Raw genomic sequence first — 184366 nt, 5'->3', positions numbered from 1 at the left:
GTATAGCGTATTTCAGAGGGGGCACTTTTACTTAACACCACTCACCCCATCGTTGGATGGGCCATAGCTTTCACTATGTTCAAACTGTAGACCCGTACCTTCAGAAATTTGTCAGTTCCTTTAGACTGGAACATTCTCACCCTATCTAGTTTTTCAGCCACCCGGCATATCAGTTGGCATACCTTTTCTAAAGAATGGCTCTAGCCTTCTTTCTGCCGACTCTACCTGAGCTTCGAACCCTATGAACTGTCACTCATAACGCACGCAGGAGTATCGGTGAGATAGTTTCGGAATACATGGTTTCCTCATTCCTATCTTCTGTTGTAAAGTTGAAATTTGTATTATAAATTCCCTGTGTTTTCATGCCGAAGGCATTTATCACAGAACTTGTCGCGCGCCCCCGTTTACAGAACAACACACGTCTCCCCATTATAGAATATTCTACCCTGCATCACATATTGTTTCCAAATTAGTTTGAAATTTCAGCTGTCTATTATTTTCAGAAGAAAAGATCACCGCTTTCCCTACATAAAAAGACATCCAGCCCCACCCTTCTCCCGCCGCAAAAGCGATTTAGACTGGATAGTGACAGAATGTCTTTTCATACTTAATTTATCAACTACTGCTCGTATCCCCACTCCCAAAATAATACACGTACAAATCTTCCATCCTCGGTTTTGTCGGTTGAGCGGCATCATGGGGCTTCGCTTGTGAAACTATGCGGATGTCCACGTATTCCTCTTGCAGCTGCAGGTTGGAGATCGGGTAGGACGTTGTGTACGTTGACAGTTCGTCATGCTGTACTTGCACCGTCCATACTTGACGGTCCAACTTGGCCAGCAGCTCACGAGGGGACGCTTTTTCGATGAGCTGCCCTTCTTTTAACAGGAGCACTTCATCGGCCACGTATTCGATATCCGACACGATGTGCGTCGAGAGGATGATGATTGTATCCTGCGCCAACTGGGACAGGATTCCCCGTAGCCTGATCCGTTCGCTTGGATCCAGACCGGCTGTCGGCTCGTCCAGGATGAGGACTTTCGGGTTGTTCAACAGGGCTTGCGCGATTCCGACTCTCCGTCTCATCCCGCCTGAATAGCCTTTCAGTTTTTTTCGGCTTGCGCTCGTCAGACCGACCAATGCCAAGACGTGTTTCACACGCACTCGGGCTGTTTTGGCATCGAGCCCTTTCAGGTTTGCCACGTACTTCAAAAACTCTTCAGCTGTGAACTGACTGTAGCCATGGAACTCTTGCGGCAAGTATCCGAGCTGTTCCCGATACGAGGCGCCGAGTGCTGTGATGGCACGATTGTTGTAAAGGACCCGTCCGTTTGTCGGTACGAGGACGTCCACGAGGATACGCAGAAGCGTCGATTTGCCTGCTCCGTTCGGCCCGAGCAATCCGTAGATTCCCGGAGATAATTCGCAGTCAATCGATTTCAACGCCTCCTGGTCTTTATATCGATGGCTCACTTTTTCTAGTTTCAGAGTCACAGTTCATGTCTCCTCCCTTGCAGTTTTCTCGTCAACAGTACAGTGCCGGCGATCAGGATCATATACCAGATCACCAGTTGCAGCAGTTGGGGTTCGTCAGTAATTTCATTTGACCGTATCGCATAAGAAAAAAATCCTTTTTCCAAAAACCATTCTATGGAGAAGTCCGTTAACAGTTTTCCTCTCAGCAAAAAGGTCAGGCCGTACAATAAGCCGCAGAGGATCACGGTACTCGTGTGGGACTGGAAGATGGCACACACACATGCGGCAAAGATCGAGAACAGGACACTGCCCGCCAGTACGTACGGCAGGCTGGCTGCACAGCTCCTTACGACTTCGGTGAATTCTCCAGGTGAGACTGCCAAAGCAGCCCCTGCTAGCTGAATCGCTGTCAATAGGAGAACCATGAATAGTGCACAGAGGCCGGCAGCTCCCAGCCGTGTCAGAAAGACTTTCGTTCTCCCATGCCGGGCTGTGAGAATGACTTCCTTTACTCCCTCTTCTTTGTCCAGGATGAATATCTTTGCAGTCATCGCAAGAATCAGGAAGCCGATCGACAGTGTGCCGAGGACATGCCAGAACGAGTTAGCTGTTGCCAAGACCTGTGCCGGACTTTTTTGTGCAGCAAAATAGATCATCACACTCCAAAATCCAAATACGGCGAGGACTGCTGGGAGCCCCCAGTTGTTCCGAAGTATTTTTTTAATTTCCCAGGGCAACACGGATCCGACGCCTCCCTAGTAGAAGATTCAAGGTAAACAAGCCTGCAGCCAGGCAGAGGAACAAGAGTAAGACCTCTGTATTTGATAATGGGACATGCCCTTCTAAATATTCAAAGCTCATAATACCGTTCAATCCATATGTGTAACCATACACTAAGTAATCGATGCCGGGCATGGTTTGAATATAGTAAAAGATATATTTTTCACACAGCTCCCCTAACGCAAAAATCCCGCCGGCCGTCAGCATGATGAACACACTGCGTTTGATGAATAACGAAAGGAGAAAGACGAACAGCGCAAAGATATAACTCGCCAATACCATGTATACACCCTCCAATAGCATAAGCTTTGCAAAAATCCAGTCGGGATTCGGATTGACATAATTGGGGGCACTCTCACCCATTTGTGCAAACAGCCCTGTCGGGGAAGCGTAGGCAAGCAGAACGAGACTCGCAATTCCGTAGTAAATCAATACGATCAATACACAAAAGAGGAAGAGGAAGAATTGTTTCACGGCCAGCAACTGCACACGCCCTCCCTTGTATGTGACCAACAATTCCTCCATCTCCTGTTCCCGTTCAAAAGGCATGCACCGGGAAACACCGACGACTACGATTACCGCAATGAGCATATAACCGATGTAGGGCATGACGGTGGCCATCTCTTGCCAGAATACGACAGGTTGTGTAGAATCGATCAAAACATCCAGGCTCATTACATATAGAACGGTGCATAGGAAAAGAGCGATATAGAGCTCACGCTGTGAGAATAATTTTTTTCCTTCCATCCACGCTAGTTTACTGAATCCCATCTGGTAATCGCTCCATTCTCCAAAGTTTGGTCAGCTGTCGTATGAAGACAACAGCCAATCCTATATTGACCGCTAAGAAAACCAGGGTATGGACCGACAGCAGCCATGAGCCGATCGGCGTGTAAATGGAAAGTAAGAGGAACGAGACCCACACCAGCATTATCACTGTCCACGACAACGGATGCCGGTACTTCGTGCTGATCGCCAGCAGAATGACACAGAACAGCAGAATCGGTGTGATCCCTGTTACCGCAATATGGGACGACAGCAGGAAGAGTCCCGCTTTCTGAATGGACGCCGTGTACAATAAGGACCCGCTGTATAGGACCAGGCTCCCCAGACAGATGGCCACCAATTTGGAGAACAGGACCTGCTGGAACGAGAATACGAACGTTTGTTCTAACCCCGCCATATCCTTGGTCTGTGTATGAACGAGATGCCACCCTGCTACTAATACGGGAGCGGGCGCGGACAGAATGAATAAGAGCCATTGCTCCTTGGTGCCGGGAATGAAAGTAACGGCCCCCATCAACGCAATCACCAGGAGGCCCAGCTGGACAGCGAAATGCCTCCAAAGATCCTTGAATGATTGCCGGACCAGTTGCTTCATGACGGCTGCCGTATTTTCTCGCGGGACAGGCATGTACGACTTCAAGTAGTCAATGGTCCTTTCCCTGTCCTGTTCCTGAATGACAGGCGGAACGTCGTCGTGCAGCCAGCGGCGCAGTTGCTCATCTTCACGTGTACCTTGTTTCACTCCATAACCCCCTTCGCTCGTTTCCGCAATTTCTGCAGCCCTTGGAACAGTCTTGATTTCACAGACGGCAAAGTCGTCTGTGTGATGGCTGCAATCTCTTTAGCCGTAAAACCATGGTAAAACTTCAAAATCAGCGCATTTCGTTGTTTCTCAGGAAGGGACCCGAGAAGCTCCTGCACTTCGGAGCGATTGGAGAACTGTTGCTCCAGTTCCGACTCCTGATGCATAGAGGCATGCTCGTCCGTGAATTCGACCGGATGCCTCGTCCTTGTGACGTAATTCATCGCCCGATTCCGCGCAATCCTGTACAGCCACGCTTTGAATGTCCCTTGCTCTTGGTAAGCAGGCAATGCCTGCAGCATCGCGACAAACGTCTCCTGCGTGAGATCCTTCGCTTCTTCGTACGGACTCCCGAGACGGTAAATATAACGGAAAATCTCATCATAATAACGCCGCACCAGCTGCGCCATCGCGTCCTCATCCCCCTGCTGTATCGCGCTGATCAACACCGCGTCATCCTCATACATGATCCAACCTCCATACTTCTATATAACACGCCTGGGCGTGAAAAGGATTTAAAATCTTTGGTTTTTCCTTGGACAGTAGAGATTATGACTGTGATTTCTGAACGATCAGAGTAATGTACAGCATACTAAAAAACCGATAGAAACAGTCGTCATCTACTGTTTCTATCGGTTTTGATTTAAAAATTTGAGTACATTAGGAGTTCAATAGGTGATCTATTCTATAATCGTCAGCAATAGGTAAGCGTTTGAGATTATCTGCGGCTTTTCCCCTGCTCAACACGGAGCATGCAAGTTTCCCTGCACTCCGCGCTCCATCTAACTTCATGTACTAGACTATAAGTTCCTCGTTACCCTTTGAATAAAAGTTGTAGAATCAAAGAGCTCGCACTATGGAAATCCCCAAGTTCTTACCCGATCGGTGCGATGAACGCTTGGAAAATAATCGTTCAGTCCGCTAGACTTAATACATAGGTGCCTGTGCATGAAACTTTCATGTTTGTTTAAACATTCATGATTGTTCCGTGCTCCTGCTTTTGTCGAAGATAAATTAGTCGAACTGATAGAAAATGAATCAGAATAATCGCCGCCTGTGCATCACCAACTCGATTATTAATCTGAATACTTCTGGAGTTGTGTCATACACAGCTCTTTTTTTAAACGCAAAAAAACACCGAATCTGTTATCCATAAACAGATCCGACGTTTTCATTTTACATTACGTCCCAGGAGGGATTCGAACCCCCGACCGATGCCTTAGAAGGGCATTGCTCTATCCGGCTGAGCTACTGAGACAACTGCGTCAAATACATAAATGATTTGAACGACAGGTTTTATTATATGCAACAAATGAATAGAAGTCAATAGGTTTTTAATTTGTTGTGAAAATAGCTTTTTCTACCGCTTCCCCATTGTCCGGACTGCGGAATGTCACTTTGAGCGAATCGTCTTGTTCAATGACAGCGTACGTCGCCACTCGTCCGTCTCTAGGAAGTAATGTACTCCCTGGATTCACGTAGAGCACGCCATCCTCTAGTTCTGCACCATAAAGGTGTGAGTGTCCGAAAAGGACGATGGTGGCATTCACTTGCTCTGCAGCGTATTTTAACTGCATGAGGGATTGTTTCACGCCATGTTGGTGACCGTGGACCATCAAAACTTTTTGAGTGCCCACTTCAGCAACTACTGATTCAGGAAATGTTGAGTTCCAGTCGCAGTTGCCCTGAACGATTTCCATGTCTTGCAGAATGTCCGCTTCAACCGCCAATTCACTATCACCACAGTGGAAAAATGCGTCTGCATCGGTTTCCCGGTTGCGAATCGCTTGGATCGTTTCCTGATCACCATGGGAATCGCTCATTACGATTAGTTTCATGCGTTCATCCCCGCCTCGCCAATTAGATTCGGAAGTTCTGTTTCAAATTTACGCATCGCTACGCCACGGTGAGAAATCGCCGCTTTTTCAGCTGGAGTCAACTCTGCCATCGCTTTTCCCTCTGAAGGCACGTAGAAAATCGGATCGTACCCAAATCCGTTTTCTCCATGACGTTCAAATAGAATTGACCCATCACAACTTCCAGAAAACGTTTGTGTTTCGATTCCAGGTCCTGCGATAGCTAACACGCAACGGAATCGTGCATCTCTAGAGCCTTCAGCAACGTCTTTAAGGCCATTTAACGCTTTGTCGATATTGGCCTCATCGTCCTTCGGTTCACCCGCGTAACGGGCCGAGTAGACACCTGGTTCGCCGTTTAAAGCATCAATCTCAAGACCGCTGTCATCAGAAATGACCCATTTACCTAGAATCTTCGCAGTTTCCTCTGCTTTCAGGATTGCATTCTCTTCGAAAGTCGTTCCTGTTTCCTCCACCTCGATCGGCTCATCCAAATCTTTCAATGAGATCACTTGGATGCCATGGGGCTTAAACAACTCTTCAAAGTCTTTCACTTTTCCTTTATTGTTCGTTGCGACTAAAATTTGTTTCATTGTGCAGCCTCCTCTTTTGACTCGATCATGTCACAAATCGTTCCGAGAGCTTGTTTTTGTAGGTCGATCAATTGCTGGATGCCGTTTTCAGCAAGATCCAGCAGTCCATTCATTTCTTTGCGCGTAAATGTAGACTCTTCTCCTGTACCTTGTAACTCGACAAACTCACCTTTGCTCGTCATGACAACGTTCATGTCTACTGCTGCTGATGAATCTTCGATGTAATCCAAATCGAGGATGAGTTCGTCTTGTTCTGACTTCCCGACACTCGTTGCCGCTAAATATTGGGTAATTGGGAATTTAGGTAGTTTCTTTTGCTCCACAATGCCTGCAGTCGCTAGTGCCATCGCAACAAACGCGCCTGTAATCGACGCTGTACGCGTTCCGCCATCAGCTTGGATGACGTCACAGTCGATCCAAATTGTACGCTCACCGAGTGCTTCTAGGTCAATGACTGCCCGTAGCGCTCTTCCAATCAGACGTTGGATTTCCATCGTACGTCCACCGATTTTACCCTTCGTTGCTTCGCGTTGTGTACGCTGTCCTGTAGCTCTAGGAAGCATTGAATATTCTGCAGTAACCCAGCCTTTTCCGCTTCCACGTAAAAATGGGGGTACCCGATCTTCAACGGATGCAGTACAAATCACTTTTGTATTCCCAACCGTGATCAAGACTGATCCTTCAGGATGAAGTAAATAATCTTTTTCAATCTGCACAGCTCTTAGTGCGTCAACAGTTCGTCCATCATGTCTCATAAGTATATTCCCTCTTTCTTTTCATCCATCCATCTTATCATAACCATTCAAACCCGCGCAAAAACCCGGCAACCAGCTTGCCGGGTTAGTAAGTTTAATAGTTGGAATCTAATAAGCAACCCTCAATAATGTCTAAAAACACTTCAAAGAACTAGCTTCTCCACAACCGGATTCGCTATATGTAACCAATCCTTAACGATTAATTCAAAGTGAGCAGGGTTTCCTGTCGTATAGAATATAGACTGGGGCTCAGTTAATGACTCTCGGTTTAGTTGCAATTCATCCAAAATACGAATGGTCGTATCTGCAGTCGCAGAGCCTGACGTAATGAGCTCAGTTCCTATAGGCAAATGCTTGCGGATGAAATGCGACAACAATGGAAAATGGGTACAGCCTAGAATCACTGCATCGAATGTCTCGTCAGCCAATTGTGCAAGCGTCTGTTCGACAACTCGATCCGCTTCCTCCAACTTGTATACGCCACGCTCCACAATGGGAACAAATTCAGGACATGCGAGTCCACGAACCGAGGCATCAGGGGCCAATGTCAATATAGCTTGGTCGTATGCCTGACTCTTCACAGTTCCACTAGTCCCAAGAACAACAATCTGATTCGTCACTGATTTTTCAACCGCTGTTCGTGCTCCAGGTTCAATTACACCAATAATTGGGAAGTCAAACAAGGGCCTAACGTGTTCCAGTGCAAAAGCAGTCGCCGTGTTGCAAGCAATAACTACCATTTTAACGCCAAAGTCGTTAAGTGCACTGATTAACTCAAAAGTGAATTTTGCGACTTCTTGTGGAGACCGGTTCCCATACGGGCAGCGGGCGTCATCTCCTATGTATAGAAATTGTTCGTTCGGCATCCGTTTCAGGAGCTCGTCCATCACCGTTAGTCCACCCACTCCTGAGTCGATGATGCCGATTGGTAAATCCGATAATTCTTTCATGTTATTCTGTGCTCATTTCCACGTGTAATTTTGATAGTAACTCAGTAAACGTTGACAATTCTTTCTCGTTAAAATCTTTTAAGACATCTTGTAAATATTCACGGCGTTTATCGATTACTTCTTCAATAACGCGCTCTCCTTCTGCTAATAAATGGATTCTAACGACCCGACGATCTTTTTCGTCTCGTACTCGTTTAACCAATTCGTTTTTTTCCATTCTATCGACTAAATCGGTTGTCGTACTGAATGCTAAATACATTTTGTTAGACAGATCACCGATTGTCATATCTCCATGTTCAAACAACCATTGAAGCGCGATGAATTGAGGAGGTGTAACTGTATAATTACTTAATATCTGGCGCCCTTGTTGCTTAATGATTGCTGCAATGTAACGCAAATCTTTTTCCATGTGATGAATTTCTTCAAGATTCGCTGTGACTTTTTTCGTCAATGATACCAGCTCCAAATCATGAGTTTGTTTATTATTTTCCTCTTAAATCATCTAAAAAGCAATACATAACTAATTCACAAATTTTCCAAGTCTCCACTTAAGAGTCCTGGCTCCACGGGATTGTCACATTTTAAAGAATCTACAATTACATATACACTCAGTCATTATATTCTCATTATACTTCCTTCACAACTATATTTGCATAGGAATCATGTAGTGATTTTCTCCCAGCTCTTTCTTAAAATTCTTGGCGATCCTTCCGCATAACCAAATCCAGTAAAAATTAATAACAAAGAAAAAAGGTTGCAGAAACCTCCGCAACCTTTCTAATTGCTTACAGATACTAATTCAAACTGAGCTCGCCGAGTCTAAGCAACTCTATCATCGCTTGTGCTCGACCAGAAACGCCAAGCTTTTGAATTGTATTTGAAATGTGATTGCGGACAGTTTTTTCACTGATTCCAAGCTTTGCCGCAATTTCTTTCGTAGTATGATCAGCTATGAGCAATGTAAATATTTCACGTTCCCTACCCGTGAGAACAGATCGGTTGTTTAACTCCTCCATCAAGACGCGCCCCTCCTATTCGGTTTCCCTTTACAGTATTCCAAATAGAGAAAGGCTGTGCCGGCTTAATTCCTAGTTCTTGTGTAGAACAATTCTTTTTCTTCTTCTGTCCACGCAACACCCGTGCCAGTCTTTTTCGAGATTTGAACCATTGCACCTCGTCCAGTAAACACAACTTCACCCTTTGCATTTTTCGCCATATAATGAATATCGACAGAACTCTTTCCAATCGAATCCGCTTTTACATACACATCTATCGATTCATCAAAGAACACTTGCTTCCTGTAATCACATTGCAAATCCGCCACAACCGGAATGCGCTCTCCCTCCGGATCCAGCCAATCATTCATCAACCCTAGCTCCTTCAAATAATCAATCCGAGCCTGTTCAAAATACGCAAACGTCACCGTATTATTCAAATGTCCAAACATATCCGTCTCCGAAAATCGGACCCGCATCGGCGCCGAAAACCGAAACCCCTCTTCCCACTCCTCAAAATCCTTTATGTAACTCTGCTTCATTCTATTCTCCCCCAATTCATAAAGTGAATGACCATTCATTCCTATATTATATCAAACAATTTAGATAATAAGTAGTGATTCCCTCTATTGGATAACTCTTTATGATTTATGTTATCTACAATTCTTCTATCAATTCAGAGAGAAAGAACTGTTACTTGAAGTAGTTTTATGATGAAAGTAGAAGTCGTCCCCTACTCCAATTCGTTGATTGCAGCGGCAGGTGGTGACTCCGAAGGGATCAGCGAAGATTGAAGACCCCGCAGAAGCGTAGCGCCGAGGAGGCTGAGATCGAGCCCCTCGGAAAGCATCCACCTATAGCGGAAATCAACACCGTAGTAATCCCCATTCCAACAAAAAAAGCCCAGAAAATCAGCTCTCGCTGACTTTCCGGACACTCTTCAAGTAGACATCAGTCTACCATATGGTCACTTCCGAAGAAGTTCTTAAACATTTGAACAGTCGTTGCACGGTTCATCGCTGCAATAGAAGTCGTCAAAGGAATTCCCTTTGGACAAGCCACTACACAGTTCTGAGAGTTACCGCACTCACCAAGACCGCCATCAGTCATCAATGCAGACAAACGCTCATCCTTGTTTTGTGCACCAGTTGGATGCGTATTGAACAAACGGACTTGTGAGATCGCAAAAGGACCCATGAAATTCGTTTGGTCATTCACATTCGGACACGCTTCTAGACAAACACCACAAGTCATACACTTAGAAAGCTCATAAGCCCACTGACGCTTACGCTCAGGCATACGTGGACCTTCTCCAAGATCATACGTACCATCAATCGGAATCCAAGCTTTAATTTTCTTAAGAGAATCGAACATGCCTTCACGATCGACAACCAAGTCACGAACAACCGGGAATGTACGCATAGGCTCTAATTTAATAGGCTGCGTTAACTGATCCACCAACGCAGTACACGACTGGCGTGGACGTCCGTTGATGACCATAGAACACGCTCCACAAACTTCTTCCAGACAGTTCATGTCCCAGTTAATTGGCGTAGTCTTTTCACCTTTAGCGTTCACCGGGTTTCGTCGAATCTCCATCAATGCAGAAATGACATTCATATTCGCTTTATAAGGAACTTCGAACGATTCCATATATGGCGCAGATTCAGGTGTATCTTGCCGTTGGATTTCGAATAGCACTGTTTTAGCTGGAGCTGCTTGTTCTTGGACAGCTGTTTGTTGTTCACTCATTACCGTCAGTCTCCTTTCGATGCGGAATTATCGTCTTACTCGTTGAGTCTCTATTTTACTTTGATGCAGAATAATCGCGTTTACGAGGCGGAATCAAAGAAACATCCACGTCTTCATAACTTAAAATCGGTGCAGATACACCGTCAAACTTCGCAATTGTTGTCTTCAAGAAGTTCTCATCATCACGCTCTGGGAAATCAGGCTTGTAGTGAGCCCCACGACTTTCATTACGGTTTAGCGCACCAAGAGTGATGACACGAGCCAAGTAAAGCATGTTCTTCAACTGACGCGTGAATGTCGCACCTTGGTTCGACCATTGCTGTGTATCCGTCATGTTGATGTTTTCCCAACGCTCAAGCAATTCTTGAATCTTTTTGTCTGTTGCTTCCAAACGATCGTTATAACGAACAACCGTTACGTTCTCAGTCATTAGTTCCCCAAGTTCGCGGTGGATCACATACGCGTTCTCAGTTCCCTTCATGTTGATGATGGCGTCCCACTTCACTTGCTCTTCTTTCACAGCGTCGTCGAAGATTTTAGAAGGCATATCGTCTGCAGAGTGCTCTAGACCCTTCATGTACTTCACGGCTTCTGGTCCAGCAAGCATTCCGCCATAAATAGCAGAAAGCAATGAGTTGGCACCTAAACGGTTACCACCGTGTTGTGAGTAATCACACTCACCCGCAGCAAACAAGCCTGGGATAGATGTGTGCTGGTCGTAATCGACCCAAAGTCCGCCCATTGAATAGTGGACCGCAGGGAAGATCTTCATCGGAACTTTACGTGGGTCATCCCCAGTAAATTTCTCGTAAATCTCAATGATTCCGCCAAGCTTGATATCAAGCTCATGTGGATCTTTGTGAGACAAATCGAGGTATACCATGTTCTCTCCGTTAATACCAAGGCGTTGGTTAACACACACGTCAAAGATTTCACGTGTCGCAACGTCACGCGGTACGAGGTTTCCGTATGCCGGATATTTCTCCTCTAGGAAGTACCAAGGCTTACCGTCTTTATATGTCCAAATCCGGCCACCTTCACCACGTGCAGATTCACTCATGAGACGAAGTTTGTCATCTCCAGGAATTGCAGTCGGGTGAATCTGGATGAATTCTCCGTTTGCATATTTAGCCCCTTGTTGATAAACGATGGAAGCTGCTGAACCTGTGTTGATGACAGAGTTCGTCGACTTACCAAAGATGATTCCAGGTCCGCCAGTTGCCATAATGACAGCGTCACCAGGGAATGCTTTGATTTCCATTGTTTTTAGGTTCTGTGCTTTGATACCACGGCAAACCCCTTCATCATCCATAATGATTCCGAGGAATTCCCAGTGCTCGAACTTCTGGACTAGACCCGCAACCTCTTGTGCACGAACTTGCTCGTCCAATGCGTAAAGGAGCTGTTGTCCGGTTGTAGCACCTGCATAAGCGGTACGGTGATACATCGTTCCACCAAAACGACGGAAGTCCAAGAGTCCTTCTGGAGTACGGTTGAACATAACCCCCATACGGTCAAGCAAGTGGATAATTCCTGGCGCTGCATCAGCCATCGCTTTTACAGGTGGCTGGTTCGCTAGGAAGTCGCCTCCGTAAATCGTGTCATCAAAGTGAATCCATGGTGAATCTCCTTCACCCTTCGTGTTCACGGCGCCATTAATACCGCCTTGAGCACAAACGGAGTGAGAACGTTTTACAGGAACGAGGGAAAACAAGTCTACTCCAACGCCTTCTTCTGATGCCTTGATGGTCGCCATGAGGCCGGCTAGACCGCCGCCAACGACAATCACTCTACCTTTTGACATTATTGTTTCACTCCTCAAAGTTTACATAATAACGTATTATTTTTTAAGCGAATGCAAATAGTGCTTGTATACCAATTACAGAAAGAACAACAAAGATAATAAGAGTTACCCAAGTAACAATTTTTTGTGAGCGTGGTGATTGTGCCAATCCCCAAGTAACTAGGAATGACCAAACGCCGTTCGCTAAGTGGAATGTAGCCGCAAGAATACCAAGTGCGTAGAATGCGATCATGAATGGACTTTGGAAAATTTCCGCCATCATGTCGAAGTTCACTTCCGCACCAAATAATTTTTGGATACGCGTTTCGTAAATGTGCCATGCAATGAAGATGACAAGGAATACTCCAGTCACACGCTGCAACATGAACATCCAGTTACGGAATGTTCCATAACGTTGGACATTGTTTTTTGAAGTAAATGCGAGATACACTCCATAAAACGCGTGGAACATGAGCGGTATGTAGATGACAAACCATTCCAAGAAATAAATGAACGGCAGGTTTTCAATAAAGTGCGCCGCTGTGTTAAATGATTCAGCACCTCTTGTTGCGAAATGGTTGATGATCAAGTGTTGCGTCACAAACAAACCAATCGGAATAATTCCAAGCAATGAATGCAGTCGGCGCCAGTAAAACTCTGATTCTCTCACCAAGTGATTTACCCTCCCTTATTTAGGAGCCGGATGTCTTTTTCTACCTGATAAAACGACAAGCGAATGTTTGACGGTCCGTCTCTTCATGTTACAATATAATAACATGTACATTGTACTCCTCCATATTGGGAAGGTCAAGGTGACGATCTTGATAGATTGACCTTTTAGTTGCAAATATAATGACGTACCATGAGAGGTAATTTGATAGACACGAAAGGGATGCTCGAGTTTTGGAACATGAATTAACTGCAGAGCCGACACGATTCGGCTATGAACTACTAAGAGACCATGTAATTCCTAGCATTCTCGGAAAACATGAAGATGATATTCTTTATTGGGCGGGAAAAGAGATTGCTAGAAAGTTCCCTGTCTTTTCTGTTAACGAAATCCCCGACTTTTTTAAAGAAGCAGGCTGGGGCGACTTGAGTTTAGCGAGTTCAGGCAAGGAAGAAGCCGATTACCAGTTATCTGAACGGATCATTTCTCCAGCTACTAAGGATTCGTATCACTTGGAATCCGGCTTCATCGCCGAGCAATACCAAATCGCGAACGGTTGCTTGACGGAATGCTACGGCTCACGAGATGAGAAAACTGGACAAATCGTCTTGCAAGTACGATGGGATGAAACCTACACAATTGAAAAATAATTTTTTGGCTGGAGGATGAGTAGTTGCTCATCCTCCAGTTTTTCGTCTGGATTTAGGTCTCTTGTGCGCCCTACCTATATGGAAGTGTGAATGTTGTTTGCGCTTGATCAGCACATGTACTACGTTGTCGCGTTTAAGTTTTCTTTGATCAAGAGTTGCTTGCGCATGGCGAAGCATACCTTACAGCTCCTGGTTTTAATTGGTCAAGTGCACATTTTTCGCGAGCGGGAGTTGGATGTTACTGAGTATCGTCCCGCGGGATAGGATAGGTACTTGCGGGACAGTTATGATCACTTTTCAGGGTTTATGAGCGGTTTTCAGGATTTATGATCACTTTCTCTGGGTTATGATCACTTTTCGTGCTTTATGAGCAGTTTTCAGGATTTATGATCACTTTCCCTTGTTTATGAGCATATTTCGTGATTTATGATCAGTTCCCTTGGTTTATGAGCACTTTCCACGATTTATGATCCCCGCCCCCACGGAACGCTATTATAATAGAAACAACCCTGTCCATTTCAGGAAAAAGAACGGGCTCAGGGCCCGTTCTTCTAGTCTTTTGTCTGTTCTGCAGGTTTGTTCTTTTCCGCAAAGTATTCAGCGACCGATTGTGCGACAGCTTTAGGAAGTCCTGCTTCTATTAGCTGTTCTTGAGTAGCTGCTTTAATTTTCTTCACGGAACCAAAGTGTTTCAGCAATTTCTGTTTGCGCTTCGGACCCACTCCTGGGAGACCGTCTAGAGAGGATACCAGAGATCCCGTGTCACGACGCTGTCTGTGGAACGTAATTGCGAAACGGTGGACCTCATCCTGGATTCGTTGAAGCAAATAGAAGGCTTCACTTGAACGCTTCAGCGGGATTAACTCAGGGGGTGATCCATATAACAGCTGGGCTGTTTGGTGTTTGTCATCCTTTGCAAGACCTGCAATTGGAATAGACAGTCCCAGTTCATCCTCCACTACTTCCCGTGCAATCCCCATCTGCCCTTTACCTCCATCTATGACGATCAAATCAGGCAGGGGCAAATTGTCTTTCAATACACGCGTATAGCGCCGGCGTATGACTTCGCGCATTGCGCCGTAATCGTCATGTGCTGCAGCTGTTTTCGTCTTATATTTACGATAGTCTTTTCGATTCGGTTTCCCGTCGACGAATGAAACCATCGCTGAAACTGGCTCAACTCCATGGGTATGTGAGTTATCAAATGCCTCGATACGTAACGGAATTGAGATGTTCATGGCATCACTTAATTCTTCACAAGCTCCGATCGTCCGCTCTTCTTGTCGGTCGATCAACTGAAACTTTTGCTTCAATGAAATAGCAGCATTCTTATTTGCAAGCTGGACTAAATCTTTTTTCTTCCCCCGTTGAGGGATATAGACATGTATATCCAGCAATTGTTCTACGATTTCCTGATCAATTCCTGGTGGCAATAGCACTTCACTCGGTTTAATGTGAGATAGCTTGCTATAAAACTGACCGATGAACGTCAACAATTCCTCTTCTGGATCTCGGTACACCGGGAATAAAGATACGTCACGCTCGATGAGTTTTCCTTGGCGCACGAAAAATACTTGGACGCACATCCACCCTTTTTCAACAGCATAACCAAAAATATCCCGATCCTTGAAATCATGCATCGTCATCGTCTGTTTTTCCATAACGGTTTCAATGTTGGAGATTTGGTCACGATATTCAGTTGCTCGTTCAAACTCAAGGTTTTCCGCGGCATCATTCATCTTCTGAGTGAGCTCTTTTTTCATGGTTTTATATCCACCATTTAAGAACCTCGCGATGTCATCCGTCATTTCTTTATACGTCTCTTTAGGAACATCGTACACACAAGGCGCTAGACATTGACCGAGATGATAATAGAGACAAACACGATCCGGCATCGTATGGCACTTCCGGTATGGATACAAACGGTCCAATAATTTTTTCGTTTCTGTTGCTGCCGTGACGTTCGGATATGGTCCGAAATATCGGCCTTTATCTTTCTTTACGATGCGCGTAACGATCAGTTTCGGATGACGTTCAGCAGTGAGTTTCAAATACGGATACGTCTTATCGTCTTTCAGCATAATGTTGTACTTTGGATCGTACTGTTTGATCAAGTTCAACTCGAGGATCAACGCTTCAATATCCGAAGACGTGATAATCGTTTCGAAGTCTTCGATTTCAGTTACGAGACGTTGGGTTTTTGCATCATGCGAGCCCGTAAAGTAGCTACGGACACGGTTTTTCAAAATTTTCGCTTTGCCCACGTAGATTACAGTCCCTTGCCGGTCTTTCATCATATAACACCCCGGCAGATCAGGAAGGATTGCAAGCTTATTTTGGATCAATTCATTCATCTAGAATCACCTGCCAAAAAAACCGGGTTCCTCTAGAAAAGGGACCCGGTTTGAGATAGTAAACTTATGCGTGTTGATCAACCAATTTAGCGAGCTCTTCTTTCGGACGGAAGCCAACCACTTTATCAACTGTCTCGCCGTTTTTCATAACGAGCAATGTCGGGATTGACATAATGCCGTATTTGCTTGCTGTTTCTTGGTTATCGTCCACGTTTACTTTAACGATTTTTGCTTTCCCTTCGATTTCGCCATCCAACTCTTCTAGAACTGGAGCGATCATCTTACAAGGTCCACACCAAGGTGCCCAAAAATCAACAAGTACTACACCATCATTGGTTTTTTCTGTGAAATCTGCATCTGTTGCATTTAAAATAGCCATTGGGTAAGTCCTCCTTTATAGGTAACAACTATGAATTCATTATATCATGCAGCTATTCAACAGGCGAAATATCTGCCTACTCCTTTACCTTCGTCATTCCATTTGCAAATACTTAAGAGCAGAAGTGAAGGAACCACTTCTGCTCTCAAGTCAATCCGTTCACTCTTTAATCTATTAAACAGCAGGTGAACCTTTTAGTTTCTTAACTTCTTCGATCATCATTGGAACAACTTCAAATAGGTCTCCTACGATTCCGTAGTCCGCTACTTTGAAAATATTCGCTTCTGGGTCTTTGTTGATAGCGACGATTACTTTTGAGTTCGACATTCCAGCCATATGCTGGATTGCGCCTGAGATTCCTACTGCAATGTACAAATCAGGTGTGACAACTTTACCTGTTTGACCGATTTGCAGAGAGTAATCGCAGTAATCTGCGTCACACGCACCGCGTGAAGCTCCGACAGCACCGCCTAGTAAGTGTGCAAGCTCTTCAAGTGGCTTGAACCCATCTTCACTTTTCACGCCGCGTCCTCCAGCAATGATTACTTTCGCTTCGGACAAGTCTACACCTTCAGTAGATTTACGAACAACGTTTGCAATGACAGAACGAAGGTTTGTAATATCCACAGACAACGATGAGACATCGCCAGTGCGGCTCTCATCTTTTGCAAGAGGCTCGATGTTGTTAGGACGGATGGTGATGAATAGAAGTCCGCCCTTACTTTGTACTTTTTCAAATGCTTTACCTGAATAGATTGGGCGGATGAACTCAGTTGCATCGCCTTCTCCTTCAATCTTCGTTACATCCGAGATAAGTCCTGAGCTTAATTTACTTGCAAGCTTCGGAGATAGGTCCTTCCCCATTGCCGTATGGCCCAATACAATTGCGTCTGGCTTTTCTTGCTCATAGACAGCCATGAACGCTTGGCTGTAAGCGTCTGATGTATATTGCTTCAAGTGTGGATGTTCAACAGTGACAACGCGATCTGCGCCATATTGAATCATCTCTTGAGCTAGATTTTCAACAGAGTCTCCAAGAAGAACAGCTGTAACTGTCCCGCCTCCTGAAATTGTTTTCGCTGCAGCAATCGTTTCAAATGAGACGTTACGCAGTTCGCCTTCACGAGCTTCGCCAAGAACTAATACATTTTTAGACATAGTGAGTCCCTCCTAGAACGGTTTAAGTTGCCGGTATTATATGACTTTCGCTTCTTTGTTCAATAAGTTCACCAATTCGCTTACCTGATCCGAGAGGTCGCCTTCGAGAACGCGCCCCGCTGCCTTTTCAGGTGGCATGAAGATCTCAACTGTTTTTGTTTTCGCTTCAACGTCGTCTTCATCAAGATCGAGATCATCCAATTCCAATTCTTCAAAAGGCTTTTTCTTCGCCTTCATAATTCCTGGAAGTGATGGGTAACGAGGCTCATTCAATCCTTGTTGAGCTGTTACGAGAAGTGGCAATGAAGTTTCGATTGTTTCAGAGTCCCCTTCAACGTCACGAACAAGTGTTGCTGATGTCCCATCAATCTTCAAATCAGTAATTGTTGTGACATAGTTAATGCCTAGAAGTTCTGCGATACGTGGTCCGACTTGACCAGATCCACCGTCGATCGCAACGTTTCCTGCGATGATTAAATCAGCATCTTTATCTTTTAAGTATTCAGAGATAATTTTAGCTGCTGAGAATTCATCCATCTCATCCAGATCATCTTCCGTGTTGATCAATACTGCTTTGTCTGCGCCCATAGCAAGTGCCGTACGGAGTTGCTTTTCAGCGTCCTCTCCACCAAGTGAAAGTACAGTTACTTCTCCGCCGTGCTCGTCTCGGACTTGAATCGCTTCTTCAACAGCATACTCATCGTACGGGTTGATAATGAACTCTGCGCCATCTTCTTGGATCGCACCATTTTTTACAACAATCTTTTCCTCTGTGTCAAATGTACGTTTTACTAAAGCATAAATGTTCATACTGCAGACCTCCTTGACGTATTATCGTCCATTAAATTTAGGTTCACGTTTTTCTATAAATGCTTGAATGCCTTCTTTGGCATCTTCTGATACAAATACTTCGCCAAACGAATTCGCTTCTGCCTCAACGCCCTTATGATAGGAATCGTCTTTGGTGAATTGAAGCATAGCCAATGCAGCTTTCATAGCTACAGGGCTTTTCTTTGCAATTTTGTGTGCGATTACCAGCGTTTCAGATAGTAGCACGTCCTCAGCAAAGACGCGGTTCGCAAGTCCCCATTTCACAGCTTCAAGTCCCGTAATCGGATCGCTCGTCAGCAACATTTCAGCTGCTTTGGCTTTCCCTACGTATCCCGGAAGTCTTTGTGTTCCAGCGAAGCCAGGAATCAGGCCCAACTGCAACTCTGGTAGACCGAGTTTTGCGTTTTCAGTCACAAAACGCATGTGACAAGCCATTGCAAGTTCCAGTCCTCCACCCAATGCTGCGCCATGAATCGCTGCGATCACCGGTTTGTGGTAGGTTTCTAACTGGTCGAAGATGCGTTGACCGTCTGCTGATAGTTTTGAGAATTCTGCTCCTGAAGTGACCGTTGTAAATTCTTTAATGTCGGCTCCAGCTGAGAAGAACTTCCCTTCTCCATGAAGGACGATGACTCGTACTTCGTCAATGTCTTTCAGTTGTTCTAGTAAGTCGCCAACTTCTAGAATGAGTGCTCTTGAGAGTGCGTTTGCAGGGGGACGGTTGATTGTTGCGACGGCGACCCCTTGGTCAATTGAGACTTTCAAAAATTCCATGTCATCCCATCCTTTTTCAGTACGTTTGCTGTGATGATTTGTAAAATGGAAGCGCCTTCAATGATAGCATACTAGTTTCTTAAAAATAAAGATTTTCCACTTTGTTGCGACAATTTGGTATAAAAATATATGTTAGAGTTAGGAATTTCTTGCTACTTGACATTTCTTTGTTTGGAGCGTAAGGCGGCGACTCCGGAGGGATCAGCGAAGATTGAAGACCCCGCAGAAGCGAAGCGACGAGGAGGCTGAAATCGAGCCCCTCGGAAAGCGTCCGCCTGGAGCGCAAAACACAGTAGCGAGATAATTGTTCAATCCAACTTATACAGGTACCTACCCTTTCATGCCAGAGAGGAGTAGCTTGTGTACTTTTGGTGCTAGTTCAACTAAGTCATATTTCTGGTCGTTCATGACCCAGGATGTTGTGGTTTCGTCGATTGTGCCGAAGACCATTTGTCTTGCTAGCCGGATGTCTAGATCCGCTGGGAATTCGCCGTTGTCGATTCCTTCTCTCAGCAAAGCATCCAACAAAGTAAGATATTCCTTTAATACCTCGTTAATGCGGAAACGTAATTCTTTACTGGATTGTCGTAACTCTAGTTGAGTGACAATTGCCAAGTTGCGATCATCGTGAAGCACTTTAAAGTGATTCTCAATCATTTTGAAAAGCTTGTCAGAAGCGGGTAAATCCATTTCCAGAATTTCTTTTACATAGTCTACAAAAACTGCCATCTTCTCTTGGAATACCGAAATAAGGATGTCTTCTTTGTTTTTGAAGTACAAGTAAATCGTACCATCTGCAACTCCTGCTTCTTTTGCGATTTTTGATACTTGCGCTTGGTGGTACCCATTCTGTGCGATAATCGACACAGCAGCATCCACTATTTTTTTATATTTCGGTTTTTCACGCTTCAATTTTTCTCACCACCATAAAAAAGAAAATATGAATGATGGTTCATTCATATTTTCATATTAATAGCTATTCAGTTTTTAGTCAAGCCTTTTAGTTAGGAAGTAAGCTGTTGTTGTTCCACTTTCTTTTTCTCTTCATCTACCAAAGCTCTTCGTAAAATTTTCCCAACCGCTGTCTTAGGGAGCTCATCTCTAAACTCATAAATACGAGGTACTTTGAAGGAAGCGATGTTCCCTCGGCAATACGTATCTAATTCTTCTTCGGTTAATGAATATCCTTCTTTTAAGACAATATAAGCTTTAACTGTTTCTCCACGATATTGATCTGGAACACCAGCGACAACGCATTCTTGGATTGCTTCATTTTCATAAAGCACTTCTTCAATTTCACGTGGTGAAATGTTGAATCCGCTTGCGATGATCATATCTTTTTTCCGGTCAACTACATAGAAGAACCCATCTTCATCCATATAACCAAGATCACCTGTTAAAAACCAGCCTTCACGGAAGGTCTCTTGCGTTTCCTCGGGCCGGTTCCAGTACCCTGTCATCACTTGGGGTCCTTTAATTGCAATCTCACCAACTTCTCCGGGTTTCATAGGCTCTGCTGAATCAGGAGGTAGAATCGCCGCATCCGTGTTCGGCCATGGTACACCGATTGATCCGCGCTTCCGTTGTCCTTCCCAAACAAAGTTTGCCATTGCCACTGGAGATGTTTCAGTCAGACCGTACCCTTCTACTAGTTTACCACCTGTCACTTTTTCAAACTTTTCTTGTACGTCCACAGGAAGTGCGGCTGAACCACTCAAGCATGCTTTAATAGACGACAAATCATATTTCGCAACGTCCGGGTGGTTGAGTAATCCTATATAGATCGTTGGTGCTCCAGGGAATAATGTCGGCTTCTGTTTATCTATTTCTTTTAATGCTGTTTTGAAATCGAATTTAGGAATTAGGACCATTTTGTTTCCACACATGACTGAGAAAATCAGTACAGTCGTCATGCCATAAACATGGAAGAACGGCAAGATTCCCATTGCGACTTCTTCGCCTTCTTTAGATTTATACAACCACGCTTTACACATTTCTGCATTGGCAATCAGGTTTTTATGCGTTAACATGACACCTTTTGGGGGCCCAGTTGTTCCACCGGTGTATTGAAGTAATGCGAGATCTTTTTCAAAGTCGAATTCAAGTGGAATCGTTTCTGCTTGTGTAGATTTCATAATTTCAGTGTACAGATGATGAATCCCACGATGTTCTACTTTCACTACAATGCCGTTTTCTTTCTTTTGAATGAAAGGATAAAGGACGTTTTTCGGGAATGGCAAGTAGTCTTTAATACTCGTTACAATAATATTTTCAAGCTGAGTCTCTTTCAAAATCGATGAGACTCTAGGAAATAGCAAATCGAGAGTAATAATTGCCTTTGCACCCGAATCTGTTAAAAGATACGAAATCTCACGCTCTTTGTAAAGTGGATTTGTTTGAACTACAACACCACCTGCGTACAATATCCCATAATAGGCGATGGCATTTTGAGGACAATTCGGTAGCATGATGGCCACCCGATCCCCTTTTTCAATTCCCATTTTTTGCAAATAATTCGCGAACTTTAATGCAGATTTATAAAACTCTTCGAATGTTATGTCCTTTCCTAGAAAGTGAATTGCATTCTTTTTTGGAAAATTAGCTGCAGAACGTGTTAAAAAGTCTTGAAGTGGAATGGGAGAGTAGTCAATAACCGATGGGATTTCTGGTGGATATTGTGAAAGCCACGGTTTGTTCGTCATAGAAACAGCCTCCTTTTTACTAGTATATTCATAGAATATTCATTCTTTACTAAGTATAGCGAATTATGAATGCGTTTACAATGTAAAGGAGGAAGCAAATTACAAACCCCGTAACTTGTATAGTTACGGGGTTTGCTTGACCATCCACCAAATACCGATGGCGACAAATAACACGCATAAAGCGAGTAAAATTTTCGATAGTTTTTCCATTTGCTTATTCGTCTCCTACTGAATGTACTCTTATGAAATGCTGGCGCCAATAACAAAGGAAAGACCGACTGAGATGATCATGGAGATAAACCCTACTGAGCGGTTATCGTTTTCAATTTCTTCATCTACTTTGAACATCGGTGTCAAAAATTCAAACAACACATAGGCGAAAATGAGTAAGGTGAATCCAAACAGACCCCATCCGATCATTTGTGGAAGCGAGTTGTGCTGTTCGATCGAATACCTAAAAATGTTAGCTACGCCGAATATTTTACCACCCGTTGCAAACGCAACAGCTAAGTTCCCTTTTTTTATTTCATCCCAACATCGATACTTAGTCACAATCTCAAATATGATCATTGAAACAATGAGACAGAGGACGACGGTGCTAAAATAACCGGCTGTTTCTACTAACGGATGACTCCAAAACCCAGTCTTTGACATAGTTCGTAGACCCCTTTACAGTGATGTCTTAACGAATACGTTTGAGACTCCAATAGGTTTCACTTTTCACAAATAATTATTTTAGTTCAACGACCGTCACGCCTAGGCCACCCTCTCCTGCATCTCCAAAACGGAAATTCTTCACACGGGAATGCTTTTTGAGATACGTCTGAATGCCTTGTCGAAGTGCGCCCGTACCTTTTCCGTGAATGATGGATACTTGGTGATAATTCGATAGCAATGCATCATCCAAATACTTCTCAGTCCTACGGATTGCGTCTTCATAACGTTCCCCTCTAAGATCGAGCTCTAGTTTAACATGCTGATCGCGACCACGGATCGCTGTGGAAGCAACAATTTTCTTTTCTTTTTCAGGCTTCACAAATTCTAGACCTGATTGTTCTAACTTCATCTTTAAGATTCCGATTTGAACAACCCATTCAGTATCAGAAACCTTGTCAATGAGCGTTCCTTTTTGACCGTAGCTCAATACTTTGACTTCATCGCCCACTTGCAATGGCCGTAAAGCTGCTTTCGCTTTTGGCGCTTTCTTTTTCGCTTCTTTCGGGGAAGCATTTTCAAGTCGCTTACGTGCTTCAATAAGCTCGTGTTCTTTTACGGATGCACCAGCCGTCATTCGTAGTGCACGTAAATCTGAGATGATGGCTTCAGATTCCAGTCGGGCTTCTTCAACGATCTTCTTCGCTTTTTCTTTTGCCTTATCCGTCAATTTCGTTTGCATCTCTTCGTTTTCAGCTAATTTTCCAGCGAGCTCTTTTTTCAACGATTCGGTTTCCAAAAGTAAGTCATGAGTCCGTTCAGCGTCTTTCTCAGATTGGACACGACTGGATTCTAAGGAGGCAATCATGGAGTCAACTTCACCACGATCTGTTCCAGTGAATGTCTTGGCACGATCGATCAGATGATTGCCGAGGCCCAGTCGTTTTGAGATTTCAAACGCATTACTACGTCCCGGAACGCCAATTAACAAACGATACGTAGGACTCAATGTATCAACATTGAACTCAACGCTCGCATTTGTAACGCCTTTTCTATTGTAGCTGTAGGCTTTCAGTTCAGGATAGTGCGTGGTCGCCATAACACGCGCACCTGTTCCATGAACTTCATCTAAAATAGAGATTGCAAGTGCTGCCCCTTCTTGTGGATCGGTTCCAGAACCGAGCTCATCGAAAATGATAAGCGAATCCTGATCGAATTTCTTTAAGATATCAACGATGTTAACCATGTGAGATGAAAACGTACTGAGACTTTGTTCAATTGATTGTTCATCACCAATATCGGCAAAAACGGATCCAAAAACTGCGATTTCAGAGCCATCCAACACAGGAATCGGTAAGCCTGCTTGCGCCATCAATGTGCACAATCCTACAGTTTTCAATGTCACAGTTTTACCACCCGTATTCGGACCTGTGATGACAATCGTTGTAATGTCTTTTCCGAATTCGATTGTATTGGCTACCGCTTCATCGATTGGCAATAGGGGATGTCGGGCTTTTGCGAGACGCAGATAGCCATCTTGGTTCACTGTTGGCTTCGTACACTTGTTCACCATTCCGTATTTAGCTTTGGCTAAAATGACATCTACTTTCACAAGTTGATCGACTAAGACGAACAATTCATGAGCATGTTCTTGAACAATTGCAGAGAGCTCGCGAAGAATCTTTTCGATTTCTTCTTTCTCTTTAGACTTCAATGTGCGAATTTCGTTATTCGCTTGTACGACTGCATCTGGTTCAATGTACACCGTTTGGCCTGATGAAGACGAATCGTGAATGACGCCGCCATAATGACTACGGTACTCGGATTTTACAGGGATAACAAATCGTTCATTACGAATCGTAACGATGCTATCTGATAACATTTTCGCTGCGTTTTTGCCTCGAATAATGCTTTCTAATTTCTCGCGTACTCTACTTTCTTGAATGCGCAAACTTTGACGGACCGAACGGAGTGCACTTGATGCACTATCGAGTACGCGTCCGTTCTCATCGACTGCACTATTGATTTCATGCTCTAGCCCTGTGATGACCGGAATCGTGTCTTTGATACTAAGAAAATGTGGTATTTCCACTTCCTCGTCCTGAACGACAGCTTCTACGAATTGGCGAAAAATCCGGCTAGCGCGAATGGTTGACGCGGTTTCCATCAATTCTTGAGCACTTAAGACGCCACCGATTTGTGCACGTCTCGCATGCGGTCGGATGTCTGTAATGCCCCCCATCGGAACATTACCTCGTACACGTAAAATCGATAAACCTTCGTCGGTCTCTTCTAAAAAGCGTTCTACCGTTTCGAAGTTTGTATTCGGCGTCAATTTTTCCATTTCAGCACGCCCCGCAGGGAACGTACATTGCTGTGCCGCTTGGGCAAGCACTTTGTCAAACTCTAACGTTTTTAATACGCGTGAATCCATCGAGGATCCCTTCCTTTCACTTATCGACAATTCTCTCTTTAAACTGGTTCAATGACCAAGTATTGATGACTGTATCTTTTTTCAACCAAGCTTTTTGTGCATATTCTACGCCGATCGCCATGATTTCCAATTGATCCGTGGCATGGGCATCTGTATTAATGGAAATTGAAACGCCAGCCTCTTGCGCCATCTCTAAGTATTCTTTATCTAAATCTAAGCGATGAGGACTTGCGTTCAATTCAAGGACTTTTCCATATTTCGCAGCCCACTTGATGAGTTGCGGCACGTCCGGATTATAGCCATCCCGTTTTCCAATAAGACGACCTGTAGGATGGGCAATTAAATCGACATGAGGGTTTTTCATTGCCGAATGCAATCGTTCCATAATTTGTTCCTGCGGTTGATTGAAACTCGAATGAATCGATGCGATGACAAAATCGAGTTGTGCTAGCACTTCGTCATCAAAATCGAGTGTACCGTCCGGCAAGATATCCATTTCTGTCCCACTGAATATTTCGATGTCTGGATACTCTTCATTGATTTCACGGATTTCTCTTAATTGGTCAAGTAAGCGTTCAGGTGTTAGCCCATTCGCCACTTTCAAATAATGGGAGTGGTCTGTAATCACCATATGGCTGTATCCACGTGCCCTGCATGCGTCTGCCATTTCACGAATCGAATAGCCCCCGTCTGATGCTGTCGTATGCATGTGGAAGTCGCCGCGGATGTCACCGAGTGTGACCAGTCCAGCTAATTCGTTGATGCGATCTAGTTCCCGACCATCTTGACGTAAATTCGGTTGGATGAATGGTAGATCGAAGTGGGCGAAAAAGTCTTCTTCAGATTCGAAGGTCAAGACCGTTCCATCCTCTTGCTCGACTCCGTATTCACTTATTTTTTCACCGCGTGATTTTGCAAGCTGACGCATTCTCACGTTGTGTTCTTTGGAACCTGTAAAATGGTGCAGCGCACTTGCATATTGTGCGTCTGTTACGAATCGGAAATCGACGTCGATGATTTCTTCTAATTCTAACGTCACGGAGAGCTTTGAATCCCCTGCTGCAATCGTTTCTATAGTAGGAAGTAAGTTCAACAACTTCTCACGAACCACTGAAGGCGCATCTGTCACTATGATGAAATCCATGTCACTACTTTGCTCTTTCGTTCTGCGGTAACTCCCTGCAACTGAATATTTGCCAATTTCTTCGATTTTATCCAGAATAGGCTCAACTTGTCCAACAAATTTAACCATCTGCCATAGAGGAAATGACGTTTTCCGTTCAGATAGTTGTTCGATTTCATGAAGCAACTTTTCTTCTGTTTTCTTACCGAATCCAGGAAGTGCACTCACTTCGTTTTTCTCACACGCTTCTTTTAACGACTCGATGGAATCGATACCGAGCGCTTCATGGAGTTTCGCAATTCGTTTCCCACCAAGGCCTGGGATTTCAAGCAGTGGAATCATTCCCGCTGGAACCGTTTCTTGAAGCTCGCTCAAGAGGTCTGACACACCTTTGTCCAAGAGGTCCTGAATGACCGCACCTGTTCCCTTTCCGATTCCCTTCAAGGTCAAAATATCATCCATTTCAGCGAGACTTCTAGGATCGACTTCAAGGACGTTCGCCGCTTTACGGAAAGCACCAACTTTGAAATGATTCTCTCCTAGTAATTCCATATAGAGTGCAATTTTTTCCAACGTTTGTATAATCACTTTTTTGTTCATCAAAAAAACCTCCTCGTTCTATTTGGTCCTTGACTGAACAAAAGCTTCCCGCCGCTCGGGGGGAAGCTGTTCAGACTTATTGTGTGTAAACGTACCACCAATCCTTCACTGTGCTCGAAATGACCGGTGTATGCTCAAACATGGTCTTCGACAGTAATGAAGAATCTAATAATTTTTGAACAAAATCGATTGGAAGCAAAGCAAGGAAGCTGATGAGTAACAGAATGATTATGTAAAACTCAACAAATCCTAATGCAGCCCCAAAGAAACGTGAGATGAATCCAAGTACAGGCAAGTGTTTCAGGAAGTCGAACATTGACACAAAGAGTTGCAGTAGGAATTTAACCACAAAGAAAATCAGGATAAAAGCTAACAACCGGTAAAACGTCTGATCCAAATCCAGTTGTCCGAATGACCAGCTTAACTTAGATTCTGCGGTAACTCCAGGATACGGAATCCATAGGACGAATTTATCCGCAAGTTGTTTGTAATAAGCATATGCAACGATAAACGAAACGATAAAACCTGTCATATGTAAGACTTGTACAAGCAATCCTCTTCTAAAGCCTGTAATCAGTCCTCCAACCAATAGAAACAATATAAGTATATCTAACATTAGCAGCCGTCAGCCCTTCAACTTTTTCAATTCTTTTTCAAGTAATTCTTTTTCTGTTTGCAACTTTAAATAGTCATGAACACTGTTAACAGCTGTGAGCACAGCAACTTTCGTCGTATCTAAATACGGATTATGCATACTGAGTTCGCGCATCCGGTCGTCAACGAGTGTCGCCACTTGTCGGACGTGAGCAGACGAATCGGTCCCTATGATAGTATACGTCTGACCGTATATATCGATGGTAATCCGTGTTTTTTGTTCTTCTTCCACTGCCATAACCTCCTGCTGTAAAACTATGAAGTTAATCATACCATGAAAAAGGTTTATTTGTGAACATAGGCATTGCCAGCTAACTATTTTTGTGCTTTCTTTCGGACACGGTATACTAGACAAAACGTTTTAGAATGTACGGTTAGAAAGGGTTGATTGAATGGCGAATTCTGTAATAATCTTGTCTAATGAAAAATTAATTGCGCTAAAAGCACATTATGCGAGTGATGTTGTGAAGCGTAATGCACCAGGGGTTGTGTTTGCTGCGAAAACGGCGAATGCATCGATTACTGCGTATCGTTCGGGGAAGGTGCTATTTCAAGGCGGCGGTGCTGAGATGGAGGCTGCGAAATGGGCGTCTGGTGACGGTGTTAGTGCTACGAAGAAAAAAGCTGTTGTAAAAGGCGCAGCCCTCCCCGATCGACTTGAGACACTTTCTGTGATCGGTTCGGATGAAACAGGTACAGGCGATTTCTTTGGTCCGGTGACGGTGTGCGCATGTTATGTACGCGCGGATCAAATTCCCCTTGTCGCTGAGCTGGGTGTAAAGGACTCTAAGTTGCTGACGGACCCGTACATGAGATCGATTGCGCCAGATTTGAAATCGGTGGTGACGTATAGTGTGCTCACGCTTCAAAACGAAAAATACAATACTGTGCAAGCTAAAGGCTGGTCTCAAGGGAAAATCAAGGCCTTGCTGCACAATCAGGCGATCCGCCATGTGTTGAATAAGTTGGAAGATGAGCATCCAGATTATATTTTGATAGACCAATTTGCGGAGCGCGGTGTGTATTACAACTATTTAAAAGATGAACGTGAAATTGTTCGGGAAAATGTGTTGTTTGCAACGAAAGCGGAAGGTTTACATGTCGCGGTTGCAGCGGCATCCATAATCGCTCGTGTAGCGTTTTTGGATGAAATGGACCGGTTGAGTGGATTGGCGGGACGAACACTCCCTAAAGGCGCCGGCAAGAAGGTGGATGAAACGGCAGCTTCTATTTTACTATCGAAAGGCGAACCATTTTTGCGCTCGTTGACGAAGTGGCACTTCGCGAATGCGAAGAAGGCTGCGGTGTTGGCGTCTAAGAAGCGTGGGTGATTGGGATTATTGAATGTTAGAGCGGGTTGCGCGGGGAAACGAGCGGGTTCATCGCGGAAACGAGCGGGTTCTGACGCGGAACGAGCGGGTTGCTGACTGAAACGAGCGGGTTCCAACTCGGAACGAGCGGGTTGCTGACTGAAACGAGCGGGTTCCAACTCGAAACGAGCGGGTTGCTGACTGAAACGAGCGGGTTCCCACTCGGAGCGGGCGGGTTGTTGACTGAAACGAGCGGGTTCATCGCGCGAACGAGCGGGTTGCGCGGGGAAACGGGCGGGTTCTGACGCGGAACGGGCGGGTTCTCGCCCGTAATGAATAGTTTTCCGCGGCAGTCCTTACTCCCCCACTATCCATTACTAAATGCGTAGCGGAGCGAAGCACACCAATTAATCTTGGTTTTGAATTAAAGGGAAATTGATTGGTCGCGAGCTTGGATACGAATTGAAGAAAGTTGCCTGCCGCGGGCAAGAAACAGGAAACATGCGAGGTGTGGTACGAAGCCATCAGGTTCAATGGACAGACAAAAACGCTTCGCAGGGCGAAGCGCACTAATCATCACTTGTTTTTTATTCTATTTAGGTACGCTATGTTAATGATGTGTAACGACAGCCTCGTCCATTCCCCCGCCTTTGAATATCTGAGCGAGCTAGCAGTCTTTTTGCAGTGTGGCGATTAGTGATTCCTGTGAATTCACAAAACTTGCGATTGGTCAGTGGACCGGACATTAGCATAAACCAATCTATTACCGCACTTTGGTGACTCCCGATTTCACGTACACCGCAGACTGGGCAATCCCATCTCAAGTCGGACCATCTCATAATTGTTGGAATTTCACAACTCGAACAAAATACCCCTCTCCTAATATCACTCTCAGCTAATTTGTATCGCACAGTTATTGGATACGGATTGTATTCCTTATGTCCTCGGGCCAGCGCTTTTGCAATTCTTGCAATATCCCGTTCCTCTAAAATCTGTGTCTGCGGGGTCAATGAACGGAAATAAGTAGGTGCCTCATAAGCAGTAATCACTTCCATAGATGGCTTTTCTTCAATAAACATTTCATTGTTATATGCAAATACAATGAGCCCCTTCACCTTTACATGTACATTCCGGCTAGCTAACCACTTTTCGAGAAACTGTATTTTGCGTTCCACTTCTGCAATGGGACTTCGGAATAGCAACCGTGTTCCGTCAGGCAGTTGCTTCATAAATTGCGTTGGCTTGGCTTTTATGAAAATTTTATCGGCAATGTTTTTTATCTCTGAAATGATGATGGAATCTGGTGTGATGAAAAGTGAGTCGATTTGAAAATGGATACCTTCATGTTGTAGGGAAAGATCGTGGAGTATGGCATGTGGATAGTCGGTCCGGACTTCTTTCATGTAGCGATCGTATTCTTGCTCGCCTCCGTAACCGGCACGGGTTTTATACAGCTCACTCTGGATATACTCGTATTTCTCATGTGTTGGCGAAAGACGTTTCTCTAAAGCCAGTAGCCCACTTAAAAGTCGTGGCTTGGTCCGATGTTTATAGATCAATGGCGTCACCCCTTTTTTCTTTAGTGTAGCGGTTCTTCCAAAGAAGGGGAAGGCTTTGATCGAAAATAGCATTATCGCGTTTTTGACACAATTTGCTTTGAGCTTTACTAGGTGGCGAGATACATGTGCTTAAATTCTAGAAAGATTGAGTGTGCGGAGAACAAAATTCAATCTAGGTTTTAGGTTGGACGGTGGTTAGGGATTAATTGGTCGCGAGTCCGATGAATGTTTACCCTAATTATGGTTCCGCGGTAATGGGGCTATTTGAACGAGCGGGTTTCAACTCGGAACGGGCGGGTTGCTGACTGAAACGAGCGGGTTCCAACTCGAAACGGGCGGGTTACTGACTGAAACGAGCGGGTTCCAACTCGGAACGGGCGGGTTACTGACTGAAACGAGCGGGTTTCAACTCGAAACGGGCGGGTCGCCAACCGAAACGGGCGGGTTGCTGACTGAAACGGGCGGGTTGCCACTCGGAACGGGCGGGTTGCTGACTGAAACGGGCGGGTTCCCACTCGAAACGGGTGGGTTGCCAACCGGAACGAGCGGGTTCCAACTCGAAACGGGCGAGTCGCCAACCGGAACGGGCGGGTTGTTGACTGAAACGAGCGGGTTCCTCGCCTAAACGACCAGGTACATCGTTAACTCTCATACACACAAAAACAGAGGGAGAACCGGCATACACCGGTTCTCCCTCTGTTTTTCATATAACATCAGCCACGCAAGACTGCGCCTGATTTTTCTTTCAGTGCAGCGAGTACTTTGTCATGACGCGTCACAACTTCCTCGTCTGTCAAAGTGCGTTCTGGATCGAAGTACGTTAACGAGAACGCGAGTGACTTCGTGCCTTCTTCGACTTTGTCGCCTTCGTACAAGTCGAATACAGCTACGTCTTTCAACAATTTACCGCCTGCTTCTTGGATAATATCCATTAAGCTTCCGGCCGCTTCGTCTTTCGAAACAACTAGTGCGATATCACGTGACATCGATGGGTAGCGTGGGACTTGTGCATACACAAGTGCCTCAGCAGATTCAGCTAGCAACATTGCTAGGTTCATTTCCATCACATACGTTTCTTTCAAATCGTGTTTTTTCTGTTCAGTTGGGTGTAATTGACCGAGAACGCCTACTACTGCGCCATCCAACAAGATGTCTGCGGTTCTGCCAGGATGCAATCCGTCGTGAGTGGCTTTTGCATACGTTACTTTGTCAGTGAGACCAAGTGTATCCATCAGACCTTCAACGATTCCCTTCATCACAAAGAAATCGACTTTCTTATTTTCTTGTTGCCATGCGTGATCGACCCATTTGCCCGTGATCACTGCTGCAACGTGGCCCACTTCTTTCGGGAGACCATCTTCTTGCGTTCCTAAGAACACAGAACCCGTCTCATACAACGAAACTGTGTCAATGCGACGCGCAACGTTATAAGTTGTTGCATCCAACAAATGTGGAAGCAAGCTTTGACGCAATATGCTACGATCTTCACTCATTGGCATAAGAAGCTCAGTCACCGGTGCTGTCTCCAGTGCGAAGCTTTGAGATTCCGCACGTGAAGTTAGTGAATAGGTGATTGCCTGGTAAAGACCAGCGCTCTCCATAAAACGGCGAACGAGGCGTCGTTTTTCCTGGAAGCTGTTCAATCCGCCCGGAACACTTTCACCAATTGGCAATGTCATCGGAATTTCATCGTAACCATATAGACGTGCAATTTCTTCAATTAAATCTTCTCGAATACGTAAATCTTGTCTGCGTGTTGGTGCATCGACGACCAATTGTCCATTCGCTGCTTCTACAGGAATTTGAAGACGGCCTAAAATCGAAACCATTTCGTCCATTGGAATCTTCATTCCGAGACGCTGGTTCACATAGTCCGGTGACAATAAAATGCGAACAGACTCTTTATCCAACTCATCAAATTGAACTGATCCTGCTAACACTTCTCCACCAGCAAGTTCAGCCATCAATTGTGCCGCCCGTTCTGCTGCTTCAGCTACACGGTTCGGGTCTACCCCTTTTTCAAAGCGTGTACTAGCATCACTGCGCAAGCCAACGTCTTTTGAAGTTTTGCGAACAGATGCAGGTGCAAAATAAGCCGATTCAATGACAACAGTTGTCGTGCCGTCATGAACTTCGGAATTCGCTCCTCCCATTACTCCTGCAAGAGCTACGGGCTCTTTACCATTCGTAATCACGAGCTGATCTGCATGTAGTGTACGCTCGACATCATCCAGTGTCGTCATCTTTTCACCTTCTACCGCGTGGCGAACGACGATTTCCTTTGTTGCTAGACGATCGTAGTCGAAAGCGTGCAATGGCTGACCGTACTCAAGCAATACGAAATTCGTAATATCGACCACGTTGTTATGCGGACGAACGCCTGCAGCCATCAAATAGTTTTGAAGCCATAATGGTGACTCTGCCACTTTCAAGTTTTTAACGACTTTTGCAACGTACATCGGATTGTCTTCTTTTGCTTCTACTTTAAGCGTCAAGACGTCTTCAGCTTTTTCATTAGAAGCTGTGTATTCAATTTTCGGGAGCTTGACATCTTCAGATAAAATCGCACCTACTTCATACGCAACACCTAACATGCTGAGCGCGTCGGAGCGATTCGGTGTCAAATCGAATTCCAAGATGACGTCATCCAATCCAAGGAATGAAAGTGCGTCTGTCCCCGGCTTAGCATCAGCTGGAAGGACATAAATGCCTTCTGCATAAGCTTTTGCGACGGTCTTTCCTTCAACACCGAGCTCTTGAAGAGAACAAATCATGCCGTTTGACACTTCACCGCGGAGTTTCGCTTTTTTAATCTTTATGCCGCCTGGCAATTTTGCGCCTGGAAGTGCAGCAATAATGTTTTGTCCTGCCGCAACGTTTGGAGCACCACAAATGATTTGAACCGTTTCTTCACCGATGTTCACTTGGCAAATGTTCAATTTGTCTGCTTCTGGATGCTTCTCACAAGATTCTACGTGTCCGACAACAATATTCGTCAGTCCTTCAGAACGGTCGATGATGGTATCGACTTCAATGCCCGCACGTGTAATCTTTTCAGCAAGATCCGCAGGTGCGATGCCTTTTGTATCTACATAATTTTCTAGCCATTTCGTTGATACGTACATGGGGTCTCCTCCTTACACTTCTGTGCGGTTAAATTGTGATAAGAAACGCATATCGTTCGTAAAGAAATGGCGAATGTCTTCGACGCCATACTTTAGCATTGCAATTCGCTCTGGTCCCATACCAAACGCGAATCCAGTGAATACCTCAGGGTCATATCCAGCCATTTTGAGTACATTCGGATGTACCATACCGGCACCAAGAATTTCAATCCAGCCCGTTTTCTTACAGACGTTACAGCCTGATCCGCCGCATTTGAAGCATGATATGTCCATTTCAACAGAAGGCTCTGTAAATGGGAAGAAGCTTGGACGAAGTCGGATTTCTCGTTCTTCACCGAACATCTTTTTCGCAAATAACGCGAGCGTCCCCTTCAGGTCACTCATTCGGATGTCTTCGCCAACTACGAGACCTTCAATTTGTGTAAATTGGTGAGAGTGTGTCGCATCATCGCTATCGCGGCGATACACTTTACCTGGACAGATAATTTTGATGGGCTCACCTTTTTTAGAAGCCATTGTCCGCGCTTGGACAGGCGACGTGTGAGTGCGAAGCAAAACGTCTTCCGTAATGTAGAATGAATCCTGCATATCGCGCGCTGGGTGACCTTTCGGCAAGTTCAACGCCTCAAAATTATAGTAATCTTGTTCCACTTCAGGACCTTCCGCCACTTCATATCCCATGCTGATGAAGAAGTCTTCGATTTCTTCTACAACGCGTGTCAGCGGATGATGATTGCCGAGTTTAACAGGTCTTCCTGGTAGAGAGATATCGATCGTCTCTTTTTCAAGTTTTTCATTAACGGCTTGTTGTTCGAGTAGTTCCATTTTCTCTTCTAGAGAAGTCGTAACGGTTTCACGAACGACGTTGACAAGTGCGCCCATCTTAGGACGTTCGTCTGCCGGAAGTTTCCCCATTCCTTTTAAAAGGTCCGTGATTGGCCCCTTTTTCCCTAGATAAGCTACGCGCACGTCGTTTAGTTCTTTCACTGACGCTGCGGCTTCAATTTTCTGCAGTGCTTCTTGTTTCAACTGTTCCAGCTGCTGCTCCATTGTCATTCTCCTTTCAAAATAGCTTAGTTAAGTGGATTTTCGTAGTCACTTCTTATGGACATATAACCGTTGAATGGAGAACAGGGCGGCATCTCCGGAGGGATCAGCGAAGATCGATAACCCCGCAGAAGCGAAGCGCCGAGGAGGCTGAGATCAAGCCCCTCGGAAAGTGTCCGCCTGAAACGCAATTCAACACTGTCACATATAAAGACCTAACAAAATAAAAAAACTCGTCCCCTAAAAAAGGGACGAGGACGAATTCGCGGTACCACCCTGATTACCATGCCGGTCGTGCGCATGATCTCTCAACTTCGGAATAACGGTCCGTAGCCGGCTCATCTTTACAGCGAAATGCTGGTCCTGAAGGCAGCTCGCGGGGTGAACGGTAACAGTTTCGACCATCCATACTTCCAGTCAAGGTATGGACTCCCTAGCGTCAATTGTTCTGTATCCTCTTCCCGGTCAACACTTTTGTTGTCTGTTGCTCTTGTATACCTCATCAGTATAGCGGAATCCGTTTCATACTTCAATACTGGAGCGACTTAGCGGCGTGCATATGTGTACAGCAAGATGCCTGCTGCTACCGCAACGTTCAACGATTCTGCTTCACCGTACAAAGGAATCTTCACAATCGTATCTGCTTGCTCGAGGTATTCATCTGCAACTCCTGCCCCTTCATTGCCCATAAGGAGTGCAAAAGCAGGCAGTGCGTCCACTGTGAAATGATCTTTTGCTTGTTGCAATCCAGTTCCAATTACTTGCAGTCCGCCTTGTTTTGCACGGTCGATCCATTCATTCAAGTCGCCTTTTACGATAGGGATATGGAAATGGGAACCTTGCCCAGAACGGACTGTTTTCGGGTTAAAAGGATCGGCACACCCCTTACCAAGAATCACAGCGTCCATTCCAGCAGCATCTGCCGTACGGATCATTGTTCCGATGTTGCCTGGATCTTGAACTGCGTCGATGAATAGAAGACGTTTCCATTCTGAGTACAGATTTTCTGAAGGAATCGGCTGTTTGCAATGTGCAAAAATGCCTTGGGGGTGTTCGGTTTCTGAAATTTCAGCTGCTACTGCTTTCGTCATTTCAATGATTTGAATCGAAGACTCTTCTAATTCAAACGGAATTTCAACATCTTCACGGAACATGATGTGCAGTACGGAACCTTCAATCTTAAGCGCTTCTTCCACCAAGTGATGGCCTTCGATGATGAATTCTTCGGAGCGTTCTCGCTCTTTCTTCGTTGTAATAAGTTTTTTCCAGTGTTTCACAAGTGCGTTTTGTGTGGATTCAATACGTTTCATAGTGTAGGACAACTTCCTTTTTTTCTTTTCAGTGTATCAAAGACAAGCCCTCTTGGCGATACTAAACTCAAGTACGTTGAAAGGAGGTCAGATGAATGAATTTTCAAATTAGAGATGCCATTACCGCCAATATGACGGATAACAAAGCGCAAGATATCCGCGGCGTTGTCGATGATGCAATTGCACGTGGAGAAGAGCATCTGCTTCCTGGCTTAGGCGTGTTCTTCGAAAAGCTTTGGCAGCGCGCCGATGATCAGGAAAAGATGAAGATTACAGGTGAACTCGAGCACGCATTTGCTGCACAGTGACGAAAAAAGCAAAGGGATCGCAACACACCCATTAGGTGTAAGTGCGATCCCTTTTTCATTTTATAATAACGCGGCGAGCAAGGCTTTCTGAGCATGCAACCGATTTCCAGCCTGTTGGAATACGACTGATTGCGTCCCATCAATAACCGATGCGGAAACTTCTTGACCGCGATGGGCGGGTAGACAGTGCATGAACGTGTAATCGGATTTAGCATGGCCAGCAAGTTCGTCATTGATTTCAAATCCTTCGAAATCTGCCAGACGCTGTTCGGATTGTTCATCGTCACCCATACTGATCCATACGTCTGTATACAAAATGTCTGCATCTTTTGCAGCTTCAACCGGATCTGTCAGCTGTGTCATCGTTACGCCTGACTGTTTGGCTGCTTTTTCAATGGACGTTGCAATATCACCATCCATTTCGTATCCAACCGGTGTAGCGATTGCTGTATGGATCCCCATTTTAGCAGCGGCCATTAGTAGCGAATGCGCAACATTGTTGCCGTCCCCGATATAGACAAGTTTTAATCCCGCTAACTTCCCTTTCACTTCTTGGATGGTCAATAAATCCGCCAGTGCTTGGCAAGGGTGTACTTTATCTGTTAGCCCATTAATGACGGGAATTGACGCATTGTCTGCAAATTCTTTCACCATTTCATGAGAGTTTGCGCGAATCATTACGCCATCCAGATATTCAGAAAATACTTTCGCTGTATCTGCAATCGACTCCCCACGTCCAATTTGAAGTTCAGTTGGATTCATCATCAATGCATGCCCGCCTAATTGGAACATGCCCACATCGAACGAAATACGAGTACGCGTCGAATTCTTTTCAAAGACCATTCCGAGAGTTTTTCCTTCGAGTGGTTTGGATGTGCCACCTGCAAGGAAATCTTTCTTCATTTTCGTCGCTTGCTCTAGAAGATAATCAATTTCTTCAGTTGAAAAATCCTCGATTGCTAAAAAGTCTTTTCCCTTCAATTGCTTCTCCATGTACTTCAATTCGAATGCGCTTGTCATAAAATCATCCTCCATGAATAAAATTGGTTATTCACAGTATAATTATGAATATTTATAAAGTCAAATGCATTTTTATACTTTACGCAAAATAAAAAGAGACAGACCATTACCTGATCTGCCTCTTCCCTATTTATTCAGAAATAATCTTGTTGACTGTTTCTTGGTCAAGCTTTTTAATGACTTCTACAATCAGTTTCACAGCGTTTTCATAATCATCGCGGTGTAACATCGCTGCGTGACTGTGAATGTAACGTGTTGCGACAGTGATTGCGATTGAAGGAACACCATTGCCGCTCAAGTGGATTGAGCCAGCGTCTGTTCCGCCACCTGACATAGAATCGAACTGATACGGAATGCCGTTTTCTTCAGCTGTGTCTACGACAAAGTCACGTAACCCTTTGTGCGCAATCATAGAAGCGTCATAAAGAATGATTTGTGGGCCGTCTCCCATTTTAGCTGCTGCTTCTTTAGCAGTAACTCCTGGTGTATCCCCTGCGATACCGACGTCCACTGCAAAACCGATGTCCGGCTTGATTTTGTTAGCTGCTGTTCCAGCACCACGAAGACCGACTTCTTCTTGGACAGCCCCGACACTATAAAGTGTATTCGGGTGTCCTTGCTTGTTCAGTTCCTTCATAACGTCAATTGCAATCGCGCAGCCAATCCGGTTATCCCAAGCTTTGGCAAGCAAATACTTTTCGTTATTCATAACCGTGAATTCGAAGTAAGGTACGACCATGTCTCCAGGTGAAACGCCCCACTCCATCGCTTCTTCACGTGAAGATGCACCGATATCGATGAACATATCTTTGATGTCTACTGGTTTTTTGCGTACTTCAGCAGGCAAAATATGTGGTGGTTTTGAACCGATAATTCCTGTAACAGAATCACCTTTGCGCGTTACAATCGTCACACGTTGTGCGAGCATAACTTGCGACCACCAGCCTCCGATTGTTTGGAAGCTCAAGAAACCTTTATCGTCAATACGGGAAATCATGAATCCGACTTCGTCAAGGTGACCTGCTACCATCACTTTAGGGCCGTCTGCATCGCCAGTATGTTTTGCGATGAGTGAACCAAGTCCATCCTGGTCAATCTCGTCTGCAAATGGCTCGATGTACCGTTTCATCACATCACGTGGTTCACGTTCGTTACCACCTGTACCTTTTGCATCTGTTAATTCTTTAAGCATGTGTAGCGTGTCATCCATTTTAGCCAAATCCTTCGACCCCCTAAGTAAATATGTTACTAGTATAGTACATGTTGGTTCATTTTCAAAGTATCCATACCATTCTTACAACAATTCTTTTCGAAGTTGGGCAGGACTTTTTGGTGATAAAAGACCTGGTGGAATATCGAATACGGTTTTCGCACCATGTTGGCCCAGTTTGTTTAACTTATGAGCAGCACGTGCATATGCAGTAAGGACACTTGACGTAAACTCAGGATTACTATCCAGAGTCAAGGAATATTCCATCACCTGATTCGTACCATTCCCAGTCTTACCGCTGCGTATGACAAAACCTCCATGGGGCATCGAGCTATGGTTCTCTTGCATTTCCTCTTCGCTGATAAACGTAACAGTCGTATCATAGTCCGCGAAGTAGTCAGGCATTGTCACGATAGTTTCTTCAACAATCGCTGCATCCGCGCCTTCTTTTAAGACGACATAGCACTCACGGACATGCTTCTCGCGTGTAGATAATTCAGGCTGTTCTCCCGCTCGAACTTTGGAAATTGCTTCGTCAGAAGGAATTGTATATTGGACAGCATTTTTCACACCATCAATCCGACGTACTGCGTCAGAATGTCCTTGACTTAGTCCCTTGCCCCAGAACGTATACGTGACACCATCAGCTAGCACAGTCTCTCCGTAAAGACGGTTTAATGAGAACAGACCCGGATCCCAGCCGACAGACAAGATCGCTGTGGTTCCTGCTGGAGCTGCCGCTTCATCAAGCGCATCAAAATATTCTGGAATTTTAGCATGCGTATCGAAACTGTCAACCGTCGTAAACAACTTTGCAAGTTCAGGACCTTGTTCAGGTAAATCTGCGCGAGACCCTCCGCAAAGAATCATGACATCTACTTTCTCTGTATAATCTTCCACTTTTGCTAACGGATAGACAGAAACACTGTCACCGATTGGGTGAACGTTACTCGGATCTCTTCTCGTGAAAATTCCGACCAACTCCATATCAGCTTGTTGGGATATCGCGAATTCAACCCCTTTGCCGAGGTTACCGTATCCTGCGATACCAATTCTAATCTTCGGTTCCATGCCTCATTCCCCCATTTCGTTTGACTATTCGTTATTTTACAGTTTTTTTAGAGAGATTGCTATTTTTTCTTCAACGTTCAGGTCTTTCTACAAATTCGTCACACATTTACCAGACATCTGTGAATTCCTATGTTGTTCGTTGATTTAAAACGTTATCATGATAAAATAAGCATGATTTATGAATTTTTGAAATGAGGCGTACCTATGCGGGGTTTTGTTTATTTAATCGTATTCTTTTCCTTTTTTGATTTGTTCTCTCAGCTACCTATTATGAGTCCATTTGCACTATCCCTAGGTGCTTCCACTTTTGTAGCGGGATTAGTTGTCGGGACCTACTCACTTGCGAACGTTTTCGGGAATGTTATTTCAGGATTTGTTACCGATAAAAGAGGTCCATTTAAGATCTTGCTAATTGGTCTTTTAACGAACGCTGTTGCATTGACGCTCTATTCCACAGTTCATGCTGCTTGGCTGCTGGTCGGTGTCCGTTTCGTTCACGGCTTTACGAATGGGCTGATCATTCCTGCGGCTTTTACATTTTTAGCGAATCGAGCAGAACCGGAAAAACGCGGAAAAAGTGTTGCCATTTCTGGTGCATTTGTTGGAATGGCAGCGATTGCAGGTCCCGCTTATAGCGGAATCGTTGCATCAGTAATCGGAAATCCTATAAAAGGAACACCTGCAATTATGCTTGTGAACGGCATCATCATGGCGATACTCGCACTTTTAGCTTTCCTTCTATTACGATCCGTCAAGCGGGTCAAAAAGTCAGGTGAAAAGTCCAAGGAGAAGCATGTTGGAGCAATGTTTCGACACCCGGGCATTCAACGTGCATTTGCAGGTGCTTTCTTCCTTATGTTTTCGCAAGGAGTCCTCGCGCTTATCCTTCCACTAAGGGTTGAATTGCTTGGATTTGATACAAAAACAACAGGTACTCTTTTGAGTACGTTTGGCATTGTGGCAATTCTCGTTTTTTTATTGCCCATTAACCGAATTTTTGATCGCGTGAGACCGATGATTACACTTGCATTCGGAATTTCATTAATGGGTGTAAGCATGTTGCTCTTGAGTCGCGCGGACGAGCTTGGCAGTCTTTATGGAACAATGGCTTTATATGGGGTCGGATTCGCATTTCTCTTCCCATCCATCAACTCATTGCTCATCGATTCTTCCGAAGCCGCCTACCGAGGGAAAGCATACGGTTATTTCTATGCATTTTTCTCAATGGGCGTTGTTGTGGGATCGTATACGATCGGAGCATTGAATTTGAATTTCAGTGGTGCATTCACCTTCACCGGCGTCCTCTTGCTACTCGTAGCAGCTTATACCATTTACGGCTTGGTCAAACAACGGACAGCAACGGCTAGGTGAATGGGTTTCCCATTCTATAAGGGTCGCTGTACCAATATCTCTGGCTTCAGATGATCCATAGTAATTCACTGCTAATACCGCTCAACTCGTGGACATGATATAATAAGAAACAGACTTATCTGAAATATAGAGGAATGGAGTGGTTCCTATCGGCATTAATGTATATGTAACATTTAACGGAACTTGTCGCCAAGCGGTGGAATTTTATGCGGATGCATTCAAAACGGAGAAACCTCAGTTTATGACATTTGGTGAGTCTCCACAGAATCCTGAATACCCATTACCCGAAGAGGCAAAAGATTTGATCATGCATACACGTCTTACAATAAAGAATGATGTCATCATGTTCTCTGACACATTCCCTGGTTCTCCCGTCGTAGTCGGCAATAACATCAGCCTGGCATTCGTCAGTGATGAACCTAATGAACTCAATGCGGCATTTGAAAAGCTCAAGCAAGGCGGTCACGTGTCCATGGAATTACAGGAGACATTTTTCAGTAAATGCTACGGGAAAATGAAAGATCAGTTTGGCATTGAATGGCAAATAAGCCACGAGGAATAACCGGATACAACACAAAAAACATACTAATCACTAGTATGTTTTTAATTTACCTATTTTTGTGGAAGTTCTCGCTCATATTTCCTGAAGTTGAAAAGAATTAATCTCTTCGATGAACGCCTCTCCGTATGTCTCAAGTTTGGTTTGTCCAACCCCAACTACATTCAAGAACTCCGCAGACGTTGCCGGCTTCTTCATCGCCATATCCTTCAAAGTCTTGTCCGAGAACACAACGAATGGAGGGACGCCAGCTTCTTGAGAAAGTTTCCGTCTCAATTGTCGAAGCTGTTCGAACAACGGATCATTTTCTGTCAGCACTTTTGAAACAAACGAGCCTTTCCGCATAATCTTGTCATTGCCAAGCAACACTTCTTTTCCACGCTCAGCGACTCGAATTGTTGGAAACTGCCCATTCTCCACTTGGAGACAATTCGCCGAAATCAGAAACTCAATAAAATCGGAAACTTCTTTCGCATTCTTTTCTTTCAGCAAACCGTATGTTGTCAGTTTATCAAACTTAAAGTCCAGCAACTTTTTATTTCTCGAACCGGTTAACACTTGAGCAATCATCGTTTTGCCAAAACGTTGACCCATCCGAATGACACACGACAACACTTTTTGGGCTTCCAGTGTAACATCCATCTGCTCGCGTGTATCTGTGCAATTTGCACACCTGCCACACTTCGGGGCATCTTTTTCGCCGAAATACGTCACGATGTATTGCTGCAAACAATTTTCAGTATGACAATAGTCAATCATCCCTTGTAGTTTTTCGAGTTCTGCTGGAACTCTGGAAGGATCCGGTGATTGGTCGATCAGAAAACGCTGCGTCTGGATATCCTGTGATGCAAACAGAAGCACACATTCACTATCAAGACCGTCCCGCCCCGCGCGCCCTGCTTCCTGATAATAACTTTCCATATTTTTCGGCATCTGGTAGTGGATGACGTATCGAATATTCGACTTGTCAATTCCCATACCAAACGCATTTGTAGCGACCATCACTGTTGCCTCATCATTCAAAAATCGTTCTTGCTCGTGATGTCGTTCTGTATCTGACATTCCGCCATGATATTTCACCACTTCAAATCCAGCCCGGTCTAACAGATCATAAATACTCTCGACCGCTTTTCGAGTTGCTGCATACACAATTCCAGCTTCCCCTTTGTTTTTACTCGCCACTTCTTTGATGAACTTCTCGCGATTTTGCCCTTTTACGACCGTAAACACTAAATTCGACCGCTCAAACCCAGTCATCACCGTCTGCTCTTCGGGAATTCCTAGCTGTAAGCGAATATCTTCCCGAACGTTAGGCGTAGCCGTTGCAGTTAACGCGAGCAAGACCGGTTTTTCATCAAAACAGTTCAAGACACGGCTAATATTTCGGTAACTCGGTCTGAAATCATGACCCCATTGGGAAATACAGTGTGCCTCATCGATTGCGATCATTGGAACGTTCATCCTGCTTAATTCTCTTAGAAATGACTCGGACTCCAGACGTTCAGGTGCAATATAAAGGAGTCGATATTGTCCGGCAATCGCATTTTCAAGAATACCGAAATACTCCTCTGACGATAACGTGCTGTTTATGTAGGCAGCAGGAATTCCGAGCTGCCAAAGTGCGTCTACCTGATCTTTCATAAGGGAAATAAGTGGGGATATGACGAGGACCGTTCCTTCGAATAGCATTGCTGGAACTTGGTAGCACAACGATTTACCGCCGCCAGTTGGCATAACACAAAGAGCATCCTGTCCATCCATCACATGCTGAATGACTTGCTCTTGACCTGTGCGGAATGATGTATATCCAAATTTCTCAGCGAGCACAGCAAGTGCTTGTTCCATCATTTAAAGTGCTCCTTTCATTGGAAACACGTCATTCATTACTTGAATGACGTGTTCTGTTGCTCCATTTATTTTAAGCTTCTTCTTTAGGTGATTCTATAAATAGCAAACGTTCTTCTTCACGACTATGAATTTCGTTCACAACTAATAATGCATAGAATTTTTGAAGGACGCTTGGACTAATTCCTTCCGTGTCTCTTAACGTTTCAATGTCTCCAACAATGATTCTAATCAAATCATGATCACGTGTCAGCTGGGTAACAGACTTTTCCATTTCAGGATTTTCAGTAACGAATTCTTGATAAAACCCGTCTTCTTCCGCATCCGCATGACTAATCACACGAGTCTTCCAATAATCGATTAAATCATTCGCTGCCCGTTCTGCATTTTTATGATCGCCTTCTTGAAGGAAGTCAATCAGCATCTCTGTTTTTCCAACGGCACCAGATAGTCCTCCTTCGTGAATAGCCCGATGAGAATGGAGCTGTTTTAAAGCGGGTCCTGCCATTTCAATCATCCCTTTCAGTAAATTATCTACTCTAAGAATAGCAGATTGGTAAGGAGAATGGAACGAACTCACAGACGCGACTTACTATGAACTAAAAACCAAATAAAAACCGTCTCGCAAAGTTACAGAGACGGTTCGATATATGTATGGCGGAGGCGAGAAGATTTGAACTCCCGCGGCGCTTGCACACCCTAGCTGATTTCGAGTCAGCCCCCTTCAGCCTCTTGGGTACGCCTCCATTTTTATTGGAAAAATTATAACATGTGTCGTACTAATCTTCAATTTAAAAACCTCTCCACTCAACTCTACGCTAGAAATCAAGTGAAGAAGCTGGTTATTATAATTTAGAAATTTTAAAGTTGCTGACCATCGCCCAAGATAGAATAAGCATCGCAATAACAAGATATGGTGCTGCGACATATGGAACCGCAAAATATAGAGCTGTTAAAATGACACCTGCTGCAGTAATCGGAACACCGCTGAATACACCATCAAATTCTTCTACATTATATCTCGCAAGACGAACTGCCCCACAAGCGATGTAAATAATCGTTGCTGCTATTCCTACCCAAAGCATTTCAGATAAGGCAGAATGATAGATGAGAACCGCTGGTGCGATTCCAAACGATATAATATCACTCAAGGAATCCAATTCTTTGCCGAATGCAGATTCCGTATGGAAGTGACGAGCCGTCATCCCGTCAAATCGATCGAATAACGCTGCTAGGAAAATGAATACCAAACTCATGTGTGACAAATCTCTGGAAATCAGTATAATGGCGATAACCCCAAAACTTAAGTTTACTAAAGTAATTGCATTCGCCAATTGGGCCTTTACTTTAGTATAATCAATATATCTAAATGAAAACATAACAAACCTCCCAATAATATATACTAGATAAAGATGGTGATTGTATTGAAAAAGAAACTTTTGAAATCATTAGTGGAATTGACAGGAAATCCGGTTGCCTCTGGCTTACTTCGTCATTTGTCAGCTTCACGACTAAGCAAACCACTTATTAAGACGTACTCAACAGCATATAAAATAGATGAGTCCATTATGGAATTCCCAAGAGAACACTATGACAGCCTTCAAGCATTTTTTACTCGTAGCCTAAAATCCGGGACACGACCTTTCAATGATTCACCAGAAACTCTCATCTCCCCTTCTGACGGACAGCTAAGTTCATATGGACCTGTGGAAGACGGACACCAATTTACAATTAAAGGTCATACATACAGTATAAATGAAATATTCATGGATGAAAAGAGGGCTTCGGTTTATAAAAATGGTTGGTACTTTGTATTCTACTTGTCTCCCTCAGATTATCATCATTTTCATTACCCTGCTGATGGGACAGTCATAAACCGTTACGCTCTTGGAAATAAATCATATCCTGTGAATACGATGGGTCTGAAATATGGAGACAAACCATTTGAAACAAATTATCGGTTGATTACGGAACTTTCAACAGCTTATGACAAATTGGCACTTGTCAAAGTGGGCGCGCTTAATGTAAACTCCGTACAGCTCTACTCTTCTTCTAAAGAAGCAAAAAAAGGAGAAGACTTTGGATATTTTTCATTCGGCTCAACAATTCTGTTATTCGTCGCGGGTGTCTCACCATTCTATCCTACGGTACAAGAAAAAGGTACAATACATGTCGGAGAACCTATCGGTCAATGGCTGCCACACAATTATTCATCAAAGAATTGACAAAAGAGGGATGTAAGTGAGCATTTTTCAAGACTTCGTTATCCATTATGGGTATTTTGCTGTTTTTCTATTTCTCGCTCTCGGGATATTTGGTTTACCGATGCCGGACGAATTTGTAATTGTCTTTACAGGATACTTGTCTTCAGCGGGGCTCCTCAATTTCGTAGGAGCAATGACCATAGCAATTTTAGGTGTGTTCATCGGCACACTTGTGACTTATGCAATTGGTAAAAAAGTCGGACGTCCTATCGTTGAACGCTTTGGTAAATGGGTCGGTCTGTCTGAAAAACGTGTACTCCGAGTGGAACGTTGGTTTGGCCGCTATGGCTCCTGGACTGTGACATTAGGTTTTTTTGTTCCAGGAATGCGACATTTTGTTTGTTGCTTTTCAGGTATGAGTGGCATGGCTGTAAAACGGTATATGCTTTTCTCTTCACTCGGTACAACCGCTTCAGGTATTATTTGCATCACACTCGGCTATTTGTTCGGATGGCCATTTTAAACACTCCGCTAAGCGTGGAGTGTTTTTACGTTGTTCGGAGAAGTTCAAATGCTTGGTCTGGTGGAACTGGTTGACTGAAATAGTAGCCTTGGATACGATCTGCTCCTATTTCTCTTAACAAATCCAGTTGTTCTTTTGTTTCCACACCTTCCATGATCGTTACTTGACCTAGCCCGGAAGCAATTGAAACGATCCCTCTCAGGACGGATGCAGCTTCCGAGTCAACACTATCCAAGTCATCCAAAAAAGAACGATCCACTTTTAAATATTGAAACGGAAGCAAGCTTAAAATCGCCAAAGAAGAATACCCCGTACCGAAATCATCTAACGCTGTGCTAATTCCAAGCTCGTTCAACTTCGTAACAGTTTGTAGCGCTTTTTCACTATCTTCTACAACAACCGATTCAGTGATTTCAAATACTAGACTATCCGGAGATGCATTTGTTTTCAATAAAATGTCTGACACTCGAGAGACGAAGGATTCATCCAACAGCTGTTTTACGGAAACATTCACAGTTACGTAAAGCTCAGGATACCCTTCATATCTCCATTTTCGTACTTGCAATGCCGCTTCTTCAATAATCCAATCCCCAACTTCCAAGATCATTCCCGTCTCTTCCAATAGTGAAATGAACTCTATCGGGTTCACCATCCCGAATCCGGATGAATCCCAGCGGAGTAACGTCTCGAAACTTACGATTTTTTCATCTTGGAAACTAAAGATTGGCTGATAGACGAGTTTGAATTGTTGTCGATTTAACGCATCCGATAGCTCTTTTACAAATAATTTCCTCTCATTATCAAGCTGTTCGAGTTCATCTGTAAAAAAGGCGTACGGTACTTTTATTAACTGGCGCGCTTCTTGACAAGCAAAAACAACATCGTGTATAAATTGAGCAGCATGTCCATTCAAGCTAACATCAACATTTCTAATTCCCGCGTAGACATTCAACCGGATAGTCTCATGGTCCACACTTTCAAATGGTTTTTGGATAAGGTCACACAATTCACTCGTAATATCTTCGGCTTGTTCTCTCGTTCTGCTGCCAGGGAGCAACACAACAAACTCACCACCACCGATTCTGTAAGTGCTATGCCTTTCAGCTAGTCCACTAGAAAGTCTTTCCCCTACCTCCACTAAGATACGGTCACCGTTCTCATACCCTGCCCAATTGTTTATGTTTTTGAATCCACGTAGGTTTAGGAGAATAATTGTGCATGATTTCTGTTTTACACGCTGTAAGTAATCGACATCTTCTTCTAATTTCAACAGGTTGCCTATTTGGGTGAGGACATCTTGACGAAAAGCACGTTGCTGAATTTTTTCCAACCTTAAAATGTATAGATAACTCCCTATCAACGTTAGCAAAACCAAACTAGCAATAAACGTATAATGCCACCGTTTCGCTAGCATCTTTTCCATATCAGGATGACCCGAAGAATCGACCGCGGTTACCCAGTCATTCCAAGCCATTTTGTAAAAAAGGTAACTTGCTGATTTCTCATCTTCTACCACTACACCCGAGGGAGAATCTGCTATTTCGTTTAAAATCCATTGACTCTTTTGACCGGAGTCCACTTCTGAAATTGTATCTCCAGATGTATAGACGACTTGCTCGTTTTTGATGAGATAAACCGTTCCAAGTAAGGAGGTATCACTCACAAGGCGGTGGATAATGTCCGACATGCTGGTCACACCTGAGAGCACACCGATAACTTTTCCATCTTTGTTTACAGGTACTGAGATTGCAGTTACTTGAAGGTTCGGATCTTGTTTAAAACTGAATAGCTCACTCGTCGTGATGTGTCCTGACATTGCTCGTTCAAACGATTCACGCTCTTTCACAGAAAATCGCGAACCATCTGCCGCCATGATTTCTCCATCCGGAGAGATGAACCCTAGACCAGCTAAAAATGGCATTTTGCTATTTTGTTCTTTCAAAAATGATTGCAATTCCTCTTTATCATCTGAAATGATTGCTATGTATTTCGCAATGAGCTCCAGTTCCCCAACCCGTTCATTACCGAAACGATTCGCTTCGTCAGCAACATCCTCCAGCAATTCCCCTGTCTCTTTGTATACCGCTTTGGCACTTTCACTCCTCTCACTCTTATATTCATTCACAAGAAAAAGCACAGTACCTACGAATATTAATGATAAAATGAACAGCGCTAACGGCTTTTTCAACGTTGACATGGTGGTCCCCTTTCTTTCACAGTAGAATTCGCACGTGTCTATTTTGAATGATTTAGAAAATACTCTACTATTATATCGTCATTTTCCAAGTAAACCTAAGTGTTTTTCAAGAAACAAGAAAAAGACTATGACAAATGTAGTTGCACCATACACTTGTCATAGTCTTTTCTATTCACTTCAAATTTACTAATGACCCATTTGTGTGGAATCGAATTTAAATCCCACGGTCCAGTTCAACGAGACGTCGATAATGCGCAGAACCTTCAAGAAGTTCTTCGTGTGTTCCTTCATCCGATATTTCTCCAGCTTCTAAAAACACGATGTTGTCCATCAATTCCATCCCCATCAAATGGTGGGTAATCCAAATAACCGTCTTCCCTTTCAGACTTTCCATCATCGTCTGAATAAGGTCACGTTCTGTTTCAGGGTCCAGTCCAACTGCTGGCTCATCGACAATAACAACAGGTGTATGGTTCAACAAAATACGTGCCAACGCAATACGTTGTCGTTCTCCGCCTGAGAAGCGTCGTCCTGCTTCTTCCGTCTGTGTTTGAAGACCGTCTGGAAGTTTCCGAAGATACTCCTCTAACCCGACTTGGCGGATTACCCGTTCGACCTCTTCAGTTGTCGCAGAAGGATTCCCAAGACGAATATTATTTTCAATTGTTGTCCCAAACAAATAAGGTTTTTGGTTTAGTACACTCACAATTTGATGAATGTTTTCCCCATACTTTTCTGGGGCTTCCCCTGCGATTTGAATGGTTCCTCCATCTGGTTTTAATGCTCCTAATAAAAGCTGAACCAACGTCGATTTGCCCGCACCGCTCTTGCCGAGAATCGCTACTTTTTCACCTTGTTTGATGGTAAGTGTGGCTTTGTGAAGGGCTTTTCGTTTTTCAGACTCATACGTATACGACACACCTTCAACTTGAATTTCTACGCTATTCGGAACTTCATCCACCGTTTCAGCAGACTTGAATACTGATTGTGCAGTATCTTCAGTATGCTGTATACGACCAAACGATTCGTTATACGCAGGAATACGTTCTACAGCGTGTGAAATCGGAATTAACGATTCGATGATTGGGAGTGTTACGAGCGTAAATGCTGCAATATACGTTGGTAAAATCGTTCCATCAATGGCTTGCATTCCTGCCCAAACGCCTACAATCACTGTAATCGCTCCAGAAATCAAATGAAGCTGGAACGTTCTATTTTGGTCGCGTTTTGCGAGTTCTTTATCAGTTTCATAACTCGCATTACGCTCAGCCTTAAATTTACTTAGGAAATCAGCGGTTCTGCTGCTAATGAGCCAATCTCGAATCCCATAAACCGCGTCCCCTAGTGTATGGTACAACTTCGTATGCTGCTGTTTTGACTTTAGTTGGTGTTTTTTCATCATCACTAATGACAGCATTGGATAGACGAACACAATCACACTTAAACAAAGCCCGATAAACAAACCGAATTTCCAATCGAAAATAGAGACAGAAACAGTTGCAAATACAAATATGAACAAACCACTAATCGTTGGGAATAGCGTACGGATATACACGTCTTGTAAATGTTCGATATCATCCGCCAATGTCCCTAGCAAGTCTCCCCGTTTAAAACGTGACCGGATAAACAATGCTTGTGGCTCCAACGCACGATATAACCGCACACGCATTTCAGACAACACTTTTAACACAGCGTTGTGTCCCGTCATGCGTTCCGCATAACTGAACGCTGCGCGAGACAATCCGAAAGCCCGAACCAATACAATTGGTACGTAGACAAGCAAAATCGTTTCTGGGCGTTCTGAGGCAGCAGAAATTAGGTAACCCGAAACAAAAATCAGCAGTGCGGCAGACAAGGATGAACAAATGCCTAATAGAACAGTCACCGACATTAACTTCCAATACTTACTCATGTATGGAGTAACGAAGCTTTTGACGTAGTTCATAGCATCATCCCTTCCCTCTGCGCACGCGCTAATTTGCTATAGACACCGTCCTGTGCAGACAGCTCCTCGTGAGTCCCTTGTTCAGCGATACTGCCATTTTCCATAACAAGAATCCAGTCCATTTCCTTCATCCAGTGCAAGCGATGTGTTGCAAAGAATACGAGACGATCTTCCAGAATCGGCAGAAGTAATTGTTTGATCTCGTGTTCAGTTTCGATATCCAAGTGTGCTGTCGGTTCATCCAACAACAAGACGGAGGAATCTTCTAACAGCGCACGGGCAATCGCAACGCGCTGTTCTTCCCCGCCTGATAATGGGCGGCCGCCTTGACCAATCATCTCATCATACCCATTCGCCAATTCTTCTACCAGTTGTTCAAGTCCCGCTGCTTGCGCGGCTTTAAAAACAGTTTCGTCACTAGCTTCAGGATGATAAAATCGAATGTTGTTTGCAAGCGTGTCCGAGAAAATCGTTGGATGCTGTGGGATATAGGTGACTTGCTTGCGCCAAGAATCTGAAGCAAGCGAACCGAAAGCCTGATTTCCAATCTCAAAATCACCACTAGAAGGTGATGTAAAGCCCGCCAATAGGTCAATCAGTGTGGATTTACCTGCTCCGGAAGCACCGATTATCCCAACTTTTTGTGACCCTGTTACGGAAAACTGTACGTCTTTCGTAATTTCAATCTCATGATCCCCTAGTTTACCAATAGAGACAGCTGTAAAACTGCTATCTTTCGTAACAGCAGGAATGACAATCGACTCTTGTTTAGCATTTGCTTCTGAATCAGCAAGCAATGACCGTATTTCATCCGCAGCATCTTTTCCATCCATTGTAGCGTGGAAATCAGCACCTAAATCACGAACCGGTAAAAAGTATTCAGGTGCAAGTATGAGAATGACGAGCGCTGCTTCTAGTCCAATCCCGCCATTGATTAACCGTAAACCAAGTTCCACGGCAACGAGCGCTACTGAGAGACTTGAGAAGAAATCCAAAGAAAACGAAGACAAAAATGCATAGCTTAACGAGCGATTCGTAGCTACTCGGTATTTGTCACTCACTTCTTCAATGGCTTTCTCATGAGACTTACTCCGCCCTAAATACTTCAGCGTTTCGATCCCTTGTATAGAATCCGCAAAGTGTCGAGAAAGTTGACGGTAGGTTCCCATTTGGTCATCGATCTTTTTCTTGGATACAATCCCAATCAAAATAAGGAAGATGATTAATATTGGCATCACAAGGAAAAGAGTCACGCCAGACATTAAATCAGACGTGACAATATAGAGTAGAATGACCGCTGGAATGATACCCATCGATAACGATCTTGGTATGAACAGTTCCACGTATTTACGGAATTTCGGGACACCTTCTAAAGTAAGTGTCAGCAACGAGCCTGATCCTTGTCTCGCAATCATTCCAGTTCCATCCCTTAAAAGCGCTTCTGCTAACTGGTCTTGGGTAGAACGAGCAATATCATCTGCAAACTTGAGCGCAACTCGTTCTTTCCCCCATTGGAGGGAGTGACGAATCGCATGAGCAACGAAAAACACGGCGAGCGATATAACGGTTCCCTTCCAAGCTAGCCCATGAAACATCCGGGTAATGGCTGAAGACAAGGAGAGGGCTTGCAGGATGATGAAAGCCGCTTGAACGACTGTCAAAATCCCAACAAGCGCAAAGGTTTTCTTGCTGCCGTTATACAGTAGAAGATGTCGATCCATCAATGTTCTAGGTGCTCCACATCTTCTGTAATCCGTTTACGGAATACATAGTAACTCCAAATTGTATAGGCAATAACAATCGGTACCATTGTAAGCGCAACGAACGTCATTATTTTTAACGAATAATCACCAGATGCTGCTGCCCGGATCGTCATGTTAAATGCAGTATCCAATGAGCTGATCATTACATTTGGGAACAAACCGATGAAGAACGAAGCCATCACCGCAATGAGAGTAATCCCTGTTACTGTAAAACTGAATGCTTCTCGACCTTTTGAAATTAAGCGATGCAAGAACGCATATAATACGAAGACCACTGCAAACAGTGGAATTAGGATCGATCCTCTGTCTGCAAATGATTCTGTGTAAACTGCTGTTAGCGCAACAAACGCAATCATTACTACTCCTGTCGCCCAATAAATCTTAAGTGCAGCATCTTTTGCACGTGATCGAAGCGATCCTTCTGTTTTCAATGTTACGAAAAGCAATCCGTGTAAATAAGAGAGGAGCACAAACGCTACTCCACCTATTACTGTGTACACATTGACGAAATCAGTGAACCCTGCATAGATGTTCATATCCGCATCTACTGGCATCCCTTTTAGCATACTGGAGAACAAGACACCTAATAGGAATGGTGGCAAAATACTACCTGCAAAAATTGCCCAATCCCATGTTTTCACCCATTTGTCCGATTCAATTTTCTCTCTGAATTCAAATGCGACACCACGGGCGATTAGAGCAATTAGTAATACGACAAACGGTATGTAATACCCGCTAAAAACCGTCGCGTACCAATGTGGAAACGCTGCAAACATCGCTCCACCCGCTGTGATCAACCAAACTTCGTTTGCATCCCAGACAGGTCCAATCGTGTGAATGAGCATTTTTTTGTCTGTTTCATTTTTAGCAAGGAACTTCAAACTCATTCCTACACCGAAGTCAAATCCTTCTAGAAAGATGAACCCTATGAACAATACGGCAATTAGCACAAACCATAACTCACTTAGAGCCATTAGAAACGCCTCCTACATTAAACGGATCTGTAACGGATACGTCTTTTTGCTTACGCTCTTCAGGGCCACGTTGAATGACCTTCACAAACAATATAACCATTATAATCCCGAGGATCGCATAGATTGTCGAGAATGAAATTAGTGAGAACAGGATCTGTCCTGCTGAAACGTTAGGTGACACTCCGTCAGCGGTCTTCATTAGACCATTGACAACCCATGGTTGACGGCCTATTTCGGACATAATCCAACCAAACGAGTTCCCGATGAACGGTAGGAAAATGACTGGAATCATCACTTTCAAATACCAAGTGGTTGCAGCAATCTTTTTGCGGAATAGCAAGAACAAACCAAGTAGACTTGCACCAACTAATGCTCCACCTGTTACCGCCATAATACGGAAGCTCCAGAATGTTGTTTTAACTGGAGGAATGTAATCCCCTTCCCCATACTTCTCAATCATTTGCTTTTCTAGACTTTCCATCCCCAACACTTTACCTGAGAACTTATTATAAGATAGATAGCTCAACAAGTAAGGGATTTCAATACGACCTGTTGTTACCCGATTGTCCGTATCGATATTTGCAATTACTGTCCAAGCTGCAGGATCTGCACTATCATTCCACAGTCCCTCAGCAGCCGCCATTTTCATAGGCTGCGCATGCATCAAATATTGTGCTTGAGCGTGACCTGTGAACGCTAGACCTAATCCACCTACAAGTCCAACGAGCAAACCGATTCCGATAGACTTCTTAAAGAAATCAACTTGACGCTTCTTAATAAGATAGAACGCGCTTACTCCGACTACGAAAAATGCTCCCGTAGCAATACTACCGAAAATGGTATGTGGGAATGCCACCCATAATTTTTCGTTCGTAAGAAGTGCGACAATGTCGTTCATTTCTGCGCGTCCATTTTTAAGCACATAACCTACTGGATTTTGCATGAATGAATTAGCTGCTAATATCCAGAAGGCAGACATAACGGTTCCAATTGAAACGAGCCATATAGAAGCTAAGTGAACTTTCTTAGATAACTTTTGCGCACCAAAGATCCAAATCCCTATAAATGTAGATTCAAGGAAAAACGCGAGCAATGCTTCTACCGCTAACGGAGCACCAAAGATGTCTCCTACGAATCTGGAGTATGTCGACCAGTTCATTCCGAATTGGAATTCTTGGAAAATGCCTGTTACGACACCAATTGCAAAATTAATGAGGAAGAACACACTCCAGAATTTTGTCATTTTCATATAAATCTCTTGTTTTTTAACAACGTAGAGCGTTTGCATGATCGCAATGATCAGCGCCAATCCGATAGACAACGGGACAAATATAAAGTGAAACAATGTTGTCGAAGCGAACTGGATTCGTGAAAGTAAAACCTCTTCCATCTCTACCTCTCCCCTCAATCTCGATCTGTCTCCATTATAAATTAAACGCCAAAATACTTTGTGAGCAATTAGCGTATGATCTGTTACAAACCTCAAAACTTCAGAGGGTTTTAGGGGTCTAATGTTGGAATGTTGTCACAAGGTCAGATTTTCATAGATTTCTTCTCCCAAAAATAGAATTCTGGCAACTCTAACTATCTGTTAATAATAACTGCTCCTTAACGATAATGATTCTAAACAAATTGCTAGCTATCTAATAATCGCTCTGCTATAGTTAATTTACAGATTCACAAACCCTTACATAGGAGGAATACAGATGATTAATAATGAGAATGAGTCACGTAAAAAGTTAACAACGGCGGCAGGTGCCCCTGTAGTTGATAATCAGAATTCAATGTCTGCAGGTCCTAGAGGTCCTCTACTTCTTCAAGATGTATGGCTTATTGAAAAGCTTGCACACTTCGATCGTGAAGTCATTCCTGAGCGCCGCATGCACGCAAAAGGATCAGGCGCATACGGTACTTTTACTGTGACAAATGACATTACGAAGTACACAAAAGCAAAAATCTTCTCAGAAGTTGGGAAGCAGACCGAGATGTTTGCCCGATTTTCAACAGTTGCAGGTGAACGTGGTGCTGCGGACGCAGAACGCGACATCCGTGGGTTTTCTTTGAAGTTCTATACAGAAGAAGGAAACTGGGATATGGTCGGAAATAACACACCTGTCTTCTTCTTTAGAGATCCACTACAATTTCCGGATCTGAATCACGCAGTTAAGCGTGACCCACGCACGAACTTAAGAAGCCCAACAAACAACTGGGATTTCTGGACATCACTACCTGAAGCACTCCATCAGATCACGATATTGATGAGTGAACGCGGGATCCCTCGCACTTATCGTCATATGCACGGATTCGGTAGCCATACCTATAGCTTCATAAGCCCTGATAACGAGCGTTATTATGTGAAGTTCCATTTCCGCTCACAACAAGGAATTGAAAACCTAACAGATGAGGAAGCTAGCAAAACAATCGCAACAGATCGTGAAAGCCATCAGCGTGATTTGCTTCAAAGCATCGACAATGGAGATTTCCCGAAATGGAAGATGTTCGTACAAGTGATGACGGAAGAAGAAGCAGCGAATATGCCTTTCAATCCGTTTGACTTAACAAAGGTTTGGTACAAGGGTGACTTCCCTCTAATTGAAGTTGGTGAGTTTGAATTGAACAGAAATCCAGAAAACTACTTTGCAGAAGTAGAGCAAGCAGCTTTCACTCCTGCTGCGGTCGTCCCTGGAATCAGTTTTTCTCCAGACAAAATGTTGCAAGCACGTCTATTCTCATACGGAGATGCACAGCGTTACCGTCTTGGTGTCAATCATCACCAAATTCCAGTCAATGCACCAAAATGTCCATTCCACAGTTTCCATCGTGACGGTCAAATGCGTGTAGATGGTAATCATGGTAGCAGAACTTCATACGAACCAAACAGCGTCGGTGAGTGGCAAGAACAACCTGACTTCAGGGAACCTCCTTTGAAATTACAAGGGGCAGCTGATCATTGGAACTTCCGTGAGGATGATGACGATTACTTCACACAGCCAGGAAAATTGTTCAATCTAATGGATGATGAACAAAAACAGCTTTTGTTCCGAAATACAGCTGATAATATGGGCGATGCACCAAAAGAAATTAAACTAAAACACATCAAACACTGTTATTACGCAGATCCCGCTTATGGGGAAGGTGTGGCGAATGCCCTCGACATTGCAATGGATGATGTGCTCGTCAACTAAGCACATGACCGATCCCTACACACAAAAAAAGAGCGTACAGAGATTTGAATTCCTCTGTACGTTCTTTTTTCATTTGTGTAATTCAGAAACAGTGACGAACTTATATCCTTGGCTTTGTAAATAAGCCATGACATTATCCAATCCATCGGCTGTCGACGGATGAATATCGTGCATTAAAATGGTGCTTCCGTCTTTAGTCGACTTTTTCACTTCTTCTAGAAGTTTATTGGAATCCCGATATTTCCAATCTAGTGTATCCACATTCCATAATATAATGGGTGGGATGGTTTGCTTGCTCAACTGGTCCGTATATGCGCCATATGGCGGTCGGAAAACAGTCGGCTTTTCGCCAGTCACTTTTTGAATGATGGCAGTGGTTCGATTAATTTCTTCTAAAGCCTTCGCCAATGGCATTTTACTTAAATCTGGGTGATTCCAAGAATGATTCCCGATTTCATGCCCTGCAGCTTTCACGGCTTTAGCCGTATCCGGATAATATTCGACTCGACTTCCCAACATGAAAAATGTCGCTTTCGCATCGTACTTTTCCAACGTGTTCAAAATCTGAATGGTAGTCTTGGGATCTGGTCCATCATCAAATGTAAGTGCGATTTTCTTCTCATGAGGCTCTTCTGCTTCAGGTGGAGGAGTTTCTGCTCCAGACTTAGGATCCTCTTTAGTGCCCTCATTTTTAGTTGCGTTACCCTTATCTGTTGAGCCCTCGGTTTTCTCATTCTTAGAATCATTGGGCTTGTTCACTTTATCCCCCTCAGTTTGAGACACCGTTGCTACTTGGAATTCCGGTTTTAATAGATCGTTCATCTCTTCTATTGGAATCGTTGCAATCTGCGGGCCAGCCTTCAGAGCTTTCAAGGAACCACTTTCGAAAAAGAAAATCATAGCCTTCCCGGTAATTGCATAGTTTTCATAGTTTCGCCATTCAGGTTCCGTACGGATTTGCATTTTGTCAGCAATCAACCCATCACTCAATTTATCCGTATGCTGGATCTTCCTTCTGACCCGTTCAGTCATTTTTTGCAACGTATCCGGGTCTTCTTTGAATACCGTTTGGATGTCCAGTTGTTCGCCAGTTTTTGAATTCAAGTGAAATGACTCGATTTCTGATAGTCGTTTACTTCCTTGTAGAGACTCATTATTCATCAATACAAAGGAATAGTTTCCTTTCTTATCTACATGTGTTTCATAAGAAATGTTCAATTCACTTTTTTTCTTATTATCTTCTATTTTCACATCACGGATCGCTTCTAAGTAGTTTTTCTTTGCTTGTTTGATATAGGTGACTACATTATTATTAAAGTCTTCATTCTTACTTTGTGGATATTGAACGGCATATTTCGCCAATGGGTCATTTGAGGTTTCAGTAACAATTTTAATGCCATCGTATTTAGAATCAGACTTGTCCACAACAACTGCATCTTTGTCAGAGGATGGACTTTGGGCAGATTTTATTTGATTGTCAGAACTTCCTTTTGAAAAAATCAGCAGAATGGCTGTCATTGCTAAAAATATAATAATTATTGTCAGTAATACGTCTATTAATTTGAACTTTCCATTTCCGAACGTTTTCTTCATAGCTGTAAAACCCCTTCATACGAATACTTCCCGATAATTTATGTACTCATTTTCAACAGCATTTCATTTCCATGGTAAATTCTAGTTTCTATATCTATACTAGATACTAGTACAAAATTTGATAGAATACAATTGTTTCTAGTCAGTTTTTGTTTACTTTTTTAGATTTGTGTTTTGTGATATACTGTCAATGTCCCGGATTTTGCAAATGCGGGTTGCTTTTAAGTGTAAAAAACTGTAATTGCACCGGGCCGACTGTTTTACCCTATTGCAAAGTGAAAAAACAGAAGGTGGTTAGGACCATGGAAAAAGAAATTTATCGAGTATTGTTATTTTACAAGTACGTTCAAATTGAAGATCCCGAAACATTCGCAGTGGAGCATCTGCAGTTTTGTAAGGAAACCGGCTTAAAAGGTAGAATTTTAGTTGGTGAAGAAGGCATTAATGGAACATGCTCAGGTACCATCGCACAAACCGATGCGTATATGGAACATATGAAGAGTGATCCACGTTTTGAAGACCTTTGGTTTAAAATAGATGAAACAGAAGGACATGCATTTAAAAAGATGCACGTGCGACCTCGTACTGAAATCGTCAATTTAAGCCTAGAAGATGATGTGAATCCTTTAGAAACGACAGGAACATACCTCGCTCCTAATGAATTCCTAGAACAAATGCAAGAAGAGAACACAGTCGTCATTGATGCACGAAATGACTATGAATATGATTTAGGACATTTCCGAGGAGCGATCCGTCCAGACATCGAAAACTTCCGCGATTTACCTAATTGGGTGCGTGAAAACAAAGAGCAACTTGAAGGCAAGAAAGTTCTTGCCTATTGCACAGGCGGAATCCGCTGTGAGAAATTCACAGGCTGGTTGAAGCGTGAAGGTTACGAGGACGTGGGACAGTTGCATGGCGGTATCGTAACATATGGCCAAGACCCAGTTGCGAAGGGTCAGTTATGGGACGGACAATGTTACGTATTCGATGAGCGCATCGCAGTTCCTGTGAACCAAGTTGAACACGTGATTGTTGGACGCGACCATTTTGATGGGTCACCTTGTGAGCGCTATGTAAACTGCGCGAATCCAGAATGTAATGCAAAAATCCTGAGTTCAGAAGAAAACGAGCATATGTACATGCGTAGTTGTTCAGACGAATGCCGAACACATCCTCGTAATCGTTATTTTGTTGAGCATGACCTAACTAAGGAAGAATTTAACGAACGGTTAGCAAAGATTGAAGCTCACCGTGCTGAAACACAAGTTTCATAATAAATGAAAATGGCGCATAGGCGGCACCTTCCGACTATGCGTTTTTCTATGCCTGAATCTACTCATATTCGTAATTAGCTTAGGAACATTTCCTATCTAAAATACGTCATAGCTTCAAGCATTAAATTGGAGGATACACAAATGGAATGGAGAAATATTTATAGAGGATTTTTAATGGGTATAAGCGATTTAATACCCGGAGTTAGCGGAGGAACTATAGCGTTTTTGCTTGGAATTTACGACCGCTTACTTACATCAATCAATGGAGTATTCAGTAAAGATTGGCGTAAACACATCGGATTCCTACTCCCACTCGCGATTGGTATGGGAACAACGATACTGTTGTTTAGTCGAGTCATCAAATTCTTGTTAGCCAATTACTTTGCACCTACGCAATTCTTTTTTATCGGATTAATTATTGGTATCCTACCCTTTATGGCGAAACAAGCAAAAATCAAATCAACGTTTAAAGCGTGGCATTATCTTGTCCTAGTGATTGTTGGTGTTTTGCTCGCGATGACTGCATTCATAAAACCGGCTGATTCCTCAATCATTACATCTTTGACACCCACTACAACATTAGTTTTATTCCTTTCTGGTTGGGCTGCGAGTACAGCAATGTTGTTACCAGGAATTAGTGGCTCATTTGTACTTCTACTGCTCGGTATGTATTCGACGGCAATCGGGGCAGTATCCGATTTCAATATTCCAATCATCATTGTAATTGGATTAGGGGTTGTTTTGGGATTTGTAATCAGCAGTAAAATCATCCACTACTTACTCAGTCGTCATGCAACGTTAACCTTTTCAATTATTATCGGATTAATTGTCGGATCTGTTTTTGTCATTTATCCTGGAGTTCCTGAAAGCGGTACTCCATTTGTCATGAGCGGTATTGCGCTAATTATGGGGCTTCTCGTATCAAACTTGTTTAGCCCACCTGAAGCAGATTCTAAAACTAAATAAACAAAAAGCCCAGAAGATATCTTCTGGGCTTTTTGTTTACTCGATTATGAAAATACACTTGTACTATGCAAAGGTTGTACTCGAGCTTTTGGATCTAAGTAAGCTTTCGCATTATTCACAGCGATTGGAGCTTCGCCAAGTCCAACAGCAATCAACTTCACTTTACCATCGTAGCTGGTCACATCACCTGCAGCGTAAATACCTTCAATATTCGTTTCCATACGCGTGTTAACAACGATTGAATTCTTTTCCATCTCAAGACCCCACTCTTTAATAGGTCCAAGCGATGAAATATTTCCGTAGTTGACGATGACATGGTCCATCGGCAAAATTTCTTCAGTACCATCTTTGTGAACGATTTGTACTTCATGCACCTTACCGTCATCTCCCCGCAAGGATTTAACAGAACGGGACGTCATAACATTCACTTTCGATTCCATCAATTGGTTCACACTCGTTTCGTGTGCGGTGAATCGTTCACGACGGTGTACAAGTGTTACATCTTTTGCAATGTCTTCAAGCATTAGAGCCCAGTCAACCGCTGAGTCACCGCCGCCACAAACAAGTACATGTTGGTCTTTGAACATCGTTAAATCTTTAATGCCATAGTGTAGGCTTGTATTTTCAAAGTGGATTTCCTCTTCGATTCCGATTTTGCGTGGTTGGAATGCTCCAATTCCAGCCGTCAACAAAATTGTTCTTGTTAAGTGCTCCCCTTTGTCCGTCTTCAAGACAAAATGATCTCCATCACGTGTCGCTGAAAGTGCTGCTTCACCTAGAAGAATTTCGGGGTTTGAATGATGTGCTTGAGTAACCAAATTGGCAACAAGATCTTTCGCAAGGATTTTCGGGAATCCCCCAACGTCATATATAAATTTATCGGGATATAGCTCGATTAGCTGTCCTCCCAGTTGAGGTAAGCTATCGATTATTTTCACTGACATCTCCCGCATACCTGCATAGAAAGAAGCAAAAAGACCCGTCGGCCCTCCGCCAATAATAGTAATATCGACAATTTCTCGATCCATAATAAACACTCCTACTGAAAAATTTGTAGAACTTCCGGACGTTTTCTTTAGGAAGACGCCCCACCATTCGGCTCTACGTTTATTATCCTCTATTTAAAACAGAATTTCACGTTATTTGAACGCATCCAATACCTTTTTAGTTATTAGTTGACGTTTCTTCTACTTTTTCTGTATTCTCTCTGCAGAATGCAAGAACTGCTTCACTTTCTTGTTCTTCCAACTCAAAATCCAACGCTTGCTCAGTACCTTTTTTAAAGAAGTAACTTGCAATAATTTTATCAACTTCACCATCAACGACATAGATTGTTCGAATCCCCGCTGCATCCTCTTCTAACAATTCGTCGTCTTCTTCGAACTCCAAAAATAGATGGAATTCATAACGCTTCCCCGTAAGGATGCCTGTCGGGTCTTTCAACTCTGAAACTGTATGCTGTGTAATATTCATAAGTAATTTGTATTCCCCTCTTCAATCAATTTACGATTCATTCATGTGGTCATGTTATCATCATACCATGAGAATCCTGTGGGGGATACATTTACCCTTTTCCCTTTAAATTCATCCAAACAAGAGGTAACTTTTTTGCATTTTCACAGGTTTTCAGGAACAATAGAGAGGAATGACCTATATTACTAGAGTGGGGGAAGATTATGATTACGTTTGACGAATACCAGTATGCACGTCCTGAAATGGAAGACATCAAAAAAGAATTCACTGAACTTTTAAACAAGTTTCACGAAGCCGACTCATACGAAACACAAAATGCAGTGATTGAAAAAATCAATGCCATTGGAAATGACTATGCGACTCAATTGAATCTTGCTTACATCCGGTCTTCCATCGACACAAATGATGAATACTACCAGCAGGAGCGCGATTATTTTGATGAAATCAGCCCTGAATTCCAAGCGCTCTCTACGGAATTTTACAAATCGCTGATTACTTCTAAATTTCGAGGCGAGTTAGAAGAAAAATGGGGTTCTCAATTATTCGCCCTGGCAGACCAAGAAATTCGAGCTTTTTCACCAGAGGTAATGCCTCTCCTTCAACAAGAAAACAAGCTGACTTCTGAATATGCAAAACTTGTAGCTTCGGCTCAAATTGAATTTGACGGAAAAGAGTTGACACTCGCTCAACTAGGACCCTATATGGAGTCTACTGATCGTTCTGTACGTAAAGATGCGATGAACGCTCAGTATTCGTTCTATGAAAAAAACGCTGATAAGTTTGATGACATTTTTGACCGTCTCGTTAAACTCCGAGATGAGATTGCAAAAAAATTAGGATTTTCCAACTTCACTGAGTTAGGTTATGTTCGAATGTCTCGTGTAGGTTATGATGCTGAAATGGTGAAGAATTTCCGTGACCAAGTTCGGGACTATATCGTTCCAGTTGCTAACAAGTTATACGATCGGCAAGCAGCTCGTATCGGTGTCGATGCCCTCAAGTTCTACGACCAGTCACTCGATTTCCTAACAGGCAATGCGGTTCCACAAGGTTCTCCGGATTGGATTATTGAACAAGGCAAAGAAATGTACAAAGAATTGTCTCCTGAAACAGATGAGTTCTTTACGTACATGACGAAAAAAAACTTACTGGATCTCGTTGCGAAAAAAGGTAAAGAAGCGGGCGGCTATTGTACATTCATCGATAACTATGATTCTCCGTTCATCTTCTCGAACTTTAACGGAACGTCTGGTGATATCGATGTGCTTACTCATGAAGCAGGACATGCATTCCAAGTCTATTCAAGTCGGAACATCGGAATCCCTGAATACGTGTGGCCAACGAGTGAAGGTGCAGAGGTTCACTCGATGAGTATGGAATTCTTCACTTGGCCATGGATGGAGCTGTTCTTCAATGAGCAAACTGATAAGTATAAGTTCTCCCATCTAAGTAGCGGACTCTTGTTCTTGCCTTATGGTGTGGCTGTTGATGAATTCCAACACGAAGTATATAACAATCCCCAGATGACTCCAGCTGAACGTAAAGCGGCTTGGAAGCGGATAGAGGGAATTTACTTGCCGAAACGTGACTATGATGGCAACGAGTATTTAGAAAGCGGTGGCATATGGCAACGTCAAGCACATATTTACGAAATTCCTTTTTACTACATTGATTATACATTAGCACAAATATGCGCATTCCAATTTTGGAAGAAGGACCGTGAAGATCACGAATCCGCTTGGAATGATTACGTCCATCTATGTAAACTGGGTGGCTCCAAGTCATTCACGGAGTTGGTCAAAGAAGCCAACCTGATCTCTCCTTTCGAAGATGGCTGCGTGGAATCGGTTGTCGGAACAATTGAAGAGTGGTTGGATTCCGTAGACGACAAAGCTCTCTAAGAGTCGGGTATCGCCTGGTTGGTTTGCTCAAGCATTCCTGAACATATAAAAACAGCTCGCAATCTCCTAACGGATGATAGCGAGCTGTTTCGTTATACAGTAAAGACTATTTTTCCGAACTGAGTACTGTCTTCGAGCATATCGAATCCTTCGAGTGCATTATCTAATGGCAAGGTTCGATCGATAACTGGTCTTATATGATACTTTTCTGTAAATGCAAGCATCTCTCTCAACTCATCGCGACTTCCTAACATCGAGCCAACAATTTCTTGTTGCTTATTAAATAGTTCACGCAAATCCAAGTCGATTACGTCTTCAGTGGTTGCACCAAAGACGACTAATCGTCCACCTTTTTTCAAGCATGCAAGAGAGCGATTGAATGTGGCTTTTCCTACACTCTCTATCACGAGGTCGATTGTTTCATCTTTCAACTCTTCGTTCCAATCTGCATGTGTATCAATTGCGCGATCTGCGCCCAATTTTAAAGCATGCTCTCTTTTTTCATCGCTTCTTGAAGTGACAATGACGCGAGCACCTGCTGCTTTTGCGAATTGGATAATGAATGTGACAACCCCACTCCCAGCTCCTGGAACGAAGACTGTCTGCCCTTTTTTTACTTTTCCACGCGTTACGAGCGCACGGAATCCTGTCAGTCCCGCCAATGCGATACAAGCAGATTCCTCCCAAGACAAGTAAGATGGACGCGGTTCCAGTTGCTCCTCAGAGAGGACAATCATTTCAGCAAAAGTCCCGTTGTCAGGCATTCCAAGCGGTCCAAATCCTTCTGGTGACCCGTCACTTTTTTCAAACCAATTAAGCGATGGATTGATCAGCACTTCGTCCCCAACTGACCATTTGGTTACGCCTTGACCTACGGATTCTACCACTCCCGCCCCATCAGAGCCAAGCACTAGATCAGGTCCTTTGTTTCCTCTTCTTGCTGGTATGTACAAGTCTCTCCGATTCAGTCCGGCTGTCTTGATAGCCACTACGACTTCTCCGCTTTTAGGAGTAGGCGTTGGCATTTCTCCTAGTCTAAGTCCTTCGTCTCCATGAATAATCGCCTTCACTGTCAACTTCCTCTCTACAATAGGATTATTTGAATTTTTCAGTTACTCTCTCTATCATATCGTACTTAAGTAAAAAGCCAAAATAAAAAACACAATAGATATGAAGATCCATTGTGTTCTGATTTTATTATTTTGTTTCAGCTGTTTTCTGAAGACGACACTTCAATTTCGCGAGTTCAAGTAATTCAAGTACGTCTTTTTTAGGTAGATCTGTAAGTAAGCTTAGTAATTCACGTTCTGCAAGACGGCGCCCTTTACCGCTACGGTATCGGTTTTTGTTACTTGCATCCAATTGTGCATAAAGATCGTCTGTTTCTTCATCCTCTTCATCTGCAAACCCATCTACTGTGATTGTTTCGCGCAAGCGTTCATATAATGACTCTGCACTTGCAGTATTCGCTTGCTTAAAGGCAGAGGACTTTTTTGAGTCACCAAGAATAAGCTCATCCGTTGATATATTAAAACGCTCAGAGATTTTAGCAACCCATGCAGCAGATGGTGCGTTTTTCCCTTTTTCCCAGTCTTTGATACGACTAGCTGATGTCCCGATAGCGGCACCAAAAGCCATCATGGATAGACCTCTTTGCTCTCTTAGTTCCTTTAACCTAATACCGAATCCTTCTTTACTCCAGTCGTTCACAAAAAATCCTCCTCTAATGTCTAGTAATACTATTATTTTTCATTTCTAGGTATTTGTCAATCTTTTATTTATTAATAAAAGGATAGTTCCAAATAAGGCTTTCTCTAGCGAAACACCTATTTCAATATCCGGTCTTTTGTCGTTCGTAATTTTTCTCATTCTTTTCAATATACGCATCGTATATTTCTTGCAATGAAAACCCAAGCTTTTCAGCAAGTGTTCCGTACTGATTCCAAAGACCCGTATATATAGCCATATCTGGTTGTTGGCTGAATTCAAGGACGGCCTGATTCGTTTTAAGGAATGTAGTTGTTAAAGAATCAGAAGAAGTATCAAAGCGCCATTCATTGAAACTCGTCAAATTCTTCACAATCCCGAGCGACAAGAGAAAATGTATAGAATCCACATATTCTTCAAGTACAACAGAACGATCAGAAGATCCCTTGAGGCTCCAAAACTTAAAACATCTCGTTTCGTTCGCCAACTCGGATAGTTCAACGAGCAATGCGAGGACCTTGTCTTCAAAAAGATTTCTTCCTGTAAGATCGTGTTGTGCCTGTATGTATAAATCGAGCTCTTGTTGCATATGAAATAATTTGTTCATGTCCAATGTGATTGCCCCCTATTGCATCATTTTTGTGTTGTCAAAAGAGTTGTGATAGAACCGGCATCCTAAGTCCAACGAGGTAGAGGACGATTGCCATATCCAGCAAGGCGATCATCAGAAACCCTACTCGGAATGATGTATGGAGCGTTTTATGACGAAACACTTGCATTCCGAAATAAGCGCCAATGCCACCACCGAATATCGCAAGAAGCCAAAGGTTCTTTTCAGAAACACGTCTTTTTTTACGTTTGGCTTGTCGTTTGTCGTATCCCATCGTAATGAATGCCCATACGGATAAAAACACGATCCACTCGATTCCAAGGTTCCCCAAAAAAATCTCTCCTCTCTCTTACTTGTCGGTCATATGCATAAAACCTTTACAACTATTTGCGAAAGTTTTCACAAAAAAAACGTCACGTTCCGAATCAATTCGGAACCGTGACGTTTAGGAAATCAATTATTTAGCAAGTGATTTCTTTGCTGTATCAGCAAATTGAGCAAATGCAGTTGCATCTGTCACTGCAAGATCAGCAAGCATTTTACGGTTTACGTCAATACCAGCAACTTTAAGACCGTGCATAAGTGTGCTGTAAGACATACCATTTACACGAGCTGCCGCGTTAATACGTGTGATCCAAAGTCTACGGAAGTCCCGTTTCTTCTGGCGACGGTCACGGTAAGCATAGTTCAATGATTTCATGACCTGTTGGTTTGCTACTCGGTAGAGACGGTGTTTAGAACCAAAATACCCTTTTGCTAATTTCAATACTCGATTACGACGCTTGCGCGTCACTGTTCCACCTTTTACGCGTGGCATAGTTCATTACCTCCTGCTATTCCTGTAAGAATATATTAGATTTGAATTCAATTGGTTTGCTATCAATAGTGATCAGCTAACCGGGCTGAAGCTATTACTTCATGTAAGTGATCATCTGACGAATACGCTTGAAATCGCCAGAAGAAACTAGTGAAGATTTGCGCAAGTGACGTTTTGCTTTAGTCGACTTGTTAGCAAAAAGGTGGCTTGTTTTAGCGCGTCCACGCTTCAACTTACCGCTTCCTGTTTTTTTGAAACGCTTCGCGGAACCGCGGTGTGTTTTCATTTTTGGCATGATCTGTTCCTCCTAAATCGTTTGTTCAGCTTACTTTTTCTCGTTAACTGGTGCAAGCATCAAGAACATGCTGCGTCCTTCCATCTTAGGACGGACCTCAACTGTTCCAACTTCTTTACAAGCTTCTGCAAACTTGTCAAGAACACGCTGTCCAATTTCTTTGTGTGTAATCGCACGTCCGCGGAAGCGGATAGATGCTTTTACTTTGTCGCCAGCTTCAAGGAATTTGATTCCGTTACGAAGCTTTGTTTGAAAATCGTGTTCATCGATAGTCGGGCTAAGGCGAACTTCTTTGACCAGGATGATTTTTTGATTCTTTCGGACTTCCCGTTCTTTTTTCTGCTGCTCGAATTTAAACTTTCCATAATCCATAACGCGGGCTACAGGCGGTTTAGCTGTTGGCGCAACAAGAACTACGTCCAAGTTAGCGCGTGCAGCAATTTCAAGTGCTTCGGTACGGGTTTTAATGCCGAGCTGTTCACCATTGTGGTCGATAAGTCGAAGTTCACGGGCACGAATACCTTCGTTCACATACATATCTTTGCTAATCTTAATCCACCTCCGAATAATATCTCGCGAATACACTGTTTGAGCAGTCTGCACCTTCTCGGCACAGCTTGCAAAACCGTTCGGCATTCTGAGCCTTCAGGTAATGAGGCAATAAAAAAAGCAGACAAATGGATGATTTGTCTACCCGCAATCGCACACGTATTCACACACGTGGCTTCACTACTGTGCTAACCTCAACAACTACCAATTTGGCGTCGATCAGGTGAGAAGCGGGCAGCTCCTTCTTGTATCACAAACTGTATTCTTTAACCTTATCTACTTTATCATCATTTAGAGAAAGTGTCAAGGGTTTTTCGTTGAAATAGAAAGTTAGTGTGTTGATTTGCGCTTCGGGCGGACGCGGGCCTGCAGGATGCAGGTCATGCAACCGTTGCGGCAGGACGCCGCGAACTTAGGTTGTTTCCATGACCCTGATCCCTCCGGAGTCGCCATCTTTCACTTCAATCAACGGTGAAGTGTTACCGGATGATATTCCTTAAAGAAAATTAAAGAACAAAAGATATTAATGAGTTACGTCACTTTTCAAGAGTTCTAGGAATGCTTCGAAGCTCATGGATTCGGAGTTTTGTTCTCCGTATTTGCGGACGTTGACGTTGCCTGTTTCGATTTCTTTGTCTCCTAGTACGAGCATGTAAGGTACTTTTTGGACTTGGGCTTCGCGGATTTTGTAGCCGATCTTTTCTTCTCGGCTGTCGAGGTCTACTCGATATCCAGCAGCGACGAGCTGCTCGCGGACTTTGTCTGCGTAGTCGAAGTGCGCTTCAGGAGATACCGGGATGACTTCGACTTGGATTGGTGCAAGCCATGTTGGGAATGCGCCTTTGTATTCTTCAATTAAGAAGGCTACGAAGCGTTCCATTGTGGATACGACACCTCTATGGATAACTACCGGACGATGTTGCTTTCCGTCTTCACCTACATATGTGAGGTCGAAACGTTCTGGTAGCAAGAAGTCTAGTTGAACTGTAGAGAGTGTTTCTTCCATTCCAATTGCTGTTTTCACTTGGACATCGAGTTTCGGACCGTAGAATGCCGCTTCTCCGTCTGCTTCTGTATAGTCGAGACCCATGTCGTCCATTGCATCTTTCAACATGTGTTGTGCGCGTTCCCACATTGCATCATCATCGAAATACTTTTCAGTGTCTGCAGGATCTCTGTACGACAAGCGGAACGAGTAGTCTGTTATGTTAAAGTCTTTATATACGTCAATGATAAGTTGAACTGTCCGTTGGAACTCATCTTTAATTTGGTCAGGACGAACGAAAATATGCGCATCGTTTAACGTCATCCCGCGAACCCGTTGAAGACCTGATAGTGCTCCTGACATTTCGTAGCGGTGCATAGTACCAAGTTCTGCGATTCGAATGGGTAGGTTTCGGTATGAATGAATGCCGTTTTTGTAGATCATCATGTGGTGCGGGCAGTTCATTGGACGAAGAACTAGGTCTTCGTTGTCCATGCTCATCACAGGGAACATTCCGTCTTGATAGTGATCCCAGTGCCCCGAAGTCTTGTACAGCTCCACACTACCTAGAACCGGTGTATACACGTGATCATAGCCAAGACGTTCTTCTTTGTCGACGATATATCGTTCGATAACCCGACGGATTGTTGCGCCTTTTGGAAGCCAAAGTGGAAGGCCTTGACCGACTTTTTGCGAGTTCATAAACAAATCCAGTTCTTTACCAATTTTACGGTGGTCACGCTCTTTTGCTTCTTCGAGCATTTTCAAGTGAGCTTGAAGTTCGTCTTTCTTGAAGAATGCTGTTCCGTAAATACGCTGAAGCATTTTGTTGTCTGAGTTACCGCGCCAGTATGCACCCGCGATGCTTAGTAATTTAAATTCTTTAAGCTTTCCAGTATAAGGAACGTGGACTCCGCGGCATAAGTCGAAGAACTCCCCTTGTTCGTAGATGGAAACTTGATCGTCTTCAGGAATTGCTTGAAGTAGTTCCAATTTGTATTCATCATCGATTTCTTTAAAACGACGCTCTGCTTCAGCGCGTGATACGTCGTGGCGAACCACTTCCAAATTTTCTCCGATAATGCGTTTCATTTCCTTTTCAAGTTCAGGAAGGTCATCTGCAGTAATTGGAGTTGGAGAATCGATATCATAGTAGAACCCATTATCGATTGCAGGTCCGATTCCAAGTTTTGCATCCGGGAATTTGCGTTTTACTGCTTGAGCTAGTAAGTGTGCTGTACTGTGGCGTAAGATTTCAAGTGCTTCTGGAGATTGTTGAGTAATGATGGCAATTTCTCCATCTTGGTGTATAGGTGTTTTCAAATCGATAAGCTGCTTATCCAACTTACCTGCAAGTGCACTTTTGCGAAGTCCTGGGCTAATTGAAGCTGCTACATCTTCAGTTGTTGTGCCTGCTGGGAACTCTTTAACTGCACCATCGGGAAATTTTAAATGAATTGAATTTGACATGTCAATGCACTCCTTTTATCTATTTTTGAACACAAAAAAGCCCCATCCCATAAAGGGACGAGACATGTACTCGCGGTTCCACCCTTCTTCCTCCAATCCGGAAAATCCGGAAAGATGAAGCTTCAAGCGGCTAACGGGCCGTGGCCGTCAACAGGAGCTAGAGAGCGTACTCAATGATTCCTGTTGCTGCTCAAAGGCGGTAGATTGGTGGCGTGTCCTGCAAGGATCTCAGCAACTCCCTTGCTCTCTGTAGGCCGGTTCAACAATCATTGTCCTCGTCAAAGCATTTTAATGTTGTGTACTGATTAGTATAGTGAATGTTTTCATGAATTGCAAGAGGATAGCAGTAAACAATCAGTCTTTTCCAGGATTCCTACGGTTTTTCCCTGATAGTAGCACTGGATCACTCATGATCTTGATCCGTTCCATGATGCGTGCAGCTTTAATTGGTTCTTTTTCACCTCGCTGAGAAAAGGTGAGATGATGCTCCAGCTCAGACAACGTAAAGTTAGATGTGAAAAACGTAGGTAGTTGATCCGCCATACGATATTGCAATATGGTTCCTAATACTTCATCGCGTGCCCATGCTGTCATGGATTCAGCACCGATGTCGTCAATCATGAGAACTGCTGCTTTTTTAACAAACTCGATTTTTTCGTTGAGGGAATTATCTTGAATGGATTGTTTTATCTCACGTAAAAACTCAGGTAAATAAACCACTACAGTACGTATTTGGCGACTAGCTAGTTCGTTGGCAAGTGCACCTAATATAAAGGACTTTCCAGTACCGAATTCACCATGGATATAGAGCCCTTTTTCAGGAGGCACTCCCGTGTCCACGTATTGTGCGATAAATTCACTAGCTTTGTCCACGATATCCAAACGACTGTTATCGTAGTACGTATCCACGTCAATGAGTTGCGCTTTCATGACGTCTTTAGGCATGTACAAACTATTCAGCATCTTACTAACCGCACGCTTCTCATCGTCCAGTTCTTTACGAGGACAACGGATATACGTCACATCGATCACGCCCTGATTCAGGGTAAGCTTTGGCTCGAACCCCTTCATGACATTAATGCAACCTTCTAGATTTGGACACTTGTCACATTGGTGTGACGCGGCTGTGAATTCATAGAGCTTGTTCAAACTTTTTTCAACAACTTGTTTATCGATTTCATCTGCATGTTCTTCGATGAATTGCTGGACTTTTTCATTAGCAAGAACTTCATTTCGTAATTCGTCATATCGCGCCGCAAGCGTAGGTGCGTTAATGACTCTTTTCATAGCTTCTCCGATTCGCTCCATTTAATTCACCCCGTTTCGCATTGATTCTAATTTGGCGAGCAACGTCTTTCGTTTTTCATCCACTTTTCGTTTTTCATCGATATCATCTTTGTTTTCAGGAATAGTCGGTTTCTTCGGTTCTTTCTTTTCCTCTTTTTTATAAAACCAATCAGGCAACGGTTCTTCCCGAGTTGGCTTTCTTGTCCCTTTGCTGGATTTGCCGCCTTCGCTCATCCATTTCGTATATTGATCGTGCTCTTGTCTGGCGATTTCCATAGCCTTCTCAGCGGTATCCACCTCTTTCAACGCCCAGTGAGATGCAATGCGTTGTGCAAAACTAGTTGTGATTTTCATATCATTCCGCAATAGGATATATTGCAATAATACGTTCACAACACTCATTTTCAACCCATGACCGTTGACTAGATTTTCGGCAAGCTGGACATCGACTGGCAAAGGTTCTTTTCCTGTCAAATGCAATAGCATCTCTCTGGGGGACGTACTCTCAAAATAGTCGACGAGTTCTCGATCTTTTGTCTTTGGTCCCTCATATTCTTGTTGCACACCTTCTACATGGTAAGTTTTTTCAAGTTTCGGCGGGGTTTTCGAGATATTCATTTTATAGAAGTCCTTTGCAGCTTTACGAAGACGGTCTTCAGGTACTTCTAGATTCTCATCCAATGCTATCATAATGATTTTCTGCATATCTAAAGGATTCAGAGCGTACATAAATGCTAACTTTGCAATAAGTTCCCTTGATATACCCGCTAGTGCAGCACGGGGAACCATTTGCTCAGATAGACCACTCATCAACAAATTGAAATCAAACAAGCTTTGTTCGAAAGGGATGCCGGTTGACCTCGTTCTAGAGGACAGTTCCTGATCATTTTGCAATTCATACGCATGACTATTCACAGGAGTGTAGACATCCATGAAGGTTCTGGAAATTTCCGCGTATCCTGAAGTCGTTGGATGGCCTGTTGCAAAACGCGCACGCAAATCACGGTAAGACTGTTCTCCTATTTTACTGAACAAAAAAGTCGCTAGTAATGGATCTTGGAAAAAGTTCTTCGCATCAAGTGGAGCCAGTAACTCATACACAAATGAGCGCTGATCCCCTACAGTCCTAGTGAACGTTCGTAACAACCCAATCGCTTCAAGTGAAATACGTGCTTGAAAAATAGTCTTGAGAGGCATTGTTAAAATATTCATCAAATGATAATGAGTGAATTCATGACTTTCTTTAACATCCACATCCGCCAACATAGTTGAAAACAACCCCATTGCTTCAGGTCCCGTTAAAGGTTGATACAAAAGAGTAAGGAGTTGACGATCATAATCAGAAAAAGGTGTAGATAATTTGAGAGAATACGTATCGACTGGTTGTAGTTCGTGATAAAGCATGTTCAATTTCACTCCTTACTCTTCGGACAGTCCCTCAGAACCGTTCTTTTCACGAAGGGGACCTTTTTGCAAATTCTTCAGTTCTTCTATGAACATCGTGATGTTTTGGTAATCACGGTAGACCGAAGAAAATCGGACGTATGCTACTTCATCGACATTGGCAAGACGCTCCATGACCATTTCTCCAACTTCATGAGAGGCGATTTCAGAGACTCCTCTGCTTTTTAGTTCTTTTTCAATGGATGCCACAATATTTTGTAACTCCTCCAAAGGAACAGGTCGTTTCTCACACGCCCTAACTAAGCCTCTTAACAATTTTTCACCCATGAATTCTTCACGGGTTCCTTCTTTTTTCACAATAATCAGTGGTGCTTCCTCTACTTTTTCAAAAGTTGTAAACCGGTAGTTGCATTGCTCACATTCTCTGCGTCTACGGATAGAGCTGTTCTCTTCAGCAGGTCTAGAGTCGACAACACGCGTTCCGTTATATCGGCAAGCTGGACATTTCATAATTCGTTCCTCCGGTTTTCTGTAGTTCATCTAGTATAACAGAGAGCGCGTTTTCACAACACCCGGGATTACTTGAGTAGCGTTAAAGGGGATACTAGGGAAAGCTAACGCCATAAAAAAACTGCCGCTTCTTTCGCTCTTTCAAGGAGCAAGAAGGACAGTCTTTCAATTTGATATTACGCGTTTACACTCACGATGAGTTCTTTCGCAACTTTTTTAGTTAAGTCAACAACGCGTGCTGAATAGCCCCATTCGTTGTCATACCAAGCTAAAACCTTCACTTTACGATTTCCGATAACCATTGTCGACAATCCGTCAATGATTGCTGAATCAGATGTGTTATTGAAGTCGATCGAAACGAGTGGTTCCATTGTTAAGCTAAGAATGCCTTTCATAGAACCTTCCATTGCTTTCTTGAACACTTCATTTACTTGCTCTGCGGTCACATCTTTCTTCACGTCAACAACAAGATCCACTAGTGATACGTTCGGAGTTGGGACACGCAGCGCCATACCGTGAATTTTGCCTTCAAGTTCAGGAAGCACGAGCGATAGTGCTTTTGCTGCTCCAGTTGAAGTCGGGATGATGGACTGACCGCATGAACGTGCACGACGAAGGTCTTTATGTGGATTATCTAAGTTCTTCTGATCGTTTGTATACGCATGTACAGTCGTCATCAACCCGTTTTCAATGCCAAACTCGTCATTCAGAATCTTAGCAACCGGTGCGAGACAGTTCGTTGTACAACTTGCATTCGAAATGACGTCGTGCTTTTCAATGTCTAATTTTTCATCATTGACACCCATGACAATTGTGATGTCTTCATTTTTACCTGGCGCTGACAAGATTACTTTCTTCGCACCTGCTTCAAGGTGAAGCGCTGCTTTGTCACGCGCATTGAACACACCCGTAGCTTCAATGACGATATCTACGCCAAGCCGTTTCCAAGGGAGTTTGGATGGATCTCGTTCTGCGACAAGTTCTACTCGCTTGCCATTGACAAGCAATGCATTCTCTTCGATTACTACATCGCCATCGAACGTTCCGTGGGTTGTGTCATACTTAATCAAGTGTGCTAATGTTTCGGGCGGGTAAAGAGCGTTAATCGCGATAGCGGTAACCTCATCCTCTACTATCAACTGCCGGAATACCATGCGGCCGATTCGACCAAAACCATTAATCGCTACTGATGTTGTCATGAAAAGTCCTCCCAATATGTATGATGTTATACTGTTTACTCAAATATCGTAATTAGTATAACACATTTTTACCATGCGGAAAGAGTTTGTGCAACATTGAACAATGTTTGTTTCCTCAAAACCTATTTAAACGAGCCATTTTTGCAATACGTCCACTAATTGTCGTTCGGTTTCTGCTAGATTTCCGTTGTTATCTATCACAGCATCAGCGCCTTGTTCTTTAATCTCGATAGGTAGTTGTGAGGCAATTCTCGAATCAGCCTCCTGTTCAGATAACTGATTTCGACTCATCAGACGTTCTTTCTGAACTTCAGGGGTGACAGAGACTACGAGAATCTTTTCTACATAATCATGTAGTTTGTTTTCAAAAAGTAACGGGATATCCATAATGACGGTTTTCGCTCCTGCTACCAAATGTGCTTCTTTTTGATTAATTAATTCCTTCCGTATCGCTGGGTGAATAATAGCGTTCAGTTGCTCACGCTTCTTGTCATCACCAAAAATCAGCTGCCCCATCACTGCCCGATTCATCGAACCATCGTCGCGGATGACCCCCGCTCCGAATATTGTTTCAATTTCCTTCAGCACAGGGCTTCCAGGCTCCACAACTAACCGTGCAATCTCATCTGCATCGACAACTGGGTACCCCCGATCCTTTAAAAGGTTAGCGACTGTACTTTTACCGCTCGCTATACTTCCTGTTAGGCCAATAATCATACGTGTCCTCCCTCGTTTTAGTGCTGACATTTTTTGCAGTAGGTGGATGTTCGATTGGCGATTTGAATGGAGGCGGTATTTGAGCCGCATATAGGACATACTTTACGTCCATACATTTGCAGACGGTCCTGCATAGAACCTGCTTCTCCATTAATATTCCGATAATCAGAGATTGAGCTGCCTCCCGCTTGGATGCTTTCATCCAAGACGGTTACAATTTCTCTGAATAACTGTTGTTTTCTCTCGCGACTAATCCTGCCGGTTGCCCGCTTAGGATGAATACGCATCCTAAAAAGTGCTTCCGTAGCATATATATTGCCGCAACCAGAAATGATTTGACCATCCATGATCACTTCTTTAATCGGCTTTTTTGTATATTTATCTTGATTCGTTTTTTCGATAAAAAACTCTTCCGCATCCGCATCGAAAGGTTCAGGGGCCATCAACGTAAGCGGTAGATGATCTTGTTCACACGTCAATAATCGAAGTTCACCAAAACGGCGAATATCGGAATAAACAAGGAGTCCGCCATCTTCAAGTTCAAAGATGGCGTGTATATGATTACGAAACTTTTGCTCCCGGATTTCAGTGATAGCATTCACAACGAACCATGCTCCTGTCATTCCTAAGTGACTGACAAGGAGGCGACACGTGTCGTTTTTGATGAGATGGAAGTAAATATATTTACTACGTCTCGTAACAGCTTCGATTGTATATCCAGCAAGTTCCTCGGAAAACTTATCGACTGAAAGACCTTTCACGATGGCTTCCTTGCCCGCGGCTTTTGAATTCACTACTGTTTCAGAAACTTTTACATTTCTAATTTCACGTCCCCTAGCAACAGGTGCTAACGAGCGCACTACTCCTTCTACTTCTGGTAATTCAGGCATCGTACTTCCCTCACTTCGTCTCGTACCAACTTGCGCCATACGCAGCATCTACTTTTAAAGGGACGTCTAGTTCCAATGCAGATTCCATCACTTCAGGTACGATTCTCTTCAATTGCTCCAGTTCTTCCTCAGGAGCCTCAAAGATTAGTTCGTCATGTACTTGCAGAAGCATACGAGCTTGTAACCCTTCTGTCTCCAAACGTTTGTCCATATCGATCATTGCTTTTTTAATAATATCAGCTGCCGTTCCTTGAATTGGTGTATTCATCGCAGTACGCTCTGCAAAGCCTCGTAAGTTAAAGTTGGAACTTGTAATATCGGGTAAATAACGGCGACGGTTCATCATCGTAGAGACAAAACCGCGTTGTTTCGCATCGACGATAATATCATCCATATATTGTTTGACACCTGGGAAGCTGGATAAATAAGTCTCGATAAATTCAGCTGCTTCTTTTCGTGGGATATCCAAACTTTGTGATAAACCATAGTCACTAATACCGTATACAATACCGAAGTTGACAGCTTTTGCTGCCCGTCGCATGTTTGATGTCACTTCTTCTTTTGATACACCGAACACATCCATCGCGGTTTTTGTGTGAATGTCTTCTCCTGCGCGGAATGCTTCAATTAGTTTTTCGTCCTGTGAAATATGTGCAAGCACTCGCAGCTCAATTTGAGAGTAATCCGCTGCGAACATAATCCAGTTCGGTTCTGAAGGGACAAATGCCGCACGGATCTTTCGCCCTTCTTCTAAACGAATCGGGATGTTTTGTAAGTTCGGATTGATCGAGCTTAACCGCCCTGTTTGTGTCAATGCTTGCTGGAAACGCGTATGAATTTTACCATCTTCGTGGATTTCTTTTGACAGTCCATCGATATACGTAGATTTTAATTTCCCAAGTTGGCGGAACAACAGAATGTGTTTGATGATTTCATGTTCTGGTTCTAACTTCTCCAATACATCCGCGGCTGTAGAATAGCCCGTTTTTGTTTTCTTGATAGGTGTTAAGCCAATCTTTTCAAACAGAATCATACCCAATTGCTTCGGTGAATTAATGTTAAACGGCTGTCCTGCAAGCTCATAAATTGTCGTTTCTAAATGTTCCAATCGGCTAGTCAATTCCGTACCAATTGTTTGAAGTGTGTTCAAATCCGTTTTTACACCAACCGACTCCATCTTCCCGAGAATTTTTGCGAGCGGCAATTCCAGATTATGATACAACTCGTATTGCTCGTTCTGCTTCAGTTTTTCGGATAACGGCTCGAACAAATTCCATACTGCAACAGCTTTCGTACCCGCATGTTGTGCAATTTCTTCAGTTGCTGGAATTGCTTTTTTAGCCCCTTTACCATAAACCTTCTCGTCTTTCTGAATCCCATTCCAACCAACTGATGCAGCCGCTTCTGATACATCGTCAATAGACAAGGATGGATTCACAATATAGGCAGCAAGCGTTAAGTCAAAATCGATTCCTGCTATAGGGATGTCAACAGCGGCTAACGCTGCAAAAAGGGCTTTCGCATCTGTCGTAAATTTCTTCGTCCCAGAATCAGCTAGCCACTCTTTCAAGACATCATCCTGCTTCAAATCATCCATAGGTACATACAACACGTTTTCCCCACTTGTCATTGCCAGTCCAAATAATTCAGATGTTAAATAGTTATCATCCATCATTTCCAAGTGAACTGCCATCTGGTCGGAAAGATCCGCTTTTGTAAGTTTGTGCTTTGTTTCTACTTCAATGGCTTCTATAGGCTCTGTTTCCACGCCTTCTACACCCATTTTTTCAAGTAACGTTGTAAACTTCAATTCTTTATAAAGCAGAGTAAGCTGTTCTTCGTCCGGTCCGTTATACGACAAGTCCTGGAGTCCGATAGTAATCGGTGCATTCACTTCAATCGTCGCCAACTGCTTACTCATATACGCCTGTTCTTCGTTATTCGTTAAGTTTTCTTTCAACTTTTTACCGCTTATTGCTTCCAGTGACTCATATACGTGCTCAACGGACCCATATTCCTTCAAAAGCTTTAAAGCGGTCTTTTCACCAACACCTGGCACACCAGGAATGTTATCCGATGCATCCCCCATCAAGCCTTTCATGTCGATGATTTGAAGCGGTTCGATTCCATACTTTTCTTCAATGTGCGCAGGCGTATAAATTTCCATATCAGTGATCCCTTTACGCGTGATGCATACAGTCGTAGATTCCGTCGCAAGTTGCGTTAAGTCTTTGTCGCCGGAAATCACAATGGTCTTCACTGCCTCTTCACTCGCAGTACGGCTTAAGGTTCCGATAATATCATCCGCTTCAAAGTTCTCCAATTCATATTGCGGAATATTGAATGCCGTCAATAATTTACGCAAGTATGGAAATTGTTCAGATAGCTCGGGTGGCGTTTTTTGACGGCCCCCTTTGTATTCACTAAACGTACTATGGCGGAATGTGGTTTTCCCTGCATCCCAAGCAACGAGCACATGGGTCGGCTGTTCTTCTTTTAAAATATTTTGCAACATCATCGTGAATCCATAAACTGCATTTGTATGGATTCCACTGTCATTTGTTAATAATGGCAATGCAAAAAATGCACGGTAAGCCAAGCTGTTTCCGTCAAGTAATACAATTTTTTTAGTCGTCACGTAGCTCGTCCACTCCTTCATAAAAAAAACGTCGTCTCCCCTCATCTTACCACGTGGGCAGGATGAAATGAAAACGACGAGGTCCTTCTCTATTCCGCTGAATGCGGGTGTTGCTGGATAGGCAGCTTTACGAAAAACTCTGATCCTTCACCTAGCTCACTCTCCACCCAGATACTTCCGTGATGCGCTTCCAGTAAGTGCTTCACGATTGCTAGACCCAAACCTGTGCCGCCTGATTCACGACTTCTTGCTAAATCAGCACGATAAAATCGTTCAAACACTCTTTGTAACTTTTCCTTTTCAATACCGATGCCTTCGTCTGCAATTGAAATCAAAACAGAGTCAAGGTCTTTTTTTCCGGATATACGTATCGTTGTACCTTGTTTGGAATATGTGATTGCATTGATCAACAAGTTAACAAGCACTTGCATAAGGCGCCCGCTGTCAGCTTCAAGCACTAATTTGTCCATTTCTTCAATCTCTACTGTCATTTGCTTTTCAGCAAGCTTTCCGGAGACGAGTTGAGTGGCTTCTTGTATTGTAATGGCAGCATCCACTTCCGATAAGTTAAGCGTGAATCCATGTTGTTCAATTCCAGACAACTCCAATAGATCCGAAACAAGGGAATGGAGCCGTCCACTCTCTTTTTCAATAATCGTGATGAAATCTCTTGAAATAACAGGATCTGAAAGAGCACCATCCAATAACGTTTCCGCAAACCCTTTAATGGATGTAACGGGCGTTCTCAATTCATGAGAAACGTTCGCAACGAAATCTTTTCGAACTTCTTCCAAACGGATGATTTTAGAAATGTCGTGGAACACCACAATGATTCCCAACCAATTCCCGTGGCGCCCTATAACTGGTGCCCCATATACAGTTAAGTCAAGTGGGCCATTGTCTTGCTGGATTCGTATTTGTTGCTCATGAACTTGTTCAGATAGAAAAACATCTTCGATTAACTTTTCAGCCGCTAAGGGCAAACCGATTTCTTTATAGGATTTACCAATTGTATCAGGAGAGGATGCGTGAAATGTTTGTGCAAAAACCCCATTCATCAGATTAACCGTTCCACCTCTACCAAGCATGAGTAAACTACTGCCAATACTCTCAATAAGTGTTTTAAGCCGTTCTTTTTCCATGGATCTTACAATTTGGGTTTCCTGACCATTCCGTGCAATCTGGTTAATGGAAATAGCTAAATTTCCAAGATCTCTGAATTCACTCACACTCGTACGGGCTTTGTAGTCTCCGCTTGCGAGTTTTCTAGCAACGAGTGTCAATTCGTCAACTGGTTTTGTAAAATGATAGATAACTCGTGATACCGTAAACAAGCTTAAAATCAGGAACAGTACGATCACTGCAGTTAAATAGAGCAAAAATTTCTTCTCCAAAGATGGATCTATATTCACACCCACCACATTGAAGAATTGACTGATGACAACCCATAAAACAATTGAAAAGACAACTAGTGTAGCACTAGTTGTGAGTAGGATCCTTTGGGAATGACCATCTTTTTTCATGAAAACTCCTCGAACTTATAGCCGATTCCCCGCACAGTTTTAATGGAACGCGGCTTTTTCGTATCTTCTTCAATTTTGTCGCGAAGATGACTAATATGAACATCTACAATACGAGTATCTCCACTAAAATCATAATTCCACACTGCGGATAATAGCTGATCTCGTGATAATACACGATTTTTGTGTTTCATGAGATGCACAAGAAGTTCGAATTCCTTTGGTGTGAATTCAAGCAGTTCTCCGTTCAGTTCAGTCTGATAACGTTCAAGATATACCGTCAACCCATTGATACTAATACTATCGCTCGGCTGCTTGGGACCATTAGCACGGCGCAAAACCGCCTTCACCCGAGCAGTGAGTTCACGTGGACTGAATGGCTTGGTCATGTAATCGTCAGCGCCAATCTCTAGCCCTAATACTTTATCTGTCTCGTCCCCACGTGCTGTCAACATGATGATGGGGGTTTCCATATTACGCTGCCTTAGGTTCCGACAGACATCGATACCATCCATTCCTGGAAGCATAATATCAAGTAAAATCAAGTCAGGTTTATTCTTCGTAGCTTTTTCCAAAGCATCTATACCATTTGTTGCTATTAGCGTCTCATAACCATTTTGTTTCAGATTATAGTCAAGAAGTGTACAAATCGACGGGTCGTCTTCTACGATTAATATCGTTTTCGTTGAAATTGCTTCCATTGTATCCATATTAAAAATTATCCAATGACTGTGATGTGAGTTGTTTTTCTTTTAATTCAGGGGCCGCAACACTTACATAGCCGGTAATTATTTGTTCTCCAGATTCATTTACGGCGGTCACGCTAATGTCGATTTTATTTTCTTCGACAAGAACTAGTTGAACTTCCAATGTGATCTCTACAGTTTCATAATGATAAACCGGAACAGGAAACTCCAAATGTTGAGCGAGAATATAGGATCCTGGACCTGGTAAATATTTAGAAACAGCTGAAGTGATAATACCAGTAAGCATGAGCGTGGGCACTATCGGTTTTTTGACATCTGTCTGTGCAGCGAAATCATGTTGAATATAAATTGGATTGGGATCATTCGTTAATCCAAGATAAAGAAGTAGATCCCTGTCTTCTATCTTTTCAGTCAATTTAAGTTTCTCGCCGACCTTAATATCTTGAATCCCTCTACCGACTCTTCTTTTTTTACCAAGTATCAAAAAAAGTCCCCCTTATTAGGTACTTATCCTACTTCTTTAAAGTCTATCATAAAACAAAAATAAATCGAGTAGTGTCTACCATCACTACTCGATTTATAAGTTTACTAGGCGAGCACTTGCATGACGGATGTTACGGAGTCTGCAGATTTACTTAATGCCTGTTTCTCTTCGTCTGTTAACTCAAGCTCAATAATCTTTTCGATTCCGTCTTTTCCGAGAACCGTCGGGACCCCTAAGTAAATCCCATTCATTCCGAATTCACCTTCCAGATAGGCAATCGCAGGAATAATGCGTTTCTGATCTTTGAGAATCGCTTCTGCCATTTCCACAAGAGACGCAGCAGGTGCATAATACGCCGATCCATTGCCTAAGAGGTTAACAATCTCTGCTCCACCCTTACGCGTCCGTTGTACGATTTCTTCAATACGCTCTGCTGATAGCAATGAAGCAATCGGAACACCACCTGCTGATGAATAACGGACGAGTGGTACCATATCGTCTCCATGGCCACCTAATACAAATCCAGATACATCCTTCACAGAAATGTTTAGTTCTTGCGCAACGAACGTCCGGAAACGAGCCGTATCTAATACTCCAGATTGACCAATCACGCGCTCTTTCGGCAATCCTGATTCTTTGTAGACCGTATATGTCATCGCATCGACCGGATTCGTTAAGACAAGAATCATCGTATTAGGTGAATGCTTTATGATTTCAGCTGTCACCGACTTCATGACCTTCTGATTCGTCTGAACAAGATCATCTCGACTCATCCCCGGTTTGCGCGCAATACCAGCTGTTATGATGACCAGGTCCGAATCCTTGGTGTCTGCATAGTCAGCCGTTCCTATGATGGAAGCATCGAATCCTTGTACAGGACTCGCTTCTAGCATATCCAGCGCCTTCCCCTTCGTTGAGCTCTCCATATTCGGGATGTCCACCAACACTACGTCACACAATTCTTTCTGAGCAAGTAGAAACGCAGTCGTCGCCCCCGTGAATCCAGAACCAATAACAGAAACTTTTTTACGAATCATAGACATATTAAAACTCCCTTTCAGAATTGGATTAATCAAAGCTGAACAGAATATTAAACTGTGTTGATTTCCGTTGCAGGCGGACGCTTTCCGCGGGCACGGCTTCAGCCGCTTCCTTCGCTGCGCTCAGTGCAGGGTCTTCAGCTCGCGCTGTTCCCGCAGGAGTCGCCGCCTTCCACTCCAATCAACGGATTCTATAAGACTAATGATATTGCCTATACAAATTGAAGAAAATACAATATCTTGAAATAACATTTGAGGATTGAAGTATTTTTATATAAACAAAAAGCAGAGGCTACGATTGAAGCTCTGCTTTTTGTCCATTACTTATTGTGTACCTGTCGATTACGTAACGTAAACTTATAGGTTTTTGATTAGCTCGTCAGCGAACTCAGAAGTCTTCACTTCAGTTGCGCCATCCATCAAGCGTGCGAAGTCATACGTTACCACTTTAGAAGCGATTGTCTTTTCGATAGACTTCGTAATCATGTCTGCAGCTTCGTTCCAGCCAAGGTGCTCAAGCATCATAACACCAGAAAGAATAACAGATGATGGGTTTACTTTGTCTAGACCTGCATACTTCGGTGCAGTACCGTGTGTTGCTTCGAAGATCGCGTGTCCTGTTAGGTAGTTAATGTTAGCGCCTGGTGCGATTCCGATTCCGCCAACTTGTGCAGCAAGTGCATCAGAAACATAGTCACCGTTCAAGTTCATAGTTGCAACAACGTCGAACTCTTTCGGACGAGTCAAGATCTGCTGAAGGAAGATATCAGCGATAGAATCTTTAACAATGATTTTGCCTGCAGCTTCAGCGTCAGATTGTGCTTTGTTTGCAGCATCTGTACCTTTTTCATCTTTAATGCGATCGTATTCGTTCCATGTGAATACTTTGTCGCCGAATTCTTGTTCAGCTACTTCATATCCCCAGTTTTTGAATGCGCCTTCTGTGAATTTCATGATGTTTCCTTTGTGTACAAGTGTCAATGATTTACGGCCTTCACTGATAGCATAGTTCAAAGCACCGCGAACTAGACGTTTTGTACCTTCTTCAGAAATTGGCTTAATGCCAAGTCCAGAAGTTTCAGGGAAACGAATATTTTTAACATTGAGCTCATCTTGTAGGAACTTAATAAGTTTTTTAACTTCGTCAGAACCTTCTTTGTACTCAATTCCTGCGTAAATATCTTCTGTGTTTTCACGGAAGATGACCATGTCGCAGTCTTCAGGGCGTTTGACTGGCGAAGGAACACCTTCAAAGTAACGAACTGGACGTAGGCATGTATAAAGATCAAGTTCTTGACGAAGAGCAACGTTCAATGAACGGAAACCGCCACCGATTGGAGTAGTCAAAGGACCTTTAATCGCAATTAGGTATTCGTCAATCGTATCGAGTGTCGCTTGTGGAAGCCATTCTCCTGTTTCGTTGAATGCTTTCTCTCCCGCTAACACTTCTTTCCAAACTAGTTTACGTTTGCCGTTATACGCTTTATCCACTGCGCCTTCAAGTACGCGTGAAGCTGCATGCCAGATATCAGGACCTGTTCCATCACCAATGATGAATGGAACTGTTGCGTGATCGGGAACGTTTAATACACCGTTTGTTACTGTAATTTTACCTTCGTTAGTCATTATAATTCCTCCCAAAGTCATAAGTATAGGGCCGGTATACTTATATACCGCCCCAAAGATTTTTGCTAATTAGCGCTGATCGATTGGCACATATTTTTGCATATCTGGTCCGATGTACTCGGCACGAGGACGGATCAGACGGTTGTTCTCATACTGCTCTAGAATGTGTGCAATCCATCCGGAAATGCGGGAAACTGCAAAAATCGGAGTAAATAGATCATGATCAATCCCAAGTGAATGATAAACCGAAGCTGAATAAAAATCAACGTTTGGCGGTAATTTTTTCTCGCCAGTAACGATTTTTTCAATCTGCTCGGACATACGGAAGTATTTACCTTCTCCGCGCAGTTCAGTTAGCTTTTCAGACATTTCACGAAGGTGCTTAGCACGTGGGTCTCCTTTACGGTAAACACGGTGACCGAAGCCCATGATCTTTTCTTTGTTCGCAAGTTTGTTATGGATGTACTCGTCCACTTTGTCTTCGTCGCCAATTTCCATTAACATTTTCATAACTTGCTCGTTTGCGCCACCGTGCAATGGACCTTTAAGGGCGCCAATTGCAGCTGTAACACCTGAATACATATCTGAAAGGGTAGCAACACAAACACGAGCTGTAAACGTAGATGCGTTTAACTCATGGTCTGCATGCAAAACAAGTGCCTTGTTGAATGCTTCTTCTTCAATCGGCTCCGGTTTTTTACCATTGAGCATGTAAAGGAAGTTTGCTGCATATCCAAGAGTTGTATCAGGAGCTACTGGATCGAGACCTTTCCGAATACGTGCAAATGCGGTAACAACAGTTGCAATTTTCGCTTGTAGTTTAATCGCCTTCAGATAGTTTTCTTCTTTGGACATATCTTCAGCCTTCGCGTCATATAACCCTAACAAGGAGATTGCTGTACGCAATGCTGCCATCGGGTGGACGTCTTTGATTGGATACGTTTTGAAATGAGCGAGCACTTCTTCTGGAACGGACATGTTGTCTGCCAATTGCTGCTTCAATTCAGCCAGCTCATCTTGCTTTGGTAGACGCAGGTGCCAGAGAAGATAGACGACTTCCTCGAAACTCGCATTATTTGCAAGATCGTCAATGTCGTACCCGACGTATGTAAGGGTATCATCGATGATTGAACTGATCGCGGATTGTGTCGCTACAATTCCTTCTAAACCTTTAGTAGATGTCATGAAACTCTCTCCTTCAGTCAGCAGCCGTCTAACCACCCGTTTAATTTTTTGCCTACCGGTTGGGGCAGTCGGCTGATCTGCTAATATTGTTTCCGCCTAAAAACGCTTACAACGTTCATTATAATCAACTTTGTCGGTTTTGTGAATGAAAATGCACAGGATTTCCAGGAAATCTATTAAATCGGAGTGAATTTCTATTAAAAAGCTGAATACTACTTCCTTTTTCAAACAGTACATCGTCCCATTCCTACCTGGAGTAATCGGAGGAATCTTTATATTTCTTGTTCCCCCAGCTGGTATCGCAATTATACTTGCATACTTTGCAGCACCTGTTGTGAACTTCACCAACCACATCCTGCGTTTACCTAGAACACTTTCTGCGTTGGTCGCTATGTCCATCATCATCAGTTTGGTAGTAGGGATTTCAACAATGGCAATTCAAGGGCTAATTGATACTTTACCAATTGCTGAGCGTCATTTGGAGCCCTATACAGGAAACCAGGACTGGTCAGGCGTTGCCATTACATTTTTAAAAGAAAATGTACTAACAGCGGGTCAAACTCTTGTTGAACACACAGTCAAATTCACAGGAGTTCTCTTCCAACAAGTGTTCACTCTCTTTATTTTCCTAGTTGCTTTTTTCTTTGCACTACGCGAAACAGGAAAAGATCGTTTTTGGTTCCTCGTCTACTTTCCAGCATCTATGCGTAGACAGGCACATCGTCTTTTTAAGAAGTCAGGAGAACTCATCGGTCATTTCATTTCCATTGAAGCTCGTCTAGTTTGTTTAACATTTCTACTGTTGTGTATCGGCTTCTTTTTCCTATCGTTTTCATCACCGATTGGAACTGCTTTTCTAATATCCCTTGCAGACAGTCTGCCCTTCTTAGGAATTGGGTTGTTCCTTCTTCCGATGATTCTTTTTTATTTTTATACAGGAAACTATATATTCGGCTCAGCACTCCTGTTGCTCTATATCCTAACACTTGTGACTCGCCAAATCGCAGAGTCCTACTTGTGGGCATCCACTTTTCGGGTCAAGCCAGTCCATGCATTTCTCATCACCGCTAGTTCATTCTACTTATTCGGTTTGCCTGGGATTTTACTGACGCCATTCCTTTTGTTTACAGCCATGAAAATCAGAAACCACCCGAAGTTCATCGAATGATGAGCGTTCCCTTTTTCATTTTCTTGTAAATTTGCTGAATGATGAACGGACGAATCATTTTTCTAGGCCAGCTAAAAAGTAGTAACAGACCTATCAAATCTGTCATGAAACCTGGGACTAGTAGCAACAAGCCTCCTGCAAAAATACACAATCCATCAATGATTGGCGGTCCTGGTGCATCTCCAGCAGCGATTCGCTCCTTAAATTCTACAATCGCTTTGAAACCTTGTTTTTTTGCCAAATAAGCGCCGCCAATACCCGTAATGAGAATAATCAATAGTGTCGGCATAACGCCTAATTGGCTTCCAGCAACAAGCAATAACGTAAGTTCACTTGCAGGAACGACTAAAAATAGAAGCACTAACCATTTCATTTTCATGTCTCCTCTTCGAGAAAAACCGCTATCCTAAAGTTAGGTAGCGGTTTTTGTTTATAGAACTTTAGCATGACCCTTATAGACGACACCAGTTTCAGCGTCCATTGTAATTTCCTTATCATGCTTGATGATTTCAGTAGCATTTTTCACACCGACAATTACAGGAATGCCTAAATTCAATCCAACAATTGCGCCGTGACTTGTAAGTCCGCCCTCTTCTGTAATGAGACCAGCACACTTTTCAAGTACAGGAAGCATATCACGGTCAGTAGAATTCGTCACGAGGATTGCACCTTCTGCATCGAATGCTTCTGCTTCTGCTGCACTGCGGGCAACGATTGCTCGTCCATATGCTACAGATTTGCCGATTCCTTGTCCTTTTACAAGAAGATCCCCGATGACATGGATTTTCATCAGATTTGTTGTACCTGCTTCCCCAACTGGCACTCCAGCCGTAATAATTACGACATCGCCGTGCGTCACGTATTTATGTTTTACGCTCTCTTCGACCGATCCTTCAAGAATCGAGTCAATTGAACTAACACGTGTTCCTACGATTGGATAAGCACCCCACACAAGTGTAAGACGACGAGCAACTTGCTCAGAAGATGTTACGGCAATGATCGGACATCCAGGGCGATATTTAGAGATCATGCGAGCTGTCGTTCCGCTTTCAGTTGGAGCAATTACTGCGTTCACATTTAAGTTAATCGCTGTATATGCAGCAGCTTGTCCAATGGCATCCGTCAAGTTACCGTGCTTTTCTCTACGGCGTGTTGAGATGAAAGATCGATAATCGAAAGACTCTTCGATTTTGTTCGCAATTCGGACCATTGTTTCCACAGATTCTACAGGATACAAACCGGCTGCTGTTTCACCTGACAACATTATTGCATCGGTACCATCAAAAATCGCGTTAGCAACGTCACTCGCTTCTGCACGTGTAGGACGTGGGTTCCGCTGCATCGAATCTAGCATTTGTGTTGCTGTGATAACAGGTTTACCTGCCTGATTACATTTTTGAATTAGTTGTTTTTGAATGACCGGGACCTCTTCTGGAGGAATTTCTACACCCAGATCTCCACGAGCAACCATCAGTCCATCTGATACTTCGATGATAGCATCAATATTATCGACGCCTTCCTGATTTTCTATTTTAGGAATGATGTGGATATTTGAACCGGAATTATTTTCTAACAGTTCACGAATTTCTAATACATCTTCCGCTCTGCGGACGAAGGAAGCAGCGACAAAGTCAATTTCTTGTTCGATCCCGAACAGAATATCTTCTTTGTCTTTTTCTGTAATCCCCGGAAGCTGAACTGAAACACCAGGAACGTTGACACCTTTTTTGTTCTTCAGCTCTCCGGAGTTCATCACTTCGGTGTGGATCAAACCTTCAGCTTTGCTCTTACCTAGCACTTTCAACATGACAAGACCATCATCCAAAAGAATTGTATCGTCTTTATCTACATCGTCAATAAGTTGGTCATAGCTGATTGAGAAACGCTCTTTCGTCCCAACGACTTCTTGCATCGATACATCAATCTTTTGACCTGCAGTCAATTCAATCAATCCGTTTTCCATGGAATGCGTCCGAATTTCAGGTCCTTTCGTATCAAGTAAAATTCCGATAGTTTTTTGTTTAGCAGCTGCTACTTTACGAATTGCTTTTATGCGTTGAAGATGTTCATCATGATCTCCGTGTGAGAAGTTCAAGCGCGCCACATTCATCCCCGCATCGATTAGTTGCTCTAGACGTTCTAGTGATTCACTTGCTGGACCGATTGTACAGACGATTTTAGTTTTTCTCATTGGTTCAGGCCACTTCCTTTTCACTGATTTTCATCAAATAGATAATTCTTTCGATAACGTATACATATCCTTCTCAAATTCAGGATCCCCATCAAATACACGTGATAAATCATATTCAATGACTTGATGATTTTTCATACCAATTGCGGTTGTTTTGCCACCGTTCTTCAATGCTTCGACAGCGCGTGCACCAAATTGGCTAGCAATCACTCGATCTCGTGCAGATGGTGAGCCTCCACGCTGAATATGTCCTAATACAGATACGCGGGTATCGATGCCTTCTTCTGTACTTAACTTCTCAGCAAGCAAGGAAGCGGACATCACTCCTTCGGCGACAATTATAATACTATGCTTTTTACCACGATGCGTTCCTCGTCTCAGACGTTCAAGGATATCAGGTAAATCATACGTCTCTTCAGGGATGAGAATGGTTTCGGCTCCACCAGCAAGACCAGCCCAAAGAGCCAAGTCACCTGCGTTACGCCCCATCACTTCTACTATGAAGGTCCGCTCATGTGAAGTAGCTGTATCTCTTATTTTGTCAATTGCATCGATAACTGTATTCAATGCTGTGTCGAAACCGATGGTGAAGTCAGTCCCGTTTATATCATTATCAATTGTAGCCGGAACGCACGCACAAGGAATACCAAGTTTAGATAACTCCAATGCACCTCTGAACGAACCGTCTCCCCCAATTACGACCACACCTTCAATTCCATTCAATTTCAGCTGTTTGAGCGCTTTTTCTCGACCTTCGATCGTAGTGAATTCTGGGCAACGTGCTGAACGAAGCATAGTTCCCCCTCGTTGGATAATGTCACCTACAGATCCAAGTTGTAAAAGTTCAATTTTCCCGTCTATTAATCCTTGGTAACCATTAAAAACGCCTGCCACTTCGAGTCCTTCATAGATCGCTTTCCGGACGACAGCCCGTACAGCAGCATTCATACCTGGCGCATCTCCACCACTTGTTAATACAGCGATTTTCTTCATCCGTAAACCCTCCTTACAGCAAAGTAAATTGACACAAATTACTCAGTAAACACACCAATTTTCCTGAATTTATCATACCGGTCTTGAACGAGCTCATCACCATCTAACTTACTTAAATCAGTAAGCGCCTTTGATAAAACAGCCTTCATATTTTTTGCTTGTTGTTTCGGATCACGATGTCCGCCACCTAAAACTTCAGGAATGATTTCATCAATAATTCCCATCTTTAACAAATCGGGTGCGGTGATTTTCATCGCTTCTGCTGCTTCTTTTGCATATGCAGCATCTTTCCAAAGTATGGAGGCAGCGCCTTCAGGCGAAATGACCGAATAGGTAGAGTGCTCAAGCATATAGATACGATTCGCAACTCCTAGAGCTAGCGCGCCCCCACTTCCTCCTTCTCCAATAACAATTGAGATAACGGGTACAGTGAAACTTGCCATCTCTACAAGATTGCGAGCAATCGCTTCACTTTGTCCGCGCTCTTCCGCTGCCCGCCCTGGATAGGCGCCTTTCGTATCAATCATACAAATAATCGGTCTGCGGAATTTTTCAGCTTGTTTCATCAGGCGCAATGCTTTTCGATAGCCTTCAGGATGAGGCATTCCAAATGTACGCTTTACATTTTCTTTTGTATCTTTACCACGTTGATGACCGATAATTGTAACTGGTTTTCCATCGAACGAACCGATTCCACCAACTATCGCAGCATCATCTCCGAATGCACGATCGCCATGAAGTTCTATGAAATCTTCAAACAATTCTCCAATATAATCATACGTTGTCGGTCGTTCAGGATGTCGTGCTACTTGAACACGTTCCCACGTCTCCATGTTGCCATAAATATCATTTTCCAACTTTATTAAGCGATCATTTAAATTCCGGATTTCATCAGACAAGTCGACTTCGTTCGTCTCTGTAAACTCTTTTAATTCTTGAATTTTTTCTCGTAACTTTATAATAGGCTCTTCAAATGACATGGTCTTTTTCATTGTACTGCCTCCCCCTTCGTATGAAGTCGGATGATGCGAGAAAGCATATCCTGCATGTCTACACGATGGACGACTGCATCCAACTGACCATGTGCAAGTAGAAATTCAGCCGTTTGGAAGTCTTCAGGTAACTTTTCACGAACGGTTTGCTCAATAACTCGGCGACCCGCAAATCCAATAAGCGCTTTTGGCTCTGCAAGATTGATGTCTCCGACAGAAGCAAAGCTCGCCGAAACCCCACCCGTTGTTGGATAGGTCATAATAGAGATATATAAAAGTCCTTTTTCTGAGTGTCGATTTAATGCAACACTCGTTTTTGCCATTTGCATCAGAGACAGGACGCCTTCTTGCATGCGTGCACCACCACTTGCAGAAAAGATGAGCATTGGAATTCCAAGCTCCGTCGCTTTTTCGACGGCTCTCGTAATCTTTTCACCAACAACTGATCCCATTGACCCCATTCGAAAATGAGCGTCCATGACGGCAATTGCTACTTCATTTCCGTCAATCTTTCCTGTACCTGTAAGCACAGCTTCGTTGAGACCCGTCTTCTCTGCATCTTTTTTCACTTTCGACATGTATGCAGGAAACTCCAATGGATTTTCAGTCCCTAGATGATCATCCATAGATACAAACGTTCCTTCATCTATCAAGGAATCGATTCGTTCATGTGCCGTCATTTTGAAATGGAAATCACATTTAGGACAAACTTTAAGGAGCTTGCCCAGTTCTTTTGTTGGTTCAACGTGCTTACAAGCTGGACATTTCGTCATAATTCCTTCAGGTACATCGCTCTTAGACTTCGCATTCGGCATAATTGCCTGTTGTTTTTTCACATTTGTAAATAGGTCCCTTAGCATTCGTGTTCGTCCCTTCTTTCACCGTTGACGATGTCAAGCCAGTCCGCATACCGCATAACGGCTAGTTGGCTGTTCCCGTTCATCATCTCTTTAAGTAAATTCGATGCAACTTCTTTTTCGTCTTCCGCCATAGTTTCATGAAACGGAGCGCGGCTATATTGTTTCAATAAAAACCAAATTTTCAACGACAAGCGATTTTCTGAAACCACTACGATCTCTTGCAACAACTCTTCCCTGATGATCGGCTCTATTCCTTTTAGTTTCTCTAAAAAACTTTCCCATACAGGCAGCGTTCTTCTTTCAGGATCATTGGAAATACATTCAATGGCTGCTCTTTCATGAATCCTTCGCGTCTCATCCACAGACTTGAATGATTGTGGATTTTGCATAATGAATGTAGAAAGAATCTCTACTAGCTGATGCTTTTTATAGTCCGCGAGAAACGTTCCCTCTCCTCTTCTTGTTTCAATCAGTCCAAGAAGTTCAAGACTTCGGAGTGCTTCTCGAATTGTGGATCTACCCACTTGCAACCGATCCGCTAGCACACGTTCAGAAGGTAACTTATCCCCTATGACGGCACCTTCTTCTTTAATGATCGTACGCAGATCCGAAACAATATCCAGAAATCGTTTCGATGATGGACGAGAGTTTTCCATGTCCAAACTCCTTTTTATGCTACATTATAAAGTGGTCAGACCACTATCCTTTATTAGCATACAAAAAAGCACGCCTGCCGTAAAGTGATATCCGGAAATCCTTTTTCGATTTGTTATGGAGTTGTCTACGTCACTGTCCTTCATAAGTAGCCATCCAGATCCGTTTAGATTGTCACAATCTCCTGAACAACGAGTTGTGGTTTGCCATTTCTCACTTCCACTGTACCTTGAAAAACAAGTAATGACTGATCTTTCAACTCACTGCTGCACGTTGCATATTGTTTCGGGAATAACGTACACGATATTTCTCCAGTCTCATCTTGTAATTCGAGAAATGCCATCGCTTCTCCTTTTTTTGTACGAATCCTCTTAACTTCCAACACCATTCCTGCTAAAACCACCTTAGCTCCTGATGATTTTTCTAGGGCGTCTGCAATCGGATTCGTTACAGTGGTAAGTTTCTTTTTAAAAGAAGCAATCGGGTGTTCCGATAAGTAGAATCCAAGTGTCTCTTTTTCATAGTCAAGTCGTTGCATATCTGACATCGTTCCGCCGGGACTATATTTAGGACTCGCCATCCCTTTCATCATCCCTGCGAGTAAGTCGGTTTCATCAGACGATGGTCTAACAAAGAGCGCATGTTTTCGTGCTGCTTCTATTGTTGCGAGCAGCACTTCACGTGTTTGGCCGAATTCGTCCAATGCTCCAGATTTCACTAGTTGCGGAATTGTTTTTTCAGTGAAGTTTTCAGCACCGATTGCGACAGACAAGTCAAAAAGGGTTAGCATAGTCACTCCTTGCTGACGCGCCCGTTGCAGGGTTGTATAAAACGGAAAGCTAATTCCTTTCACTGCACTCAACCCAAGTCGGATAGATCCATTTTCCGTTGTCGCAGACCAGTTGCTTTTTGTAATGGAAGGACCAAGAACAGGGATCCCCTTCGCTTTCACTTCACGCATGAATTCCGTCGTCTTCTCCGGGGAACCCGCTAATACGGATAGACATCCCGCATAAAAGTATTCGGGTTTATTTGCCTTCAAGTACGCGAGTTGGTAGGAAACCAACGAGTAGGCAACCGCATGACTCTTCGGGAATCCATAATCCGCAAACTTTACTATCAGTTCATAAATATCACCTGCGATACTTTTAGGGAAACCGTTTCGCTGAGCGCTTTCTGTAAAATGGACGCGTTCCTGCATCAGCACATCCCGTTTCTTTTTACTGATAGCACGTCGTAACAAGTCCGCTTCCCCTAAAGTGAATCCTGCAATCTGAACCGCAATCTGCAAAATTTGTTCTTGATAAACAATAATTCCATACGTCTCTTTTAAAATCGGCTCGAGCGCAGGATGCATGTAGTGAATCGGTTCTAACCCTTTTTTCCTTCTGCTATAGAGAGGGATATTTTCCATTGGACCAGGTCGGTATAAGGCATTGATGGCATAAATATCTTCAAAAGTATCGGGTGAAATGTCTCTCAGTGCTTTGCGCATGCCAGGTGATTCGAATTGAAAAATCCCTGACATATCCCCTTTTCTAAATAACTCCAAAGTCCGTTCATCCTGGGGGGGAATTGTATCTAGCGAGAGGTCGTCGCCCGTGTCAAATCGAATCATTTTACGAATCCTATCCAGCAAAGTCAGATTACGCAATCCGAGAAAGTCCATTTTTAGAAGTCCAGCTTCTTCCGAGTCATTCATCGCCCATTGTGTTAAATAGATGGAATCCCCGCCACTTTGTAGCGGAACGGTTTCAACAAGAGGGGTTGGTGAGAGTATGACCCCTGCAGCGTGTGTTGAAGCATTTCGTGGTAGACCTTCTAGCGCGAGAGATGATTCGTACCAACGAGCACGTACTTCCTCTTTTTCAATCCACGATTGAAGTTGTGAGGATTGACTCACTTTCTCTTGAAGCGTTTTACCGGGAGCATCAGACAACGTTTTAGATAGGAATGTCATGTCCTCGTTCGAAAACCCAAAGACCCTAGCTGTATTACGCGCTACGGACTTAGCAGACAACGTACCGAACGTTATAATTTGGGCTACGTGTGCTTTCCCGTATTTTTGCGCGACATACTCGACTACTTCCATTCTCCGTGTATCGGCAAAATCAACGTCAATATCCGGCATGGTCACTCTGCTTTTATTTAAAAACCGTTCAAATATCAACCCATATTTCAACGGATCCACCGCAGTGATCCCAAGGGAGAATGCAACGAGTGCTCCGGCTGAAGACCCTCGACCCGGTCCAACTTCAATATCTTTATTTTTTGCATAGGCAATGAAATCTTCTACAATCAGGAAATAATCCTGATAGCCCATTTCTACGATGACATCCAATTCGTACCGGAGTCGCTCTTCATATGCTGGAGAAATCTGACCAAATCTTTTTTGTAACCCTAACCGACAATGGTTTTCAAGCTGTTGTGCGGCAGTCTCCGTCTCATCGACAGGAAACTTTGGCATGAGTAGATGTTTTTCCGGCAACTGAACATCGCAAGCTAATAGCACGTCTGCAGCCTTCTCTAGCCAATGCTCTTTCCCTGCAAACCATCGTTCCAGTTCCTCTTGCTCAGGCACATATGCGTCTGAATAGAGGTTTTCAGGACGGGTAGGATCATTCAGTTTGTAACCTTCGCGAATCGCTTGCGCTGTTTCGAAGCTGAATGCGTCTTTTGGCTCGATGAATCTAGCTTCACTGCACGCTACAATAGAAAGTCCTTCAGAAGAGGCTAGTTGTTCAATCGCAGGTTCTTCAGGATGAACAGCTCCAGCGGGTCGCGCAATTCCTATATGCAACTCTTCAGGTGTGCATTGCATTTTCAATCGTTGGATCGTTTCTTCAGTTCGGATTTCGTTCCAAGAGGGGTCTGTAAGCGGAAAAATAACGGCGCAGTTCGCAGTATAGGATCTCAACCACTTTTCAGGTAGATTCTCAGCATCTCGTGTTGAAACAGCACTACTCATCTTTAATAACTGACGAAAACCCATTTCGTTTTTAGCATAGATGTAACATAATGGCGTTTCTCCAGTCGTCAGTTCTATGTTCACAGAAAGTCCTATGACTGGATGAATGCCATACTTAGTCATCACTTTCCAAAACGATCTTATTCCGGAAAGAGTCGAATTCACAATTGCAGCCGAAACAGCCCCTCTTCTTTGCAGAAGAGGAGCCAATCGGTCAAGCTTTATAATGCCGTTAAGTAAGTCGGCACCCGTTATAATTTGCGGATAAACAAGCTTCATTGTCTATCCCTCCAATCACTAGTTACGTGCACATAACGTTTGTACTTTTCGGATGACTTCATCGGCTTCTTCCCAAGTCTTTACAGAAGCACCGGCAGCAAGCGGATGTCCGCCACCTCCGTATTCAGCAGCCAGTTCATTGATAACAATTCCTTTGGAACGCAATCGAACTCGGATTTGGTCCGTTTCTTCAACAAAAATTAACCATGCAGAGATGCCTTTTACATCTCCTAGTGAACTGACGAGTGAAGACGTTTCTTCTGCCTTCACATCAAACTGATTCAAGATCGTTTTTGTGAGTTTGATATAGGCTGCGCCGTTTTCATTTATCGAAAAGTTTTGGTAGACATATCCTTGTAAGTGAAGCAGATTTCGTTCCACCTCATACATCCCTGCAAAGATTTGCTGTCGGTCAAATTTGTATTTGATTAATTCACTTGCGATTTCAAACGTCTTTCCTGTTGCACTCGGGTACATGAATCTGCCTGTATCTCCGACAATCCCAGCGAATAGAAGTCTTGCTGATTCATTTGGTAGCTTCCATTCCTTCATGTCCCTTCCTTCAGCAAATAATTCATAAATCATTTCTGAACAAGAACTCGCATTTGTATCAATCCATAATACATCCCCGTATGGATCCACATTCGGGTGGTGGTCGATCTTCACTAAAAAGCTACCCTTCTTGTAAGACTGCCCATCTACCCGTTCGGTATTAGCTGTATCTGTTACAATGACTAGCGCACCTTCATACATGTCATCGGACACAGGATCTTGGTTGGCCATAAATGACAGCTGTCCATCATCACTTCCTGTAGCATACACGTTTTTGTCCGGATAATTCGCTTGTATAAGTTTCTTTAAACCCACCTGCGAACCAAATGCATCGGGGTCTGGGCGGACGTGCCTATGAATGATAATGGTTGAATACTGTTCAATTGTGTCAATGATTTGTCTTTTCATTTTCCATTTCCTCCATTATTTAAAGAATTGCGGTCGCATTTGAGTAGTAAAGCCGCTACAATAGAAGCAGTGCTGGATTCTTTTGGAGGGCTTTGCTGTGAAGACTTTTAATTTTATACTTGTATTCTTAATTATTGCCTCGGCAGTATACTACTTTTACTTTAAAACCCGGCAGTTCCGGACAAGTCAAGTATTTCCGATTCGAAAGAAGATGTTTGCATCAAAAGCAGGAATGTTTTTAGGACTCTTGCTAATCTTTTTCGGAGTCAATCAATTGTTACTGTTTGGCGGGGTTTCGACTTACGTGATCTCTGGAATCTTCATCTTACTTGGAGGCTATGTAGCCATCTTTAACGGGAAAGCCGTTCGGTATTACAACCAATTCGTTGAAGAAGAAACAGATTTGAACAAACGCTGATGCCCATGCATCAGCGTTTTTTTATCGTTCCAACAACTGATACGTCACAAGCGCTTTTCCAATCATTTCACCTTCTGAGTACAGGGAAATATCCATTTTCACAACCCTACGGCTCATATGGAGGATTTGAGGTTCCACAATGACCTTACTCCCAAGCTGGACGTGTCTCATGAAGTAAATTGATAAATTTTCAGGAACACTTTCTCCACGTTTATAGAGCTTGATGGCACGGTTACCTGTTTCCGCTAGCAACGTGGTCAGTGCTCCATAAGACAGGGATCCAAGCTGGTTCGTCATCTGGGGAATCACTTCAAACATGATATTCTGAGGGTTTTCAGTATCAGAGTGCATTTGGTTTTTCACAATATCATCAATGGTTTGACCTTGTTGCGGCTGCCGTTGCGCCAATTGAAATGCTTTCAAGACATCTTGTCGGCTAATGACACCATCCAACAGACCCATTTCCGTCACAACAGGGAGTAAATCGATTCCTTCCCATACCATGATGTGGCCAGCTGAAGCAACACTCATCTTTCCAGTCGCAGTTATCGGTGATGCAGTCATGACTTTTCCAAGAGGTTCCGATTCCTGTTTTCCAACAACGTCTTTAGAGGTGACCATTCCTATTACTTTCCCATTCCGCTCAATGACAGGAAATGCAGAGTGGGAAGTTTTTCTACTCAATTCGTTAAATTGCTCAACCGTTTCTTGAATGAACAACGTGGAAGTATTTGAAAGTGAGTGCTGGATATCTTCCACGAGAAGGATATCCTTCTCAATCATCTGGTCAGATATCGCACGATTGAGCATGGTTGCAACTGTAAATGAATCATAGCTGGTTGTAATAACTGGCAAATCGAGTGAATTTGCAAGTTTTTTCACCTCATCCGTCGTATCAAAACCACCTGTCACAAGTACTGCTGCCCCTTCGCTAATTGCTAATTGGTGTGCTTTTTGGCGATTTCCCACGATGAGCAAGCTTCCAGCGTCAATATAGCGGCGTATATCATCCAGTTGCATCGCACCGATTAGAAACTTAGTGAGCGTCTTATGTAAACCTCCGCTCCCTCCAAGCACACTACCATCCACAATATTCACAACTTCAGCAAACGTCAGCCGTTCAATATTCTCTTTTTTCTTTTTCTCGATGCGTACCGTCCCGACACGCTCGATTGTATTTACAAGTTTGTTATTTTCTGCTTCCTTAATCGCACGGTAAGCTGTTCCTTCACTTACTGTGAGCGCCCTTGCAATTTGCCGCACTGAAATTTTCTCACCTACAGCAAGGTCTTCAATGTGGCGCAAAATCTGTTCATGCTTTGTCGACATTGCATTCACCTTTTCTATGTATGCCTATCTCCAGTTTACCATAAATCGATAAAAAATAACTGAGCTGGAAGAGATTTATCTCTGCCAGCCCAGTTCACTCAAAGTCGTATCACTTCTCCCGCTTTCATCACATGGACTTCATGGTCTTTCACAAGCTTTTTAAAGTCTTCAGGGTCTTGTGCAATCGGTGGAAAAGTATTGTAATGTACCGGTACTGTCAGCTTTGGAGAGAGTAGCTCCACTGCATATGCGGCATCTTCAGGTCCCATCGTAAAGTTATCACCTATTGGTAAAAATGCGATATCGATCGCATGACGCTTACCGATCAGCTCCATATCTCCAAAGAGAGACGTATCTCCAGCGTGGTAAATTGTTTTACCTTCCGCCATAAACAAGATTCCTGCTGGCATTCCCATGTAAATCAGCTGTTGGTCATCTGTTGTGTAGGACGAACTGTGAAACGCTTTCGTGAACTTCACCGTTCCAAAATCGAATTCACAGGCGCCTCCGATATTCATGCCGTGAGTTTGCAGACCTTGCCATCCTAGCCACACAGCAAGTTCGTTCGGCGCTACAACTAATGCCCCGCTCGCTTTTGCAATCTCTATCGTGTCGCCTACATGATCATTGTGTCCATGCGTCAACAAGATGACGTCTGGTTTTTCGTCTACCACTTTCAAATCCGTCAAATCATTTCCTGTAATATAAGGATCAATCAAAATCACCTTGTTGTCTGTTTTAATCTTTACGATTGAGTGCCCATGATACGAAACTTCCATTGAATTCGACACCTCCACTTATTGTTCTTTCCTTTTTATCAATTCGTGAAACCATATGTAAACCCTCTTTCTTTGGTATGATAGTTAAGTGAATTAAGGAGGAATAATCATGACAAAACTTAAAATGATTCAACAGTATTTACAGGACAACAACGTAGAGGCAGCATTCGTAACGACACCTGATAACGTATTTTACCTATCAGGTTTTAGCAGCGACCCCCACGAGCGACTTCTTGGCGTTATGATTTTTAAAGACGCGGAGCCATTTATCGTCTGTCCACTCATGGAAGTTCCCGATGTGAAGTCTGCAGGCTGGACATTTGGAACGGTCGGTTACGAAGACACAGATGACGCTTGGGAATTTGTGCAAGCTGAAGTGAAACGCAAAGTGAGCGAACTTAGTTCGATTGCCATTGAGAAATCACACCTTACTGTCGAGCGTTTGGAACGTATGGGGGAACTCTTCCCATCCGCTCAATTCTCCCGTTTGGATGAGCAACTGAATACTATGCGCAGCCACAAGGATGCATCAGAACTCCAACTGCTACGTGAAGCTGCAGCATTAGCCGACTACGCAATTGAAGTAGCGTGTGAAAATATCGTTGAAGGTATTACTGAACTAGAACTTCAAACAGCAATCGAATTAGCGTTGAAGAAAAAAGGCGTTCAAAAGATGTCGTTCGATACAACGGTTTTATCCGGTCCTAAAACCGCATCTCCACACGGGACACCAGGAGAACGCAAAATCCAAAAAGGTGATTTTGTTTTGATGGACCTTGGGGTTGTTCATAAAGGATATTGTTCAGATATTACTAGAACGGTTTCGTTTGGTGAACCGTCTGCTGAACAGCTGAGCATTTACGAAGCAGTACGTTTTGCGAATCAGGCAGCAATTGACCTTGTAAAGCCAGGAGTTCGTGCAAGTGAACTTGATAGAGCTGCACGCGAAGTGATTACGAAAGCCGGGTATGGAGAGTACTTCACACACCGTTTAGGACACGGACTTGGAATTTCTGTTCACGAATTCCCTTCCATCCATGGCACCAACGACTTCCAATTAGAAGAAGGCATGGTGTTTACGATTGAACCAGGTATTTACAACTCAGCAATTACTGGTGTTCGTATTGAAGATGACGTCGTCGTAACGGCGGATGGTATTGAAGTGCTAACAAAGTTCCCGAAAGAACTTAAGATTATTAAGTAAATAGAAAAAGCAGAGGCCTAAACTTGCGGCCCCTGCTTTTTTAAATTCTATTTTTTATCAGCTCAACAAAGATTGAGCCGATACATATTCGATTGCCTGCGCGTCTGAAACTGCTTGATACGTCAAATTACCGTCTAACGTGTTAACCCCTTTTAGCAACGCATCGTTGTCCAAGCAAGCCTGCTTGTACCCTTTGTTCGCAATTTGTAATGCGTAAGGAACCGTCACGTTTGTAAGTGCCATTGTAGATGTACGTGGGACAGCACCAGGCATATTTGCAACTGCGTAGTGTACCACTCCGAATTTTTCGTAAGTCGGGTCGTCATGTGTCGTAACGCGATCGGATGTTTCAAAGATTCCGCCTTGGTCAATCGCAATATCCACAAGTACAGAACCAGGTGACATCGACTTAACCATCTCTTCGCTTACTAGTTTAGGTGCACGAGCGCCAGGAATAAGCACACAACCTATTACTAGATCAGCATCCTTTACAGATGATGCAATATTAAATGGATTCGAAACTAGTGTTTGGACATCATTACCGAATAATTCATCCAGTTGACGAAGACGTTCTACTGAAAGATCCAGAACTGTAACACGAGCCCCCATACCAATCGCAATGCGGGCTGCATTCGTTCCGGCTTGTCCTCCACCAATAACGGTCACGTTTCCTCGTTGAACGCCCGGTACGCCGGACAATAGGATTCCTTTGCCGCCTTCCATCTTCTCCAAATATTGAGCTCCGATTTGTGTTGCCATACGTCCAGCAACTTCGCTCATCGGTGCGAGTAGTGGCAACGAACGATTTGGTAATTGAACCGTCTCGTAAGCTATCCCGATCACTTTGTTGTCGAGTAATGCTTTCGTTAACTCTACTTCGGAAGCAAGATGTAAATACGTGAACAATATGAGACCTTCACGGAAATAACCATACTCTGAAGAAACTGGCTCTTTTACTTTCATGACCATTTCTGCTGCCCACGCTTCAGCTGCAGTTTCAACAATTACCGCTCCAGCTTCGCGATATTCTTCATCCGTAAAACTAGAGCCAATTCCTGCTAGTGTTTCGATAAGCACCTCGTGTCCCGCTGATTTCAAGTTGAATACTCCAGCTGGTGTCATTGCGACACGATTTTCGTTGTTTTTAATCTCTTTAGGTACCCCAATACGCATAGTTAGTTCCTCCTCAATGAATGTGTCCGGCTGTCCAGTATGTACCGTTCAAACCTTTTCACCATAAGTGTAGCAGATAGCATTCTTTTTTGCCGTACTTTTTGCATCGAATAATAAATAATTTTAATTTCCCGAAATTTGAGGGTTTTGCAGGAAATAGGTTGAGATTTGGCGTATAGTAGTTATAGAAGGATAATTCAAATGTAGGAGTGTGGTAACGATGTCATTAGTATATAACCAAATTATTGTTGCTGTAGACGGATCCAAAGAGTCGGAATGGGCGTTTAAAAAAGCGGTAGCAATTGCTAAACGAAACGACGCTAACCTGAACCTTGTCAACATCATCGACACACGTTCGTACTCCGCTGTAGAGGCCTATGACCGTTCAATCGCTGAACGTGCTCAATCTTATGCTGTAGAGTTGCTTGAAGGATATAAAGAGCAAGCAGTAGCTGCCGGATTAACACATGTGAATATTATTGTGGAATACGGTTCACCTAAAACAATGATTCCTAGAGAAATCCCTAAAAAAATCGAAGCAGATCTGATCATTTGTGGCGCAACTGGGTTAAACCCAGTCGAGCGTTTCTTAATCGGAAGTGTATCAGAAAACATTGTACGCTCTTCTAAATGTGATGTACTCGTAGTTCGCACACCCGAAGGCGCATAATTTTAAAAGAAAAAGTGTCCTCCTCATTACGAGAAGGACACTTTTTTACTTACTTTACATTTTCTTTTGCCCAGTCTTCCATTTTGTTAAAGAACGAAATCATCGCTTGTTTGTCCGTCATATCCGGTACTGTTGCGAGTAATACATCCGGAGTTGGCATTGCCCGTTCCGATGGTTTTTGCAAGATTAGTAAACTTTTCGACTGAGAAGCATTTTTAAATAAAGTTTGCGGCAACTGTAAGATTCCACGAATTACCGTATGCTTCTTCAAGTACTTATGCAGTTCACTTGATTGCACTGATTCGAATAGCGAAGACGGTACAATGAAAATTCCATACCCTTCTGGCTTCAAGTGCTGAATTGTCTGTTCAATGAATAAATGATGAGAATAAGCATGTCCTTCGGAAGGCATCATCTCATAGTTCAACGCATTCTCATCATCCGGATAAAAACCGACTGGTAAATCACACACCGCCAAGTCAACTGGATCAACCAGCAACGGACGTAACGCATCCTGCACGTAAATTTGAATAGGCTGTTCCATTAGATTCGCACCTGCGACAATCAATCTCGCCAACAACTCATCGATTTCTACAGCGATAGAAGAAACTGGTATATCCACAGAATTCATCACAGTTAGCAATAAATTACCAGTACCCGCAGCCAAATCGAGTAATTGAACCTCTTCTTTTTGTGGCAAAAGAAAACTTGAGATACGTGCAATCAGCATCCCAATGGCATCTGGAGTCATTTGATGATGAGGTTGAACGTTTTGTCTCATCCCTTTTAAAATCGCAAGTTGCAATCCACGTCGTATTTCTTCTTTCGTGACTTCACCTTGTATCTCAGGACCCGCAGTCCCTTCTCTCCAACTTTGGCAAGCTTCAATTAGTTGCTCCAAGTAGAGTGCTTCGTCTTTACTTGCTGCTTCATCTAAATAACTAAATATCTGTTCTGTATTTGTTTTCATTAGAATCCCTCTTCTTCCTTCTTTTCAATACGATAACTTGCCTGATAGTCGCCATGAAAAACCCATCCGACAGCCGGATGGGTTTTCTCCAGGCAACATTTGCCTTACACTTTCGCTTTCAATTTCTCCACAGCATCCAAAGCCTCTTGGTAGTCAGGGTGATCGGTTACTTCACTAACATATTCTGAGTAAGCAATCTTGTCATCTTTATCAATAACAAAAATTGAACGGGAGAGCAGACGAAGTTCTTGAATCGCTACACCGTAAGCTTCTCCAAACGAGAGATCTCTGTGATCTGACAGAATATGGATATTTCCGATTTCTTCCGTAGAACGGTAACGAGCTTGTGCGAATGGAAGGTCAACGGAAATGGTCATCACTTCCACATCGTCTCCAAACTTTCCAGCCTCTTCATTAAATCTATGTGTTTGTTTAGAACAAACACCCGTGTCGATTGAAGGAACGACACTTACTAAACGAATCTTCCCCTTGGAATCATTAAGAGTCACGGGTTGAAGGTCATTTGCCAAAACGGTGAAGTTCGGAGCTTTGTCCCCCGCTTTCAGATGTTTTCCGACCAATGTAACAGGATTATTCTTGAATGTGATTGAAGTCATTAAGATTCTCCTTTCAGTATCCATCTATCTTACAAGATAGACTGATCGCCTTGCAACTGACGACCCTCATCTACGTGAACGGCTTTCTCCGAATTCAGTTTTTCATAAACTTGCTCATGAATAACTTCCGTATCCGCAAACAAGTCATGCAATGCTTCTTTACGTGGCGTGAACATAACAAGTAAATACGGAATCAGCAGCGTTTTTGAAATATAACGTCCAACGACTTCTCTGAAAAGGAGTGATCCCCAACCAAGTTCTCCGCCAGATTTTTTAACGACTCGGATTCCCATGATCATTTTTCCTGCTGTTTGACTGAAAAACTTTGTCATGAGCAAGAAGTAGGAAAGTAATAGTACAAGCATAATGAGTTTATACGGGCTATATAGCAAAAAAATCGGATCCTTTATTGGATAGTCAATAACCCGAAAAATCGGTTTCACTAACAAACCACTAATTGCACCGACAATAATGATGTCAATCAGATACGCCCAAAAACGAATCCAAAACCCTGCTGGTTTCCTCATGAATTCTGGAGCTGGCGTCGCAAAGATTTCCTGTTCAATCGGTTTATGTTGAATAGGAGATTCTTTGACTTCCTCTATCGGCTGTTCCATTTGTTCAGACATTGTGTCATACCTCCCCTTAACGTTCACCATACAAGTACATCATTCGCGGTGCTTGATAGTCAGTCAGAAGTTTTTGGATCAATTCTGATTCCGCATTTTTCTTAAACATTCCTGAGACACTCGTTCCAAATAAGGATGACCAGCTGTCTGTTGGAGTGTATTCAAATACACTAGGGTTTTTAAATCCTTGTTCTGTAATTAATGCATCGACGACATCCGGTAATTTCCCATAGTCATCTGCAAGTCCAGCCTCAATTGCTTGACGACCGTTCATAATTCTTCCATCTGCCACTTTTTTAACAGCTGCAACTGACATGTCGCGGCCATCCGCTACAATTCCCACAAATCGCTCATAAGAATCGTTGATCATTTCTTGTAGCATATCCCGTTCTGTTTGTGTCATTTCACGATTAGGACTCATCATATCTTTGTACGGTCCTGTTTTAATCGTATTGAAGTCAATACCGATTTTGTCAGCTAGCTTCGCATAATTCATACTTTCCATGATCACACCGATGGAACCTGTAATGGTCTCCTGGTTCACAAAGATTTTATCAGCTGGGGCTGAAATATAATAGCCTCCTGAAGCTGCCATGGACCCCATTGATACATAAATTGGTATGTCTCGATTTTTTTGGATCGCAACTATCTCATCATAAATATCCGACGACTCCACTACTCCACCACCTGGAGAATCTACGTGCAAAACAATCCCTTTCACGGTTTCATCCTCTTGAATATCAGCTAACTGACTTAAGAGACTTTGATGATTGTATCCTGCTGCAGCAAACGGTGAAGCGGGTCCAGTGTCTTGAATGACACCACTTACGTCCAATATTGCAATGCGTTCATTCGAATCCCCTTGGTCCAACACGGTTTCTTCGTAAGTCGCTCCCCCCATAGCAAAGCTGTCTTCAAAAAGAGCGTTAAAATCTCTAGTGAATATGTACGATAGCGAGTTAACACCGATTGAAACAACGACTAGTGCTGCAGCCAAACATAGTGCAATCCACCGTTTCATTGACATTTCAAATTCCTCCTTTAGTTCATACTACGTGTACGTTGTACGAAACAGAATGTTTCATCCTATTTAAGATTGCTGTGTAGATTCCTGTTTTTGCAAACGGATCATCGTTCGTTTGTTTCTTAAAAAACGCATTACTTCTGGGACCGTGAAAACTAATAACGCCACCCAGATGAATGCAAAACTGAGCCATTCAAACTTGCCGAATGTTTCTCCATATATGGCTACCCCGATAATGAGCATCATCGTAGGAGCGATATATTGAAGGAAACCTGTTACGTAAAGCGGAATGGAAGGCACACCTTTTGCAAAAAACACTAGCGGTAGAGCAGTTGCAATCCCTGTTAAAATGAGCAATACAACCGTCAACGGATCCGTGTCCATTATAACAGCATCTCCCGATGAAAAAAGCCAGCCATAAGCTAGAAGTGCGATAGGAACGGTAAATGCTGTTTCAATGGCAAGTCCTCGAGTAGCATCTAATTTAATATGTTTTTTAATTAGGCCGTATAAAGCGAATGTGATTGCCAATACAAAAGATATCCAAGGGAAGACCCCATAATGGAATGTTAAGATTGTAACTCCCACTGCTGCTAAGACGAACGCGGCTTTCTGATTGCGATTTAAGGCCTCTTTCAAAAAGATAATTCCTAACAAGACAGAAACTAATGGATTTATGTAATAACCAAGGCTCGCTTGCACGATAAAGTCATGATTCACAGACCAAATATACGTAAACCAATTGATTGTAACAAGAAATGACGCAGCACATAGGCTCCAAAATTGCTTTTGTGTCTTCCACAGTTCTATTAAGTCGGTAACCAACCTTTTCCCTTGCCCTATCAATACAATTGCCAGAACAGTTAAGAGGAATGCCCAGATGATCCGGTTCACTAAGATTTCTCCGCTACTTACGTGGTGAAGACTTTTCCAATAAATTGGCATGAATCCCCACATTACATATGCAGCGAACACCCAAAGTGCTCCTTGTTGTTGAGTTTGCACGTGTCTTCCCCCTTTTTGACAGCATTTAGCTGCACGAAATATCTCTCAATTATAAGGGGGTATGTTAGCAAGGTAAAGTGTTTATAAAAGAAAAGGACTGAGATTATTGAAATCTCAGTCCTTTTCACTACATTGTCTCTTGTTTTCGTAGTTCTACACGCATGATTTTACCTGAAGCGGTCTTTGGCAGCTCATCTACAAATTCAATCTTTCGCGGATACTTGTATGGAGCCGTACGTTGTTTTACATGATCTTGCAACTCCTTCACAAGTGAACTATCGTCTTTTTTAGAAGGATCTCTTAGGACTATGAACGCTTTCACGACTGTTCCTCGAACCTCATCCGGACTTCCAACGACCGCACATTCTTTTACAGCAGGATGATTCGTAAGGGCATCCTCAACTTCAAAAGGTCCGATTGTGTACCCTGAACTAATGATGATGTCATCTCCCCTGCCTTCAAACCAGAAATAACCATCCTCATCTTTCTTAGCCCGATCACCAGAAATGTAATAATCGCCTCGGAACTGCATGGACGTGCGTTCGGGATCTTGTAGGTACTCCTTAAATAACGCAGGTGTCGAAATGTGGACAGCAATATCTCCAACCTCTCCCACTTGCGCAAGTTCACCTTCATCATTAACGATTTCCACACGATTTCCTGGTGTTGGTTTCCCCATTGAACCTGGTCTTGCATCCATACCAATCATGGTTCCAACTAATAATGTGTTTTCCGTTTGTCCATAACCATCTCTCACTTGAAGAGAAAAAACATTTTCAAATGTATCGATGACTTCTTTGTTCAACGGTTCCCCCGCAGACACAGCGCTACGCAATGAGGACAAGTCATAACTGGATAGGTCTTCTGCTTTCGCCATGAATCGGTATTCCGTAGGCGTACAACACAATACATTTACTTGATAGGTCTTGATCATATCCATGTAAGATTTAACGTCAAACTTTCCATTGTATACGAGTCCTGTTGCACCACTACCTAGAACGGCAAGGAATGGTGTCCAAATCCACTTTTGCCAACCCGGTGCCGCTGTAGCCCACACCATATCTCCTTTATGAATACCTAGCCAGTTCTCACCAGTGGTCCGAAGGTGAGCGTAGCCCCAACCATGTGTATGCACAACACCTTTGGGCTTACCTGTCGTCCCGGATGTATACGATAAGAATGCCATATCACTGGCTTTTGTTCGCACTGCCTCATATTGTATGGGTGCATTCACCATTTCTTCTGTTAAAGAAATGCTTCCTTCATCTGCTTTTCCTACTACAAACAAAGTGACGTCTTGGATACCGCGCACCTCGGTCAATTGACTTGTAAATGCTTCATACGCAACGATCGCTTTTGCTCCACTATGTGCTAATCGGTATTCAATATCTGATGCGCGCAACATTTCCGACGAAGGAATGACCGCAATTCCTGCCTTCAAAGCTCCGATATATGCAACGTACGCTTCAATCAACCTTGGAACCATTACTAACAATATATCTCCCTTTTTCAACCCATTCGCTTCATAAACTGAAGCGGCACGATTTGCATCTTCCATTAACTCATCATATGTATAGTCTTTTTGATTTCCTTCTGAGTCAACGTAAATTAATGCCTTCTTATTTGTTCCATCTGCGTACTCTTCAATCTCAGATACGATATTATAGCTCTCCGGTGCTAATAATTCTTCTCTATTCAAGCTAACTCCTCCTTATAAACAATATAGTCAGTATACATCTAAAATTTATTCAATTCAAAAATAAGTAATGAGTCATATTTAAAAGGTTTCTTCACATACTAAAAAAACTGTCCCCACTTTGGGGACAGTCCAATCAGTTACTTATTTTTGGTAACCGTTCATTTGTTGTTGAGCTTGACGTACCAATCGCTTTGTAATTTCTCCGCCTACGGAACCGTTGGCACGCGATGAAGCGTCTGCTCCAAGCTGAACTCCAAATTCTGATGCGATTTCGTTTTTCATCTGGTCAAGCGCTTGTTGTACACCTGGTACAAGAAGTTGGTTTGAATTGCCGCTGTTTGAGTTTGTCATGTCGATGTCACCTCCCTTGTGACCATAGAATGTACCGTTTGGGTAAATTCATGCACAGAAAGGAAATGGTATCTTTTTCATATTTTGAAATGGTCGAATGGACGGTGTTCATTAGCCATTCGAAACGGCATCACAAACCACGACACACAACATAATAGCCGGAAATCTGTTGATGAATATGAAGCAAGCTAAGTCAGTTGCTACTATTACAGAAGCACTTATTAACTGCTCGGGGGGCACATTCAACCAAATCTAATTACAACAGGTCACTGAATTCTTCCGTCTTTTCTTCAATAAAGCAGTTAATGATTTTGCGATTTTGAATGGCTTCTGTGATCATCGGTTCAAAGTCGATGAAACTTTCATAGAACTCGACTTTTTCTAGACGTGGTTTTGTTTTAGGACTAGAGGGTGTAAAAACGGTACAACAATCTTCGAATGGCTGAATTGACGTTTCATAAGTGCCAATTTTTTTAGCCATTTGAATGATTTCCAATTTGTCCGTTGCGATAAGTGGACGCAATATCGGTGTCGATGTGACTGCATTAATTGCTGTAAAACTTTCAAGTGTTTGACTCGCCACTTGTCCTAAGCTTTCTCCAGTTACAATTGCTAGTGCACCGATTTCATCACGTAGCTGATCTGCAATTCGCAACATAATTCTTCTGGTGGATGTGATGGATACGTTTTCCGGTACTTGTTTCACAATCGCTTGTTGAATATCAGTGAATGGAATGACGTGCAAGTTTATTTTTCCGCCATATGCGCTAATTTTTCGTCCTAGTTCAACTACTTTTTCTTGTGCTTGCTCACTCGTGAATGGTGGACTTGCGAAATGGATTGCTTCTATAGTGACACCGCGTTTCATCATTAAATAGCCAGCAACAGGGCTGTCGATTCCACCAGATAGCATCAACAATGACTTCCCGTTCGAACCTACAGGCATTCCACCTGCTCCTTTAAATACTTTCGAAGATAGGAAAGAACCGCCTTCCCGAATATCGATATGAAGTAATATATCCGGTTTTTTTACGTTCACGCTTAGATTTGAATGGGCTTTTAAAACCGTGCCACCGATTTCTCTTTGCAATTCGCCTGTTACTAACGGAAATGATTTGTCCGTTCTGCGCACTTCGACTTTGAACGTTTTCTCATCTGTATCTTCTGTTTCAAAAATGGCAAGTGCTGTTTGTTGTATCGCTTCAACCGTTGACTCACATTTTGCGATCGGACTATAAGATTGAATGCCCGCAACATCTGATAATAGCTCAATTGCTTGTTCCAGTTCCTCACTAGTTGCATACAAAAACATGCGGTCGCGTTCTGCTTTCAGTTTAACGGATTGTAACTCGTGGAGAACTTGCTTAATATTTGTCGATAGCTTTTGTATGAATACTTTTCGGTTTCTCCCCTTAAGAGACATTTCTCCATATCTTATGAGCAGTTCATTCCATATCATGCTGTTTCATCCCTTTCTTAATTATCTTCATGAATTCTTTAATTACTTGAGCAAGTGTCTCAATTTCTTCATCTGTATTCATTCTACCAAAACTAATTCGGATAACACCTTTACGGAAGTCGTCCGGAACATGGATCGCTTGGATGACGTGACTCACTTGGTTTGTTTTTGAAGAACATGCACTGGAAGTGGAAACCATGATGCCATGTTCTTGAAAATAGTTGACCGCAACTTCGCCAGTAATCCCTTTAAATGCAACTGAAAGTATATGGGGAGCCCCTTCTAAAGGTGAACATATCCGAACAAGTTTTTCTGTCCCCACTACTTCTCGCAGTCGGTTGTTCCATCGTTTATAGTCGGAAAAGTTATCTCCTTCAATGATGATTCGAATGGCTTTCGCAAATGCAGCGGCTCCAGGAGCATTTGCTGTGCCGCTTCTTAAGCCGCGCTCTTGACCACCGCCAAAAGAGATGGCTTCCGGCTCTTTGAATTTCTTTGTTAGTAAGCAGCCAGTCCCTTTTAACCCATGTATTTTATGGGCAGACAGCGTCACCGAATCCACCCATTCAGGATAAGGCAGTGCAAGCTTCCCTAGACTCTGAACGCAATCTGAGTGGAACAGTGCGCGGGAATGCTCACGGATAACTTTTGAACACGCTTCAATCGGCTGGATAGCACCAATTTCGTTATTCACATGCATGATACTCACTAAAATCGTATCTTTCCTGATCTTCTGTCTAAGTTCGTCTGGAGATACTTCTCCTGCTTCATTGACAGATAGGAATTCGATTTCAAATCCTTCTTTTTTCAAATGAATACAGGCGTTCCGCACCGAATCATGCTCGATCTCTGTCGTAATAATATGATTTCCACGATGTTTAAGGCTATTTGCATATCCAATAATCGCCAAATTATTAGCTTCGGTGCCTCCAGAAGTAAAAATCACACTGCTTTCAGAGTCTCCAGTAAGCGTTGCTATTTGCTTCCTTGCAGATTCCAATAGCTGTTCTGCTTTGTTGCCGGCTAAGTGAAGTGAAGCTGGATTCGCATAATACGTTTTGTTCGCTCGTGTAAATGTCTGGAGAACTTCCTCATCAGGAATCGTAGATGCACTATTATCTAGATAAATCAATCTTCAACTCGTCCTTTCATGCAGCTTAAGCGGCACAAAGCCACCTGCACGCATTGTGCGGGTGGCTGAAGGGTACGCTTACTGTACGTGTTCTTGTAATAGCTCTTCAATTCGTTTCATCGCTCCTGGTTCCACTTCTTCAACAGCTGTAGCTGCTTCTTCCAGAGCCTTCGCATAACGGAATTGCCTGAACGCCATTTCCGATTCCAACAATCGAGCGTGCATCGCTGGATGAGATGCACGATATCGGTTTCCATATTGAATGATTTGTTCGGTCAGCAGTGCATTTTCCAACATTTCATCAATCTTCGAAACGACTTCGTGAACTTCTTTTTCAGCGTTGTTAATATACTCTTCAACAAGTGCCATATTAAGCGGGACTTCTTCTAAACCATTCTTTACGATAAAGAGTTGTTCATCCGCTTCTTCCAACCGGACTTCGATATCATCCGGTACCCCTGGTATGTTTGCTTTCAGGAGTTTACGTTCACTTTCTTGTAGCGTCCTCGCAAGTGATTCCAGGCGTCTTCTAACTGTTATTTCATCAGTCCGTAGGTTTTTAATACGTTCCTGGAACGCAATTGTTTCCTTTTCAACGTGATCTAACGTTTCAGACACAGTACGCAAGTCTTGTGCAAGCCCTGAATAGGCTGACTCCCCGTTCTCTCCTTGGCTAGTTAGCAATTCAAAACGCTTCATAGCTTCTGATAGGTCAACGAGGAATCCTTTAGGAATCGCTGCTTCTTTTTCATCTAATCGGTAACTTTGTTGAACGAATAACGCTTCGTCTGCAATTTCCTTAGAAAAAGCTTTCACTGCCACTAATCTGTTTGCAACTTCTTCATACGTTTGTTCGGTATACTGTCGTTCTTTTACTTCTTCTTCTAATGCATCATAGAACGAATCAATGCTCTCATCGATTTCAGCTAAGCGCTGTTGAACCGGCTGTACATCAAGCATCTCAACTTTTTCCAGCATTTCTTCCGACTCACGCTCAATTGCTGCTAACGATGATTTCAAGTTCAAGTGTTTTAGATAATAGCCATCTTCCATCATTTCCTCAACACCATTACGTAGTTCTCGAATTGTAGAGGGTAATTTACTTTGCAACTCACTAAGTAATGAAGGGATTTCCCGGATAATAGGGAACAAGTCATTTGCTTTAGACGCTACTGCAATTACATTTTCCCTCGCTTGTAGATAATTCCCGTTTTCTGTTAAGTCATCGTATTCTTCAAATGCAGGTTGGAAATATTCAAGTTCCTTTTCCAATGCTGGAACAGCTCTTCCGAATGAATGCTGATGGGCTAACACGGATTTCCGAGCTTCCCTGAATTCTTCTTTTAGAGATTCCATTTCCACCCGATTTTTTTCTTCACTGCCGATCAGTTCATTTAATTCCTGTAGTATCGAATTTTTGCGTTCCTCACACACCGTGAGTTGTTGTTCGATGTCTTTTTCAATTCCAGTTGCTTTCTTAAAGCGGAATCGGTCGACCATTTCTTCGGTATCAAATAATAAGGAATCGATTTTAGGAACTAGCACATCGACGACTTCCGTCCATTCGTTGCGCCAGCGCTCAAATTTCTCCTCTGTTTGACCTGTCATATTCAGCTGTTTGACTTTTGTCATTTCCTCAAATATCGGTTCATGCTGGATTTGAAGCTTTTCATGCTCCAGCTTGCTGATTTCTTGGATATGCTTTCGTCTCAACAAAAACATTGCAACAGCCAGCACAATCACTATGATGATTGGAATGATGAAGTAGTTCACCATTGTCCATCCCCCTATTCCGCAACGACTCTACAATTGATAATACCTTATATAGTAACATGTTTAAAGAATTTTCGTGTTGAAAAAGGGCGAATCTTCGTCGAAAAGTTGTTTACTTGTGTGAAACACCTCGAAAATTGTATGATTCTATTAGATATCCTACTTTTTATTAGGAACTATTTATGTTGAATTAAACAATCCTACCGGTTGCATTTGGAGATTATTACATCAACATATAAAACTATACAGAGATGAGGGAGCTATTATGTTCATGGGGATCGAGTATTCGAAGGATTCAGCAGAAAGTTATCGCCAACTTGCAGATCAGCTCCAACTTTTGTTAGACGGTGAAAAAAATCGCATTGCAAATTTAAGCAATGCTTCGGCTTTACTTAGTAATTTCCTGGATCGTACGAATTGGACAGGGTTTTATCTAATGGAGGAAGGTGAACTTGTCCTTGGACCATTCCAAGGGCTTCCTGCTTGCATTCGCATTCCGATGGGAAGAGGTGTTTGCGGAACTTCTGCGGAAAATAGAGAGACGCTCCTCGTTGAAGATGTGAACGCATTTGCAGGACATATTGCATGCGACTCCGCTTCCCAGTCTGAAATTGTAATTCCTCTTGTAAAGAATGATGAGCTCATCGGGGTATTGGATATAGATAGTCCGGAAATTGGACGCTTTTCCGAAGAGGATCGTGTCGGTCTTGAACAATTTGTAGAAGTTCTTTTGCGACACATTTAAGGTTGATTGATTCATAAAAAAGCAGCGGAGTCTATTCACTTCGCTGCTTTTTGTTTTCTCTATTGTGTTAAGTTTGATAAAGTCTGTTGCTCTTTAGCAACTTGCTGAAAAGCTTGATTCAAATCTCTGATGAGGTCATCAGCATGCTCTAATCCTGCTGACAATCGCAAGAGGCCATCGCTGATCCCCATTTTTTCACGATCCTCTGCGGGTACTCCTGAGTGTGTCATCGTTGTGGGATGTTGGATCAGCGTTTCTGCGTCTCCCAAGCTAACCGCAATTTTGATCAGGTTCAGATGATTCATAAACGCTTGGGCCACAGATTGCCCTCCTTTTATCGTAAAGGAGACAAGTCCTCCTCCTGCCGTCATTTGGTTCTTTGCAATTTCGACTTGAGGATTATTTTCATCGAATGGATAAAAGACCGCTTCCACCATGTCCTGAGTTTTCAAATAATCCGTTAAACGTGTCGCATTTTCGTTATGACGCTGCATTCGGACAGAAAGTGTTTTCAGCCCACGTATGAGTAACCACGCATCGAACGGTGACATGATGCCACCGTAATCTTTTTGTACACTTCCTCGAATTTGGTCCATTTCCTCTTTGTCTTTACCAATTAGTAAGCCGGCTATGACATCTCCATGCCCATTAATATATTTTGTTGCGCTATGCAATACAAAATCCGCTCCGAAGTCGATCGGGTTTTGCAAGTAAGGGGATGCAAACGTGTTATCAACGACGATTTTCAACTGGTGACGTTTTGCGACTGCAGCAACCGCTCGGAGATCCGCAAGTTCCATTGTTGGATTAATCGGCGACTCAATGTAGAGGCAGACAGTTGCAGGTGTTATAGCCGCTTCAATTTCCTCTTCTGTCCCCATGGAAGTCAAGCTATGTGTAATGTTATACTTTTGTTCCATGATCCCAAGAAGGCCAAAAGTACATCCGTAAATCCCACGTGAACAAACGATGTGATCCCCAGTTTTCGTCAAATGAGTAAGAATTGTACTAACCGCCGCCATTCCGGAACCGAAAGCAAGGGTACCTGCCCCTTTTTCAAGCATCGTCATTCGCTCTTCCAACACACGGACTGTCGGATTACCTAATCTCGAATAAATGCCACCCTCTTCTTCCCCTGCAAATCGTCTGGCTCCTTGCTCTGCCGTGTCAAATGCAAACGTCGATGTTTGGTATAAAGGGACTGCTAAACTCCCATGATGCGAACTACTGTCATAGCCTGTGTGAACCGTTGCCGTATCTTTATGAATTTTGTCATTCACAGTGAATCATCCACCTTTCACTTACAAAGTAAACGCTTACATTCATTGTATGCTTATCTGTTATAAAACTCAAAGAAAATCGGTACTTGCGCATCATTCCGCAATTACCGATTCGCTGACAATAATCCGATTTTTACCCCCTGATTTTGCTGAGTAAAGGGCTTCATCGGTATTTTGAAAGAGTTGCTGGTACGTTTCCTCTTTGGTTGATGGCTCCCATACGCTAACTCCAATTGAAACAGTCACAGATGGTTGCGTAATTCGAGGCATTTCAAGCAGCAACTGTTTTGCAAGCCGTTTGCCTTCTAAAAGGGTAGCACCTGGCAAGTAGACCGCAAATTCTTCACCACCCCAACGCCCAGCTATATCTTGATCTGTTATGCTCGACCTTAAAAGTTCAGCAGTTTGTTTTAACACAGAATCCCCAACAGCATGACCAAATTGATCGTTCACCTGTTTGAAATCATCTACGTCCAATAGAAGGAAAGCGCCTCCTATTCCTTTCTTAAACGCTGACAACATGTGCCGATCCAGATACCCTCTAGCATATAACCCCGTCATCTGATCTTTGTTCGCAAGGTTTTGTAACTTCTCACGGAGCGCGGAATTGGAAAGTGCGAGAGATGAGTGGCTAATAATCGCTTTCACTAGTTTGAAGTCTTCGAAAGTAAAATGGTACTTCTCGGTATGCATCAGCAACGTATATCCTGCAATTTTTTCAGAAATGACTATTGGCGCAATCAATAGTGAACGATATGGAGTAAACCCATCGATGTCCTCGTTCTTCAAATCCGCAATGAAAACCGCATCCTTTTCTTCTCTCACACGGCTTTCTGCATAATCCAAATAACGGCTTCCCACCTGCGTCAAAAAGTATGAAGTAGATTCTTTCGATAAAACAGGAGATTCCTGATCCCTGAAATATACAATTGCGACTTCTTCAGGTTCAAATGTTTCTTTGAGTCGATTGTTAATATACGTGATCATTTCTTCAAACGAGAGCCGTTCTGTAAGCTTTTTAGAAACTTCATTCACCAATTGCAATTCCTGGATCAACCGATGAGATTGGTCGTACAAGCTCGTATTTTCAATTGCATGGCCAGCACTTTCTGAAATAGTACGGACGAATTCTTTTTGCATAGGAGAAATTTTATAATGACAAGGCGCAGAAAGCTGGAGAATCCCATACGTCCCTTGCATCCCTTTTACGGGAGCACTAAGGATTTCAGCATCGTTTTCAGTATCTTTTCCAAGCGTCAATTCTCCTGATAAAAAGGCTTCCACAGTGGACGGAAGTTCATTGGAATAATTAAATAGACGATAGGTACAAGACGATGCTACCTGTTCTTGGGAAAGAATGAGTTCCACTTGAATCGGTTCAAGATTTTTAGAAACTGTGCTTACGAGCTGTGAATGGATTACCCCTAACTCCATTGTTGAGTTGAATGTTTGAGTTGCTTCGAGTAGCCTTTGATAATTTTGGGAATGTTTGTAGAGTGACTGATATCCTTTAATGGTTTCGATGAGCCTACCAAGCAGTAGTTGAAACTCCTTGAAGAATTCAGACGATGCAAACGCATGCCACTCATCTGTCGACTTCACAAGAACCATCGCAACGGGTTCCCTTTTCTCGTTACGAATCATTAACGTATCATCAGCAAAGTCTAACGAATCATCGCACTCAGAAAAAGCTCCCGACAACATCGGGGACGTTAGTGTCTCAACCACACCAACACCGCTCCTGCTATCTTGTTTCAGTAAGGATACCGCGGGATAGAATTGGTTCTCTTCATATAGAAAGAACTCAATTTTAGTGACATTAAAATGGGTTGTGAACAGTTCTTCAAACAGGCGGATGAATTCACTTTCTTTAAGGTTTTGCATCACGCCTACCATTAAATCCAGTAAGTTACTCTTAATCGATTCATACATTTGCTCATTTGTTTTCATATAGACACCCTCTATCATTCAGTAAAAACATTGAATAACTTATATTCATTTTATCGTATGATGACTCAAAATGCAACTTTGTGACTAGTCCAATGTATCCATTTTAATTGATTGTATCTAGAAGGTCTGAAGTCTCTCTCTTGAAATCACTTGACGAAGTTGTCCATTATTGATATGATAATCGTTGTGTAAAATAATTGCAGCAGTTGTGTGTTCTCTATTGCTCAGTCTGTTCCTCAATTTGAGGTGTATCCTGTAACCCTTGGCTGCAGAGGTGAAGATACATGAAAACAGAATGTCGTAGGGATTGAACGCATCTGGTCTTATTTTACAACAAAATAAAACCAACAGAGGAGGAGTCATTCATGGCTCGTTATACAGGTCCATCTTGGAAACAATCTCGTCGTCTTGGTATCTCACTAAGCGGCACAGGTAAAGAAATCGAAAAGCGTCCTTACGCTCCAGGTCAACACGGCCCGAACCAGCGTAAAAAACTTTCTGAATATGGTCTTCAACAACAAGAGAAACAAAAACTTCGCTTCATGTACGGTGTGAATGAACGTCAGTTCCGCACATTGTTCAACAAAGCAGGTAAAATGCAAGGAATCCACGGTGAGAACTTCATGATCCTTCTTGAAACTCGCTTGGACAACATCGTTTACCGTCTTGGTCTTGCTCGCACACGTCGTGCATCTCGCCAGCTTGTAAACCACGGTCACATCATGGTAGACGGTAAGCGCGTAGATATCCCATCTTACAGCGTGAAGCCAGGTCAAGAGATTTCTCTTCGTGAAAAATCACAAAACCTTGATATCGTTAACGAATCAATCGAAATCAACAGCTACGTACCTGAGTTCGTATCGTTCAACGCTGACACTAAAGTCGGTAGTTTCGTACGTCTTCCAGAGCGCAGCGAACTTGCTGCTGAAATCAACGAAGCTCTTATCGTTGAATTCTACTCACGTTAATATTGAGTTCACCTCCCTTCCGGATTTTCCGGAAGGGATTTTTTTGTTTGTTAAGTGCATTTTGGGATTATGATCACTTTCAGCCATTTATGAGCGGTTTCCCCGGGTTATGATCACTTTTCGCGATTTATGAGCGGTTCCCAAAGGTTATGATCACTTTTCACGTTTTACGAGCGGTTTCCCCGGGTTATGATCACTTTTCACGTTTTATGAGCGGTTCCCCAGGGTTATGATCACTTTTCACAATTTATGAGCGGTTCCCCAGGGTTTATGATCACTTTCAGCCATTTATGAGCGGTTTCCCAGGGTTATGATCACTTTCAGCCATTTATGAGCGGTTTCCCAGAGTTAAGATCACTTTTCACGTTTTACGAGCGGTTTCCCAGAGTTATGATCACTTTCCACGTTTTATGAGCGGTTCCCAAAAGTTATGATCACTTTCCACGTTTTATGAGCGGTTCCCAAAGGTTATGATCACTTCCCAAGTTTTATGAGCGGTTCCCCAGGGTTATGATCACTTTCAGCCATTTATGAGCGGTTTCCCTGGGTTATGATCACTTTCAGCCATTTATGAGCGGTTTCCCAGAGTTATGATCACTTTTCACAATTTATGAGCGGTTTCCCTTGGGGTATGATCACTTTTAGCGATTTATGAGCGGTTTCCCTTGGGGTATGATCACTTTCAGCCATTTATGAGCGCTTCCCCAAAGTTATGATCACTTCCCACGTTTTATGAGCGCTTTCCCAGAGTTATGATCCCCCCTCAAAGTTTATGAGCGCTTCCCCTGAGTTATGATCACTTCTCGCAATTTATGAGCGCATCTCCCACGCCCTCCTCTCTAACAAAAAAAGAGAAGGAGCTAGCTCCTTCTCTCTGTTTCTTGTGCAAATTAGCCAAACATAATCATTGTATACTTCTTCTTACCACGACGGACAATCGTAAATGCGTCTTCTAAACGGTCAGCCGCGTTAACGTCATGCGCTGTATCCGTTACTTTGTCGCCGTTCAATGAAATCGCGCCATTTGTTACATCCTCACGAGCTTGACGCTTAGAAGGGGATATCCCAGCTTCCACTAACAACTCAACGATATTATGATCTTCTTTCGACATCTCAAACGTAGGAACATCTTTAAATGCATCCTTCATTTCAGATGTCGTCAATTTCTTCAAATCTCCGCTGAATAGTGCTGCAGAAATACGGATTGCTTGATCGAGTGACTCTTGACCATGAATAAGGCGAGTCATTTCTTCAGCAAGTGTTTTCTGTGCTTTACGCAAATGTGGTTCATCCGCAACTGCACGCTCAAGTTCTTCAATTTCTGAACGATCTAAGAACGTGAAGATTTTCAAATAGTGTACAACATCCGCGTCCGTTGCATTGATCCAGAATTGGTAAAACTCATAAGGAGATGTCTTAGTCGCATCCAACCACACTGAGCCGCCAGCTGTCTTACCGAATTTCGTGCCGTCTGATTTCGTCACAAGTGGAATCGTAATACCGAAAGCCTTCGTTTCTTCCTCATGCGTCTTGCGAATGATTTCAAGTCCAGTCGTGATATTCCCCCACTGGTCAGATCCCCCGATTTGAACACGGCAACCGAAGTGATCATACAAATGGTTGAAGTCGATCCCTTGAATGAGCATGTATGTGAATTCTGTAAATGAAATCCCTGTTTCTAAACGGGACGCCACGTTTTCTTTCCCTAACATGTAATTCACATTCAACAATTTACCGTAGTCGCGCAAAAATCCAATCGCACTCATCGGACCCATCCAGTCTTTATTGTTGACGAGACGTGCCCCATTTTCATCCGCAAAATCGAACAAACGCTCAAGCTGAAGCTTTAAGCATTTTACGTTTTCATCTACTTGTGCTTCAGTTTGAAGTTGACGTTCATCCGCACGGAACGATGGATCCCCTATCATTCCTGTCGCACCGCCAATAAGTAGAATTGGACGATGACCATGAAGTTGGAATCGACGAAGTGTAAGAAGCGGAACGATGTGTCCAATATGCATGCTGTCAGCTGTCGGATCGACGCCGCAATAGAGTGATACTTTTTGCTCTTCCAGCAGTGTGGCCATCCCTTCCTCATCCGTTTGCTGATATAGCAAGCCTCTCCATTTTAAATCCTCTAATAAGTTTACCGTCATGTAACTTCCTCCTCCATTTTTGCTTCACAAGCACAAAAAGTCCCTACACGATCTGAAATAGATCATGCAGGGACGCTAATTGTACATGTAAGCGCGGTACCACCCAGCTTGAGATAATTATCTCCGCTTTTTTAGCAATAACGCCGCTATCCGCGCAACACTCCGAAGTTGTAATTCGTAAACAGGATACCGAGCAGCTTCCACCAACCGCTGCCTCTCTATGCGGATCACCTGCCACTACTGCGGCTTCTTCACTGTGAAGAGTAACTACACCATATTGTAGTCGAAAATGGAAATTTGTCAAACTAATTCAGTCCATGCCTATTAGAATATGATATAATTAATTAGATTTTTAGGAGGGAACGAATTGACAAAACAGGACAAAAAACGTGTTGATGAACTTGAAGATAAATTCGAAGCGATCAAGAAAACCAAATGGGCAAAAAATACCCGGATTGCCTCAGGCGTCATCTGGAATCTCTTTTTGCTTTTCTTAGTTATCGGTTTGACGTTAACGGTTTTCGGCGCTTCCGTAGGGGCAGGTTATTTTGCTTCGCTTGTTGAAAAGGAACCACTTCGTTCCAAACAAGAAATGCGCAGTGAAATTTTAAGTTATGAAGAAACATCCGAAATCTATACGAATGGAAAGTATTTAAGGAAAGTTCGGGCTGACATTGACAGGAAAGAAGTCAAACTCGAGGATGTATCTCCTTATATTATCAATGCCGTTTATGCGACAGAAGATGAATACTTTAACACTCATAACGGGATTGTCCCAAAAGCGGTTTTCCGTGGGCTTTTCCAAGATGTCACTAATTCCGACAATCAAACTGGCGGATCTACACTTACACAACAACTCATTAAAAACCAGATTCTAACCAATGAAATCTCCTATGAGCGTAAAGCGAAAGAACTCTTGCTTGCGATGCGTTTAGAGCATTTCATGACTAAGAATGAAATACTCGAAGCTTACTTGAATATTATTCCATACGGCCGTAATTCTAATGGCGGAAACGTGGCTGGAATTGAAGCTGCCGCTGAAGGGATTTTCAATAAAACTGCTAAAGAATTGAACCTGGCTCAAGCTGCTTACATAGCAGGGATTCCACAGGCCCCTTTCGCCTATACTCCTTTTTATAACGGATCCAACGGGTTGAAAGATGAAAAAGGATTAAAACCTGGCATCAATCGCATGAAAACTGTATTATTCCGAATGAGAGAAACAGAATACATTACCGAAAAAGAATATAATGAAGCCATTGCTTACGATATTACAAAGGACTTCAGAACTGCAGCCCCTGCCCCAAAGAGCAGAGATGAATTTTTAACGGATGAAATACAGCGTAGCACAATTGCCATTCTCGCTGATAAAATTGCAGAAGAAGATGGCATAGATGCTGACCGATTAGTAGAAGATAAAAAACTCAAAACGAAATATGAAATTTTAGCAGAGCGATCCATGAGAAATGATGGTTTCCGTATTTATTCGACCGTAGATTTGCAACTCTATAATGCCATGAACGATGTTGCGGAGAACTTCACTCAGTATGGGTTCACTTTCACACAAGATTCTACTAACAAACAGACTGGTGAAAAGAAATCAGAGAAAATGCCAGTGCAAGTCGGTGCAACGTTATTGGACAATAAGACAGGAAAAATCTTAGCCTTTGTGGGTGGTCGAGACCATGAGTTAGAAGCGACGAATCACGCAACTCAAACAATCCGACAGCCCGGATCTACCATCAAGCCTTTACTTGTCTACGCACCTGCTATTGAGTATGGGGTCATCGGTGCAGGAAGCCCGGTTGTCGATGTGAAATTTAAAGCTGGATCTTATTCTCCTGCGAACTTCATCCCGACTCAAGAGCTAGGCATCATTTCAGCTCGCCAAGCACTTACGACTTCACAAAACCTAGCGGCACTTCGTCTCTATAGTCAGATTATCGATCGACGTCCCGCTGAGTTTTTGGAGAAAATGGGTTATACGAGCCTAGTAAAAGGTGATTATGAAAACCTATCTGCTGCCTTGGGTGGGTTGAGGTATGGAGGTACTGTGCAAGAAAATACAAGCGCCTATTCCACACTTGCAAATGGTGGACAACACGTAGATCCTTACATTGTTGATAAGATAGAAGATAGTAGCGGTAAAATTATTTACCAACATAAAGTTGAACCTGAACAGGTATTCAGCCCGCAAACTGCATACATTGTGACAGATATGCTTCGTGATGTAGCATCCAGCGGTACAGCAAAAGTAATGAAAAGCAAACTGAATTTCAATGTCGATATTGCAGCAAAAAGTGGTACGACGAACTCATTCAGTGACGCATGGCTACTTGGTTATAATCCTAACGTTTCTCTTGGTGTGTGGCTTGGCTATAAGTACCAGACCAAATCTCTAGAAAGTCCAGGAAATGCACAATATGGAACCGCAAGTTCACGTACAAACGCTTTATATGCACAACTCATGAATGCCATCAACGAGGCACGACCTGACACGGTTGGTCAAAATGTTCGTTTCCAACAGCCACAAGGCGTTGTAAACCGCTCATTCTGTGGAATTTCTGGTCTTGCGCCGTCAGCTGCATGTTCAGCTGCAGGTTTGGTCCGCTCTGATCTATTCAATGCGAATGTCATGCTCCCTAACAAACCGGATGACAGTATCATTTCATCATCTTCTGTATCTGTTAAAGGAACTAGATATGCCGCATTGCCTTCAACGCCTTCTGAGTTCATTACAGCTGGTGGCGTAGGGGTTAATCAAGAATTCATCAAACGGATGCTTGGACCTCTTGGTGGAGATGCATCTAAGTTATTCCCAACAAAATCACTATTTGCATCCCGCGTTGTATCGGGTGCAATCTTCCCTGCCGACAGTGTAGCGCCAGCAGGTGTGGCCGCTTCGCAGAATGGTTCTGTATTGACTTGGAGCGCTTCACCGTCAAATGATGTCATTGGATATTATGTCTACAATGGCGGAACGCGTGTAGGGACAATCCGAGATGGTCAGTCACTTTCTTTCCCTATAGGAAGAGGAACCTATACGGTACGAGCTGTAGATATAACGGGATTGACTTCCGCGGCTTCAAACGCAGTCACGACTGGGGCCGAACCACCTAAAACGGAAACACCGGACGACTCAAATAGTGGGTCAGGAGATAGTGGTGGCAATACAGGAACGACACCTCCAGATTCAAACACGGGAACAGATAACAAACCGAAACCCCCTGCTAACGGTGGCGGAGATGAGAAACCGAAGCCACCGGCAAATGGCGGTGGGGATGGGAAACCAAAACCACCTGCTAATGGTGGAGGCGACGGGAAACCGAAACCCCCTGCTAACGGTGGAGGCGATGGGAAACCGAAGCCCCCTGCTAACGGTGGCAACGATGGAAAACCGAAGCCCCCTGCTAACGGTGGGGATGGTGGCGGTGAGGGCGATTCAGACGGTGACTAACCATTACCGTCCTTTGCTTTTAATACAATCCAACCAAAAGAAAAAGCTGGACAGTACCCATTTACGGGTAACTGACCAGCTTTTTTTGTTTTCAGTCTTCCATAGTCGACAAATCACCTGTCGGTAAATCGAGTTCCCATGCTTTGAGCACACGTCTCATAATTTTACCGCTTCGTGTCTTAGGAAGCTTATCCTTGAACTCAATTTCTCTTGGAGCTGCATGACCCGCCAGCTCTTTTTTCACGAATTGACGAATCTCTTCTTTCAGTTCATCTGTCGGCTCATATCCATCATGTAATGCGATGAACGCCTTAATGATTTCTCCGCGAACCGGATCTGGCTTACCGATAACGCCTGCTTCTACAATCGCTGGGTGCTCAATCAATTTACTTTCAATTTCAAATGGACCTACCCGTTCCCCGCTTGTCATGATGACATCGTCCACACGACCTTGGAAGAAGAAGTAACCATCCTCATCCATATATGCTGAATCCCCTGATACATACCATTCCCCGTTCAAGAAGTACGAATCATACTTTTCAGGGTTATTCCAGATGGCTCTCATCATGGCTGGCCATCCTTTTTTCAGCGCTAAGTTCCCCATTCTATTAGGAGGAAGTACATTCCCTTGGTCATCAACAATAGCTGCTTCAACACCTGGTACCGGCTTCCCCATCGAACCTGGCTTCAGTGGCAGTGAGCCAAAGTTACAAATCATCTGAGCGCCTGTTTCGGTCATCCACCATGTATCATGGATTCTCATATTAAAGATTTCCATTCCCCAGCGGACGACTTCAGGATTCAAAGGCTCTCCGACAGATAAAATGTGACGGAGTGACGAAAGATCGTGCCCTTCCATTGCAGCACTTCCTGCCCCCATCAGCATACGGAAAGCGGTCGGTGCGCTATACCAGACAGTTACCCCAAACTCTTCAATAGCCCCATACCAGCTATCTGTAGAGAAACGGCCCCCGACAATCAGATTTGTTGCCCCTGCTAGTAATGGACCAAAAATTCCATAAGCCGTACCCGTTACCCAACCCGGGTCAGCTGTACACCAAAACACATCTTCTTCTCGAAGATCGAGTACCCACTTAGCAGTTTGAAGTTGCTGAACCATTGCTTCCTGTACATGCAAGACCCCTTTAGGTTTGCCTGTAGACCCTGAGGTATAGTGCAACAAAGTCGGTGATTCACGTTCTAACCACTCCACTTCGAAGTCCTTGGATGATTTTTCAAAATGCTTACTGAAACTGATTATTTTGCCTTCTTCTGTCACATCGTCCCCCACGACGAAAACAGTTTCGAGATTCGGCAAACGATCCACTGGAATACGATCCACAAGTTCCGGTGTCGTTACGATCGCTTTTGCATCGCTGTCGTCTAATCGATCATAGACAGCACCTTCCATGAATGCCTCGAATAGCGGCCCAACAATTGCACCGATTTTCAAAGCGCCCAAGAGTGCAAAATATAATTCAGGCGAACGCGGCATGAAGACGAAAATCCGATCACCTTTCTCCAATGTCGAGTAGTTTTTTAATACATTTGCAGCTTTGTTGGAGTTTTTCTTTAAATCTCCGAATGTATAGGTCTCGTTGCGTGAACCATCTTTATAGTAGAGTGCAACTTTGTTTTTGCGGAAAGAATCGGCATGTCGATCGACCGCTTCATGCGCAATATTTACTTTTCCCGTTTCATACCAGCTAAAAGCTTTTTCAGCTTCTTTCCAATCAAAAGTAGCCACCAACTTGTCATAGTCTTGCATTTGATAATCGGACTGTAAAGCCGGAATTGTTTTTAAAACCATAACAGAACCCCCTTAAATATGTACTAACACTTTTATTCTACATGAACTCCTCTTAAACTGGCAAACAAATAGTACTTTTCCGACAGTTCTTTGTTTTGTAAGAATTATCACCAAAATACACGTACATTTCATGTATACTGAAAGCAGATGGATATCAGTTAAAGGCGGTGAAATGATTGGAACATGTAAAAACCTATAATGCTTTGAAATTGAAGCATAGAAATGGGGATCTCATTATTGAAGGACCTATTCGTACTTTGGATCTCGAAAATTATACATTTCATGAAGGATTAGTAGCATTCAGAGCCCCTGCTCAACAACATAAAGCGCTAATTAGTATCTCTAAGCTACCTGAAGGACGAATAATTGTTGCGCGGAGTCAAGATCAGATCGTTGGATATGTGACCTACTTGTATCCTGATCCACTTGAACGATGGTCTGAAGGTAAAATTGAAAACTTGATTGAATTAGGAGCGATTGAGGTCATTGCAAAGTATCGGGGTGGCGGTGTCGGAAAAGCGTTACTGGAAGTCTCGATGATGGATGATGCAATGGAAGACTATATTGTCATAACTACTGAATACTATTGGCATTGGGATTTGAAAGAGACGAAGCTCAACGTATGGGAATACCGAAAAGTCATGGAAAAAATGATGAAGCACGGTGGACTTGAATATTTCGCGACAGATGACCCAGAAATTTGTTCTCATCCTGCAAATTGCTTAATGGCTCGAATCGGCAAGCGTATCGTGCAAGAGGATGTCCAACGCTTCGATAGCCTACGATTAAAAAACAGATTCCTGTATTAAGAAAGAAGGGTTCCTATGTTAATCGAAGAAATTATGAAAACTGAAGTCCTAACATTAACACCGGATCATACTGTAAAGGATGCTGCAGATTTAATGAGATCACGCCACATCCGCCATCTTCCCATTGTCGTTCAGGACAATCAGCTTGTTGGAATTGTGACCGATCGAGATTTGAAAGAAATCATTCCCTACGGAAATCAGAAGACAGAAGATATTATTGCGGCATATGAAATGCTTCTTTCTGAGTGTATGGTCAAGAATCCTACTATCGGACATCCCATGGACTTTGTGGAAGAGTCTGCGTTAGTTTTTTATCACAACAAGATTGGTTGTCTCCCAATCGTTTCCAACCAGAAGCTGGTTGGAATTATTACAGAAACAGATTTGTTGTATAAATACATAGAACTGACAGGTGCACATCAGCCGGGTTCTCAAATCGAAGTCCGTGTTCCTAACATCCCTGGAATTCTTTACGAAGTTTCTAAAGTTTTTAATGAATTTCAAACGAATGTACAAAGTGTCCTTGTCTATCCAGACAAAGAAAATGAGGCTAATAAAATCCTAGTGATCCGCATTAAGACGATGAATCCTCTTCCAATTATAGAAGGTCTAAAGGGGCGTGGATTTGACGTTCTTTGGCCGAACTTTCCAGGGGCAGAAGTATGAAAAAGGATGCCGTATTCATCTTTTCGGAAGATCAGCTAGGTTATTCATTTTCAGACACACATCCTTTTAATCAAAAAAGAATCGTCTTAACCCTTGATTTACTAAAAGAGATGCACGCGATAACAGAGGAAGATATTGTCCCACCTCGCATTGCAACGGATGAAGAATTACTATTAGTTCATGAGCCTAAGTTTGTCGAGATGGTAAAAAAGGCAGGAAAAGGTGAAGTGGGATCTGAAGTAGGAAGTGTTTACGGGATAGGGACAGAAGATACTCCTATTTTCCCAAATATGCATGAAGCAAGCGCCATGCTTGTTGGTGGCACGCTGACAGCTGTCGATGAAGTGATGCAAAATCGTGCTGGTTATGCGCTAAATCTAGGCGGTGGTCTCCATCATGGTTTCCAAGGGAAAGCTTCGGGATTTTGCGTGTATAATGATAGCTCAGTTGCAATCCGTTATTTACAAAAAAACTATGATGCACGAGTACTTTATATCGATACAGACGCTCACCATGGAGATGGGGTTCAATGGACATTTTATGATGACCCCGACGTTTGCACGTTTTCCATCCATGAAACTGGACGTTATCTATTCCCAGGAACTGGACACGTAACTGAGCGTGGGAACGGTCAAGGGTATGGGACTTCGTTCAACTTTCCAATCGATGCTTTCACAGAGGACGAATCTTTTTTAACCATTTATAAAACCGCTTTCCGAGAAGTAATCGAATGGTTCAAACCAGATGTAATTTTGACACAAAATGGTGCAGATGCTCATTACTTTGATCCGTTAACTCATTTGTATGGCACAATGGAAATCTACAAAGAGATTCCGAGAATCGCCCGTGAACTCGCTGATGAGTATTGCGAAGGACGATGGATTGCAGTAGGGGGTGGCGGTTATGATATATGGCGGGTCGTTCCTCGTGCGTGGTCTCATATCTGGTATGCGATGAAGAAACTTCCAGCACCGACAGGACCCCTTCCGAAAGAGTGGCTTATCCGGTGGCAGCCGGAGGCCCCTGTCCCTCTCATCGAAACGTGGGAAGATCCGAGCCCCTTATATAAACCGATTCCCAGAAAAGCAGAAATCGAAGAGAAGAATGCACAAGTTATGGATCGTTCACTACATTACATACGAAGTGAGCAACACCCACGTTAGACTGTCATTACACTTATTTCTATTGACAAAGCAAAAGCAGAGTGGAGATATCTCCACTCTGCTTTTACTTTGTGTTGTCACACCTATTTAATCTACATCATTTACTCCGTACAGAATCTCGATACTCCAATTGGTATGGCAATACCACTTGCTTTTGGTCAACTTCTTCGCCATTCATCAATTTCGTTAAGAGTCTCATTGACACGGCTCCTAAATCATACAATGGCACACGAATAGCCGTTAACTGAGGACGCACTGCTCTCGCAAGAATAGAGTGTTGGAAACAGATTAGCTCGACATCATTCGGTACCGTAAGCCCTGCATCGCGTATTCCATTCATTAAACCAACAGCAATTTCGTCATTCCCTGCAAAAACGGCTGTAGGAGGTTCGGGTAACTTCTTTAAACGATTCCATACTTCGTATGCGTCATCGTATGTATTATCCGTTTCAACAATATACCCGTCAGGAATTGATAAACCTGCTTCAGCCATTGCTTCCTCATACCCCGTCTTCTTAGAAAGCCGATTAATGTCCCGGCTAAATGGCCCGGAAATGAACGCAATGAGTTTATGGTTATTTTCAATCAGCTCATTCACCGCAGTGTGTGCGGCTTCCTTATTTTCGATATTCACAGTCGGAAAATCGAACTCAGAATCCAACGTCCCCGCTAACACAATGGGGATGTTTGCAGAATTCATTTCCTTCCGCACATCATCCGAAATCGAGTCGCTCATGAATATTAACCCATCCACTTGCTTTCCTAAATGGTCCTCGATTAGTTCCATTTCACGAAGAGTACGCTTATCCGAATTGGAAAGAATAATGTTGTACTCGTACATTGTCGCAACATCTGCTATTCCCCTAGAGAGTTCCGCGTAATAACTTTTTGAAATATCCGGTACGATCACACCTACAGTTGTCGTTTTTCTGCTGGCGAGGCCGCGTGCTACAGCATTGGGCCGATAGCCGAGCCGTTCAATGCATGCTGTTACCTTCTTACGCGTTGCTGGTTTCACGTTGGGATTACCATTGACCACTCGTGATACAGTAGCCATTGAGACGTTCGCTTCTCGAGCCACGTCATAAATTGTTACCGCCATACTGACCTCCCCTTTCTCTGTCTTTTTTATCTTTCTTACCTAGTATACCAAAACGCCGGAGCGATGTAAGCTCCGGCGAAAAATTATACAATTTGATGTGTATTCATGAATCGTTGCATTTCTTGGTAGAACTCGTCAAATTGTTCGATGTTCATTTGTTGAGCTGAGTCAGACAAGGCAACTGCCGGATCTGGATGCACTTCAGCCATAACACCATCTGCCCCTACAGCGATTGCTGCTTTAGCCGTTGGAATTAGAAGATCTTTTCTACCTGTAGAGTGAGTAACGTCAACAAATACAGGTAGATGAGTTTCTTGTTTTAAAATTGGAACAGCAGAAATATCTAATGTATTGCGAGTCGCACGCTCGTAAGTTCGAATGCCTCGCTCACAAAGAATAATTTGTGTATTCCCCTTCGACATAATGTATTCTGCTGCGTGAATGAATTCATCGATCGTTGCAGCCAATCCACGTTTTAGCAAAACTGGTTTGTTTGCTTTTCCTGCTTCTTTAAGAAGCTCGAAGTTTTGCATATTCCGCGCACCTATTTGAATGACATCTATATAGTCAAGCGCCTCTTCCAAATGAGAAGGTGTAATAATTTCCGTCACAATGGACAAGCCCGTCTCATCAGAAACACGCTTCAAAATCTTCAATCCTTCCAATCCTAATCCTTGGAAGTCGTAAGGTGATGTACGCGGCTTATATGCGCCACCTCGCATCATTGTAAGTCCTTTTGCCTTAATAGACTCGGCAACTGCCAAAACTTGTTCATAAGATTCTACAGCACATGGCCCAAATACAAATGAAGGTGTTCCATTCCCTATTTTTTCACCGTTAATGTCGACGATTGTATCCTCTGCTTTTCGTTTGCGTGAAACGAGAAGTACCTTTTTCTGTTCGTCTTCTTGAATTTCAAGTGCGGACATGAAAATACCTTTGAATACCTGTTCCAGAATACCATTTGGAATGGGTCCGTTGTTCACGTCCTTCAAGAAATCTAACATTTCTCTTTCTCGGACCGGATCATAACGATTAACACCTTGTTTTTCTTTTACTTTACCTATTTCTTGCACTACAGCAGTACGATCATTAATGAGTTCCAAAATCTTTACGTTCAGTTCAGTTACCTGAGACCGCAGTTCTTCCAAATCATGTTGGCGCATAATCATTCTCCTCCCCATTCATAGCATTCCCTTTTCGCAACGGAGAATGTATGGTACATTTTATAATAATAGACCTAGTATAATGAACCTTAGTTGAAATGTCACGCTATTTCGCTAAATTGTCATATATAATATATCGGAAAGACTTAGGAGGTACTAATGTGGCGCCTTTATTTGCACTTGATATCGGGACACGTTCCGTTGTCGGAATTATATTGGAAGAAGTCAGTTCAGGATATCATGTCGTTGATCTTGAAGTAATTGAACATAAAGAGCGCTCCATGATTGATGGACAAATACATAACATAGTCAGTGTGGCCTCAGTGATTGAGCAAATGAAAACCTTGCTTGCAGAACGACACGGACCTTTGAAAAAGGTAAGTGTCGCAGCTGCTGGACGAGCGTTGAAAACCGCCACTGGAAAAATGTCAGTGGATATCACAGAGCATGCGCTCATCAATATAGAAGACATTAATAGATTAGAACTCGGAGCCGTCCAAAAAGCGCAGCAAGAGTTACTCTCTTCAGACGCAAACACAACAGAGAACCAATATTATTGTGTGGGATACTCCGTACTTCACTACCTTTTGGATGATGAAGAGATCGGTAGTTTGATTGACCAAACTGGCCGCTCTGCCAGTGTGGAAGTCATCGCCACGTTCTTACCTAGGGTCGTCGTGGAATCCCTGCTTTCAGCTCTTAAACGAGCAGATTTGGAAATGGAAGCACTGACCCTTGAACCGATTGCTGCAATCAACGTCCTGATCCCGCAATCGATGAGACGTTTAAATGTAGCTTTAGTCGACATTGGTGCTGGGACTTCGGATATTGCACTTACTAATCATAACACGGTTTCTGCATTCGGCATGGTTCCAGTGGCTGGGGATGAAATAACTGAAGCCTTGAGTTCCAGCTATTTGTTGGACTTTCCTGAAGCGGAACGCGTAAAGCGATTGTTATTCAACGAAGACTCTGTCGTCATGAATGATATTCTAGGATTTGAACAACAATTTCCTACACAAGAAGTCATCCAAACGATTATGTCAGCAATTGATCGACTTGCAGAGTCCATTGCCAATGAAATCAAGCGGCTAAACAATACGTCCCCTCAAGCAGTCATGCTAGTAGGAGGTGGTAGCTTAACCCCCGCTTTGACGAATAAGCTCAGCGCCGCCCTAGACCTCCCTTTACAACGGGTGGCAGTCAGGGGACTTGATGCGCTGTCTGAAGTGACACTGGCCGATCATATTATCTCTTCCCCTGCACTGGTCACGCCAATAGGAATTGCAATTGCCGCAAAACGCGCACCGATTCAATACATGTCCGTGACAGTGAACGATAAAATGATCCGACTCTTTGAGTTAAAGGAAATGACGGTAGGCGACGCCCTTCTTGCAGCAGGCATCAAAGCTAGACAGTTATATGGAAAGCCTGGACTCGCGTTGCGTTTCACTCTGAATGGACAGGAGATCACATTACCAGGTAGTCACGGAACCCCTTCTGTTATTCTTAAAAATGGAAAAACCGTCAGTTCAAAAGATCAGATAGGTAACGGAGATTCCATTCAACTCATACTAGGAGAAGATGGACACTCTGCACAGGCTGTTATTGCAGATGTAACTGAATTAAATGTGGAAGCTATTTCTGTGAAGATTAATAGACAAACGGTTGTATTGAAAACTGAAGTAATCGTGAATAATGAGTATCAAGATATTCAAACAGCAATTCAAGATCGAGACGATATCAAGGTACATCGACCGGTGACGCTGCGAGACGCCTTACACGTTCTAAATGAAGGCAGCAACAACACCCAGGGTTCATTACAAGCTGTCATGTTGAATGGTAAGCGAGTTCACCTAAAATCCAAGCCTCCTGTCTATTCTCGAAATGGATTGCCCATTTCACTCACATCACAAGTGGCGCATGGCGATCACATTACAAGTGAACAAAAGACACTGACAACGGTTGAAGATGTTGTACATGAATTAGGAATTCAATTGACGGAGCAGCTAACCGTTGCTTTCAACGGAAAGCACGTGACCATTAGGAAACCTCGGTTCTCCATCATGCTGAATGACAAATCCGTTGAGCCTACAGCTCAGATTACAGAGGATGACGAGTTGAAGGTGACACCTTCTACTGGTCAGCCGATTACATTTAGTGACGTTTTTGCGTTTGTCGATTATCAACTGCCAACCGGTTCCGCGATCTCCTATAAGCTACTTCGCAACAAACAGCCGATACAATTTTATGATCAGCTGTTTGGAGGAGACGATTTAGAAATTTTAATTACGTGAAAAAGCCATTCAGCGTGTAATACGCTGAATGGCTTTTGTCTGTTTAGTTACTTTTAGGTATTTCATCAGATACTGCGTTCTGATTAATGTTTTTGTTCTTGCCGATGTTGTCGGAGTTGTTATAGGCAACATCACTATTTTTAGTAGTCTGATTGCTTGCCTCTTTTTTCTCCTCAGACTTTTTGGTAGCCTCTTTTTTCACAATAGGCTCTTCGCCTTCAGAGGAAGCTGTACCGTCGTCCATAGGTGCAGTCTTTTTTGAAGTCATCGATTTAACTTTTTCGGTTTGGTCTTGTACATTTTTCTTAAGGTCTCCAGACTTTTCCTTAGCCACTGCTGAAAGCTGTGTCGCCTTTTCTTTTGCAGTACTAGACAGATCAGCTGCCTTATCTTTTGCTGTCGAAGTGAAATCTGCTGCCTTATCCTTCGCCGTCGCCGTAAGATCAACCGCTTTGTCTTTAGCTGTGGAGCTTAGCTCGATGCTCTTGTTTTTCAACTGTACTGCTTGAGTAGAAAAATCATCGCGCATCTCTTTACCCGTTTTAGGTGCTAAGAAAAGTGCCGCTGCAGCACCGATGACACCACCTACTAATGCTCCAGTTAAAAAGCTTCCTGAACTTGAACTTTCCTCTTCATAGAAACGATCGGTATCCGTTGGGAAATAATTGTAGTTCATCGGTAATTGTGATGGTTCTCCGTATGAATTTTCATAAACATCCTTAGAGTTAAGTTCGTTCGTTTGGTTTGGTTTGTTATAGTTGTCGCTCATGCGATCTCCTCCTTAAAATGGTGTTAGCGTATTGGTCTGTCATCCCGTGGCTTTTTTCGTCTGTCGATACGGTTGGTAATTTCGCTGAAGACTTACTTTCAACGATTATCCGTTATGTACAACAGATTGAAGCAGTTCACTCCTCTCTGTCCACTATCTTATGAGTACTTTTACCCTGTCACTCAACAGCCTAAACTTTGATCATCTTTCCACTTTCGACAATGAGAGTGTATATCCTTTAAAATTTATTAAGATTTCATAAAAAAAAGAAAACAGTCTGATTAATTCAGACTGTTCTCTGTTCAGCGATATGTTGTTGATATGCGGTTAAATACTTTTGTACGTCTCCTGCACCCATAAACAAAAAGACTGCGTCTTCATGTCCATCAAGCGCTTCAATAGCTTCTAGTGTCAAATGAGCAGATCCAGGAATTTTCTCAGCAAGATCATTCACCGTTAACGTACCTGATTTTTCACGAGCGGATCCAAAAATATCACACAAATAAACCTGGTCAGCTTCAGAAAGACTTTCTGCGAATTCATCCATTAGTGCAGCAGTTCTTGAAAATGTATGCGGTTGGAAAACCGCTATGATTTCACGCTCAGGATACTTCTGTCTTGCCGACTGAAGTGTTGCTCGGATTTCTGTCGGATGATGTGCATAATCATCGATTAGAATTGCACCATCCGCTTGAATTTCAGTGAACCGCCGTTTTACCCCGTTGAAACTCTTAAGGCGTTCGGCGACAACAGTTGGGTCCAATCCTTCATACTGACAAAGTACAATGACCGCCAATGCGTTTTTAATGGCATGGTCGCCAGGCATCGGAATTGTGAAAGAATGATAAAATTCGTTACGTACAAATACATCAAAAGAAGTGCCTTCAGCGCTTTTCACGATATTGGACGCACTAAAATCATTTCCTTCGCCTAGACCATAGAGTACGACGGGTACATTTGCTTGTATCGCTAAACAGTTCGGGTCATCCCCACATGCGATGATCGCTTTTTTAACATTCAACGCCATATCCCCAAACGCATTCAATACATCTGCCATATCCTTAAAATAATCGGGGTGGTCGTAATCGATATTTGTAATGATTGCATAATCTGGTTCGTACGCTAAGAAATGCCGTTTGTATTCGCATGATTCAAAAACAAAAAATTTACTGTCTTGAACGCCTTTACCAGTACCGTCTCCAATTAAGTATGAAATGGGTGCAAAGCCAGAAAGAACATGAGCAAGAAGCCCAGTCGTCGATGTCTTCCCATGCGTACCTGTAACAGCTACTGAAACGAATTGTTTCATATACTCCGCCAAGAAGTCATGATAGCGAATAACATCGAGTCCTAGTTCCTTAGCTCTCACTAATTCCGGATGGGTATCCGGGAACGCATTTCCTGCAATTATTGTAAGTCCTTCCGTAATATTATCTTCACTGAAAGGAAGTACGTTTATAGAGCGTTCGTGAAGCGGTTCCTCTGTGAAAAAGTGCTTTTCCACATCAGATCCTTGAACTTCGTTTGATGAATCATGAAGAATTTGAGCGAGTGAGCTCATTCCTGATCCTTTAATACCTGTAAAGTGAAATTTCGTCATTGTGCAACCTCCTGGGAGCAACCTGTTCCCTAAAATCTCTCATTGATAATTCTTGTTGTAAGTTCATCTTCTATTCTTATGCTTCGGGATCAGGATTCAGAAATGTCTCCAAGTCTGCTTCTGTTAAATACACATCCCGCGAACGACTTCCCCGTTGTTCAGAGATGAAGCCATGAGCTTCCATGCGATCCATAATCTTTGCGGCACGATTGTATCCAATACTAAAATGGCGTTGCATAAGTGAAGTCGACGCACTCCCCTGTTCAATGATGAATGAACAAGCTTGTGTGAATAATGGGTCTGACTCCTCCTCTTCAACAACTGCAGCAAGTAAATCTTCCTGACCGAATAAATATTCCGGCGAGGCTTCTTTTTTAACGTGTTCAATAATGCATTCAATTTCATCATCTGTAACAAATGTACCTTGCAATCGGATGGGTGAAGATTGTCCGTTTCCGACGTAAAGCATATCTCCCCTACCGAGAAGACGCTCCGCTCCTGCACCATCGATAATCGTCCGTGAGTCGATTTGAGAAGACACAGCAAATGCAATCCGCGTTGGAATGTTGGCCTTGATGATGCCAGTAATAACGTCAACGGACGGACGCTGTGTTGCAATAATCAAGTGAATTCCACATGCACGTGCCTTTTGGGCAATCCGACTAATTGATACTTCAACATCATTCGGTGCAACCATCATCAAATCTGCGAGCTCGTCGATTACAATTAGTAAGTACGGCATTTTTTGAGCGAATTGTCGATTCGCTTCCGCCATTTGGTTGTATCGTTCAATATTCCGTGCTCCCGCATGCGCAAATAGCTCATAGCGGCGCTCCATCTCATCGACTGCCCATTTTAAAGCAGCTGTCGCAGCCTTTACGTCAGTGATTACTGGGCTTATAAGATGTGGTATTCCATTGAAAGGTGCTAATTCCACCATTTTAGGATCAATCAACATCATTTTAAGTTCCGTTGGCGAAGCTTTGTACAAAAGACTCACAAGAATCGAGTTAATACAAACAGATTTACCTGAACCCGTTGCACCTGCAATCATTCCATGCGGCATTTTCCGCAAGTCGATGGTAACCGGTTCCCCTGTTAAACTCAATCCAAGTACCGCTTCAAGTGGTGAGTCAGAACTCGAGAACTTCTCAGTGTCAATGACTTCTGAAATTCGGACAGGACGAGTTGTCCGATTCGGTATTTCAATCCCAATGGAGCTTGTGCCAGGGATTGGAGCTTGAATTCGGATATCTTCTGCCGCTAGAGCTAATTTCAGATCATCAGTCAAATTACGTACTTTGCTAACCTTTGTTCCAAATCCGACCGTCAACTCAAAACGAGTAACCGTAGGTCCTTGAACCGCTTGTAATATGTCTGCATCGACAGCAAAATGGGAAAGTGCTTCGACTAGTTTCTCGGACTGCGAAGTTAGCCATTCCGTATCTTCGTGCTGTGCTTCAGCTGGTAGCAGCTCTTCAATTGATGGGAAAACATAGTGAGGCGGCACGTACTGCTCATCCTCAGGTCCCTCTGATAACGTCGCTATACTTGTAAGTGGTGGTGGCTGAACCGTTTCCACATGTTGGTTGTTCTGTCTCTGAGGTTCTGTCTTTACTGGTTGGATATCTTCGCTAACAGCAGATAGTTGTTCATTGTTCACAGCTAACGGTGAAGGTTCTTTAAATGTCGGAGCATTCGAAACGGCAAGAGAACGTAACTGCTGCTTCTCCTTATCCGATTTCAACATGACCACGTTAAAAGGAACCGTCTTTTCGTGCTTGGTTCTTTCTAGTTCAGGGGTAGAAGTGGATTCTTCAACAACTGGAGCACTGTTGTCCGCTTCTTCCTTTTGTTCTACGTACGCTTCTTCAGTAACTTTGCTTACTGGCTCAGTAAATTCTTCAAGATTTTCTTCTACGTAGAGTACTTCAGGCACTTCTTCTACTGGCTCTGTATGCTTTGAAATTTCTTGACTAATCTCCTCCGGATTAGGTTCTAACACCGCAATCTGGACACTCTCTTGAACTGATTCTACTTCCAGTTTCTCAACAGAATAGAAGTCAGAGTCTGTCTGATCTATCATCGAAGTCAACGGTATGGTTTCTTCCACCATAACAATCTCCGGTTCTGACAGATCTGGTTTAGTCCATGCTGGTTCATGTTGTTCATCTATTACTTCGTCAACATCATTTTCAATCTCAGTGTACTGATTGGTTTCCTGATTTCCAATAGATGGTCGTACGATTTTTCTCCCAGAAGGTAACACTTCTTTTGGCAAGAAAAGATTCGATGGTGGTACCTGTCTGGTAATGGGTTCACTTCCATTACTGGACGTGGTCTCTCGTTCAATATTCACAGGCTTTCGTTTCGATTGTGAGAATCCATATACAGGTGAAGGTACTTCCGTTGGTGTAAACGGTTTGTTAGTTCTTGGTTTCACAATTTCTTTTTTACGTTCAACTGACTTGTCCAACTTAGGTTTTACGGTTTTAGTCGTCTCTGAAGGTTCTTTATATTTCGTTCTATTACCAGCCCTATGGATTTCTCCTTTAGGTGGTTCTGTTGGCCATCTGTTATTTTTGTATAACGGTATCGATTCAGATGTGTCTTCTTTTTCTACTACAGGAGTTACTTGTTGTTTTATTTGTACAGGTTCATCGGGATCTGCATCCCATCCATAAATTTCAGCATCGGTAATCATTGGGAATCTAAATGCCGGCCGCTGCGGCGGGTTTGTTTCTTGCGGTTGTTCTTGCTCAGGTAATTCAATAGTTATGTCTTCCAGTGTCTCTTCAGATTGCGAGCCGAACAAGCGACCCATTGTTTTTTTAATCCAACTCACTCTATCACTCTTTTCATTTCAATCAACCTATTTTAACAGAAAATCAAGGAGAAAATCAAATAGTCATGTGCCCATACGGAAACAAAATCAGTTTACAGGTCGGTTTACCTATCTTTTTTTGATAAAAAGAACATGTAAGTTGAAGTGTTTTTCAACAAAAAAAACAGAGAACTCTACTAGCTCCTCTGTTTGTGAAATCGTATTCAGTTTATAAATGCGCTTCCTACTTCTGCTTCCGCAGCTAGTACGAGAATACCTTTTTCGGCAGGTGCATCCGGTAAGTCCAATTCTTTTGCTGAACAAATCATTCCTGATGATGGAACACCACGTAGTTCTGCATCACGAATGATTGTACCCGATGGCATCACAGCGCCTACTTTTGCAACGACAACTTTTTGGTCGCTTTCCACATTCGGTGCTCCACAAACGATTTGTAACGTTTCGCTTCCAACATTCACGGTACAAATATTGAGTTTGTCCGCATTTGGATGCTTTTCTTTTGAGACAACATGTCCTACAACGAATTTCGGACTAAAATCTACATTGAGTTCAAGTGAGACACTGTTCTTTTCAAGTGCTTCTTGAATCTTCGCAACGAATTCAGGTGTCAATTCAATTGAACCATCTGGATGCTCACCCACGTATTGAGTTGCATTAAATAGGTTGAAGGCCACTGGTTCTCCATTGTGTGAGGACTTAATTACTGTCACATCACCTTTCGAATCGATTTCCGTTTTCTCCGGACGCTCTGTTGTCAGTTGGACCATCAACACGTCACCTACACCATGTTTGTTAATAAAGACGTTCATTTCTTTTTCTCTCCTTTTTCTGCGACACGATTTTTAGCCATGATGAAGATAGGTTCAAGCTCCCCATCGTTGTAGAGGAACGACAACGACGTAATCGGCACTGTTCCTGTAGTAAAGAAGTGCATCGTCATTTGAGCAAGCACATCATATCCCGTGTCATTTTGAATATCCCCAATGATTAATACATCTTGGTGAGGTACAGAGACCGTCATATGACCGTCAATGCGAGTCGCCATCTCTTTCAAAAATGCGGCATTTACTATTCGGCTTGCATCATATCCATCATTTATGTTGAGGAAATAATATTTATTGCCCGCTACTTCATCTACTTTAACATCTGTGGGCAGTTTTCGGGCATTAAATAATGCCACTTCCGTAATTTCCTGTTCTGTCTTGCCGAGATCCGCTAGCATACTTTCATCAATGAGTCGATACGTTTTTCCCTGGTCCAATGCATAATAGATTGCCGTTTCTGCTGTGTGGGCTTTCACAAGGAATGGGCTTCCCGCCTTCGATTCTTTCGGAAATGATGTTGAACGGATAACTGGAAGAATGATTGAATTAGCATCGAATCCTTGTTGCTGTTCAGCCTCCATCGCATTGAAGGTTTCTTGAATGGTATAGACGACTTCTTGAATCGCCGTGTCTGCTTTCAGTTCATACTTCGCTAGTATTTCAGGAAGGGAAATGTCCATCCCCCTCTGTAACTCTTTATGATCGAGACGAATCCGATCTGCTTTTTTATCAAACTTCCATTCAAAGTTTTGAGAAGAAAGCCGTTTTTTCAGTTCTTCCACTAATTGTTCTGATTTCAACGTTTTCACCTCTCCTTTTATAGTCCTATTTTACGAAGCTATTTGTATAGATCTAGCTATTTCCATCATGCGCTCGATTGCTGCAACAAGATCACCTTTTTGCACGATAGCGGTCACTTGGACTGGTCCCGATCCCGTAACAACTTCGACTGAAGAATCTCCATGAGCACTAATTGCCGCAAACCCAAATACGCCTGCATCCGAAAACGTCTGTTGTTGGATGAATTTTTTACTGGTATCTGCCATTAGCAATTCATAATACGCATGTGAGTCTTGCTTGGCATTCGGATCATACTGCGCTGTATAGGTTTGATTTCGTTTTGACATCAAAAATGTGTGATCCTCTTGCATCATATCCACTTTCCAGCCAACCGGCTTATAGAATTCGACTCCTGCTATAGCTTCTGTCGGTTGTTTACGGTTCATCTCAAATGCATCTCGTACGGATTGCATTGCTTCATCTGTTTGTTCTTCAACAGTTCGGCCACATCCTGTAAGGACAAGTAATAAAACTGCCGCTGCTAATAAGTAGCTATATTTCCGAATCACGTTTCCTCCTCCGTTTCAGTACAATATGTTTAGTTTAGCTGTCAGTACTTATCTGCGCAACCATCAGAACCGCAAGTCATTGGATTACACAATAAAAAGCAGTCGATAACAGATTAGAATCTGCAATTGACTGCTTTTATATGCTAGCATTGTGAGTTACTTTAAACGTTTTGTTTAATCGTTTCAAGCGTTGTTTTGTCACATGTTGTCACTAATTTCACAAGAAGTTCCTTTGCAGCCGCATAATCATCAGTATGAATGATTGATGAAGATGTGTGAATGTAGCGAGAGCAAATACCGATGATTGCACTCGGTACACCTTCGTTTGATATATGGACTTTCCCTGCATCGGTTCCACCTTGTGAAACGAAATACTGGTATGGAATGTTATTGGTTTCTGCCGTATCGAGGATGAACTCGCGAATACCACGATGCGTGATCATTGTTCTATCCAGAATACGCAACAGCGTTCCTTTTCCTAACTGTCCAAATTCTGTCTTGCTTCCTGACATATCATTTGCAGGACTTGCATCAAGTCCAAAGAACAAATCAGGTTGAATCATATTTGCAGCCGTTTGGGCACCACGGAGTCCTACTTCTTCCATTACTGTCGCTCCAGAGAAAAGTTGGTTAGGAAGTTCTACATCTTTTACTTCCTTCAATAACTCAAGTGCGAGACCGCAACCATAACGGTTATCCCACGCTTTAGCCATGATCTTTTTGGGGTTTGCCATTGGAGTGAAGGGGCATACTGGCAAAGCCTGTTGACCAGGGCGGATTCCGATACGTTTTGCATCCTCCAGATCATCAGCACCGATGTCAATCAGCATATTTTTCACGTCCATTGGCTTCGCGCGTTGTTCATCTGTTAGAAGATGAGGAGGTATGGATCCGATAACTCCTGGAATTACACCTTTATCCGTAATAATTTCAACGCGTTGTGCGAGCATCACTTGGTTCCACCAGCCACCGAGTGTTTGGAATCTGAGCATTCCATTTTCCGTAATACCTGAAATCATGAAACCAACTTCGTCCATATGTCCAGCTACCATTATTTTCGGGCTATTCTCAGGTCCTTTACGGACGCCGAAGATGCCTCCCAAGTTGTCTTGAATCATTTCATCTGAATATTTTTCAAGTTCGCCGCGTAAATACTTACGTACCGCATGCTCATTCCCGGGCGCACCTGGTAATTCTGTAAGCGTTTTAAACATTGCAAGAGTTTCGTTATTCATATAAGGGTTACCTCCACTTTTAATTATATTCACTACGTATTGTAGAACAATTCAGTCGAAATTACCAATTGTCTAGTTCGTGACCCGAAAGAATAGAGTGAGTAGTCTCGCTTATTCAAATTGATAGTGGTATAATACACTTAATAAAATGACTAGTAAGGGGTGCTGTCCGTATGAAGTTCAAAGAATTTGCAGCCGGCGTTCTGACCGGAGCAGCTGCAGGATTAGTCGTCAAAGAAGCCGTAGACCGTGCAAACTCTGCTGTTCCAGCTGAGCAAGTGCTAAAAACCGTAAAAGATGCCTTTAAAAAAGAAGGTCCCATCGATGGATCATGGATTGTGATGAAAACTGAACCATTCACGAATAACGTCATTTCTATGAACGTTTACAGAGGCGGGGTTTCCCGCATTAAAAACGGCGTATTGGAACAATATGAATTCGCTGCAGACGCTAAGACAGGCACTGTTGTAGAGCTTGTTAAAAATTAATTTTTCTAGTTCTTTTTAGGTGTAAAAAGAGGGGCTGTTCCTAATAGTCATGTTCAATGACTACTTGGAACAGCCCTTTTAAATTCACCAAAACAAAATTTGATAGTATACGGTGTTGATGTTAGTAATAGAGGATCCATTTCTGTTATACCCTCTTAACTTCAGATCAACGAGTTCTTTCAACTGACTCGACTATGTTTTTGCCGGTTTCGTCGAAGCGGACGATTCGGTAAACGGCATCGTGGTAGAAGAAGAAACGATGACCATCTTGACGTGCTTCTTTCATCAGCTTTTCTTTCGCAAAGATGGAATCCATTGGATAGTCGTCAAATGCAAGGACCCAAAGTGGATTGCTGTGAGCATGTGTCGGCATGATGTCTGCCATGTGGATCATAGTCTCGCCACTTTGCTCAAGTCGGATAATGCTGTGACCGTTGCTGTGACCTCCCGTGTGAACCAACGTGACACCCTTCATGGGTGAGAATTCTTTCTCAAAAGGTTTCACTTGGTCTTGGATCGGCTCCCAGTTTTCTTTAAAATACGTATTTCTTGAGCGGATATTCGGGTTACGCATTTCATCCCATTCAATCTGTGAAACATAAATTTCAGCATTCGGAAAGACAGAAACAAGTTTTTCTCCTTGCCACTCAGTTAGGCCTGCCGCATGATCGTTATGCATATGTGTCATGAGCACCATGTCGATGTCTGCTACAGTTAAGTTTAGCTCAGAAAGACTTTCTGCAACTCGAGTTTCCGCTCTGATTCCTAAGTTGCGTTTTTTCTTTTCATCCAACTTCCCTTTACCGATACCAGAATCTATTAGCATATTCTTTCCTTTAAATTGAAGTAAGATTGGATCAGTCCGCAATTCAATTAAGTTGTTCTCGTCAGGTGCATACTTCTTAGCCCACATTGCTTTCGGTACAACGCCAAACATCGTTCCCCCATCCAGATAATTGACGCCCCCATCCAGCCATGTGAGTTTCATATCGTGAAATTCGTATGTATCCACTCAAACATCCCCTTTGGTTGAATTATTCTTAGCCCATGAACCTTGCTTCCAGACGATAGATTGGTTGTCCTTTAGCAGAAAATTTCTCTTCATACTCCGTCATGACATTATCTTCAGGCATTTCCGCATGCAAGTCTAGTGACACGTCCAACAAACGCATTCCATATTCAGAAATCGAAACGAGTGAGTACTCAAATAATCCACGGTTGTCTGTCTTGAAATGGATTTCTCCATCTTCCGGCATGACGGATTGATATAAACTTAAAAACTCACCGTGAGTTAAACGACGCTTAGCATGTCTCAATTTTGGCCAAGGATCTGAGAAATTCAAATAGACGCGTGCAACTTCTCCCTTGTCAAAGATATCGGTAAGCTCTTTCCCATTTGCTCGCAGCAACCGCACATTCGCAGGAATTCCAGAATCGACGACTTTTTCCACGGCAGAGACGATGATACTGTCAAAATGCTCGATTCCGATATAGTTGACGTCTGGATTCGCGAGTGCCATTCCAACAACAAACTGACCTTTCCCAGTACCTACTTCTACATGGACCGGGTTGTCATTTCCAAATATTATGGACCATTTCCCACTCTTTGTATCCGGTTCTTGAATGACAATCCCTGCATGCTCCTCTAAATAATCTTTCGCCCACGGCTTATGTCGTAATCTCATAGTTCTACCACTCTCTTCTTCATTAATGTTAATTATTCCTGTTCCACTTCTAGTTGTTCTTCTTCCGTCTCAAATAAACGGCTAGCAGCCGTTGTTTGACAAAGGTCGAGTAGTACCTGTGCAGCTTTAAACTGTTTGGATTTCATAGGAGTGCTCAATTTCTTCACTTTTTCTAACCATTTTGGATAATCTCTTCGATCGATGATTTGGATATCATGAGCGACCCCAGGATAGTCAATGTAACTCTCTCTAGAAAGCAGGATTTTTCGGATTGGGAAATCGACTTCAGCAGACGCGAATAAGCTGGACACTATTTTCCCCATCCGGTTTAAGCCAATCGATGGATTCAGTAGTTTGGATTCTTGCTCTCCCAACTTTTTGGTCCAAAACCGTTCTCCACTTCCTACTAATACCGAACCTTCTTCTGCTTGTAGAATCGTCATGCAAATACATTCTACAGGTGTCATGAGGATGACTTCCAATTCGACAGGTGCTTTCTTTATTTTCAAAACAGGATAATAGAACAGTAAATAGCTATCTGGCAAAATCTCTAAAAATTCATGAAGCAACTTGTCCCTCATGAATTTACTATCTATCCGGGATCGCTCCGTCAACGTAGAACTTGCCCATTTTAACTGAAAGTGAAAAAGTTGTTCGATATATAACTTCCGTAAATTTTGGATCGATCTTGGATCTTGGATAATATTCGGAGTAAATTGCAAGTCGTCTGGTTCTTTCGTAGTCTCGTCGTTATAGGCTACGATCTGTTCCTCTTTTCTAAAAGGAAGGAAGCGAGATAATGAAGAAAATCGTTTTTTTCCCACTTCCTCTTCAGAAAGGCTCTCGTTTTCTGGAATCTTTGCTGGTAATTCCTCATCCGCAGCAATTTGCCAACTCGCTAGATCGACTCCATTATCCCATTGCCGTTTCATCCGTTCCCATTGGGACCGTTTTAACCGAATGAACTGGGTCGTATAACGAGATAAGTCATGTTCATAACGCGAGACGTAATCGAGCATTTTGACTAGCTGGGCCATTTTTCGATTCACCTGCGCTTTCTAATTCAGTTAATTTCCATTTTGAGTTCGTGAATGGTTTCTTCAAACACATGTTGTAAGCGTTCTGTCACCCGACCAGGTACCCCTTCACCAACAGGCTTTCCGTCAATGGACACAATCGGTGTGATTTCTGATGTTGTAGAGGTAAGGAATAGTTCATCCATTTCATTGAATTGTTCTAGTGTGAACGGCTCTTCCATAACCCCAATACTATGCTTAGCACACAATTTCAACACGACTCTTCGCGTAATCCCATTTAGTATAAGATTCGTTGCTGGGTGAGTATATAGAATTCCGTCTTTCACCCCGAACATATTTGAAGAAGAACCTTCTGTAACAATCCCATCACGTACAAACACTGCTTCTGCACAACCAGATTCATAGGCTTCTTGCTTCGCTAATACATTTCCTAATAAATTTAAGCTCTTAATGTCACAACGTAACCACCGGATATCATCTGTTGTTTTCACCGCTACCCCTTCTTTAATCTTGGAGAGCGGGCGCGGATTTTGAATCGCATACGCCGTAATCACAGGCACGACCTCTTCACCTGGGAAGTTATGCATCCGTGGCGCTACACCACGTGTTGCTTGAATATAGACGTGTCCTTCTATTATACCATTATCAACGGCTAACTTTTTAGCAATTTCCGTGAACTCCTCAATCGTATATGGAAGATCTAACCGAATCTTTTTAGCACTTTGCAAAAAACGTGTGAAATGTTCCTGAGCCGTATAAAGCTTTCCGTCATATACTTTAACGACCTCATATACACCATCGCCGAAATAGTAACCTCTATCGTCAATGGATACCTTCATCTTTTCTTTATCTACATATACCCCATTATTAAAGTAAATTGTCATCGTTGTTCTCCTCTCAATTACAAGTGAATTGTGGCTGTTTACATACAGTCTATGTGAGTTCAGTTAATTTGGCGAGCGTTTGTTTGCTGTCAAAACAGTTCTCTCCATTTTCCCACGTTTTTAAATGAAAATAAAGAACTTTCCACTTGTTGTTGGAATGACAAAATCATAAGCGATTATTGCTTACTTTTTTGAAAATATACGTTATACTAATATTGTCAGAACAAACAGTCTGACTAAATTTGCTGGAGAGGATGTGCGGGGCACAGGCGATTTCGAAGAGCTAACGTAACATTTCCACGTCTCAAACCAAGTCTATTGGAAATTGATGATGAAGGAGTGGTTCACAGTTGAATCCTGCTACAGACCGAATGCTGACCCGTATTAAAGATGTCTATTTGTACATCTATGGTAATGGTACTGTCACCACAGAGAATGTAGTCCAAGAATTTAGCATCACGGCACGTACCGCACAACGGGATTTAAATGTCCTGGAGTATAATGACCTCATTACGAGTCCGGTTCGTGGCCAATGGACAACGACAGCAAGAAAAGTGAAATTGCCTTCTTAAAGTTTAACTAAGGCCGCCCAGCCTCAAAAAAAGGGCTGAATTGCACAAAGCAATTCAGCCTTTTTTTCGTGGATCTACTTCGTTTAGTTCCTCTACCGTCAGCTCCCGATAATGCCCTAACTCCAGAGATTCGTCCAATAACAAATTTCCCATCGTAAGACGTTTCAGATAGACCACGTTCTTGTCCACTGCTTCAAACATCCTTTTCACTTGATGAAATTTTCCTTCCGTAATCGTCAGCTCAATTTCTGAAATGGAATCAGAAGCTATTATGGTAAGAAATCCTGGTTTCGTATGGTAACCATCTTCAAGGGTGACGCCCTCTTTAAAAGCCGCGACATCATCTTCGTTTACGACTCCCTCGATTTTCGCATAGTACGTTTTGGGGATGTCTTTTTTCGGTGACAATAGCTCGTGCGTAAGCTTACCGTCATTTGTGATGAGTAGAAGTCCTTCTGTGTCTTTATCAAGACGTCCAACTGGAAAGGGTTCAAACCGTTGTTCGTTCTCAGATAGTAAGTCGATTACAGTTTGGTCCCATTTGTCCTCAGTTGCAGATATGACTCCAGGTGGTTTGTTCATCATGATATAGATGAATTCCTGGTGGATAACTGGCTCCCCTAGCACATCCACTGAATCTTTTTCGGGGTCTACATGGGAACCAGGATCTTTCTCAGTCATCCCATTCACACGTACTGTCCCTTTTCGTATAAGTTGCTTCACATCTTTCCGTGTCCCGAATCCATTATTTCCAAGCAGTTTATCGAGTCTCATTCATGATCTCCCCAAGCCGAATTTCTTTGTAATTCGTGTAATTTTATCGCCCAGTAATTTTTGTGCAAGTCCGCTTCTAAATGACAAGAATCCGTAAACGACAGCTCCGACCCCACTACAAATCATCAGATAGAGCAACGCTTGCAGTTTCCCTTCAGGTACATGGATCGCGTATAGACCGTAACGTGTCAGTAATACAGCCACTACCATGATTGCATTGAAGAACAGAATTAAGATCGTACGTCGGACGACCAGTTTGGATTGGTAGTTCAATTCTTTCTTGATAACAAAAATATTCACACAAACAGCTATGGTATATCCAATTATGGTCGCGGCAATCGCTCCATTCACTTCAAACATCTTAATGAGTGGGATATTTAGCATGAGTTTAAAAAGTAATCCCAGAAGTGAGGTGAAGACAATCCATTTATGCTTATCAATTCCTTGCAATATTGCAGCAGTCACTGTGTATAACCCGAACAGGATTGCAGCAGGTGCATAACTTCTTAATACTCCCGCACCTATAGCATTTTGTTGATATAAAATTTGATACATTTCGCTTGATAACGCCATAATCCCTACTACCATTGGAATGGTCATGAACAGCATGATCTGGTAGGTTTGGTCGAGTGACCGTGTGATCCCTTTTTGGTCGCCCTTTGCATAATAGGTTGTCATCACTGGAATCAGCGCCATAGAAAATCCAGTCGCCACCATTACGGGGATCATAACGATTTTGTGAGTCAGGAAATTGAGCATTGTTAAATACGTATCCGTAACTGTAGCTAATCCCATAGAAGACATTGTTCCATTAAACGTAATCATATCCACAAACTGGTACAGAGGATTAATAACACCAACTAGTACAAATGGCAAAATATACGTAATGATTTCTTTGTAAATAGTTGAAACAGGAATATCTCCAGCTGGTGGACTATTCTGTAGTAACCCATTCATTTCCGGTTTATACTTCTTCCAGTAAAATCCAAGAGTAGCCATACTTGCGAGTGCGCCAATGAATGCAGCGAACACGGCAAATTTAACAGCGGTCTTAGGTGAACCACCAAGTACGTTCACAACGAGATAAGCGCCTATTAAGACGACTGCTATCCGAACAACCTGCTCAACTAGTTGCGATACTGAAGTTGGTTCAAATTTTTGGTATCCTTGTAAAAATCCGCGGATTACGCTCATGATTGGAACAGCTAATAACGCATAACTGACCCACCGGATGACAGATGCAATATCTTGGACCGTGAATTGTTGCTCGTTATCTTTAATAACCATATGAGCAATCGGTTCCGCCATAAAGTAAAGTGCTAAAAAGGCTACGACTCCCGTCAACGCCATAATGCCAATGCTCGATTTCATTAATTTCCGACCGGTGGCGTAGTCCCCTAATGCATTATATTTTGAGACAAATTTAGAAACTGCAAGTGGTGCACCGGAGATGGCAATGGAGAGTGCAATATTATAGGGAATGTACGCGTATTGATAAAGACCCACATTTTTTTCTCCGACGATGCTGTAAAAAGGGATAACATACAACAAGCCGAGTGCTTTCGATAAAAATAGGCCGATCGTTAAAATCGCAGTGCCTTTAACAAGATTAGATGCCATGAATGTATTCCTTCCCATCTTTCAATTACACCTAGGCGCGATTAAGTACAGACTTTTCAAAATCCGTAACCCTCGCTATAGGCTTTTACTGAGTTCAGTCAAACTACTTTACAGTTTACTCTGCAGGAACATATTTCACAATGTTTTATCGCCATTAGTGTTGTATACTGTAGAAAAACTGAAAGTGTGATTTAAATGGTTGATGTAATTATTATTGGTGGTGGTCCCTCAGGATTGATGGCTTCAATAGCAGCTGCAGAATCCGGGAACCGCGTACTCTTGCTCGATAAAGGTAAAAAACTTGGCAATAAGCTAGCTATTTCAGGCGGCGGACGCTGTAACGTGACAAACCGTCTATCTGTTGAAGAAATTGTAAAACACATTCCTGGCAACGGACGTTTTCTATATGGACCGTTTTCAGTGTTTAACAATGAAGACATTATTACATTTTTCGAAGGTCTTGGTGTGGCGTTAAAAGAAGAAGATCATGGCCGCATGTTCCCTGTTTCCAATAAAGCAAAAGATGTGGTCAATGCGTTGCTAAGCGAAATGGCTCGATTAGGTGTTGAAATCAGGACGGAAACGAAAGTGAAAAAGTTGCTTATGAATGAGGACGAAATTCTCGGAGTCCGTTTGCTGGATGGTGAAGAGATCCTAGCGAAGTCCGTTGTGGTGGCAGTTGGTGGAAAAGCCGTCCCTCATACAGGCAGCACTGGAGATGGCTATCCTTGGGCTGAACAAGCAGGCCATACCGTAACTACGTTATATCCGACGGAAGTTCCATTGTTATCTAATGAAAAATTCATTGTAGCGAAAGAACTGCAAGGACTTGCTCTTCGTGATGCAGCAGTTTCAGTATTGAATGGTAAAGGGAAAACTCTTGTTACACACCAAATGGACATGCTGTTTACTCACTTTGGTCTTAGTGGACCAGCTATTTTACGATGCAGCCAATACGTTGTGAAAGAGCGTATGAAAAACGGAGATCAGCCTGTTGTCATTAAAATCGATGTGTTGCCGGATGACAATGAAGAGCAAGTATTCCAGCAGCTGACAGCGACGTTGAAAGAAGATCCGAAAAAAGCATTAAAGAACGCATTGAAAGGGATCGCGCCTGAACGCTGGTTACTATTTTTGTTTGAAGAGGCCGATATGGAAGCGAACGAACCTGCGAATACGTTCTCATCGGAAAAAATTCGGAAGCTTGCAAGTTTGCTGAAGACCTTCCAGATGAAAGTAAACGGAACACAACCGATTGAAAAAGCATTTGTCACAGGTGGCGGTGTGTCGGTGAAAGAAATCGAGCCGAAAACGATGGCATCCCGGAAAATGGATGGCCTATATTTCTGCGGAGAAATTCTAGATATCCACGGCTATACTGGTGGTTATAATATTACTTCTGCGCTTGTTACAGGAAGACTTGCTGGTATGAATGCAAGTTTGCGTGCTTCTGAAAAGATGATGGGATAACTGATTGGCCAAGATGTTTCGATTCGCGAAACGTCTTGGCTATTTTTTTGATTGAGGAATTGATAGGGTGCATCGTGGGAACGGGCGGGTTCCTGCGCGGAACGAGCGGGTTCTAGCGCGGAATGAGCGGGTTGAATGTGGGAACGGGCGGGTTCCTGCGCGGAACGAGCGGGTTCTAGCGCGGAACGAGCGGGTTGCACGTGAGAACGGGCGGGTTCCGGCGCGGAACGGGCGGGTTGCTCGTGGGAACGGGCGGGTTCTAGCGCGGAACGGGCGGGTTGCTCGTAACAACGGGCGGGTTCCGGCGCGAAACGAGAGGGTTCTAGCGCGAAACGGGCGGGTTCCTGCGCGGAACGAGCGGGTTCCGGCGCGGAACGAGCGGGTTCCTGCGCGAAACGAGCGGGTTGCACGTGAGAACGAGCGGGTTCCTGCGCGAAACGGGCGGGTTGCCTTCCTTCTTCAGTAGATCCACGTTAACTTGAGCAGGTTCTTGCCTTCACCATTCCATTTCCACAAAAAAAACACGGAAGAGAGACCAGCCCCTCTTCCGTGCATCACCTATTTATCCAACCGCTACAATATTAACCAAGCGTCCTGGAATTGCGATGACTTTCTTCAACTCTTTGCCATCGATCCATTTTTGAACTTCTTCATTGGAAAGTGCCACTTTTTCCAACTCTTCTTTTGTAATATCTTTATCGACCTCTAACTTCGCACGTACTTTGCCGTTAATCTGAACAGCGATTTCCACTGTATCATCCACTAACTTTTCCGCGTCATATGTTGGCCAAGGAACATATGTGATCGTATCTTCATGACCCAACTTCTCCCAAAGCTCTTCAGTCAAGTGAGGAGTAATTGGTGACATGAGCAATACAAAGCCTTTAGCATATTCAGTCGGTACGCGATCTGCTTTGTAGCATTCATTGATGAATACCATCAACTGCGAAATAGCAGTGTTATTGTGCATGCTTTCGAAGTCTTCCGTAACCTTTTTAACCGTTTGGTTATACACTTTGTCGAGAGTTCCATCAGATTCTCCCCCGATTTTGTTTCCAAGTGTTCCGTCTTCATTGACGAACAAGCGCCAAATTCGATCTAGGAACTTCCGTGAACCATCTAATCCATTGGTAGACCATTCTTTAGAAGCTTCTAACGGCCCCATGAACATTTCATAAATACGCAATGTATCCGCACCATGAGAGTGAACAATATCATCCGGATTAATGACGTTACCAAGTGATTTCGACATTTTCACGTTACCTTCACCGAGAATCATTCCCTGGTTGAATAATTTTTGGAATGGCTCTTTCGTTTTAACAACACCGATATCGTACAATACTTTGTGCCAGAAACGTGCATACAGCAAGTGAAGAACCGCGTGCTCTGCGCCGCCAACATAAATATCAACCGGCAACCAACGCTCCGCTAATTCAGGATCAATCAGCATCTCATCATTTTTCGGATCGATATAACGCAAGTAATACCAGCAGCTACCTGCCCATTGTGGCATTGTATTCGTTTCGCGACGGCCTTTCATGCCCGTCTTCGGATCGACTACATTGACCCACTCGGTAATATTCGCAAGTGGAGATTCACCAGTTCCGCTTGGACGGATATCACCCGTTACCGGAAGTTCAAGTGGCAATTCTGATTCGTCTACTGAAGTCATTGTACCATCTTCCCAGTGGATAATTGGAATCGGCTCGCCCCAATAACGTTGACGGGAGAACAGCCAATCGCGCAAACGATACGTGATTTTCTTCTCGCCTTTTCCTTCATCAACTAGCCATGCAATCGATTTTTCAATTGCTTCGTCTTTTCCAAGACCATCTAGGAATCCTGAGTTCACATGCGCGCCTTCTCCAGTGAACGCTTCCTTCTCGATATCTCCGCCAGCCACTACTTCTGTAATCGTCAAGCCGAATTCTTTCGCAAACTCGTAATCGCGCTCGTCGTGAGCTGGAACTGCCATGATTGCGCCTGTACCGTATGAAACCAGAACATAGTCTGCAATCCAGATTGGCATTTTCTCGCCACTTGCGGGATTCACTGCATACGCACCTGTGAATACACCCGTTTTCTCTTTCGCAAGATCTGTACGCTCAAGATCGCTCTTCAGCTTTACTTTATCCAAATACGCAGCAACTGCGTCTTTTTGCTCTGGAGTCGTGATTTTATCGACCAATTTGTGCTCAGGTGCAAGGACGGCATATGTCGCACCGAAAATTGTATCCGGACGAGTTGTAAAGACATCAAATGACTGCTCGCTGCCATCAACCGCAAACGTCAATTGAGCGCCTTCAGAACGGCCGATCCAGTTACGCTGCATATCCTTCAAGCTTTCCGGCCAGTCAAGATCATCTAAATCTTCAAGCAAGCGATCCGCATATTCTGTAATACGAAGCACCCATTGACGCATCGGACGACGTTCTACAGGATGTCCGCCGCGTTCTGATTTACCGTCGATCACTTCTTCGTTCGCTAGTACTGTACCAAGTGCAGGACACCAGTTGACAGCCACTTCGTCCATATATGCAAGTCCGCGCTTATACAGTTGGATGAAAATCCACTGTGTCCACTTGTAATACTTCGGATCTGTCGTATTCACTTCACGATCCCAATCATACGAGAATCCAAGCTCATCCATTTGACGTTTGAAAGTCGCAATGTTTTTCGCTGTAAATTCAGCAGGATCATTCCCTGTATCAAGTGCATATTGCTCAGCTGGAAGACCGAACGCATCCCACCCCATTGGGTGCAATACATTATATCCCTGCTTACGCTTGAACTGACTTAAGATATCCGTCGCAATATAGCCAAGTGGGTGCCCAACGTGAAGTCCAGCTCCTGACGGGTATGGGAACATGTCCAATGCGTAAAATTTAGGTTTAGACGGGTCATCCGTCATTTTATAAGTCTTATTGTCTTTCCAAAAGTCACGCCATTTTTGTTCGATCTGAAGATGATTGTAGCTCATAGTAAATTTCCTCCTATTCAAAATAAAAAACTCCCGTCCCCACTAAACAAGGGACGAGAGTGAAGACAGGTTCCCGCGGTACCACCCAAATTGACGGTATACACCGCCCAACTTGACTCCTTAACGCGGAAAAAACGGCACGATTCGCTCACTTACGTGCAGACTCAGGAAGTGAGTTCACCAAGGTACCTTACTGACTCGCAGCTATCGTCAGCTCTCTGAAAAGGATATTCTCGCTTACTAATTTCCGTCAACGTCAACTTCTATTGAATTTCATTTTACTGGAATGAAAGGGTAATGACAAGCTTTTCATGACTGGATTACTGTTTCACGTCAATCGTTAAGTCCGCTCCTGTTGACTCCACGATGTCTTGAACAGTATAGCCTTCAAATACTTCTTTTAATACCAGTCCGTCTGGTGTTACTTCAATCAGACCGCGTTCTGTAATTATTTTGTTCACGACTTGTTTACCTGTGAGTGGTAAATCACATTGTTTCTTTATTTTTGGTTCACCTTTTTTAGACACGTGGTCCATAATTACGATGATTTTCTTCGCACCGTGAACTAGATCCATTGCTCCGCCCATTCCTTTAATCACTTTCCCTGGGATCATCCAGTTCGCAAGGTCCCCTTTTTCAGATACTTCCATACCGCCAAGAATCGCAACATCGATATGTCCACCACGGATCATCGCAAAGGACTCTGCACTGTCAAAGTAAGCTGCGCCTAGACTCGCAGTCACGGTCTCTTTCCCCGCGTTTATGAGGTCAGGATCTACTTCTTCTCCCGTTGGATATGGTCCAATCCCAAGCAACCCGTTCTCCGACTGTAGCACGACCGTCTTGTCGGGGGATATGTAATTAGCAACGAGAGTCGGCATGCCAATTCCGAGATTGACATAATCTCCGTTCGCTATTTCCTTTTCTGCTCGTCGTGCAATTAGTTCTCTGGAATTCGCTGTTGTCATAGTGGTTCGTCCCCTTCCCTTATCGTGTCGTCAATCGTTCAATACGTTTTTCCTGTTTCGCTTGCAACAGTCCTTGAACGTAAATACTAGGTGTGTGGATGAATCCCGGTTCAAGCTGACCCACTTCCACAATTTCTTCTACTTCTGCAATCGTTACACTTCCTGCAGCTGCCATCATTGGGTTAAAATTCATAGCAGTTTTGTTATAAACCAAGTTTCCAAATGTATCCGCTTTCAGCGCACGTACAAGTGAAAAGTCAGCAATTAAGGATTCTTCTAGCACATATTCTTTACCGTTAAACATTCGAATTTCTTTGCCTTCAGCTATTTCAGTGCCAACGCCAGCTGGTGTGAAGAATGCGGGAATACCTGCTCCGCCTGCTCTGATTTTTTCAGCGAGCGTTCCTTGTGGAGTCAACTCCACTTCCAGTTCGCCAGACAACGCTTGACGCTCAAACTCTTTGTTTTCCCCTACATACGAAGCAATCATTTTCTTAATCTGCTTTTCTTTTAATAGAAGACCCAGTCCCCATTCATCGATGCCACAGTTGTTCGAAATAATCGTTAAGTCTTTAACGCCTTTTTCAACAAGCGCTAAAATGAGTTGCTCCGGAATCCCGACAAGACCGAATCCACCTACCATAAGTGTCATGCCATCTTGAATGGGTTCGACAGCTTCTTGTGCCGATTTGTAAATCGTTTTCATCAGACCAACCTCCTGTACACATGCAATTTTACTACGAATCTCTCTCTTTATTTAATCAGACCATTTCGTATTTTGCAATTAAACCAACCAAAAAAACCGAAAAGCATCAACGGCTTTTCGGTTCATATCCACTGCGTTTCAGCGGGACATCATATAGAAGTGTCGGAATGACTGCTAAACTCATCAATCCTGTCAAAATCCAAAGCGCAATTTGCACACCATATAAGTCTGCAAGAATACCACCAGCAATTGGTCCAATCATTTTCCCGACAGTTGCTGCGGAGTTGACAATTCCTTGATAGAATCCTTCCTTCCCTCTTGGTGCAAGCTGATCTGCAAGCGTTGGGAATGCCGGCCATGCAATCATTTCACCAAACGTTAAAATAATCATCGAAATGATAAATACGTTATAGGTGTTAGCGAAGCTGACAACAAAAAACGATACTAGCAATATAGAAAGTCCTAACAAGATTTGTGTCTTCACTTTGTTTTCAAGACGTGTGATGATTGGTTTAATGAACGGCTGTCCTACTACAATCAGCAAGCCATTAATTGACCATATGAAGCTATACTCGCTTAAAGTAACACCTACAGAAGTAGCATGGGTCGAAATCGTCGTCGCCCATTGTGAATAAACAAGCCAGGTCAGCAAATAACCGATCATGACAATCAATAATGCAATGAATGGCGCCTTTTTCTTGATTCCTGTATTTTCTTTTAAAATCGATGTATGGACTTCCGGAGCTATACTCATCTGTTTATAGAAGAAGAACGCAATAAAGAAGAAGAGTACATAAAATGCCAGGTTTGCAGTGAAAATAAAGTCAATATTGAATGCAGCGACAAATCCGGCAATCGCAGGTCCGATTGCAACTCCGACGTTTTGCGCCAAGTAAATCGAGTTAAATGACCGTCTCCCGCCTTCTGGCCAAACAGTTCCGACCATCGCATAGAAACTGGGGAAAATAATTCCACCACTGAATCCTAGTACAGTTAACAAAACGATATACGGTCCCCATGAATGGTCAATTACCAATCCGATTAATGCAGCAATTGAAATGAGAATCCCTGCCATCATCGACTTATAACCGCCAATTTTGTCAAAGAAAAAACCGCCAAGTAAATTACCAACGACTCCTGCTCCTGCATTCGCCATCAATACCAAACCCGCAACGGACAAAGACTTCCCTAAATAATCATGCATATAAATTGTATTTAACGGCCACAAAAACGAGTTGCCGATTACATTCACAAACATTCCAATAATCAAAAGCCAAACTTTTCTAGGCAAAGAAATTTCGCCTCCTATCTTTCAAACTCAGTATGATTTTATGCCTATCTCTGCTAATTGACAAGATGAAAAATGATGTTCAATTATTCAGATGAGGATTGTACATAAAAAGATGGTACACTATCACTTTAAGGAGTGGTTTCAATGGAAGAAAACAACTATCCGTTTCCGTCTGACGGGACACGCTATAATACATGGTCACGTCATTTAAAAGACCGATTCGGTTTTAAAGTATTTAAAGTAGCACTCGATGCTGGATTCGACTGTCCGAATCGTGATGGCACGGTAGCATTTGGGGGTTGCACGTTTTGCAGTGCTGCAGGTTCCGGTGACTTTGCTGGTGACCGCGTCGATCCAATTGAAGTACAGTTTGCGGAAATCCGCGACCGTATGCATAAGAAATGGAAAAGCGGTAAGTATATGGCTTATTTCCAAGCCTACACAAATACCCATGCTCCACTCGAGAAATTAAAAGAGAAATTCGAAGCCGCGCTCGCACAAGAAGGCGTTGTAGCATTGTCCATCGCCACACGTCCGGATTGTCTGCCTGACGATGTCGTCGAATATCTCGCAGAGCTGAATGAGCGCACGTACCTATGGGTTGAACTCGGATTGCAAACAGTTCACGAAAAGACAGCAAAACTTGTCAATCGTGCCCACGACTTCGAACTTTATAAAGAAGGCGTCCAAAAGTTGCGCAATCATAACATCAATGTGTGCACACACATTATTAACGGACTACCTGGTGAAGATTTAGATATGATGAAAGAAACAGCTAGTGAAGTAGCAAAACTGGATGTCCAAGGCATTAAGATTCACTTGCTTCATTTATTGAAAGGCACACCGATGGTCAAACAATATGAAAAAGGAATGCTCGAATTCTTGGACCAGGAGACATATGTAAACTTGGTCGTGGATCAGCTTGAAATGTTGCCACCTGAAATGATTGTGCACCGCATCACCGGAGACGGTCCAATTGATTTATTAATTGGACCGATGTGGAGTGTCACGAAATGGGATGTATTGAACGACATTTCGCGGGAATTGGAACGCCGAGACAGCTGGCAAGGTAAGCATTACCAGAAATCGGTCGCTCCCCTGTGAAGGGCGGCGGCTTTCGATTGCGGCGAATTTTGCCACACTCCAAACGGCTGCTGACAGAAGTAATATCTGAAGGAGATATTGTGGTAGATGCCACAATGGGCAATGGCAATGATACGGTATTTCTGGCACAAGCCGTCGGTCCAACCGGGAAAGTATACGCATTCGATATTCAACAACAAGCACTCGATGCAACAAAAGAACGTCTTGGCGATCTTTACAGCCGTACAGAGCTAATTCTCGATAGTCATTCATGTATTCATGAATACGTCCCTGAAGGAATAACAGCAGCTGTCTTCAACTTAGGGTTTTTACCTAACCAAAACGATCATGCGGTTATTACACATCCCGAAACTACTATAAAAGCGCTTAAGGAAACACTTAAGTTGCTAAAGCCTGGAGGAATGATAACGATCGCAGTTTACGATGGTCATCCAGGCGGTGCAGAAGAACGTGACGCTGTATTAGGGTTTGTTCAACAGCTGGATGCAAAACGGTATCAGGTCGTTCGGCATGAAGTCGTCAACCAGCAAAATCACCCTCCGTTTTTACTAATCATCGAGAAAACGAGTCACGGTGTGTAATTAAAAACATACGAAAAAGACCATCCAGCAATGGATGGTCTTTTCCGCATATAACGAACTCGAGTTTTAATCTACAAAGAACTAGTCGTGTATCGAATGTTTCCTTCCCGCATAAACATTCAAGGAACGACTTTCTCCAATAATATAGGCTCTAATCTCTGCTTTCTAGCAATGGTTCTTATGTATAATACGGACGCCAGGTCTAATTAATGAATAGCCCCCATAATTGAATGCAGGAATTAGATCGCTTTAATTTCGCTAATGAATAACAAGAATATAAAACCACCGACAACTACAAAGCCTAGAATGAGCCAAATCAATAAAAGCCAACTCGTGGTCAAAAATATTTTCTCAAACCATTTGCTATTGAGTATCCTCATTTTCTACCACCGCTCCTACTTAAATCACCCGATTGAAGCACACCCATTGGTTGCAAAAAGCACCTCATAAGAGATGCTTTTTAATTGATAGGTCTTAGATATAAGGAAAGTAAGCCTTCTACTTCGCGTTTATTCACTCTATAAAGTCACAATAATTTTCTGTAGTATGCGCCTTATCGATCTCTTCATATATGGGATAATCGATTTTCTCCCCTACTAATGACTGAAGGAAATCCATCTTTCATGATGTTCATATATATTTTTCATTCAGCCGATTTATCTGTTCGTTTTTGTTTTTTTTCCAAATACTCCGTACGAATTTTTTCAAGTTGCTGCTTTTTATCAAATTGGGCAGGCTTGAGTTTTTCATAATACTTTGACTCAGCTTGCATACCTTTGTAATCTAATTGATATTTCCCCACTTTATTCGCCTCCTTTTCTTAACTTTAAAGAGTATCTATTTGACACAATTGCGATAGTTAAGCAATGTGCTAAATTATGTCCCTCTTTAGACACCCCATACTGTAGCGAGTACCATTCCGATAATGAAGATGCTTATTTAATTCTACCACTTTCGTAGAAAAATAACAGCAATTGTAAAAAAATCACTTCGTCTCCGAATAACCTATTCTATCAGAATCGACACGATTTAGAAAAAAATTTTTTCAACTTTGATTTTGCTGATTTTAATGTCTGCTAAATGTATCCATATTTTCGTTTGTGAAAGCAACAAATTTTCGTTTACTTAACGGTAAAACCTCATCGTAGATCCATTCTTCAAGGCCGCTTCTTCCGCCGAAAACTACTTTATTTGGCTTATTTGCACCACAATGGTTCATTACATGAAAACCGATATTTTGAGAATTATAATGCTTAAAACTCGAGGTGAAGTCATGAAAAAAAGCCTTTTGCTGCTCTTCATTTGTGTACTTTTAGTTAGTTGTCAACAATATGCAGACAAAAACTCTACGGAGGATTCGAACGTAGTATCAGAAGTTACTTTTACTCCTAACACCGAAATGGACTTAACATTAAAAGAAGCGCTTGAAATTGCCCACGAAGAGGCTCTCAAGTGGAATAAAAAAGCAATGCTATATAACGGAACTAGTGTTGATAAAGACAAAACGCCAACAGGTATGGAAGGCAGAAGAAAACACTGGAACATCGAATTTGGTATTCCAGATAAAACAGACTATTATCTAGTAACTATCCGGAACGGTAAAGTATTAGACAAGGTGCACTTGCCTAATGAACTGAAGCCTATGTCTAAGAATTACTTTATTTCTACAGTTGAAGAATTTAAGTATGACACACCTGAATTACTAAAAAAGGCACAAAAAGTCACAAAAATATACCCAGGAGACATTTTTGCTAAGGGATATAATTATGGGTTCATTAAAGACCCGGAAAAAAACTTTCCACTTGTGATGGTCATCGGTTGGGATCAGGCCAAGAAAAACATGATCTATTCAATGTTCAACGCTGTAACAGGAGAGCTAGAAGAAGAATTTGAAAGAGAGCAATATAAAAACTAAAAGGGCATCATTACAAATAACTTCCTCACTTATTCTACTCAATCGTTCTATTACTGCTTATTTAATAATCCTGCCTAGTATATAAATCTGGTGCAAATCTATGTTGAAAAATTGCCCCGATTGCTTAAAAAGGCCTAAATTCACAAATCAGGTTTAACGTATTCGCCAGTTGAAGCGCTAAAGACCGCTGACCTCATTTCTGTCTGTTCCTTATTCCAGCCTATTACAAACAACAAAGGGACATTGGTTTGTGAATCTTTTCTGATCATAAAGCTATAACCTTTAGCCCAGTCTTTACCAGGTTTAACAATGCCTAATTTTAGTGCTTTTTTAAGTAACTGGTGTGAATCATAGTGAATATCTTCTAATGCAATAAACTCCTTTTCGGGATAAGGAGAATCATCAATATTTGTTACATCATTTATTCTTTCAATTTCCCCCTTATAAATTGTTACTAGGAAAAACTTATTAGTATCTGGTACTCCAAAAGAAATATTCCAATATTTTTTTCCTTTACTTCCAATAAACTTCTCATTATTATCTTCTAAGTCTATATTTACAGCATGTAATAAATGTGCATTCCCATCCCATTTCAAAGCAGAAGGATATGCTAATTCAATCGCTTGTTTTATCGAGTATTCTTGGTGATTATCAACTTCAAACTTTTCTTCAGTTGATTTTAACGAACGAGCAGATAATTTATCAGCAACACCAAATGAAATTAATAAAAGTAAGAAAACAAAAGCCACTTTTTTCATTTCACTACCCCTTTTCAGAGATATTGTTACCGGAATTTTTTTAATTATTTGGCTCCTATGTAGATCGGAGACAATTCCTATGCTGGAATCGCCCACCGTAGTTTGAGTCTTCCTTAAACTTTTCTACTCACGAAAGAATGAATCGCTACTATAAGCGTAATAAGAGGGAATATAAACCACAAGGAACTTCTTTCAAAAAAGTATTTGATCTCAGGTATAAACACCATGTACTCAGAAATAAACAGAAACATAAAAAAGGAGCTAACTAACAAAATAGATTCAGAAGCATTTATAACTTTCTTGTTTTCCATTAAAAACAACCTCCTTTTATCGTGGTACTATCATCTGCCTAAGTATGACCTCAGAAAAGTGTTTGCAAGTACATAAGAGTTGTTCCATACCAATCATTTGGTTCTACATAGACAACTGAAGGAACCTCTTGCTGAATGTCTCATCGTATCCTTTCAACAAAACTAATCCCAATTATTCAAAATAAGATACACCATAGATGATTCGAAAATTGACTACAGAAATTCCAGAAAGTCCCACCTTTATCCAACTATACCATATCTCCAACTAATTCTAAATTTGTATTTTCGCTTTATTGACGAACAAAAAGAGCATTGCTTTTGCAATGCTCTTTCCATGTCACACATGATTGAATCACCACTCAACTAAGTCGTGCAAGCACATCAGTTGTTGTCAAATCCTCTTTTTCCATCCACTCAAGAAGCAACTGGGCAGTTGCTTCTGCACTTCTCAACTTGCCTTCTTCTTTATAATTGATGAATTGCTCAAGCATCGGAAATCCATCTACATCACTTGAACGAATCGTCTCTTGCATCCCCGTATCGATAATCCCAGGTGCAATGGAAACAATCCCTACTGGATATTCAACACGTTGTTGTTCTAAGCGGACAACTTCTGAAAAACGATCGAGACCCGCTTTCGTCGTGCAATAGATGCCCCATCCTTCATATGCATTTCGTCCAGCACCTGAAGAGATGTTCATGATTTGTTTTTTTGCCTTCGTCTTACTCAAAACACTCATGAATTCATTGGCCAATTCAATTGGAGCCGTCAAATTCAATTCGATTGCTTGCTGAATAGCATCTGTTGACAGCCCTCCAATCTTTTCTACTGGTTCAACTGTGCCTGCGTTGTTAATGAGCGTAAATGATTCAGCTGTTGAAAGGTAAGGCGTTAACAACCTCTCTATTACTCCTTGTCTTGCCTCTTTATTTGTTAGATCGGCTTCCTCAAAGTTTTCATAGCCCTTTGGGTTACTGCGTGCAATACCAAATACCTTCGAACCCGATTTTTGAATTTGGTCATATAATTCTTCACCAATTCCTTTTGACGCTCCAGTTACGATAAAAATATCCAAAATTATCACTCCTTTATGATTAACAGTGTACCATTTAGGGAATAAAAAAAACCAACCGATCAACCGGTTGGTTTCATTTTTATAAGGTTAGTTTAAAACTTTTACACGTACGGATTTTCTTCCCCACTGGATAGCCTGACTGTGTGATGCCATGAATACATCGATGCGATTTCCTTTGATAGCACCGCCGATATCACCAGCAACTGCATATCCGTAACCTTCAACATGTACTTTAGAACCTAGTGGAATCACTAGTGGATCTACTGCAATTACTTTCAATGAAGGATTCTTTTTCAAGTTAAGACCCGTTTTTGTTATACCAGAACATCCTTTACAAGAAGCAGTGTATGCAGATGAGTTCGCCATGAACTCCTTTGATACATTATCATTGTCTGAACGGGATGGAGTTTTAATCGGCTTCTTTGCCGCTGTTGCTGTACCACTGCTTGCTAATTTCAGTGTTTGATTCGGATAGATCACTGAAGACTTGATACCGTTCCACTTCATTAGGTTATTAACAGAAACATTGTGCATCCGTGAAATCTTATATAGTGTGTCGCCTTTTTTCACTTTGTACGTAGATGCTGCTGCTGAACTTTCATGCGTACCACTGACCATTAGTGCCGTAGCTAAGATAAACGTAAAGATTAGTTTCTTCAAAAGCTCCGCTCCCTTGTTTTTAAGTCTGAGTATAGGTTAACAGCCCAATATTACAAAAGGATTACAGCTAACCACCATTCCCGTTACAAATAAAAGATGATTATTACAGTCGTCGGAAAGATTACTCTCAAGTAGTTCACTCGAGCAGGAAAGTAATGTATAGTAGAATTAGAAAGTCAAATCAGGACGGTGAACGTAATGCCAATACCTCAAAACCATATAAAACCAGCTCGTCAAACTGCAAAAGAAAGCGCATTCAACCAGCTCCAACAATGGATTATAGATGGAACGTTGAAGCCCGGAGAGAAATTAATCGATAGTGAGCTTGCTCAAGCACTTGGCGTCAGTCGCACCCCTATCCGTGAATCACTTCAACTGTTGGAGGTTCAAGGGTTCGTCAAAATGTATCCTGGAAAAGCCACTCAAGTCACAGAAATCGAACGGGATTCCATCAATGATTTGTTACCACCTCTAGCTGCGATGCAAGCGCTGGCATCGGAGTTGGCAGCACCTTCCATCTCTAGCGAGACGATTGATGAGTTAAGTAGTCTTAACAAAGATTTTGCAGTAGCGGTTCGAAGCGAAGATTACTTTACAGCATTAAAAATCGATGAATCTTTCCATCAGGTCATCGTTGACGCTGCAGCAAATTCTTACATCACATCAATCACGGCTTCACTACAAGTGCATGTTAGAAGGCTCTTCTTCCATAACTCAATTATTTTGACAGAACAGTCGATTGAAGAACACGAAGAAATTATCGATATGTTGAAAAACAATCGCGCGGAACAAGCTGCAATACTCATGCGAGGTAACTGGCTACGCGCTATTAACGAATTTCAATCATTAAAGAAATAACAAGACGACTTCCTTCATTCACGAAGGAAGTCGTTTTGTGTCTTGCCTAAAGCAATAAACAGGACTATACTTTCTTTATACATATTCAAGTATCTGAATATGTATATCTATATATAATACCGAGGTGATTCCATGACAACTATGCAACAATTCAAAGCTGACTTTTTTAAAGCGTTAGCCCATCCGTTGCGTATTCAAATTCTTGAAGTACTAGCTAACGGTGAGAAAAGTGTCACAGAAATTCAGAACTCCGTTAACAGTGAAGGTTCTGCTGTATCTCAGCAACTTAGCGTATTACGTGCTAAAAACATTGTTGTTGGTACTAAACGAGGAAAAAGCGTAATTTATGCCCTCCGCGATCCATCTATTATTCAATTACTTGAAGCAGCACGCCAAATTTTCAACAATCACTTAATCGATACTCTTACAATGCTTGAAGATATGGAAGAACAGGACTTATCCTCTTCCACTTAAACTTTTTAGGCTGCGCAAGCTATCCCGAACCATTCTACATTGCAGTTCATTAACAAAGAAGAAGGGGTCTCATGAATCGTTTGTTTACGGGAAGGTTTTCGAATTACTCTCTATTGAAGCTACAAAAAGATATGCTTTCAGGTGTTATCGTTGGAGTCATCGCAATTCCTCTTGCAATGGCATTCGCCATTGCTTCAGGAGTAAAGCCTGAATACGGAATCTATACTGCATGTATCGCAGGTATTTTAATCTCTCTATTCGGAGGATCAAAGTTTCAAATCGGTGGCCCTACTGGCGCATTTGTTCCGATTCTTTTTGGTATTGTTATTACTTATGGCTACACAGACCTCTTGCTCGCTGGATTTCTTGCAGGCATCATGCTTGTTCTCATGGGTGTTTTCAAGGTTGGTTCGTTCATTAAATTTATCCCTCGACCTGTAACAATCGGATTTACAGCTGGAATCGCTGTCCTAATATTTACCGGTCAAATCGAAAACTTTTTTGGATTAACGGGCATTGAGAAACACGAAAAATTCATCGATAACATGCAGGAAATCGTCCTTCATATGAATAGTTTGAACGGATATAGCATTGCTATTGCCCTAACTAGTCTAACAATCATTTTACTTACACCTAAATTCCTACCAAAAATTCCGGGATCTCTCGTTGGATTAGTCCTAACTACAGTCCTTGCTTCACTTATCTTATCCGGACATATTGAAACGATCGGATCTCGCTTTGGTGCTATACCAAGTGAGCTCCCCCACTTCCAGTTTCCTGAAATTACTTGGGAACGCGTACAACGACTACTCGTCCCCGCATTCGTCATCGCATCACTCGGAGGGATCGAGTCACTCCTTTCCGCAGTCGTAGCAGATGGAATGACGAATTCAAAACACAACAGCAACCGGGAACTAGTTGGACAAGGAATTGCAAATATCATTACCCCTCTATTCGGTGGTATTCCAGCAACCGGTGCAATTGCAAGAACAGCGACAAACATTAAATCCGGTGCGACTTCACCCGTCTCAGGCATCATACACGGTCTCTTCGTCCTACTCACATTAGTTGTTCTAGCTCCATACGCATCTGCAATTCCATTAGCAAGCATGGCTCCTGTGCTTATGATTGTCGCGTGGAATATGAGTGAGCGGCAACAAGTCGCTAGTGTACTTAGGATGAAAAACGGGGACTCTCTCGTTCTTTCTGTCACCTTTTTGCTAACCGTATTCGCTAGCATCACGCTAGCCGTAATTGTCGGACTCATATTGGCTGTATTCTTGTTTGCTAAACGGATGAGTAACTTATTAGTCGTTTCGAAAGTTCTCCCCGACCATACAACAATGAATGAGACCGTTCAGTCAGACGTTGTCAACGTTGCACATGATTGCCCGCAGCTCAGTATGTACACGATTGAAGGTCCTCTTTTTTTCGGTGCTGCACAAGTGTTTGAACAGCGCATAATGGATACACTCCATTATCAATCAAATGTACTTCTTCTCCGTATGGGAAATGTCCCCTACATCGATGCAACTGGCGAAGCGAATTTACGTTCGATCGTTGTCCACTTCCAGCAACAAGGCGGAATCATTCTGGTTTCAGGTATCTCAGATTCACTACTAACTACGCTACAGAATTCTGGTCTTTACGATATGATTGGACCAACCCACTTTTTTAACCATACGGGAGAAGCAATCACATATGGCCTTCATTTAATTGATTGTCAAAAATGTTTAGGGTGCACTCACTTCGCTTTTCATGAATGCACTTGCCTTTCAGCAGAAGGCAGACTCCCTAAATCTAATGATGCAACAAAAACAGCACACCTTCTCAAGTGACTTGAGAAGGTGTGCTGTTTTTAAACGTGTCTTATTATTCGTTTTCTATATTCCCTGTTGGCTGTGAAGTCATACCCGTCACTCTAGCGATGATTCCAAATACAACGATAACTATCAATGAAGGAAGTAACCATCCGAGTCCATTCTCATAAAGGGGAAGGACTTTACTATAGAACGCTACAATCGGCTTAAGTGCAATTTCTAACTTTCCTCCAGGCAATGTGTCTGACAGTGCAGACAAGCCATCCACGATACTGATTAGCATCGCAACAACGGTTACCGCCACGTAAACAATACGTGCGTGACCAAATAACGGCGACACAAATGTCAGAAGCATGAGCGTGATTGCGAGTGGATATAAGAACAGTAAGACCGGGATCGAGTACGTAATGATGTTAGACAATCCAATATTCGATACGATAAAACAGAACACTGTAAACGAGAGAACAATCGCTTTGTAAGAGACTGAAGGTAACAGTGTATGGAAGTACTCACCGCAAGCTGTCATGAGCCCAACACTTGTCGTTAGACATGCCAGTAAGATGACAACCCCGAGTAACACTAGGCCTGCTTGTCCGAAATAATGAGTGGCAACAGAAGTTAAGACCGCTCCTCCAGAATCCATCACTCCAAGGGTTCCAACACTACTTGCGCCAAGATACGCAATCCCAACATACAAGATTCCTAAGAATCCGGCTGCAACAAATCCTGTCTTAAAAGTGGCCGAGACAATCCCCTTTTTAGACTTTACGCCCATTGAGCGGACAATTGTAATGACGATAATTCCGAAGACAAGTGATGCCAGGGCATCCATCGTATTGTATCCTTCCGTAAACCCTTTTCCAAATGCACCTGACAAGTACGTACTATTCGGTGCTTGGAATGACCCCATCGGTGAAAACAAGGCGACTGATAACAAGGCGAGTAACAAGACAATAATCGCTGGGGATAGAAACTTTCCTACCCGATCGGCAATCTTTTGTGGATTCAAGGACAACCAAATTGTAACTCCGAAAAACAACGCAGTAAATACGAATCGTGGAATCAATGGATCGGCCCCATTCAAGAACGGAACAATCCCGATATCAAACGCAACAGCACCTGTTCGTGGTGCTGCGAAAAATGGTCCGATCGTTAAGTAAAGTGCCGAAGTGAACAAAATCGCGTATAGGGGATGAATACGACTTGCCAGATCCTGCAAATTCGCACTCCCAGAAAAACCAATTGCTAGAATCCCTAAAAATGGAAGACCCACTCCTGTAATGAGGAACCCTATTACAGCTGGCCAAAAATTCGTACCCGCTTCCTGACCAAGCTGAGCAGGGAAAATCAGATTTCCTGCACCAAAGAAAAGTGCGAATAACATGGTTCCGATGACGACTAGTGATGTAAATGGTAACTTCCGATCCATATTGAAATACCTCCTAAGATGACTGAAAACGTATGCGATATATTGCAGAACCTCATCATAAACCGCGGCTCAAAAAAAAGCAAGTCGATATTTGAATAAACAGATGTTTTTAGGGTAGGTATTTAATGGATTTCAATACGTGTATAACTGTGTCCTTCCTTTGTCTTCTCCACCTTTAACACAGCAGGAAGCGCTTCTTTCAGTTCAGCGACGTGAGAAATGACACCTATCATGCGTCCTGCTTTTTGCAAACTGACGAGTGTATCAATCGCTTTTTGTAATGATTCCTCATCCAATGAACCGAAGCCTTCATCAATGAACATCGTTTCAACTGAAATGGAGCCTTGGAAACTTTGAATCACATCGGCCATACCAAGAGCCAGGCTGAGCGAAGCATTGAATTTCTCTCCTCCAGAAAGTGTTTTCACATCCCGATTTCGTCCCGTGTACTCATCATATACATCGATTCCTAAACCACTTTGTCGGCCCCGGGTTTCTTGCCGGTCACTGCGCAGCAACTGAAATTGACCGTTTGACAAGTCGCTTAACCTTCCATTTGCTGCATGCAAAATCCGCTCTAAGTATTCCGTTTGCAAATATCGTTCAAACGATAGTTTGCGTTCGTTATTCCCACGGATTAAATCATGAAGTTCCGTTAATCGGGCACACTTTTGTTCAAGCCCACCCTGAGCTCCTATTAAATCCACCAACTTCCGGTGCAAATCAGCAGCATTCTTTTCAATCTCAGATGCATGATGATACGCAGTCAATGCTTGCTCATAGGCGTGTTTGTGCTGTTCAGTCAGATCACGCAGACCCGCTAAATCCACTCTTTGTTTCCCTGCCACGTGTTCATTCAGTTCAGCTATTGCTTGTTTTGTCAGCTGGACTTCAACGTCATAATCGTTAATTTTTTGAGCAAGTTCAGTTCGCAGCTCGGATAGTAATTTGCTTGTTTGGTAATCTTCCTCACCTGCAAAATCCGATTCCGATATAGCAGATAGAAAGGAATTAGAAGCAGTTTGCTGCTTAACTATCGCGTTTTCAGCAGCTTTCGTCATGTAGGTTACAGCTGTTTGTGCGTTAGAGACTGCTTCCATGGCAGATTGCCTCTGTTCTCTCGCATGTTCCCACGCCTGTTCTAGTCCCATTTTAATTTTTTCTTCTTTTGATATTTCCATTTGTAACTCTTGCAGAGAGTGAAACTGTTCAGGTACGATTTTTACGGATTCGTTAAGAATCGCTTTCGCCTCTTTAAGTTCTGCACGTAGCTCATAGTCGCTTTTTTCTTTTTCGGTAATTGCTTGTTGGTATGTAAGCAACTGTTCATTCGTACTTGTGTAATCCTTTTTTATAGCAAGCAATTGATCTCTATTTGTCTTCATTTGTAGAAGTTTTTTCTCCAACTCTTGTACTCGACCATTTACGAACAGTAACTCATCTGGTCTTGGCATTCCCTTTAATTGCTGTTCAATTCGTAAAGCTTCCTCACGTTCACTCTCCAACCGTAATTCAGTAGTTTTGAATTGATCATATGCTTGTGTTGCTGCTTCTTTCTCAAGCTCTAGTTGTTCTTTCGTTAGCTTAAACTCATCAGGTTTTACCTGTACTGATGGATGATGTTCACTTCCACATACTGGACATGGTGTTCCTTCTTCCAATGTTTCCGCAAGCAGGGCGGCTTGATTTGCAATCCAACGTTTTTCAGTTGCAATCGATTGGCTTCTGGAAGTTTCCATTCGCTCTTTTTTTAGCTCCAACTCATTTGTCAGTCGCTGTATCGTTTTGGTCCGTTCATTATGACGCGTCAGCAAATCAGCCGTGTGACGGGCACCCGTTAGTTCATCTACAATTTGTTCGTACCCTTCAGTTGCAGACTCCAGTGACTCCGTTTTCAGTTTTAGCTGTTGCACGTTTTCTGCTTTCTCTTTTACGGATGACCTCAACTTTTCAAGTTCTTGCTGTCCATGCTCGACACGCTTTTGAAGTGCACTTATCTGCTGCTCTTTCTCCTCAATTTGAGACACGTTTGGCAGGAAGTTTTGTAAAGTAATGAGTCGCTCAGAGCTCCGTTGCCGGTCAGGTTGCTTTTGCATTTCTTCATTGAAGTGAACTTCCACTTTAACGTTGGCTTCCTTCGCTGATTGAAGTGTCAACGATGCTTCTGTTAGTTCCCTGTTACGATTCTTCAATTCAACTGCAGCTTCAATTGAGCGTCTTTCACTTGGCTCTAGCTGAATAGCCTGCTCTGCTTTTTGGAGTCGCATTCGATCAGAATTCAGTTCGGTTTCTCTGGAAGTCAACAGCTGAATCGCGCTCATTTTTCTCTCTAAGTTATCAAATTGCGTATTGAGCGCTGTTCCATTAAAGAACTCCTGCTGGGCTTTTTCATGGGCTTGATAAGAATTTTTATACTGGATATTGCTCTCCTCAGCTGTATTTTTGTAATGAATGCGTTCTAGCTCCAATCCGTCTAATAAACGCATCGGATGAATAGATTCTGCTTGCAGTGTCTCAAATAGGGATGACTTACGCTCCGGAAGACTAGCAGGTAACTGACGTACGATTTGCTCCATTGAAAGGCGTGCTGTATTCAGTTCACTCATCGCAAGATCTTTTCTCTTTTTTAAAATCTCTGCCATTTCCCGATAATGTTCTGTTTTGAAGATTTTGCGTAAAATCGTTTCTTTGTTTTCCGTATCTGACGTTAAGAATTTACGAAATTCCCCTTGTGGAAGCATAACGATTTGGCTGAATTGTGCCAGTGTAAACCCTATAAGTTCTTCGATTTTCTTGTTCACTTCGGAAACGATTTGGCGATCTACAGCAGGGATTTCTCCCTCATCTGTTTGTTGAAAGAATTCTGTTCGCCCGCTAGTTTCACTTTTATTCCCTTTTTTTGTATACGGAACTTGGCGAAATACACGATACGTACGATCTTGGATGACAAATTCCAACTCAACCGCTGTCTGCAGATCCGTTAGCGCAAAATCACTTCGCAATGCACGGATATCTGTCCTGTCTTCACCGCTGGCTTGTCCATATAACGCAAAACAAATTGCATCAAATATCGTTGTTTTCCCTGCCCCAGTCGCTCCAGATACTGCAAATAACCCATGTTCCTTAAGAATAGTAAAGTCAATCGTTTCTATACCACGGTAGGGCCCAAACGCCGTCATCGTCAATCGGGTCGGTCTCATAATGATTCTCCCTTCTTTGTTAACAGTTCCTGCAACACTTCATCCACGATTGTCTTGGTTTCCTGATCGGGGGCTGCGCCAGTGATTTCTTCATAAAATGAATCAAATAGGGAACGATCATCCAAACGCTCGATATCTGAAACCCGAGACGTCGCTTGTTCAGGTAGTGAACGATTCACAACCCGTTCCACATGCATTGCATTCGGGAATACAGAACGAACCTTTTCCATTGGAAATAATACTGGAGCTTCATCCAGAAGTTTCACAAAAACATAATCTTCACTAGGCTTCATTTGTAAGAGTTCCTCCAATGTCGCTCTAACCGTTCTAATATCCCGTTTTTGGATTAACTCCCTCTTTTCAATCTGTATTTCACCATTTCCGTCTAACTCAATGACTAAAAATCCTTTATGATGATTTTCTTCAGAGATTGAATACTTCATCGGGGATCCAGAATAACGGATTCGTTCTGTACCCGTAAAGTGAGCTTGATGCAAATGACCAAGCGCAGTGTAATGAAAGTTCTTGAACAGATCAGCAGCTACATACTCGGTACCGCCAATCGACAGCGGACGTTCAGAATCACTTGTATTTTCTTCCGGTTCACCAAGTGACGTAACGAACGCGTGAGCAATTGCAACATGGCGTATTGAGGGATCTAACTCTCCATACTGATGAATAACTGACTCCATCGCACGGTGATGACTGTCGATCCCATCATCTTGTGACAAGTTTCGGATAACGGATGGATCTGCAAAGGGAATCAGATGAAACTGAACCGGACCATACTCATCTTCAACTTGAATAGTAGTCCCTCCGCCATTTCCAGAAGGTTTTCCAACGATATGTAGACCGTTCGCTTGCATCAGACGGCTTCCAAATTGTAAACGTGCTGGACTATCATGATTCCCCGCAATGGCAAGAACTGGCGTTTGATACTCAACTGTTAACTTCCATAACAATTCGTCTAATAAACTCACAGCCTCTGCAGGTGGAACGGAGCGATCATAAAGATCTCCTGCGATAATGACTACGTCAGGTTTCTCTTCTCTAACTGCATCCGTAAACTGATTTAATACAAATCGCTGTTCTTCAATGAGAGATACACCTTGTAGCACTTTTCCAAGATGCCAATCGGCTGTGTGGAATAGTTTCATAAGTTAGTTCGCCCCTCTTCAATTCATTCTCCCTATAGTTTACCGGAAACTGGACGTTCTCTCCAACGCAAACAGGACATCTCGTTAGAGATGCCCTGTTTCGGTAGGATTTATCAATCAAACACTCAGAAGAGTGCAGGATCACATATTTTCGCAAAAATAACGATGAATCAAAATTATCTGGGTTTTTACTCTTTACATGCTAGCATACATAGACTATACTATAAAAAGTTGCACATGGGAAACTTAAAGTTGCACAAAGGAAACATATTGTTGTATTCTGCTAGTAAGAACCATTTCATCACACTGTGCATAATGTGAAAGAAACTAAGAGAACCCGTCAAACCTTTAACGTGGCGAAGCGATACTACGCAAAAAGTTGTACTGGGGAAACTTTATTTTATCAGTTCAGGAGGAATTAGAATGACAGAATCGATTACTGCAAGTAATATTTCCGTCTCATATTCAGGAAAACAAGTCGTTAGCAATGTTTCGTTTACATTTGCACCTGGCAGTTTAATAGGAATTTTAGGTCCTAATGGGGCAGGTAAATCTACTCTAATGAAAGCAATGCTCGGCTTAATACGAAAAGACAGCGGGTCTACACAAATTGGTTCGCAATCGATTGATAAGATGCGGAAGATTATTGCCTACGTCCCTCAGCGCTCTAACATCGATTGGAACTTTCCTATCGTTGTAAAAGATACAGTGCTTCTTGGTACCTATCCTAAGCTTGGATTATTTCACCGACCTAGCATAGCAGATAAGGCTTGGGCAATGGAATGTCTGGAACAAGTAGGTATGCAAGATTTTGCAGATCGCCAAATCGGTGAATTATCAGGTGGACAGCAACAACGGGTATTTCTAGCGAGAGCGCTTGCTCAAAAAGCCGATTACTTTTTCCTCGATGAACCATTTGTCGGAATTGACGTTTCGAGTGAAGAAGTCATCATCGAGATTTTAAGAAAGCTTAAAAATTCAGGTAAAACAGTTTTAGTCGTACACCATGATTTATCAAAAGTAAAAAGTTATTTTGACGAATTGATATTGATGAACAATGAACTAATTGATGCAGGTCCGGTTGAACAAGTATTCCGTGAAAAAAATATGACACGTGCTTATGAACGGCCGATGACTATGTTTGATGACTTGGAGGTTCAAGTGTAATGGAATTTTTTCACGATTTATTGAACTATGCTTTTTTACAAAAGGCTTTTATCACCTCTGTAATGGTAGGAATCATTTGCGGTGTGATTGGCAGTTTCATTGTTTTAAGAGGGATGGCTTTAATGGGAGATGCGATTTCCCACGCAGTCCTACCAGGAGTTGCGATTTCCTATATGCTTAGCATCAATTACTTCTATGGAGCAGTGCTCACTGGAGTATTGACAGCTTTCGGTATTGGAGCAATCAGCCAAAACAGCCGTATTAAGAGCGACTCTGCAATCGGAATCGTCTTCTCAGCATTCTTTGCACTCGGAATCATTTTAATTACAAAAGCCCGCAGTGCTACTGACTTGACGCAAATCCTATTTGGAAACGTGTTGTCCGTCCGAGATTCCGACATGTGGATCACACTTGTTATCGGAGCGGTTGTAATCGGTACAGTTGCCCTATTTTTCAAAGAACTCCTAATTTCTAGTTTTGATGAAACAATGGCAGCTGCGTATGGCTTAAATACACGATTTATCCATTATGCGATCATGTTTCTATTGACGCTTGTCACGGTGGCTTCTTTGCAAACAGTTGGCGTTATCCTCGTCGTATCGATGTTGATCACACCCGCTTCAGCAGCGTATTTGTTAACAAACCGACTATCTACCATGGTTGTACTTGCATCATTCTTTGGTGCGTTGTCCGCGGTCATCGGCTTGTATTTCAGTTTCTTATACAACATGCCATCTGGACCGGTTATCGCACTTGCGACCACGTCTATTTTTATTGTAGCGTTCCTATTTTCCCCACAACAAGGTTTGTTCACTCAGATGTTCAAATCCCGCGGTAAACAAAAAACTGCCGCATAACTTTTACACCGAGTACGCTTCCCCTGTTCCAACAGGGGGATTACTATATTATTTTTAAACAAAAGGAGAAGGTTTGGCTTATGAAGAAGTTAGTAACTTGGATGGGATTGTCATTGATGGCAGTCTTCATGCTTGCAGCTTGTGGAAATGACGAAAATGCTGCATCAGCACCTGACGGGAAAGAAAAACTGAAAGTCGTTACATCCTTTACAATTATTGCAGATATGGCTCGCCAAATCGGCGGTGATTATATCGACGTCCACAACCTGGTGCCCTCAGGAACGGATCCTCACGAATATGAGCCACTCCCGAATGATATCAAAGCTGCTACTGACGCAGATGTCTTATTCTATAACGGATTGAACTTGGAAGGCGGCGACAAGGGCTGGTTCAAAAAAATGACGGACGCCGTTCACCAGAAAGACGAAAACATCTTCAACCTGACTGAAGAAGTGAAGCCAAGATATTTAGCTGGCGAAGAAGGGCGTGAAGAAGAGATCAATCCTCACGCATTTATCGACCCAGGCGTAGGTGTACTAATGGCTCAAAAAATCACTGAAGTGCTGATTGATAAACACCCTACAGATAGTGATAAAATCAAAGAACGTGGCGAAGAGTATGTCAATCGCTTGAAAGAACTCGATAAAGAATACGAAGAACGTATTAACGACATTCCTGAAGAAAACCGTACACTCGTTACAAGTGAACGTGCATTCCAGTATATGAACGAACATTACGGCCTAAAGGAAGCTTATATCTGGGAAATTGACACTGAAGAAAATGGTTCACCAAAACAGATCAAAGACTTGGTTCACTTTATTCAAGAACATAAAGTTCCTGTATTGTTTGTAGAATCCAATGTCGATACACGTCCGATGGAAACTGTTTCTAAAGAAACGGGTGTCCCTATGGCAGAGAAATTCATCTATTCCGATGAGATCGGTGATCCCGGTGAAGAAATCGATACGTATGTGAAATACCTGAACTATAATATTGATCTTATTCACGATGAACTCAGTAAGAAACGATAAACCTATACGAAAAAGACGGCTACGCATTCACTCTGCGCATACCGTCTTTTTTACTGAATTCCTTTAGTTATCGAAGAGATTTGTCTAGCATAAGATAGCTTATAGAAGAAAGGATGATATTTTGAAAGATGTACCCACACTTATTACAACGCGCCAATTATCGAATCCTTCACCTTCCATCTCCATAGTTTATCCAGAAGTCCATCTTCCCCATCTTCTCGTTGTGCAGCATAGTCTCAACACACAAATTCGAAATGAGTTAAACCAGTTGCTGATCGATCAGAATTACTATGATCCGAACCTTGTTGAACTCATCGTTTACTTCGAAATTAAAACAAATGAACGAAACCTGTTAAGTCTCACGCTCATCGCCTATTCCTTTACAGGTGGTGCGCATGGTATGACTGTCGTGAAGGCAATGACGTTCGATACTCATACAGGAAAAAGGGTTTCACTCTATGATTTATTAGGCTCCCAAGATTTTGAAAAACCATTATCCGATCGAATTCGAACAAAAATTGAAGAATGGGATGTGGAGCTACTCGATCCACCTTTCACCGAAATCAGGAGGGACCAGGACTTTTACTTAGCAGATACGTCCCTCGTCATTTACTTCCAATTATACGAAATCACCCCATATGTATGGGGGTTCCCTTACTTTCCGATTGCATTGAAGGATATCGAGAAAATGATCCCTGCTGAAAGCCCTCTCCAACGTTTTATCCCTTTCCTTTAGTTAATCGTTTTTTTCGGAGGAACCATGACAGGAGGAATAGAAGAGCAATCGAACCTAAAATTGTGGGTGCGAACCAAGGAGAATGACTAGTAGCAGAAGAGCTTGTTGCGGCTTGAGTAAACTCCTTCTTCCCGACTCCCAGCTCTACTAAATCTTCCCTTGCATTCGCTTCTGTTGCTGTTCGAGTACATATCGTGCTTGTTAAAAAACCTTTATCACTTCTTTCACTCCAATCATTAGCATAAAACAGATAGCTCTCTCCAATTTCGATTGGAAGTCCGCAATCCCCACTGTTATGACCTGTATAGATCTTAATGGTTTTCGTCTTTATCCCTTTCCATGCTTCATGTACGTCGACTGTCACTTCTCTTCGAATATCCATATCAGCAATATCTATAATCATACCTAGAAACACAGCATCTGCTTCACTTTGGGCTACAGAAACAGAGGGGGGTTCCATACAAGAACACGCACGTGCCCTTCTTTCATGAGGAATTGACAAAATAAGCAAGAACACACCAAACAAAATTCCTGTTTTTTTCACATTTCCTACCTCTTCTCTTTAACGAATCAGACGTCAACTTTATAGATTTGTTACACGTTTTTGAAATTGATTTATCGAAAAATATGGCGTACTGTTAGTATAGATATGCGTTGGAAAGGGAGAGAGTTATGAAACGGACACTCGTCATTAGTGACATCCATGGTGAATTGGATATGCTCACTGCATTATTAAAAAAGGCATCCTACAATTCAAAGACAGATCGACTATTTTTGCTTGGGGATTACATAGATAGAGGTCCTGATTCAAAAGCTACACTCGACAAAGTGATGGAGTTGGTCGAAAAAGGTGCAGTGGCACTTAAAGGTAATCATGAGGATATGATGGTCAAATCACTGATTGATGGAAACGAACGTGTTTGGAGAAATTGGACTGGTCGAAATGGTGGGGATGCGACATTGCAAAGCTATGGATTCGAACCGGAATCCTTTTTGTTTTCAGATGATGAAGAATTCCAAAAGCCTCATCTTTACTCGAATCATCTCAATCGGCACTTAAAGTTCATCCGTAATCTTCCTTATTATATTGAAGAAAAAGACACGATTTTCATTCATGCGGGAGTGAAACCAGGCGTACCATTGGAAGAAACGGATCCCTATGAACTCATATGGATACGCGAAGAATTTCATACTAACTATAAGGGTCCAAAGACAGTAATTTTCGGACATACACCCACAAAGGGGTTACGTGATGATGAGACCGATAACAGCATCTACTTCGGGTCGAATCACATTATAGGAATAGACGGTGGTGCTGTATTTGGCGGACAGCTAAACTGTTTAATCCTCCCCGAAAAGAAAGAAGTCTTCGTTAAGTCAAAAAAATAAAACAAGCAATCGAGTCATGTTAACTGACTCGGTTGCTCATTTTTTATAGATTATCCAATCTGTCCTCAGCTCTGTTTCTTCTGCTTTTGTTTTCTTCGTTCTTTCTTCTTAGTGAACTCAGCTTCTATTCGTTCAAAGCGTCGGATATCTCGCGGACGAACAGTAATCGGTTCTTTCTTCAGCATCTTCACCATAGCGAACAGAATAATAATTAAAAACACACCGAACGGTAACGCAGAAACTAAGGATGCGGACTGTAGTGCCTCAAGGCCACCTGAATACAGGAGAACTGCAGCAATAGCCGACATGAGTACGCCCCACGTCATCTTCACTGCCATCGGAGGTACTAGACTTCCTTTTGTCGTCATGCTTGCTAAAATGTATGTCGCAGAATCTGCAGATGTGACTAGGAAAGTGAAAATCAAAATGATGGCTAAGAACGTCAAAACCCCTGTGAACGGCATATGTTGGAACGTTTCAAACAGCGCAGATGTCACGTCTTGATCAACTGCTTCGGCAATGTTTGTCCCATTTTTCAAATCACTATAGAGTGCAGTACCACCGAGAGTGGCTACCCACATACATGCAAATACCGGCGGAAGTACCATAACACCAATGATGAATTCACGGATCGTTCTCCCTTTCGATACACGGGCAACAAATGCCCCAACGAACGGTGACCAGGCAATCGTCCATGCCCAGTAGAAGATGGTCCATTTCTGAACCCATGTTCCTTCTCCGTATGGTTGCAAGCGCAAACTATATTGAATGAAATTTGTAATATAATCTCCGATTGCTAGTGTAAAGCTCTCTAAGATGAAGACTTTCGGTCCCACGATGAAAAAGAAGACAAGCATAGCAATTGCGAGGCCCAGATTGAAATTGCCTAAATAGCGGATTCCCTTATCCAAACCAGTCGATGCAGAGAGCATGTACGCTACAAAAACGACGGCAATAATGATGAATTGAACAAAAAATGTATTTTTAATATCAAACGCGTATTCTAACCCACCACTCATCTGTAGCACACCAAGACCGAGTGAGGTGGCAATTCCCATGACAGTCGCGATTACCGCGAAAGAATCGATTCCACCCTTTAAATAGCGGTTTGAACCGACAATAGGTTCCAACGCAGTGGATATTAAACCATCTTTCTTTTTCCGGAACTGTAGGAAGGCGATAACGAGACCAACCAAGCCGAATATCGCCCATTGTGAAATTCCCCAATGAAAAAACGAATACCCCATAGCAAGACGTGCGGCCTCCTCAGTGCTCGGTTGCACTCCGGTTACAGGGGCATTGATATAATGGCTCATCGGTTCTGCGACTCCATAAAAAACAAGGCCAACCCCGAAACCAGCTGAGAATAACATACCGATCCAAGTGAAAAACGGATAATCAGGTCTTTCCTCATCACCGCCAAGACGGATCGCACCATACTTACTAATTGCAAGGCCGATCAGGAAAACGACTAATACGAAGACAACAAGCAAGTAAAACCATCCAAAACTTCTTGTTGTAAATGCATAAAGACGATCTGCTACCCCACCGAATTCTACAGGCATCAGAGCACCTAATAATACTAAAATAAAAATGACAGACGAGGATATTGCAAACACTGGATTCTTCCAAAACTTCTTCTCTTACGACAACGACTCCTATTTCTATAGATACTACTCTCATACCCTCACTTTAAAATGTAAACACATGTATTTTTTAATAGACGTTTTTATGTATGCATTTTGACTAAATAAGCTTTAATACGGATACAATTTGTATGAAAAGGACGTGATCTCATGACAAGTGCTGATGAATTTGCGTTGACACTTTATATCCCCATTCTTCTACTGTTAGCCGTTGTTGAAATTGTACTAGGCGCTTATGAGAGTTCCGATGGTATATGGAACAAAAAATTAGCAGCAGGAAAATTGATCCTCAACATGGCTTGGACGAGTACATTATTCCCATTGATTCTTGATATTCCCTTATTCACATTTATGATTGACTCTTTGTATGAAGGGCGGCCGGATGTAGCGTTTCCTTTAAGTGGGGTTGGTTTATTGTGGTTTTCCAGTTCCCTTGTCTTCCTTTTGCTCCTTGTGAATACAATAGATGTTTATCAAAGTTTCCGAACAGCTGAAAGTTCTTCTTATGATGAAGAAATCTCATGACCTATTAATGATCTCTGTTGACCGAACTACTTTCACATTCCATGAAACAATAACACTAATTGTTAAACCGACACTACAAACCGTAATGAGTGAGAGGACGATCGAAACCGTAGGGACAGTGAGACTTCCTACGGTTACAATAATTGTGTCGAACAACAGGATTATCAGACCAGAATTCGTCTTTAAAACTTTTGCTACAAGCTGAGCCAGTAAATCCGTACCACCGATACTAATACCGAGGCGCAACATGATTCCTGTGCCAATTCCAATGAGGACTCCTCCTATTGCGCTACTAGCGATGGGGCCAAATTGTAAGGCAACTGTAATCTCTCTAATTGGGGCAAATAGGTCAATAACAAGAGCCGAAATCAACATGCCATGGATACCATTGTAGAAGAAGGGCCTGTAGACAAACCAAGTTAATATAAAAATGGGGATACTAATTAGTAAAAACGTCAGCCCTACCTTCGTCCCTGTGACGTAGTGGACAATGAGACTAATTCCAAGAGCCCCACCCTCCATCAACCCGTGTGGGATTAGAAACAAGTTCAGGCCTATTGCTAAAAAAACACTTCCTACAAGTAATACAATTATCTTTTTAACATTTTCCATCTCCACTCACCACCTCAATACGTTCTGTTACAACTATATGGCAACAAATGCACAGACTTTCCTAATCTGGTGAGGTTAATGAAAAAAACGTCGTCCATGTTAAAAGAGGCCGCTGAAAAAGTCCATTAAAGTTAGTTATGTGTAGGAGACTGTTGATTTGCACTCCAGGCGGACGCTTTCCGAGGGGCTCGATTTCAGCTGCGATTGTCACGACTGGTGAAAAAAGTGATAAGAAATACCTTGAGGAATTGAAAGTAAAGAGTCAAAGTACAGGAATGGAAATTGACACAGTAATTGGCGATGCAGCTTATTCAGGAAAAAATAATATTCAATACGCAAAGGAAAATGAACTTCAATTAATATCCAAATTAAACACGAATGTTACACAAGGGACCCGTACAAAAGAAGACGCATTCGAGTTCAATAAAGATGCGGGTATGATGTAGCCACATCCGCGGGTCTATTCGGCATGCAAATGCAAGGATCCATATCGATTTTTGCAGTCAATCTCAAAAGAATTATCACCTTAATGAAGAAAGTAGAGTAAGGAAAACCAAAAGAAGAGACACCATTCCGTTCAAATTTGAACGAAATGGTGTCTCTTTTTTGATCATACAATTTACTAGCTAGAAAAACACGAGTTTTTCAGTGGCCTCTGTTAAAATGGACGACGTTTTTAGTATCGATTTTCATTAACTAACAGAAGGTTTAATCGGTTTGACTTCTCTTTCTGACCCAGCTACAATGACCGCAGCTGATGCATCTCCGACAATATTAACAGACGTACGCATCATGTCGAGCACTCGATCAATACCTGCAATGAGAGCGATTCCTTCAAGTGGCATATCCACAGAGTTCAGAACCATTGCGAGCATAATCATGCCAGCACCAGGTACGCCAGCTGTTCCAATCGATGCAAGAACGGTAGTTAAAACGACTGTTAGCAACTGTAGGAAAGTCAGCTGAAGATCAAAGAATTGAGCGATGAACACAACGGCAACCCCTTGATAAATCGCAGTTCCATCCATATTGATGGTAGCACCAAGAGGCAGAACAAAACTTGCGATACGTTTGGGTACACCTAGATTCTCTGTTGTGTTCTTGATGGTAACAGGAAGTGTCCCTGCACTGCTTGCAGTACTAAATGCAACAAGTGCAGCTGGGAAGATGCCTTTAAAAAACGTAACCGGGCTGAGTTTACCCATTGTTTTGACGGCAATGGAGTAAACGACTAATGCGTGCACAATACACGCAATGTATACAGCTAACACTACTTTCAGTAGAGGCAACAATACAGATAATCCATACTCCCCAACGACCGGGGCCATTAATCCCAAAATACCAAATGGAGCGAAGCGCATAATAATCCCTGTGATTTTGTACATGATTTCCGCAAACCCTTCAAAAAAGGACAACACGGGCGCCGCCTTTTCACCAATCATGGTAATGGCGATGCCGATGAACAAGGCAAAGAAAATAATCTGTAGAATATTCCCCGTAGCAATGGCCTCAAAAGGATTTGTAGGGACAATATTTAAGAACGTATCAATCGCACTTTGCGGTTCTGCCATAGCAGCTTCAGGTATACTTCCCTCATCTGTAGAAATATTGACCCCAGTTCCTGGATTGATTAAAAACGCTACTGACAAACCAATAATAATTGCAATGGCTGTTGTGGATAAGTAGTAAACAATTGTTTTGAAACCAATTCGACCTAACTGTTTCGGATCCGACATACTCGCAACACCTACTACAAGTGTCGAAAGAATAAGAGGTGCAATCACAAATTTAATGAGCCTCAGGAACAAATCCCCTAGTGGTTGCAGGAAATCAATTTTACTACCAAAAATACTCCCTAGAATGATAGCCAAAACAAATGCAACAAATATTTGGGTGACAAGGTTCAAACGTAATTTCAATTCCATTCCCTCCTTATCTACATTGTTCTTCCACTGTATTCTATTGTATATGTATACATGCAAACGCTTTCACTAAAACCTATAACAAAACCTCCCCTAGTGTTATCACACCAGGAAAGGTTTTTCGTGTGTAGTTCTATACATCATCACTTTTCTAGTATAGCCATACAACTTCTATTGTTCTATTTTGTAAACGGATTAGAACCAGTTACCTACTATTGGATAGTTGTATGGCTCATCTTGTAGCGTTTTAATAATCGCAATAATCGGGATTATTATTGTCATAATGAGGAAGCCAATCAGAAACGGCAAGCCTATAATGACGATAGACAAGATAGCGGAAACAACAATTAGTAAACCCATGACTAATTGGAACAGTAGGGCCTGAATCGATAACCGTTTTACTTGTTCATCTAACTCTACAAAAAAGGCCATGATGAAAATTGCAACAGGTATCAAGAATGGTGCAAAAAACGGGCTGGCATGTATAAGAATCTTTAATCCTTTGGTTTCCATAGGATCCACCCTTTCACTCGCTCTTAGTTATCTTTACGAGTGAAGCATGGAAAAGATTCATGTTATTTTGCGCCGAATGAAGCAGGCATGACAACTGCAACGACTTCTCCAGTCGCGCATAAGTCCCCGTCTGCAAAAACTTCAACAGCTACCTTAAATTTCTTCGGATGAATTTCTTCTACTGTCCCTACCGCTTTCAAGATAGTTCCTTCTGGAGTTGGTTTAACATAATTCACTAACAAGGAAGCGGTTACAAACCTTGGTGGAATTTCCTCGCTTTCCGGTTCAAATCCATTCTTCCGATGAAGAGCTAGTGAAGCAGAGCCGGTTCCATGGCAATCTACCAACGAAGCGATAATCCCGCCATAAACAAATCCTGGAATCGCTTTGTGATCAGATTCTGGCTCATAGTATGTAAGCGTTTTGTCCCCTTCCCAACCAGTTCTGAATTGGTGACCTTCTTTGTTTAAGCGTCCACATCCATAACACCACGAAAAGTCATCCGGATAACGATCCTGAATCGCATACTCAACTTTTTGTACCATTTGAATTCCTCCTTCATTCATTTGCCTACTAGTATATCATAACAATTCTGTGAATTATTCATTTGACTCATACATATACTAACGTTGGAATACAATACCACGAGATCATGAGCATGCGTATACTACACTAACAAACGATACAAGGAGGCTATTTCTATGAAATTACGCGCGTTTCTACTAGTTTTGCTACTCGCTGGAGGTGCATATGCCATGATCCAAACCATGAACGAATTTTCTTCAAAAAAATTCTCTGAAGTGCTTCAAATGAGTGAAAATCACGTAGCTCAACTTATCTTCACCAAACCTTCTTCAACAGGGATAACACCACCTGCATGGGTTTCATCAGACAAAGAACAGATTGCTAATCTACTAGAGTTTTTAAGTGGATATGAGTTGCAGAAAAAGGATTCACAACAAGTGCTTGATGAATTGAATTTCAACCAATTCACGATCAGTCTCGAGGATCATGATGAAAACCTAGTGACAATCTTGGTGGAAGACAGTTTAATCGTCACTCACACTGGTGAGCAATATACCTTATTGGACGGTCCTTTTGATACGGACTGGATGATAAATTTCATTCTATCAAACCATTCCCCATCCTAAACGTAATTACGCTATAAATCTTTGTACATTTCAATCTATTTGTTTTATACTGAAAATAGTTCAGAATTCGAAATAAGGGAGAGAGCTCATTGGTTAAACAACTGCCGTCAAGATATGAAGTACCTCAAGAAGAAACGTGGAATCTGAAAGATCTATTCCCTTCGGAGGACGTCTATTCCGAAGCTCTGGGAACGTTGCAAACTGACGTTACAGCATTTGCAAAGAAATTCCAAGGAAACATTCAGTCAGCTGAGAATGTGGTGGCTGTTCTCAAGGAATTCGAAGCGATTTACATGCAGATCATTCCGCTTGGCACGTATTCAAGCTTAGCGGTGAGTGTTGACCAGACGGACGACGAAGCACAAATGCGTGATAGTCACTTTGGGTCAATTTCTGCTAAAGTCGGAAGCCAGCTTTCTTTTGTGACGAGTGAATTGCTAGAGCTGTCCGAAGAAGTTTTACAGCAAGCGATGGAGCAATCTGAAGAATACAGCCATTATTTACAAGAACTCATTCGCGAGAAACAGCATCGACTTCACCCTGAAGTTGAAAAAACACTGGCTGCTTATTCTTCTGCTTTTGAAGCACCTTATGGGTTGTATAACACCACAAAAATGGTCGATATGGATTTCCCTGACTTCGTCGTTGATGGGCAATCGTATCCGCTCAGCTATGTCTCGTTTGAAGGTGGCTGGGAGTCAGAACCCGATACTAAAAAACGCCGTGCTGCATTTGATGCGTTTTCATCAAAGTTACGTGACTACCAGCATACTACCGCTAAAACGTACGATTCTCACCTACAACTTGAGAAAATCACATCCGATCAGCGTGGCTACGACAGTGTAACTGACTACTTACTGTTTAATCAGGAAGTCGACCAGTCCATGTACCATCGCCAAATCGACTTGATCACAAAAGAACTAGCTCCCCATATGCGCAAGTATGCGAAGCTACTCCAAGACGTGCACGGGCTCGACAAAATGACGTTTGCAGATTTAAAAATTCCTTTAGATGCAACATACGAACCGACGATCACCGTTGAAGAATCCAAGAAGTACATTAACGATGCACTTGCAATTATGGGTCCCGACTATCTGGATATGGTGAAACGTTCGTATGATGAAAGATGGACAGATTTCGCACAGAACAAAGGGAAATCAACAGGTGCTTTTTGTTCAAGTCCTTATGGAACTCATCCATATATCCTAATTTCTTGGACAGGTAGCATGGAAGACGTGTTCGTCCTCGCTCACGAACTTGGACACGCAGGACATTTCTATAATGCTCATAAGCATCAGAACGTGTTCAACTCACGTCCTTCGACGTACTTCATCGAAGCTCCATCGACGATGAATGAAATGCTCGTTGCGAACCACCTTCTTTCAAACTCAGAAGACCTAAAGTTCAAGCGTTGGGTTATTTCATCCATTATTTCACGTACGTATTATCATAATTTCGTGACTCACTTATTGGAAGCGGCTTACCAGCGCAAAGTATACGAAAAAATCGACGCGGGTGGCAGTGTCAATGCATCCATTCTAAACGAACTGAAACGTGGCGTACTCGAAGAATTCTGGGGAGATACTGTGGAAATCAACGAAGGCGCAGAACTTACTTGGATGCGTCAGCCTCACTACTACATGGGTCTGTATCCATATACGTACAGTGCAGGACTTACGATTTCTACTGAAGTCGCAAAACGCGTGTTAAACGAAGGTCAGCCAGCTGTCGATGAGTGGTTGAAAGTCCTACAAGCCGGTGGCACAAAAACACCAGCTGAACTTTCAAAAATGGCAGGTGTCGATATTACAACTGACGAGCCATTGCGCAATACGATTGCGTATATCGGTGATTTAATTGATCAATTAGTTCAGCTTACTGAAGAAATCAATGCAGAAGCACAACCTGCTAAGTAATCACAATTAAAAATGAAACACACAAAAAGCAGCGACTGACTATAGTCGTTGCTTTTTTGTATACCTTGTGGTTTGTGAGATCCAACCAGATCATTCAATCATTCACACGAATCCACTAACTCCCAAAATTGAGTGGCTGCTTTTGAAACTCGCTCGTTTTTGGTTTTGATCATGACAGGCTCCACTCGGAAATCAAAGTTTTTTAGTTCATGAATCATCAATTGATCCATAGGCACTGCATATGCAACACGCGGAATTATGGATAATCCTAATCCCCTACTAACCATAGCAGTCACAGTTGTCAGATCCTTACTCTCCATAACAATCTGAGGAGTAACATTCTCTTCATCAAAGGCTCTTAGAATGTTTTCATAATAAGAATGGCCACCCATTGCACCAAGCATAATAAATGGATGGTTGGCCATTTCTTTAAATGTCACTTTTTCAGGTGAAAACACATTTCCCCAGCTCCGTGGACTAATCATAATATATTCTTGTTTTCCCAATGCCTTCACAAAATAGTTTTCACTATGATCCAAACGCAATAATAAGGCGACTTCGATTTCTTTTCGGTCCAGCTTCTTCAATAATTCCTCCGAGTTTCCTTTCTCAATGCTGATTTTAACGTTAGGAAACTTTTCTCGATACAAGCTGACGTAGTCTGCAAGCAGATTCAAACATGCTGACGATACTCCGATCCGAAGCATC

The 184366-nt window shown here is 42.8% G+C and carries 165 protein-coding genes, 2 tRNA genes, 1 pseudogene and 2 other annotated features (1 of these 170 running past the window's edge); of the genes and pseudogenes, 42 read left to right on the top strand and 126 right to left on the bottom strand.

The annotated features are described in order from the left end of the window. Positions 1-615 precede the first annotated feature (615 nt). The 16 genes from DVB69_RS13135 to DVB69_RS13060 all read right to left on the bottom strand — a co-directional run bounded on the left by DVB69_RS13135 (position 616) and on the right by DVB69_RS13060 (position 13201). Positions 616-1494 carry an ABC transporter ATP-binding protein gene (locus tag DVB69_RS13135; protein ID WP_116019548.1) on the bottom strand — a complete coding sequence of 293 codons (879 nt, stop codon included), beginning with the start codon at positions 1492-1494 and terminating at the stop codon, positions 616-618. Then, the gene (locus DVB69_RS13130) at positions 1491-2216 is read right to left on the bottom strand and encodes a hypothetical protein (protein WP_116019547.1); all 726 of its coding nucleotides are present in this window, start codon (positions 2214-2216) and stop codon (positions 1491-1493) included. Before DVB69_RS13130 ends, DVB69_RS13135 begins: the two co-directional genes overlap by 4 nt. Further along, positions 2197-3027, bottom strand: a complete 831-nt coding sequence (locus DVB69_RS13125; RefSeq protein WP_116019546.1) for a hypothetical protein — start codon at positions 3025-3027, stop codon at positions 2197-2199. The genes DVB69_RS13130 and DVB69_RS13125 overlap by 20 nt, the downstream gene beginning before the upstream one ends. Further along, positions 3014-3784 carry a hypothetical protein gene (locus DVB69_RS13120; RefSeq protein WP_116019545.1) on the bottom strand — a complete coding sequence of 257 codons (771 nt, stop codon included), beginning with the start codon at positions 3782-3784 and terminating at the stop codon, positions 3014-3016. Before DVB69_RS13120 ends, DVB69_RS13125 begins: the two co-directional genes overlap by 14 nt. Further along, positions 3781-4311: an RNA polymerase sigma factor gene (locus DVB69_RS13115; protein ID WP_116019544.1), complete on the bottom strand. Its 531-nt coding sequence runs from the start codon at positions 4309-4311 to the stop codon at positions 3781-3783. Before DVB69_RS13115 ends, DVB69_RS13120 begins: the two co-directional genes overlap by 4 nt. Before the next feature lie 717 nt (positions 4312-5028). Continuing rightward, a tRNA-Arg gene (locus DVB69_RS13110) sits at positions 5029-5102 on the bottom strand. A gap of 76 nt (positions 5103-5178) precedes the next feature. Further along, positions 5179-5682: a metallophosphoesterase gene (locus DVB69_RS13105; protein WP_116019543.1), complete on the bottom strand. Its 504-nt coding sequence runs from the start codon at positions 5680-5682 to the stop codon at positions 5179-5181. Beyond that, complete coding sequence (locus tag DVB69_RS13100) at positions 5679-6293, bottom strand: XTP/dITP diphosphatase (protein WP_116019542.1); 615 nt, start codon at positions 6291-6293, stop codon at positions 5679-5681. The genes DVB69_RS13105 and DVB69_RS13100 overlap by 4 nt, the downstream gene beginning before the upstream one ends. Continuing rightward, positions 6290-7048 (bottom strand): ribonuclease PH, encoded by a 759-nt coding sequence (rph, locus tag DVB69_RS13095; protein WP_116019541.1) that lies wholly within the window; start codon positions 7046-7048, stop codon positions 6290-6292. The genes DVB69_RS13100 and rph overlap by 4 nt, the downstream gene beginning before the upstream one ends. A 143-nt stretch (positions 7049-7191) precedes the next feature. After that, the gene (murI, locus tag DVB69_RS13090; RefSeq protein ID WP_116019540.1) at positions 7192-7998 is read right to left on the bottom strand and encodes a glutamate racemase; all 807 of its coding nucleotides are present in this window, start codon (positions 7996-7998) and stop codon (positions 7192-7194) included. Between the two features lies 1 nt (position 7999). Then, the gene (locus DVB69_RS13085) at positions 8000-8407 is read right to left on the bottom strand and encodes a MarR family winged helix-turn-helix transcriptional regulator (RefSeq protein WP_116019568.1); all 408 of its coding nucleotides are present in this window, start codon (positions 8405-8407) and stop codon (positions 8000-8002) included. Positions 8408-8792: 385 nt separating this feature from the next. Further along, positions 8793-9014, bottom strand: coding sequence for a helix-turn-helix domain-containing protein (locus DVB69_RS13080; RefSeq protein WP_116019539.1), 222 nt, complete (start codon positions 9012-9014; stop codon positions 8793-8795). Positions 9015-9079: 65 nt separating this feature from the next. After that, entirely contained in the window at positions 9080-9535 is a 456-nt protein-coding gene (locus DVB69_RS13075) for an acyl-CoA thioesterase (protein ID WP_116019538.1), read from the bottom strand. A 409-nt stretch (positions 9536-9944) separates the two neighbouring features. After that, positions 9945-10745 (bottom strand): succinate dehydrogenase iron-sulfur subunit, encoded by an 801-nt coding sequence (sdhB, locus tag DVB69_RS13070; protein ID WP_116019537.1) that lies wholly within the window; start codon positions 10743-10745, stop codon positions 9945-9947. A 55-nt stretch (positions 10746-10800) separates the two neighbouring features. Beyond that, positions 10801-12549: a succinate dehydrogenase flavoprotein subunit gene (sdhA, locus tag DVB69_RS13065; protein WP_116019536.1), complete on the bottom strand. Its 1749-nt coding sequence runs from the start codon at positions 12547-12549 to the stop codon at positions 10801-10803. Between the two features lie 43 nt (positions 12550-12592). Further along, on the bottom strand, positions 12593-13201 hold the full coding sequence (locus tag DVB69_RS13060; protein WP_116019535.1) for a succinate dehydrogenase cytochrome b558 subunit: 609 nt from the start codon (positions 13199-13201) through the stop codon (positions 12593-12595). A gap of 230 nt (positions 13202-13431) precedes the next feature. Here DVB69_RS13060 and DVB69_RS13055 point away from each other — a divergent pair, with 230 nt between their 5' ends. Then, complete coding sequence (locus DVB69_RS13055) at positions 13432-13848, top strand: YslB family protein (RefSeq protein ID WP_116019534.1); 417 nt, start codon at positions 13432-13434, stop codon at positions 13846-13848. 551 nt (positions 13849-14399) lie between these two features. Here the strand turns inward: DVB69_RS13055 and uvrC are convergent. The 12 genes from uvrC to zapA all read right to left on the bottom strand — a co-directional run bounded on the left by uvrC (position 14400) and on the right by zapA (position 27743). Continuing rightward, complete coding sequence (uvrC, locus tag DVB69_RS13050) at positions 14400-16202, bottom strand: excinuclease ABC subunit UvrC (RefSeq protein ID WP_116019533.1); 1803 nt, start codon at positions 16200-16202, stop codon at positions 14400-14402. A 64-nt stretch (positions 16203-16266) separates the two neighbouring features. Next, a complete protein-coding gene (trxA, locus tag DVB69_RS13045; RefSeq protein WP_116019532.1) occupies positions 16267-16581 on the bottom strand; it encodes a thioredoxin in 315 nt (104 codons plus the stop codon). A 174-nt stretch (positions 16582-16755) separates the two neighbouring features. Beyond that, the gene (locus tag DVB69_RS13040) at positions 16756-17739 is read right to left on the bottom strand and encodes an electron transfer flavoprotein subunit alpha/FixB family protein (protein ID WP_116019531.1); all 984 of its coding nucleotides are present in this window, start codon (positions 17737-17739) and stop codon (positions 16756-16758) included. Positions 17740-17775: 36 nt separating this feature from the next. Further along, positions 17776-18549 carry an electron transfer flavoprotein subunit beta/FixA family protein gene (locus DVB69_RS13035; protein WP_116019530.1) on the bottom strand — a complete coding sequence of 258 codons (774 nt, stop codon included), beginning with the start codon at positions 18547-18549 and terminating at the stop codon, positions 17776-17778. Between the two features lie 21 nt (positions 18550-18570). Next, entirely contained in the window at positions 18571-19344 is a 774-nt protein-coding gene (locus DVB69_RS13030; RefSeq protein WP_116019529.1) for an enoyl-CoA hydratase, read from the bottom strand. Between the two features lie 330 nt (positions 19345-19674). Continuing rightward, on the bottom strand, positions 19675-20256 hold the full coding sequence (locus DVB69_RS13025; protein WP_116019528.1) for a fatty acid metabolism transcriptional regulator FadR: 582 nt from the start codon (positions 20254-20256) through the stop codon (positions 19675-19677). A 92-nt stretch (positions 20257-20348) separates the two neighbouring features. Then, entirely contained in the window at positions 20349-22046 is a 1698-nt protein-coding gene (locus tag DVB69_RS13020; RefSeq protein WP_116019527.1) for a long-chain-fatty-acid--CoA ligase, read from the bottom strand. 240 nt (positions 22047-22286) lie between these two features. Next, a complete protein-coding gene (locus tag DVB69_RS13015) occupies positions 22287-22700 on the bottom strand; it encodes a DUF350 domain-containing protein (RefSeq protein ID WP_116019526.1) in 414 nt (137 codons plus the stop codon). Between the two features lie 76 nt (positions 22701-22776). Then, positions 22777-25134, bottom strand: coding sequence for an endonuclease MutS2 (locus tag DVB69_RS13010; protein WP_116019525.1), 2358 nt, complete (start codon positions 25132-25134; stop codon positions 22777-22779). A gap of 16 nt (positions 25135-25150) precedes the next feature. Then, the gene (polX, locus tag DVB69_RS13005) at positions 25151-26857 is read right to left on the bottom strand and encodes a DNA polymerase/3'-5' exonuclease PolX (protein WP_116019524.1); all 1707 of its coding nucleotides are present in this window, start codon (positions 26855-26857) and stop codon (positions 25151-25153) included. A gap of 76 nt (positions 26858-26933) precedes the next feature. Then, on the bottom strand, positions 26934-27473 hold the full coding sequence (locus DVB69_RS13000; RefSeq protein ID WP_116019523.1) for a CvpA family protein: 540 nt from the start codon (positions 27471-27473) through the stop codon (positions 26934-26936). Positions 27474-27482: 9 nt separating this feature from the next. Further along, positions 27483-27743, bottom strand: coding sequence for a cell division protein ZapA (gene zapA, locus DVB69_RS12995; RefSeq protein WP_116019522.1), 261 nt, complete (start codon positions 27741-27743; stop codon positions 27483-27485). 160 nt (positions 27744-27903) lie between these two features. Between zapA and rnhC the strand changes: the two genes are divergently transcribed. Then, on the top strand, positions 27904-28842 hold the full coding sequence (rnhC, locus tag DVB69_RS12990) for a ribonuclease HIII (RefSeq protein WP_116019521.1): 939 nt from the start codon (positions 27904-27906) through the stop codon (positions 28840-28842). 89 nt (positions 28843-28931) lie between these two features. After that, a complete protein-coding gene (locus tag DVB69_RS12985) occupies positions 28932-29126 on the top strand; it encodes a hypothetical protein (protein WP_116019520.1) in 195 nt (64 codons plus the stop codon). 300 nt (positions 29127-29426) lie between these two features. Here DVB69_RS12985 and DVB69_RS12980 read toward each other — a convergent pair whose 3' ends face one another. Continuing rightward, positions 29427-30380 (bottom strand): nuclease-related domain-containing protein, encoded by a 954-nt coding sequence (locus DVB69_RS12980; RefSeq protein ID WP_158541091.1) that lies wholly within the window; start codon positions 30378-30380, stop codon positions 29427-29429. Positions 30381-30678: 298 nt separating this feature from the next. Between DVB69_RS12980 and DVB69_RS12975 the strand changes: the two genes are divergently transcribed. Beyond that, on the top strand, positions 30679-31005 hold the full coding sequence (locus DVB69_RS12975) for a hypothetical protein (RefSeq protein WP_116019518.1): 327 nt from the start codon (positions 30679-30681) through the stop codon (positions 31003-31005). Positions 31006-31093: 88 nt separating this feature from the next. Here DVB69_RS12975 and pheT read toward each other — a convergent pair whose 3' ends face one another. The 3 genes from pheT to DVB69_RS12960 form a co-directional block, all read right to left on the bottom strand. Continuing rightward, entirely contained in the window at positions 31094-33505 is a 2412-nt protein-coding gene (pheT, locus tag DVB69_RS12970; RefSeq protein ID WP_116019517.1) for a phenylalanine--tRNA ligase subunit beta, read from the bottom strand. Positions 33506-33517: 12 nt separating this feature from the next. Further along, positions 33518-34555 (bottom strand): phenylalanine--tRNA ligase subunit alpha, encoded by a 1038-nt coding sequence (pheS, locus tag DVB69_RS12965; protein ID WP_116019516.1) that lies wholly within the window; start codon positions 34553-34555, stop codon positions 33518-33520. 542 nt (positions 34556-35097) lie between these two features. After that, on the bottom strand, positions 35098-35862 hold the full coding sequence (locus DVB69_RS12960) for a TrmH family RNA methyltransferase (RefSeq protein ID WP_116019515.1): 765 nt from the start codon (positions 35860-35862) through the stop codon (positions 35098-35100). Between the two features lie 95 nt (positions 35863-35957). On the opposite strand from DVB69_RS12960, the gene sspI reads away from it, so the two are divergent. After that, the gene (gene sspI, locus DVB69_RS12955; protein WP_025783254.1) at positions 35958-36170 is read left to right on the top strand and encodes a small acid-soluble spore protein SspI; all 213 of its coding nucleotides are present in this window, start codon (positions 35958-35960) and stop codon (positions 36168-36170) included. A gap of 60 nt (positions 36171-36230) precedes the next feature. Here the strand turns inward: sspI and argF are convergent, their stop codons facing one another. The 3 genes from argF to DVB69_RS12940 all read right to left on the bottom strand — a co-directional run bounded on the left by argF (position 36231) and on the right by DVB69_RS12940 (position 39471). Continuing rightward, positions 36231-37190 (bottom strand): ornithine carbamoyltransferase, encoded by a 960-nt coding sequence (gene argF / locus DVB69_RS12950; RefSeq protein WP_116019514.1) that lies wholly within the window; start codon positions 37188-37190, stop codon positions 36231-36233. A gap of 130 nt (positions 37191-37320) precedes the next feature. Beyond that, positions 37321-38409, bottom strand: a complete 1089-nt coding sequence (locus tag DVB69_RS12945; RefSeq protein WP_116019513.1) for a M42 family metallopeptidase — start codon at positions 38407-38409, stop codon at positions 37321-37323. 75 nt (positions 38410-38484) lie between these two features. Beyond that, on the bottom strand, positions 38485-39471 hold the full coding sequence (locus tag DVB69_RS12940) for a diaminopimelate dehydrogenase (RefSeq protein ID WP_116019512.1): 987 nt from the start codon (positions 39469-39471) through the stop codon (positions 38485-38487). Between the two features lie 204 nt (positions 39472-39675). Between DVB69_RS12940 and DVB69_RS12935 the strand changes: the two genes are divergently transcribed. Both DVB69_RS12935 and DVB69_RS12930 read left to right on the top strand, forming a co-directional pair. Next, positions 39676-40842 carry an MFS transporter gene (locus DVB69_RS12935; RefSeq protein ID WP_116019511.1) on the top strand — a complete coding sequence of 389 codons (1167 nt, stop codon included), beginning with the start codon at positions 39676-39678 and terminating at the stop codon, positions 40840-40842. Between the two features lie 148 nt (positions 40843-40990). After that, a complete protein-coding gene (locus DVB69_RS12930; RefSeq protein WP_116019567.1) occupies positions 40991-41404 on the top strand; it encodes a VOC family protein in 414 nt (137 codons plus the stop codon). A 72-nt stretch (positions 41405-41476) separates the two neighbouring features. On the opposite strand, the gene recQ is transcribed toward DVB69_RS12930, so the two are convergent. The 4 genes from recQ to pssA form a co-directional block, all read right to left on the bottom strand. Continuing rightward, positions 41477-43249: a DNA helicase RecQ gene (gene recQ / locus DVB69_RS12925; RefSeq protein WP_116019510.1), complete on the bottom strand. Its 1773-nt coding sequence runs from the start codon at positions 43247-43249 to the stop codon at positions 41477-41479. A 70-nt stretch (positions 43250-43319) separates the two neighbouring features. Beyond that, a complete protein-coding gene (locus DVB69_RS12920; protein ID WP_370452982.1) occupies positions 43320-43826 on the bottom strand; it encodes a hemerythrin domain-containing protein in 507 nt (168 codons plus the stop codon). Between the two features lie 75 nt (positions 43827-43901). Further along, a tRNA-Ser gene (locus DVB69_RS12915) sits at positions 43902-43992 on the bottom strand. A 99-nt stretch (positions 43993-44091) separates the two neighbouring features. Continuing rightward, on the bottom strand, positions 44092-44625 hold the full coding sequence (pssA, locus tag DVB69_RS12910; RefSeq protein WP_116019508.1) for a CDP-diacylglycerol--serine O-phosphatidyltransferase: 534 nt from the start codon (positions 44623-44625) through the stop codon (positions 44092-44094). A gap of 45 nt (positions 44626-44670) precedes the next feature. Between pssA and asd the strand changes: the two genes are divergently transcribed. Both asd and DVB69_RS12900 read left to right on the top strand, forming a co-directional pair. Beyond that, on the top strand, positions 44671-45471 hold the full coding sequence (gene asd / locus DVB69_RS12905) for an archaetidylserine decarboxylase (protein ID WP_158541090.1): 801 nt from the start codon (positions 44671-44673) through the stop codon (positions 45469-45471). 16 nt (positions 45472-45487) lie between these two features. Beyond that, on the top strand, positions 45488-45973 hold the full coding sequence (locus DVB69_RS12900; protein WP_116019506.1) for a DedA family protein: 486 nt from the start codon (positions 45488-45490) through the stop codon (positions 45971-45973). Between the two features lie 25 nt (positions 45974-45998). Here DVB69_RS12900 and DVB69_RS12895 read toward each other — a convergent pair whose 3' ends face one another. The 5 genes from DVB69_RS12895 to DVB69_RS12875 form a co-directional block, all read right to left on the bottom strand. Beyond that, positions 45999-48170 (bottom strand): bifunctional diguanylate cyclase/phosphodiesterase, encoded by a 2172-nt coding sequence (locus DVB69_RS12895; RefSeq protein ID WP_116019505.1) that lies wholly within the window; start codon positions 48168-48170, stop codon positions 45999-46001. A gap of 214 nt (positions 48171-48384) precedes the next feature. Then, entirely contained in the window at positions 48385-50115 is a 1731-nt protein-coding gene (cydC, locus tag DVB69_RS12890) for a thiol reductant ABC exporter subunit CydC (RefSeq protein ID WP_116019504.1), read from the bottom strand. Then, positions 50112-51836 (bottom strand): thiol reductant ABC exporter subunit CydD, encoded by a 1725-nt coding sequence (cydD, locus tag DVB69_RS12885; RefSeq protein ID WP_116019566.1) that lies wholly within the window; start codon positions 51834-51836, stop codon positions 50112-50114. Before cydD ends, cydC begins: the two co-directional genes overlap by 4 nt. Beyond that, positions 51836-52852: a cytochrome d ubiquinol oxidase subunit II gene (cydB, locus tag DVB69_RS12880; protein WP_116019503.1), complete on the bottom strand. Its 1017-nt coding sequence runs from the start codon at positions 52850-52852 to the stop codon at positions 51836-51838. Before cydB ends, cydD begins: the two co-directional genes overlap by 1 nt. Continuing rightward, positions 52839-54242 carry a cytochrome ubiquinol oxidase subunit I gene (locus tag DVB69_RS12875; protein ID WP_116019502.1) on the bottom strand — a complete coding sequence of 468 codons (1404 nt, stop codon included), beginning with the start codon at positions 54240-54242 and terminating at the stop codon, positions 52839-52841. The genes cydB and DVB69_RS12875 overlap by 14 nt, the downstream gene beginning before the upstream one ends. Positions 54243-54558: 316 nt before the next feature. On the opposite strand from DVB69_RS12875, the gene DVB69_RS12870 reads away from it, so the two are divergent. Beyond that, positions 54559-56037 (top strand): catalase, encoded by a 1479-nt coding sequence (locus DVB69_RS12870; protein ID WP_116019501.1) that lies wholly within the window; start codon positions 54559-54561, stop codon positions 56035-56037. Positions 56038-56106: 69 nt separating this feature from the next. Here DVB69_RS12870 and DVB69_RS12865 read toward each other — a convergent pair whose 3' ends face one another. Further along, positions 56107-57630: a polysaccharide deacetylase family protein gene (locus DVB69_RS12865; RefSeq protein WP_116019500.1), complete on the bottom strand. Its 1524-nt coding sequence runs from the start codon at positions 57628-57630 to the stop codon at positions 56107-56109. A gap of 302 nt (positions 57631-57932) precedes the next feature. On the opposite strand from DVB69_RS12865, the gene trhO reads away from it, so the two are divergent. Together trhO and DVB69_RS12855 are read left to right on the top strand one after the other, a co-directional pair. Then, positions 57933-58907 carry an oxygen-dependent tRNA uridine(34) hydroxylase TrhO gene (trhO, locus tag DVB69_RS12860; protein WP_116019499.1) on the top strand — a complete coding sequence of 325 codons (975 nt, stop codon included), beginning with the start codon at positions 57933-57935 and terminating at the stop codon, positions 58905-58907. A gap of 141 nt (positions 58908-59048) precedes the next feature. Next, on the top strand, positions 59049-59873 hold the full coding sequence (locus DVB69_RS12855; protein WP_116019498.1) for a DUF368 domain-containing protein: 825 nt from the start codon (positions 59049-59051) through the stop codon (positions 59871-59873). 44 nt (positions 59874-59917) lie between these two features. On the opposite strand, the gene DVB69_RS12850 is transcribed toward DVB69_RS12855, so the two are convergent. After that, positions 59918-60901 carry an NAD(P)/FAD-dependent oxidoreductase gene (locus DVB69_RS12850; RefSeq protein WP_199562861.1) on the bottom strand — a complete coding sequence of 328 codons (984 nt, stop codon included), beginning with the start codon at positions 60899-60901 and terminating at the stop codon, positions 59918-59920. Positions 60902-61037: 136 nt separating this feature from the next. Beyond that, entirely contained in the window at positions 61038-61346 is a 309-nt protein-coding gene (locus tag DVB69_RS12845) for a DUF6509 family protein (RefSeq protein WP_116019497.1), read from the bottom strand. A gap of 203 nt (positions 61347-61549) precedes the next feature. Here DVB69_RS12845 and DVB69_RS12840 point away from each other — a divergent pair, with 203 nt between their 5' ends. Further along, positions 61550-63247, top strand: coding sequence for a M3 family oligoendopeptidase (locus DVB69_RS12840; RefSeq protein WP_116019496.1), 1698 nt, complete (start codon positions 61550-61552; stop codon positions 63245-63247). A gap of 92 nt (positions 63248-63339) precedes the next feature. Here the strand turns inward: DVB69_RS12840 and DVB69_RS12835 are convergent, their stop codons facing one another. The 21 genes from DVB69_RS12835 to citZ form a co-directional block, all read right to left on the bottom strand. Further along, positions 63340-64317 (bottom strand): zinc-binding dehydrogenase, encoded by a 978-nt coding sequence (locus DVB69_RS12835; protein WP_233505402.1) that lies wholly within the window; start codon positions 64315-64317, stop codon positions 63340-63342. A 127-nt stretch (positions 64318-64444) separates the two neighbouring features. Beyond that, positions 64445-64957 (bottom strand): helix-turn-helix domain-containing protein, encoded by a 513-nt coding sequence (locus tag DVB69_RS12830; RefSeq protein WP_116019495.1) that lies wholly within the window; start codon positions 64955-64957, stop codon positions 64445-64447. Between the two features lie 121 nt (positions 64958-65078). Next, positions 65079-65561: a dUTP diphosphatase gene (locus DVB69_RS12825; protein WP_370452981.1), complete on the bottom strand. Its 483-nt coding sequence runs from the start codon at positions 65559-65561 to the stop codon at positions 65079-65081. 40 nt (positions 65562-65601) lie between these two features. After that, on the bottom strand, positions 65602-65895 hold the full coding sequence (locus DVB69_RS12820) for a DUF1294 domain-containing protein (RefSeq protein ID WP_116019493.1): 294 nt from the start codon (positions 65893-65895) through the stop codon (positions 65602-65604). Between the two features lie 126 nt (positions 65896-66021). After that, complete coding sequence (gene rplT / locus DVB69_RS12815) at positions 66022-66381, bottom strand: 50S ribosomal protein L20 (protein ID WP_116019492.1); 360 nt, start codon at positions 66379-66381, stop codon at positions 66022-66024. Between the two features lie 94 nt (positions 66382-66475). Then, a complete protein-coding gene (gene rpmI / locus DVB69_RS12810) occupies positions 66476-66676 on the bottom strand; it encodes a 50S ribosomal protein L35 (RefSeq protein ID WP_116019491.1) in 201 nt (66 codons plus the stop codon). A gap of 30 nt (positions 66677-66706) precedes the next feature. Further along, positions 66707-67213 (bottom strand): translation initiation factor IF-3, encoded by a 507-nt coding sequence (gene infC, locus DVB69_RS12805; protein WP_116019563.1) that lies wholly within the window; start codon positions 67211-67213, stop codon positions 66707-66709. Between the two features lie 535 nt (positions 67214-67748). Continuing rightward, on the bottom strand, positions 67749-69680 hold the full coding sequence (thrS, locus tag DVB69_RS12800) for a threonine--tRNA ligase (RefSeq protein ID WP_116019490.1): 1932 nt from the start codon (positions 69678-69680) through the stop codon (positions 67749-67751). A 354-nt stretch (positions 69681-70034) separates the two neighbouring features. Further along, the gene (gene dnaI, locus DVB69_RS12795; RefSeq protein ID WP_116019489.1) at positions 70035-70988 is read right to left on the bottom strand and encodes a primosomal protein DnaI; all 954 of its coding nucleotides are present in this window, start codon (positions 70986-70988) and stop codon (positions 70035-70037) included. After that, positions 70989-72371: a replication initiation and membrane attachment family protein gene (locus DVB69_RS12790; protein ID WP_116019488.1), complete on the bottom strand. Its 1383-nt coding sequence runs from the start codon at positions 72369-72371 to the stop codon at positions 70989-70991. It lies immediately after the preceding gene. Between the two features lie 15 nt (positions 72372-72386). Beyond that, positions 72387-72881 carry a transcriptional regulator NrdR gene (nrdR, locus tag DVB69_RS12785; protein WP_116019487.1) on the bottom strand — a complete coding sequence of 165 codons (495 nt, stop codon included), beginning with the start codon at positions 72879-72881 and terminating at the stop codon, positions 72387-72389. A 176-nt stretch (positions 72882-73057) separates the two neighbouring features. After that, the gene (locus DVB69_RS12780) at positions 73058-74080 is read right to left on the bottom strand and encodes a glyceraldehyde-3-phosphate dehydrogenase (RefSeq protein ID WP_116019486.1); all 1023 of its coding nucleotides are present in this window, start codon (positions 74078-74080) and stop codon (positions 73058-73060) included. A gap of 126 nt (positions 74081-74206) precedes the next feature. Further along, the gene (gene coaE / locus DVB69_RS12775; protein ID WP_116019485.1) at positions 74207-74797 is read right to left on the bottom strand and encodes a dephospho-CoA kinase; all 591 of its coding nucleotides are present in this window, start codon (positions 74795-74797) and stop codon (positions 74207-74209) included. 17 nt (positions 74798-74814) lie between these two features. Further along, positions 74815-75687 carry a bifunctional DNA-formamidopyrimidine glycosylase/DNA-(apurinic or apyrimidinic site) lyase gene (gene mutM / locus DVB69_RS12770; protein ID WP_116019484.1) on the bottom strand — a complete coding sequence of 291 codons (873 nt, stop codon included), beginning with the start codon at positions 75685-75687 and terminating at the stop codon, positions 74815-74817. A gap of 10 nt (positions 75688-75697) precedes the next feature. After that, positions 75698-78325: a DNA polymerase I gene (gene polA / locus DVB69_RS12765; RefSeq protein ID WP_116019483.1), complete on the bottom strand. Its 2628-nt coding sequence runs from the start codon at positions 78323-78325 to the stop codon at positions 75698-75700. Between the two features lie 89 nt (positions 78326-78414). Beyond that, positions 78415-79848 (bottom strand): two-component system histidine kinase PnpS, encoded by a 1434-nt coding sequence (gene pnpS, locus DVB69_RS12760; RefSeq protein ID WP_116019482.1) that lies wholly within the window; start codon positions 79846-79848, stop codon positions 78415-78417. Next, complete coding sequence (locus tag DVB69_RS12755) at positions 79845-80555, bottom strand: response regulator transcription factor (RefSeq protein ID WP_304466158.1); 711 nt, start codon at positions 80553-80555, stop codon at positions 79845-79847. Before DVB69_RS12755 ends, pnpS begins: the two co-directional genes overlap by 4 nt. A 1-nt stretch (position 80556) precedes the next feature. Then, positions 80557-81036 (bottom strand): MaoC/PaaZ C-terminal domain-containing protein, encoded by a 480-nt coding sequence (locus tag DVB69_RS12750; protein ID WP_116019481.1) that lies wholly within the window; start codon positions 81034-81036, stop codon positions 80557-80559. Positions 81037-81140: 104 nt separating this feature from the next. Further along, complete coding sequence (gene mdh, locus DVB69_RS12745; protein ID WP_116019480.1) at positions 81141-82079, bottom strand: malate dehydrogenase; 939 nt, start codon at positions 82077-82079, stop codon at positions 81141-81143. Positions 82080-82433: 354 nt separating this feature from the next. Further along, positions 82434-83702 (bottom strand): NADP-dependent isocitrate dehydrogenase, encoded by a 1269-nt coding sequence (icd, locus tag DVB69_RS12740; protein WP_116019479.1) that lies wholly within the window; start codon positions 83700-83702, stop codon positions 82434-82436. 69 nt (positions 83703-83771) lie between these two features. Then, positions 83772-84887, bottom strand: a complete 1116-nt coding sequence (citZ, locus tag DVB69_RS12735; RefSeq protein ID WP_116019478.1) for a citrate synthase — start codon at positions 84885-84887, stop codon at positions 83772-83774. A gap of 190 nt (positions 84888-85077) precedes the next feature. Here citZ and DVB69_RS12730 point away from each other — a divergent pair, with 190 nt between their 5' ends. Next, positions 85078-86055: an AI-2E family transporter gene (locus tag DVB69_RS12730; protein WP_116019477.1), complete on the top strand. Its 978-nt coding sequence runs from the start codon at positions 85078-85080 to the stop codon at positions 86053-86055. Here the strand turns inward: DVB69_RS12730 and DVB69_RS12725 are convergent. The 8 genes from DVB69_RS12725 to DVB69_RS12690 form a co-directional block, all read right to left on the bottom strand. Beyond that, the gene (locus tag DVB69_RS12725) at positions 86045-86428 is read right to left on the bottom strand and encodes an FxsA family protein (protein ID WP_116019476.1); all 384 of its coding nucleotides are present in this window, start codon (positions 86426-86428) and stop codon (positions 86045-86047) included. The genes DVB69_RS12730 and DVB69_RS12725 overlap by 11 nt on opposite strands. A 57-nt stretch (positions 86429-86485) precedes the next feature. Then, on the bottom strand, positions 86486-88246 hold the full coding sequence (gene pyk / locus DVB69_RS12720; RefSeq protein ID WP_116019475.1) for a pyruvate kinase: 1761 nt from the start codon (positions 88244-88246) through the stop codon (positions 86486-86488). A 33-nt stretch (positions 88247-88279) separates the two neighbouring features. Then, complete coding sequence (gene pfkA, locus DVB69_RS12715) at positions 88280-89239, bottom strand: 6-phosphofructokinase (protein WP_116019474.1); 960 nt, start codon at positions 89237-89239, stop codon at positions 88280-88282. Between the two features lie 38 nt (positions 89240-89277). Continuing rightward, a complete protein-coding gene (locus DVB69_RS12710) occupies positions 89278-90231 on the bottom strand; it encodes an acetyl-CoA carboxylase carboxyltransferase subunit alpha (RefSeq protein WP_116019473.1) in 954 nt (317 codons plus the stop codon). Continuing rightward, positions 90228-91091 (bottom strand): acetyl-CoA carboxylase, carboxyltransferase subunit beta, encoded by an 864-nt coding sequence (gene accD, locus DVB69_RS12705; RefSeq protein ID WP_116019472.1) that lies wholly within the window; start codon positions 91089-91091, stop codon positions 90228-90230. Before accD ends, DVB69_RS12710 begins: the two co-directional genes overlap by 4 nt. Next, positions 91085-91747 (bottom strand): FadR/GntR family transcriptional regulator, encoded by a 663-nt coding sequence (locus tag DVB69_RS12700; protein ID WP_116019471.1) that lies wholly within the window; start codon positions 91745-91747, stop codon positions 91085-91087. The genes accD and DVB69_RS12700 overlap by 7 nt, the downstream gene beginning before the upstream one ends. Positions 91748-91911: 164 nt before the next feature. Beyond that, the gene (locus DVB69_RS12695) at positions 91912-94992 is read right to left on the bottom strand and encodes a DNA polymerase III subunit alpha (RefSeq protein WP_116019470.1); all 3081 of its coding nucleotides are present in this window, start codon (positions 94990-94992) and stop codon (positions 91912-91914) included. 18 nt (positions 94993-95010) lie between these two features. Beyond that, positions 95011-95952, bottom strand: coding sequence for a DHH family phosphoesterase (locus DVB69_RS12690; protein ID WP_116019469.1), 942 nt, complete (start codon positions 95950-95952; stop codon positions 95011-95013). Between the two features lie 97 nt (positions 95953-96049). Between DVB69_RS12690 and DVB69_RS12685 the strand changes: the two genes are divergently transcribed. Continuing rightward, a complete protein-coding gene (locus tag DVB69_RS12685) occupies positions 96050-96370 on the top strand; it encodes a YtpI family protein (protein WP_116019468.1) in 321 nt (106 codons plus the stop codon). 21 nt (positions 96371-96391) lie between these two features. Here the strand turns inward: DVB69_RS12685 and DVB69_RS12680 are convergent, their stop codons facing one another. Both DVB69_RS12680 and DVB69_RS12675 read right to left on the bottom strand, forming a co-directional pair. Next, the gene (locus DVB69_RS12680; RefSeq protein ID WP_116019467.1) at positions 96392-97699 is read right to left on the bottom strand and encodes a DRTGG domain-containing protein; all 1308 of its coding nucleotides are present in this window, start codon (positions 97697-97699) and stop codon (positions 96392-96394) included. 98 nt (positions 97700-97797) lie between these two features. Beyond that, entirely contained in the window at positions 97798-98478 is a 681-nt protein-coding gene (locus tag DVB69_RS12675) for a metal-dependent hydrolase (protein WP_116019466.1), read from the bottom strand. Positions 98479-98587: 109 nt separating this feature from the next. Between DVB69_RS12675 and DVB69_RS12670 the strand changes: the two genes are divergently transcribed. Then, positions 98588-99682 (top strand): M24 family metallopeptidase, encoded by a 1095-nt coding sequence (locus DVB69_RS12670; protein WP_116019465.1) that lies wholly within the window; start codon positions 98588-98590, stop codon positions 99680-99682. A gap of 57 nt (positions 99683-99739) precedes the next feature. Here DVB69_RS12670 and ald read toward each other — a convergent pair whose 3' ends face one another. After that, positions 99740-100855, bottom strand: coding sequence for an alanine dehydrogenase (gene ald, locus DVB69_RS12665; protein WP_116019464.1), 1116 nt, complete (start codon positions 100853-100855; stop codon positions 99740-99742). Positions 100856-101075: 220 nt separating this feature from the next. Between ald and DVB69_RS12660 the strand changes: the two genes are divergently transcribed. Then, entirely contained in the window at positions 101076-101525 is a 450-nt protein-coding gene (locus tag DVB69_RS12660; protein ID WP_116019463.1) for a universal stress protein, read from the top strand. Positions 101526-101574: 49 nt separating this feature from the next. On the opposite strand, the gene DVB69_RS12655 is transcribed toward DVB69_RS12660, so the two are convergent. From DVB69_RS12655 to ezrA, 10 genes are all read right to left on the bottom strand, one after another. Beyond that, positions 101575-102495, bottom strand: a complete 921-nt coding sequence (locus DVB69_RS12655; protein ID WP_116019462.1) for a class I SAM-dependent methyltransferase — start codon at positions 102493-102495, stop codon at positions 101575-101577. A 104-nt stretch (positions 102496-102599) separates the two neighbouring features. After that, a complete protein-coding gene (gene tpx, locus DVB69_RS12650) occupies positions 102600-103112 on the bottom strand; it encodes a thiol peroxidase (RefSeq protein WP_116019461.1) in 513 nt (170 codons plus the stop codon). A 29-nt stretch (positions 103113-103141) separates the two neighbouring features. After that, entirely contained in the window at positions 103142-103741 is a 600-nt protein-coding gene (locus DVB69_RS12645; protein ID WP_233505400.1) for an RDD family protein, read from the bottom strand. A 16-nt stretch (positions 103742-103757) separates the two neighbouring features. Next, positions 103758-104768, bottom strand: a complete 1011-nt coding sequence (gene sppA, locus DVB69_RS12640; protein ID WP_116019460.1) for a signal peptide peptidase SppA — start codon at positions 104766-104768, stop codon at positions 103758-103760. 63 nt (positions 104769-104831) lie between these two features. Beyond that, positions 104832-105770 (bottom strand): EamA family transporter RarD, encoded by a 939-nt coding sequence (gene rarD / locus DVB69_RS12635; protein ID WP_116019459.1) that lies wholly within the window; start codon positions 105768-105770, stop codon positions 104832-104834. Between the two features lie 127 nt (positions 105771-105897). Continuing rightward, on the bottom strand, positions 105898-107469 hold the full coding sequence (mbcS, locus tag DVB69_RS12630; protein ID WP_116019458.1) for an acyl-CoA synthetase MbcS: 1572 nt from the start codon (positions 107467-107469) through the stop codon (positions 105898-105900). A gap of 141 nt (positions 107470-107610) precedes the next feature. Continuing rightward, the gene (locus tag DVB69_RS12625; protein ID WP_039043946.1) at positions 107611-107820 is read right to left on the bottom strand and encodes an alpha/beta-type small acid-soluble spore protein; all 210 of its coding nucleotides are present in this window, start codon (positions 107818-107820) and stop codon (positions 107611-107613) included. Between the two features lie 256 nt (positions 107821-108076). After that, on the bottom strand, positions 108077-109279 hold the full coding sequence (gene thiI, locus DVB69_RS12620) for a tRNA uracil 4-sulfurtransferase ThiI (RefSeq protein WP_116019457.1): 1203 nt from the start codon (positions 109277-109279) through the stop codon (positions 108077-108079). Further along, complete coding sequence (locus DVB69_RS12615; RefSeq protein ID WP_116019456.1) at positions 109266-110411, bottom strand: cysteine desulfurase family protein; 1146 nt, start codon at positions 110409-110411, stop codon at positions 109266-109268. Before DVB69_RS12615 ends, thiI begins: the two co-directional genes overlap by 14 nt. 78 nt (positions 110412-110489) lie before the next feature. After that, the gene (ezrA, locus tag DVB69_RS12610; protein ID WP_116019455.1) at positions 110490-112187 is read right to left on the bottom strand and encodes a septation ring formation regulator EzrA; all 1698 of its coding nucleotides are present in this window, start codon (positions 112185-112187) and stop codon (positions 110490-110492) included. Between the two features lie 262 nt (positions 112188-112449). On the opposite strand from ezrA, the gene DVB69_RS12605 reads away from it, so the two are divergent. After that, the gene (locus DVB69_RS12605; RefSeq protein ID WP_116019454.1) at positions 112450-112929 is read left to right on the top strand and encodes a GAF domain-containing protein; all 480 of its coding nucleotides are present in this window, start codon (positions 112450-112452) and stop codon (positions 112927-112929) included. 59 nt (positions 112930-112988) lie between these two features. Here DVB69_RS12605 and DVB69_RS12600 read toward each other — a convergent pair whose 3' ends face one another. Further along, the gene (locus DVB69_RS12600) at positions 112989-114209 is read right to left on the bottom strand and encodes an aminotransferase class I/II-fold pyridoxal phosphate-dependent enzyme (protein ID WP_116019453.1); all 1221 of its coding nucleotides are present in this window, start codon (positions 114207-114209) and stop codon (positions 112989-112991) included. A gap of 93 nt (positions 114210-114302) precedes the next feature. Then, positions 114303-116159 carry a sensor domain-containing diguanylate cyclase gene (locus DVB69_RS12595; RefSeq protein WP_158541089.1) on the bottom strand — a complete coding sequence of 619 codons (1857 nt, stop codon included), beginning with the start codon at positions 116157-116159 and terminating at the stop codon, positions 114303-114305. 365 nt (positions 116160-116524) lie between these two features. Here DVB69_RS12595 and rpsD point away from each other — a divergent pair, with 365 nt between their 5' ends. Beyond that, positions 116525-117127, top strand: a complete 603-nt coding sequence (gene rpsD, locus DVB69_RS12590) for a 30S ribosomal protein S4 (RefSeq protein WP_116019451.1) — start codon at positions 116525-116527, stop codon at positions 117125-117127. Positions 117128-118017: 890 nt separating this feature from the next. Here rpsD and tyrS read toward each other — a convergent pair. Continuing rightward, on the bottom strand, positions 118018-119283 hold the full coding sequence (gene tyrS / locus DVB69_RS12585) for a tyrosine--tRNA ligase (protein ID WP_116019450.1): 1266 nt from the start codon (positions 119281-119283) through the stop codon (positions 118018-118020). Positions 119284-119348: 65 nt separating this feature from the next. Beyond that, positions 119349-119547 (bottom strand) — a binding site (T-box leader). Positions 119548-119650: 103 nt separating this feature from the next. Here tyrS and DVB69_RS12580 point away from each other — a divergent pair. Beyond that, complete coding sequence (locus tag DVB69_RS12580) at positions 119651-122740, top strand: transglycosylase domain-containing protein (RefSeq protein ID WP_116019449.1); 3090 nt, start codon at positions 119651-119653, stop codon at positions 122738-122740. A gap of 91 nt (positions 122741-122831) precedes the next feature. Here DVB69_RS12580 and acsA read toward each other — a convergent pair whose 3' ends face one another. After that, positions 122832-124550 (bottom strand): acetate--CoA ligase, encoded by a 1719-nt coding sequence (acsA, locus tag DVB69_RS12575; protein WP_116019448.1) that lies wholly within the window; start codon positions 124548-124550, stop codon positions 122832-122834. A gap of 176 nt (positions 124551-124726) precedes the next feature. Here acsA and DVB69_RS12570 point away from each other — a divergent pair, with 176 nt between their 5' ends. From DVB69_RS12570 to DVB69_RS12560, 3 genes are read left to right on the top strand one after another with little or no spacing between them, the layout of a single operon-like run. Beyond that, positions 124727-125359, top strand: a complete 633-nt coding sequence (locus DVB69_RS12570) for a GNAT family N-acetyltransferase (RefSeq protein ID WP_116019447.1) — start codon at positions 124727-124729, stop codon at positions 125357-125359. 15 nt (positions 125360-125374) lie between these two features. Next, complete coding sequence (locus DVB69_RS12565) at positions 125375-126025, top strand: acetoin utilization AcuB family protein (protein WP_116019446.1); 651 nt, start codon at positions 125375-125377, stop codon at positions 126023-126025. Beyond that, positions 126022-127188 carry an acetoin utilization protein AcuC gene (locus DVB69_RS12560; RefSeq protein ID WP_116019445.1) on the top strand — a complete coding sequence of 389 codons (1167 nt, stop codon included), beginning with the start codon at positions 126022-126024 and terminating at the stop codon, positions 127186-127188. The genes DVB69_RS12565 and DVB69_RS12560 overlap by 4 nt, the downstream gene beginning before the upstream one ends. 97 nt (positions 127189-127285) lie before the next feature. Here DVB69_RS12560 and ccpA read toward each other — a convergent pair whose 3' ends face one another. Both ccpA and DVB69_RS12550 read right to left on the bottom strand, forming a co-directional pair. Next, the gene (ccpA, locus tag DVB69_RS12555; protein ID WP_116019444.1) at positions 127286-128290 is read right to left on the bottom strand and encodes a catabolite control protein A; all 1005 of its coding nucleotides are present in this window, start codon (positions 128288-128290) and stop codon (positions 127286-127288) included. A gap of 83 nt (positions 128291-128373) precedes the next feature. Next, positions 128374-129456: a bifunctional 3-deoxy-7-phosphoheptulonate synthase/chorismate mutase gene (locus DVB69_RS12550; protein WP_116019443.1), complete on the bottom strand. Its 1083-nt coding sequence runs from the start codon at positions 129454-129456 to the stop codon at positions 128374-128376. Between the two features lie 161 nt (positions 129457-129617). Here DVB69_RS12550 and DVB69_RS12545 point away from each other — a divergent pair, with 161 nt between their 5' ends. Further along, positions 129618-131753, top strand: a complete 2136-nt coding sequence (locus DVB69_RS12545) for a cell division protein FtsA (protein WP_233505399.1) — start codon at positions 129618-129620, stop codon at positions 131751-131753. Positions 131754-131796: 43 nt separating this feature from the next. On the opposite strand, the gene DVB69_RS12540 is transcribed toward DVB69_RS12545, so the two are convergent. The 7 genes from DVB69_RS12540 to DVB69_RS12510 all read right to left on the bottom strand — a co-directional run bounded on the left by DVB69_RS12540 (position 131797) and on the right by DVB69_RS12510 (position 140375). After that, on the bottom strand, positions 131797-132522 hold the full coding sequence (locus DVB69_RS12540) for a YtxH domain-containing protein (RefSeq protein ID WP_116019441.1): 726 nt from the start codon (positions 132520-132522) through the stop codon (positions 131797-131799). Between the two features lie 286 nt (positions 132523-132808). Then, the gene (murC, locus tag DVB69_RS12535) at positions 132809-134122 is read right to left on the bottom strand and encodes a UDP-N-acetylmuramate--L-alanine ligase (protein WP_116019440.1); all 1314 of its coding nucleotides are present in this window, start codon (positions 134120-134122) and stop codon (positions 132809-132811) included. Positions 134123-134198: 76 nt separating this feature from the next. After that, positions 134199-136967 carry a DNA translocase FtsK gene (locus DVB69_RS12530; RefSeq protein ID WP_233505398.1) on the bottom strand — a complete coding sequence of 923 codons (2769 nt, stop codon included), beginning with the start codon at positions 136965-136967 and terminating at the stop codon, positions 134199-134201. A gap of 203 nt (positions 136968-137170) precedes the next feature. Continuing rightward, positions 137171-137776: a YtpR family tRNA-binding protein gene (gene ytpR, locus DVB69_RS12525; RefSeq protein ID WP_116019439.1), complete on the bottom strand. Its 606-nt coding sequence runs from the start codon at positions 137774-137776 to the stop codon at positions 137171-137173. Further along, complete coding sequence (locus tag DVB69_RS12520) at positions 137773-138591, bottom strand: DUF1444 family protein (RefSeq protein WP_116019438.1); 819 nt, start codon at positions 138589-138591, stop codon at positions 137773-137775. The genes ytpR and DVB69_RS12520 overlap by 4 nt, the downstream gene beginning before the upstream one ends. A 30-nt stretch (positions 138592-138621) precedes the next feature. Further along, positions 138622-139140, bottom strand: a complete 519-nt coding sequence (locus DVB69_RS12515) for a hypothetical protein (RefSeq protein ID WP_116019437.1) — start codon at positions 139138-139140, stop codon at positions 138622-138624. A 161-nt stretch (positions 139141-139301) separates the two neighbouring features. Next, positions 139302-140375 carry a M42 family metallopeptidase gene (locus tag DVB69_RS12510; protein ID WP_116019436.1) on the bottom strand — a complete coding sequence of 358 codons (1074 nt, stop codon included), beginning with the start codon at positions 140373-140375 and terminating at the stop codon, positions 139302-139304. Between the two features lie 173 nt (positions 140376-140548). Here DVB69_RS12510 and DVB69_RS12505 point away from each other — a divergent pair, with 173 nt between their 5' ends. Continuing rightward, entirely contained in the window at positions 140549-140863 is a 315-nt protein-coding gene (locus tag DVB69_RS12505; protein WP_116019435.1) for a PepSY domain-containing protein, read from the top strand. Between the two features lie 166 nt (positions 140864-141029). On the opposite strand, the gene DVB69_RS12500 is transcribed toward DVB69_RS12505, so the two are convergent. From DVB69_RS12500 to dat, 4 genes are read right to left on the bottom strand one after another with little or no spacing between them, the layout of a single operon-like run. Next, complete coding sequence (locus tag DVB69_RS12500; RefSeq protein WP_116019434.1) at positions 141030-141875, bottom strand: YtnP family quorum-quenching lactonase; 846 nt, start codon at positions 141873-141875, stop codon at positions 141030-141032. 28 nt (positions 141876-141903) lie between these two features. Then, positions 141904-142548, bottom strand: coding sequence for a tRNA (guanosine(46)-N7)-methyltransferase TrmB (gene trmB / locus DVB69_RS12495; RefSeq protein WP_116019433.1), 645 nt, complete (start codon positions 142546-142548; stop codon positions 141904-141906). 32 nt (positions 142549-142580) lie between these two features. Continuing rightward, positions 142581-143585, bottom strand: coding sequence for an NERD domain-containing protein (locus tag DVB69_RS12490; protein ID WP_116019432.1), 1005 nt, complete (start codon positions 143583-143585; stop codon positions 142581-142583). A gap of 26 nt (positions 143586-143611) precedes the next feature. Further along, positions 143612-144469, bottom strand: coding sequence for a D-amino-acid transaminase (gene dat / locus DVB69_RS12485; protein ID WP_116019431.1), 858 nt, complete (start codon positions 144467-144469; stop codon positions 143612-143614). A gap of 350 nt (positions 144470-144819) precedes the next feature. Here dat and DVB69_RS12480 point away from each other — a divergent pair, with 350 nt between their 5' ends. Further along, complete coding sequence (locus DVB69_RS12480) at positions 144820-145041, top strand: DeoR family transcriptional regulator (RefSeq protein ID WP_025786120.1); 222 nt, start codon at positions 144820-144822, stop codon at positions 145039-145041. A 54-nt stretch (positions 145042-145095) separates the two neighbouring features. On the opposite strand, the gene DVB69_RS12475 is transcribed toward DVB69_RS12480, so the two are convergent. Further along, positions 145096-145815, bottom strand: coding sequence for a pseudouridine synthase (locus DVB69_RS12475; RefSeq protein ID WP_116019430.1), 720 nt, complete (start codon positions 145813-145815; stop codon positions 145096-145098). Further along, complete coding sequence (locus tag DVB69_RS12470; RefSeq protein WP_116019559.1) at positions 145816-147435, bottom strand: putative polysaccharide biosynthesis protein; 1620 nt, start codon at positions 147433-147435, stop codon at positions 145816-145818. 195 nt (positions 147436-147630) lie between these two features. On the opposite strand from DVB69_RS12470, the gene DVB69_RS12465 reads away from it, so the two are divergent. Further along, positions 147631-148905, top strand: coding sequence for a BaiN/RdsA family NAD(P)/FAD-dependent oxidoreductase (locus DVB69_RS12465; protein ID WP_116019429.1), 1275 nt, complete (start codon positions 147631-147633; stop codon positions 148903-148905). Between the two features lie 562 nt (positions 148906-149467). On the opposite strand, the gene leuS is transcribed toward DVB69_RS12465, so the two are convergent. From leuS to DVB69_RS12440, 4 genes are all read right to left on the bottom strand, one after another. Then, the gene (gene leuS / locus DVB69_RS12455) at positions 149468-151885 is read right to left on the bottom strand and encodes a leucine--tRNA ligase (protein ID WP_116019427.1); all 2418 of its coding nucleotides are present in this window, start codon (positions 151883-151885) and stop codon (positions 149468-149470) included. Positions 151886-151931: 46 nt separating this feature from the next. After that, positions 151932-152148, bottom strand: a binding site (T-box leader). A 57-nt stretch (positions 152149-152205) separates the two neighbouring features. Next, positions 152206-152853: a 3-oxoacid CoA-transferase subunit B gene (locus tag DVB69_RS12450; RefSeq protein WP_116019426.1), complete on the bottom strand. Its 648-nt coding sequence runs from the start codon at positions 152851-152853 to the stop codon at positions 152206-152208. 19 nt (positions 152854-152872) lie between these two features. Next, positions 152873-153559, bottom strand: a complete 687-nt coding sequence (locus DVB69_RS12445) for a CoA transferase subunit A (RefSeq protein ID WP_116019425.1) — start codon at positions 153557-153559, stop codon at positions 152873-152875. 106 nt (positions 153560-153665) lie between these two features. Next, positions 153666-154850: an MDR family MFS transporter gene (locus DVB69_RS12440; RefSeq protein WP_116019424.1), complete on the bottom strand. Its 1185-nt coding sequence runs from the start codon at positions 154848-154850 to the stop codon at positions 153666-153668. A gap of 144 nt (positions 154851-154994) precedes the next feature. Here DVB69_RS12440 and mnmL point away from each other — a divergent pair, with 144 nt between their 5' ends. Both mnmL and mnmM read left to right on the top strand, forming a co-directional pair. Then, positions 154995-155954, top strand: coding sequence for a tRNA modification radical SAM protein MnmL/YtqA (mnmL, locus tag DVB69_RS12435; protein WP_116019423.1), 960 nt, complete (start codon positions 154995-154997; stop codon positions 155952-155954). 17 nt (positions 155955-155971) lie between these two features. Then, a complete protein-coding gene (gene mnmM, locus DVB69_RS12430; RefSeq protein WP_233505396.1) occupies positions 155972-156535 on the top strand; it encodes a tRNA 5-(aminomethyl)-2-thiouridylate-methyltransferase MnmM in 564 nt (187 codons plus the stop codon). 643 nt (positions 156536-157178) lie between these two features. Here the strand turns inward: mnmM and DVB69_RS17710 are convergent. Next, complete coding sequence (locus DVB69_RS17710) at positions 157179-157337, bottom strand: hypothetical protein (RefSeq protein ID WP_199562860.1); 159 nt, start codon at positions 157335-157337, stop codon at positions 157179-157181. A gap of 471 nt (positions 157338-157808) precedes the next feature. Between DVB69_RS17710 and DVB69_RS12425 the strand changes: the two genes are divergently transcribed. Next, on the top strand, positions 157809-158450 hold the full coding sequence (locus tag DVB69_RS12425) for a hypothetical protein (RefSeq protein ID WP_116019557.1): 642 nt from the start codon (positions 157809-157811) through the stop codon (positions 158448-158450). Between the two features lie 140 nt (positions 158451-158590). Here the strand turns inward: DVB69_RS12425 and DVB69_RS12420 are convergent, their stop codons facing one another. The 3 genes from DVB69_RS12420 to DVB69_RS12405 all read right to left on the bottom strand — a co-directional run bounded on the left by DVB69_RS12420 (position 158591) and on the right by DVB69_RS12405 (position 161255). Continuing rightward, a complete protein-coding gene (locus DVB69_RS12420; RefSeq protein ID WP_116019422.1) occupies positions 158591-159208 on the bottom strand; it encodes a hypothetical protein in 618 nt (205 codons plus the stop codon). Between the two features lie 670 nt (positions 159209-159878). Continuing rightward, entirely contained in the window at positions 159879-160595 is a 717-nt protein-coding gene (locus DVB69_RS12410) for an SDR family NAD(P)-dependent oxidoreductase (RefSeq protein WP_116019420.1), read from the bottom strand. Positions 160596-160682: 87 nt separating this feature from the next. Next, positions 160683-161255 (bottom strand): 3D domain-containing protein, encoded by a 573-nt coding sequence (locus DVB69_RS12405; RefSeq protein ID WP_116019419.1) that lies wholly within the window; start codon positions 161253-161255, stop codon positions 160683-160685. Positions 161256-161453: 198 nt separating this feature from the next. On the opposite strand from DVB69_RS12405, the gene DVB69_RS12400 reads away from it, so the two are divergent. The 3 genes from DVB69_RS12400 to DVB69_RS12390 all read left to right on the top strand — a co-directional run bounded on the left by DVB69_RS12400 (position 161454) and on the right by DVB69_RS12390 (position 164425). Next, complete coding sequence (locus DVB69_RS12400; RefSeq protein WP_116019418.1) at positions 161454-162113, top strand: GntR family transcriptional regulator; 660 nt, start codon at positions 161454-161456, stop codon at positions 162111-162113. A gap of 132 nt (positions 162114-162245) precedes the next feature. Continuing rightward, on the top strand, positions 162246-162587 hold the full coding sequence (locus DVB69_RS12395) for an ArsR/SmtB family transcription factor (RefSeq protein WP_233505394.1): 342 nt from the start codon (positions 162246-162248) through the stop codon (positions 162585-162587). A 71-nt stretch (positions 162588-162658) separates the two neighbouring features. Further along, positions 162659-164425: a SulP family inorganic anion transporter gene (locus DVB69_RS12390; RefSeq protein ID WP_116019417.1), complete on the top strand. Its 1767-nt coding sequence runs from the start codon at positions 162659-162661 to the stop codon at positions 164423-164425. A gap of 34 nt (positions 164426-164459) precedes the next feature. On the opposite strand, the gene brnQ is transcribed toward DVB69_RS12390, so the two are convergent. From brnQ to DVB69_RS12375, 3 genes are all read right to left on the bottom strand, one after another. Continuing rightward, positions 164460-165836 carry a branched-chain amino acid transport system II carrier protein gene (gene brnQ, locus DVB69_RS12385; RefSeq protein WP_116019416.1) on the bottom strand — a complete coding sequence of 459 codons (1377 nt, stop codon included), beginning with the start codon at positions 165834-165836 and terminating at the stop codon, positions 164460-164462. Positions 165837-165958: 122 nt separating this feature from the next. After that, entirely contained in the window at positions 165959-169036 is a 3078-nt protein-coding gene (locus tag DVB69_RS12380) for an AAA family ATPase (protein WP_116019415.1), read from the bottom strand. Beyond that, positions 169033-170193, bottom strand: a complete 1161-nt coding sequence (locus DVB69_RS12375) for an exonuclease SbcCD subunit D (protein ID WP_116019414.1) — start codon at positions 170191-170193, stop codon at positions 169033-169035. Before DVB69_RS12375 ends, DVB69_RS12380 begins: the two co-directional genes overlap by 4 nt. Positions 170194-170616: 423 nt before the next feature. Here DVB69_RS12375 and DVB69_RS12370 point away from each other — a divergent pair, with 423 nt between their 5' ends. The 4 genes from DVB69_RS12370 to DVB69_RS12355 all read left to right on the top strand — a co-directional run bounded on the left by DVB69_RS12370 (position 170617) and on the right by DVB69_RS12355 (position 173984). Further along, on the top strand, positions 170617-171360 hold the full coding sequence (locus tag DVB69_RS12370) for a metal ABC transporter ATP-binding protein (protein ID WP_116019413.1): 744 nt from the start codon (positions 170617-170619) through the stop codon (positions 171358-171360). Continuing rightward, on the top strand, positions 171360-172217 hold the full coding sequence (locus DVB69_RS12365) for a metal ABC transporter permease (RefSeq protein ID WP_116019412.1): 858 nt from the start codon (positions 171360-171362) through the stop codon (positions 172215-172217). The genes DVB69_RS12370 and DVB69_RS12365 overlap by 1 nt, the downstream gene beginning before the upstream one ends. Positions 172218-172297: 80 nt before the next feature. After that, entirely contained in the window at positions 172298-173248 is a 951-nt protein-coding gene (locus DVB69_RS12360; protein WP_116019411.1) for a metal ABC transporter solute-binding protein, Zn/Mn family, read from the top strand. A gap of 121 nt (positions 173249-173369) precedes the next feature. After that, on the top strand, positions 173370-173984 hold the full coding sequence (locus DVB69_RS12355; RefSeq protein ID WP_233505393.1) for a DUF3298 and DUF4163 domain-containing protein: 615 nt from the start codon (positions 173370-173372) through the stop codon (positions 173982-173984). On the opposite strand, the gene DVB69_RS12350 is transcribed toward DVB69_RS12355, so the two are convergent. After that, on the bottom strand, positions 173968-174528 hold the full coding sequence (locus DVB69_RS12350; protein ID WP_116019410.1) for a hypothetical protein: 561 nt from the start codon (positions 174526-174528) through the stop codon (positions 173968-173970). The two genes, DVB69_RS12355 and DVB69_RS12350, sit on opposite strands and share 17 nt — an antisense overlap. A 128-nt stretch (positions 174529-174656) precedes the next feature. On the opposite strand from DVB69_RS12350, the gene DVB69_RS12345 reads away from it, so the two are divergent. Next, positions 174657-175373 (top strand): metallophosphoesterase family protein, encoded by a 717-nt coding sequence (locus DVB69_RS12345; protein ID WP_116019409.1) that lies wholly within the window; start codon positions 174657-174659, stop codon positions 175371-175373. A 65-nt stretch (positions 175374-175438) separates the two neighbouring features. On the opposite strand, the gene DVB69_RS12340 is transcribed toward DVB69_RS12345, so the two are convergent. Further along, the gene (locus DVB69_RS12340; protein ID WP_116019408.1) at positions 175439-176992 is read right to left on the bottom strand and encodes a BCCT family transporter; all 1554 of its coding nucleotides are present in this window, start codon (positions 176990-176992) and stop codon (positions 175439-175441) included. Positions 176993-177169: 177 nt separating this feature from the next. Between DVB69_RS12340 and DVB69_RS12335 the strand changes: the two genes are divergently transcribed. After that, positions 177170-177544 (top strand): hypothetical protein, encoded by a 375-nt coding sequence (locus DVB69_RS12335; protein WP_116019407.1) that lies wholly within the window; start codon positions 177170-177172, stop codon positions 177542-177544. Here the strand turns inward: DVB69_RS12335 and DVB69_RS12330 are convergent. Further along, a complete protein-coding gene (locus DVB69_RS12330) occupies positions 177539-178156 on the bottom strand; it encodes a YitT family protein (protein ID WP_116019406.1) in 618 nt (205 codons plus the stop codon). The two genes, DVB69_RS12335 and DVB69_RS12330, sit on opposite strands and share 6 nt — an antisense overlap. Positions 178157-178347: 191 nt before the next feature. Here DVB69_RS12330 and DVB69_RS12325 point away from each other — a divergent pair. Continuing rightward, positions 178348-178596, top strand: a pseudogene (locus DVB69_RS12325) (transposase); the annotation flags it as partial. Between the two features lie 252 nt (positions 178597-178848). Here the strand turns inward: DVB69_RS12325 and DVB69_RS12320 are convergent. The 3 genes from DVB69_RS12320 to DVB69_RS12310 form a co-directional block, all read right to left on the bottom strand. Then, on the bottom strand, positions 178849-180081 hold the full coding sequence (locus DVB69_RS12320) for a dicarboxylate/amino acid:cation symporter (RefSeq protein ID WP_116019405.1): 1233 nt from the start codon (positions 180079-180081) through the stop codon (positions 178849-178851). A 192-nt stretch (positions 180082-180273) separates the two neighbouring features. Further along, on the bottom strand, positions 180274-180591 hold the full coding sequence (locus tag DVB69_RS12315; protein ID WP_116019404.1) for a magnetosome magnetite crystal formation protein family: 318 nt from the start codon (positions 180589-180591) through the stop codon (positions 180274-180276). Positions 180592-180653: 62 nt separating this feature from the next. Next, on the bottom strand, positions 180654-181136 hold the full coding sequence (locus DVB69_RS12310; RefSeq protein WP_116019403.1) for a PaaI family thioesterase: 483 nt from the start codon (positions 181134-181136) through the stop codon (positions 180654-180656). A gap of 156 nt (positions 181137-181292) precedes the next feature. Here DVB69_RS12310 and DVB69_RS12305 point away from each other — a divergent pair, with 156 nt between their 5' ends. Together DVB69_RS12305 and pepF are read left to right on the top strand one after the other, a co-directional pair. Next, positions 181293-181742, top strand: coding sequence for a hypothetical protein (locus tag DVB69_RS12305; RefSeq protein ID WP_116019402.1), 450 nt, complete (start codon positions 181293-181295; stop codon positions 181740-181742). 89 nt (positions 181743-181831) lie between these two features. Next, positions 181832-183658 (top strand): oligoendopeptidase F, encoded by a 1827-nt coding sequence (gene pepF, locus DVB69_RS12300; protein ID WP_116019401.1) that lies wholly within the window; start codon positions 181832-181834, stop codon positions 183656-183658. Positions 183659-183756: 98 nt separating this feature from the next. Here the strand turns inward: pepF and DVB69_RS12295 are convergent, their stop codons facing one another. After that, positions 183757-184366, bottom strand: the 3' portion of a protein-coding gene (locus DVB69_RS12295; RefSeq protein WP_116019400.1) for a LysR family transcriptional regulator. 272 nt of this gene lie beyond the right edge of the window; 610 of the gene's 882 nt are visible here — the last part of the coding sequence; the start codon falls outside the window, past its right edge — the gene reads right to left on this strand; its stop codon occupies positions 183757-183759.

It is taken from the genome of Sporosarcina sp. BI001-red (assembly GCF_003384035.1).
GTDB lineage: Bacteria > Bacillota > Bacilli > Bacillales_A > Planococcaceae > Sporosarcina.
Note: the sequence above shows the minus strand (reverse complement) of the source record. Positions and strands in the feature narration are given on the sequence as shown.

What these genes read in the sequence shown, in the direction of transcription:
- DVB69_RS13125 (WP_116019546.1), bottom strand. Translation starts at nt 3,027, where the DNA reads ATGGGATTCAGTAAACTAGCGTGGATGGAAGGAAAAAAATTATTCTCA.
- DVB69_RS13115 (WP_116019544.1), bottom strand. Translation starts at nt 4,311, where the DNA reads ATGTATGAGGATGACGCGGTGTTGATCAGCGCGATACAGCAGGGGGAT.
- DVB69_RS13105 (WP_116019543.1), bottom strand. Translation starts at nt 5,682, where the DNA reads ATGAAACTAATCGTAATGAGCGATTCCCATGGTGATCAGGAAACGATC.
- DVB69_RS13100 (WP_116019542.1), bottom strand. Translation starts at nt 6,293, where the DNA reads ATGAAACAAATTTTAGTCGCAACGAACAATAAAGGAAAAGTGAAAGAC.
- rph (WP_116019541.1), bottom strand. Translation starts at nt 7,048, where the DNA reads ATGAGACATGATGGACGAACTGTTGACGCACTAAGAGCTGTGCAGATT.
- murI (WP_116019540.1), bottom strand. Translation starts at nt 7,998, where the DNA reads ATGAAAGAATTATCGGATTTACCAATCGGCATCATCGACTCAGGAGTG.
- DVB69_RS13085 (WP_116019568.1), bottom strand. Translation starts at nt 8,407, where the DNA reads ATGGAAAAAGATTTGCGTTACATTGCAGCAATCATTAAGCAACAAGGG.
- DVB69_RS13080 (WP_116019539.1), bottom strand. Translation starts at nt 9,014, where the DNA reads ATGGAGGAGTTAAACAACCGATCTGTTCTCACGGGTAGGGAACGTGAA.
- DVB69_RS13075 (WP_116019538.1), bottom strand. Translation starts at nt 9,535, where the DNA reads ATGAAGCAGAGTTACATAAAGGATTTTGAGGAGTGGGAAGAGGGGTTT.
- sdhB (WP_116019537.1), bottom strand. Translation starts at nt 10,745, where the DNA reads ATGAGTGAACAACAAACAGCTGTCCAAGAACAAGCAGCTCCAGCTAAA.
- sdhA (WP_116019536.1), bottom strand. Translation starts at nt 12,549, where the DNA reads ATGTCAAAAGGTAGAGTGATTGTCGTTGGCGGCGGTCTAGCCGGCCTC.
- uvrC (WP_116019533.1), bottom strand. Translation starts at nt 16,202, where the DNA reads ATGAATGAATTGATCCAAAATAAGCTTGCAATCCTTCCTGATCTGCCG.
- trxA (WP_116019532.1), bottom strand. Translation starts at nt 16,581, where the DNA reads ATGGCTATTTTAAATGCAACAGATGCAGATTTCACAGAAAAAACCAAT.
- DVB69_RS13040 (WP_116019531.1), bottom strand. Translation starts at nt 17,739, where the DNA reads ATGTCTAAAAATGTATTAGTTCTTGGCGAAGCTCGTGAAGGCGAACTG.
- DVB69_RS13035 (WP_116019530.1), bottom strand. Translation starts at nt 18,549, where the DNA reads ATGAACATTTATGCTTTAGTAAAACGTACATTTGACACAGAGGAAAAG.
- DVB69_RS13030 (WP_116019529.1), bottom strand. Translation starts at nt 19,344, where the DNA reads ATGGAATTTTTGAAAGTCTCAATTGACCAAGGGGTCGCCGTCGCAACA.
- DVB69_RS13020 (WP_116019527.1), bottom strand. Translation starts at nt 22,046, where the DNA reads ATGACGAACAAACCGTGGCTTTCACAATATCCACCAGAAATCCCATCG.
- DVB69_RS13015 (WP_116019526.1), bottom strand. Translation starts at nt 22,700, where the DNA reads ATGTCAAAGACTGGGTTTTGGAGTCATCCGTTAGTAGAAACAGCCGGT.
- DVB69_RS13010 (WP_116019525.1), bottom strand. Translation starts at nt 25,134, where the DNA reads ATGGATTCACGCGTATTAAAAACGTTAGAGTTTGACAAAGTGCTTGCC.
- polX (WP_116019524.1), bottom strand. Translation starts at nt 26,857, where the DNA reads ATGAACAAAAAAGTGATTATACAAACGTTGGAAAAAATTGCACTCTAT.
- DVB69_RS13000 (WP_116019523.1), bottom strand. Translation starts at nt 27,473, where the DNA reads ATGTTAGATATACTTATATTGTTTCTATTGGTTGGAGGACTGATTACA.
- rnhC (WP_116019521.1), top strand. Translation starts at nt 27,904, where the DNA reads ATGGCGAATTCTGTAATAATCTTGTCTAATGAAAAATTAATTGCGCTA.
- pheT (WP_116019517.1), bottom strand. Translation starts at nt 33,505, where the DNA reads ATGTACGTATCAACGAAATGGCTAGAAAATTATGTAGATACAAAAGGC.
- pheS (WP_116019516.1), bottom strand. Translation starts at nt 34,555, where the DNA reads ATGGAGCAGCAGCTGGAACAGTTGAAACAAGAAGCACTGCAGAAAATT.
- DVB69_RS12960 (WP_116019515.1), bottom strand. Translation starts at nt 35,862, where the DNA reads ATGAAACGTATTGAATCCACACAAAACGCACTTGTGAAACACTGGAAA.
- sspI (WP_025783254.1), top strand. Translation starts at nt 35,958, where the DNA reads ATGAATTTTCAAATTAGAGATGCCATTACCGCCAATATGACGGATAAC.
- argF (WP_116019514.1), bottom strand. Translation starts at nt 37,190, where the DNA reads ATGACAAGCGCATTCGAATTGAAGTACATGGAGAAGCAATTGAAGGGA.
- DVB69_RS12940 (WP_116019512.1), bottom strand. Translation starts at nt 39,471, where the DNA reads ATGGAACCGAAGATTAGAATTGGTATCGCAGGATACGGTAACCTCGGC.
- DVB69_RS12935 (WP_116019511.1), top strand. Translation starts at nt 39,676, where the DNA reads ATGCGGGGTTTTGTTTATTTAATCGTATTCTTTTCCTTTTTTGATTTG.
- recQ (WP_116019510.1), bottom strand. Translation starts at nt 43,249, where the DNA reads ATGATGGAACAAGCACTTGCTGTGCTCGCTGAGAAATTTGGATATACA.
- pssA (WP_116019508.1), bottom strand. Translation starts at nt 44,625, where the DNA reads ATGTTTTCATTTAGATATATTGATTATACTAAAGTAAAGGCCCAATTG.
- DVB69_RS12895 (WP_116019505.1), bottom strand. Translation starts at nt 48,170, where the DNA reads ATGTCAACGTTGAAAAAGCCGTTAGCGCTGTTCATTTTATCATTAATA.
- cydC (WP_116019504.1), bottom strand. Translation starts at nt 50,115, where the DNA reads ATGAACTACGTCAAAAGCTTCGTTACTCCATACATGAGTAAGTATTGG.
- cydD (WP_116019566.1), bottom strand. Translation starts at nt 51,836, where the DNA reads ATGGATCGACATCTTCTACTGTATAACGGCAGCAAGAAAACCTTTGCG.
- cydB (WP_116019503.1), bottom strand. Translation starts at nt 52,852, where the DNA reads ATGGCTCTAAGTGAGTTATGGTTTGTGCTAATTGCCGTATTGTTCATA.
- DVB69_RS12875 (WP_116019502.1), bottom strand. Translation starts at nt 54,242, where the DNA reads ATGGAAGAGGTTTTACTTTCACGAATCCAGTTCGCTTCGACAACATTG.
- DVB69_RS12870 (WP_116019501.1), top strand. Translation starts at nt 54,559, where the DNA reads ATGATTAATAATGAGAATGAGTCACGTAAAAAGTTAACAACGGCGGCA.
- DVB69_RS12865 (WP_116019500.1), bottom strand. Translation starts at nt 57,630, where the DNA reads ATGAAGAAAACGTTCGGAAATGGAAAGTTCAAATTAATAGACGTATTA.
- trhO (WP_116019499.1), top strand. Translation starts at nt 57,933, where the DNA reads ATGGAAAAAGAAATTTATCGAGTATTGTTATTTTACAAGTACGTTCAA.
- DVB69_RS12855 (WP_116019498.1), top strand. Translation starts at nt 59,049, where the DNA reads ATGGAATGGAGAAATATTTATAGAGGATTTTTAATGGGTATAAGCGAT.
- DVB69_RS12850 (WP_199562861.1), bottom strand. Translation starts at nt 60,901, where the DNA reads ATGGATCGAGAAATTGTCGATATTACTATTATTGGCGGAGGGCCGACG.
- DVB69_RS12845 (WP_116019497.1), bottom strand. Translation starts at nt 61,346, where the DNA reads ATGAATATTACACAGCATACAGTTTCAGAGTTGAAAGACCCGACAGGC.
- DVB69_RS12840 (WP_116019496.1), top strand. Translation starts at nt 61,550, where the DNA reads ATGATTACGTTTGACGAATACCAGTATGCACGTCCTGAAATGGAAGAC.
- DVB69_RS12825 (WP_370452981.1), bottom strand. Translation starts at nt 65,561, where the DNA reads ATGAACAAATTATTTCATATGCAACAAGAGCTCGATTTATACATACAG.
- rplT (WP_116019492.1), bottom strand. Translation starts at nt 66,381, where the DNA reads ATGCCACGCGTAAAAGGTGGAACAGTGACGCGCAAGCGTCGTAATCGA.
- rpmI (WP_116019491.1), bottom strand. Translation starts at nt 66,676, where the DNA reads ATGCCAAAAATGAAAACACACCGCGGTTCCGCGAAGCGTTTCAAAAAA.
- infC (WP_116019563.1), bottom strand. Translation starts at nt 67,213, where the DNA reads ATGTATGTGAACGAAGGTATTCGTGCCCGTGAACTTCGACTTATCGAC.
- thrS (WP_116019490.1), bottom strand. Translation starts at nt 69,680, where the DNA reads ATGTCAAATTCAATTCATTTAAAATTTCCCGATGGTGCAGTTAAAGAG.
- dnaI (WP_116019489.1), bottom strand. Translation starts at nt 70,988, where the DNA reads ATGGAGCGAATCGGAGAAGCTATGAAAAGAGTCATTAACGCACCTACG.
- DVB69_RS12790 (WP_116019488.1), bottom strand. Translation starts at nt 72,371, where the DNA reads ATGCTTTATCACGAACTACAACCAGTCGATACGTATTCTCTCAAATTA.
- nrdR (WP_116019487.1), bottom strand. Translation starts at nt 72,881, where the DNA reads ATGAAATGTCCAGCTTGCCGATATAACGGAACGCGTGTTGTCGACTCT.
- DVB69_RS12780 (WP_116019486.1), bottom strand. Translation starts at nt 74,080, where the DNA reads ATGACAACATCAGTAGCGATTAATGGTTTTGGTCGAATCGGCCGCATG.
- coaE (WP_116019485.1), bottom strand. Translation starts at nt 74,797, where the DNA reads ATGATTATTGGCCTAACAGGAAGTATAGCGAGCGGTAAAAGTACAGTC.
- mutM (WP_116019484.1), bottom strand. Translation starts at nt 75,687, where the DNA reads ATGCCTGAATTACCAGAAGTAGAAGGAGTAGTGCGCTCGTTAGCACCT.
- pnpS (WP_116019482.1), bottom strand. Translation starts at nt 79,848, where the DNA reads ATGAAAAAAGATGGTCATTCCCAAAGGATCCTACTCACAACTAGTGCT.
- DVB69_RS12755 (WP_304466158.1), bottom strand. Translation starts at nt 80,555, where the DNA reads ATGGATACAATGGAAGCAATTTCAACGAAAACGATATTAATCGTAGAA.
- mdh (WP_116019480.1), bottom strand. Translation starts at nt 82,079, where the DNA reads ATGTCTATGATTCGTAAAAAAGTTTCTGTTATTGGTTCTGGATTCACG.
- icd (WP_116019479.1), bottom strand. Translation starts at nt 83,702, where the DNA reads ATGACTAACGAAGGTAAAATTACAGTAACAAACGGTGTATTAAACGTT.
- citZ (WP_116019478.1), bottom strand. Translation starts at nt 84,887, where the DNA reads ATGACATCTACTAAAGGTTTAGAAGGAATTGTAGCGACACAATCCGCG.
- DVB69_RS12725 (WP_116019476.1), bottom strand. Translation starts at nt 86,428, where the DNA reads ATGAAATGGTTAGTGCTTCTATTTTTAGTCGTTCCTGCAAGTGAACTT.
- pyk (WP_116019475.1), bottom strand. Translation starts at nt 88,246, where the DNA reads ATGAGAAAAACTAAAATCGTCTGTACAATCGGTCCAGCAAGTGAATCA.
- pfkA (WP_116019474.1), bottom strand. Translation starts at nt 89,239, where the DNA reads ATGAAGAAAATCGCTGTATTAACAAGTGGTGGAGATGCGCCAGGTATG.
- DVB69_RS12710 (WP_116019473.1), bottom strand. Translation starts at nt 90,231, where the DNA reads ATGAAAAAGACCATGTCATTTGAAGAGCCTATTATAAAGTTACGAGAA.
- accD (WP_116019472.1), bottom strand. Translation starts at nt 91,091, where the DNA reads ATGCTAAGGGACCTATTTACAAATGTGAAAAAACAACAGGCAATTATG.
- DVB69_RS12700 (WP_116019471.1), bottom strand. Translation starts at nt 91,747, where the DNA reads ATGGAAAACTCTCGTCCATCATCGAAACGATTTCTGGATATTGTTTCG.
- DVB69_RS12695 (WP_116019470.1), bottom strand. Translation starts at nt 94,992, where the DNA reads ATGAAGCTTGTTTATCCGCAAATTATAACGGGTGCCGACTTACTTAAC.
- DVB69_RS12690 (WP_116019469.1), bottom strand. Translation starts at nt 95,952, where the DNA reads ATGAAAAGACAAATCATTGACACAATTGAACAGTATTCAACCATTATC.
- DVB69_RS12680 (WP_116019467.1), bottom strand. Translation starts at nt 97,699, where the DNA reads ATGTCGACAAAGCATGAACAGATTTTGCGCCACATTGAAGACCTTGCT.
- DVB69_RS12675 (WP_116019466.1), bottom strand. Translation starts at nt 98,478, where the DNA reads ATGGAAGTTTCGTATCATGGGCACTCAATCGTAAAGATTAAAACAGAC.
- DVB69_RS12670 (WP_116019465.1), top strand. Translation starts at nt 98,588, where the DNA reads ATGACAAAACTTAAAATGATTCAACAGTATTTACAGGACAACAACGTA.
- ald (WP_116019464.1), bottom strand. Translation starts at nt 100,855, where the DNA reads ATGCGTATTGGGGTACCTAAAGAGATTAAAAACAACGAAAATCGTGTC.
- DVB69_RS12660 (WP_116019463.1), top strand. Translation starts at nt 101,076, where the DNA reads ATGTCATTAGTATATAACCAAATTATTGTTGCTGTAGACGGATCCAAA.
- DVB69_RS12655 (WP_116019462.1), bottom strand. Translation starts at nt 102,495, where the DNA reads ATGAAAACAAATACAGAACAGATATTTAGTTATTTAGATGAAGCAGCA.
- tpx (WP_116019461.1), bottom strand. Translation starts at nt 103,112, where the DNA reads ATGACTTCAATCACATTCAAGAATAATCCTGTTACATTGGTCGGAAAA.
- DVB69_RS12645 (WP_233505400.1), bottom strand. Translation starts at nt 103,741, where the DNA reads ATGTCTGAACAAATGGAACAGCCGATAGAGGAAGTCAAAGAATCTCCT.
- sppA (WP_116019460.1), bottom strand. Translation starts at nt 104,768, where the DNA reads ATGTCAATGAAACGGTGGATTGCACTATGTTTGGCTGCAGCACTAGTC.
- DVB69_RS12625 (WP_039043946.1), bottom strand. Translation starts at nt 107,820, where the DNA reads ATGACAAACTCAAACAGCGGCAATTCAAACCAACTTCTTGTACCAGGT.
- thiI (WP_116019457.1), bottom strand. Translation starts at nt 109,279, where the DNA reads ATGATATGGAATGAACTGCTCATAAGATATGGAGAAATGTCTCTTAAG.
- ezrA (WP_116019455.1), bottom strand. Translation starts at nt 112,187, where the DNA reads ATGGTGAACTACTTCATCATTCCAATCATCATAGTGATTGTGCTGGCT.
- DVB69_RS12605 (WP_116019454.1), top strand. Translation starts at nt 112,450, where the DNA reads ATGTTCATGGGGATCGAGTATTCGAAGGATTCAGCAGAAAGTTATCGC.
- DVB69_RS12595 (WP_158541089.1), bottom strand. Translation starts at nt 116,159, where the DNA reads ATGAAAACAAATGAGCAAATGTATGAATCGATTAAGAGTAACTTACTG.
- rpsD (WP_116019451.1), top strand. Translation starts at nt 116,525, where the DNA reads ATGGCTCGTTATACAGGTCCATCTTGGAAACAATCTCGTCGTCTTGGT.
- tyrS (WP_116019450.1), bottom strand. Translation starts at nt 119,283, where the DNA reads ATGACGGTAAACTTATTAGAGGATTTAAAATGGAGAGGCTTGCTATAT.
- acsA (WP_116019448.1), bottom strand. Translation starts at nt 124,550, where the DNA reads ATGGTTTTAAAAACAATTCCGGCTTTACAGTCCGATTATCAAATGCAA.
- DVB69_RS12565 (WP_116019446.1), top strand. Translation starts at nt 125,375, where the DNA reads ATGTTAATCGAAGAAATTATGAAAACTGAAGTCCTAACATTAACACCG.
- DVB69_RS12560 (WP_116019445.1), top strand. Translation starts at nt 126,022, where the DNA reads ATGAAAAAGGATGCCGTATTCATCTTTTCGGAAGATCAGCTAGGTTAT.
- ccpA (WP_116019444.1), bottom strand. Translation starts at nt 128,290, where the DNA reads ATGGCGGTAACAATTTATGACGTGGCTCGAGAAGCGAACGTCTCAATG.
- DVB69_RS12550 (WP_116019443.1), bottom strand. Translation starts at nt 129,456, where the DNA reads ATGCGCCAACATGATTTGGAAGAACTGCGGTCTCAGGTAACTGAACTG.
- DVB69_RS12540 (WP_116019441.1), bottom strand. Translation starts at nt 132,522, where the DNA reads ATGAGCGACAACTATAACAAACCAAACCAAACGAACGAACTTAACTCT.
- murC (WP_116019440.1), bottom strand. Translation starts at nt 134,122, where the DNA reads ATGACGAAATTTCACTTTACAGGTATTAAAGGATCAGGAATGAGCTCA.
- ytpR (WP_116019439.1), bottom strand. Translation starts at nt 137,776, where the DNA reads ATGAACGTCTTTATTAACAAACATGGTGTAGGTGACGTGTTGATGGTC.
- DVB69_RS12510 (WP_116019436.1), bottom strand. Translation starts at nt 140,375, where the DNA reads ATGAATAACGAAACTCTTGCAATGTTTAAAACGCTTACAGAATTACCA.
- DVB69_RS12505 (WP_116019435.1), top strand. Translation starts at nt 140,549, where the DNA reads ATGAAGTTCAAAGAATTTGCAGCCGGCGTTCTGACCGGAGCAGCTGCA.
- trmB (WP_116019433.1), bottom strand. Translation starts at nt 142,548, where the DNA reads ATGAGATTACGACATAAGCCGTGGGCGAAAGATTATTTAGAGGAGCAT.
- DVB69_RS12490 (WP_116019432.1), bottom strand. Translation starts at nt 143,585, where the DNA reads ATGGCCCAGCTAGTCAAAATGCTCGATTACGTCTCGCGTTATGAACAT.
- dat (WP_116019431.1), bottom strand. Translation starts at nt 144,469, where the DNA reads ATGACAATTTACTTTAATAATGGGGTATATGTAGATAAAGAAAAGATG.
- DVB69_RS12475 (WP_116019430.1), bottom strand. Translation starts at nt 145,815, where the DNA reads ATGAGACTCGATAAACTGCTTGGAAATAATGGATTCGGGACACGGAAA.
- DVB69_RS12470 (WP_116019559.1), bottom strand. Translation starts at nt 147,435, where the DNA reads ATGGCATCTAATCTTGTTAAAGGCACTGCGATTTTAACGATCGGCCTA.
- DVB69_RS12465 (WP_116019429.1), top strand. Translation starts at nt 147,631, where the DNA reads ATGGTTGATGTAATTATTATTGGTGGTGGTCCCTCAGGATTGATGGCT.
- leuS (WP_116019427.1), bottom strand. Translation starts at nt 151,885, where the DNA reads ATGAGCTACAATCATCTTCAGATCGAACAAAAATGGCGTGACTTTTGG.
- DVB69_RS12450 (WP_116019426.1), bottom strand. Translation starts at nt 152,853, where the DNA reads ATGACAACAGCGAATTCCAGAGAACTAATTGCACGACGAGCAGAAAAG.
- DVB69_RS12445 (WP_116019425.1), bottom strand. Translation starts at nt 153,559, where the DNA reads ATGAAAACGATTTACAAATCGGCACAAGAAGCTGTCGAACCCATTCAA.
- mnmL (WP_116019423.1), top strand. Translation starts at nt 154,995, where the DNA reads ATGGAAGAAAACAACTATCCGTTTCCGTCTGACGGGACACGCTATAAT.
- DVB69_RS12425 (WP_116019557.1), top strand. Translation starts at nt 157,809, where the DNA reads ATGAAAAAAAGCCTTTTGCTGCTCTTCATTTGTGTACTTTTAGTTAGT.
- DVB69_RS12420 (WP_116019422.1), bottom strand. Translation starts at nt 159,208, where the DNA reads ATGAAAAAAGTGGCTTTTGTTTTCTTACTTTTATTAATTTCATTTGGT.
- DVB69_RS12400 (WP_116019418.1), top strand. Translation starts at nt 161,454, where the DNA reads ATGCCAATACCTCAAAACCATATAAAACCAGCTCGTCAAACTGCAAAA.
- DVB69_RS12395 (WP_233505394.1), top strand. Translation starts at nt 162,246, where the DNA reads ATGACAACTATGCAACAATTCAAAGCTGACTTTTTTAAAGCGTTAGCC.
- DVB69_RS12390 (WP_116019417.1), top strand. Translation starts at nt 162,659, where the DNA reads ATGAATCGTTTGTTTACGGGAAGGTTTTCGAATTACTCTCTATTGAAG.
- brnQ (WP_116019416.1), bottom strand. Translation starts at nt 165,836, where the DNA reads ATGGATCGGAAGTTACCATTTACATCACTAGTCGTCATCGGAACCATG.
- DVB69_RS12380 (WP_116019415.1), bottom strand. Translation starts at nt 169,036, where the DNA reads ATGAGACCGACCCGATTGACGATGACGGCGTTTGGGCCCTACCGTGGT.
- DVB69_RS12375 (WP_116019414.1), bottom strand. Translation starts at nt 170,193, where the DNA reads ATGAAACTATTCCACACAGCCGATTGGCATCTTGGAAAAGTGCTACAA.
- DVB69_RS12370 (WP_116019413.1), top strand. Translation starts at nt 170,617, where the DNA reads ATGACAGAATCGATTACTGCAAGTAATATTTCCGTCTCATATTCAGGA.
- DVB69_RS12365 (WP_116019412.1), top strand. Translation starts at nt 171,360, where the DNA reads ATGGAATTTTTTCACGATTTATTGAACTATGCTTTTTTACAAAAGGCT.
- DVB69_RS12360 (WP_116019411.1), top strand. Translation starts at nt 172,298, where the DNA reads ATGAAGAAGTTAGTAACTTGGATGGGATTGTCATTGATGGCAGTCTTC.
- DVB69_RS12345 (WP_116019409.1), top strand. Translation starts at nt 174,657, where the DNA reads ATGAAACGGACACTCGTCATTAGTGACATCCATGGTGAATTGGATATG.
- DVB69_RS12335 (WP_116019407.1), top strand. Translation starts at nt 177,170, where the DNA reads ATGACAAGTGCTGATGAATTTGCGTTGACACTTTATATCCCCATTCTT.
- DVB69_RS12330 (WP_116019406.1), bottom strand. Translation starts at nt 178,156, where the DNA reads ATGGAAAATGTTAAAAAGATAATTGTATTACTTGTAGGAAGTGTTTTT.
- DVB69_RS12320 (WP_116019405.1), bottom strand. Translation starts at nt 180,081, where the DNA reads ATGGAATTGAAATTACGTTTGAACCTTGTCACCCAAATATTTGTTGCA.
- DVB69_RS12315 (WP_116019404.1), bottom strand. Translation starts at nt 180,591, where the DNA reads ATGGAAACCAAAGGATTAAAGATTCTTATACATGCCAGCCCGTTTTTT.
- DVB69_RS12310 (WP_116019403.1), bottom strand. Translation starts at nt 181,136, where the DNA reads ATGGTACAAAAAGTTGAGTATGCGATTCAGGATCGTTATCCGGATGAC.
- DVB69_RS12305 (WP_116019402.1), top strand. Translation starts at nt 181,293, where the DNA reads ATGAAATTACGCGCGTTTCTACTAGTTTTGCTACTCGCTGGAGGTGCA.